A 224,770-nucleotide genomic window follows, 5' to 3' on the forward strand; every position below is an offset into this window, starting at 1 on the left:
CGCATCCTGGTGCCGGGGGCGGGAGTCTGGGCGGTGACCACCCAGACTCCGGGCCAGGTCAGTGCCCCGACCGGTGGGCCGTCCGGATCGGCGGCGGCGAGGGCCACGCCGGCTTCCGACGCGACTGTGCGGGCATCGGTCACGGTCAGCCCGACGGTGTCGGGAACCGTCACCTCGCGAGCGGTGCTCGGTCCCATCCAGCTCATGTCGCCCTCCCTGCGGGCAGCATCGCGCTGATCTGCGGCAGAGGGAAGACCCCGGCCCACCCCGCTGAACCTTCGCGGACACAGCGCCAGGACCCAACAGCCCGGCCTGGGAACGATCCTGACGGACCGTCCGATACTGATCCGCAGTCGGCCGGAGAGCGCGCGGGCGGTGAGGGGCCGGCCGCCCCGGCCCCTCACCGGCGTCAGCGCGCCGTTCGGGCGGCCGCCACCACGGCCGCGGCCAGCTGGTCGTTCTCCGGTGCGCCGCCGGAGGGCGGGAAGGTGAACCGCCGCCGGGTGTAGCCGTACGCCACGCCGCTCGCCGGGTCGGCGAAGCCCTGTGCGCCGGCCACCCCGGGGTGGCCGAAGGCGTTCGCGCCGAGGAACGGGTAGCGCAGGCCCGAAGTCTCGAAGCCCAGCGCGAAGTTGTCCACCGAGCCGGTCACCAGGTCGGTGCCCGGGTAGTGCAGGGTGGTGAACTCGGTGACGGTCTCCGGCTTCAGCAGCGGGCCCAGGCCGCCGAGGCCGCTGATCGCCGCCGCGTACATCCCGGCGACACCGCGGGCGCTGCCCACGCCGCCGGCCGAGGCCGGGCCCTTGGCCCGGGTCTCCCGCCGGTTGACGAAGTCCACCAGGTCGGTGCGCAGGTTGAAGGAGGTCGCGAACAGGCCGTCCTTGCCGGGCAGCGGCTGCGCCGCGAAGGCGGCCAGCTGATCCGGTGTCGGCTCGGCCCGCTGCAGGCTGACGAAGCGCGGCTCCAACTCCTCGGGCAGCCCGAGGAACAGGTCCAGGCCGTACGGCGCGCGGATCCGCTCCTCGTACAGCTCCTGCAGGGTGCGCCCGGTGGCCCGCAGCACCACCTCGCCGGTCAGCGCGCCGATCACGGTGGCGTGGTAGCCGTGCGCGGTGCCGGGCTCCCAGTAGGGCTTGTGCGCGGCCAGCCGCCCGGCGACCAGCCGGTCGTCCGCCAGTTCCTGCGCCGTGAACCCGCCCTCCACCGAGATCGCCCCGGCCCGGTGCGCCAGCAGCTCGCGCAGGGTCAGCCGGCCCTTGCCCTCGGCGGCGAACTCCGGCCAGTACGAGGCCACTTCGCGGTCCAGTTCGAGCACGCCGTCCTGCACCAGCAGGGCGACCAGCAGGTGTGCGGCGCCCTTGGTCACCGAGTAGACGCCGGTCAGGCTCTCCCGTTCGACGCCCTGGGACCACAGGTCGACCACCAGCCGCCCGTCCAGGTACGCGGCGAGCTGCGCGCCCGGCTCGGCCGGCTCCTCGGCGAGGAAGGCCTCGAACTCCTCCCGGACGCCCTCGAACCCCTCGGCGACCGTCCCGTTCACAGACATGGCTGACCCCTCGTCAATCGCTGGTTGCCCGATCAACAACGTGGTTCCGCCGAACTATTCCGGCTCACGGCCCCTGCCGGCGCCCCGGCCGCGGGCTCCCGGCGGCCCGGGTGCCGACGGCATCGTCGGACGAGTCCGTCAGTTCGCCGGGCCCGCCCCGGCAGCGGCCAGGGCCCGGCGGCGACACCGGGACATGCGCAGGACGGAATGAGCAGTTCTACTCAGGCCCGGCCACCCCGTCCTCTTCCTCACCGCCACCGTGTCGGCCGCCCTCGTCAACGCCGCCTTCCTCGGACGGCTCGTCAGCAGGTACCGTCTGGGCGCGCGCGACCCCCGGGCCACCAGGTAGTCAAGGCCCCCGGCCGGCCCGGGTGTTCTCCGGTCAGGGCCGGGGCGGGACAAGCAGGCGGCGGCCGGCGCTGGCGCCGCCGTCGACGAAGACGCCGGCTCCGGTCATGTAGGCGAAGTCGTCCGCCGCCAGGCCCAGGACCGCCTGGGCGATGTCCTCGGGTGAGGCGATGCGGTGCAGCCCGTCGACGTTCTGCTCGCCCAGCCACGCCCTCGCGGCGGTCCAGGTCGCGTCGTCCATCCCCGGCGGCCGTACCAGCGCGGTGTCCGTGGTGCCCGGCATGATCGCGTTGACCCGGATGCCGTCGCGGCCGTAGTCGAGCGCGGCGGCCTGCACCAGGCCCTGGACCGCGCGCTTGCCCGCCGAGTACGCCGCGCCCTGCGGCCGGGCCACCTCGACGGCGGAGGACGAGGTCACGATCACCACCCCGCCACCGCGCGCCAGCAGGTGGGGGATCTGGTACTTCATCGACAGGAACACGCCCCGCGCGTTGGTCGCCATCACGTCGTCGAAGGTGTCGGTGCCCAGTTCGTGCAGCCGGGCGGTGCGGCTGATGCCCGCGTTGTTGAAGGCGATGTCCAGGCCGCCGAACGAGTCGACGGTCTGCCGGACGAAGTTCTCCACGTCCTTCTCGACCCGGACGTCCGCCCGGACGTAGCGGGCGGTGCCGCCCGCCCGGCGGATCTCGCGCTCCACCTGGGCCCCGAGCTCGGCCCGCCGCCCGCAGAAGCCGACCGCGGCGCCCTGGGCGGCGAAGGCCAGCGCGGTGGCGCGGCCGATCCCCGAGGTGGCCCCGGTGATGGCCACCACCTTCCCCGCGAAACGTCCTCGCGGCACGGTACGTGCCCCGGACGCGGCGGCGGTGGGTGCGGCGGCCAGTCCTGCCGCGCCGAGCAGGCCGGCCGCGCCGGCGAGTACGGCGCGGCGTCCGGCCGGGGCCCGGGGAATGTGCCGACGGAGCGTCAGAATGCCGGTGGGGGCTGGAGTTTGACTGGGTGCGGTGGTGGTCTGTCATGTCTCGAAGCCTGGCGGACGGCCGCCGGCCGCCGGATCGGCCTTCCGGTCCGGGGTTTCGGCCGATCGGTCGCCGCGCTCTCCTCCTCGGGGAGGAGGCCGCAGCCTTGGTCCCGGCCGCGGTCGGAACCGCTCTGCCCGAGCCCCGCCGCACGCTGCCCGGCCGGAGCGCTCCGGTGGGCCGGTCGTCGCGCTCCGGCCTCGCCGACCTGGTGGATGCGCGAACTCAGTTGCTCCTCAGCCCAGTTGGCGTCCACGCGCAGGTCGAACCAGAGCCGGTCGCGCCGGCCCTCGGGCCGGTCCGGCCCGACCGCGGCCCAGCTGAGTGCGCTGACCGGCAGTACGAACGGCACCGCGACGCCCGCCCAGGTGACGGCAATGCGCTGTTCGTCCTCAAGTCTCGCTCAACACAGGCTCCTTGAAGCCCGGCTGGGCCTAGCCTGCGGGGAGGGCTGTGCCATCGGGCGGCACCGTACGGGGAGGACAGCGGTATGAGGAGTCCGGTTGGACGACTGGGGGCGAAGCTGGTCGCTTTCGCCCGGCTGTTCCGCAAGCCGAAGGGCGGGCCGTACTCCCCGGACGCCGACAACTACCGGCAGTCCAGCCGGCTGCCATGGCCCTGACCCCCGCGCAGTACGCCAGGAGGGCCGGGGCAGCCCGGGCGAGCCCGGGCACCGCGTGCCGGACGGCCGGGCAGGACAGCCGGGTGGCAGAGCCGGACCGGAGCAGCGGAACGGTGGGCGGCACCGGCCCGTGACGGGCATCGGACCGGTCCGGGGCCGGCTCAGCGGGGCCGTTCGACGGCGCAGGTGGCCCTCCGGTTTCCCCCTGTCGAGGCGTGGTCGCGGCTCGGCTGTCCCGACGCGCTGCAGTCGATCGTCAGCGACGGCGCCGAGTACGGGAACTGGAGCCCCGCCTTCGCCGACCCGGAGGAGGTCATCGCCACGAGGATCGTCGCCGAGGCCGCCCGTCTGCTCGCCGGGCCCTGGCCGCCGCTCTCCTGATCCGGCGCACCGCCGGGGCATCTCCGTCGGAGCCGGTCGGGCCTGTCCCGCAGACGGAAAACCCGACGCTGCCCGTCAGGCCTCGGCGCGGGGCCCGGAGGCCGCGGTCGGCGTCAGCGGTGCCGTCCGGCGAGGAGTTCGTCCAGCGGGACCAGGGTGCCGTCGCCGTCGGTGCGCCGCCACAGCTGGACGCCGTCGCCGGGGCGCAGCTGGTGGCTGTTCTCCCAGCCGGTGATGGTCAGTTCGGCCAGGCGTTGGGCGTTGACGCGGTTGCGGCCGAGTGAGGCGCTGGCGAGGTCGGGGTGGGGTTGGCCGTGGCCGTCGTCGGCGTGGAGGTACCAGCGTTCGTAGGGGCTGTAGCGGCCCTGGGCGTCCGGGGGGCTGAGGTGCTTGGACAGGTGCCAGGTGCGGCCCTGGTGGACGGTGGTGGCGTTGCCGGCGGTGTGGCCGGTCCAGGTGAGGTGGGACTTCCAGGGCACTGCGGGGTCTCCTTCGGTGCGGTACGGGCGGTGGGACGCCGGCCGGTACCGCCGTGCGTCGGCGGGCGCGCGGGCCCGCGTCGGCGTTGCGGCCTGATCGGCACCGCACTCCCCGCAGTGTCTCCTTTCACCGCCGCTGACACGAAATCCGTGCCCGGGGAACGGCGGTCGCCGCCCGGGCCGGGGGCCGGGTGTGAAGCTGAGCCGGCCGTCATCTTCCCTTGGGTTCCTTGGCCTGCGCGCTGTCGGGAGCTGTTGACACGTGTGCTGGACGGGCACTAAAACTCACACTGTACAGATTGAGCTGGTGCCGCCCCTCCCGCGCTTCGCCTCGCCCCGAAAGAGGGCCCCTTCGCCATGTCCGCACCCGTAGTGACCTCCCGCCCGCCCACGGCCACCGGCCGGCCCCGGCGCGGCTCCCGTTCCGGCTGGACCGTGATGCTGCTGCTGTCGGTGGCGATCACCGGCTACTCCGTCGGCCAGTACGCGGCCGGCAAGCCTGCAGGACCTCGCCGCCGGCCGGGTCGGCCTCGCGCCGACTACGCGCAGCGGCCCCTCGCGGTCCAGGTGGCCTTCTACGTCCACATCGTCACCGCCGGGGCGGGCCCTGGCCGTGGGCCCGTTCCAGTTCGTCCGCGCGATCCGGCGCCGCCTGCCCCGCGTGCACCGCTGGATCGGGCGCGCCTACGTGGCCGCCGTCGGGCTGGGCTCGGTGGCGGCGCTGGTGATGTCGTTCTTCAACTCCGTGGCGTTCGCCGGGTTCTTCGGCTTCGGCAGCCTCGCCGTGCTCTGGGGGTGGACCACCTACCGCGGCTACCGGGCCGCCCGCCAGGGCGACCTTCGCCGCGCACCAAGCCTGGATGATCCGCAGCTTCGCCCTGACCTTCGCGGCGCCGACCCTGCGGCTCTGGTTCGGCGTGCTGATCCTGCTCCAGGTGCTGGCGGGGCGGGCCGCCGGGGGCGACGTGGACCACATGGTCGCCCAGGCCTACGCCGCGGTCCCGTTCCTGTGCTGGCTGCCCAACATCGTCGTCGCCGAACTGATGATCCGCCGCCGCGGCCTCCCGGGCCTGCGCTTCGTCACGCCGTAGCCCGTGGCCGCCCACCGCAAGGGCCGCGGGAGCGGGTGGCCGCCCCGGATCCGTCCGTGCCAGGATCCGTACATGACCCAGCCCACCCGCCGCACCCGCACCACCTACCACCACGGCGACCTGCGGGCGGCACTGATCACAGCGGGCATCGAACTGGCCCGCACCGGCGGGCCGGAGGCGGTGGTCCTGCGCGAGGTCACCCGCCTCGTCGGGGTCGCCCCCAACTCCGCGTACGGCCACTTCAAGACCCTGGCCGCACTGAAGGCGGCGGTGGCCAAACAGGCCCTGTGCGAGCTGGGAGCGGCCATGGCGGCCCATGTCGCGGCCGTCCCCGAGCCCCCTGGGCCGCGCGCGGCGGCCGTGTTCCACCTGGGCGAAGTCGGCCGCGCGTACGTGCGGTTCGCGCTCGAGGAGCCGGGACTGTTCCGGACCGCCATGGACGGCAACCCCTCGGGGGTCGGCACCCCGGGATCGGCCGGCCACCAGCCGGCCCCCGACGCCCAGGGGCAGCCGCAGCCCGACGCGATCCTCCTGGCGGCGCTCGAGCGGCTGACCGGGGCGGGAATCCTGCCGCCGCAGGAGACCGGCGCGGCGGTGACGGCCAGCTGGGCCACCGTGCACGGGCTGGCCACCATCCTCGTCAACCTCCAGCCCGGCCTCTCGGCCGCCGAACGGGACGCGGCGATCGACAACGGCCTGCGCGTCCTGCTGCTGGGGGTCACGGCACTCGGCTAGGAACTTCCGCAACCGTTGTTCCCGGGTGCGGTTGCCGTTCGGCTCTCGTGCGGGCGTACGACGCCGGCCGGGCGGGCATGTGCCGGAAGTGTGTGCCTGCGGCCATGGTGCTGACGCAGTGCGGTCGTTCCGCTACGGTGACGGCACATGTGAATCGCGGGAAGGGCGGAGTCCATGAGCGGACAGGACGCGGGACCGGGCGGCGCGCCACAGCCGCGGCTCTGCCCGGCGTGCGGCGGCCGCCGGGTGACGGACAAGACCCGGCACACCCACGACATCGACCCCGGCACCGGCACCCTGACCCAGCGGGTCGAACACCACACCTCGGCGTGCGAACGGTGCGGCGGATCAGGGACGTGGGCCTGATGCGCCTGCTCTTCGAATGCCTCGAGTGCGGCACCCACTACCTGCCGCCGGAGGACCTGCGCTACGGCGACGGCTCGCCGGCCAGCCCCGTGTGGTGCAGCCCCTGCCAGGAACTGATGGCCCGCCACAAGATCGCCGAGCCGCAGCCGGCCGCGGCGATCGCACTGGCGGCCGCCCGGCAGGCACTGCAGGCCGCCCTCGCGGCGCAGGCCGCCCGCGCCGAAACCCCCGCCGCAAACCCGCGGCCGACCCGGCCCGCCAGGACCCGCCGCTCCACGGCCGGCCCCTCCCGGACCCGGGAAACGCTCCCGCCTCCACTGAACGGACCGCGCCGTGCCGTCCCGTACGGCGCAGCGGGGCGGTCGTTCGGCGGCAGTGGTGTCAACGTCCGTGCGGTGAGGCCGAGTTGCCCGGTTCACCCTGGGGGCACGCTTCGGCACCCGGGCCTTGGCCTGCTTCGCTAGGCCGTTGCCCGGCGGACCCGGTAGTTCCAGCGCGTCAGTGCCTGGACGACGGTTGCCGCGCCGGTGGGGTTGGCGCTGTGGACGAAGACCGTTCCGATGTCGAAGGGCTGTCCGTGGAAGGCGGCTTCCTCCAGGAGGGTCACCACGGGCAGGATGTTGTCGTCGCCGCCGAGATCGTGGTCGAGCCAGAGTTCGTCGAGTGTAGCCGTCGCGGTGCTCCCGGAGGAGCTGGATGCCGTCGCGGCTCGTGCGGGCGATCCGGGTGGCTCTGGGGAGCGGCCGGAGGTCGTCGATGCCGAGGATGACGGGCATCGGCGCGGCTGGGTCCTCGTTCATCCGGTCATCATCGCAGCGGGCCGGGCCGCGAAATGCCCGGGGGCGGCCGGTACTTGGCGGGCAGCCCGGGGTGGGGGGTCGCGGGCCGAGAGCGGTGAGGGCGTCGGCGAGGCGGGCGACGTGCCGAGAGACCCTTCGCATGGTCTCGGCCGCGACGGCGGCACAGTCCTCCGCCAGGGCATCGGGCCCAGGCGCCCGCAGGTCGGCCCAGGCGCCCTCGTGATCACCGTGCAGGTATCGCTGCAGGTGGGAAGTCACCGGCGGCAGCCTGCCCGAGGCCGGTGTTCCGGGGCGAGGGAGCAGCGGCACGGTTTCCCCTTGGACTCGCTGTCTTCCAAACGGTTGACTGGGGGCGGCACCCGCATCGACCGGTCCGGAGGAGAGCTGTGGAGGACCCTCAGTTCGCTGTCCTGCTGACCGACGCCTCGGCCGGCGGGCCAGCGGCCCTGCGAGCGGTCGTCGCGGTCACCAACCTGAGCCTGTGGCACAGCCGACAACTGCTGGACCGTGCGCCCGTCACCGCACGCGAGGACATCCCCTTCGCCGACGCCGAGGCAGCCGCCCGGCGGCTGCGCCAGGCCGGCGTGCCCGCCGCCGTCCGGTGCGACTGGTGCCGGCGTACCCTGCCCGACGACGAAACCCCCGTCGGCCCCGGCCCGTGCGCCTCCCGGTACTGGCCCACCGCCCACTGCCAGGCCAACTCCCTCACCAGCTGCGGCTGCGAGTTCTGCACCGCCTACGGGCCCCTGCCCGGCCACACCACCCACTCGGGAACCTGAACACCCACAGGCCGCGGACGGCGCAGGGCCGGCGGCCGCGCCGTGGAACCGCGCTCCCCGGGGCGGCGTCTGTCCGCCGGGGGCGCGGTCAACGGAGGGGCACCGAATGCTTGTGGCCATGGTGACGCTCGTTGTGCTGTGCCCGTTGGCGGCTTGGTGGCCCTCGGTCCGGCGGCGGGGCCTACGAGAGACGGTTGCCGCCCTGCTGCTCGTGTGCGCGGTCACGGCCGGGTGCCTGGCGAGCCGCGTCCTGCAGCTCCGGCAAGGGCAGCACGACGTCCCTTTTGGCAGCAATCCTGCTGCCGGTCCCGCTGGTGCTGACCGGCTTGGTGATGGATGCACGGCACGCGAAGGCCGGGCACCGTGAACCGCCGGTGATCGGGACGGCGAGCGTCGTCGTGTTCACCCTCTACCCGATGATCGCGTGCCTGTGGGCGGGTGCCTTGTACTGGACCGGAAGCCGGGCCGAGCAGATCCCTGGCATCGAGCAGCTGTCCCTCCCCGCCGGGCTCTCCACCGAAGACGGATCCCAGAGCTGCGCAACGGGACTCTGCAGAGCCACCTACTACGTCTCCAGCCCGGCCGAACCGGATCTCAGCGCGGTCTACGCGCAGTTGCGCTCACACCTCGACCACGGCTGGGACCTCGACTCACACGGGCGGGACTGCCACCCCACCGAGTGGATCACGGACCGCACCCTGCTCTGTGTGCAACTGCAGCCATGGTCCAACCCCCGCCGGTGTCTCCCTGAAAAATGGAATACGTCCAACCCGGGCAGAACCCCTGGCCCGGAAGCGCCGACTGACCGCTCCTCAGCCGGCCTTCCGGAGATGATTTCCGGGCAGGCGCGGAGCGGCCTGGACGGTGGGCAGCGGTCGAGCTGCTGCTGTCGGGGCCCCCGGGGCGGGTCAGCCCGGCAGGAGGCGGGCCGCGGTGTCGCGGAGCCAGGTGCGTTCGGTGGAGACGATTGCGGTGCAGGGTGCGGGAGGCGAGGGCGGTGCGCTGGGCGGTGCGGCGGCGTTCGCGGTCGTAGGCGCGCAGGGCGGCCGGGAGGGCCAAGCGGCCGTGGTGGGTGACGGCGCGGGTGAGGGCTTCGGCGTCGAGGAGGGCGGTGCAGGCGCCCTGGCCGAGGTTGGGGGTCATGGCGTGGGCCGCATCGCCGACCAGGGCGACCTTGCCGGCCTGGCCGGCGTGGGACGAAGGTGGGCAGGGCGGGGAAGAGGTGGCGCATCTCGTAACGCAGCCACGTCGCGGGGTCGCCGCGCTCCAGGATGCGGGGGATGGGTCGTGCCAGCCCTCGAAGAGGGCGCGCAGGCCGGCCGCGTCGGTGCCCTCGGGGACGGCGGCGTACCAGTTGGTGCGGCCCGCCTCGATGGGGGTCAGGCCGAAGAAGCGGCCCCGGCCCCAGGTCTCGCCGTGCACGGCGCTGTCGAGGTCGGCGATGCCGATCCAGGCGACCGAGCCCACCTTCCGCGGGCCGCTTCCGCTGCCGAACCACGCCTCCCGCACCGCGCTGTTGATGCCGTCGGCGCCGACGACCAGGTCGTACCCGTCCGCCAGCGCGGCCGGGTCGGTGACGTTCTCGCCGAGGCGGACGGTGACCTCGCCCAGGGCGTCCAGCCGGGCCAGCAGCGCGTCGATCAGGTAGGGCCGGGAGATCAGCAGTTCGGGGCGGCCCGCCTTGCGTTCGAGGCGCTCCAGCGGGAGCTGGGCCAGCACCCGCCCGCCTGGGGTGCGGACCTGCGCGGATCGGTAGGGCACCGCGCGGGCGCGCACCGCCTCGCCCACGCCGAGCCGCTCCAGGGCGTCCTGCGCACCGGGGTGGAGAGCGAACGCGGTGCCGTAGCACTCCACTTCGGTGCGGCGCTCGCGCACCGTCACCCGCCAGCCCGCCCGGCGCAGCCCGATCGCCGTCGCCAGCCCGCCCACTCCCGCGCCCACCACAACGGCCGTACCCGTCATCACACGCCCCCGGTCGCCGGGTCCGCCCAGCAGCGGACCACCACAGATGTGGTACCACGGCTGGGGTATCGTGGTCAACGAACCGACGAAAGAAGGAAGTTGACGGTGACTGGGAACCGCCGGGATCTGCTGCGCGACGCCGCGATCGAGGTCCTGGCCGCCGCGGGCGGACGAGGACTGACGCACCGGGCCGTGGACGCGGCCGCCGCCGTGCCGCCGGGCACCGCGAAGAACTACTTCCCCACCCGGGACGCCCTGCTGCGCGCCGCGGCCGAGCGCTGCGTCGAGCAGTACCGCCGGGTGACCGCGGAACTGACGGCCGGCCGGGCCGGACCCACGGATCGTGAGGGCCTGGCGGCCCTGCTCGGCGCACTGCTGCGCGACGTCGCGGGCCCCGGCCGCCCCCGCATGCTCGCCTACCTGGAACTGCAGAACGAGGCGGCCCGCCGCAGCGAACTCGCCGCCGTCCTCGACCCGATCGCGGCCGCGGACTTCACGGGCTTCGAACACGCCCAGCGCCTGGCGGGGCTGCCCGTCACCGTGCAGCGGGCCGCCGCCGTCACCCTCGCCCTGCACGCCGCCATCCCCCACCTGCTCACCGGCGGCCCCGCCACCCTGGCCCACGCCGGCCTCGATGACCCCGACCGGTTCGTCCGCGGCCTCCTGGACGCCGTGTACCCGCCACCGTGACGGCCCGTCAGTACGGGGTGTCGAAGCAGTAGGTCTCCGTCCACGCGGACGCCCCGTACTGGTTGGCCGCCCGCAGCGCGATGCAGACGTGGTCGCCGGAGTACGGGCCGGTGAGGTGGTAGCTGGTGCCCGAGGTCGAGTAGACGGTGTTCACCTTCCTGGTCTGGTTGTCGTACCGGACGTCGTAGCGGGTCGCGTCCGGCTGCGCGGACCACGTCATGGTGAGCGGCATGTCGCAGGCCCCGACGCAGCCGTGGTCGAAGGTCGCGTTGTAGCCCGGCATCGCCGCAGGCGGCGAACCCTGGGGCGGGGGCGGAGGTGTGGGGGTCGGCGTGGGGGCCGGCGTGGTCCTGGGCGCGGGCGCCGGCGCCGCGGTGTTCCCGCCCGGCGTACCGCCACCGCCGCCCGCGGCGTTTCGGTGCCCCCGGCGCTTCCTGACGTGCTGCCGGTGCTCTTGCCGCCGCCGGTTGTGCCGCCGGCCGCGCCGCCCGACGACCCGTCGGTGCCGCCCGTCGGCGGCGGCTCGGTGACGGGCGCGCTGCCCGACGCCTGGGGCGCCGGCGACGGGGGCGGCGGCGTGGTGGCCGTGGGGCTGCCCGGGTCGGCGGACGCCGTCGGTGCGGTGGGCGTCACCGACACCGCCGAGCCGGTGGGGCTTGTGCCCGTCGGGCCCAGGCCCTGCGGGGTGCCGCCGCCCGGGGCCAGCGCGACGGTGACGGCCGTGCCGACGGCAACGGCGACGACGGCTGCCAGCGCGATCGGCGCCCGGCGCCGCCGGGGCGGGCGTTCGACGTGGTTGCGCTCCGTCGGGGTACGCGGCGGGGACGGAATCTCGGTGTCGCCCGCGTGCCGGATCAGCACCGCCAGGCCGCTGCGGTCCAGGGTCTCCTCCCCCAGGCCCAGCATCGCGCCCAGCTGCCCGGGGGTCGGCCGCTCACCCGGGTCCTTGGCCAGACAGCGGCGGACCGCACCGGCCAGGTCCGCCGGGACCTGCTCGAGGTCCGGCTCCTCGTGCACGATCCGGAACCCGAACGCGAAGGAGTCCGTCTGCCCGAACGGATGCTCCCCCGTCGCCGCGAAGGCCAGCACCAGCCCCAGCGCGAACACGTCGGCCGCCGCCGTGACCCGCCCCCGCACCTGCAGCTGCTCCGGCGCCATGAACTGGGGCGTGCCCAGCACCACCCCCGTCTGCGTCAGAGTGGTCACCGCCGCACCCCGCGCGATCCCGAAGTCGATCAGCCTCGGCCCGTCCGCCCCCAGCAGGATGTTGCCGGGCTTGACGTCCCGGTGCACCAGCCCCGCCGCGTGGATCGCACCCAGCGCCTGGGCCAGGCGCACCCCCAGCGCCCGCACCGACACGACGTCCAGAGGCCCGTGCTCGGCGATGACCGCGTTCAGCGTCGGACCCGGCACGTACTCGGTCGCCAGCCACGGCTGCTCGGCGTCCACGTCATGGTCCACGATCGCCGCGAAGTACGGCCCCGACATCGCCCGCGTCGCGGTCACCTCCCGCCGGAACCGGGCGATGAAGTCACCGTTCTGCGTCAACTCCTCATTGATCACCTTCACCGCGACCAGAACCTCACCCAGCCGCCCGAGGTAGACCCGCCCCATACCGCCCGCCCCGAGCACACCGAGCAGCTCGTACGGGCCCACCCGCCGCGGATCACCGTCCTGGAGCGCCTTCACCACGCCACCCCCGGCACGGTCGCCGCAGGCACGAGCAGCCCGCCGGGCAGCACAGTCAGCATGTCTGTCTCACGTTCGGCAGAAGGGGAAGGGTTTCGCGGACACGGCCCCGGACGCCTCGCCGGCGCGGGCTCCGACGGGCCGCCGCCGCGATGATGGCCACCCCACCACCCACAGCACCAGGCCACGGGCACCGGCCATTGATGGCCGGTCCCACCCAAGAGCCCGGCCGCCGGCCACACCGGGCAGGACCGACACAGGACCAGACGACGCGGCATCAGATGACACAGCGGTCCGCCGGCGCAGCGGTCCGCCGGCGCAGCGGTCCGGCGGAGCGGCGGTCCGGCGGCGCGCGGCCGCGGCGGTCCACCGGCGCCGGGCGGGCGGGAATCCCGGTGACGCGGCATCAGGTGACGCAGCGCTCCGGCGGAGCGGCGGTCCGGCGGAGCGGCGGTCCGGCGGAGCGGCGGAGCGGCGGTCCACCGGCGCGGGGCGGGCGGGAATCCCGGTGACGCGGCGGCGGTGCGTCTGGGATAAAGGCCCCACACACCCGCCCGATCCCGTGAGGCCTCCCGTGACGATCACCTGGCGCAGAGTCGGCGAACCGGACTTCCCGCAACTGAGGCAGTGGCTCCTGCAGCCCCATGTCGCCCGCTGGTGGAACCACGACACCTCACCCGAGGCGATCGCCCGCCACTTCGCACCGGCCGTCCGGGGCGAGGAGCCCTCGGAGGACTTCCTCGTCGCCCTCGACGGAGCCCCGGTCGCCCTGGTCCAGCGGTGCCGGCTCGCCGACTACCCCCAGTACCTCGGCGAACTCGCCTCCCAGACCGAGATCCCCGACCAGGCGATCACCCTCGACTACCTCATCGGCGACCCCCGGCTGACCGGCCAAGGACTCGGCACCCGCATCATCGAGGCGATCATCACGGCCACCTGGACCGACCACCCCGACGCGCAGAGCATCGTCATCCCCGTCCACCGCGCCAACCGGGCCTCCTGGCGGATGCTGGAGAAAGCCGGACTCCACCGCTGCGCCGAGGCATCCCTGGAGCCCGACAACCCCGCCGACGACCGCCTGCACTTCATCTACCGGACCGACCGCCCCACCCACTGACCACTCCCCCGGCCCGCCACGACCGGCTCCCGGTGGCACCCAACACACGGGCGGCCGCTCCAGGCCGGCTGCGCGCGGGGAGATCCGCCGCTCCGGACCCACACCGCGACGCGGGCGCGCAGACTCCCGGCACGGGCAGCGAAGCCGGACCCCGGCGCATGGCCGAGACCACGAAACCCCTCACCCTCACCGACCCGGATCCGCTGTGGGAGACGGCAGGGACGGGCCTCTGCGAGCAACTGCGAGCCGCGCTCGAACCCTCCGCGGTGCACGTCGAGCACATCGGCAGCACCGCCGTCCCGGGAACGGCCGCCACGGCGGTCCTCGACACATCCAGGTGAGCGTGGCAGACCTGACCGAAGCCGACCGGATCTTCGAACTCCCGCTCCCAGAGCGGGGATTCACTCCCCTGCCCCACCACCAGGACCACGTGCCCGCCGGACAGGACGACGACCTTGCCCGCCGGCCGAAGCGGTTCCGGCAACGCAGCAGCCGGCCGGCCCCGGACGTCAACCCGCACGCCCGGCTCCCCGGTTCACCGAACGAACGTCTCGCGCCGCTGTTCCGGAACCGGTTCCACGCCCACCCCCAGACGATCCCCGCCCACGCCCACTCCAAGCGGCTCCTCCCACCGGCCGTCACCAGCCCCGGCACCTCCGCCGAGATCAACGACCCGGTGGCCGACCCGACCGTGGCAGCGGCCGAACCCCGGGCGGCCGCCACGGGCCGGACCCCGCACGGCCACACCGCGACAGCACCCCGAGAAAAAGCAGGAAGGCGGCACTGCCACGGCAGCGCCGCCCTGCTGCCGTCCCGGCCGGCGGCGGTGCGATTCGGCGGCACCCCCGAGACTGCCGGACGCGGTGCCACCGACCGGGACGGTGCTGCGCGGGACACATCCCCCGGCAGGGCCGGCGCCCCGCCCCTCGCCATGTCCGGCAGCAGCATCTCCATGCTCGGCCATCCGCCGCCGGCCACCCGCCCAACCGACGAGGCGCCCGTGGTCGAAGCTTGACCCCCTCGCAACACTGACACCCCATCAGAACCACATATGTCGCAAATTGACCGCTTACATCCCCGCCCAGCGGCGGGGGCGGCACACCCCCCGAACGTCCGACCGCACCACACAGCCCCTGCACCGACGGAGACGCAAACGTAATGAGCGAGAGCACCGACGACCACGCCCCGAACGAGCCCCCACCAAACCAGCCTGAGCGGCGCCCTCGGGCCTGCCACGGTGCCGGCGTACGGATCGTCGATCCGCACAGCCGGGTCCGCGCGAACGCGCACCACCGCGGGTGGCCGCCCCCGGGCGCAGCGCACCGGGCAAGTTGATCATCCGTGCCGTCCGGGCGGCCCCGCCCCCGCCCACCACGGCTCGCAGGAAAAGCCGAAGGAATCCCTTTCGCGCCCGATGTCGAGAACCCGCGCCCGGCTCCGACCAAAGGGTGCGAGCGCGCCGAACGGGCGCGCGGGACACAAAAAATGCGGACACCTGATGAAGTACGTCGCGATGATCCACGGCAACCAGGCCAAGCGGGACCCCTTCCCCGCCGACGCCTGGCCCGAGGCGATCGCCCGGCAGGACGCGTTCAACAAGAAGTACCGCGACAGCGGTGAACTGCTGGACGCCTACGGCCTGGCGGACGCGGCCAACGCGCAGCTGGTGCGCCGCAAGGACGACGCCCCGGCGGTCACCGACGGGCCGCACCTGGAGACCAAGGAGTACATCGCCAGCTTCCACCTGCTGGACTGCCACTGCCCGGAGCCCGCACAGGAGACCGCCGCCGACATGCCCTTCGCCGACACCGACCCGGTCGACCTGCGGCCCGTGCCGCACGACACCGCGACGGACCTGCGACCGGACCCCCCGGCGCCGAGGACCCGCTGCGCGAACTGGCGCCACAGGTCCTCGGCGCCCTCATCCGCCGCTACGGCGTCTTCGACACCTGCCAGGACGCCATCCAGGAAGCACTGCCGGCCACCGCCCTCCAGCGGCCCACCCAAGGGACGCCGGACAACCCCCGCGGATGGCTGGTCACCATCGCCTCCCACCGGCTGGTGGACCAGGTCCGCAGCGAGCAGGCACGCCGCCGACGCGAGGAGAGGACCGCCCTGGCCACCCCGCAGGCCGAACAGCTGAGCCACGCCGCCGACGCCGACCCGCACCAGGACCGCGACGACTCCCTGGCGCTGCTGTTCCCGTGCCGCCACCCGGCACTGTCCGAACCCAGCCGCACCGCCCTGACCCTGCGCGCAGTCGGCGGCCTGAGCACCTCCCAAATCGCCGCCGCCTTCCTCGCCCCCAAGGCAACCACGCCCCAGCGCATCAGCCACGCCAAACAGAGCCTCAAGACCTCCGCCACACCCCTGCGCATGCCGCAGCCAGCCGAGCAGGCCAAGCAGCTGGCAGCGGTGCTCCACGTGCTGTACCTGATCTTCAACGAGGGCTACACCGCCACCGACAGCACCGACCTGACCCCACCCGCCCTGTCCACCGAAGCGATCCGGCTCACCCGCCTGCTGCACCACCTGCTGCCCGACCACACCGAAACGGCCGGGCTGCTGGCCCTGATGCTGCTCACCGACGCGCGCCGCCCCGCCCGCACCGGAGCCGACGGCGACCTGATGCCGCTCGCCGAGCAGGACCGCACCCGGTGGGACCGCCCTCTCATCGCGCAGGGCCTCGCCCTGATCGGCGACACCTTGCCCCGCGGACAGGTCGGCCCCTACCAGCTGCAGGCGGCCATCGCCGCCGTCCACGACGAGGCCGAGCACGTCGACGCCACCGACTGGCCGCAGATCCTCGCCCTCTACGACCTGCTGGAACTCCTCGCGCCGAACCCGATGGTCACCCTCAACCGCGCGGTGGCCGTCGCCATGGTGCACGGACCCGCCGCCGGGCTCGACCTGCTGGCCGCACTGGAATCCGACCGCCGCACGGCCCGCCACCACCGCCTGCTCGCCAGCCGCGCCCACTTCCTGGAACAGCTCGGCGACCACCACGCAGCCGCCCACGCCTACCGCGAGGCAGCCCGCCGCACCACCAGCGCACCGGAACGACGCCACCTCACCACCCGCGCGGCCCGTCTGACTCCCGGACAGGACTGACCCGCCAAGCCGGACCGCCGACGGAGCCCGGGGCACGACCGCTCACGCGGTCTTCAGCTTGTCCTGGAAGGCCGAGTAGTCGATGACGGTGTCGGCCGGGGGCGCCTGGACGGTGACGGGCTTGTCGAAGTCGCTCAGGTTCATGTGGTTGCTCCCGGGGCTGTCGGTGCGCTCGACCTTGACCAGGTAGGGCTTGCCCTCGGTGGCGATGTACATCGTGCTCTTCACACCCTCGGCGTCGGTGGCGACGAGGGTGAAGGTCTTGATCCCGTTGGTGATGCCCATGGCGCCCTTGGTGTAGGTGTTCGGGCTGTCGTCGTCCTTGGCGATGGCGTCGACCAGGTCGCACATCGAGGCCGTCTGCTTCACCGTCGCGTCGTCCTGGCCGCCGGTGAGGTAACGCCCCTTGAACAGCTCCGCGGCCATCGCGCCGGCCTTCGCCCCGCCCGTCTGGGTGGCGATGCTCTTCCAGAAGGCGGCGTCCGGCTTGAGCCAGACCTGGGTGCTGGTGCGCAGGAGGTCGACCTGCCCCGTGGCGGGGACCCTGACGCTGCCCGCGCAGTTGCCCTTCTTGTCCGCGGCCAGCTGCAGCGTGGTCATGCCGCCGCCGCTGCTGACGCTTCCCTCGATCTTGACGGACGCCAGCTGGGCCATGGCGGCCTGCGCCTGCTTGGCGATGTCGGCGCCGCTGAGGGTGTCGACCGCGAGGCCCTGCGCCGCCGGGCCGCCGGCCGACTCCGAGGGGGTGACGGTCGCCGCGGCGGCCGGCTTGCGGTCTTCGCTGCACGCGGTGGCCGTCGCCGCCAGGGACAGGCACAGGACGGCGATGGAGGCAAGGCGCTTGGACGGCATGGACTCAAATCCTGATCTCTGAATGCGGGACGGACCCGTGGTGAGGTCACGGCCCGCGAAGGCGGGCCACGTGAAGAGTGAGGGTGGGGCTGGTGCGCGGGTCAGCCGAGCAGCGGGTCGAGGACCTCGGCGCGAGCGGGATCGGGCGCGACGGTAGGACAGCGCCCCGACCATCCTCACCCACGAGTTCGCATACGACCCTCCGGGGAGGGTGCATCGTGACGAACACCGCACGCCCGCAGGCTCCGTACGGGGACGGCCCGTTCGGTCCGGCGCGAGTACCCGGTGGTGATCCCCCGTCAGCGGCGGCCGGTGGACAGGACGAGGAGGAACTGGCCACCGCCCGCCTCGATGTCGGCGGTCACCGGCAGGCCGGGCACCAGCCGGGAGAAGCGGTCCACCAGCCAGTCCGCCGCCTCCTGGGCGTCCTTCCTGGTCGGGCAGCGGCCCACCATCTCGCGGCCGCCCTTGCGCTCCAGCCGGCCCGCGACCGTGATCAGCGGCGCGGGCTCCACCACGTACAGACGCTCCGGCCAGGCGATGACCACCTTGACCGCGCCCTTGCGGGTGTTGCAGCCGCGGTGCGCGAGCCGCTCGGCGATCTTGGCCTTCCGGTCGGCGGTCCGGCTGTCGACGCTCGGGCCCCGCGGGTCGTTCACCGACTCGTCCGGGTCGACCGGCTCGTCGCACACCCAGCACCGCCAGCCGTCACGCTCGGCCACATCATCAAGGAGACTCATCCGGGCAAACTAGCCTGCCCGGCCGCCACCGCGCACACCAGGGCCTCGGCACCCGCCCCGGAAGGTACTCGCCGAGGCAGCGGCCGCAGCCGCCCGTACGGCCCGCAGGCGGCCGGGCGTCGCGCCGCGCACGTCACCGGGCGCGACGGCAGTGGGCCCCACCCGTCCGGGGACGGGTGGGGCCCGGTGTCGGGTTGTTGACGGTGGGTCAGTTGAAGATCCACCGCTGGTTGTCCCAGCCGTTGCGGTCCCAGAGCTGGACCCTGGTGCCGTCGCGGGGGATGGTGTTGGCGTCCGCGTCCAGGACCCGGTTGTTCTTCAGGGTCTGCAGGGTGGTGCCGTTCCAGATCCAGATCTGGTTGTCCCAGCCGTTGCAGTCCCAGAGCTGGACCTTGGTGCCGTTGCCGTTGATGGTGCCCAGGTCCGCGTCCAGGCAGCGGTAGTTCTTCTCCGTCTGGATCTTGTAGTAGCCGACCGGCTGCCCCGGCGCCGGCGTCCAGATCCAGGTCTGGTTGCTCCAACCGTTGCAGCCCCAGAGCTGCACCCTGGTGCCGTTGCCGCCGATGGTGCCCAGGTCCGCGTCCAGACACTGGCCGCCATTGCCGTTGGTGAGACGGGTGGTGCGGTAGCTGGCGGCCAGCGACGGCGCCGCCGTGCTGCCCACGCCCGGCGGGGCGGCGGCGCTGACCGCCTCGGCCTGCAGGCTGCCGTCGGCGGCTGCCGGGGCAGCAGCCCCGGCGGTGGTGCCGGCCGCGAGGGCCAGGGAGAGGGTGCTGATACCGGTCGCGATGCCGAGGCCGATCCGGAGTCTGGTCATCTGTGCCTCACTTCGTCTGTCGTGCCCTTGTGTTCGCCTGCAGCCCGGGGCAGGCGCATCCACCCGTGAAGAGCGGGTTGACGTCGGCGGTGCCTGCGGCTGCCCCCTTGGGCTGCTCCTCCACGGTAGGAGCGGGCGGGGCGGGCCCACATGAGCCCGTGGTCCCGTCCTGGTCCCGGGACCTGCGGGCCCGGTCCCAGACCGACGACAGCGCCGCGGTCCCCGGCGCCCGCGCGGGTTTGACGGGCCGTCAGTGAGGCGCGCGGCCCGCAGACCGGGGCGGGGCCCTGACGCGGGATCAGGCACGGCCGGAGGCGGAGCGCCGCCGCGGGCATACCGACGGCGGGGGTGTGTGGTGCAGGCCTGTCTCCCGCACGGACACCGGGCCGCGGTTCCGGCAGGACCCAGTACGCGGGCGGTGCCTACGATGGATGGGCGTGGCCGCGAGCGATCTTCTCTGCCCGGAGGGAGAGTCCGCTCATGCCCGCACACCGAGTCCACCCCGATGTCGGCGTCCTCAGTGACTGCCTCGAAGTGCCGGGGATCGGCTACATCCCCGTCAACGCGTTCGTGCTCCACGCCGCCCAGCCCGTCGTCGTCGACACCGGCCTGGGACTCCCGGACCGCGATTTCCTGACCGCGCTCAGCGCCGAACTCGACCCCGCCGACGTACGGTGGATCTGGCTTACCCACCCCGACCGCGACCACACCGGCGGGATCTTCGCCCTGCTGGAGGCCGCACCACGAGCGCGCGTGGTGACCACGTTCATCGGCGCCGGGATCATGTCCTCGGAGCGCCCGCTGCCGATGGAGCGCCTCTACCTCCTCAACCCCGGACAGTCCCTGGACGTCGGCGACCGCACCCTCACCGCGTTCCGGCCCCCGCTGTTCGACAACCCGGCCACCGTCGGCTTCTTCGACGACCGCACCGGGGCCTGCTTCAGCTCCGACTGCTTCGGCGGACCCATGCCCAGCGCCGAACTGGCCCAGGGCCCGGACGCCCGCCACCTCGCCGCGGACGGCCTGCGCGAAGCACAGGTGCTGTGGGCGAGCGTGGACAGCCCCTGGGTGGAGACCGCCGACCCGAACAAATTCCGGCACAGCTGGCAGCTGCTGCGCGAGCGGGCACCCGAACTGGTGCTCTCGACGCACCTTCCGGCAGCTCCCGGCATCACCGGACCGATGATCGACACGCTCAGCGCCGTCGCCGGCCTCGCCCCGTTCGTCGGGCCCGACCAGGCCGCGCTGGAACAGATGCTCGCCAGGTTCGAACCCTCGAGCCTGCCCTGAGGCGTGCGGGCACACCGTGAACCGTTCCTGGCCACCGACTCCCGGCTGGCCCGGAAGGTCCACGGCCCGGTGAAGGCCCGTTTCGCCTGAGCACACCCCGGCACCCTGTTGACGCCGCGTCGGCCCCGGTCGCGGCCGGGGAGACACTGCATCGCCGCGTCGGCGCCGTACGGTGACCCCCGGGAGACCGGGGCGGGACGGTCAGGGACGGCCCCGCGCCGAGGACTGTGCCGCGGGTTCGTGGCCGTCGGTGAGGACCACGGTGGTGCCCGTGCGGTGGGCGCGCCACAGGGAGGCGAACCAGGCGAGCTGCTGCGGCTGAAGGAAGGGCAGCCACTGGTCATGGGTGCGCCAGGCGAAAGCGTCGTGCTCGGAGCTGAGCCGCACCTCATGGCCCACGGGCAACGCCGGGGCGTCGAACGCGAAGTCGATGACGGGCGGCCAGCCGCCCGCGGCGGCACGGTAGTCGACCGCCAGCGGCCGCAGCAGTCGCCCGGACAGGTGGATACCGGTCTCCTCCGCCGTCTCACGCCGCGCGGCGGCCAGCGGGTTCTCACCAAGGTCGCCGAGCCCGCCAGGCAGCTGCCACCACGCCGGATGGCCGGGGTAGGCCCGGGCCTGATGCAGCATCAGGACGCGGCCGGCCTCGTCGGTGAGCAGCACGGTGGCGGACAGCGCGTGGGGTGGCAGGGTCGCGGCAAAGTCGGCCGGAGCGAGAGCGGGGCTGGTCATCGCGGGGCCTGGCGCGGGCGGCGGGGGTGGGGGCTCGGGAAGGTCGTCACCCCCGCTCCCTGCCCACCGGCCCGGCGCGGCCAACCCGCCATCACCCGAACGGCCCACCCGCCCGCACCCGGCCCTCTCCTGACTCCTCGTCAGCGGCCGGGAGCCGGGCGGGGCGCTGGCGAGGCGGGGTGGTGTTCTACTGCGGGGGTTTCGCGCCGGTCAGGGCCCAGCGGACGTCGACGAAGCCGCTCTGCTGCTCGGTGAGGCGGCCGTCCCGGACCTGCTGGAAGGTCACCCAGGTGTTGGTGAGGCGCGGCGACTCGGCGGTGGGCAGCATGTCGTTCTGCCCCCAGCTCAGCGGCGGGGTGACGCCGCCGGTGTCGATCGAGTCGCCGCTGTCCAGCTGCGCGCGCAGGCCCTTGGCGGTGAGCTGCCCACCGGCGGAGGAGATCCGCTCCACCGCCTGCAGAAAGGCCTGGTAGGCGACCCAGGTGGTCTGGACGGCGAGGTCGGTGGTGTCGATCGGCCCCGCGCCCGAGGCGGGCGCGCTGCGGGCGGTGGCGCGCAGGTCGTCCCAGGCCTTCGAACTCTCGGGCGGGAACCAGCCGGTGGCCAGCGAACCGTTCAGCGGGCTGCCGGCGCCGCCGGTGGAATCGATGACCCCCTGGTGGACACTGCCCACCACCGAGGCCAGCTGGGTACGCCGGGGACCGGCGGCGCGGTAGGCGTCCAGCAGGAGCAAGGTCTGCTCCGGGCCCAGCGCCGCCGTCACGCAGCCGCCCGTCCGGTCCTCACCGATCGCCTTGCGCACCGGGGCGGCCATCTGGGCGGCGTCGGCGCGCTCTGGCACGGTGACGTCGGTGAGTCTGATGCCGGCCGGGGCCAGGGCGGCGGCGAGGTAGCGGGTGAGGGTGTCACCGTTACCGGTGTCGGGACGGACCAGGGTAACCGTCCTGCAGCCGAACGCCGCCAGCTGACGGCCACTGCCGGCGATCAGGGCCGGAGTGCCGCCGGCCACCGGATAGGACAGCGGACTGCTGAACTCCGCCCCGGAGACACCGTACCCGCCGAGGTAGGGGATGCCGGCCGCGCCCAGGACCGGCATGAACGTGTCACCGAACTGGCTGTACGAGCCGATCACCGCGATCGCGTGAGCGTCCACCGCCTGATGGGCACAGGCGGCCGCGCCGGCGGCGGTGTTGTGCTCGTTGCAGGTGAGGACCTTCAGCTGCCGGCCGGCCCGGCCGCCCTTGGCGTTGACGTCGCGGCCGATCTGCTCGGCCAGGGCCGTTACGCCGGGGCGGTCGGTGGAACCGGTACCCGCGGGAGCCCACGTCATCACCGTCAACGCACCCGCACTCTCGTCACCCGCCGCACCGGCCGCACCACCGCAGCCCGCTGCGGCCAGCAGCACCACCGGCAGCAAGGCGGCCGCCGCGGCCCCGGCCCGGCGGCGGGCCGGGGCTCCCCCGCCCGTACGGCGCCCTCCGGCACACTCCCCCGGATACGCCGCGGTCCCCCTGCTCATACTTCCTGCCCTCGCTGCACATGACCTCACGGCGCGGGCCCGCGCCCGCCTCGGCTGCCAGCCAAACGCCACCGCCGCACGGCCAGGCGGACGGCGCGCGAACACCGGGCGCACGCCCCTGTAACAACAGGGTCGAACACCCTGGTGAGCCGTCAGAACGACCGTCCGCCCGGACCGTTGCACCCCGCACGCCACGCCCGCCGTCCGGGCGGGCCGGGGCTTACCGGCGGAAGTGGTCGCGGTGCTCGTACAGGAAGGCGTCGAGGGTGCGGGGCGGGCGGCCCAGGACGCGCTCCACCGTGCCGGTGGGGCTCTCGGGGCGGGCGACGGCGAGCTGCTGGATCTCCGTGACGTGCTCGGCGAGCCAGAGCGGCATGCCGGCGCGGTGGACGAGGGTGTCGCGCAGCTCGCCGGGGGCGAGGTCGGTGTACCGGATTTGGCGGCCGGTCAGGGTGGAGAGGCGAGCGGCGAGTTCGGCATGGGAGAGCGCCTCGGGGCCGGTGAGGGTGTACGTACCGCCGACGAGGTCGGGCCGGGTGAGGGCGGCCGCGGCGACGTCGCCGATGTCACGGCAGTCCACGTACGTGCACCGGGCCTCGCCCATCGCGCCGAGGATGACGCCCTGGGCGGCGGCGGGGGCCAGGCGCAGCAGGTTCTGCATGAACGCGTAGGGCCGCAGGACGGTGTGGGCCAGGCCGCTGGCGCGCAGGTGCTCCTCGATCGCGTGGTGTCCGCGGGAGACAGCCACCGGGGAGTCGGGTTCGGCGGCCGGGGCGGAGATCTTGACGATGTGTCCGATGCCGGCGCGGGCGGCGGTGTCGATGACGCGGGTCTCGAGTTCGGTCTGGTCGGGGCCGTTGGCCATGGCGAGGAACAGCTGACCGGCGCCCTCGAAGGCGGCAGCCAGGGACCGGGCGTCGGCGGCATCCGCGTAGCGGACCTCCGGCGGCGCGGTGTGCGGGTCGGTGGTGCCGGGGATCGGCCGCTCGGGGTTGCGGGTCAGAGCGCGGACGGGTGCGCCGAGTGCGAGGAGGCTGCGGAGCACGGCGTTGCCGGTGGCTCCGGTCGCTCCCATGACAACGATCATCGGGGTGTCCTCGTTTCCTGGGTTCTCTGATGACTTCGTGGTGGTTTCGCGGCGACGGGTCACGGCCGGGCGGTGATGGTGGAGCGCCAGCGCAGGGTGACGACGGTGGTGGCCAGCGCCGCGGAGAGCGGCAGGTCGATGCGCAGGCGCTCCAGCCAGGCGGCGGCGGGCAGCGGCGTGTGGGCGGGCAGCCACTGGGCGGCGAACCATCCCAGCAGGGCCGCCGCACCGGTGGCGGCGACGGCGAGTACGGCGGTCAGGACGGCGCGCGGCACCGCGACGGTCCAGCGCCGCGGCACCGCGCCGCGCCGCAGCCAGGCCCCGACCAGGAACGCCACCACCGCGGAGGCACCGGCGATGGAGGTGCAGGCCGCCACCGTCAGGTCCCGCTGCCCGGTGACCACACCGGCGGCGCCGGCCGTCAGCGCCGGCGCCGCGTAGGCGGTCAGCACCTCACGCCACAGGACGAACCGCCGCACCGCCGGGCGGCTCCTGCTCTCCTTGTCCTTCGTCGTGGGCATACCGGCCTCTTCTCTCTCGTGGGGCGGGTCTCCCTGCCCCACATAATTAGGTGGCTAACTATTGGTGCGTAAAAAAGGGCCCCACCCGGACGGCGGGGCCGGACGCGGGCCGAGAACGGAGTCAGTCGGCGACCAGGGCCGCACTGCCGCGCACCACCCGGGCGAGCAGATCCAGAAACACCGCGCGCTCCTCCACCGACAGTCCGCCCACCATCGCCTCCAGCCGCCCGAAATGCTCGGGCGCCAGATCCCGCAGGCGCTGCGCGCCGCGCGCGGTCAAGATCGCCACCGTGCCGCGCCCGTCCTCCGCGGACGGGCGCCGCGCGATCAGACCCTCACGCTCGAGGCCGTCCAGCAGGCCGGTGACCGTGGCCCTGGAGACGTCGAGATCAGCCGCCAGTCGCGAAGGGGACTTCTCCCCGCCGTGGGCCTCGAGGTCGGCGAGCAGCCGGTAGCGGCCCGTCGAGAGACCGAACCTGGCAAAGTGCGCCTCCGCCGCCCGGCCCACCCTGGCACCCGCGGAGATCAGCCGCACCGCGACCAGCACCGCCTGCGGATCGGCCGTCAGGCCGTAGTGCTCCACCTGCCGCCTGGCCTGCTCCAGCGTGGGCGTCTCACCGTCGACCTCGTCCCTCGTCATACAAGTAATATGGCGCCTAACGACTTGAGCTGTCAAGGCCACCCAGGGAACCGCTCCGCACCACGGACGGGTGACGTTCACCGGTTCGGCCACCACCGGGGCACCCGCCGGGCCAGCATCGGGAACGTTCCGGGACGCGCCACGCAACCAGCCGCGCACCACCAGCCGGCGGGGTGCCGGTGCCGCCACACACGTACCACGACACGAACACGCCCCACACGACGGAGTTTCCATGCGTTTGATCTCGAGTGGCCGCCACCACGCCACGTTCGAATTCGGTGACCTGCAGGTGGTCTCGCTGCGAGACGGGTACATCGACATGCCGCCCACCCGGCTCCGCGACGAGGACGGCTGCGCATTCGACGCACTGCCGGCCGCCGTCCCACTGGCCGGCGACAACCTGCGGCTGTCGGTCAACGCCTTCTACGTCACTGACGGCACCTGGTCGGTCCTCATCGACACCGGCGCCTCAAACGCCTGGCACGACCCCACCATGGGACTGATCTACGACGCGCTCGACGAAGCCGGAATCAACCCCGCACACATCACCGACGTCGCCATCACCCACAAACACGAAGACCACGTCAGCGGCCTGATCGCACCGGACGGCTCCGAGGCGTTCACCAAACTCGAGCGCGTCTGGATCGGCGCGGGCGACACCTCCGTGTTCACCGGACGTCTGGAGCCGATGCGCGAACGGGTCGTCCCCGTGACGGAGAAGACCCCGATCAACGAATGGCTCACCGCGATCCCCACCCCGGGCCACACACCCGGCCACACCGTCTACGACGTCAGCAGCGGCCCCGCCCACCTCCTTGTCTGGGGCGACACCGTCCACGTCCCCACCCTCCAATTCGACCGGCCGAACGTGACCTGGGAGTTCGACGGCAACCAGCCCCAGGCCCGCGCCGCACGAGCAACCCTCCTCGAACAACTCACCCAACCCCACCACTACGTCGCCGGCGCCCACCTCGACTCACCCGGCATCGCCCGCGTCACCCCCGCCGGCGACGGCTACGCACTTGAATACCTCGCACCACCGATCGGCTGACCCAACACCCCCTCGGCCGGTGACCGCAGATCTCCCGCGGTCACCGGCCGGACCGCCTCGGAGCGCTCTTCGCCACCCCGAGCGGCACCGCAGCGCGGCTAGTGATGGTGCGAACCGGACCCGTTCGAGGGCGCGGGGCTCAAAGCGGCCACCGGCCCGCCCGGCTCGGCCACCACGAACTGCCCCATCATGCCCCGGTCCTCGTGATACAGCAGATGGCAGTGGTACATGTACGGCGTCCCCGGATCCGCCGGCCCCTCGAAACGCAGCGCGATGCGCACCGTGGAGCCCGGCGGCACGAAGACGGTGTCCTTCGGCCCGCGCAGCGACGGCGGCGGCGCCGCGCTGTCGATGTCCAGGACACGGAACTGCACGTCGTGGACATGGAAGTTGTGCGGCATCCCGTCCTCGTTGCGCAGCGTCCACGTCTCCGTGGTGCCCCGCGTGACCGTCTCGTCCACGCGGGACATGTCCATCTTGCGGCCGTTGATACCGGACATCCGGAGGTCGAAGGAGCGCTCGCGGACCGAGTCCTCACCGGTGGGCAGCCGCGACGCCGCCAGCGCTGGCGGCAGCGGCGCCGACGGCCGCAGCGTGGGCTGGGCGCGCAGCTGCAGGACGTCGAAGGAGTCGTCGCCGCCCCCGAAGCGCTGGTTCCAGAAGTCCAGGCCGGCGTCCAGGGGGTAGGAGCGCAGCACCCTGCGCTCGCCCGGCTGCATCCGCACCACCACCTCCGCGCGCTCGCCCGGCGACAGGCGCAGACGCCCCGTGGCGTACGGGGCCTCCAGCAGCCCGCCGTCCGAGGCGATCTGCTGAAGCGGGCGGCCGTCGTCGAGGCCGAAGGTGTAGACGCGGGCGGTGGAGGCGTTCAGCAGCCGCAGCCGGACCAGTTCGTCACCGACGCTGACGTACGGGTCCAGGGTGCCGTTGACCATCGTCCGCTCACCGAGGAAGCCGACGTTGCGCATCAGTTGGTGGCCGTGGTCGAACTCCGCGCCGTCCAGCCTCACGTCCTGGACGATCGCCGGGATGTCGTCGACCCCGTAGCTCCTGGGCAGCGGCAGCGCCGCCGACCGCGCGTCGTCCAGCAGGAACAGACCCGCCAGGCCGCGCTGCACGTGCGCCTCGGTCGCACCGTGCGGATGCGGGTGGTACCAGAGCGTCGCAGCCGGCTGCGCGACCGTCCACTCCGGGGCCCAACTGCCGCCCGCCGGGACCACCTGGTGCGGGCCGCCGTCCATCGCGGCGGGCAGATGCATGCCGTGCCAGTGGACACTCGACTCCTCCGGCAGGGTATTGGCCACCCGCACCCGCACCTTCTCCCCCTCGGTCGCGCGCAGCGTGGGACCGAGGTAGCTCCGGTTGAAACCCCAGGTCGCGGTTCTGGTCCCGGGCGTGAACTCGCTCTGCCCTGCCTGCATCCGCAGATCGAAAACCCGGGTGCCGTCCGCGTCCACCGTGGACGCCGCCAGCGGCGGCACCACCAGGGCGTTGCGGAAATCCACCGCACCGACCGTGGAGATCCTCGCCCCCGTGTACAGCCAGGCGAACAACCCGCCCACCACCAGCGCGAAAAGCGTCCCCAGCGAACCGGCGACCAGCAACGCCCGCTTCCACCAAGGCATCCGGCGCCTGCCGCCCACCGCGTCGTACCCGTTTCTCGACATGCCCGCGACGCTACGACCGGCCCCTCGCACCCCACATCGGGGACCAGCCCCACCCCAACCCCAACCCAACCCCCACACCACCCCCAGGACCACACCCCAGCCCGAACACCGGACGCCGGACCACGTGACCAGCGAACCGACGCCGCGGCAGAAGACAGCCCGACGCCCACCACGAACGAGGTCGTCAGGAGGGGCCGGGCATGTTCGTCCTACGGGCAGCCTCGTCGAAGGCGGCAGCGACGCTCTTGTTGATGGCGTTCGTCATCTGGCCGCCGATGTTCTTCGTGACGGCCTGGAAGGCCGCGTCGGCGCGGGTCCGGCTCAGCTTCCACGCGGGCGAGGCGGAGCACGTGAGGGGCAGCGGCGACAGCCGAAGAGCGGCCGTCCCCGGGGCGTTGGTCTGTGTGCCGGTGGCCTCCACCAGGGTGGCCGGCTCGCGTGCGGGCCGGCAGATCACCGAGGTCTTCCTGGTCCTGCCCGCGATCGTGTCGCCCGCGACCTCCCCGTCGCAGGACACCCGCGTCCCCGCGAAGCCGACGTAGAAGCCCACCTTGAGATACCCGCCGACGAAACCCGGCTGGGAGGCGTCGCCGACCCGCTGTACGTCGAAGCGCGCGCTGCAGCGCAGGGTGCCCTTGAAGTCCCTGTTCGTGATCCTGTCGCTCTTGACGACGAAGCTGAACTCCCGCAGCCCGACCGGCGCGGCCATCTGCTGGTTGACCTGCATGATGAGAGTGTCGGCGTAGAGGTTGGCGTCGGCGACAGCCGAACGCCCCGCCGTCGACCCGGCAACTGCGACAACGACGGCGGCGACGGTGATCAGTGTGCGAACGCGCATGGCACGGCCTTCCCGGACAGCACCTGCCCTACCGGGCCGTGTCACGACACATGATCCCGGACCGGAACACCCCGGCGCAGCCGTTCCACCGCACCGCCGCACCACCCGGCCGTCGCCGTCCCGCGTGTTGCGTGGACCGCTCAGTGCTCGAGGTCGGCGCGCATGGCGGCGAAGAGGCGAGCGGCGTCGGCGGGGGTGGTCCGGGGGAAGAGCGCGACGGCGGCGGTGGACGTGTCGACCCAGCCGCACAGGACATCGGTCGGGTTGGCGGACTCCGGCAGGCCGAGGCATTCGAGGCTGCCGCCGAGCGGGCCGGCCGGGTACGGCTTGGCGGCTGCGGGACTGCCGACGGAGCCGTTGCCCAGGGCGTAGTCGATCAGGCCGCGCCACAGGTGCTCGCGCCGCTTGCTCGGCTCCTCGGGGACGTTGTCGACGCCGACGAAGAGGATCCGGCGCCCTGAAGTCTGCCCGGCTCGGTCGTAGTTGGAGATCACCAGGTGCATGCCCTCGCGCATCTCGCCCGGGTCCACCGGAACGTCGGTGAGCGCGCCGTCGCCGGTGGCCGCGGCCAGTCCGCCGGCGACGGCGGCCTCGGCGAGGGTCCGCCGCCCGGGGCGGGCGCTGCTTGCGGCGGCGGACGGGGTGCTGGGGTCGGCGGGTCTGGCCGCCGTGGGCGAGGCGGGGGCGGTGCTGGGCGCGGCGTCCGCCTCGGCACCGACCACGTTCGGTTCGCAGGCGGTGAGGGTGAGGACGGTGGCCAGTACGGCGGTGGCCAGGGTGAGACGGGCGCTGCCCGGACGGTAGCTGGTCATGGTGGGGTGAACTCCCGGTGTGGTGGGCTCATCCAGGCTGCTGGTCGCTGAACCCGGTGGGAGGTGACGCTACTGAAAGGCGGGTGCCAGGTGGACCAGACGGCCGGATTCCGGACAGCACGGGGACATGACGGTGACACAGCCGACAGGCGGCGAACTGCCTACTCCCCCGAGGTCCCTCAACAGCGCGCGGCAGATACCTACGGTGGTTTTAGCACGACGGCGATCGGCAACCGTCCCAGTCCTCTGCGCATCGGTCATCTCCGCTGCTCCTTCCCGGTCAGGGCAACAGCGGATCGTCGGTCTCACGTAGAGTGCGGGCCGAGGGTGTCCAACTCTGTTTTCACATACCGACGTTGGACGCCACCCTCGCCCTGAGCGCGCAGCCGATCCCCTGGAAGATCATGATCCTCCCCAAAGTGCGCGACCCCCGCTTCATCACCATCCGCCGCGGGGGGACGCTTACGGACTCCGACCATCGGCTCCTGGCTCTGTGGGCCGCCGCGTGTGCGGAGCACGTTCTGCACCACTTCGAGTCGGTGCAGCCCTCGGACCCGCGGCCTCGCGAGGCGATCGAGCAGATTCGGGCATGGGCGTGCGGCGAGATCAGGATGTCCGATTCCCGAGCCGCGGGTGGCCACGCCATGGCTGCGGCAAGAGAGTTGAGCGGAGCCGCTCGGCACGCCGCATACGCTGCCGGCCAGGCGGCAGTAGTGGCGCACGTCGCCGCACACGAGCTCGGCGCCGCGGCCTACGCGATCAAGGCCGCCCGTGCGGCGGCCCCCGGACCGGAGGGCGAGAGCGCAGGCAGGCTCGAGTGCCGTTGGCAGCGCGAACAGCTCCCGGATGCGATCCGCGAACTCGTCCTGGACGACCAACAGTTGCGGAACGAGATCTGCTGGTCCGTGTTCGACTGCTGATCGCGTCCGGCTCGGTCACTTCACGTTCCATCGCTGGCGGCCGCCCTTGCCACCGACCTGGGTGACCGGCGCCCCTCGACCGGCCCGGACGGCCACTTGGTGCCCATGCCGAAGACGACCTTGGGTGGTGGGCACGGGAGGAGTAGTGGGGGGTGGGGTGGTGGTGCGAGGGTTTTGGCGGACCCGATTCGTATATTCGGAGGGGAGTGGTGTGCCGTGAGTGACGTGCAGGTGGTGCCGGGCGGTGGTGTGGTGGGCGGGGTTGGTCACCGGTTTGTGGAGGCCAATGGGGTCCGGTTGCATATTGCGGAGCAGGGTGAGGGGCCGTTGGTGGTGTTGCTGCACGGTTTCCCGGAGACGTGGTATTCGTGGCGGCATCAGTTCGGGGTTTTGGCGGCGGCGGGGTATCGGGTGGTGGCTCCTGATCTGCGGGGTTTCGGGCGCAGTGACCGGCCGGCGGCGGTGGAGCGGTATTCGCAGTTGCATCTGGTGGGTGATGTGACGGGGTTGCTGGATGCGCTCGGTGAGGAGCGGGCGGTTTTGGTGGGTCATGACTGGGGGTCGCCGTTGGCGTGGAATACGGCGTTGTTGCGGCCTGAGCGGGTGCGGGGTGTGGTGGCGTTGGGTCTGCCGTATCTGCCGCGTGGTGGGGTGAGTGCGCTGGCGGGGATGACGCAGGCGTTGGGTGAGGGTTTCTACATGAATTATCTGCAGCGGCCGGGTGTGGCGGATGCGGAGTTGGCGGGGGATGTGCGGGGGTCTTTGTCGCGTATTTTCCGGTGGGGGTTCGGGGATTCGCCGCAGGCGTCGGCGGCGGTTTTGCCGGTGGTGCCGGAGGGTGGCACGTTTTTGGATCTGCTGCCGGAGGCGGGGGCGTTGCCGGGGTGGCTGACGGAGGCGGATCTGGATGTGTACGCGGAGGATTTCGCGCGGACGGGTTTCTCGGGTGGTCTGAACTGGTGGCGGACGATGGAGCTGAGCTGGGAGCTGACGGCGCCGTGGCAGGGTGCGCCGATGTCGGCTCCGGCGTTGTACATGTACGGGGAGCGGGATGGCAGTGTGCAGCTTCCGGGTCTGGACCAGTTGATCGCGAATCTGGGTCATCTGGTGCCGAATCTGACGCGTACGGTGGCGTTGCCGGGGGTGGGGCACTGGACGCAGCAGGAGCGTCCGGAGGAGGTCAACGCGGAGCTGCTGAAGTTCCTGGCCGGCCTGTAGAACTCGCCGGGCTGGGGTGATTTCGTCGATCGCCGCGCCGTGGCATCGTGCGTATCGATGATTTCCATAATGCACTGAAAGCGCCGCCGGGAAGTCTCCGGCGGCGTTTTTGGTGCATTTGTGGTGTCCGGTTTCGGATTTCCCGTGGAAAAGGGGGTTGTGGGGTGGTTTTGCGGGAGGTCGGCAACTTGGGAGAAGTGGGGGTGTGTGGGGTGCTGGGAGAGTTGCTGGCGGCCGACGGTGGGTCGCTGCCCGGTCGGGCGGTGCGGGATCCCGTGCGGAGTCCGCCGAGTGCGGCGGAGGTTTGATCCCACTTCTCTGTCCCTGTCATCGTATTGAGGAGCACAGATGACGATCAATGAGGCGAAATCACAGGCTGAGCTTGTCGGCCGGGCGACGGATCTGGTGGAGGTGATCCGCAAGCATGTTCCGTGGCAGGAGGAGAACCGGGTTCTCCATGAGGAGGTGCTGCGGGCGGTCACCGATGCCGGGATCATGAAGATGCGGGTGCCGGTGCGTTACGGCGGCGCGGAGTCGGATGTGCGGACGGTGTCGGCGGTGATCGCGGAGCTGGCGCGCGGGGACGGCGCGGTCGGGTGGACGATCAGCACGTACACGATGGGGTCGTGGCTGGCGGGGCTGTTTCCCGATGAGGTGCAGGACGAGATCTTCGCGGATCCGAGTGTGCGGATCTGCGGCGGGGTGAACCCGTCGGGGGTGGCCACGCCGGTGGACGGCGGGGTGGTCCTGAACGGGCGGTGGCATTTCGTCTCGGGTGCGCCGCACAGTCAGTGGGACATGCATTCGGTGCTGCTGGCCGATGGTGCGGGCGGGTTCGAGCCGGCGACGATCGCGGTGCCGATGTCGGATCTGACGATCGTGGACGACTGGCACACCGCGGGTCTGCGGGCGACGGGGAGTGTGACGACGATCGCGCAGGATCTGTTCGTGCCGCGGGCGCGGGTGCTGCCGATGATCCCGGTGATGATGCACGGGCAGCACGCCTCGAAGCTGAACGCGGATTCCCTGACGTGGAAGCTCCCGTTCGTGCCGCACGCCACCGCGGTGACGAGTTCGTCGGCGGTGGGGATGGCGAAGGCGGCGCGGGAGGCGTTCTTCGAGAAGCTGCCGAGCCGGAAGATCGCCTACACGCACTACGAGCGGCAGGCGGAGGCGCCGCTGACGCACCTTCAGGTCGCGCAGGCGGCGATGAAGATCGACGAGGCGGAGTTCCACGTGCGCCGCGCGGCGGAGCGCCTGGACGCCAAGGTGCGTGCCGGTGAGCTGTGGTCGCTGGAGGAGCGGGCGCTGTCGAAGATGGACGCGGCCACGGCCTGCCTGCGGGCCAAGGAGGCGGTGGATGTCCTGAACACCGCCAGCGGCGGCTCCTCCATCTACTCCGACCAGCCGATGCAGCGCATCGAACGCGACATCCAGGCCCTCAACCTCAACGGCGTCCTGCACCCCAACACCGTCGCCGAGACCTACGGCCGCATCCTGTGCGGCCTGGAACCCAACACCGACCTCCTGTAGAGCCCGGCACGGGCGGCCGTGCGGCAGGGACCCGAAAACCCGACCGCACGACCGCCCACGTCCACATCCACGTCCATCAGCCCTCACGCCGAGGCCCGCCGCCGTTGACAGTGCCCCGACGGGCTCCTAGCGTGGCCCACTCGATTACCCGCGAGTAGGGACTGTCAATGACCGCGCCGCGCCCGTACGACCTCGTCCTGTTCGGCGCCACCGGGTTCACCGGCGGGCTCACCGCCGAGTACCTGGCCCGGACCGTGCCCGAGGGCTGCCGCTGGGCGCTCGCCGGGCGGGACGAGCGCAGGCTGGCCGCCGTCCGGGCGAAGCTCGCGGGGATCGACCCGCGCTGCGCCGACCTCCCGCTGCTGGTCGCGGACGCCGCGGACCGTGAGGCGCTGCGCGAGGTGGCCGCCTCGGCCCGGGTGGTGGTGTCCACGGTCGGCCCGTACCTGCGGCACGGCGAACCACTGGTGGCGGCCTGCGCGGAGAGTGGCACCGACTACGTCGACCTCACCGGCGAGCCGGAGTTCGTCGACCGGATGTACCTGCGGCACCACGAGCGGGCCTTGGCGACCGGCGCGCGGCTGGTGCACGCCTGCGGCTTCGACTCGGTGCCGCACGACCTCGGCGTCCTGTTCACCGTCGAGGAACTGTTGCGCCATGGCGGCCCGGCGGGCCGGCTCTCGGTGGCGGGCTTCGTCCGCGCCGGCGGCACCGTCTCGGGCGGCACCTTCGCCTCGGCGATGACGGCCTTCTCCCGGCTGCGGGCGATGGCACAGGCCGCCCGGGCGCGCCGCGCGGTCGAGCCCCGGCCGAAGGGCCGGCTGGTGCGAACTCCGATCGGCCGACCGCACCGGTCACGGCCGGTACGGGCCTGGGCGGTGCCGATGCCCACGATCGACCCGCAGGTGGTGTCCCGCTCGGCCGCCGCACTGGACGGGTACGGCCCGGACTTCGGCTACACGCACTACGCGGCGGTTCGGCGGCTGCCGATCGCCCTGGCCGGCGGCGCCGCGGTGGCGCTGCTCGTCCTCGCCGCCCAACTGCCGCCACTGCGCCGGGCACTGGGGCGGTTGCGCAAGCCCGGCGACGGGCCGAGCGCGGAGCAGCGGGCGCGGTCCTGGTTCAGCGTCCGGTTCGTGGCGCGGGCGGAGGACGGGCGGACGGTCTTCACCGAGGTGTCCGGAGGCGATCCGGGCTACCAGGAGACCGCGAAGATGCTGGCCGAGTCGGCGCTCTGCCTGGCGTACGACGACCTGCCGCCCGTGGCGGGACAGTCGACCACGGCGGTGGCGATGGGCCGGCCCCTGATCGATCGGCTGGTCGCGGCGGGCATCTCCTTCCGGGTGCTGGACACCCCGCCAGGGCTCGGGTGAGCACTGCGACAGCTCAGCGTCGGTGTCGACACGTCGATGACCGATCCCACCGGGCAGGGGCAGGCTGAGGCGGCGTCAGACCTTGAGGTGCTTCCGCAGGGTGACGAAGGCCGCCACACTCGCCATGCCGATGCCGACCGCGATCAGCAGCGGGATCACCGACAGCACCGAGGACAGCCCGATCAACCGGAGGAACCCGAGCTGATCGGCCAGCGTGCGCCGGAGGAAGTAGTGCCCGCCGATCAGCATGCCGCAGGCCAGCGCAGCGCCGAGAAGCGCGGCGAAAGCCGCCTCGGCGATGAACGGCAGCTGGATGTACAGGTTGGAGGCGCCGACCAGACGCATGATGCCGGTCTCCCGCCGTCGGCTGAACGCGGACACCCGTACGGTGTTGACGATCAGCAGCAGTGCGACGAACAGCATCAGCACCATCATCGCGAAGGCAGCCTTCTGCAGGGCGCCGAGCAGTCCGAACAGCTTCTCCAGGACCTTCTTCTGGTCCTCCACCGACTTGACGCCCGGGCGGCCGGCGAAGGCGCTCCGGATCACCTCGTACTGGGTGGGGTCGGTCAGCTTGACCCGCCAGGAGCGCGGCAGCGCCTCCGCGCCCACCGCCTGCATCAGCGGGCTCGCGGGGAAGCGTTCCGTCCAGTTCCGGTACGCCTGCTGCGAGCTCTCGAAGGTGGCGCTCTGCACCAGCGGGAGCTTCGCCAGCTTCTCCTGCACCTCGGCGATCTGCTGGTCGGTGGCGGCACCGGCCGCACACTCGGCGATCCTGGCATCGGACTTGGTGCAGAAGTAGATGCTCACCTCGACCTTGTCGTACCAGAAGTCCTTCATCGCGTTGACCTGGTCACGCACCAGCAGGCTGGCGCCGGCCAGGGCGAGCGACATCGCCACGCTGATCACCACCGCGACGGTCATGGTCAGGTTCCGGCGCAGGCCGGTGCCTATCTCCGACAGGACGAACTGGGCGCGCATGCCTCGCCTCGCTCCGGGGGGGACGGAAGTTCCTCACCTTAGACCTGTCCGACCCGGCCCCGGCGTCGCAGTGACCGTCGTCACACGACCGCCCGACTACCGCCCCGATCCCGGGAGATGATGACCGGTCAGCCCGCCGCAACGACCGGCAGGAGCGCCGGACGGCGGGCGGAGCGCCCGTCACCGGAGGAACGGCCGCGGATACGGCGCGCCAGCCAGGGGCCCAGGAACGCGCCCGCCCAACGGAGTTCGGCGGCAGCGGCCCGCAGGGCACCGGGCACCGGCTGCGCGGGCAACCCCCGGGTCCAGCTGTCGTCACTGCCGGGAAGGCCGAGGGCCTCCGCCACGGCCTCGGCGATCCGCTGATGGCCGAGCGGGGAAGCGTGCAGACGGTCGGTACTCCACATCCGGGGATCGGTGGTGGCCTCCGGAAGCGCGGTCTCCGCCACCGCCACACCGTGCCGCGCCGCGGCGGCCCGGATGTGATCGTTCAGCTCCAGGACCCGGGGGCGCAGCGGCTTGGCCAAGCTGACGATCCGTCCGATGTCGGGGAAGGTCACCGTGGCGACCTGCGCCCCCGCCCCCGTGAGGGCGGCGAACATCTCCTCCAGCTCACCCGCCACCCGCGCCGCGTCGAAGCCCGGCCGCAGCAGGTCGTTGACCCCGGCCACCACGGTGGCCAGGTCCGGGCGCAGCGCGAGCGCGGGCCCGAGCTGTTCGGCCCGGACCTGCCCGGCCAGCCGGCCCCGGACGGCCAGGTTGGCATACTGCACGGCGGGGTCGGCGGCCGCCAGCTGCTCGGCCAGCCGGTCCGCCCAGCCGCGCAGACCGATCACATCGTCCCCGTCGCCGACGCCCTCGGTCTGGCTGTCGCCGAGGGCGACGTAGCGGAGGTAGGTACGGGTCTGGGGGTCAGGCGTGTTCGGCACGGTTCTCCTGTCGCGCTCTCAGGACGGCCGCGATGCGCAGGCACCAGTCCCGGGTCTCCTGTTCGAACGCCACGCCGCGCAGGCAGGTCAGGTACGGCCCGATCCGCTCGCCGTGACGCAGGTACTCGTCCTCCGGTGCGTCGCCGCGCAGCGTCCGGAGCAGCTCGGTCAGGAACTCGACCTTGCCCCTGGACACCTCCGCCCGCTCGTCCAGCTGCGCGATCACCGCTGCGGTGCCGATCCGGTCGGCGGCCTGCACCTTCACCATCAGGTCGTCCCGGATGAACGAGGGCTTCGCCACCGTCTCCGCGAACGCCTCCAGTTCGGCCCGGCCGGCCTCGGTGACCGTGAAGAGGCGCTTGTTCGGCCGCCCCTCCTGGAGCACCTGACGGCCCGACAGCAGGCCCTCCTTCTCCAGCTTGGCCAACTCGGCGTAGAGCTGCTGGGGCAGCGCGTGCCAGAAGTTGGCCACGCCGATGTCGAACGCCTTCGCCAGCTGGTAGCCGCTGTACTCGCCGTCCAGCAGCGCGGCCAGTACGGCGTGCCGCAGTGCCATCTCCGTCGCCCCTTCCCTTCCGAGGTCCGCGGCTGCATCATACTCAAGAAACTGACTACTCAGATCGATGACTATCGAGGAGGACCCGTGGGGTCGACCGCCGACCGCTTCCGCACCGCCGTCGAGAAGGGCGAACACGCCGCCCTGGAGGACCTGTTCAGCGAGGACATCCGTTTCTACAGCCCGGTGAAGTTCGCCCCGTTCGAGAGCCGCCCGCTGGTGCTCGGGCTCTTCGGCGTCCTGCTGCGCACCTTCGAGGACTTCCGCTACCTGGGCGAGCTCGAGGGCACCGCCGAGACCACCGGTGGCGGGCCCGCCGCCCCCTGCGTGATCCTGCCGTTCCGCACCACTGTCGACGGCCGGCAGATCCACGGCATCGACCAGCTCCAGTTCGACGCGGACGGCCGGATCAACGAGTTCACCGTCATGGTCCGGCCGCTGACGGCCGTTCAGACCCTCTCCGAGGCCGTCCTGCGCGGCCTGGTCGCCGACGGCCTGGTCCCCGCCCCGGCCCCCGAGCGGTAGCCGCCGGCGAAGGGGTCTCAGCGCCGGCCCAGCACCTCGGCGAGGCGGCTCACCCCGTCCTCGCCGTGGCCGAGGGCGATGGTCCGGCGGGCCAGGCCCTCGGCGGCGCGCATCACCCCGGACTCGATGCCGTGCGACTCGGCGGCGTGCACGACGTGGGCCATGCTGGAGACGCTCGAGGTGAGCGGGTTGATCGCGCCCGAGTAGCTGCCGCTGTCGAAGTCCTCGGCGAACTCCGCGAACAGCGGGGGCAGGATCGCCCCGATCCCCTGCGCGAACGGCGCCAGCTCCCGCCCGCTGATCCCCTCCGCCTTGGCCAGCGCCAGCGCGTGCACGTACCCGGCCATCGCCGTCCAGAAGATGTCCAGCAGCGCGATGTCGAAGCCGGCCGCCCGGCCGATCTCCTCGCCGAGGTGGGTGTGGGTACCGCCGAGCGCCGCCAGCACCGGCGCGAACCGCTCGTAGAGGTCGGCCGGCCCGCTGTGGATGAAGACCGCCTCCGGCGTGCCGATGCTCGGGGCCGGCGTCATGATCGCGCCGTCCAGGTACTCGACGCCGTGCTCCGCCGCCCAGGCGGCCGTGGACCGGGACCGGTCCGGCGCGTCGGCGGTCAGGTTGACCACCGCCCGGCCCTTGAGCGCGGCCTCGACCTCCGCCCGGCGCAGCACCGCGTCCGAGGCGTCGTAGTTCACCACGCAGACGACGGTCAGCTCGCTCGCCGCCACGGCCTCCTCCGCCGTCGCCGCGCTCACCGCGCCCCGGGCGACCAGTTCGGCGTCCCGGCCCGGGGTGCGGTTCCAGACCGTGGTGCGGACGCCGGCGGCCACGAAGGCACCGGCCAGAGCACGTCCCATCGGCCCGAGGCCGAGCACGGTGACGGTGGGCTGGGTGTGGTTGGTGGACATACTTCATCTCCTGTAGACATGGTGGTGGACAACGAGGAACCCGGGGAGAAGAGATGACGCGCAGTCAGGCCGTGAACCCGAACGTGTGCGGGGTGACCGCCGCGATCGCCGTGATCGACGGCAAGTGGAAGACGTCCCTGCTCTGGCTGCTGGAGGCCGGCCCGCACCGCCCCGCCGAACTCCGCCGACGGCTGCCCGGCCTCAGTGAGAAGGTCCTCACCCAGGCCCTGCGCGAGATGGAGTCCGACGGCCTGGTGCACCGCGAGGTGCACGACGTCCTTCCGCTGAAGACGGTCTACTCCCTCAGCGATTTCGGCCGCCGCCTCTCCGACGCCCTCGGCCCGGTCTCCGACCTGGGCTACGAACGCCTCGGCCGGATGGCGGCCGAGCAGGCCGGACAGGTCGCACAGGTCGAACTGTCGGCCTCCTGACCTGCTGTCATCTCCCTTCGCCCTTCTGGGCACCAGTCTTGTCGCACCGCACGTCCCTGCCCAGTACGCACAAAAAGGTGGCCACTGGGGCAGGGACGGGCAGGGCCGATGCTCACGCCGGGCGGATCAGTGCCGGACGAACGCCAGGTCCCCCGGCAGCAGCCGCTCGCGCGGCCCCGCCGCCCGCAGCACCACGTCCAGCACCCGCGCCGGATCGGCGGCGTACGCGTGCGAGAACCACGCCATGTTGGCCTCCACCACGGCCCAGCGGTGGCCCGGACGGTACGGGTCGAGCAGCTGTCCGACGTCCACCACGACGGCGCTCGGCAGGGTGTGACCGGCCACGGCGACCAGCCGGTCGGCGAACTCCGTGATCTCTGCGGCGACGGCCCGGTCCGTACCGAGCGGGCGCGGGTCGAGTCGCCCGAACACCGCGTACCGGCTCGCCGCGGCGATCCGGCCGTCCAGCAGGAACAGCCGGTACTCGGCCGCGAAGGTCACCACCTCCGACAGCAGCACCGGTGTCACCGGGTCCAGGTCGGAGGGCAGTCGGGAGCCGTCGGCGTAGACGTCCGCCGGGAAGGACTTGTCCCGGGGCGGCTTGACGAACGTCGGCCGGTCGAGCGCCCACGCCTCCGCGACGGTCGCCGCCCGGACCTGACGGCCGGTGAACTCCTCCGGCAGCTCGGCCAACCAGCCGTCCACCGGTTCGAGCAGCGCGAACCCGAGCCGGTCCGCCAGGCCCGCACCCGCGACCGGACCGCCGTACCAGTGCGCAGGGCCCACCAGACCGGACTCCTCCGCCCTGCGCACCGCCATCCCCCGGCCCGCCGCCTCGACGGCGAGCAGCTCCATCGTCGACGTCCACCGCCCGGGCATGACCAGCACCGCAGTCCCCTCCTCGATCCGCAAAACCGCCACGCTAACCCCGCCCGGTACAAAGCCGCACCCACATATCCGGCGCCTGGCGACGAGTGCACGCCGAGGCGGACTGCCCCGGGGAGGAGCTGACGGCGGGTGAAAATCCGCTGGCAGTACGGTAGTTCGCGCCATTACCCTCCCGGCGATGACCAACCCTTCAGGCTTCGGCGCTGCCCGCCGCCTCACCTTCCACGTTCCCCTGTCCACCACGCGTGCCGACCGACTCGTCGCCGAACTCGCCTCCAGGAAGCCGGCGTCGGTGACCGACTTCGGCTGCGGCTGGGGCGAGCTCCTGCTCCGCGTGCTGGATGCCGCGCCTCAGGCGCACGGGATCGGCGTCGAACTGCACGGCCCCGACGTCGAACGCGCACGCGGCAACGCGGCGGGACGCGGACTGGCCCACCGGGCGACCTTCGTCGAAGGTGACGCCAGGGAGCACCTCTCGCCCGCCGACCTCGTCATCAGCTCAGGGGCGTATCAGGCGTTCGGCAGCATTCCGGACGCACTTCAGGCCCTCCGGCCGTTGGTGAACCCGGGCGGTCGGCTGCTGTTCTCCTGCGAGATCTGGGAACGCACCCCGACCGCCGAGGAACTGACGAACCTGTGGCCCGGCAGCACGGTCGACACCTGCCTCCACCTGCCGGACCTCGTCGATCAGGCCGTAGCAGCAGGCTTCCGGCCGCTGGGCATCGAGACGTCCACCCGCGGCGAGTGGGACAGCTTCGAGTCCGGGTTCGCCGCAGACGCGGAGGAGTGGCTGCTGGCCAACAGCAACCACCCGGAGGCCGACGCCGAGCGTGCCAGGCTCGACGCGCACCGCACCACCTGGCTGCGAGGATCTCGCGAGGTCGTGGGATTCGCGTTCCTGACGCTCGGAGTCCCGACGGACACGCCCCGAACCGCGGAACGGCCGTAGGTGGCGGTGGTACTGCGACGGGAGCCGGACTGCCCTCGTCGACGTGGATGCCGGCAGCCATGACGAGACGGCGCTGACGTGGCATCGGCCCGGCTTCTGGGAGGGAGCCGGGCCGATGCCTTGGGATAGGGGCCGGTTACCGCAGGGACCAGCCGGAGGTCAGAAGACGAGCTTGATGACCGCCTCGGCCGCGGCCTTCCCCGCCGCGGATACGATCGCGTTCACCAGGTCGCCGAGGGCTCCCGTGACGCCGGCCGCGAGCGTGTCCGTCCCCTCCAGGCTGGCCTTGAACGTGCCGTTGAGGATGCCGTCCCACTTCTCGGTGATCTGCGGGTTGTTGCCGACGAACGTGAAGTCGTCGTTGCGGTCGGGAGTACCGAAGGGCAGGCCGGCGACGGTTCCTTCGGTGTGGCCGGAGTGTTGGAAGGTGAACACGGTTCCGTCCGGCGTCATCACGGCGGCGGAGATCGTGTAGTCGATGTTGTCGAAACCGCTGTCGTGCGCGTGCGTGCTGAACGAGAAGAAGCCGTCCTGCCTCATCACGACGTGCGCCGAGCCTCCGATGGCGATGTCGGTGGTGACGTCCTGGTCGAAGTTCTTGCTCGACGTGTCGTACCAGAAGTGGTCCTGGAGGGACGCGTCGCCGCCGACGAACCAGAGTTCCATGCTGCCCGGGATCCGCGAGACGGCCGCGACGCCACTGGTGATGGAGGCGCTGCCGGCAGGCGCGAGCTCGAACCCCTGCCAGTTGCTGCCCTCGTACCAGAACCGGTCCTGCACCGAACCGTTCGCCCCCACGAACCAGACCTCCATGCTGCCCGGGATCCGCGAGACGGCGCCGATGCCGGTGTGGGTGGAGGCGCTGCCGGGGGGTGCGAGCTCGAAGGACTGCCAGTTGTTGCCCTCATACCAGAACCGGTCCTGCACCGAACCGTTCAGGCCGACGTACCAGACCTCCATGCTGGTGGGGATGCGGGAGACGGCGGCGACGCCACTGGTGATGGCGGCGCTGCCGGCGGGCGCGAGCTCGAACCCCTGCCAGTTGCTGCCCTCGTACCAGAACCTGTCCTGCACCGACCCTGGTCCGAGCTTCCGGTCGAGGAGAGCGTGAATTGGTTCCAACTCATCTGGGATTCTCCAGTACTTCGCTGTCGGAACACACGGGCCGGGAGGGTCCCGGCTCATGGACGGGGCCGCCGACGACGGCCCGGCTTGCGTGAGCTGCCGACCGGTGTCCCGGGCCGAGTGCTCAACGCGTGCTCCCAAGTTAGGAATTCGACCTGCCCAGCGGCATGAGGCCGTGGTCCCGGATGCGTCCCGGGACCTGTGGACCAGTTCGGAGCCCCCAGCCCGGGACAGGCGGGCCGTTCTGCCCGTTCGGACAGGCCACCGCCGCCCGAACGTGCACGTATCTCCCGGATTCTCTGCATTCACCGGCAAACGCCTGGATTTTTCGAACGTCTGCGATCAAGTATCGAACTGACGAACCGTCACCGATCCCGGCTTCCGTGGAGGACCTCTCAGTGCCGCACCCGTCCCGCACCCCCAAAGCGCTCGGCCTCGCCGTCACCGCCGCGCTGAGCCTGACCCTGGCCGCACCCGCCGCACCCGCCGCCGCGGCACCCGACCCCGACCCGGTGCCCGCGCTGGTGGCCGGCCGGGAGACCGCCGCCCCGCAGCTGGTCACCGGTCTGGCCGAACGGGCCGAGGGCACCCCGGCGGCAGCCGCGCTGGCGCAGCTCGCCGCCCACCCGGAGCGGTACCGGATCGACCCCGGGCAGCTCACCGAGGTCGGCACCGAGCGCACGGCCGACGGGCGACACACCGTCAGGTTCCAGCAGTACCACGGCGGTGTGCCCGTGCTCGGCGCGCAGTACCTGGTCCGCCTCACCGGTGCGGGCGCCGACCAGCGGGTCGAGTCGGCCGGCGGCAAGTACTTCACCGGGCTCACCGCGCCGACCACCGCCGCCGTCCCGGACGCGATGCTGCGCGGCCTCGCGCTCGGCTCGCTCGCCGACCCGCGGGCCCGGTCCGGCGCCACCGCGGAGGACCACGGCCTGGTGGTGCTGCCCGGCGGCACCGGACGGCTGGCCCGGCACTTCACCGTACGCAGCAGCACCCGCCGGCCCGACGGCCGGCCGACCACCCGCGAGGTGTACGTGGACGCCACCGTCGGCGGCATCGCCCTCGCCCACGACGCCCGCGCCCCGTACCCCGCCGGCACCCGGGCGGCAACGGTCGGAGTGCCCGCCACCGGCACCGCCACCGACGCCTACGGCCGCCGCGTGCAGGTGAACACCACCCGCCTGCCGGACGGCAGCCACCAACTCGTCGACCGGACCCGGCCCGCCACCATCACCACCTACGACGCGGCCGGCCGCGACCTGGTGGACTTCGTCGGCGGCCTGCCCGCCGACCTCCGCCCGGCCGCCTCCCCCACCGCCGACTTCCCCGCCGCCACCGGCACCGGCGGCGCCACCGACGCCCACCTCAACGCGGGCCTGGTGTACGACTTCTACCGCGACCGGCTGGGCCGGGAGGGGCTGGACGGCAAGGGCGCCCCGATCGTCTCGCTGGTCAACATGACCAACGACGGCGAGCCCATCATCAACGCCTCCTGGGACGGGAGCATGATGACCTACGGCGGCGGCGGGCCGAAGTACCACTCGTTCGCGGTCGCTCTCGACATCGCCGGGCACGAGATGACCCACGGCGTCATCGACCACACCGCCGCCCTGGTCAACGCCGGGCAGAGCGGCGCGATGAACGAGGCGCTGGCCGACTACTTCGGCAACGCCGTCGAGGTGACCGCCCGCGGGATGGCGATGACCGACCCGAAGGCCGCGCTGCTCGGCGAGGCGGTGTGCCGCACCGGCACCCCGGAGAGCTGCGCGGGCCGTCGGCTCGACGACCGCCGTACCACCGTGGACGACTACCTCGGCACCGACTCGAGCCTCGACCAGGGCGGGGTGCACCTCAACTCCACCATCTTCTCCGGGGCACTCTGGGACCTGCGCCGCACCCTCGACCCGCTCACCGCCGACCGGCTGGTCTACCGCGCGCTCGCCGAGTACCTCACCCCGCTGGACGACTTCGTCGACGGCCGCGACGCCGTGCTCGCCGCCGGGCGCTCGATGAACCTCAGCCGGGCCCAACTCCGTACGGTGGCAGCCGCGTTCGACGCCCACGGCATCCGCGCGGGCTGGGAGTCCCGGCTCGGGACGGACAGCCGCGCGCTGGTCCGTGCCATCCCCACCTCGATGGCCGCCCCCGCTGTCGCGGGCGGGCGCTGGGTGATGGGCAACGCCACCGGCACCGGTGACCCCGCCCTGTACACCGGCTCCACCGCCGGCCCCGGCACGCCCACCCGGCTCAGCCCGCAGGACGGCCGCCGGCACAGCTGGGCCGCCACCGACGGCAGGTCCGCCGCCTGGCTGGCCGTCGGCCCCGACGCCGAGGGCAAGTTCGGCATGGAGGTGCTGACCCGCCCACTGGCCGGCGGACCGGTCCGCAGCCTGCTCGCCTCCCGGACCGAGCAGCTCGGCGAGGTCCGGATCTCCGGCGGTGACATCGCCTTCCTGGCGGAGGACTTCGCCACCGGACGCACCGTCATCCGCCTGTCCCGCGACGGTGCCGCGCCGGTGGAACTGCCGCTGCCCGACGGCCACCGCCCCTCCGGTCTCACCCTCAAGGACGGCCTGCTCGGCTGGACCGAGCGGTGGACCACCGGGCAGCAGGAGCGGTCCGCGGCCACCGTCCGGTCACTCGCCACCGGCCGGGTGACCGCGCGGTACGAATCGGCCGGCAGCATCAGCTCCACCCTCCTCGCGGGCGGACGGCTGCTCTGGACCGAGACCCCCGCCGGGCCGACCGCGCGCAGCGCGATCCGTTCCGGCGCCCTGGACGGCTCGGGCGTCACCGACCTGCTCCCCGCCGACTCCCCGTACGCCGCGGCGACCCCCACCCTCACCGCCTCCGACCAGGCCGTCACCTTCCGGACCACGGGTAGCCGGCCCGCCGACGGCTGGACCAACGCGGCGCTGCCCAAACTCTGGCAGCTGCCGATCACGGGAGGCACGCCCGTCCGGGTCTCCTGCAACCGCGGCGGCCAGTACGAGGCGGCCGCCGACCGGGGCACCCGGGTGCTCTGGCTGGACGCCACCCCCGGCCGCACCGACCTGGTCGTCCGCGAACACCCGGCCGGCCACTGCTGACCCCAACCCCCTGACTACTGCCCGGATCGCCGACGCGCGAGATGCACGGTGATGTCGGCGGCGATCTCGACCGTCCCGGGCAGCACCCGCGCGATCGCCTCGTACGCCTCCAGCTGCCTCGGGCGCGGCAGCTGGAGGTACGCCGAGACGGTCGACAGGTGACCGACGTAGTCGGCGGCGCCCAGGGTCATCCGCCGCTTGATGACGTGCTGCCGGACGTCGGAGAACAACGGGGACAGCAGCAGCTCCGTACCCGGCCACTGCATCTCCTCCTCCGGAGCCGTCCCGTCGGGAGATGACACCTCGTCACTCTCCAGGAACGGCGCCCGCGCCACCCGCACCGACTCCTCGACAGCCGGGTCGGCCAGCTGGACCGGTCCCCCGAACGAGGCGAACACACCGTCAGGTTCCAGCAGCGCGGCCACCCGCGACCACCGGCCCTCCGGGCGCGTCCAGTGCAGGGCCGCCGCCGCATAGACCAGCCCGTACGTCTCACCCGCCCGCAGGTCCTCGAACGCGGCCCGGACGGTCCGCACGTTCGCGGGCACCGCCTTGCGCAGCTCGGCGAGCATCGCGGCGTCGGGCTCGGTCGCCGTGACCGCGACCCCCTGCCCGGCGAACAGACGGGTTGCCTTGCCCGTCCCCGCACCGATCTCCAGGGCGGTCCGCACCGGTCGGCCCGCGTACGTCGTCACCTGGTCGAAGAGCTCCCGGGGATACCCGGGCCGGAACCGTTCGTAGGCTTCCGCGACAGCGCCGAAGCTCAGTGCACGAGCAGACATGCCCGGCATCCTGGCACATGGCGCTACCGACCGAGCCTCGCCCGCCACCATTCGACGGTGGCCCCCAGTGCCTCGTCGATCGGGGTCGGCGCCTCGCCGAAGGTCGCGGTGTAGGCCTGGGAGTCGAGCACGAACGGCCGGTCGAACTGGTACTGCACCTCCCGCAGTTCCCCGAGCATGGGGTTGACCAGGCCGGCCAGGTGGAGTGGCCACCAAGGGATCCGGCCGACCTTGGCCGGTGGCAGACCCGCCAGCCGGCAGAGCTGCCGGACCGCCTCCCGGGTCGACAGCGGCGGGGCGGTGGGTACGTGCCAGGCGCGCCCCCAGGCCCGCTCGTCGGCACCGAGCCGTACGAGCGCGCGGGCGATGTCAGGAACGTACGTGAAGCTGTGCGGTGCGTCCGGGTTGCCGATCATCCGGACTGCCCGGCCGGCCAGCAGCGCCGGCATCAGCCGCTGGGCAAGGTGGCCGGTCCCGGTGACGCCGGGCCCGAAGAAGTCCGAGGCCCGCGCCTCCGTCATGCGGATCCGGCCGGCCTCGTGCCGGGCCGACGCGTCGCGCCACATGCCGATGCGGACCCGGGCCTTGGTGCCGGTGCCCGCGAGCGGCAGGTCCTCGGTGAGGGGGCCGTCGACGGGGCCGTAGCCGTACAGGTTGCCCGTCGTCACCAGCACCGCGCCGGAGGACTCCGCCGCGTCCAGCAGGGCGTTCGCGATCGGCGGCCAGTCCGTGGGCCAGCGGTGGTAGGCCGGGCCCGCGCAGTTGTAGATCACCTCGGCGCCCTTGGTGGCCTGCCGGAGTGACGCCGTGTCAGTGACGTCGAGCGCCACACTCCCGTCGCCGCCGGAGCGGCTCAGGACGACGACCTCGTGCCCCTGTTCGTCGAGCAGTCGCGCCGTGGCGGCGCCGACCGGGCCCTTGCCGATGACGATGTGCCGTGCCATCCGAGTCCTCCTGGAGAACATTGAGAGCAGCGCTCTCTTCGTGGACAAGTGTTCTCGTAGCGGTGGGAGTAAGTCAAGAGCACCGCTCTCCCTTGTGTGCACTGCTCTTGAATGACAGGATGGACGGCATGACGGCATCGCAGACCGCACGGCAGCTGGCCCGCGCCGAGCTCACTCGCGCGATCAAGGAAGCCGCCACCCGGCAGCTCGCCGAGACCGGGGCCGCCGCGTTGTCGCTCCGCGCGGTGGCGCGTGACCTGGGTCTGGCCTCCTCGGCGCTGTACCGCTACTTCCCCAGCCGGGACGCACTGCTCACCGCGCTGATCATCGACGCGTTCAACGCGATCGGAGCGGCGGCCGAGACGGCAGCGGCCGTTTCCGGCGACCCGGGGACGCGCTGGCTTGCCGCGTGCCGGGCGGTCCGCCAGTGGGCACTGGCCCATCCGCACGAGTTCGCCCTGGTCTACGGCTCCCCCGTCCCCGGCTACCAGGCCCCCACCGACACGGTCGACCCCGCCACCCGGGTCACCCGCCTGATGGCCGGCCTCGTCGTCGAGGCCCACGCCTCCGGCCTCCTGCCACCCCCCACCCAGCCGCTCCCCGGGCCGAGACTCGTTGCCCAACAGGTGCTCGACAGCGCGGGCGGGGCGCCGGCCGAGCCGTACGCGGACCTGGTGGAACGGTCGCTCACCCTGTGGATCGCCCTGATCGGCACGATCAGCTTCGAGCTGTTCGGTCACCTGAACAGGGTGATCACGGACCACCCCGCGTACTTCGACGCCGCCATGACCATTGCGGCCGAGGCGATCGGGCTCCAGCTCCCGCCGTCTCCTCCTGCGTGAAACTCGGATGCGGACGGGCGGGCTCGCCGTCTATCGTCACTCTCGTCCAGGTGCGCAGGCCGAGGTTACTTCCACTGTAAATGGGCAGGTCACGGGTTCGAGTCCCGTCATCGACCTCGGGTCGGTGTAGCTCAGTTCGGTAGAGCAGCTTTGTACCTCAGCCGCTTCTGATCTCTGGACACCACATCTGAACAAGTACGTCCGCACCTCCCGGTGCGTCGGCAGTGGTTACTTCTGGTAGTGCGCCCCTCGGGGCGCTGCGGTTCGAGCCCGCGACACCACCGCCACCTTGATCTCGGGAGGCACAGCGCCGGGGTGCCCGGTGCGCGGGCAACGGTTACTTCGTGGAGTGCCCTCGGCACCTTGAAGCGGACGTCTCACCTACCGTCGCCCATCCGATCTCGGGCACCCCCGCTCTGCCGTGCCTCCTGCTTCTTCTCCGTCAGTCCGTCGCAGGGGGCTTCACCATGTCGCGATTCAACGTCCGCAAGGCCCGGCCGGCCGCCGCCTCGCCCGTGTCCACCACCGGGCAGCGCACCGTCAACCACCAGGGCGGCACCGGGTTCCTCCGCGACGAGAAGTCCGAACTCTTCCTGCTCGCGGTCGCCAACACTGTCGGCCAGGACACCTTCTACGAGAACGGCGGCGACCGCGACGACCGCTACACCGCGCTGGTCCGCCAACTCGCCGTCCAGGACCCGGAGTGGACCCTCGGCCTGCTCCGCTGGCTGCGGTACGGTGCGCAGCTGCGCACCGCCGCGCTGGTCGGCGCCGCCGAGTTCACCCGGGCCCGGCTCGACGCCCAACTGCCCGGCCTCTCCCGCCAGGTGGTCGACGCCGTCCTGCAACGCCCGGACGAGCCAGGCGAGTTGCTCGCATACTGGACCTCCAAGTACGGCCGGGCCCTGCCCAAGCCGGTGAAGCGCGGCGTCGCGGACGCCGTCCGGCGGCTCTACAACGGCCGGGCACTGCTCAAGTACGACACCGCCTCCAAGGGCTACCGCTTCGGCGACGTCCTGGAGTTGACCCACCCCTCGCCCGACCCGGCCAAGCCGTGGCAGGGCGAGCTGTTCGCGTACGCGCTGGACCGGCGGCACCACCCGGAAGCCGCCGTCCCGCCCGCCTCCGACCGGCTGCTCACCGCTCACCACGCGCTGCTGGCCACTCCGGTGGCCGAGCGGCGGGCCCTGGTGACCGGCCCAGGTGGCGCGGAGCGGCTGGCGGCGGCCGGAATGACCTGGGAGGCGCTGGCGGGCTGGCTGCAAGGGCCGTTGGACGCGGCCGTCTGGGAGGCCGTCATCCCGTCGATGGGCCCAATGGCGCTGGTGCGCAACCTGCGCAACTTCGACCAGGCGGGCGTCAGCGACGAGGTCGCCGCCGAGGTGGCACGACGGATCAGCGACCGGGGCGAGGTGGCGCGCTCGCGCCAGTTCCCGTTCCGCTACTGGGCGGCGTACAAGCACGTACCGTCGCTGCGCTGGGGCCAGGCCCTGGAGCGGGCGCTCGCGCTGTCGCTCGGCAACGTGCCCGCGCTGCCCGGCCGGACGCTGATCCTGGTCGACCGCTCACCGTCGATGTTCCCCGGCTACGGCTACTCCACCCGCAACAGCTCGGACATCCCGCTCGCCGAGCAGGCCGCCGTCTTCGGCGCCGCGCTCGCGCAGCGGGCCGAGTCGCCGACGCTGGTCCAGTTCGGCATGCGCAGCGAGGTCGTCGCCGTACCCCGGGGCGGCAGCGTGCTGCGCCTGATCGAGGCGTTCGGCCAGATCGACGGCACCGACATCCCGTCAGCCGTGAAGCAGCACTACGCCGGACACCACCGGGTGGTCATCGTGACGGACGAACAGACCCGAGCGGGCTGGCTCCCCTCCAACTGCCACGGCCACTGGGGCGGCATGCCCGAAACCCTCATCGACGACCTGATCCCGGCCACCGTCCCCGTCTACATGTGGAACATGGCCGGCTACCGAGCAGGCGCCACCACCACCGGCAGCGCCAACCGCCACGCCTTCGGCGGCCTCACCGACGCCGCCTTCCGACTGATCCCCCTCCTGGAAGCGGGCATCGAAACCGGCTGGCCCTGGGAGCACGACCGGCCCCTGGCCGGGTCGGTCAGGAGCCCATGGTGAGCCCGGCGGCGGCACCGGAGCGGCTGAGCACGACGGCGCGGATGTGCTCCAGGGCCTTGGCCCAGGCGGCGTTGCCGGGGTTGCGGCGGAGTGCTTCGTTCAGGTTGAGCACCCGGTAGGGGGTGCCCAGGTCCATCAGTTGGGGGATGAACTCCGCCTTGCTGACGGTCCAGGGCTGGTTCGGTCCGCTCGGCGGGGTGAAGGCGAAGCGGGCGATCGAGCTCTGGTTGCCGCGGGGGTCGAGGGCGCCGGAGTGGTTGTACATGTCGCCGGCGATCTGGTCGCCCATGCCGTAGACCACCCAGGTGCCGTTCACCTGTTCGTAGGCCTGCGGGATGTGAGCGTGGGTGCCGAGGATCAGGTCGATGTCGCGGCGGCCGCCGGTCTGTGCCGCGGTCAACTCCTTGGCCAGGGTGAGCTGCTGCTCGTTCGGCTCGTCCTGCCATTCGGTGCCCCAGTGCACGCTGACCACCACGATGTCGGCGCCGGCCCGGCGGGCGGCGCGGGCGTCGGCCAGGATCCGGTCGCGGTCGATCAGGTTGACCGCCCAGGGCTGGCCCGCGGGCAGCGGGATGCCGTTGGTGTCGTAGCTGTACGCGAGCTGGGCGACCGCCGCGCCGCCGGCCGTCAGCAGGGCGGGGCGGGCGGCCTCGGCCTCGGTGCGGGCCGAACCGGTGTGCTGGAGGCCGACCGCGTCCATCGCAGCGAGGGTGCGGCCGATGCCGGCGGAGCCCGCGTCGAGGGTGTGGTTGGAGGCGGTCGAGCAGGAGTCGTAGCCGGTGTCCCGGAGGGCCCGGGCCACCTCGGGCGGTGACTTGAAGGTGGGGTAGCCGGTGAACGGGCCGCCTTCGGCGCCGTAGACGGTCTCCATGTGACAGATCGCCAGATCGGCATCGGCGACCACCGGCTTGATCCCGGCCAGCATCTTCCCGAAGTCGTACCCGGTGCCGCCGGCGTCCGCCTGGGCCTGCCGGATGATCTCGGTGTGCGGCAGGACGTCCCCGGAGGCGACCAGCGTGAACGGCCGCGGTCCGGTGGGGCTCGGGCTGGGGACCGGGCTCGGCTGCAGGCTCGCTGCGGCCACCGGCGCGGCGGACGGCTGCGGGACGGGCGCGGAGCAGGCCGCCGCGGCGACCAGCAGGGCGGCGGTCGGCAGCACGGCCGTTCGGCGGGGAAGGCGCATCGTCAGCTCGTCTCGTGGTCGGTACATCCGACTATGAGACGGCAACCGGCGCGAGACACGGAGCCGCGCCCCAGCACCACCCGAAGGGCCGAATGCCCGGCACAGCCGCAGTCAGACGGTCACCCCGACCGCGTACCCCACCACCGCCACCAGCCCGGCGCAGATCACCGCGCACAGGACCCACCCCAGCGGACGCCGACCCGGCTGCCCGTAGATCCAGAACTGCCGTTCCGCCACCGTCCGTTGAGGCGGAGCAGCCGGCTCCTCCTCGGCCACCGGCGCCCCCGCCAGCCGACGCAGCCGAGCAGCCACCGCCTCGGTCCGCTCCACGCTCAGCCCGGGCGGCTCGTCCAGCAACTCCAGCACCAGTTCACCGAGTTCCCCCAGCGAACCGGGCAGCGGCGGGGAGCCGAGCAGCTCGTGCAGGGTGCTCCCCAGCGCCCGCAGATCCGACACCGGTGCCGGATGGACCGTCCCGAAGCCGAGGATCTTCACCGTGCCGTCCCCGGTGAGCAGCAGCCGGTCCGGCTCGATCCCGCCGTGCGCCGTCCCCGCCCGGTGCGCGAACGCCAGCGCCTCCGCCAGCTGCGCACCGAAGTCGGCCACCGTGGCCGCCGGGTACCAGCCGTCCAGCAGGTGGTCGCCCAGGGTGTATCCGTCCAGGAACTCCATGACCAGGAACGGCGTCCCGTCGTGCTCCCCCACCTCGTGCACCTCGACGATCCCCGGATGCCGCAACCGAGCGGCCGGCCCCGGGACACCGGTCGGCGTCTTCACCGCCACCGGCCGCCCCGACACGGTGTCCTCCGCGATCCAGATCCCCGGCACCCGCTCGGCATCGATCCGATACCGGCCACCGATCACACTGCCGATCTCCACGCCGCCCCCAGCCCCTTCGGCCCCGTCACTTCGAACGTCCACTCGCGCTGCGGTCAGACGGGCTGCCACAGCTCGACCCGGTTGCCCTCGGGATCGGTGACCCAGCCGAATCGGCCGACGCCCTCCATGTCCTGGGTCTCCTCGGCCACGTCCGCGCCCTTGGCGCGCAGTTGCGCGAGCATCGCCGCCAGGTCGCGGACCCGGAAGTTGAGCATGGTCTGCTGGGCGCGGGACCCGAAGTAGTCGGTCTCGGACTCGAAGGTCGCGAACACCGTCCGCCCGGCTTCCTGGCGCCAGAGGCCGTACTCGTCGGCGTCCAGACCCAGGCAGTCGCGGTACCACGCGCTCAGGGCCGCCGGGTCTGCGGCCCGCAGGAAATATCCACCGATGCCAAGCACACGTTCCATGCCGCCATCCTGCCAGGGCCGGGATCGGGCGGCCGGGCACCACACCATCACCCCTCAGCCGCAGGGTCCGGTCCCCCATCTGGACGGCGCCGACGGCGGTGCGGTGGCGCCGGTACCATCGGCGCTTCTGAACGATCTACGGAGGTCAGCCCATGATCCAGCGGTTCGGCGCGGGCAAGCGCATGAGCGAAGCCGTGGTGCACAACGGCACGGTGTACCTGGCCGGCCAGGTGGCCGACGACATCGCCCTGAACGTCGAGGGGCAGACGAAGGCGGTGCTGGCCGGCATCGACCGGCTGCTGGCCGAGGCCGGCAGCGACAAGAGCAAGGTGCTCCGCGCGGAGATCTTCCTCGCGGACATCAAGGACTTCGACGCCATGAACCTGGCATGGGACGCCTGGGTGCCCGCCGACGCCGCTCCCGCGCGGGCGACCGTGCAGGCTCCGCTGTACCGCCCCGAGGTGCTGGTCGAGATCCTCGTGACGGCCGCGCTCTGAGCCCGTTAGGGGTCGCCTTCGACGCCAGGGCCGACCGCGGACGGTCGGCCCTGGTACCCGCTCGCCTCAGCTGCCCAACGGCCGGAACGCGGACCTGACGTCGTCGATCGCCCAACCATGCCCTGGCATGCACTTCAGCGCACGGTCGGCGGAATTCCCCGCGTTCGTACCGGTGTTGAAGTTGAGGTTCGGGGTGTTCGGCAGCACGCCCATGTAGTACTGGCCCTGCGTCGTCCACACGCACTGGTGCAGGTTGAGGAACCGGCTGCCCGCCAGGTCGAAGGACTTCACCCCCGAGTTGGCCAGGTTCAGCCGCCAACTGACGTCGCCCGGAGAACATTTCAGTACCGTGTCCGCCGTGTTCGAGACGTTGCTGCCGGTGTTGAAGTTGAGGTTCGGGGTGTTCGGCAGCACTGCGGTGTAGTGCTGACCACCTGCAACGTAGACGCACTGGTGCAGATTCAGGTACCGACCCGCCGTCAGGTCGAAGGGCTTCACCGCCGAGTTCGCCGGAGCCAACGACCACCCTCCGCCGCCCGGCCCGCACGAGAGCACGGTGTCCGCCGAATCGGCCACCCTGGTACCGGTGTTGGTGCTGCTGTCGGCCGTGTTCGGCAGCACGTTCGTGTAGTGCTGGCCACCGCCGACGTACACACACTGATGCAGATTCAGGTAGCGCTGAGCGATTCGCGGCACCGCGGCCGTGGCTGTGGATCCCGCCACGGTGAGCACGAAGGCCGACACAACAGCTGCTGCGACAACGGGAATTCTGCGCATGGCACTCCTCCTGAGCCGAGGCCGACCACTCGGCCTGACTGGAAGTCAAGCTAGTGGTTCGCATACGTCAGCAGTCGACCCGCACGGCCGGACCACCCGTACGGCCCAACTCCCCAGCCAATACGACGAGATGTCTCATCGCTCGCCTACGGCTGGGGTGCGTAGCCGATCACGAACGTCGCCGTGCGCAGCACCTCCGCCGTGAGCCGGACGCCCGTCAGCCGCTCGCCGAGGGCGAACGCCGCAGGGATGTGCAGGCGGTAGTCCCGGTCGTCGCTCTCCCGCAGGTCGAACCCGCAGGCCGCCAGCAACGTCGCGACCTCGGGGTCGGCGGCATCCGGACCGTCCCGGTGAGCGGCGAACAGCGGCTCGAAGTGCAGTCGGGTGCGGCCGCCCTCCTGCCAGTAGAAGTGGTCCACCGCGTTGATGTTGCGGTAGTGCGCGACCAGCCGGGTGCCCTCGCTCAGCGCGGCCATCACCTCCCGGGTGATGCCGAGGTTGCCGTACTGCTCGACGACGACGGCCCAGCCGTCCAGCTCGGTGACGCCGACGGCCACCAGGTCCTCGTCGAGCTCAGCGAGCGCCGGGTCGGCGCCGTCCGCACGGTCGTCGAACTCGTCGAAGGCCAGCAGCGCGTCGTCGACTCCGGTGACCGGCCGGCCCTGCACCGCACCCAGGCGACGCAGCAGCCCCTCAGCGGAGACTCCCTCGACCAAGGTCAGGCAGTAGGACTCGACCAGGCCGGGAAACTCCTCGCGGAACCAGATGTAGTCGGAGGCGTGCACGTCAGTCATGCTGGCGATGATCACACACACCTGTGACAGCGTCAGATCCGGGCCTGCGAGGCCCTGACGGTCGGTACCCTGCAGGACATGATCGAGTCATACACAGGTCTTGACGACGCCGGAGTCGCGATAGCCGCCGCACAGGCCGGCGCGGACGTGGTGCGCGGCATGTACGGCCAACGCCTCCGCCGCTTCGACAAGGGTGCCGGGGACTTCGCCACCGCCGCCGACGTCGAGGCCGAGCGGACGATCCTCGGCGTCATCCGCGCCGCACGTCCCGAGGACGCGGTGCTCGGCGAGGAGGGCGGGCAGCAGGGTGTCACCGGGGCGGTGCGCCAGTGGCTGGTGGATCCCCTGTGCGGCACGCTGAACTACGCCGTCGGCAACATGCTGGTGGCCGTCAACGTGTCGCTGTGCGACGGCGCGGCAGCGGTGGCCGACCCGTTCAGCGGCGAGGTCTTCTTCACGGACGGCGTGACCGCCTGGGTGCGGCAGGACGGTACCGACACGCCGCTGGCGCCGACCTCCGCCACCCGGCTGGTGGACGTCAACCTCGATCCCCCGTTCCCGAGTGCACCCGGCTTCCGGGCCGTGGAACTGATGGGGCACCCCGGGTTCGTCGAACACTTCCGGCCGCGGGTCGTGTCCACCACGCTGGCCCTGGCCTGGGTCGCGGCCGGCAAGCGCGCCGCGTACGTCACCGACGGCGGCGACCTCTCCTCGAGCGTCCACTTCGCCGCCGGGATCGCACTCTGCCGGGCCGCCGGCTGCGTGGTAACCGGCATCGACAGCGCCCCGGTCGGACCGGCCGGCCGCGGACTCGTGGTGGCCGCCGACGCCGAGACCCACGGGCTGCTCATGTCGATGATCCACGGTCACTCGACCGTCGCCTGATCGGACGTCAGCTCACCCGCTCCGGATCATCGGCAGCGGCACACAGCGCTCCGAGGACGGTACCGAGTACCACCGCAGCGCCGAAGCACCAGCCTGCCCACCAGCAGCCCGAGCGCCAGCACGAGTATCACCAACAGCTCCCGGACGGGTTCGGGCCGCTGCGCTGAAAATGACGGCGGTGCACAGGGCCCGTGCCGTGAAGGCCACCTGACAGCCGGTAGGGCTCACAACGGCACGGGGCCCGAAAACCTGTGGCCCTTGCGCAGGCCGTGCCACAGAATCAGGACCAACGACCACCCGTAGCTCAGACCAGCAGAGCACCGGCAGATGACGGATGTCGCCGGTTCAAGTCCGGCCGGGTGGCTCGTGCGGGTATAGCTCAGTCCGGTAGAGAGCAGCCGCCTCCAAAGCGGTGAGCCGGGGGTTCGATTCCCTCTACCCGTGCAGATTTTCCGGCCGTCAGGCTGATACCAGGCCCGTCCCGTTCCGGGGCGGGCCGTTTGGTGTCCGCCTAACGCCGTCGGCCTTGAGCCGGCCAGAGCGCAGCGTCCACTCCCTCCCCGTCCGCGACGATCCGCCAAGCCGGTGCGGCTCTTCTCGACAGCAACCCGCCGCAGGCCTTGACGGACGAGATCTGACGTCGTGCCATGAGAGGACGCACCGCGACGGGGGGATGACACGATGGCGGCAGAGGGACACGACGGACCCAGTGGCGAGCCCGAGAGCCACAAGGAGGTCCCGCAGAGCAGCGGTCGGAAAATCCCATCTGGCAATGACTTCGCCCATGTAGCTTGGATCGTCCTGGCTCTCATCGTCTTCGGGCTGATCTTGACCGCGGCATCCGGCGATTGCTCTGGTGCTAACTGCGGCAACACCGGGCCCTTGTGGCACTGATCACCGACCTGCCCGCGAACCTGGCCGCCGCCGCGCTGGTCGCCACCACCGGTTCGCTGCTGCGGCGCCATCGCCGGGGCCTTGCGGTCGACGATGCGCCCGGCAGCCGACTTCGACACTCCGGACAGCGGCGCCGCATGTGGCAGGAGCTGGGCGTCGGGACCGCAGAGGGCCGGGAGCACCTGGACACCCACTCCAACGACCCACCCGGGCACGGCCGGTGGACCGCCTCCCTGGCGAGCTGGCCTGACCCGCGACCGCCGTCGCATACCCATGCTCGTTCAGCTGCATGGTCATGCTCGCTGCGTTGCTGAACAGCCGCCCAGGGGTAGGGAGGGACCCCTCAAGCCCTTCCCCGTCCCCTCTCCCCCGCAGGCGTACGGCACCTCGCCATCTGTGCGGGTTCCAGAGCGGTGAAGCCGAGCTATGACCTGTCCGCCGGGCGGCTGGTCACGCCTTACGGCGGACAGGTACGAGCGTGCGACCTCGGGTGCCGGTCTACCACCCGGGGCAGTGAGCGGCCCAGACCAGTCGTCCAAGAGACCGATGAACTCCGCGAACTCCAGGAACTCCCTGACTACTTGTCAGTCCCGAAGTGGGTGGCCTTCCCTCCGAACGCGAGGATCCAGGACTCGTCGACCACGCCGGGGAGGAAGCTGACTACGTCGATGTTGTGGAACTTGACCCCGTCCTGTTCGGCAGCGGGGACGAGCTTGCTGCTCTTGGGCGGTTGGTTGCCGAGGAGCTTCCCGGGCGATGCGATGATGCCCTCCTTTCCGTTGATGTTGAGGATGCCTGAGGCGATCGCCAGGATCCCTGCGTCGAGGTCCATGATGTCCGCGAACGACTTCTTGCCGAGCCCCGGACCGACGGGGCCCCCGTTTGCGATCGCGAGGTCTTCGTCGGCGCCAGGCTTCAGGAGGCCGCCGATCCTTTGCGAGGGTTGGGCCTCGGCGGCCTGAGCAGGGGCCGCCAGGAACAGGGGGACGGCGGTCGCCAGGGCGATGGCCCCGAATACGGTCCGTGATTTCATGTCGTGATCATGGATCGCGAGACACACACCCGCCATCCCGTTGGGCCAGATGCCGCCCATCCAACCAGCCGGCTCACCCGCCCGGCCCGAGGAGGTGCCGCCCCCACTTCCCTCACGCCACCGCCGGCTGCCGCACCCAGCGCAGCAGCAGAACACTCACCAGGGCCGCGAGCGCGCACCAGGTGGAGGCGAAGGCGGTCCGCCAGAGGACGGCGCAGATCAGCGCGGCGACGGCCATCACCCACCCGAGCCGCCGCAGGGCGGGGTCGGGGTTGAGGACCAGCGGGCCGAGCGTGGCCAGCAGGTACGCGATCAGCAGCAGCGGCGCGAACGGGAGGCCGACCGCGTAGCTGAGGGTGTGCCCGTGGGCCTCGGCGGTCACGGGGCCGGCCAGCACCGCCGCGGCCAGCGGCACCGCGGTGGCGAGTCCGAGCAAAAGGAACGGGAGCAGGCGCCGGGGCCGCCCCGAGGCGTACCAGGCGCCGAACGGGACCAGCGTCACCAGGACCGGCATCGCGATCAACGCCCAGATCACCCGGGCGACTTGGGCCACCTCGGGGTCGATCCGGCCTTCACCGCCGAGCCAGACCGCGGCTTCCACCAGCTGGTGCACACCGAGCAGCAGGGGCAGCGCCGCCAGCGGTACCTGCCGTCGATGGCGTACTCCGCTGAGGCAGGCCACCCCGAGACCGGCCACCACCGCACCGGTGACCAGATCAGCCTCCGCGCTCCAGCACATCGGCTCCTCCCAGCGGCCAAGATCGCTGCTCCACCATAGGGCGCCGCCTCAAGAGAGCGGCCGCGACCCGCCGCACCCGACGTAGCACCCTCACGATGCGACGTCCACCTAAGAGGTTCGAGGTAGGCAGGTCCACCGCCCTTGCCTACGCTGTCCCCCGCCTCGTCGCCGGAGGGCGACCTGACACCTCGTCACTCTTCGCCCCACGGGGGACATCATCAAGACTCGAACAGCCGCGCTCAGCGCCGCCGTGCTGCTGAGCGCACTCGCCCTGCCCGCCGTCGGAGCGGCGAGCGCGTCCGGTACTCCGGCCGATCTCTTCGTCGACAACCGCCCCGGCATGTACTGCTCGGACACTGGCACCGGCGAGCAGTCCAAGCCCTACTGCACGATCACCAAAGCGGCCGCGGCCGTTCAGCCCGGCCAGCGGGTGATCATCGGGCCGGGGCGCTACCCCGAGGCCGTGAACATCACCCGGTCCGGCCGGGCCGACGCCCCGATCAGCTTTCTCGGCCAGGGCGTGTCGGTCACGGACAACGACAAGACCGTCATCGGCGGCACCGGCACCAAGACCACGGAGCGGGCGCTCTCGGTCACCGGCGCGCAGCACGTCCTGATCAAGGGCATCGACTTCTTCGCGAGCCAGGAGGGCGTGCACGTCGAGAACTCCTCCGACATCACCGTCCTGCGGGGCACGGTCACCGGCGCGCAGAGCGCGGCGGTCCGGGTCACCGGCAGCTCGGCGCGGGTCACCCTCGGGAAGCTCGACCTCACCTCCACCATCGGCTCCGGCATCGCGGTCGACGGCGGGGCCTCGGCCACCGTGGTGTCCACGAACCGGATCAAGGCCGGTACGGGGGCGGCCGTCTCGGTCACCGACGCACCCGGCACGGTCGTGGTGGCCAACTCGGTCCAGGCGCTCTGCACGGCCGGCATCGAACTGGCCGGGGCCTCTCCCGGCGCGGTGGTCGAGAACAACGTGATCTCACCGGTCGAGGCGTACGGGACGCTGCCCGGCAGCTGCGCCGAGGAGCGGCCCGCCGCCGTCCGGGTGTCGGCCCCTTCCGTCACCGGCAGCAAGGTCGACTACAACGTCCTCGACACCGCCAACGGCCTTGCGGCGTACGCCTGGTCGGGCACCAAGTACAGCGACCGGGCCGCCTTCACCGCCGCCACCGGCCAGGGCGTGCACGACGCTTTCGCCAACCCGCACATCCCGCAGCGGGGCGACCGGCACGCCGCCGCGCTGCCGACGGTCGACTCGGCCGACGAGAACGCCCCGGGCCTGCTCGCCCCGGAGCCGTACGAGCCGGGCTTCGAGGACGATCCGCTGACGCCCAACTCCGGTACCGGGACCGGGATTCGCGACCGGGGTGCGCAGGAGTACCGCAACGTCGGCACCGCCTTCACCCCGCTCGGGCCGACCCGGGTGCTGGACACTCGCCTGGGCATCGGCGCACCCGCGAACGAACAGGTCAACAGCTACCTGGAGTTGCAGGTGACCGGACGGGCCGGCGTGCCGGCCACCGGGGTGACCGCGGTGGTCCTGAACGTCACGGTCCCGCAGACCTGGGACTCGGGCTACCTGTCGGTGTATCCGCTCTACGGCTGGTCCGGCACCTCGAACCTCAACTGGCTGGCAGGTGAGACCGTCTCGAACCAGGTCACCGTACCGGTCGCCGCCAACGGCACGGTCGGCTTCGTGCCGCACACCCCCTACGGCGTCCACCTGATCGCCGACCTGGCGGGCTACTACGGCGTCTCGGGCAGCGGGTTCACCCCGACCGCTCCGGCCAGGGCGCTCGACACCCGGACCGGTACGGGCGCGACCCAGGCGCCGGTCGGCCCCGGCGGCACCGTCGACCTCCAGGTGGCGGGCGTCAACGGCCTCCCGGCCGCCGGCATCACGGCGGTGACCATGAACGTCACGGTGACCGACGGCACCGGCACCGGCTTCCTGACGGTCTATCCGCACGGCCGGCCGCGGCCCGGGACCTCGGTCCTCAACTGGACCGCGGGCCGGACCCTCGCCACCCTGGTGACCGTCCCGGTGGTGGACGGCAAGGTGTCGTTCTACGCCGGGAGCAGCGGTACGGTCCAGTTCGTCGCGGACGTGGCCGGCTACCACAGCGACCAGGGCCATCAGGTCTACCACTCGATGACGCCGGTGCGACTGCTGGACACCCGCGCGGACACCCCCACCCTCTGCCAGGCCCCGCCCCGGCCCGCCGCCGCCGTACCGGCCGCCGGCACCCTGGACCTCCCGGTCTGCGCGGCGGCCGAAGCCACCTCGGTGACCCTCAACACCACCGTGACCGAGACCGGCGCCGCGGGCTACCTGACCGTCCACCCGCACGGCGCGGCCCGCCCGTTGGCCTCCAACCTGAACTGGACGGCGGGCCAGACCGTCCCGAACCAGATGGTGGTCCAGGTCCTCGACGGGAAGCTCTCCTTCTACAACGGCAGCGCGCAGAGCACCCAGCTCATCGTCGACCTGGTCGGCTACCACTCGTTCTGACCGCGACGCCGACGGCCCGCCCCTCACCGAGGGGCGGGCCGTCGGCGTCCCCGGACACACAACTCGTCACCAACAAGCTCGACCTGACGCACCATCACCCTGCACAACACGCCCTGCCGACGGCACCCTTTCCCCTAGCCTGGTGCCCGGACCATCCCCTTCCCTTCGGGGTCGCACTCCCCCAACAGCAGAGCCCGGGTTCCCATCCCTCACACGGGAGGCTTCACCATGAGTCGAACAGGCATGTGCCCAAGGGTGCTCATCGTCGGGGCGGGCCTGGCCGGCACCGCCACGGCGATCCGGCTGCTCCGCTTCGCCCGCAGGCCGCTCGAAGTGGTCCTGCTGGAGCGGCGTTCCGACTACCGGTCTGCCGGTGTCGCCTATCACCGGGACGGCAATCCCTGGGATCACGTGTTCAACATCCAGGCGGGTCGGATGTCGGCGTTCCGGGAGGACGTCCACGACTTCGTCCGCTGGGCCAACCACGAGGCCGACCGGCGGGACTGGCCGGCGCCCTGGGCCGAGCTGGAGTTCGTCGAGCAGGGGCCCGCGCCCCGGCGGATCTTCCAGGACTACCTGGTCGACCGGCTGGCCGAGGCCAGGCGGGAGGCCTTACCCGGCGTCGTGCTGATCGAGGCGGACGGCGAGGCGGTCGACCTGGAAGTACGCAACACCGGGGTCGAGGTGACGGTGCGCCAGCTCGCCGCGAGCGGCCTCTCCGCCGGGGAGGGACCGGAGCCGACGGTGCTGTTCGCCGACCACGTCGTGCTCGCGACCGGCCTGGAGCAGCGGGATCCGCCCTTCGCCGCCGGGGTGCGCGCCCACGCCTCCTTCGTCCGGAACCCGTACTCCGCGGCGGGTGTCCGCAAGCTGGTGGCGCTGCCGCCCGAGGCGACGGTCGCCATCGTCGGGTCCGTCCTGAGCGCGTACGACTCCGCGGGCCTGCTGCTCCGACGCGGCCACACCGGGCGGATCCACCTGATCTCCAAAACCGGGACGATGTTCCGGACGTACCCGGGCGGCCATGAGCACGGAGTGTTCCAACTGCCCTGCCCGAGCTCGCTGCTGGAGCCGTACCGTGATCGCGAGGAGTTCCTCGGCCGGGTCAGGGCCGAGTGGGAGTCCGCGTGCTCGGCGGTCCTCCGGGACCATCCCGACGTCGACCCGGTGGTGGTGGCGGAGCGGGTGGCCAAGGCCTGGGAGCCGCATCTCCCAGAGGCCCTCGACCGCATTCCCTCGGCGGAACTGCGGTGCCTGCTGGACGAGTTCGGTACCGCGATCGCCGCGTTCCGGGTCGGCGCGGTGGAGTACACGATGTCGGTCATCGAGCGTGCGATGGACCAGGCGGACGGGCCGGTGCAGCTGGTCGTCGGCAAGGTGGAGGGGATCGCGCCGGCGGAGTCGGGTCGGCTGGTGGTCTCGGTCACAGCCCCGGAGGAGAAGCACTCCATCGAGGCCGACCTGGTGGTCTCCAACTTCGGCCGGGAGTCGGATTACAGCCGGGTCGGCCAGTCGCTCTGGCGGAACCTCCTCCGGAAGGGGATCGCGGTCCCCCATGCGCGCACCGGGCGCGGCCTGGAGGTCGACGGCCAGGGCGCGTTGTTGACCTCCGAAGGGGAGCCGGCCGGTCCGATCTCCGCGGTCGGGGTGCTGCGGGAGGGCGACGAGATCGTCCGGAACGGCCGGACCGGCGCTTTCACCTTCAATCTCGCCGCCATCAAGAACCACTCGATCGCGGTAGCCGCCCGCGCGATCGAGCAGCTGGAACTCCGGGAAGACGATTTGGCCCGAAACATGGCTCAATTCCATGGCCATGTCAGCAAGTTCGAGGAAGCGACCCCGGACGGCTTCGAGGAGGCTGTTCTCCTGGAGGCGAAGAGGCTGGCCACCCGGTCTCGAAGTGAGCGGGAACTGATCGATGCTCAATTGGACACCCGACTCCGATCCGTGGGCGAACTTCTGACCCTCCAACCGGATGATTCCCAGTACGACCGTCTGATCAGGGCGGTCGTCAACCGCGCCGCTGTCGAACGGCTCACCGACATCTCCGTGACGCCACGTCAGCTGCGCCGACAACTGGGGCTGGCGAACGCCGAGGAGCTGGAGGACTAGGTGAGCGGGCGACGGATTCAGGGATTCCTGTTGAGCGGTGGCACGCAGAGCGTTCTGCGCGGCACCTGCAATCGCACGAGAACTCCACGCGAGGGATCCATCCTCGTCGCCCCTTCCCTGGAAGCCGCTCTGTACGAGGCGATCGTGGCGGCGAGCGCGGTCGTCTGCGGCTCCGGCGGGCTGACCGGCCACATGCAGTCGCTCTGCCGGGGCAGAGGAATCCCCGTGCTCCGGGTCGACCAGGCCGATCTCGCCGACCTGGTCGGCGAGGTGACGCTGCATCTGGAGAGCCAGTCGATCGTCATCGGGTCCGAGCCGGACGCCGGGGCCTCGGGACGGTCGGCCGGGAGCCCCACGGTGGAGGATCTCGGCTCGGCCTGCGCGGTGATCGCCGATCTGCAGGACATCCAGACCGTCAACTCCTGCGGGCCGAACGCGAAGCGGGTCGAGTCCTTCTTCATCCGGGAGGAGTTCCTCTGCCTCGCGGCCGGCCTGCGCCCGCTGGACGCGCTGGACGGCGGCCCGGCCGCCATCGCCGCCTACGGACGGGCCGTCGCGGACCGGCTGTGCACCTTCGCCGAGGCGCTGCTGCCCGACCAACGACTGGTGCTGCGGCTGCTCGACCTCCGCTCCGACCACGCCGCCGGCGTCACCCGACTGGCCCCGGTCGCGGTCGAACCCAACCCCGAGCTCGGCCTGCACGGCGCCCGCTGGCTGCTGGGTTCGGCCGAGTACCGGGACGCGCTGCACCTGATGCTCGCCTCACTGCGCGAGCGGCTCGGCGACGACGCGAGCCGCGTCCACCTCTCGGTGCCGTTCCTCAACGACGCCGAGGAGTTCGCCCAGCTCAGGGCCCACCTGGAACTGCCGCCCGAGGTGGCGCTCTCCGCGTTCATCGAGACCCCGGCCGCGGTGCACGCCACCCCGGCGATCTGCGCCGCGGGCGCCGGTGAGCTGTTCGTCGGTGTGAAGGACCTGGTGCAGTTCTACCTCGCCGCCGACCGCAGCAACCACCTGGTGGCCGAGTCCTACCAGACCCGCCACCCGGCCGTCCTGGACGGCGTACGCCAGGTCGTCGAATCCGCCCGCGCCGCCGGCACCCCCGTACGGGTCTTCGCGCTGGGCTCCGACCTCGCCCACTACCTGGAACACCTGCCGACCCCGGACGGCTTCATGATGTGCACCGCCGAACTCCGACAGGTGCTCCTCCAGTCCGCCCCCGACCACTCCGACCGGACGGACCGCGCCGCCTGACCGAGCGTCAGCCGGGCCCCTGCGCTGGAGGGGCCCGGAGCGGCTCAGCCCCCGGCCGGAAGCGAGGCCGACGAGGCGGTCGCCGACCGCGGCCCGGCTCCGGCCGGGCGGCCCCGCAGGACCTTGGCCAGCACCTTCGGCGCGAACAGCTGCTGCGGCGGCGACTTGAGGTTGGCCACCGCCAGGAACGCCCGGGCCACCTCCGCGTCCCCCGCCGACGCCCGGTGCAGGCGGGCCACGTACCGGTTGAGCAGCTTGACCCGCAGCGTCCGTTGGCCTTCGACGAACGGGAACCGCAGGTCACCGCCGACGGACATGTCCCACGGCACGCCGACCGCCCGCGCCGCCCGGCGGAAGTACTCCCGGACCTCCGCCGCCCCGCTCCCCCGGGCCAGGCACTCCCGCAGCGCGACCGCCTGCAGCGCGGCGGCCGTCATCCCCTGGCCGTACGAGGGGTTGAACTGGCAGAACGCGTCGCCGAAGACGAGGTAGCCCGCCGGCATCCGGTCGATCCGCTCGTAGTGCCGGCGGACCGACACCGGGATCCGCATCGCCCGAGGCTCCGTCAGCGGCTCCAGCCGCTCCAGCAGGCGGTGCAGGTCGGGCACCGGCAGCCGCTCGGCGAACCGGTGGAAGCCCTCCGGATCCACCGCCGGGTCGTCACCGTTCATCCCGAACAGCGTCACCAGCCAGCGGTCGCCCTCCGCGCTCAGCGCGACCCCACCGCGCGGCGCCGACGCCGAGGCGCCCACCACGTACGCGTCGGCCGACGCCTCCCCCGGTCGCCGCCGGTACTCGCGCGTCACGTACACCACCTTGGAGTCGACCCGCTCCTCCTCCGGCGGCTCGTAGCCAAGACCGCGCAGCCAGGCCACACCCCGGTTGCTGCGCCCGGTGGAGTCCACGAACAGATCGGCGGGCACCGTCTGCGGCTCGGCGTTGACCCGCAGCAGCCGGACGCCGGTGATCCGGGTACCGGCCGCGTCCGCCACCGGCTCCAGCACCTCGCACCGGTCCTGGATCTCCACCCCGGGCAGCGCGGCCACCCGGGACCGTACGTAGGTCTCCAGCGCGGGCCGACTGACCATCAGACAGGGCAGCGCCGAATCCCCCACGCTCAGCTCGTGCCCGTCGTTGAACCACCGCACGTCCGCCTGCGCGTCCCGCACCAGCGCGCCCTGCGCGACCAGGTCCGCCCCCAGCCCCGGGAACAGTTCCTCCATCACCTCGAACCCGCGCGACAGCACCCCGTGCGCGTGGTGGCTCTGCGGCACCCCCCGCCGCGGCACACCCGCCTGCGGCAGCGTGTCCCGGTCCACCAGGGTGACCAGCTCGTACGTCTCCGACAGCACCCGGGCCGCCAGCAACCCCCCGATACCCGCCCCGGCCACGACCGCGTGGCTGCCTGGTCCGCTGCTCTCCGGCATGCTGTCCTCCTCGTCCCCGGTGTTACGGGGACCAGCATGGCCGTCGCGGGTTGTCGGACGATTGCCATCCGATTGTCGCGCCCTGATGGCGCAGCAGTCGGCCCCCGGTCGCGGGCACTACCCGCGGCGGGGGCCGACTGCTACTCAGCACTTACTCAGCACTGGGGACGACGACCGTGGTTCGCCCCGCGCTTGGCACGAGCCTTCTTCTTCCGACGCCGCTTCGACGACATGACCACTCCTCTCGGGACAGCTGACCCCACGTTCGCACACGCCGCTTCCCCCTGCCTCCCGGCCACGCGGACGTCGGGCCACCGTGACGTACCGTCACCCGGCCGGGTGCACCGGACGCCGGGCCACCCAGACGCTCCGTTCGGCCCGGACGACGAGGTCGGTGCGGCGCAGCAGGCCCTCGGGTCCGTCGCTGTCGATCAGGACGTCGAGCGCGGCCCGGTCGTCCGCACCCAGCCGGTCGCCGACCGCGCCCCGCATCCGGTCCAGGACGGCCTGGGCGTAGCGTCCGGTGGGCTCGGGCAGCGGGTGACGCAGCTCGATGCCGAACACCCGCTCGGCCTCGATGGTGAACCCGGCTCCCGTCAGGCGAGGTCCCCAGTCGGAGCCCAGGTGCGGGACCTGCTCCGCGTGGCGCTGCGACAGCTCGGCCCGGAGGCGTTCCTCCAGGCCAGGTACTGGATCATCGGGTAGGAACCGCGGGAAGCCGTCGAGCTCGACCACGGCCAGCAGACCGCCGGGCCGCAGCGCGGCGTACGCCTCCCGCAGCGCCCGGCCGGGGTCGGCCAGGTGGTGCAGCGACGCCGCCGCCCACACCAGATCCGCCGGGTCGAGGTCGGGCCAGCCGGCGTCCAGGTCCGCCTCGGCGGTACGGACCCGCTGGGCGAGGCCGCGCTCGTGCGCCTGGCCGAGCAGGCGGCGCAGCAGGTACGGGGACTGGTCGACGGCGACCACCTCGGCGTCCGCGAACCGGGACAGCAGGGCGAAGGTGCCGGTCCCCGTCCCGCTGCCGAGGTCGAGGATCCGCCGGACGGGTGCGTCGCCGGTGAGGTCCTTCAGCCAAGCGGTCAGCTCCGCGAGGTGGGCGTGCAGGACTTCGGCGTCGAGGTCGAGTACGGCGGCCAGGCCGGCCTCGTCGGGCTCGGGCGGACCGGCATGGTGCTGGTGGGAGTGGTGGTGGGCCATGTCGCCGACCCTACGAGAGCTTGCCCGGATCGCATAGCATCTTGCGTATGACGCAAGAAGACGGTGCTCTCGACGCCTTGGTACGCAAACGGATCAGGGGACTGCGGGTCGCGATGGGCCTGTCACTGGACCAGCTGGCCGAGCGCTGCTTCCTCAGCCCCTCCACGCTCAGCCGCATCGAGACCGGCCACCGCCGGATCAGCCTGGACCAACTGGCCTCGATCGCCCGGGCGTTGGGCACCACCCTCGACCAGCTGGTGGAGGCCCCGGACGACCGCGACGTGGTGATCCAACCGCACCACGACGCGACCCGGGGGCTCACCCAGTGGCGGTTCAGCCGCGATCCCGGTGTCACCGTGGCCAGGATGCGGATCACCCGCCCCGCGCCGACCACGGCCGGCGCGCTGAAGGCCCACCCGGGCCAGGAGTGGTTCACCGTGCTGTCCGGCACCGTCGTACTGCTGCTCGGCGACCGGCGGATCGTGGTCGAGGCCGGACAGGCGGCCGAGTTCTCCACCATGGTTCCCCATGCCATCGGCGCCGAGGGCGGCCCGGCCGACATCCTCGGCATCTTCGACCACGACGGACAGCGCACCCACCTCCGGTCGGCCGACTGAACCTCGGCCCCGGCTCACCGGTCAGGGCAGCGGCTTCGCCATCACCGGGGTGCGCGGCACCTGTTGGCCGCCGCTGGCGATCATCCGTACCTCGCCACGATCGCTGATCTCGGCACGGACGATCCCCGACGCGTCCGCGTACACCGGGTGCCCGCCGGGCCCCGTCTGGCCGGTGGGCTCGACGACCACGACGTCCTGGTCACCGGGCGATCCCGGATCGCCGGGGAAGACCAGGGCGAATCTCTCGGTGGCCATGGCACTCTCCTCTGCTCCTCGGCCGCTCGTTCACTCCGGGTCGCGCCCCGGCTCCCTGGGGGCCAGGGTGTCGTCGACCGACGGTGGGGCCGGGGCCGGGGCGGCCGCGCTCTTCCGCGCCACTCGCCGCAACTGCAGGATCCGGGCGGTGCCGGGGATCGCCACCAGCAGGATCCCGCAGACGGCGGCCAGCAGCAGGGCGACCCCGAGCGGCAGGTGGCTGTGCACACCGAAGAACGCCACGTCCACCTGCTGGGTGTTCTCCAGAATGAAGATCAGCAGCACCAGCAGAACCAACGCGAACAGCGCCACCCCGACCCAGGTCGCGCTCGTTCGGGTGCGCTTCGGCGTAGAGCGTTCCGAACCCGCAGACCGGAAACCCATCAGCAGACCTCTCTTCTCCCACACGGCGACCGGCAAGATCCCTTCCAGCATGCGTCCGCCCCGAACCCCCCGCCCGACGACCGCCGAGGACACCGACGAAGTCCACCGGTCGGCCCGGCGAACTCGACTGTGGGCCTGCACCCTCGCTGCCCGTGGCACCGGAGTCGCTCGCAGCTCTTGTCGCGCCCCTCGGCTAGCCTCTCGGTGATCGGCGACCCGATGCGTCTCGGCGGGGCCCTGCTCTGGGGGAACACGATCGAAGGCGACCAGCTCTTCCTCGTCCCGCACGAGAACGGATCCTGGACCGTCTCCGCATTCCGCCGGGGTTGGGCGGACTGGTACGACTCCGACCTCTGCTTCAGTGACTGGTTCCACCTCGCGCTGACCGGCGGGACAGCCACCGACTGGCTGGCTGAATGGGAGCCGCTTCCGCACCCGATCGAGGTCGCGGACTAGGGCGCGTATCGAGTCCTGATCAATCCTTGGGGTTTGCCCTCGCTCCGAGGCCTGATCCGGTAGACCATGTCGCGTGACGCGCGTGTAACTGACTGATGCGGAGTGGGAGGCAGTTCCAGCAGCCCGGTGTCGTTGTTCGGCACCCGGCGGACAGCAGCACCGTACCGTCGGTGTCGATCGCCGTGCAGTGGTGCTCGACCTTGCCCGCATCCGTCCTCGCCCACAGCTTGGGCGCCGAACCCTCCTCGTCGTGCTTCTGTGCAGTCCCAGCAGACGGCCTCGCTGTCACGTCCGTACGAGCGATTCGGTTCGCGCATCCCAATCAGCAGCGAGTCGTCGCGGGGCCCCGACGGCCAATCCTTGTGAGCCACATCAGCGGCAACGGAACACAAGCCACACCGGGACCCCTGGGCGTCCCGTGGTGCGGCTCTGCCGCTCCGTCGACGGCGTCGTGTCGGTGACCGACCGCACGGAGGCCGCCGTACCCGCGTCCTGAACGACCCGCGCACCGCCCCCGTGCCACCCGGTGCCGTGGCCGGGAGTCTCATCCGGCGAGCACCGACACCAGTGCCGTCGCGAACACCGCCGTGACCCACGTCCACAGCACCGACAGCCCGATGTGCGCGGCGGTGCGCAGCCGGTCGCCCCGCCACAGCTTCGGCGAGAACACCGCGAACTCGAACAGCCACCGGATACCCCAGAACAGCGTCTGCCCGGCGAGCAGCGCCGTGCCGAGCCGCCCGCCGGCCAGCAGCTCGGGCGCAAGGAACAGCGGCAACAGGCCGAGCAGTACGCAGGTCAGCCCTATGAAGAACAGGTGCGCACCGGCGACCTGGCGGGTCAGCAGGCTGGTGCCGGCCAGGTCCGTCGGCCAGCCGATCAGCCGCGGCAGCACCAGGTGCCCCGCACCCATGGCGACCAGGGCGAGACCGGCCAGCCGCAACTGGCCTTCCAAGCCGAGAAGTTCACCCACCGTCCGCCACCTCCCCGCGGGCGAGGGCGAACGCCGTCACCAGGCCGCCGATCCGCAACTCGCCGACGGTCCGCAGACCGGCACCGGCCGCCAGCCGCAGCCACTCCCGCCGCGGGAGGAAGTGCCAGGCACCGGGGCCGTACACCGCCGTGTTTGCCACGTCCCGCAGGTGCTCCACCAGGACCAGCCGGCCACCCGGCCGCAGCACCCGGACGCACTCCGCGAAGAGCGCCTCCCGGTCGGCGGCCCGCCGCAGCTCGTGCGCGGCGAACACCGCGAAGACCGTGTCCGCGGACCCGGACGCCACCGGCAGCCGGTCCGGCAGCCCCGCCACCGTGCCCGCGACCGGCGGCACCCGCCGCCGCGCCCGCCGGATCGAACCCTCGGTCATCAGCACCGGGTCGTACAGGTCCACCACGCGCTGGGCCGCGTCCAGCCGGCGGGCCGCCAGCGGACGGCTCGCCTCGTCCAGCCCGGCGGAGACCACGACGTGGGCGCCGGGGCCGCCGGGCAGCAGGTCGTCCAGCCAGTCGAAGGAGTGCAGGCCGGAGCGGTCGTAGACCCACCAGCTCGCGGCGGTGCTGCTCACCAGCAGGGCTACGGCGGCCGAAGCACCCGCCCGTGCCGCGACCGCGGCCGGGCCCGGAAGGCACCGGGCGACCACCCACCCCGTCCCGGCGGCCAGGCAACCCGCCGCGTACAGCGGCCAGTTGTAGCGGAAGACATCCCGCACACCCGAAGGCCGCGGCGGACGCTGCACCGTGCCCGGCGCTTCGGCCCGCCTCACAGCTGCGCCCCGTTCGCTCCGCGCCGCTGCCCGGACTCCCAGCCGTACTCGAGGCCGGAGACGTGGAAGGCGTTGGCGAGCACCGGCTCGGCGCCGGCGAACGGGCCGTGCTCGAAGAAGGTCGGCCGCTGCACCAGCTCCACCGCGACGGGGGTGGGCTCCCACCGGGTCCGGACGGCCTTGACGACGATCATCGACCGGGTCTGCGGCTCGTACTCGAAGGTGTAGGGCAGCGGGCCGGCGAACCTCCGGGCGTCCCGCGCCGTGGCGAACGGGCTGCCCGCGGGGAGCGCGGCCGGCGTCCCGGCCAGGTCCGCGCGGACGTGCAGGTCGGCGCGGCCGTCCCGGCTGACGACCTTGAACTCGAGGGTGTCACCGACCACCCGGCTGCCGATCCGGGCGAGCCGGTAGTGGTAGCGGGAGAACACATTACCGCCGAGCGCCATCACCCGGCTGTCGGTGTCGCTGCGCAGGATCTTCAGCCCGCGCATGGTCCGCCCGCCCGGGGTGGGGAAGCTGGTGAAGATCCGGTACCCGGTGAGCATGCGGTCGATGCCGCGCCCGGCCGGCAGGAGGGCCGGCCGCAGGTCCCGGGTGTCCACCAGGGCGGCCGCCACGAAGGCGTGCTCGGTGCCCGCCGGGTCGGTGTACGTGTCGAGGGCCAGTCCCGGCGGCAGCAGCGGCCGGAGCAGGTCCGGCGGCAGCGCGTAGGTCAGCACCAGGGAGTGGGCGAAGCGGGTCCGCATGGGGAAGGGGTGGCGCTGCAGCAGGTGCCTCATCGGGTGCTCCCGCCGGCCGTCCCGATGCGGACCACCCGCACGCTGCCCCAGATCATCGAGCGGTCTTCGGCGGCCTGCCCCGGCCCGGCCGGACCGGGCTCGCGGAGGCTGCGCAGCACCGCGGTGCCGCCGGGCCGCACCGCATGCTCCACCGCGGCGCGCAGCCGGCGGGCGAAGGCCGGCCCGGGCCCGTCCAGGACGTTGGAGAGCGTCACCGCGTCGTACGAGTCCGCCGCGGAGCGCTCCAGATGTTCCACGACCTCACCGAACACCAGCCGGACGGCGTTGCCGCCGGTGTCCAGCACCGTGGCGGCGCCGGGGCGCTCGCGGCCGAGCAGCAGCCGCCAGGCCCAATCGTTCGCGGCGTTGGGGTGGCGGGACACCGTCCGCGCGATCCGGTGCAGCAGCACGGTGTCGAAGCTGCGCGGGACGACGCAGCGGAAGCCCGGGCGCAGCGCGGCGGCGAGGGCCCCGGCGGGGCGCAGCCCGGCGCCGGCGAGCAGACGCAGCCCGGGCCCGTTGAGCACGGAGTCCCAGTGGCGGCGCTGCTCGGCGGGGTCGTCCAGGCGCAGGAAGCGTTCCAGAGCGTCCGGCCGCCAGGCGGGCAGCAGAGTGCCCGCGGTGCGGCGGCCTGCCGCCGTGAGGCGCTCGGCCGTCCCGGTCAGGGCGGGTGCGCCGCCCTCCAGCCGGGCACGGGCGTAGGCGAGCTGGGCGGGGTTGAGGTCGAGTGCGGTGACCTCGTGGCCGGCTGCGGCGAGGGCGGCGGCGGTGTCGCCGGCGGAGGCGATGCACAGCACCCGGGCCCCGGACGGGAAGGCGGCGAGCTCCACGGCCGGGTCCTCGTACATCCGCCCGAACAGGAGGCGGGGCTGCCCGGTCGGCCCGGCGAGCAGGCTGCCTGCGCTCCAGGGGGTGCCGGTACGGGGGGTGCCGGTGCGGATCGCGGCGTCCCCTGGGTTGGTGGCGCGCGTGTCGACGGTGCGCAGGAGCCTCATGCGGTCGCCACCGCCTCGCGGGCAGCGGCCGGCGCCGGGCGGGCTTCGGCGCTCCGGCCGGCGAACAGCCAGATCAGGGCAAGGAAGGCGACGTCCTGCACGACCAGTCGCCCGGGCTCGGGGATGTGCTCGGCACCGAACAGCAGCCCGCCCGTGTTGAAGCCCGCGACCAGGGCGGTCTGCACCGCGGCCGCAGCGTACGGGCGGCGCCGGGTGAGCACCCAGACGCCGAGCGCGACCTCGGCGAGGCCGATGGCGACCAGCAGCGGGGTGACCGCGCCGGCGGGCAGCAGCGGAACGCCCTCGACGATGGCGCGCTGATCCGCCCTGCCCGGGAAGACCTTGCACCAGAAGCCCTCGTACCACCACATCAGCGCGACCGCGGCGGCCGCGAGACGCCTGTTCCACGTGTCGGACACGTGTCCCCCTCTCGTCCGGCGCCGGGCGTGCGGGAGCACGGCGGCGCCCGGCCCGGAGTGCTCCTGGGCCTTGTGGCAGCATCATGACGGATAATTTGAACGCGTTCAACCGAGCTTGTGGGGCCTGTGGCGGTCGGGTGCGGGGCAGCCCAAGAGCGCCCCGCACCCGAGGTGTGCCATCCGCCCGGCCAGAGCCCTTCCGTGCGATTCCTGACTGACCTCAAGCCCCGTTCGAATCGGACCCGCACTGGGAGGAGGCGCGCACCGGGCGGACCTGCGGGGAGTTGTGGGAGAAGCTCGGCGACGAGCAGCGCGGTGTATGGCTGATGCCCATGGAGCAGCGTGTATGGGTCGACCCCGCGCTGAAGCGGACGACACCGATCGGCGAGGGCAGAGTTCCCGGCCTTCGGCGGCCGCGGACTGGCGGCCAAGGCCGTTGGTGAAGTCCTCCGCTGGGCCCGCTCAGTGGCCCCGGCGCAACCGTTGCTCGCGGTGACGCACTCGGCCAACGTCCGTTTCCCGGCGCCTCCTGGATCGGCTGGGTCTGGTCACCGACCGCCCCGCGTTGGGATGGAAGACCGCCGGCCAAGCCGCTGGGGCATTCATAGGCTCCTGTGATGATCGACAACAGTTCATCAGGTGGGCGATTCCGTGCTCGACGGGCATGCGACGCGAGGACTGCTCGAAGCGGGCCTGCTCGTGATGAGCCATCAGCCACCGGACCTGCTCGATGTACTTGCCACGGCGTTTACGGGGCGGGGTGACGACCTGGCCGCAGGTCTGAGCTCCCAGGCCCTGACAGCCGGCGTCCGCGAGGATCTCCAGGTGAATCGTGTCGGCGAGCAGGTCGACCAGGCCGGCGTCGCGCGCCTGCGTGATGTCCGCGACGGACCCGGCCCGCACTTCAGCACCCGGCCGCGTTCATCGGTGACGACCAGGGCCTTCATGGCGTTCAGCCAGCTCTTGCCGGAGACGAACCGGCTGCGGCCGCCGCAGTGGGCGGCCAGGCGGCGCACGCGGATCTCGGTCGCGTCGATGATGCCGGTCTGCCCCGTGGTCCCCAGGTGGGCGATCACATCGGCGAGAGTGCGAAGACGCAGGCCCGGCGCGATACGGCAACCCCGATCGGCGAGCAGAGGCCGGATCTCCCCGACCGCGCGAGTACTGGTGGAGCGGTTCACGCCGAACCAGCAGGCCGGCACATCGTGCGTGACACCGTGCCGCAGTTGGACCAGGGTAGCCAGCAGCCTGCCGACGAACACCAGCCTGTACTTCGCACCCGCCCCCACCGCGCGCCGACGCGGACGGTCAAGCAGCTCGGCGTCCCGCCGTGCCTGCCACACCGGCCCCAACTCGGCCACCAGCTCAGCGATCACCACCGGCGACAAGCCCGTGATCCGACGCTCCGAAACGATCATCTGCCGCGCTGCAGTCCCCACCACGACAAGCCCAACGAGCCAACCGCCCACGAGCCACCGCTAACCATGCGCGAGGTCGCAAGCTAAGAGGCCCCGCCAGTACGCGACCGGGCAACCCTCCAGCAGGCGCCCCGGCCTGCCCCTGCGGTCGTTACTCCGTCGCGAAGAGCGACCGCTCGACGTACTGCGTGTCGGTGTACTCGCGAACCGAGATGATCAGGCCGTCCCGCACTGTGAAGATGCCCAGGCAGACGTTGTCGTACGTGCGGCCGTTGGCCCCCGTGCCCTTGGCCGTCCACTCGGCGACCACCTGATCTCCTTCCGCGATCACGCTGGTCAGGGCGACCACCGGGGCGCCGTCCGGAGCGAAGAGGCTGCCCACCCCGCCGAGGAAGTCGTCGACGATGGCGTCCCGGCCCTGCCAGGTGCGGCTGATCGGGAGGTCGCCCGGGTACTCCCAGGTGGCGTCGGGGGCGAAGGCGGCCACCACGGCGTCCAGGTCACCCTCGGCGACGGCGGTGACGTAGCGGACCACGGCGGTACGGGAGTCGGTCATCTGATGCTCCTTCGGATCGGAATTCGGTGTGGGTTCAGGAGAGGGTCAGAACGGCGTTGCCGCGGACCTTGCGGTCGCGCAGATCGGCCAGGATGTCGGCGGTACGGCTCCAGTCCTCGACCACGCCGATCTCGGGGTGCAGCCGCTGCTCGGTCACCAGCCGGACCAGGGTCTCCAGGTCGGCCGCGTCCGGGGCGTCGTGGTCGGCGTAGCTGAAGTGCCGGACGGTCGCCGAGACCGGGCCCGCGAAGAAGTCGAAGAAGTTCAGCAGCGCGGGCTCGCGGCTGGCCTGGCCGAACCAGATCAGTTCGCCACGCGGCGCGAGCCGGGAGAGGGCTGCGGGCAGGCCCGCCCCACCGGTCGACTCCAGCACCAGGTCGAAGGGGCCCTCCGCCGCGGCGACCTCCCGGATCACGGCAGCCGCACCGAGCTGGGCCAGCCGGGCACCGCGCTCCGCCGAGCCACTGACGGCCGTCACCGACGCGCCCGCCGCGGCGGCGAGTTCGACGAAGTAGTGCCCGACACCGCCGGAAGCCCCCGTGAGCAGCACGCGCCGGCCGGCGACACAGCCTGCGGCCCGGAGCAGCCGGAGCGCCGTCAACCCGGCCAGCGGCAGCGCCGCCGCCCGGACGGCGGAGACCTCGCCCGGCAGCCGCGCCAGCGAACCGCTCGACACCGCCACATACTCCGCCCAGCCGGCCGACGCCGGGTGTGCCACCACCCGCTCGCCGACAGCAGGACCGGAGCCGTTCGCCGCGGCCTGGACCACCAGCCCCGCCACATCCTTCCCGGGCCGCCAACCAGCCTCCGGCTGCTCCAGCTGGAAGGTCTCGCCCCGGTTCACCGAGTACGCGTCCACCTTCACCAGCACCTCACCGGGCCCCGGTTGCGGCTCCGGCACCTCGGTCCGGAGTACCGGCTCGTCGGGCTGGCCGGTGGCCACGAATGCCTTCATCGTTCCTCGTCTCACGCTGTGCTTCGGCCGGTGCCGCCCGGCTGGTGTTCAGCTAACCGGGCAGGCCGGAGGCCGGTCCAACAACCGGACGAGGGCTTTGACAACCGATGGTTGTCGGCCAGGATGACTGTCGTGACTGCCGATCTGGATCTCGATCTCGCCCAGGTGCGCGCCTTCGTGGCGACCGCCGGGACGCTGCACTTCCGGAGGGCGGCCGAGCAGCTGACGCTCACTCAGCAAGCACTCTCCAAACGGATCTCCCGGCTGGAGGAGGCACTCGGCACCCGGCTGTTCGAGCGCGGCGGCAGAACCGTAGAACTCACCGAGGCCGGCGCCCGGTTCCTGGCTCCGGCCCGCGCGCTGCTGACCGCCGGGGACGCCGCAGTGGCGGCCCTGCGGGAGTCTCCACGGCCCGTACGACTCGACGTCTGGGGGCACCTGTTCGCCCCGCTGCGCACCGTCCGGGAGGTCCTCGACCTGCCGCCGCCGCTGCACGTGGAGGTCGGCCCGGGCCGGGATCTGCCCGGGGTGGCCGGCGCGCTGCTTCGTGGGGAGAGCGACGCTGGGTTCGGGCGTTTCCACCGCTCCCCGGACGCTCTCTCCTCGCACGGTCAGGACGAGCCGCTCGCCCACCGGCTGGTCCGCCTGGAGCCGGTGGACGCGGTACTCGCCGCCGACCACCCGCTCGCCCGGGCCGACGCTCTGCGACCGGCCGAACTGGCGGGCCTGCGGCTGCTCCTCCCCGCCACGGCCGAACGGCTCGACTTCCTCCAGCGGTTCGCCGAGCACTTCGGCGTCCCGATGCTGCCCGGCGAGGCCAACTTGGGCCCCGAGCACTTCCTGGGGCGGGTCCGGACCACGCCGAACGCCTTCACCCTGCTGCCCGCCGAACTGCCGCTCCCTGCAGGCTCCCGCCTGGCTGCCGTGCCCCTGGTCGAGCCCACCCCGCTCTACGCCTGGTCACTGGTGTGGTGCCGGAACCGGCAGGAACCGGGGGTCACCGAACTCCTGCGCCGCTTCGCCGAGGTGGGCGGCCGCCGCCGCTGGCTGGAGTACCGCCCGGAACGTGACTGGCTCCCCGCAGCGGACCAGGTCGCCAGTAGGTGGGCAGCGGGGTAACCACAGAGGCGCGGGGAACTGCACGAAACCGGAAGTGACGGCGCCGCACCTTCCGCCTCGCGCAGTTCCTCGCGCCCCCGATGCGGCTGATGCCCCGGCAGTCCAGGGCCTGCGATGCGGTGTCGGCGGGCGTCGACGGGGCCTACCCGGTCGGCCGGCAACGGGTGGCACGCCGTCGACCAGGGCAAGGGTCTGGGTGATGTCGTTGACGTTGGCGGCGGTGGTGATCACCTTGAGCGGGTTGCCATTGCCATCGCAGATCAAGTGGTGCTTGCTGCCCGACTTGCGGCGGTCGACCGGGGACGGGCCGACCCCAGCGCCCCCCGTTACCTTTTTCGCGGCTCCGCAATGGAGCTCCCGGCCTCCGGACCCGGCATGGCTTGCGCCCCCGGTCGATCATGATCGAAAAGGTGGTGTCACCGGGCACCGGAGGCATTGGCAGACCGCTGACTAGGGGCACGAGCGCCGATCCCGTCCCGGGTGACGCAGGCTCTTCGTAACGTGGATACCGGCACGCTGATGCCGCAGGTGAGGCCGGGAGGGCACGACATGGAGAGTGCGCGTGATCGACACGGATGACGTCGACGTCTACCTGGGCCTGGACGTCGGCAAGGGCGAGCACCACGCCACCGCCCTGACCCCGGCGGGCAAGCGTGTCTTCGACAAGCGGCTGCCCAACACCGAACCGAAGCTGCGCGAGGTGTTCACCAAGCTCCGGGCCAGGTATGGCACCGTGCTGGTGGTGGTCGACCAGCCCGCCTCGATCGGAGCCCTGCCGCTGGCGGTGGCCCGCGACACCGGCTGCCGCGTCGCCTACCTGCCCGGCCTGACGATGCGACCGATCGCCGACCTCCACCCCGGCGAGGCCAAGACCGACGCCCGAGACGCGGCGATCATTGCAGACGCCGCCCGCACGATGCCACACACCCTGCGAGACCTGGCTCCGTCCGACGAGACCGTGCCGAGCTGGAGATGATCGTCGGGTTCGATGACGACCTGGCCTCCGAGTCCACCAGGATCAAGAACCGCCTTCGTGGCCTGCTCACCCAGATTCACCCCTCGCTGGAGCGGGTCCTGAGCCCCAGACTCGACCATCTCGCCGTCCTGACACTGCTCGAACGGCACGGCTCGCCAGCCCAGTTGAGGAAGGCAGGCCGTCGGCGACTTGTGACCCTGGTGCGACCCAAGGCCCCTCGACTGGCCGAGCGCCTGGTCGAGGAGATCTTCGACGCTCTCGACGAGCAGAACGTCGTCGTGCCCGGCACCGACGCCGCCGCGCTAATCGTTCCCAGCCTCGCCGGCTCGCTCGCCTCCGTGCTCGACCAGCGCAAGCTCCTCGCTTCCCGCATCGAGGAACTGCTGGAGGACCACCCTCTTTCCCAGGTCCTGACCTCCATGCCCGGCATCGGGGTCAGGACCGGAGCCCGCATCCTCATTGACGTCGGCGACGCCAGCAGCTTGAACATCCAGCCCGCCGGGGCAACAAACAGCTCAACCGGGCCTTCTACCTGGCCGCGTTCGCGTCACTGTCCCAGCCCGAGTCACGCGCCTACTACGACAAGAAGCGACGGCAGGGCAAGCACCACGTCGCCGCCCTCGTCTGCCTGGCCAGACGCCGCATCAACGTGCTCTTCGCCACGCTCAGAGACGGCACCTTCTACGAACCTCCGGCCGCCACCGCAGCTTGACGAAAACCATAGGGGCACCTTTTCGCGCGAATGTGGGAGCCATCCACGCAGGCCCGTGTCCAGTCGATCCGCCCAGCAGCGTTCAGCTCCGCGAGGAGTATCCGGCGCACCCGGTCGAACACGCCGGCCTCGGTCCACCGCTTCAGCCGCCGCCAGCAGGTCTGCCCGGAGCCGAACCCGAGCCTCAACGGCAGTTGCTGCCAAGGGATTCCGGTGTACAGCACGAACAGGATTCCCTGCAGAGCGGCCCGGTCACCCACCGGACGCGGGTCCGGCGACCGCTCCGGCCACGCGGGCAGCAGCGGCTCGATCACCGCCCACAAGTCATCGTCTACGAGCCACGGTTCAACAGCCACACCATCACGAACGGCCGAATCATCACACCGGTCACGGCTGACCAGCCATCACATACAAGATCGCGTTACGAGCTCTGGGGCGCGTATCGAGTCCTGAGCAATCTTTGGGATTTGCCCTCGCTTCGAGGCCTGATCCGGTAGATCGCCTTGCGTGACGCGAGTGCAACTGACGGACGTGGAGTGGGAGTTCATCGGGCCCTACCTGCCGATCGGCGAGTACGGCCCGTACCCCGAGCGGCTGCGGCAGCAGTTCGAGGGCGTGATCTGGCGGTTCAAGACGGGTGGGCAGTGGCGGGAGATGCCGCGGGAGTTCGGCGCCTGGTCGACCGTCTCCAACCGCTTCCGGCAGTGGCGGGACGCCGGCGTCTTCGAGGCCCTGCTGGAGGGACTGATCGCGGAAGCCGCGAGGCGGGGCGAGGTGGACCTGTCGTTGGTGAGCATCGATTCCACCACGGCGCGCGCTCACCACGACGCTGCCGGGATGCACCTGGGCGAGGACGTGCTCACCGCCCTGGAGAAGGCCGCTGCTGAGGAGGGGAAGGCCAGGTCAAAGGGGGCGGCCTCGAGGAACAAAACGGACGGGACGCCGAAGCGGATCCCGACCGGGAAGCGCGACGACGCGTCCGGCGCCGCCGAAAGCTCCGACTGAAGGCCGCCCTACTTGGACGCTCCAGGGGCGGGCAGACCAGCGAGGTCCACCTCGCCGCCGACCGCAAGTGCCGGCCGCTGGCCTCTATCCTGACCGTCGGACAGGCCGCGGATAGCCCGGAGTTCATCCCCGTGCTGAGGAAGATCCGGGTCCGTGGTCCGGTCGGCCGCCCCCGCACCCGGCCCGGCGCCGTTACCGGAGACAGGGCCTACTCGTCTCGCGGCAACCGCGCTCACCTGCGGAAACGTGGTATCAAGGCGGTCATTCCAGAGAAAGCGGACCAGGCCGCCAACCGGAATAAGAAGGGCTCTGGCGGCGGCCGGCCCGTCAGCCATGACGCCGACCTGTACAAGGAGCGCAACACCGTCGAGCGGCTGATCAACAAGCTGAAGGCCTGGCGGAGCATCGCCACCCGGTATGACAAGACCCCGGAGAGCTACCTCGCCGGCCTCCACTTGCGGGCCTCGATGATCTGGATCAAGGACCTCACCCGAAGCGCTCATTGATCAGGACTCGATACGCGCCCTAGGGGCCGTCCCGTAAGTGATCTTGCCGTGGGATGATCACGGCCGTGGCTGGTGTGATCACGGCGTCTGAGCCGTCCTTGATAGCCCCGTTCGCCGGTCTGGGCCCGCGCGCCTTCGGCAAGTCGATGAGGCAGTTGCGCCGCGAGGGCGGAGACGCGCCGGGCCGTGGCCGACCGTGGAAGCTGTCCCTGGAAGACCGGGTGCTACTGGTGGCCGCTTACTGGCACACCAACTTGACTCTGCGCCAACTCGCGCCGCTCTTCGGAGTGAGAGGCGACGGTGTACGCCACGCGATGCACGGCGTCGCCCGCCTACACAACCTCGCTCTCACGGGATGACTCCCGCCGCATGCGGGACCTGAAAGGTTCCCGGGAGAGGGCTCCCCACCTCGCAGTCTCGGAGGAGAAATCAGGCGAGGCAGAACTCGTTGCCCTCGATGTCCTGCATCGTGATGCACGACTCGTTGACGCCATCGGCGCGCTGCGTCAGCACGTGCTTCGCGCCGAGCACCATCAGCCGCGCGCATTCGGCCTCGAGTGTGGCCAGGCGCTCGTCACCCACGAGCCCGACGCCGGCCCGCACATCGAGATGCACCCGGTTCTTGACGACCTTGCCTTCGGGAACTCGCTGGAAGAGCAGGCGCGGAGCCACACCTGCGGGATCAGTGCACGCGAAGTAGATCGCATCCTCGGGTGGCAGCGAGCGGTAGCACTCCTCCCACGTGGCGAAGCCCTCCGGGACCGCCGGCATGACGTACCCCAGCACCTCGCACCAGAAGGCGGCGAGGCGCACAGGCTCCGCGCAGTCGAAGGCCACCTGGAACTGCTTGATCGTTGACATTGGCGCACAATAGCAGGGGCTCTGCTCATCTCCGCAGGTCAGGGGGTCCGCAGGTGGTCAGGAGGAGGGCGGCTACCCGCTGTCGTGTCGTGCGGTCGCAGGGGTGAACCGAGGTCACCGTCTCCCCAAAGGGAACCCGGCCAGCCACTCCCGTGCTGTCGAAGACCAGTTACGGGACAACCTTTAAGTACTCCGGCAGGAGTTCGACGCTTTGCCAGTTCAGAGGTGCGCGCGGTGAATTTGGAGGTTGTCTCACGTGGCAAGTTTCGCGAGCTTCTTGTAACAGGTCAGGGCGGCGCCCATGGCCAGGCCTTGGCTCTGCCGGTCGTTGCGGACCACGTACGGGATCTTGAGACCACGAGCAGCCTATGGCAGGCTCATGCCGCATGATCGATGAATTCGCGAAAGACAACCTGCACGGGAGACTGCGGCGGGACCGCAAGGCACTGCTCTGGAAACTCGACGGCTTGTCCGAATACGACGCCCGCCGACCTTTGACGGCGACCGGTACCAACCTCCTCGGCCTGGTCAAACACGTGGCCAGCGTCGAGGCCAGGTACTTCGGCGAGGTCTTCGGCCGCCCTTCCCCGGAACCACTGCCCCGGTGGCAGGACTCCGACGGCAGCGATCTGTGGGCGACCGAGGACGAGACCCGCGATCAGATCATCGGGTTCTACCGGCGCACATGGGAACACGATGGCGTCCCGTGGAGTGGTGTAGCAGGGATCTTGGAGTGACCCCTGGTCATGGGGCAGCCATCGCGCAACTCTCTGTGTAGAACGGCGAGTTCACCCAGGGAGGTACGCGATGGCCTTATCCCAGTCTGACCTACTCCGCCTCATGGAGTCACTGCGTTCGGCCGACGGAATCGAGTTGATCAGGACCCTCGCCCAGCGGATCCTGCAGGAGCTGATCGAGGCCGAGGCCACCGCCCGGATCGGCGCCGAGCCCGGCGAGCGAACCGAGGCCCGTACGACCTGGCGCAACGGCCACCGGGACAAGACCCTGACCACGCAGGCCGGCGATCTGGAGCTGGCCATCCCCAAGGTCCGCACGGGCAGTTTCTTCCCCAGCCTGCTGGAGCGCCGGCGCCGCATCGACCAGGCCCTTTACGCGGTCATCATGGAGGCCTACGTCCTGGGCGTGTCCACCCGCTCGGTCGACGACCTGGTCAAAGCCCTCGGAGCGGACACCGGCATCTCCAAGAGCGAGGTCTCCCGGATCTGCGCTGACCTGGACGAACAGCTCACCGCCTTCCGCACCCGGCCGCTCGGCCACACCCGTTTCCCCTACATCTACCTGGACGCGACCTACTGCAAGGCGCGGGTGAACCACCAGATCGTCTCCCGGGCCGTGGTCGTCGCCACCGGCATCACCGAGGACGGCGGCCGCGAGGTGCTCGGGGTGATGGTCGGCGACAGCGAGACCGAGGTGTTCTGGGCCGAGTTCCTGCGTCACTTGCGCGAACGCGGCCTGACCGGGGTCCGCCTCGTCATCGGCGACCACCACAGCGGCCTGGTCAAGGCGATCCGCAAGGTCATGCTCGGAGCCGCCTACCAGAGATGTCGCGTCCACTTCCTGCGCAACACCTTCGCGATCATCCCCAAGGACGCGGCCGAGATGGTCGCCGCGACCATCCGCACGATCTTCGCCCAACCCACCCAAGCCGCGGTCCGAGCTCAGCTGGACACCGTCGCCGACATGCTCGGCAAGCAGTTCCCCAAGGTCAAAGCGATGCTGCTGGAGGCCAAGGACGACCTCACCGCCTTCGCCGGCTTCCCGGAGCGACATTGGAAGAAGATCCAGTCCACCAACCCGCTGGAGCGGATCAACCGCGAAATCAAACGCCGCACCGACGTCGTCCAGGTCTTCCCGAACGACGACGCGCTCCTGCGGCTGGTCACCGCCGTGCTGTTCGAGATGCACGACGAATGGATCGCCTTCCCCCGCCGCTACCTACCCGAGGGCAGCATGGACCAGATCTACCCCGCCGAACACGCCCGCGACGAACTACCGCCCACCGCATGACCGTTGGCGCACGACCACTACACCACTCCACGGGACACGACCGGGAACACTCGGACGCGACGATCAACGAGCTTCCCCTCGACGCCCCCGGCCACGTGCCGTGGTGGCCGGAGCCCTGTCCCAACACGAATCTGTTCGCCGTCATGGTCCATGTCCTCGGCGAGTCCAACCGGCACGCCGGGCACGCCGATATCCTGCGCGAGAGCCTCGACGGCCGGACCGGGTTGCGCCCCGAACACGAGAAGCAGATCGACGAGGAAGCCCGTGCAGCCTACTGCGCGAGGATCGAGCAGGCCGCCAGGTCGGCGGCACCAATCAAGGCTTAAAAGGCCCTCTGGCGTCGGCCTCAGCTACCCAGGGGCGAGGAGCGTGCGCAAGCCGGTCCGCACCGCGTCCCAGTCAGTACCTGGTTCGTGATTCCGTGCGCGCTGCAGCCAGGTCGCCCGGTCCCGGTGCTCGCGGCGCAGCTCAGCTACGTCCAGCTGGACACCAGGCACCGGAGCGAACCTCTCCAACTCGTTGATGCGTTCGTCCATCGCTGCCAGCAGCGCCCGGTCGAATTCGGTCACGGCCGCGAGGAACTCACTCGTCGGCATGGTCACCCGCCCCGCCTGCGGCCCGGCGAACTCGATCACGCCCTCCGGGTCTGCCTGGTGCTCCCACGTCAGAGTCACGGTGTCGTCCTCACCGATGACGGTGCGCCAGCAGCGGACGCGCGGGGCGATCCGCAGATAGCTGGTGTTGAGGAAGCCCGCGCTGTGCCAGGCCAGGCCAGTGCGGCGTCGGCTTCGTCCGGTACGTCCTGCCACGCCCAGTCCGGCGAACTGTCGGCCGCGATGTCCACCAGGTCCGGTGGCACCGGTTCCATCACCTCCGACACGAGCTCGATCACGTCTTCCCACAGGCGGACCACGTAGTAGTCCACATACGGGCACCGCTGTCCGCCGTCAGTGCCACTCCGGAGTTCCCGGACCGTGCTCTCGGAGTAACGCAACACCTCGTGGCCGTCGAGATCGATGCAGTACCAGCCGTCGGTCAAGCCGAACCAGTGCAGCACCGGATTCCCGGCACCCGACGGCCGCATCTCGTCCAGCGGGGTCAGCCCGAAGCGGAAGCGAATCGCGGGTTCAGTGTGGATCACCGCTCCAGTGTCCCGGTGGGAACCGCACGCCACACACACGCGGCCCGCATTGCGGCCATCTTCCCAGCGCGTCAGGCGTGGTGGTGTTCCTCCACGCCTGGTCTGCAGGACCGCGTGTGCGACAGCGAGATCCGGCGCCGTGTGGGATCCACCTCGGTGATCATCACCGTGAGCCTGTCCCCTACCCGAACGGTGCCCTCGGGCCGGCCTGCGGGTGGCTGCGCGAGTTCGGAGTTGTGCAGCAGCCCCTCGAAGCCGTCCGCCCGGTCCTCGATGCGGACGAAAACGCCGAACGGCACGATCTTGGTGACCTCTCCGGTGACGGTCCGGCCCACCTGCTGCACGATCTGCAGCATCGGGTCCTCCTGCAGTCCTTTCACGGACAGCGATACCCGTTCCCGCACCAGGTCGACGTCGAGGATCTCCGTCGTGATCTGCTGGCCGACCGCGACGACATCGCGGGGGTGACCGATCGGGCGCCAGGACAGTTCGGGAATGTTGATCATCGCGGTGAAGCCGCCGATGTCGACGAACGTGACGCCGAAGCTCGCAATCTCGGTGACGGCACCGTTCACGGCCTGACCGCGGCGCAGGGTCTTCAGGAAGGCCCAGTCCCGGTCACTCGGGGTCGGCTCCGTGCGCCACCGGGCGCGCAGGACGCCGTCAGCATCGGGCAGCACAGCCGTGAACAGGGGACTACGCCCATCGACGTCCGTCGGCAGGACGGCAGCGGCACGTGCGCCGGAGACCTTGGCGGCCAGTGCCGTGAACTCGGTCTCGTCGGCGACCGTGCTGGTGATCAGGCCGGCCTGGTCCTCCCACACGAATTCGACCAGACCCTCGTCCGGGAGGCCGGCCAGGACCGCGGCGACATCGGTGGACAGGTCCGGCCAGAGCGCCAACCGGGCCCGCGGGGCCAGCCGGGCGCGCACCGCGTCTAGCGTGCCGTCTCCGAGCCGGTGCCAGCGGGAGGCGTTGTCGACATGCATCTCCTCCAGGAGCGCCGCCTCGCGCGTCGCCACGCACCAGCGCACACGCGCCCAGAAGACATCGTCGGCCGGGCGCTGCTCACCCGGCTCGTCGAATACCGCCTCGTACGGGGAAGCATCCAGCGGTTCGGGGAAGAGGCCCAGCTCGCGGGTGCGCGCCAGCGCCGCCTCGCAGGGCACGTTGCTGCCCACGTACACGTACTGGTCCCAGCCGACGTGCACAGCGAAGGTGTCCTCGACCTCCAGCCGGCACCAGGCGCCGCTGTCGCGCAGCATCGCCCGCACCAGCTCCAGACCAACCGGGACCGGCACCTGCGCCCCGTCGTGGAAACCGGTCAGGTCGGACGGGAAAAGCCCTGCGAGACCACCGCCCTCGAGCGCCGGCTCCAAGCCGAAGTGCACGAAGCCGAGCGCGGCCTGAGGCTCGCGGACGGCCAGGTGCCGCACACCGGTGTCCTCGGCGAAGGCCGCAACCGCCTCGAGATAGGCGGCCTCCACGGGCCCGTGGTCGCTGACCGCCTCCACCACCCCCGTGTAGTAACCCCGCTCGTCGCGGTCCGCAGGGTCGTACTTGGTGATCCGGTACACGTACGGCAGCACGTCACTGCCCCACAACAGCCGAGCACGACACTGCAGCCCAGCCACACTCCAAGGCGCCCACCCCCACGGCGGGGTGCGACAGGAACTGCTGACGTCGACGGAAGAAGCTCATCGGGCCATCCTGCCGGAGCCGACAGGTCAGACGCTCTCCCATATCCAACGCCCCGGGGGAACCACCCCGTCCATCGACCCCGACCGTCCCTGCAGACGCCGGCGAACAACAACGCCGAACCAAGTGGATCAGGCGAGCCCGGTCGGCGAACGGGCCGGGCCCGAAGCCACCGTCCGCTCCGGGCCGTTGTCCGCAGCCACGGCCAGGCACCAGTCGTCCACGGCGCCGAGCACACCGGTTGCGGCCGGCGCGCCAGCGGTCGGACGAGGCGTCAGCGCAGGACGGCGGCGAGGAGGTCCGTGCCGAGGGTCGTCGTGGTGGTGAGGTCGAGGGTGTAGAGGACGTAGCGGCCACGACGGCGGGAGGTGAGCAGGCCGGCGCGGCGCAGGACGGCGAGGTGACGGGAGACCTCGGGGTCGGTGAGTTCCCAGGCCCGGGCGAGTTCGCCGGTGGTGTGAGGACCGCGGGCGAGGGTGCGGACCAGGCGGAGGCGGACGGGGTGGGCGAGGGCTTCCAGGCGCAGGCGGACGGCCTCCAGGGAGACGGGTTCGGGGTGGTCGGCCTGGCTGACGGGGTACTGGACGACCGGCTGCCAGCCGGGGGCGTTGACGGCGACCAGGTGGGGGTGGCCGAAGACGGTGGGCAGGAAGGTGACGCCGGCCGGGCCGGCCTCGGTGGCGTTGTCCTGGAGCTTGTCGAGGACGAGCGAGCGGCCGTCCTCGCTGACGGTGATCGCGCCGGAGACGGCGGCCATCGCGGCGCCGAGCCCGTGACGGCGGATCAGCTCGGTCTTGGTGCGCAGGTCCTGGGCCAGTTGGGCCGCGATGCCGGGCCAGGCCGCCTCGAAGAAGGCCTCGGCGCACTGCTCCAGAGTCTCCCGGACACGGGCGCGGACCACTGCCGGGTCGGCCAACAGCCGTTCCGCGAAAGCCTCTTGGAGGGCGCCCCGGGCCTGCGCGCGGTCCAGTGCGTCGGCCCGGGCGGCCGGGTCGCGCAGCGGCGAGCGGCCGGCGAAGTGCAGGCGGTTGCTGCCGCAGGTGGTGACCAGGGCGGAGTGCGCGTAGCGGTCGTCGTCGATCAGGTCCACCTCGTCGAGTTCCTCGGCGAGGGTGGCGCGCGGCCGGGCCGGGACCAGGAAGTCGGCCCGCGAGGAGCGCCAGAGGAACTCGGCCTCGTGCAGCCGCTCGGCGAGCTCGGGGCGTAGCACGGCGTGCACTCCGGCCGCCCAGCCGGCCAGTTGCGGGTGGTGATCGGGGGCGGCCAGCACGTGCAGCATCGCGCTGAGTTCGGCGAGCGGTGAAACGGCGAAGCGGATCCGCTCGGGCGGTGTGCCGGTGAGGTCGATGCGCAGGGTCACCCGGACATTCTCCCTGTTCAGAGGCCGGGCCGGAGCACCGGTTGACGGGAATCGTCAACCGACGTGACCCCGATGGTGGCCGGGGCGCACCGTGTCCTCCATGACCACCGCGCCGCCGGATGCGACCCGGCCCACCCCTGACCACCGGCCCGCTCCCGAGCGGCGGGCCGCTCCCGAACCGCGGCCGACGCTCCGTCAACTGGTCGGCGCCTGCGGCGGACCGCGCTACGCCCTCGCCCTGGCCGTGGACGCGCTGGGCACCGGACTGCTGCGGCCGTTCCTGCTGCTGTACGGGATCACCGTGCTGGAGCTGTCCGCGGCGGCGACCGGCCTGGCGATGACGGTCGGCATCGTGGCGGGTCTGGTCTGCCTGCCGCCGCTGGGCCGCTGGCTGGACCGGGGCGCGCGCAGCAGCGCGGTGGCCGCCTCGATGCTGGTCCGGGTGGTGGGCGTGGTGGTGCTGGTGGCCGCGTCGGCCGGTGACGTGCCGCTGTTCACGGTGGCCGCGCTGCTGCTCGGCATCGGCAACCAGTCCTGGCCGGCCGCGCACGCCGCGCTGGTGGCCACCGTCAGCACCGGCCGGCTGCGCGACGCCGCGCTCGCGGCGGGACGCTCGGTGCGCAACGCGGGCTTGGGGGTGGGCGCGCTGCTGGCCGCCACCGCGGTCGCCGGGGGACCGTCGGCGCTGAGGGTGCTGGCGGTGGCGTCCGGTGCCGGCTACCTGGCGGCGGGCGCGCTGGCCTGGTCGGTACGGGTGGCCGCCGATCCGACGCGGCGTCAGAGCGCGGACGACGGGCCGACACCCGGGATGGGTGTGCTGCTGCTGGCCAACGTGCTGTACGTCTTCTGCCTGAACGTGCCCGAGATCGCGGTACCGCTGGTGCTGGTCACCCAGCTGCACGCTTCCCCGGTATGGGCGGCGGCGGTATTCGTCGCCAACACCGTGCTGGTGGTGGCCCTTCAGGTGCCGCTGACCACCTGGACCGCCCGCTGGTCGCGCGGCACCGTGCTGGCCGCCTCGGGTGTGGTGCTGGCCGTGAGCTACCTCGGCTTCCTGTTCGCCACCGGCCTCGGCCCGGCGGCGGTCGCCCTGGTCTCGGTGGCCTGCACCCTCGGCGAGATCCTCTACGCGGGCAGCTCCACCGCCCTGGTCACCGCCCTCGCCCCGCCCGCTCTGCTGGGCCGCGCCCTGGCCCGCTTCCAGCTCTCCACCGGCTTCGGCCTGGCCGTCTCCCCCGCCGCCATCACCGCCCTCGCCGCCCACGGCCCCGCCGCCCTCTGGGGTACCCTCGCCGCCGGCACCGCGGGCGCCTCCGCGGCCGTCTGGCGTGAGCGCGACCGGGCGTAGGTCGGACGGCCGCAGAGGCGCTCCGCCGGGCGGTCAGGGGAGGAACGTCACCGCCGGGAAGGCCGGGGACGGGCCGTCGAGCAGGGGCCGGCGGCGGTGGCGCAGGTGCTCGTCGAAGAAGGCGAGCGGGTATGCCTGCTGAATCCTCATCGCCTGGTCGGGGTCGAGGGTACCGATCACGTCCTGGAGCTGCTCCCCGCTCCACCCGAACAGCTTCGCCACCTGGGCGAACAGTGCCTCGTTGTCGCCGTACGAGATGTGGACGGCGCCCTGGGCCTGGATGTCCAGTCGCCAACCTCGCAGGTGCGACCAGAACGCGGCGGCGGCGGGGTCCGTGGCGCGGGTGAAGTGGGCGGACATCATCATGAACGGCCGGTGCAGGTCGCCGGCCAGCGGCGGGTTCATCTGCATCGGGGCGTCGAGGCTCAGGCCGGCCCGGATGCGCTCGTCCGCGAGCGCGGCGCAGGCGGTGGCCGTCCCGCCCTTCGACCAGCCGAACGCGCCGATGCGGTCAGGGTCGAGCGAGCCGAGCAGTCCGGCCGGGAGCCTGCGCCGGTCGACGTCCGGGTTGCACCCGGCGGCGAGCTGCTCGACGCAGTCCAGGACGAAGCGCAGGTCCGCCGCGAAGTCGCCCGGCAGGGTCGGCGCCTGGCGGTCGTCGGACGGGACGGCGACCCTGCCGTCGGGGAACTCGGTATAGGTGTCGTACTGGTGAGCGATCGTCACGACCGCGTACCCGTGACTCGCGAGCTCCTGGACCATGACGGTGTGGTCGCCCTGGTGGCTGCGCGCACCGTGCGAGTACACCAGGACGGGCAGCCGTCGGCCCGAACGCAGCACCGGCGCGCCCACGTGCGCGGAGGTGAACGGCGCCTGGTCGGCCAAGGTGGCGAACCCCACGTCCGCCAGGAACGCCTTCAACGCGCCGGCCGGCATCCACGGCGCCACCGGGTGGCGCCCGACGTCCCGGGCCGGGTACCAGACCGTGGCCATCAGCTCGCGGAAGTGCCCGCCGCCCGCGATGGCGTCAGGGCGTGAGCGGTCGACGAGGTGCAACTCGGCGGTGCCCACCGGGTACGGCCCGGTGGGGCCGGGCAGGGTGAGCCGCGTCGGGGTGGGAGCGGGTGCGGCCGGGACCGCCCAGGCGGGGCCGGCGACGGTGGCGAGCGGCACGGCCGCCGCCCCGACGGCCAGCGCGCCTCCCAGCATGCGGCGGCGCGTCATGCCCTTCCGGTCGGTGGACTGCGTGGTGGTCATGGTTCCCCCGTGGTGACGGATCGTCAGTCGTGCTGCCACGGCCGGTCCGTGGGCACAGGGGAACACTGTCACTTCCCTTCCCGCGTGACGTCAGCCCACGGGATTACATCCCGGAGCTGACCCGGCCCGCACTGTCCGGCAAACCGCCACCAGATGTCCTCACCGCGACACACCCGGACCGGGAAGGAGGCGATGCCGGTGGGTTGGCTCGCAGCGGCCGAAGACCTTCGCGTGGTGGACGTCGTAGGCGGCGTGACAGGCCAGGGCCCCGCCGCGGCCGTGGTTCACCCGCATCGCCCTGGCCTGCCTGGGGCCGACCAGCGTGCGAGCGGCGTGCCACTCACGGCGGGCAACTGGCAGGCGAGGGCCTTGACCTGAGCAGCCTGCAGAGCCCCGCCGTGGATGACGGTAGGTCGACGACACGCGCCCTTCCTGCGAGGTACCGCCCTGGACCGCGTCGCTGGTCAGCTGGTGGCCGTCAGTGCCTCGCGTGCAGTGGTGAGGATCTTCTCGGAGAGCGGGGAGCCCGTGGTGGCGCGGGACAGGACGAGTGCGCCGAGCATGGTGCACAGCCGGGTGATGCCGTCCTGGTCCTCGGTGGCGAGCCAGTCGGCGAAGTCGCCGACTCCCTGGGTGTAGACGCGGCGGGCCTCGCCGTCTGCGCCGTCGCGGGCCATGTCGCCGGCGAGTGCGGCGGCGGGGCACCCGTCCGCGGCGCTATCGCGGTGCTCGATGGAAAGGTAGGCGTCGATCAGCGCCCGCTGGGCGTCGTCGCGCTGGCCGGCGTACTGGTCGAGCCCGTCCTTGTGGTGGCGGGCGAGTTCGGCGAAGGCGTGGGCGGTGGCTTCGTCGACGAGTGCCTCCTTGGAGGCGAACTGCTTGTAGAAGCCGCCGTGGGTCAGACCGGAGGCCTTCATGAGGTCGGCGACGCTGACGTGGGTGCCCTGTTCCCGGAAGATCCGGGAGGCGGTCTCCACGACCCGTCGGCGGTTGTCCCGTGCCTGTGCCTGCGATACGCGGCCCATCGGTCACCCTCCCAGTTGGATGTCGAGTCGAATCTATTCTAGACTCCAGTTTAGATGTTGGATGAAATCTATTGGGGCGGTCAGCTGCCGCCCACTACCTCGGGAGTGCTCATGGAACTGAAGGACGCGGTCGTGGTGGTCACTGGCGCCAACCGGGGGCTCGGGCGGCATCTTGCCGCCCAGCTCGTGGAGCGCGGGGCCAAGGTCTACGCGGCGGCCCGCCGCCCCGAGACGGTGGACCTGCCGGGCGTCGTCCCGCTGCGGCTGGATGTGACCGACGCGGAGTCGATCCGGGCGGCGGCCCGCATCGCCGCCGACGCGACGCTGCTGGTCAACAACGCGGGCATCTCCACCGGGACGCCGCTGATCGCGGGCAGCCCGGACGCGGTGCGCTTGGAAATGGAGGTGAACTTCTTCGGCCCTCTCGCCGTGACGCGGGCTTTCGCCCCGGTCATCGAGTCCAACGGCGGCGGCGGCATGCTCAACGTGCTGTCGGTCCTGTCCTGGCTGCACCCGGCCGACCTCGGCGCATACGCCGCGGCGAAGGCGGCGGCATGGGCGCTGACCGGCGCGGTCCGAGAGGAACTGGCGCCCCACAACATCACGGTGACGGCGCTGCACGTCGGGTACATGGACACCGACATGGCCGCCGGCGTTCCCGCCGACCAGAAGGCAGACCCCGCCGAGGTCGCCGCCCAGGCCCTGTCCGCCGTGGAGGCGGGCCTGCCCGAGGTCCTCGCCGACGAGACCACCCGGTACGTCAAGCAGAGCCTGGCCACGTCGCCGAACGCGGCGTGAGAAGCACTCCCCCGTATCGGCGCGGGGCGCCGTGAACCAGCAGTGGCCGGCAGAGAGTGGCTCGTACCGGGGCAGGCCCGGAAACGAGCGAAGATCGCGTCCAGGTGCGGACGGGACACGGAGACGGAGAGATGAAGACCTACCTGATCGAGAAGTACGGCGACCAGTCGGCGGTGCACGCCGCCGAGCTGCCCGATCCGCAGCCCGGTCCCGAGGATGTCCTGGTCGAGATCCACGCGGCGAGCGTCAACCCGCTGGACTTCAAGATCCGCGACGGTGCCTTCAAGAGGATCCTGCCCTACCGCCTCCCCCTCGTCCTGGGCAACGACCTCGCCGGAGTGGTGGTCCGGGTCGGCTCCGCCGTCACCCGGTTCGCGGTGGGCGACGAGGTCTACGCCCGGCCCGACAAGGACCGCATCGGCACCTTCGCCGAACTCATCGCCGTCCACCAGGACGACCTGGCTCCCAAACCCGCCGCCCTCACCATGGCGCAGGCCGCCTCCCTCCCGCTGGTCGCCCTCACCTCCTGGCAGGCGCTGGTCGACAGGGCGCAGGTCCGGCCGGGCCAGAAGGTCCTGATCCACGCGGGCTCCGGCGGAGTGGGCACCATCGCCCTCCAGCTGGCCAGACACCTGGGCGCACACGTGGCCACCACCGCGAGCGCGGCCAACGCCGCCCTGGTCAAGGAACTCGGCGCGGACGTGGTCATCGACTACCGCACCCAGGACTTCGAGCAGCTCCTGGAGGGCTACGACGTCGTCCTGGACACCCTCGGCGGCGAGACCCTGGAGAAGTCGCTGCGGGTCCTCAAGCCGGGCGGGAAGGTCATCAGCATCGCCGGGCCGCCCGACGCGGACTTCGCCCGCGAGCTCGGCGCGAACCCGGTCCTGCGGCAGGCGATGAACGCACTGAGCTTCAGGACCCGGCGCCGTGCCAAGCGCCACGGCGTGACCTACTCGTTCCTGTTCATGAAGGCCGACGGCGGCCGGCTGCGCGAACTCACCCGGCTCGTCGACGCTGGCCACATCCACCCCGTTGTCGACCGGGTCTTCCCCTTCGACCGGACCCGCGACGCCATGGAGTACGCCGAGAAGGGCCGCGCAAAGGCCGGCAAAGTCGTCATCGCGATGAAGTGAGGTCTGCCGGCCGGTCCCCGCCTCCACCTGACCGGCCGGCATCGGCAGACAAGTGGATCCCCCCTCCCCGCCACCACAGGAATCGACCACAGGCGCCCCGCGCGCCCCTCCCCCTCATCCGGCCGCCGGCCCCGCGCCCACAGTCGGAAGGCCGGGAAACCGTCCTGCGCGCACCCGCGAGGACGAAGCGGCCGGCGCGAGGCCGCGGTAGATCCGAGACCGAAGGGCACACCCATGAACGACACACACGAAGGCAGCAGCGGCACAGCGATGTCCTACCAGGACGCACCGACCCGCACCGTCACCGCCGACCAAGTGACCTTCGCCTACCGCGAACTCGGCCCCCGGTCCGGCATCCCGGTGATCTTCCTCACCCATCTTGCCGCGGTACTCGACAACTGGGACCCCCGTGTCGTCGACGGCATCGCCGCCAAGCACCGGGTGATCACGTTCGACAACAGGGGCGTCGGCGCGTCCACCGGCTCGACACCCAAGACCATCGAGAAAATGGCCGACGACGCCGTCACCTTCATCCGGGCACTCGGGCTCGACCAGGTGGACATCCTCGGCTTCTCGATGGGCGGGATGATCGCTCAGGTGATCGCACAGAACGAACCACAGCTCGTTCGCAGGCTGATCCTCGCGGGCACAGGACCCGCCGGTGGCAAGGGCATCAAGAACGTGACCCGGATCTCCCACCTCGACACCCTCCGAGCACTGCTCACCCTCCAAGATCCGAAGCAGTACCTCTTCTTCACGCGTACCGCGAACGGACGCCGGGCCGGCAAGGAGTTCCTGGCCCGACTGAAGGAGCGAACGCAACACCGGGACAAGGCGATCTCCCCCAGCTCCTACCTCTCCCAGCTCAAGGCCATCCACCGATGGGGCCTGCAGGCGCCGGCCGACATGTCCCGCATCCACCAGCCGGTCCTGGTGGCCAACGGCGAGAGCGACCGGATGGTGCCGAGCGAGAACACCCTCGACCTCGCCGCACGACTGCCCCGGGGCGAACTCGTCCCCCTCTACCCGGACGCCGGACACGGCGGGATCTTCCAGTTCCACGACGCGTTCGTGGCGAGCGCCCTCACATTCCTCAAGGCACACCCCGACGCCTGACCGCCGCGTAGCTCAGGAAAAACGTCGAAGTCAGACGTCTGGAGACTCTGCTGAACGCGATCACGCCAGACTGCATGGCAGCGATTCCGGGCCTGTCAGCTGCGCCGGGCAGGATGCGGCCCCGTGAGCCTCCACTTCAACAGTGCTCAACCCGGATCCGGACGGCCGCCTACCGGGAGGAGACTTCGCGTCCCTGCGACGCCAGTCCCACGGCTTCGCGGCCGGCCGCGAGCTCTACGCGTGGGGCCTGTTCAGCCACAACTGCTGGTTCGACGACGATCTGACCAGGTCAAGCCGCTGAGCGCCGAAAACGTCAAAGAGCAGACTCAGCTCTGGTCCTCGGCGCAATCGGTCGGGCAGAGCACAGCGCCGGGCGCTATCGCCGCCTCGGCCGTCCCCAGCAGTCGGAGGAAGGCCTCATCATCCTCATCGGCACGGTCGTACTCCGTCTCGACAGCAGGGACCGTGACGATGGTGAGCGCGCTGTGCAGCTCTGCCTCGAACGGCCCGTCGGGCAACTGCCCTTTCAGGGTGCCGAGCACCAGGACTCCACCACGGTCGGCCGCGACCACCTCCTGTATCGCGAACCTCCAATGCCTGGCGGCGGCCGTCAGCACCCTCTGACCTGGGCGGCCGTGCAGCTTGAGCATGCCCCGCCGGTCGCGGACGTGATCAGCGATGGCGCAGCACAGGCGCAGGCCCGGGACCTGCGCCGTGTCGACCCGCTCGAACTCGGACGACGGTCGCAGGTCGAGCATCTCCCAGAGCAGGTCCAGCGCGCCGAAACGGGCCCGTGGGTGCGCGTGCTCGATGATGTCGAGGAGGATCGGCGCGGCCACGACCGCCGCAGGAAACACCTCCCGCTCCAGGTCGTAGATGAGAGCGCTGTCGAGCAGGCTGGTCACCGCGCCAGCGGCCTGGTTCAAGGTGGTCGCACTGGCCAGCGCATGCAGCTGCACTGCAATCTCACGCGGGCAAGTGCGCCACGGACTTGGGAACGAACTCCAGTCGACCGCGGCTATCGATTCGCTTCCCACACCTGACATCATCTCAGATGATCATCGACACTTCAGCGGTTGAACGGCGCCGTCGATCTCGTCCGCTGGTCCCCAGTCAGGCGGTCTGCCGACTCTGGCACGGTGAACCGCACCGTGGAACAATCGCGATTCTTGATCATCTGATCCGGCGGAGGGCGCGGTGCGGAAGTTCAGAGGCGACGCTCCGTCAGCACACTCATCACAGGACTTGATGCTCGGTTTCCTCGACGATCTCGACGCGGCCGACGCTGCGATGCGGGACGCCTTCCCGGCGCTGGAGCAGCTGGCTGACGTTCTGGCGCTCGCACGCTCGGGCCGGATCAGCCGCAGCGGCGAGGCCGGCAGGTACAACTACCTGGTGCACGGTGCGGGTTGTCGAATGACAGGCCCGGACGGCATCGACATCGACGTGGACTTCATCGGCGGGGCGGCGGCCTTCGACTTCTGGCGTCTGCGTTGCTACGGACAGAGCCTCCCGACACCTGTCGACCCCACGGCGGAGGAGCTGCGGGCGGCTGTCGAGAGCCTGAAGGACCTGCTGGCCGAGGTGAGGCCCGGGTGGTTCACGGTGTCCAAATCATGACGAGCTTACCGGGGCTGACCTTTCTGGCACCTGACTGAGCTCGCTCTTCCGGCCGTTCACCCGGGCAAGCAGCGAGACATTCTCCCCGGCCGTCCGGAATGCCGAAATCCGCCCTTACCCCCACCGTGTTTCTCCCAGCAATTCCCCATCCCCGCAAGGGACTTGAACTAAGCTTCCCCCCGGCCCGCCGAATCGGGCCGTCAACGGGGAGGAATCATCGTGATCAAATCCATGGGCACCCGCGTGCGCGCCACGCTGGCCTCGGCCGGGGCGCTCGCCCTGGCCCTGCTCGCCGCGCCACCCTCCGGTGCTGCCACCGGCGCTCCGGCCACGCCCACCGACCTCTTCAACGGGCTCACCTTCTGCTCCACGCGGGCGGGCGCCCCCACCTACCTCTGGGCCGGCGGCGGCGTGGAGATCATGGGCGTGCCACACCACACCGACCCCACCGGGCACCCCTACCTCGCCGCCGAGTACCAGGTCTGGCCGGTCACCGACCCGGGCCGGGTCAGCACGCTCACCAGCACCGAGGTCAGCACGCGCTTCGAGGCGCCGGTCACCGTACCGGCCGACGCCCTGTCCGAGGGGCAGACCTACGCCTGGAAGGTGCGCACGGTCGCCGGGGCACAGGCTTCGGACTGGTCCGCGCCCTGCTTCTTCGCCGTCGACAACACCGCCCCGTCGGCGCCGCCCCTCGTCACGTCCCCGAACTACCCCGAGAACGGCCGGGCCGACGGCGGCGAGCCGATCCGCCTCATCTTCGACGCCCACGGGGACACCGACGTCACCGGGTTCGTCTTCTCCTGGGGCGAACTGCCGGTCCTCGGCACCAGCATCGGCGAGTACGGCATCCCGAAGCCCACCGACCCGTACACCAAGGGCGACTACTTCGTACGAGCCGACCGGCCCGGCGGGACGGCCACCGTCAGCCTGCTGCCGCAACCCGACCGCTTCCGCCTGCGGCTCACGGTGGCAAGCCTGGACCGCTCCTTCAACCAGTCGTCGCGGTCGACCTTCACGTTCCTCCTGAAGTCCACCGCCCCGACCGTGGCCATGATCCCCCCGGCAGCCGACCTCGGGCAGACCGTACCGGTGCGGCTCACTCCCGACGCGCACACCCGGTCCCTCAGCCGGATCCTCTCCTACTCGGTGAAGATCACCACTGACGAAGGCACCCGGCAGGTGGAGGTACCGGCCGGGGGCAACGGAACCGCCGTCCTCCCCGTGAAGCTGACCGCCGACACGTCCCTGCTGGTGTCCAGCCACAGCGCCAACGGCTGGGTCAGCGACGAACGCCGGTGGACGGGCTACCAAGCTCTCGCCACCGAGGTGAGTTCGGCCGTCTACCCGGAGAACGAGTGCGGCGGCGGGGCGGGCGTCCCCGGCCGCTTCACCTTCCGGCCGCACGTCCGCGGCGTGGTGAGCTACCTCTACTCCATCGACGGAAGCCAGGAGCGCACTCTCCCCGCCGACCCCACCGGCCAGGCCACCCTCGTCTGGACCCCCGACCAGAGCGGCGACCACTACCTCGAGGTCCGCGCGAAGACCAGGGACGGACGCGAGCTGGGCGGCAACGACTACGCGTTCTGCGCCAACTGAGCAACACGGCCTGAGCGGGGCTGGGACCGACGCACCGTCAGTCCCGGCCCCGCTCAGGCCGGCCCGGCGGGACAGCCGACCGGACGCGCCGCAGCCGCTCCTGGCTGCGCGGAGCCGTGTCGATACCGAGCCGGGCCCGCCGCTCCAGCCGGTACGCGACCACCTCGGCGAGAGGTGCGTCCGCAGACTTCCGCCACTGACCGGTGCTCCGGCGCGCAAAGCGCACCTCGGAGTCGTCCACCGCCCCACCGAACGCCCTGAGCCGCCCCAGCGCCAACTGCTCGCCGCGGCGCAGCGCATGGTGGTTGGCCCGCCGCGAGCGCGGGATGTTCCGCCGGGAGCTCTTCTGGTTCTCACCGTAGAAGTTCCGACGGTCCTTCAGATAACTCAGGCGCTTCTTCTCCTGGGGTGACCTCCGCTGCATGCCCGCCATGCTGGCCGACCGGAAACTGCCCCCGCACCCCGTTTTCACTCGCCTATGCTCTCCCGGTGCCGTCTCGACCTGCGACGGGCAGGCGGAACGCCGAGCGAGGACGGGAACTTGGACGCGGAGCCACTCATGGCGGCAATACGGAACGGCGACGCGCGAGCGGTCGAGCAGCTGCTGGACGCGGGGGTCGACCCCGACGCCACCGACGAGCACGGCACCCCCGCACTGTGCCTGGCCGTGGACACCTTCGACCTGTCGGTCGTCGACACCTTGCTGAGATCGGCCCGACTGGACCGCGCCGGCGCCGACGGGCGCACCCCGCTGCTGCGTGCGATCGACAACGGCGCCTACGACATCACCAACGCCCTCATTGGGCACGGAGCCCGCCTGTGGGCCAAGGACGCCGAAGGGCGTGACGCCCTTGCGCTGGCCCGGTACTGGCACGAGACCGGCACCGTGACGGAGCTGCGCCGCAGGACCGGGCGGCCGGACCCGGTCGGCAGACGAACCGTCCGGTCCGTCGAGTTCGGGGCCTGCGAGGAACTGTCCCTGGGGAACCTGACGGTCAGGACCGGGCACGCCGCGATCCTCACCTCGCTGGAGCCGCGGTACGGCGTCACCACACCCTTCGACGAGTTGCTGGCCCGTGCACTGGCCGAACCGGACGTCACCCATGACGTGTGGTTCACCACGACCGACGTGCTCCGGCAGCGGCACGACGACCCCGCCGTCTGGGCCGCGGCCGCCGCCCTGCGCGACCGGCCGGACCCGTTGGAGCGGTACTTCGGCGCGGAAGTGCTGTGCACGACCAACCTCTTCGACGAGAGCGACGAGGCGCCGTTCGACGGACCGCTCGTCGACCTGTTCCTGCCCTGGGTGGCACGCGAGCCGGACCCTCGCGTGGCCTGGTCGCTCACCGCCGGCCTGACCGATGCCCTCGATCCGCGTGCCGGCGAATCGTTGCCCGCTCTCACCCGCCACCTCGACGCCGAGGTTCGGCAACGGGCGGTCAGCGGGCTTGGGCGTGCCTTGGAAATGGGGAACCCCGAGGCGCTGGCCGCTGCCCTGGAACGCACCGGAGACGAGGACGCGGCGGTCCGCCGAGCAGCCTGTGGAGCGCTTGCCTTCGCCCCACCCGGCACAGCGGGTGCCTCCGACGCACTCGCGGCCTGTCTCGGCGACGCCGACGAGAGCGTCCGGGTGGAGGCCGCGGCCCGACTCGCCCTGCGGGACGATCCGCGCGGCGACGACGTACTGAACACCCTGCGGTCCACCACCGAGGAGTCCCCGTATCACTGGCTGCTCGACGACGTGTACCGCCACCGCAGCCCGGGCCACTGACGCCCGATCGGATCAGCGGTACGGGTCGAAGTCGTCCCGGTGCGCCACCGCCCCGTCGGCCGCGAGGCGCCAGTGGCGGTAGTGCGTGGCCTCCCGCCAGGTCTCGGGGGGCGGCCACCGCGCGGTCGGCCCAGGCGGTGACCTCCGGCAGGCCGGACCGCAGCAGGACCTGCCGGGCGGCGGCCCGTTCGGCGGCCGGGACCGGGAAGACGGTGAGGGACAGCTTGGACCGCAGCGTGGGGTGCACGGTGACGCCGTACCACTGGATGCTCAGCACGGTGCCGTCCCCGTGCGGGCGGTCGGCGAAGTACAGGCGCTCGACCCGGGGCATCCGCTCGCCGAGTGCGGCGTCGAGGTCCGACGAGGTGAGCGGCCACGACAGGTGGCGCGGCAGGCGACGGTTTCGGGCTGGCATGACCCGAGCGTCGCAGACCGGGCGGCCGACCGGCGACTCAGCGGCCGGTCCGTGGGCCCGGGTCCGGCCGCAAGTTGAGTAGCCGTACTCATGTCGCCCCGTCGGCGTGGCCGCCACAATCAGCAGCATGACCACCGGTTCACCCGCCTGCCCGGGCTGTTCTTCGTCCCTGGGGCCCGCTCCCGTCGCCCGCTGCCCGCAGTGCGGGCTGCCGTTGCTCGGCCAGGACGCGGCCGCCCTCTGGCAGGTGACCCTCGCCCTCGCCGGGCTCGACGCCCAGCGGCGGTCGCTGCTGCTGCACCGCGACCACCTGCTGGCGGGGCTGCGCGCCCGGCAGGACCAGCCCGACCCGCCGCCGTACGCCCCGTACGCCCCGTACGCCCCACAGACCCTGTACGCCCAGGAGGTCTCGGGCCCGTCCGCGCAGACCGTCCTGCTGGCTCTGGGCGGGCTGCTGGTCGCCATCGCGGCGCTGGTCTTCACCGTGGTCAGCTGGGGTCAACTCGGGCTCGGGGCAAAGGCGTTGATCCTCACTGCCGTCACGGCCTGCGCGCTCCTCGCACCCGTGCCGCTCCGCCGCCGCGGGCTGACCGCCACCGCCGAGACCTCGGCGGCGCTCGGGCTGTCGTTGGTCCTGCTCGACTGGTACGCGGCCCGCGCCGTCGGCCTGGGCGGGCTCGACCGGATCGACGGCGCCGCGTACTGGGCGGGCGCCACCGCGCTGACCGCCGTCGGAGCGGCGGCGTACGGCGCGGCGGTACGGCTGCGCGGGCCACTGCCGGTGGCCCTGCTGCTTCTCCAACTCCCGTGCCTGCTGGTCGCGGTGGCCATCGACGGCGGCCCGGTCGCGATCGCCACCGCCGGCCTGGTCACCGCACTGCTGGACCTCGTCCTCGCCACCCGCACCACCGCCCTGCTGCTCACCGCCACCGGCGCGACCTGGGCGCTGCTCGGCGGCCTGCTGGCCGGCGGCTGGCTGCTCGACGCCACCACGTTCGCCGCCGCCTGGCCCACCTGGCTCCCGCTCGCCCTACTGGCGGCGCTCGGATTCGGTGCCGCCCTGCTGCCGGCAGCCACCCTGCCCGTACCCCTGCGCGCCGCCGAACCGCGCGGCGTCGCCGCCGCGCTCGCCGGGGCCGCGCTGCTGACCGGGCTCGGCGGCAGCCTGCGCTTCGCGCTCCCGGCCGACTGGGTCCCGGCGGGCTACGCCGTCCCCGGGGCACTGCTCGCCCTGGCGGGTGTGGTCGCCCTGACCGCTGCCGAGCCCCGGCGTCGGTCCGCCTGGCTGGGCCTACTCGGCGTAGCGGGCGCCGTCCTGGCCTTGGCCCAACTGTCGTTCCTGCCCGCCCTGTTGTCCGCGTACTTCGGCCCGGCCGCGCAGTGGGGCAGCACCTGGTTCGGCCTCGACGACGCCCACCGTGACTGGCAGCTCACCCCGGCCCCGTTCGCGCTGCCGTGGCTGCTCGTCGCGGTGCTCGGTGCGGCCGCCGCCCGCTGCGCCAGGACCGGACACCGGGCGCGGGCCCGGCAGTTGCTCGGCGCGGCGCTCGCCGTCGGGGGTCCACTCGCCGTACTGCTGCCCGCGCTGCTGCACCTGCCGTTGCGGACCGGCGCCGTCTGGGCCGTCCTGCTCGTGGTCGGCGCCACGGCCGCGCTGGTCCGCCGTCCGGCCGAACCGGCCGCCGCGCTGGCGCTGCTCGCCCCGACCACCGTGGCGGCGGTGCTCTGGTCCGGCGCCGACCGGCCGACCACCATCGCCGTCTGGTCCGTACTCGCCGTGCTGGCCGCCCTGTTGGCGGCCAGCCTGCCGGCCCCGTGGGCCCCGGTGCCCGCCGTCGTCGGCGTGCTCTCGCTCGCGGTGGTCGCCGTCACCGCCGGGGCAGCGGCCGGGCTCGCCCCGTACCAGTACGCCTTCGCCGTCCTCGCGGTCGCCGCGCTGTCCGTCCCGGTCGCCGCCCGGCGGGGCGGTCCGGTCGGTCTCGCGGTCGAGCTCACGGGGTACGCGCTCGCACCGGTCGCGCTGCTGCTGACGGCCGGTCACCCGACCGCGCTGAGCCTGCTGCTCGCGGTGGCCGGTGTGCTGGCCCTCGGCGTTGCCGCCCTGCGCCCGGACCGCCGCCGCCCGGCCGGACTGGCCGCGACGGCGCTGCTGATCCTCTCGTCCTGGGTCCGCCTGCTGCTCGCCGACGTGGCCGCGCCCGAGCCGTACACGGCGAGCGTCGCGGTGGCCGCCCTGACGATCGGTCACCTGCACCGCCGCCGCCTGCCGTCGACCCCGTCCTGGACCACGTACGGACCGGGCCTCGGCACGGCCCTGCTGCCCAGCCTGCTCGCCACCTGGACCGACCCGCAGTGGCTGCGCCCGCTGCTGCTCGGCGCCTTCGCGCTGGCCCTGACCGTGTTCGGGGCCCGGCGACTGCTCCAGGCCCCGCTGGTCCTCGGGGCCGGCACACTGCTGCTGGTGGCCTGCCACGAACTGGCCCCACTGCTGGTGCAGGTCCTGGACGTGCTCCCGCGCTGGCTTCCGCTGGCCGCCGCCGGACTGCTCCTGCTGGTCCTCGGCGCCACCTACGAGCAGCGGCTGCGGGACGCCCGCCGGGCGCGCGACGGGCTGCGCCGGATGGCCTGACCCGGTCGGCCGCCAGGGGTCAGACGTTGACGCCGAAGTCCTGGGCGATGCCGCGCAGGCCGGACGCGTACCCCTGGCCGATCGCCCGGAACTTCCACTCGGCGCCGTTGCGGTAAAGCTCGCCGAAGATCATGGCGGTCTCGGTGGAGGCGTCCTCGGTGAGGTCGTAGCGGGCGATCTCCGTACCGTCGGCCTGGTTGACCACGCGGATGAAGGCGTTCCGGACCTGGCCGAAGCTCTGCTGCCGGTTCTCGGCGTCGTAGATCGACACCGGGAAGGCGACCTTGGCCACGTCGGCCGGGACGGCCGCGAGGTTCACCTTGATCTGCTCGTCGTCGCCGTCACCGCCGCCGGTGAGGTTGTCGCCGCTGTGCTCGACCGAACCGTCCGGGCTCTTCAGGTTGTTGAAGAAGACGAAGTGCTGGTCGGTCAGCACCCGGCCGCTCGCGTTGCACAGCAGGGCGCTGGCGTCGAGGTCGTGGGACGCGCCGGTCGTCGTGCGGACGTCCCAGCCGAGACCCACGATGACCGCGGTCAGGCCGGGCGCCTCCTTGGTCAGCGAAACGTTGCCACCCTTGGCGAGCGAGACTCCCACGATGCCCCTCCTGAAGTTCCCGGCCGGGAGCCGATGCCCCGGCGGCTGAGCTGTGAATCTACAGCACTGTAGAGAACGAACCGAAGTCGAGCCCCTCGCCCGGGCACTGACACCCGCTCAGCCCAGCGGGTTCATCGGCACCACGTGCAGCACCAGCAGCAGCGCCAGGCACGCGTTCAGCGAGGACACCGCCGACACCGTGGTCCCCACCGCCGCGACCAGCGCGGCCAGGCCGGTACGGCTGTGCGCCGGCGGCCAGCCGCGCAGGCCGGGCCCGGGGGCCAGCAGGGCGGCGATCCGGCGCGGGACCGGCCCGGGCGCGGCGAATCCGGCCAGCCCGACGGGGACGGCGGCCGGCCCGGCGAGCGCTGCCCGGCCCACCGCACGGGCCGTCAGACGGCGGTCGCCCACCGCTTGGGCGGCCTCCTCGTCGGCCCAGCGCTCCGTACCGAACGAGACCGCCTCGCGCAGCGGGCGCAGGAACGGGTTCACGGCGGCGGCCAGCCGGACCAGCAGCAGGTAGCGGTGGTGACGGCCCCTCAGGTGGGCCCGCTCGTGCGCGATCAGCGCGTCCCGCTCATCGACGTCCAGGCAGGCCAGCATGCCGGTGGAGACCGCGATCCGGCCGGGACGGCCCGGGACGGCGTACGCGTAGGGCGTGTCGTCGGGCAGTACGACCACCTCGTCGCCGGGCAGCCCGGCCAGGGCGCGTCTGGCAGCGGACTCGACCCGCAGGTGCCGCCACCCGGCGACCGCCGCCGAGACGGTCACCGCGAGCAGCGCGGCTATCGACACCGCACCGACCGCCTCGTCGAAGGGCACCACCTCCCGGACCTCCGGGTCGGCCCACGCGTCGGGCAGCGGGTTGCCGGGGATCTGCGCGGTGCCCACCACGCCGAGCAACACCAGGCAGAGCGTGCTGCAGAGCCCGAGGACGGCCGCCAGGCCGGTGAGCAGGCGGGCCCCGGTGCGCGGATGCAGGTGCTGCTCGGCCAGCCGGGCGATCGGCAGCGCGGTCAGCGGCAGGACCAGCGGGAGGAACACGAAGACCCCCACCGCTCAGCCCTCCCGCCCGCTCGCCGAAGCGCCCGGCTGCGGGTCGGTCCCGGGCTGCGGCTCGGTCCCGGCCAGCAGCGAGCGGATCAGCTGCTCGTCGTGCGGCGACAGGGCGGTGACGAAGCTGGCCAGCACCGCGTCCCGGTCCGCCTCCCGGTCGAGCACCCGGCGCATCCGCAGCGCGGCCAGCCCGGCGCCGTCGGCGGCTGGTGTCCACAGGTAGGAGCGGCCGTCCCGGACCCGGGTCACGGCGCCCTTCTCGTGCAGGCGGGACAGGATGGTGATCACCGTGGAGTACGCCAGCTCGCCGTCGAAGTTCTCCTGCACCCAGGCCGCCGTGACCGGCCCACCGGCGCGGCCGAGCACCCGGAACAGCGCGGCCTCGAGCTCCCCCTGCCCGCGCCTGCGGCCCTGGTCGGCTCCGTCCACGCCCTGCGTCACGACGTCTCCCTCAAATTCGGTACCGCGCGGCACGGCGGCCGTTCATCCTAACGGCCCGGCGTGATCCGAAAGAGAGGCCCTAAACTGCTGGGGATTTCGACGTGCCGTCAGCGAGCGGAGCCCGGGTGCAACGGATCGCGCCCGCCGGGAGTTGACCGGGTGGAGTACTCGGCGGGGCCCTGCCCCGGACGTTTCCGCGAAGGAGAGTGTCACCGTGAGTGTGAACCTGGCCAAGGGTCAAGGAATCAGCCTGCGCAAGCCCGACGGCGGTGCGCTCAGCGTGGTGCGCATGGGTCTCGGCTGGCAGGCGGCGCCCCGCAAGGGCTTCCTCGCCAAGCTGACGGCCCGTGACATCGACCTGGACGCCTCGGCGGTGCTGTTCGCCGCCGGCCACGAGCTGGTGGAGGTGGTCTATTTCAACCGGCTGACCAGCACCGACGGTTCGATCCGGCACACCGGCGACAACCTGGTCGGCGGCACGGTCAGCGGTGGCGACGACGAGTCGATCCTGGTGGACCTGCAGCGCGTCCCGGCCCGGGTCGAACAGATCGTCTTCACCGTGAACTCCTTCACCGGCCAGACCTTCCAGGCCGTCCAGGACGCCTTCTGCCGCCTGGTGGACGAGAGCAACGGCCAGGAGCTCGCCCGCTACACCCTCACCGGCGGCGGCCCGTACACCGCCCAGATCATGGCCAAGGTCCAGCGCACCGCCACCGGCTGGGAGATGACCGCCATCGGCGCCCCCGCCACCGGCCGCACCTTCAAGGACCTGCTGCCCGCCATCACCCCGCACCTCTGAGCGAAGGCCGGGCCCCGCCGATACGGGGCCCGGCCGCTAACGATCGGCGGTCAGGAACGCCGTCACCGCCGCGACGAACCGCTCCGGCTCCTCCACCCACGGCCGGTGGCCCGACTCCGTCAGGACCTCCAGCCGGCCGTCGGTGTGACACTCCGCCACCCGCCGCGCCGGTACCGTCCCGATCAGGCCGTCGGCCGCACCGGCCAGCACCAGTACAGGAGTTGTGCCGGCCGACAGGCGGGCCAGTCGGTCCGTCAGCTCCCCGGGCCCGGGGGCTCCCGCGTAGTACGCGTCCCGCAGCCACGGCAGCGAGGTGGCGTGCCCGTGGCGGTACTCGGCCAGCCGGTCCCGGCTCCACCGGTACCAGGAGAACGGCAGGGTCCAGGCCTGCAGTACGGCGAGTTCGGGCCCGGTCACCGTGCCCTCGGCCAGCCGACGGTCGGCCTCCACCGCCTTCTCGTACCAGGGCTCAGCGGAGCGCGCCGCCCGCAGCGCCGCCAGTTCGGCCGGGTCGGGTTCGCGGTCGACCCGGCCCACCGGGGTGACCAGCACCGCGCGCCGTACCCGCCCCGGGTGAGCCGCCAGGTACTCCTGCGCGGTCAGGCAGCCCGCCGAGTGGGCCAGCAGGTCGAACCGCTCCAGCCCCAGGTGGAGCCGGAGCTCCTCGACGTCCCGCGCCTGCGCGACGAACGACACCGTGCTCCGGTCCGCGGGCACCTCGGAGCGTCCGGTGGCCCGGCCGTCCATGAAGATCAACCGATGGTGCTTGTCCAGCCCGCCGAGATCGCCCAGGTAGCGCGAGTCCGTCCCCGGGCCGCCGCCGAGGACCACCAACGGGTCGCCCGCGCCCGCTGATTCGTACCAGATGTCGACATGGTCATACGAAGAGAAGATCGGCATGCGGGCAACGATCACACACTAGGCCCGCCCGACGGGTCCGTTTTCCGCAGCCGAGGAGCCCGGCGTGCCGGGAGTGACCAGGCCGGATTCGTAGGCGAACACCACGGCCTGCGCCCGGTCGCGCAGACCGAGCTTGGCCAGGATGCGGCTGACGTGGGTCTTGACGGTCTGTTCGACCACCACCAGGGCCTGCGCGATCTCGGCGTTGGCCAGCCCCTGGGCGATCAGCTCCAGCACCTCGGTCTCCCGTGGCGTCAGACCGGCCAGCCGCCGGGAGGACTCACCGGGGCGGGCCGCCGGGCGCCCGGCGGCGAAGTCCGCGATCAGACGACGCGTCACCGACGGAGCGAGCAGCGCGTCCCCGGCGGCCACCACCCGGACGGCGTGCACCAGTTCCTCGCCCGGGGCGTCCTTGAGCAGGAAGCCGCTGGCGCCCGCCCGCAGCGCCTCGTAGACGTACTCGTCCAGGTCGAAGGTGGTCAGCATCAGTACCTTCGGACGGTCGCCGGGCCCCTGGAGCAGCCGGCGGGTGGCTTCGAGACCGTCCATCACCGGCATCCGGACGTCCATCACCACCACGTCCGGGTCCAGCCGGGCGACCGCCTCCAGCGCGGCGGCACCGTCGGCGGCGTCGCCCACCACGTGCAGGCCCTCGTGCGCGTCGAGCAGGGCCCCGAAGCCCTGGCGGACCATGGCCTGGTCGTCGACGATCAGGATGCTGGTGCTCATCGTTCCACTCCCCCTACTACGCTCACTTCACCGGCAGCGGCAGATCGGCCGTCACGGTGAACCCGCCGTCGGGTCCGGCCCCGGCCGAGAACTCACCGTCGAGCACCGCGACCCGCTCCCGCATGCCCATCAGACCATGACCGTCCCCGCCGACCGCCGACGACGGCGCGGCACCCGGTCCGTTCCGGACGGTGATCCGCAGCGAGGCCGCGGTCCGGTGCAGCCGGACGTCCACCGCGGCGCCGAGGGCGTGGCGCCGGGCGTTGGACAGGGACTCCTGGACGATCCGGTAGGCGCAGACGCCGATCGTGGCGGGGACGGTGTCGAGTTCGCCCACCACCTCCAAAGTGGCTCCGTCCCCGGATTCCCGTACCAGCGCCGCGAGTTGGCTCAGCTCGGGCTGCGGCACCCGGGCCGCCACCTCCTCGCCGCGCAGCAGGCCGAGCAGGCGGCGCATGTCGGTCAGGGCGTCCCGGGCGGCGCCGCTGACGGCCCGGAACTCTTCCCGGACCTCGGGCGCGCAGTCCGGCAGCCGGTAGGGGGCGGTCTCGGCCCGGACGGCGATCAGCGACATGTGATGGGCCACCACGTCGTGCAGTTCGCGGCCGATCCTGGCGCGCTCCTCCAGCAGGGCGCGCTTGGTCCGCTCCAGCTCGCTGATCTGTTCCTGCTCCACGAGCCTGGCCCGGGTCAGCGCGCGGTCGCGCAGCACCTCGGCCGCGATCAGCGCCAGGCCCGTCGCGATCACCACCGGCACCAGGCCGGACCAGCTGCCGCGGCCGGGCAGCACCGCGATCAGGACCGCGGTGCCGGCCGGTACGGCCAGCCCCATCGCGCTGCAGGCCCGGCGGGTGACCCGGCTGCCGGCCAACACCAGCAGGGCGACCAGCGCGGCCAGGCTGGTCACCGCCATCGGCCAGGGTTCGGCCGCCGAGACCGGGCGGGTGAGGACGGCGGTGAGCAGGACCGCCGCCGCCGACACCCCGAAGGCGAGCAGCGGGCGGGTCCGGCTCCACAGCAGCGGCAGCGCCCGCGCGACGCTGAGCGCCAGCGCCGCTCCGGCGTCGAGGGCGTAGTGCTGGTCCAGGTCGGCCCAGCCCACGCCGGTCAGGGTGAGGGCGGCGGCGGGCAGGGCGGCGGCCCGCAGCCACCGCCGGGTGGGTGCGGTGTTCATCGTCCGCCAGGCTATGACAGCCATGCCTCACGCCTCCGGACCGGTGCCCAGCAGGCGGACGGCGAGGCGGCTCTGACCGGTGGTCAGCAGCCGGACCACCGGCAGCAGGATCGCCAGCGTGAGCATCCCGACCGCGAAGTGCGCGGCCCAGGCACCGCCCATGGTCGGCCCGCCCCAGGCGTGCGACACGTCGTTGCCCCACTCCGCCAGCGGGTAGCAGACCCCACGGACCAGGACGTCCGCCCAGAGCACCCCGGTGAGCCCGGCGGCGAGCAGCTGCAACGGCAGCGCGAGCACGCTGTGCGCCAGCGTCCGCACCAGCCGCCCCCGGCCGGGCTCGCCGATCGGGGCGCCCAACAGCCGTACCGCCAGGCCGCGTTGCAGCCGATGGGCAGTACCGGCGGCGCCGACCAGGGTCAGCGGTACCGATACCAGGCCCACCGGCAGCGCGGCCAGCGCGTACGCCGACCGGCGCCAGGTGTAGCTGCCGAGCAGCCAGCCGAGCTTGGCGGAACGGGGCGCGGTGCTGAGCGAGGGTGCGAGAGTCATCGGAACTGCTCCTCCTGAAGGCTCGGCCGGGTGCCCGGCCTGTCGAGGAAGACGCTAGTTTTCGGACCGCTCGCGAACGTCACGCCAGGGAGCGAACTCCCGCCCCCTACCCGGGTAGGGGGTGTGCCCACAGCCGCCGACGGCACGGCCGGGCGCGGCCTGAACCGCTGTGGTCCAGGCCGGGCGCGGCCGACCTACTGGTCGGTGTAGCTGAGGTCGCCGACCGTCCAGCTGCTGATGTCGGCGATCGCGATCCGGTACATGCCGCCGGTGTGCGGCAGGCCGTAGCTGCCCTGCAGGATCCGGGCCAGGTGCAGGTGCAGGTGGGTCGGCCGGTCGGTGGCGGGGTCGTGGTCCGGGCCGTCGGGCTCGGGGGTCGTGAAGAGGGTGGCGAAGGGTTTGAGGTGGTCCGAGGCCGCGAGGACCTCGGCGATCCGTTCCCGCCAGAGGCTCTGCGGGGCGAGCCGTCCGGTGATGACGGCGCCGGGGACGACCACGGTCAGGGGCATCTGATTGCTGTGCTCGGACTCCACCATCGCGGCGATGTCGACGAGCAGCCCATCGGGGTTCGACATGCACAAATCCTAGTACCTCCCGGGACGGGCGGAGCCCCCGCACGCCGTGCCCCCGGCAGCGGGGGCACGGCGTGACCGTACGTCAGACGGTGCCCAGCACCTCGCCCACCAGCGCCCGGGCCTCCTCCTGCACCCGGGCCAGGTGGTCCGCGCCGTGGAAGCTCTCGGCGTAGATCTTGTAGACGTCCTCGGTGCCCGACGGCCGGGCCGCGAACCAGGCGTTCTCGGTGCAGACCTTGAGCCCGCCGATCGCGGCGCCGTTGCCGGGCGCCTCGGTGAGCACGGCGGTGATCGGCTCACCGGCCAGCTCGGCGGCCTTCACCTGCTCGGCCGACAGCTTGGCCAGCGCCGCCTTCTGCGCCCGGTCGGCCGGGGCGTCCACCCGGGCGTAGGCGGGGGCGCCGAAACGGTCCGTCAGTTCGCCGTAGTGCTGGGACGGCGTCCGGCCGGTCACGGCGGTGATCTCGGCGGCCAGCAGTGCGAGCAGGATGCCGTCCTTGTCGGTGGTCCACACCCCGCCGTCCCGGCGCAGGAACGAGGCCCCGGCCGACTCCTCGCCGCCGAACCCGACCGATCCGTTCAGCAGCCCGTCGACGAACCACTTGAACCCGACCGGCACCTCGACCAGTTGGCGCTTCAGGTCGGCCGCCACCCGGTCGATCATCGACGAGGACACCAGGGTCTTGCCGATCGCGGCCCCGGCCGGCCAGTCCTGGCGGTGCCGGTAGAGGTAGTCGATCGCCACGGCCAGGTAGTGGTTGGGGTTCATCAGGCCGCCGTCGGGCGTGACGATGCCGTGCCGGTCGGCGTCCGCGTCGTTGCCGGTGGCGATCGTGTACTCGTCCCGACGGCCGATCAGCGAGGCCATCGCGTGCGGGGAGGAGCAGTCCATCCGGATCTTGCCGTCCCAGTCCAGCGACATGAAGCGCCAGGCCGGGTCGGTCAGCGGGTTGACCACCGTCAGGTCGAGCCGGTGCGTCTCGGCGATCCGGCCCCAGTACGCCACCGAGGCCCCGCCCAGCGGGTCCGCCCCGATCCGGACCCCGGCGGACCGGATCGCGTCCAGGTCCAGGACGGAGGGCAGGTCCTCGGTGTACGTGCCGAGGAAGTCGTACCGCCCGGTGGTGTCCGCGGCCAACGCCCGGGTGTACGGCATCCGCCGGACGTCCGCGAGCCCGCCCCGGATCAGCTCGTTGGCGCGGTCCTGGATCCACCCGGTGGCGTCCGAGCCGGCCGGGCCGCCGTGCGGCGGGTTGTACTTGAAGCCGCCGTCGGCGGGCGGGTTGTGCGAGGGCGTCACCACGATGCCGTCGGCCCGGCCGGCCGGGTTGCTCCGGTTGTGGGTGAGGATCGCGTGCGACACGGCGGGGGTCGGCGTGTAGCCGTCGGCGCTGTCCAGCAGCACGGTCACGCCGTTGGCGGCCAGCACCTCGATGGTGGTGACCCGGGCAGGCTCGGACAGCGCGTGGGTGTCGATGCCGAGGAAGAGCGGCCCGGTGATGCCCTGGGCGGCCCGGTACTCGCAGATCGCCTGGGTGGTCGCGGCGATGTGGTCCTCGTTGAAGGCGGTGTCCAGCGAGGACCCGCGGTGCCCGGAGGTACCGAAGGCGACCTGCTGCCCGACCTCCGACGGGTCCGGGCGCAGCGCGTAATAGGCCGTCACCAGCCGGGCCACGTCGACCAGATCCTGCGGCTCGGCCTGCCGGCCGGCCCGTGCGTGCACCATGGTGTCCTCTTTCGTCCGTCGGCACTGCCCTCTGGCAGACGACGCCTCCGGGCGAGCCTGCCAGAGGGCAGCCTAACCGTGCTTCGCCCACCCGCTGTTCGGCATCGAAGCAGCTCCGGTTGGCGTGCCGCCGAGCAGCCGGACAACGTCCGGCCAAGCCTCGGCGGCGCCGCCGGTCCGAGCGGCTACCACTGGCTCCAGGCGATGTTCCAGCCGCTCATGCCGTTGCCCGGGTCCACCGGCTTCCCGACCGAGTTCTTGACCGTCACCACGTCGCCCACCATGGCCGCGTCGTAGAACTTGCCGGCCGGCCGGTCCGAGCTGCCGTCACCGGGGCCGTCGTAGAGGCCGATGCAGCCGTGGCTGATGTTCTGGCTGCCGAAGACGTCCGGGTCGACGTTCTTGCCGTGCACATAGGTGCCGGTCGGGGTGAGCCGCAGGGCGTGCGGCATCTCCACCCGGTAGGGCGCGCCCTCGTGGTTGGGCACCGTGCTGGAGTCCATCACGGTGGTCCCTTCCTTGGCCATCACCACCATGGTGCCGTTGAAGGTGTTCTGCGAGGCCGGGGAGCTGGCGCCCGCGCTGATCGGCACGGTCTCGTCCGGCTTGCCGTCCTCCTGCACCAGCATCTGCTTGCTGCTCGCGTCGGCGGTGCTGATCCGGGAGCGGCCGACCGTGAAGGTCTGGTCCTTGTCCACCTCGCCGTAGACGCCCGGTGCGGTCTCCACGCTCTTCAGCCGGTACTTGACGGTCACTCGGCTCTGCGGCTTCCAGTACTTCTCCGGGCGGAAGTCGACCCGCTGGGAGGTGAACCAGTGCGGCTTGACCACGGTGCCGTCGCCGGTGTCGATGGCGACCGCCCGCTCCACCGCCGCCCGGTCCTTGACCGGCACCTTGAACTCCAGCGAGACGATCATGCCGACCCCGTAGGTCCCGCCGTCGTCGATGTTGTCGACCGGACCCGCGCCCTTGCCGGGCGTCAGCGTGCTGAACCCGCCCTGCAGGCCGGCCGCCACCCCGTTCGCGTCCACGGCGTGCGCGTCGACCTGGTACTCCGTCGACACCGCGAGGATGCCGGTGGGCGTCCAGCCGGCACCGTCGACCGTGAAGGTCCCCGGCACCGCGCCACCGCCCTTCGCGGTGACCTGGACCTCCGTCAGTTTCCCGCCCTGCACCGAGACCTTGAGCGCGCCGGCCGGTTTGACGCCGGTGCTCCCGTTGCCCGGTTCGATGCTGATCACCGCCGAGGAGGTCTTCGACACCGACGGGCTCGCCGACACCCGCTGCTCCGCCTTCGGCGCCGCACCCCCCGAGCACGCCGCCGTCAGCGCCAGTACGCCGCCGAGCGCGCCGGTGGTCAGTGCCCTGCCAAATCGATTCATCCGTCCCTCTCCCAAGGTGTCGTTCCCTCAACACCACGCGGGAAGCATACGGAGAGGTTCTACCGGTTTCCCAACGGTCCGGCCACGAAGCCGCCGGTCACCCCGGGTGCGGCGGCATGATGGCCGGATGCACGATCTTGAGGCTCCGTCACCGACCACCGCCGCCCGCGTCCGGTCCGCCCGTCCCGCCGACCTCCCGCTGCTCGTCGAGCTGGCCGCCGAGCACGCCGCGTACGAGCGGGCCGCCCCGCCCGCCCCCGACCTGGCGGAGCGGCTGGACGCCCTGCTGTTCGGCGCCCCGGTACCCCGGCTGCACTGCCTGCTGGCCGAGCTGCCGGACGGCGAGCTGGTCGGCTACGCCGCGGCCGCGCCCGAGCTGTCCACCTGGCAGGGCCGCGAGTACCTGCACCTGGACTGCCTGTTCCTCCGCCCGGCCGCCCGCGGTGCGGGCCTCGGCGTGCTGCTGATGGACGCGGTGGCCGGCCTGGCCGGGCAGCTCGGCTTGGCCGAGGTCCAGTGGCAGACCCCCGACTGGAACGAGGGCGCCGCCCGCTTCTACGACCGGATCGGCGCTCGCGCCCGTCCCAAACTGCGCTACAGCCTGGCCGTCGGCCCCTGACCCGACCGCCCCACGACACGCCGAGGTCTGCGGCCCCGCCGCCTGGGCGGCCCGGCCCTGGAAAACTCGGGGGATGATCGCCAAGGCCCGCAGTCAAGCCCTGCAGTGGACCACCCTCGCCCCCGCGCTCGCCTTCGTGCTGCTCGCCGCGACCTGGGGGAGATCGCTGCCCACCGCGCTGGTGGTGCTGGTCGCGCTGTTCCTGGCGGCGGCCGTGCTGGCGGCGGTGCACCACGCGGAGGTGATCGCGCACCGGGTCGGCGAACCGTTCGGCTCGCTGGTGCTGGCGGTCGCGGTGACCATCATCGAGGTCGCGCTGATCGTGACGCTGATGGCCGACGGCAGTGAGAAGAACGCCACCCTGGCGCGGGACACCGTGTTCGCGGCGGTGATGATCACCTGCAACGGCATCGTCGGGCTGTGCATCCTGGTCGGCGCGCTCCGGCACCGGGTGGCGGTCTTCAACGCGGAGGGCACCGGCGCCGCCTTCAGCGCGATCGCCACCCTGGCGACGCTCAGCATGGTGCTGCCGACCTTCACCACCAGCAAGCCGGGCCCGCAGTTCTCCACCACCCAGCTGGTCTTCGCGGCGACCGCCTCACTGATCGTCTACGGACTCTTCGTCGGCACCCTGACGGTCCGCCACCGGGACTACTTCCTCCCGCTCACCGCCGAGGGCAAGGTGCTGGACGCCGACGACCACGCCGAGCCCCCCACGGCCAAGGCCGCCTGGATGAGCCTCGCCCTGCTGGGCCTGGCGCTGGTCGCGGTGGTCGGGCTGGCCAAGGGCGTCTCGCCGACCATCGAGAGGGTGGTCGCGGACGCGGGCCTGCCCGCCTCGGTGGTGGGCGTGGTGATCGCCATGATGGTGCTGCTCCCCGAGACCATCGCGGCGGTCCGCTCGGCCGCCCGGGACCGGATGCAGACCAGCCTCAACCTCGCCCACGGCTCGGCCCTCGCCAGCATCGGCCTGACCATCCCGGCCGTCGCGGTGGCCTCCGTCTGGCTGAGCGGCCCCCTGGTCCTCGGCCTCGACGCCACCCACATGATCCTGCTCGCCCTGAGCATCGCCGTCGGCACCCTCACCGTCATGCCCGGCCGGGCCACCCCCCTCCAGGGCGGCGTCCACCTAGCCATCATGGCCGCCTTCCTGGTCCTCGCCGTCAGCCCCTGACGCCCCGGCGCGGCGCGGCCGTGACTGCGGCCGCTCGGGTACACCTGGATTGTTAGCGCTAACAATTGTTCTGGTCAAGCCTGCGGCACGAGACGAAACGGTGACCCGCAGAGCCCTTGACGGGCTTTCTGTGAGCGTTAACACTCAGGTACCGCCGCCCCACCCCAGCGGCGCGGCCACCCATGGAGGAACAGTGCGCAAGCTCTCGATCGGACTCGCTGCGGCGGGCCTCTCGCTCACCCTGGCGGCCTGTGGCCAGAGTGCCAACGGCGTCGGCGACGACGCGGCCAAGAGCGCCGGGAGCGCCAAGGGCGGGCTGGTCGGCATCGCGATGCCGACCAAGTCGTCGGAGCGCTGGATCAACGACGGCAACAACATCGCCAAGGAGTTCCAGGCGAAGGGCTACAAGACCGACCTCCAGTACGGCGACAACGTCGTGGAGAACCAGGTCTCGCAGCTCGAGAACATGATCACCAAGGGCGCCAAGCTGCTGGTGATCGGCGCCATCGACGGCTCCTCGCTCACCAACGTGCTGCAGAAGGCCGCCGACGCCAAGATCCCGGTGATCTCCTACGACCGCCTGATCCGCGGCACCAAGAACGTCGACTACTACGCCACCTTCGACAACTTCAAGGTCGGCGTCCTGCAGGGCAGTTACATCGTCGACAAGCTCGGCCTCAAGGACGGCAAGGGCCCGTTCAACCTCGAGCTGTTCGCCGGTTCCCCGGACGACAACAACGCCAACTTCTTCTTCAACGGCGCGATGAGCGTGCTCAAGCCGTACATCGACGACAAGAAGCTGGTCGTGCAGAGCGGCCAGACCGCCTTCAACCAGGTCGCCACGCTCCGCTGGGACGGCGGGCTCGCGCAGTCGCGGATGGACAACCTGCTCAGCAAGTCCTACACCTCGGCCTCGGTGGACGCGGTCCTCTCCCCGTACGACGGCATCTCGATCGGCATCATCTCCTCGCTCAAGGGCGTCGGTTACGGCTCGGGCAAGAAGCTGCCGATCGTCACCGGGCAGGACGGCGAGCTGGCTTCGGTGAAGTCCATCATCGCGGGCGAGCAGACCCAGACCGTCTACAAGGACACCCGCGAACTCGCCAAGGTGGCCGTCCAGATGGGCGACGCGCTGCTGACCGGCGGCAAGCCCGAGGTCAACGACACCACCCAGTACGAGAACGGCGCCAAGACGGTTCCCGCCTACCTGCTGCAGCCGGTCAGCGTGGACAAGGAGAACTACCAGAAGGTCCTGATCGACGGCGGCCAGTACACCGCCGACCAGGTCAAGTAGCCTTCCCCACCACCCCCGTGGGCCCGCTCCGACCGGAGCGGGCCCCCCGGCGAACGGATGCACCATCATGGCCGGACCCATCCTGGAGATGCGTTCGATCACCAAGACCTTCCCCGGCGTCAAGGCGCTCTCGGACGTCAACCTGAGCGTGGCGCCGGCCGAGGTGCACGCGATCTGCGGCGAGAACGGCGCGGGCAAGTCCACCCTGATGAAGGTGCTCAGCGGGGTCTACCCGCACGGCTCCTACCAGGGTGAGATCCAGTTCCAGGGCGAGCCCTGCGAGTTCAAGGACATCCGGGCCAGCGAGCGGCGCGGCATCGTGATCATCCATCAGGAACTCGCCCTGGTGCCGTACCTCTCCATCGCGGAGAACATCTTCCTCGGCAACGAGCACGCGGGCCGCGGCTTCATCAACTGGAACCGCACCCTGACCCACGCTCAGCAGCTGCTCAAGCGGGTCGGCCTGGACGAGAGCCCGCACACCCGGGTCGCCGACATCGGCGTCGGCAAGCAGCAACTGGTCGAGATCGCCAAGGCTTTGGCGAAGGAGGTGAAGCTGCTGATCCTGGACGAGCCGACCGCCGCGCTGAACGACGAGGACAGCCGCAAGCTGCTCGACCTGATCCTGGAGCTCAAGGCCCAGGGCATCGCCTGCATCATGATCTCGCACAAGCTCAACGAGATCGCCCGGGTCGCCGACTCGGTCACCGTCATCCGGGACGGGCAGACCATCGAGACCATCCCGGTCGAGGGCATCACCGAGGACCGGATCATCCGTGGCATGGTCGGCCGCGACCTGGAGCACCGCTACCCCGAGCGCACCCCCGAGATCGGCGAGGTCGCCCTGGCCATCGAGGACTGGACGGTGCGCCATCCGCTCGACCACCAGCGCAAGGTGGTCGACGGCGCCTCGGTCAACGTCCGGCACGGCGAGATCGTCGGCATCGCCGGCCTGATGGGCGCCGGGCGCACCGAGCTGGCGATGAGTGTCTTCGGCCGCTCCTACGGCCGGTACGCCGGCGGCCGGGTGCTGATGGACGGCAAGGAGATCCGCACCCGCACGGTGCCGGAGGCGATCGCCCACGGCCTCGCGTACGTGACCGAGGACCGCAAGCAGCTCGGGCTCAACCTGATGGACGACATCAGCCGGAACATCTCGCTGAGCGCGCTCGGCAAGGTGGCGAAGCGCGGCTGGGTCAACCGGCACGAGGAGACCAAGGTCGCCGAGTCGTTCCGGAAGACCATGAACATCAAGGCTCCCTCGGTGTTCGCGGAGACCGGCAAGCTCAGCGGCGGCAACCAGCAGAAGGTCGTCCTCAGCAAGTGGATCTTCACCGAACCCGAGGTGCTGATCCTGGACGAGCCGACCCGGGGCATCGACATCGGCGCCAAGGCGGAGATCTACACGGTGATCGCCGAACTCGCCGCCCAGGGCAGGGCGGTGCTGGTGATCTCCTCGGAACTTCCCGAGCTGCTCGGCCTCTGCGACCGGATCTACACCATGGCCGAGGGCCGGATCACCGGTGAGGTGGACCGCTCCGAAGCGACCCAGGAATCCCTGATGCGGCTGATGACCCAGACCGCGGACCAACGACACGAGCAGGTGTAAGGCAATGGCCCAGACGACCGAGTCCCCCGAGACGCCGGTACTGCCGCAGACCGAACGCGCCTCCACCGGAGCGCTGTTGACCCGCGCCCTGCGGGGCAACGTCCGGCAGTACGGCATGCTGGTGGCGCTGGCCCTGATCGTGCTGCTGTTCCAGTTCTGGACCGACGGCATCCTGCTCCAGCCGCTCAACATCACCAACCTGATCCAGCAGAACGGCTACATCCTGATCCTGGCGATCGGGATGATGATCGTCATCATCGCCGGGCACATCGACCTCTCGGTCGGATCGCTCGCCGCCTTCGTCGGCGCCGCCTCGGCCGTGATGATGGTCAAGCACCAAGTGCCGTGGCCCGTAGCGCTGGTGGCGGCCCTGCTGATCGGCGCCCTGGCCGGCGCCTGGCAGGGCTTCTGGATCGCCTACATCGGCATCCCGTCCTTCATCGTCACCCTGGCCGGCATGCTGCTGTTCCGCGGCGGCACCCAGATCCTGCTGCAGGGCCAGTCGATAGCCCCGTTCCCGACCGGCTTCCAGAAGATCGGCAGCGGCTTCCTCCCCCAGGTCGGCCCGGCCACCAACTACCACAACCTGACCCTGCTGATCGGCGCGGCCGTGCTCGCGGTCGCCGTGCTCCAGGAGGTCCGGGGGCGCCGCCAGGCCGCCTCGTACGGGCTGGAGTTGCTGCCGATCGGGCTGTTCGCGGCCAAGCTCGCGGCGATCACCGCGGCGGTCGCCGTCTTCACCATGCTGCTGGCCAGCTACCACGGCGTGCCGATCGTGCTGCTGATCCTGGGCGGCCTGCTGGTCGGCTTCGGCTACCTGATGCGCAACTCGATCCTCGGTCGGCACACCTACGCGATCGGCGGCAACGAGGCAGCGGCCAAGCTGTCCGGCGTCAAGAGCAAGCGCGTGGTCTTCCTCGCCTTCGTCAACATGGGCGTGCTCGCCGCGCTGGCCGGTCTGGTCTTCGCCGCCCGGCTCAACGCCGGCACCCCGCAGGCCGGCATCAACTTCGAACTCGAGGCGATCGCCGCCGCGTTCATCGGTGGCGCCTCCGCCACCGGCGGTGTCGGCACCGTGCTCGGCGCCATCATCGGCGGCCTGGTGCTCGGTGTCCTCAACAACGGCATGTCGCTGGTCGGCATCGGCACCGACTACCAGCAGGTCATCAAGGGCCTGGTGCTGCTCGCCGCCGTCGGCTTCGACGTCTACAACAAGCGCAAGGTCGGTTCCTGACGGCCTGCCACTTGCCAGGTAATTCCGCCCGCAGCGACCCCCGTCGCTGCGGGCGGCTTCGTCTACTGCCAGCCCGCCCTGAGCAGGGTGAGGATCTCAGCCGTGATCGCCACCTCGTTCTGCTCGAACACCGGCCCGCTCAACTGGCCCCGGTCGGACGGCAGACCGGTCAGGACCGGGGTGTGCAGATGCCCGCCGGGCAGTTCCGGGCGCAGCTCCAGCCGCAGCCGATTGCTCCGGTACGCCACCTCGTTGGACAGGTAGCCCCCTCCCCCGCCGGCCACCGCCCGGGAGCCCGGGGTCGGACCGTCGGCCCGGTCGACCGGGGCGCTCTCACCCGCCGGGATCTCGGTCACCTCGGTGTTCACCAGCACCGGGTACGGACTCTGCGCCGCCGCCTCCCAGGCCGCCCCGGGCAGGGTGGTCGGGATGAACTCCGCTCCCGGGCCCATCCCCGGTGCCACCACCGGGTGTTGGTACGTTCCGCCGGACAGCGCCCCCGTGTTGTCCGGGTACGGATCGGCGGACCTGGCCCGCCCGGCCCAGGCCTCCACCGTGAACAGGCCCGGGTAGCCCTGGCTGATGGTGGTGATCCGGTCGGCCGCCCGCGGGCCAGCCGTCAGCCTCGGGGCGAACGCCCGCTCCACGATGCCGTGGTCGAAGTCGGCGTAGCGGACCGGCAGGACCACCGCGCGGATCTCGGCGGCGCTGCCGTCGTCCAGCACCACCCGACGCCCGTTCAGGCTGAGCGCCGCCGAGCCGGACGGGTTGGCGGTCCGCAGGTCGCCGTCCAGGCCGAACGGGTCGAACCCGCTGACGAAGATCCGCTTCACTCCCGGGGCGGCCCCGAAGTCGTTCCCCTTCAGCCCGCGCGAGGCATCCTCGAACCGGGCCCGCAGGGCGTCCCGGTCGACCGGGAACTGCGGTTGCCAGCCCGCTAGTTGGTCGACCACTGCGAGCCGGGTCCAGTACAGCGGTCGGTCGTCGGCCGGTGCCAGGTCGCCACCGGGGCGCCGGCCCTGGGTCCGGTTCACCGCCGCCTGCCAGAGCGCCGTCCCCCAGGCGTCCGTCAACTCCTCGGCCTCCAGCACCGATCGGGTGCTGCACAGCGCCGCCGGGAACCGTGCGGTGAAGCTGCCGAGCCCGCCCCGGGTCACCAGTTCAGCGCTGCGCGGATCGGCCAACCGCCGCTCCTCCACGCCTCGTTCGGCCGCCCCGACCACGCAGGACGTCTCGACGGCCTGGGCGGGGGTGACGGAGACGGCGGGGAGCAGCGCGCTCGCCGCGAGCACGACGGCAGCAAGGGAGGGTTTCATGGCATGTGACATTACACAGCGCCGCCCCGTCGCAGGGCCGGAACCCGAAGACTGCCCGCTTACAGCCGGGTCACCGGGGCCAGTGGACCGGCGAGGCTTCCTGGTCGTTGCCCCGGACCCACACCGTGGACATCCCGAGGACGGTCCGGATCACCGCGAACCCGCCCTCCCAGCCACCCGGCAGCCGGATCCTGCCGGTGCGGACGGCCCCGCTCGTGAGACCCGCGTCCAGCGTGTGGACCACCCCGGTCCAGCCCGGCAGACCGATCGCGGGGACATCGCCGAGCAGCTCGGCCTCCACTTCGATCTCCCTGCCGTCGACCAGCAGCGCCGCGGCCCCTCGGTACGCAGGTGAGCTCATGCCTCGACTCTGCGCCGCCCCGGCAGCCCGGGCAACCGGTGATCGGCCGACCGGTCGGTTGCCCCGCGAGAGCCGCCTGAGCAGCCGTCAGCGGGCCCGCCCGTTCAGGCTGACGGCCCAGCCCGCTGTGCGGTGCCGCCGACACCCTGGTGGGGTGGGGGCGAGACCAACGCAGCGGAGGGCCCCGGTGCCCGTCGGCCTGCCGTGCCCGAGGGAGACCCGCCGATGTCGGAACCTGCCACGTCCTACCGCGACCTGCGCGCCCTGGTGATCAACTGCACGCTCAAGCGCTCCCCCGAGCGGAGCCACACCCAGGGGCTGATCGACGTCAGCACCGGCATCCTGGAGCGCCAGGGCGTCCAGGTCGACGTGATCAGAGCGGTGGACATCGACATCGCGACCGGCATCTGGCCCGACATGACCGAGCACGGCTGGGAGACCGACCAGTGGCCGGTCCTCTACTCCCAGGTGATGGCCGCCGACATCCTCACCCTGGCCGGTCCGGTGTGGCTGGGCGACAACTCCTCCGTCATGAAGCAGGTCATCGAGCGGCTGTACTCCTGCTCGTCGATCCTCAACTCCCAGGGCCAGTACGCCTACTACGGCCGGGTCGGCGGCTGCCTGATCACCGGTAACGAGGACGGCGCCAAGCACTGCGCGATGAACGTCCTGTACAGCCTCCAGCACCTCGGGTACACCGTCCCGCCGCAGGCCGACGCGGGCTGGGTCGGCCCGGCCGGCCCCGGCCCGTCCTACCTCGATCCCGGCTCGGGCGGCCCCGAGAACGACTTCACCAACCGCAACACCACCTTCATGACGTGGAATCAGCTCCACCTGGCCCGCCTGCTCAAGGACGCCGGCGGCATCCCGGCCCACGGCAACCAGCGCTCCGGCTGGGACGCCGGCTGCCGCTTCGACTTCGAGAACCCCGAGCACCGTTAGGGCCGGCCCAGTTCGCCGAACTCCGCCACCGCCGCCGCCACGATCGCGTCCAGCTGGGAGTGGTGCGCGCCGCGCCAGTACACCCGCTCGCAGTCGGTGCACTGGGCGAACACGTCGTACGAACGCTCGGTCCCGTCCCTGAGCTGCTCCCTGACCTCCGCCTTGGCGGCGTCACGGAGCGTGCCGTTGCAGGCCGTGCACCTGGTCCACGGCGCCAGCGGCGGGGCGAACCGGGAGAGCACGTCCCGCAGTTGGTCGGCCGGGCGGTGGCTGTACACGTAGGCGCCCGCCCAGAGCTCCCGGCGGTGCAGCAGCCCCCGGTCGCGGGAGAGCAGCACCCGCTGCTCGGCGGCCGAGCGCGCCGCCAGGGCCGGGTCGCCGATGTCCACGCTCTCGTAGGCGGCGTCGATGCCGAGCAGCCGGAGGCGGCGCGCGAGCGTCCCGAGGTGCACGTCGAGCAGGAAGCGGGCCGGTCCGGCGAGCTGCTGCGGCCTGGGCATACCCAGTACCGAGATCCGTTCCCCGGGCACCGGCACGTGGGCGGCGGACACCGGCCCGTCGGCCGTCCGCAGGGCGCCGACCTCGGTGAGCGGCACGCCGAGCGACTCCACCAGGTGGCCGAGCGTCGACGTGCCGTCGGTCCGCACCGCCGACCAGCCCGCCCGTCGGCTCGTACCGACGAAGACGTGCAGCTCGGCGGCGAATTCGATCCAGATCTCCGGCTTCTCCACACCAGCAGCATGCCAGCCACCGCCGCGCCGTCTGCCGTCAGGGGCCCGCCGCCGCGGCGAACGCGGCCACGATGAGCCGGGCGTCCGCTTCGAGTTGGGCCCGGGTGACGAAGGCGCCGAGCGGGTTGTGGCGCGGGCCGTGCGGGCCGGGGATCACGGTCAGGACGGGGTGCGGGTGGTCGGGCTCGGCCAGGTCCCAGCGGGTGACGGCGTGTACGGCCTCCCGGGCGAAGCCGGCCGCCGCCAGGGCCGCGACGCAGCGCGGCAGCAGCCGGGTGGCCTCGGCGAGGGAGTCGGGGGACGGGCCGGGGATCACCACCAACTGCCCGGGCGCGGACGGCGCCACGTCCATCACCACGACCGCCTCGGGCGCGGACCACACCACCGTCGCGGAGCTCGGATCCCGGCGGATGGCGCAGAAGACGCAGCTGTCAGCCGGTGACGTCATCACCGCTCCGGGCGAGCGCGGAGAGCGGCCGGGACCGGGCGGTCAGCAGGGCCAGCGCGGTGCACAGCAGACCGGCGAAGATGGTGCCGCAGGCGATCCGGTAGTCGGAGACCGAGACCAGCCAGGCGCCGAGCGCGATGCCGATGCCCTGCGGGACCCCGATCACGAACTGCATCGCCCCGTGCACCCGGCCCAACTGCTCCCGGGGCGCCCGGGTCTGAACGGTGGTCACCATCGCGACGATGCACATCGGCAGCCCGGCGCCCGCCGTCAGCATGGCCAGCACCACGAGCGCCGGCACGCCGGTGGCCTGGAGCAGCGCGGACGCGGCGAAGCACAGGATGCCGCCGAACATCAGCCGCCCGAGTCCGGCCCGCTTTCCGTACCGGGCCAGCAGCACCCCGGCGACGATGGTCGCCACGCCCTGCAGGGTGATGAATAGCGCCAGGTCGGTGGCCGGGCGGCCGAGCCCCTGGGTCACCATCTGCAGGCCCACCGACTCGAAGAAGTTGAGGAAGAACAGCGAGCCTGCTGCGGCGTACACGATGGTGCGCAGCAGGGCGTCGGAGCGGATCGCCGAGTGGCCGAGCCGGACGTCCTCGGCCAGTCCGCGCACCGAGAAGGTCTCGGGCTCGGCGGCGGTGCGGGCCAGTGGGAGGAGGGTCACCAGCGCGGCGGCCGCCAGGTACAGCAGGGAGACCGTACCGACGGTGAGCCCGATCCCGGCGGTGGCGTACATCCCGACCCCGGCCAGCGGCATCACCACCCGCAGGCCCCGGTTGAGCGTCTGGTGCACGGAGTTGGCCTGGACGAGCCGTTCCTCGTCGAAGAGCTGGGTGATGCCGACCGACTGCGCGGAGTCGGCCATCGACCCGGCCGCGCCGTAGAGGAAGCCGACCACGTACAGCACCGGCAGCACCGGGCGGCCGTCGCCGATGAACAGGGTGCTGAGCACGGCGGCCGTCCCGAGCAGCGGCAGGATCAGCGCCCGCCGGGGCGGGAGCCGGTCGACCAGTGCGCCGGTGAGCGGGGAGGTCAGGGTACCGAGCGTGACGAACAGCATGGTCAGCCCGGCCAGGCCGGCCGACCCGGTGTCCTGCTGGACCCAGACCGCCAGGGCCAGCATGAGCAGGTAGCGGGCGGCGGCGGAGAGCAGGTCGGCGCCGAAGAAGCACAGGGCGGCCCGGCTCCGGAACAGCGGCTTCCGGAGCACCGGCGGGGACGTCGTCACGAGCCCGCCCGGTCGAGGATCCGCAGGCTGTCCGCGCGCAGCCAGGGCAGGTCGAGGCGCTGGGTCCGGCCGCCCTGGTGGGCGGCGAGGTCGATCCGGGCGAACACCGGGATGGCGAGCACCTTGTGGTCGCTCTCGAACAGCAGACTCCGCTCGCCCAACGCGTCGGCGGCGTAGCGCAGTTGCTCCGGGCTGAAGGCGCCCTCGGCGTCCTGGGCCAGCCGCCGCAGGCTCTTCGCCTCGACCGCCACCGCGTTCAGCAGGTACACCTCGGCCGGGTCGGACACCTCGACGTGCCGGTTGGACTTGCCGACGACGTACTCGACGTCGATGAAGCCCCTCCCCCGGTACGCGGTCGTCCGGAAGCCGGCGTCACGCAGCTTCCACCACTCGTCCACCGTGGCGACCACCGCGGAGTGGTCCAACTTGGGCCGGTCGCCCTTGACTTCGAAGGCGTACCCGGCGTGGAAGGAGAGCAGCGGGCCGACCGCCTGTCGGACCTCCTCGGGGTAGCAGGAGGTCTCCGGCAGCGGGGAGAGCGACTCGATGCCGTACGCCGCCAGGTCGTTGAAGATCGGGCTGCCGAGGCTCACCACGAACTCGCTGATCACCGGCGGCGCCAGCGAGAACAGGCGGCGCATGTTCCGGACGGCCAGGTCGATGTTCTCCTGGGTGTCGAACGGGGCGCCGACGATGATGTTGTAGACCAGCGAGAGGTCGAGCTGCGCGCACCAGCGCATCAACTCGACGTAGTGGATGAGCTGCACGCCCTTGAGGAACCGCTTGAGGTTCTCGGGGGTGAAGGACTCGATGCCGATCTGCAGGGTGGACAGCCCGGCCCGCTTCATCGCGATCAGCGTGGGCAGGTCGACCATCCCGGAGACCTCGGCGTCGATCCGCAGGTCGAGGCCACGGGCGGTCAGCTCCTCGAACACGTCCCGCCGGGAGGACATGTCCGGGTCGGTGAAGGCGATGTCGACGCTGCGGGCGTCGGCCACCAGGCGCTCGACCTGGTCGACCACGGTGGCGGCGGAGCGGGTCCGGTACGGGCCCCGGCTGGAGATGCTCTCGATGCAGAAGGTGCACTTGCCCCAGCTGCAGGCCCGGGCGGACTCGACGCAGACCTTCGGCTGCGGGATCTGGGACCTCTCGGCGGCGAGATGGATGTTCAGGTAGTCGTCGAGGTCGGGCCCCGGCGAGGCGTCCATCGCCACCAGCTCGGCGGGCTTCGGGCTGCTGTGCACGACCCCGGCCGCGTCCCGCCAGGACAGGCCGCCGATCTGCTCGAAGTCGGTGTCGGCGGTCCCCCGGACCGCTTCGGCCAGCCGGTACAGGGCCTTCTCGCCCTCACCGTTCACGATGAAGTCGATCTCGGGGTAGAGCTCCAGCAGGCTCTCGGAGAACTGCTCGAACAGCGAGAGTCCGCCGAGCACCACCTTGATCCCGGGCCGCTCCTCCGTGAGCCGGCGCGCGATGTAGATGCTCGACATCACCTGGACGTGCGTGGTGGTGAACCCGACCAGACCCGCGCCGGTGGCAAGCAGGTCCCGCACCACGTCCTCGCAGTAGGTGTGGAGTCGGTCGAGCAGCGGCTCCAGCGGGGGTGTGTCGAAGCGCCGCTTGATGGCCTCGACGAAGTCGCTCCGCCGGTCCGGGTAGTAGAGCGCGCCGAACAGGTGCTCGCCGTAGCCGTACTCGTGGACGTGGTGGCGTTCCTCGCCGCCCACGTAGTCGAGCAGGTCCTTGTGGTAGTGCCGGCTGGTGGCGCTGACGCCCTGCTTCACCAGGTAGGACTTGAGGGTGGCGATCTGCAGTGAGGTGAACTGCTCGATGTTCCACGGCATCGAGACCAGGGCCACGTCGAACTGTTGCGGGGCTGCGGGCTGGTTCACGACGCCGCCGCCGACAGCGTCTGACGGTGGAACTCGGCGTTCAACTCTCTGCTCTCCCATTTGCGGTCGACGTACTGCTGGCAGCCGTCACAGTGGCGGGCGCGGAACCCGGGGTCCTCCAGTACGGACAGCTGGATCTCCCGCTGCAGGCCGGTGGCGGCCTGCGGGTCGCGCAGGTCGGCCCGGAACGGCAGGTAGAAGCACGGCAGGTAGTGCCCCTGCGGGTCGATCACCATGCTGGTGAACGGGACGTCGCAGGTCAGCCCGACCGCGGGCTGTTCGCCCCGGAGGTTGCGGACGAAGCGGCCGTAGTCGAGGACGTTCGGGATCTGCTCCCTGGTGTACTTGCCCGCGATCGCCGCCAACTGGCGGGTGACCACGGCGATCTGACCATCCGTCAGCACTCCGGCCCGTTCGGTCCGGAGCGGGACGACACCGTCCCGGCCGAACCCGTCGTCGGTCAGCGAGGGCACCCGCAGGAACACGCAGTGCGCCCCCTCGGCGAAACTCCGCTCGGCCACCGCTTCGAGCTGGTCGAAGTTCTCCTGCTGGATGACGAAGCTGACCGCGATGGTCGCCGCTGTCTCCGCCCGGAGCCTGCGCACCCAGCCGAAGGCCCCGTCGAACAGGTCGACGCCCCTGGTCCTGCGGTAGGTGGCGCGGTCCGCGCCGTCCATCGAGACCATGTAGGTGGAGATCAGCGGGCGGATCCCCTCGTACACCGCGTCGAGCCCGCTGGTGCTGGTGATCAGCGTCAGGGTCCGCGACACCTCGGCGAGGGCGGTGAGCATGGCCGGCAGGTCCGGGTGCAAGGTGGGCTCCCCGCCCGTGACGCAGATGTTCTCGAGCGGGGAGAGCCCGCGGAGAGTCGGTAACACCAGCGCCTGGAACACCTCGGCCGACATCGACTTCGGATTCTCCAACCGCCAGTAGTCACACAGGCGGCAGCGCGAATCGCAGACCTCGTTGACCTGCAACGAGATCCGGTTCACCCGTCTGAGCTCCGGAAGCTTGCTCACCCCTGACTCCCCCCTTGTCCTGCGAACCCGAATCCGATCCCGGTTTACGGCCAGCCGGCCGGCCCCGATCCCCCTGCCGTCACGACCCGGGCCTTGTGGCCCTCGAGGATGCTGTCCAACAGCGCCTCGTCGGCCGCCGACACGTCGGCGCCCGCACTGACGCTCTTGACCAGCTCCGACTCCTCCACCGCGACCGCCAGATCCTCTCCGGCGACACGCGCTGCGCGTCCTCTGCTCAAGTGCTTACCTCCCTCCTGAACTCGCCTGACACACCCCCTCGATGGAATGTGTCATGTGAAATTACACTAATCACAGGGCTCGGCCATGGTCAACGGGTGACGGTGGATCAGTTCTCGCTGAAACCACGGGCGATCAGCCGGACGGCGAGCGTCACCTCCCAGGCGAACACCGGCACCGCCGCGAGCGACCCCACCGGGGAGACCTGCTCGTACACCCCGAACAGCACCGCGACGGCCGAGGCGCAGATCAGCGGACCACCCACCAGTCCCAACACCGCGATGAACCGGGGCACCAGCCGCGAGCGGTACATCAGGGCCGCCAGCACCAAAGTGTTCGCCCCCAGCACGAAGTTCGGCCCGAGCAGGAACGTCCAGTCGTGGACGGCCACCAGCGCGCGGGCCACCGTGGCCACGTCGCCACCCGGCGCCTCCCGCCGCAGCGTCACCACCGACAGGACCGCGACGATGCCGACCGCGATCACGGCGGCCTCCAGCAGCCGGCCGCAGACGTAGCCGAGCGCGGCACCCTCGTTCTGCCGCTTGACGACCGGGTACAGCACCACCCCGGTCCCGATCACCGCCAGCACCAGCACGATCTCGCACAGCGCCCCCGCGAACACCCGGGTATCCGCCCCGGCGCCGGCCACGTAGCCGGCTTTCAGCGCCGGACCGTACAGCAGCAGGCCCGCGATCGCGGCGACCTCGGTGATCAGGAACAGCACACCCGCGACCGACGCGGTCCTTCTGGTTGAGCTCATCAGTACTCTCCCCACAGACAGGTGTACGGCGTACACCTGCCGCCGAGATTAGGCGTACGCCGTACACTCGTCAACACGAGTTACCGACCGCCGGCCGACCACGAGGGAACTGACCATGACTCAGCCGCCACCGCCGGCCCGCCGGACGCCGCTGAGCCGCGACCGGGTGCTGCGCGCCGCCGTCGCGCTCGCGGACCGGACCGGGATCGACGCCCTCAGCATGCGCAAGCTCGCGCAGGAGCTGGGCGTGGTGCCGATGGCGCTCTACAAGCACGTCGCCAACAAGGACCAACTCCTGGACGGCATGGTCGACTTCGTCCTCGGAGAGATCGGCCCGCCCGCCCCCGGCCCCGACTGGCAGAGCGCCGTCCGGGCCCGCATCCTCGCCGCCCGCAGCGCCCTGCTCGGCCACACCTGGGCCGCCACGGTGGTCCGGTCCCGCACCGCCCCGACCCCGGCGCTGCTCGCGTACACCGACTCGCTGATCGGCCTGTTCCGCACCGGCGGCTTCTCCGTCGACCTCACCCACCACGCGATGCACGCCCTCGGCAGCCGCCTGCTCGGCTTCACCCAGGAACTCTTCGACGACTCCCCCGGCCCCGCCCCGGCCGACCCCGCCGTCCTGCGGGCGATGGCGGCGAACTACCCGCACATCGCCGAGCTGGCAATGGCCGCGGCCCACGACGAGAAATCCGTCGTGGGCCCCGGTTGTGACGACCAATTCGAGTTCGAGTTCGCCCTGGACCTGCTCCTCGACGGCCTCGAACGCCTCCGCCGCCGCGGCTGGTCCTCCGTCGGCTAGGCCCTCTCTTTCGGGTCACGTCGGATCAGCGGGCGGCGTTGGGGTGCGTGCCTCGGCGGTGCCGAGGAGGGAGCCTGATGCAGCGCATCGGCGACCGACGAGAAGCCGGCGAAGGGCCCCTCCTGCCCGATGCCGGGCAAGGAGGGCGCGTGCCCCGGCGTCGGCCGCCCGGCGTGACCCGAAAGAGAGGGCCTAGCTCATCAGGCCCAGGGGCTGACCACCTGGAACGAGCTGTCGGCGCGGAAGGTGTCGCTGTCCTGGTAGAGGTCGGCCCGCAGCTCGTAGGCGTAGTGGCGCAGGTAGCGCCCGGGGTAGTTGTAGGACTCCAGCGAGACCGAGCCGGCCGCCGAGCCGGGGCGGGCGCAGTAGGTGGCGTCGCCCCGGAACGCGGCGGAGCCGTCGTTGCTGTCGAGCCGGAGCTTGAAGTCCCAGTGCCGCAGGTAGCGGCCGTCGGCGGCGCGCAGCGAGTAGCAGTTGGCATCCGCCAGTCCGGGCACCACCGTGACGGTGGCGTCCTGCTTGACGGTGGCACTGCTGGCGGTGGTCACCGGGTCGAGGTAGCCGAGCCCGCCGCGCGAACTGACGTACCGTCCGGGGTAGTTCACCGACTGAAGCGAGCGGGTGGTGTTGACCGGCAGGGTGGCGCCCCCGGCGACGGTCTCCTTGAGCACGGTGAAGTGCCTGGCGAAGCCGGTGAGTCCCGGCAGTTCGGTCGGCGTGGTCCAGGTGGCCAGGCCGTCGTAGCTGTCGCTGTAGTAGTACTTGTGCGCGCTGTAGCCGTCGTAGTAGATCCGCCAGCCGCCGTTGTCGAGCTGGACCAGCGCCGGGCCCTCGACCCAGTTGCCCCAGCCGGACCAGTTGCCGGTGCCGGTGATCGTGTACGGGCCGCCCAGGCTGCTCGCGGTCGCGTGCTCCAGGTACTTGGTGGTCTCGTTCTTGGTGATCGCGTGGTAGGTCGAGCCGATCTTCACCACGAAGGTGTCGATGTGGTTGCCCGTGATCCCGGCCAGCGCGGTCGGCGAACTCCAGGCGGTCAGCGCCGAGTTGGTCGCGGTCATCCGGTACGGCTGGAAGTCCGCCCCGCTCGCCGAGGTGGACAGCGAGACGATCACGTTGACGCTGCCGTCGGTGTCCACGTGCCACTCGGGCGCCCAGGTGCGCTGGAGGCCGGCCAGCGGGATGGTGTGGTTGCCGAGGAAGGTCCAGTTCACCCGGTCGGTGCTGGAGGCGAAGCCGATGGTGTCGCCGGTCCAGTTGGTGGTGTACGTGATGTAGTACTTGCCGTCGGTGTGCCGGATGATGCTCGGGTCGCGGATCAGGCCCGAAGGCGGCGTGTACGCCGAGGACTTGACCAGCCGGTAGCCGGTCGCGTCCGGGGAGTCGTAGACGTACATGTTCGACTCGCTGGTGTTGGTGAACGCGGTCATGGTGTACCGCGTCGCCGAGCCGGCCGGGGGCGCCGCGGCCGACGCACCGGTGACCGGTACGGCGGCGAAGGCGAGAGCGGCCGCGAGCGCGGCCGCCAGGCGGCGGAGAGTTCCTGACAAGGCGTCTGCTCCTCTGAGGGTAGGGGGTTACTGCTGGTAGAAGGTCGCGTCGGCCTTGGCGACCGTGGTGCTCACGGCCTGCACCTGGAGCAGGTAGTTGTAGTGCCGCAGGTACTGTCCGGGCAGGCTGTACGCCTCGTAGGAGACGGCGGCCGAGTCGGCCAGCCCGGCCCGCTGGTAGAAGCTGGCGCTGTCCTTGAACGCGGTCGAGCCGTCGTTCTTCTCCACCCAGACGTCGCCGTTGCGCGAACGCAGGTAGTAGCCGGGGAAGTTGGCCGACTCCAGCGAGACCGTGCCTGAGCCGGAGAGACCCGGCACCGTGCGGAACTGCGAGTCGGCCAGGTTGGTGACGTCCGCGTCCAGCCGGGCCCGGTACTCCCAGTGGCGGATGAAGCGGTCGGGGTAGTTGTAGGAGGACAGCCGGACCGGCGTCGCCCCGTCCGCCACCGGGATGCCGAAGTTGGGCGTCCCGTCGGCGTTCCAGTACAGCTTCTGCACCCGGGTCCGGCGGTTGGGGTCGTTCAGCGGGTCGCCGGTGATGTCCTTGTAGCCCCGGTCGTGGTAGACCAGGATGTCGCTCTTGCCGTCCTCGGACGTGGTGAACTGGTTGTGCCCGGGGCCGTACTGGGAGGTCGCCGCGTTGCTGGTGAAGACCGGGGTGGCGGTCTTGGTCCAGGAGGCCGGGTTGGTCAGGTCGCTGCTCGCCGAGGCGGTCAGCAGGCCGAGGCAGTAGTTGCTGTCGGTGGCGGCGGCGGAGAAGGTCATGAAGACCTTGCCGCCGTGCTGGATCACCGCGGGGCCTTCGTTGACCTTGTAGCCGACCGTCTCCCAGGCGTACGTCGGCACGGTCAGCCGGGCCGGAGTCCCGCTGATGGTCCAGGGGTTGGCCAGCTTGGCGATGTAGACGTTGGAGTTGGTCGCGATCGCCGGGTCTTTCTGCGCCCAGCTCAGATAGCGGGTGCCGTTCACCACGAAGGTGGTGGCGTCGAGGGCGAAGCTGTCCATCGGGGTGGCGATCTGGCCCTTCTCGGTCCAGCTCCCGGTGACCGGGTTGGCGGCCGAGCTCTCCAGCACGTACATCCGGATCTTCCAGATGTCGGTGGTGCTGCCCGCGGCGAAGTAGACGTACCACTTGCCGTCGATGAAGTGGATTTCCGGCGCCCAGATGTGCGCGCCCATCGCCCCGGTGGCGTGCTTGGTCCAGATCACCGTCTCCGGCGCACTGGCCAGCCCCTGGATGGTGGTGGCCCGGCGCAGGATGATCCGGTCGTACTCCGGGGCGGTGGCAGTGAAGTAGTAGAAGCCGTCGGTGTGCTTGTAGATCTGCCCGTCGGCACGCTGGCTGATCAGGGTGTTGTTGTACGACACGGCGGGCGAGGCCGGAGCGGCCGCCTGCGCGGGGGCCACCGGCAGCATCAGGGCGGCCAGTACGGCAGCGCCGAGCGCCAGCGAGCGGGTCTTCGTCATGGCTGTTCTCCTCAGTTCGCGGTGAGCTGCCACTGCTGGCAGGCGTTGTTCAGCCAGGTCCACTGCCGGACGTCGGCACCGTCGGCGGTACCGCAGTTGGCGACGTCGGCGACCTTCCCGCTGCTCGCGTTCACCAGGCGGACCCAGCCGCCGGAGTCGCTGAGCACCAGCCGGAAGCGCTGGCAGGTGTTGTTCAGCCACGACCACTGCCGCAGATCCGCACCATCGGCGCCGGAACAGTCCGCCAGGTCCAGCACCTTGCCGCTCGCGACGTTCACCAGCCGGCTGGTGTCGTCCGCCTGGTCCTCCACCCGCCACTTCTGAGCGGCCGCGCCATTGCAGGTGAACTGCCGCACGTTCGCCCCGTCAGCTGACGAACCATCCACCAGATCAAGGCACTTGCCGCTGTTCCGGTTCACGAACGAGTAGCTCGTCGGCGTCGCCGCCGTCTCCCCGGACGGACCGGCCAGCGTCACACCCGCACCGACCGGCGCACCGAAGTTCGGCGTCCCGTCCGCGTTCCAGGCGAACTTCTGCGCCCGCGTGGTGCGGTTGTTGTCGCAGCCGCCGGCCGCCGAGGTGTTGGCGTGGTAGACGATCCAGTCCTCCGTCCCGTCGGGCGACTTGAAGAACCCGTTGTGCCCCGGCCCGTACACCCCCGCCGCGTCGTTGCGCTCGAACACCGGCGTCGACTTCTTCGTCCAGGAGGACGCCAACAGCGGGTTGCTGCCGGTCAGTTCGAGCTGGCCGAGCTTGTAGTCGGGCGTGGTGCAGTAGCTCCCGGAGTACACGATGAACGTCTTGCCGTTGTGGTACAGCGGCTCCGGCCCCTCGTTGACGGCCGCGCCGGACTTCTCCCAGGCGTACGTCGGCGTCGAGATGACGCTCAGCGCACCGCTCACCGTGTACGGGTTGCTCATCGGCGCGATCACCAGGTTCTGGGTGCCACCGCTGAACGCGCTGCCGAGCAGGTAGATCGCACTGCCGACCTTGAGCACGCTCGCGTCGATCAGCCAGGTGTCACTGCCGGGCGCGGCCAGGTCGTTCTTGAAGCTGTACGGGCCCATCGGGTCGGCGCCGGCGCTCTCGGCCACGTGCAGGCGCTGCGTCGAGTTGTAGTCGGCGATGCCCTGACCGGCGACGTAGTAGAGGTACCACCTGCCGTTGAAGAAGTGGATCTCGGGAGCCCAGATGTTGCAGCACCGGTTGGGGTTGGTGTCCTTGAAGATCTGCACGCTCGGCGCGGTCGCCAGCCCGGCCAGGGTCGGCGACTTGCGCATGGTGATCTCGGACGACCAGGAGGTGGTCACCAGGTAGTAGTTGCCGTTGTAGTACTCCAGCCAGGGGTCGGCGCCCTTCTGACTCTTCAACGGGTTGGTGTAGGCGCGCCCGGCGGCGGCCGTGGCGGGCTGGGTGGTGACCAGTCCGCCGAGCAGCGCGAGCAGGGTCACCACGAGGGCGACGATGCGGCTCTTGGCTCTCAAGGAGCTCTCCTAGTGGGGGAGTTCAGCTGGGGGTGAGCTGCCACTGCTGGCAGGAGTTGTTCAGCCAGGTCCACTGCCGGACGTCGGCACCGTCGGCGGTACCGCAGTTGGCGACGTCGGCGACCTTGCCGGTCGCGGCGTTCGCCAGCCGCACCCAGCCGCCGGAGTCACTGAGCACCAGGCGGAAGCGCTGGCAGGTGTTGTTCAGCCACGACCACTGCCGCAGATCCGCACCATCGGCGCCGGAACAGTCCGCCAGGTCCAGCACCTTGCCGCTGGCCACGTTCACCAGTCGGCTGGTGTCGTCCGCCTGGTCCTCCACCCGCCACTTCTGAGCAGCCGCACCGTTACAGGTCCACAACCGCACGTTCGCCCCGTCAGCCGACGAACCATCAGCCAGGTCAAGGCACTTACCGCTGCTGCGGTTCACGAAGGTGTAGCTGCCCGGCGTCGCCGAGGTCTCCCCGGACGGGCCGGCCAAGGTCACCCCCGCACCGACCGGCGCGCCGAGGTTCGGCGTGCCGTCCGCGTTCCAGGTGAACTTCTGCGCCCTGGTGGTGCGGGCGTTGCCGCAGCCCGCCGTGGCGGAGCTGTTGGCGTGGTAGACGATCCAGCTCTCGGTGCCGTCCGGCGAGGTGAAGAAGCCGTTGTGCCCCGGCCCGTACACCCCCGCCGCGTCGTTGCGCTCGAACACCGGCGTCGACTTCTTGGTCCAGGACGACGCCAACAGCGGGTCACTGCCCGTCAGTTCGAGCTGGCCGAGCTTGTAGTCCGGGGTCTGGCAGTCGGCGGCGGAGAAGACGAGGAAGGTCCGCCCGTTCCGGTAGAGCGGCTCGGGCCCTTCGTTCACCTTGTTCTTGACGGTCTCCCAGCTCAGGCTCGGGGTGGAGAACACCCGGAACGCGCCGCTCACCGTGTACGGGTTGCTCATCGGCGCGATCACCAGACTCTGCGGGCTGCCGCCGACGAAGCCGCTGCCGACCACGTACAGCGCGCCGCCGACCTTGAGCACGCTCGCGTCGATCAGCCAGCCGCCGGGGGTCAGTTCGGGCCCGGTGAGCATGCCCTTGTAGCTGTACGGGCCCGTCGGGTCGGTGCCCGCGCTCTCCAGCACATGGGTGCGCTGCGAGTCGCAGCAGGCCGCGCCGATCTGGCCGGCCGAGTAGTAGAGGTACCAGCGGCCGTTCAGGAAGTGGATCTCGGGGGCCCAGATGTTGGTGCCCCGACTCGGCGTGGAGTCCCGCCAGACCTCGACGCTCGGGGCGGTCGCCAGCCCGGCCAGCGTCGGCGACTTACGCATCGTCAGGGTGTCGGTGAACGAGGTGGTGATCAGGTGGTAGTTGCCGTTGTAGTACTCCAGCCAAGGGTCCGCCCCCTTCTGGGACTTGACCGGGTTGGTGTACGTCTGCCCGGCGGCGGCGGTGGCCGGGCGCTCGGCGAGGGTGGAGCCCAGCAGGGCGAGCAGCGCGACCAGCAGGGCGAGCCAGGGGTGCGAGCGGGTGCGGATCACGGACGGGTCCCTTCGAGGGTGACGTCACCCCGCAGGCACCAGAGCGGAGCGGCCGGTGAACGGCACGGCGGGGTGCGGCGGTTCGGCACTGGGGCTCGTGGATACCGCCGACACCCCGCCGTTCATTTCGACCGCGTGTCTAGATTGTTAACGCTAACAGAACAGGGGTCAAGATCCCCGACCGACTCGGTTGGGTCACTCCGCCGACAGCCGGTAGACCGTGGTCGACCGGTACCGCTCCCCCGGGCGCAGGACGGTGGAGGGGTAGTCGGGGAAGTGCGGCGAGTCCGGGAAGTGCTGGGTCTCCAGCGCGATGCCCGCGTACCGGCGGTACGGGCTGCCGCCCGGACCGGTGAGCCCGCCGTCGAAGTGGTTGCCGGTGTAGACCTGCAGGCCGGGCTCGGTGGTCAGGCAGTCCAGCCGCCGGCCGCTGCCCGGGTGGCGCAGGGTGGCCGCCTGCCGCAGCCCCTCCCCCGGCCGGAGCACCCAGGTGTGGTCGTACCCGTCCCCCGCCAGCCAGATCTGCGGGTGTGCGGCCGAGACCCGCCCGCCCAGACCGGTCGGCGCGAGCAGGTCGAACGGCGTGCCCGCGACCGGCTCGGGCGGGCCGAACGGGATCAACTCCCGGTCCACCGGCAGGTACTGGTCCGCGGTCACCTGGAGCAGATGGTCCAGCACCATCCCGCTGCCCTCGCCGCCGAGGTTGAAGTAGGCGTGGTTGGTCAGGTTCACCACCGTCGGGGCGTCGGTGTCCGCCTCGTACGAGATCGTCAACTCGCCCGCACTGTCCATCAGGTACGTCACCGTCAGGTCCAGCGCGCCGGGGAAGCCCTGGTCACCGTCCGGGCTGTGCAGCGCCAGCCGGACGCCGACCCGGTCACCGTCCCGCACCTCCGTGCCGCTCCACAGCCGGGTGGCGTAGCCGTCCGGGCCGCCGTGCAGGGTGTGGCCGTTCTTCTGGGTGGCGAGCCGGTGGATCTTTCCGTCGAGCGGCAGTTCGCCGCCCGCGATCCGGTTGCCGTAGCGGCCCACGGTGGCACCGAAGTACGCGGCCTCGCCGAGCAGGTCCTCGGCCGAGGTGCCGCCGAGCACCACGTTGGCCCGCCGCCCGTCCCGGTCCGGGACGTACAGCGACTGGAGGCGGGCACCGAGGCTCAGCACCTCGGCCGTGACACCGCCCGCCGTGCCGAAGACCCAGCGGTCGACGGCTCGGCCGTCCGGCAGCTCGCCTGCCGGGTGGTGCTGGATGGTCAGGTCACCGGTCATCGCGCAGTACTCCGTTCGCTCAAGACGTGTGGGGCGACGCCCGGTTCGGACGCCGCCCCAGGGGGGTATGCGGGGACTCAGAAGCCCTGGGCCAGGCGGTGGTACGCCTGGTTCCAGCGCAGCTCCTTGGTGAGCTGACGGATCGTCGTGTCGGCGTCGATCAGCACCAGCTCGGTCGAGAGCATCTCGGCCAGGTCGTCCAGCTCCTCCGCGCCGAGGGCGCTGCTGAGCACGGTGTGGTGCGGGGCGCCGGCCGCCAGCCAGGCCTCGGCCGAGGTCCGGAAGTCCGGCCGGGGCTGCCAGACCGCGCGGGCCACCGGGAGGCTGGGCAGCGGGGCGGCGGGCTCGACCACGTCGATCTCGTTCGCGACCAGGCGGAACCGGTCACCCATGTCGGCCAGGCCGACCACTACGGCCGGGCCCGGCTCGGCGTCGAAGACCAGTCGGACCGGGTCCTCCCGGCCGCCGATGCCGAGCGGGTGGATCTCGCAGGACGGGGTGGCCGCGGCGATGCTCGGGCAGACCTCCAGCATGTGCGCACCGAGGATCAACTCCCGGCCCGGCTCCAGGTGGTAGGTGTAGTCCTCCATGAAGGAGGTGCCGCCGGGCAGGCCCTGCGCCATCACCTTGAGAGTGCGCAGCAGCACCGAGGTCTTCCAGTCCCCCTCGCCGCCGAAGCCGTACCCGTCGGCCATCAGCCGCTGGACCGCGAGGCCGGGCAGCTGGCGCAGCCCGCCCAGGTCCTCGAAGTTGGTGGTGAAGGCGCGGAAGCCGCCCTCCACCAGGAAGCCGCGCAGGCCGAGTTCGATCCGGGCGGCGTACCGCAGCGAGTCGTGCCGCTCGCCGCCCAGGCGCAGTTCGGGAGCCAGCCGGTAGAGCTCCTCGTACTCCTTGACCAGTTCGGTGATCTCGGCGTCGCCGGTCGAATCGACCGCCTCCACCAGGTCGTTGACGCCGTAGGTGTTGACCGAGACGCCGAACCGGAGCTGCGCCTCGACCTTGTCGCCCTCGGTCACCGCGACGTCGCGCATGTTGTCGCCGAAGCGGGCGAGCTTGAGCGAGGAGAGCTCGGCGCGGCCGGCCGCGGCGCGGGCCCAGGAGGCGATCCGGACGGCCACCGTGGGGTCGCTGACGTGGCCGGCGACGGTCTTGCGGGTGACGCCGATCCGGGACTGGATGTAGCCGAACTCGCGGTCGCCGTGGGCGGCCTGGTTCAGGTTCATGAAGTCCATGTCGATGGTGCCCCAGGGCAGTTCGACGTTGGCCTGGGTGTGCAGGTGCAGCAACGGCTTGCGCAGCGCGTCCAGACCGGCGATCCACATCTTGGCCGGGGAGAAGGTGTGCATCCAGGCGATCAGGCCGATGCAGTCGTCCGCCGCGTTGGCCTCCAGGCAGACCCGGCGGATCGCGCTCGCGTCGGTCAGGACGGGCTTCCAGACCACCTTGACGGGCAGCGAGTCGCCCAGCGTCTCGGCGATCTGCTGGGACTGAGCCGCCACCTGACGGAGCGTCTCCTCGCCGTAGAGGCCCTGGCTGCCGGTGAGGAACCAGACCTCGCGGCCTTCGGTCGACGTCATGAGTTGGTCTCCTTCACGGGCTGCTGGCCGTACACGTTCTGGTAACGGAAGTTGAGGCTGTCGATGTCGCTCTGCGCGATCGGCAGCGGTTCGCCGAGCTGGCGGGAGATGTGCACCGTGCGGGCGACGTCCTCGCACATCACGGCGGCCTTGACGGCGGCCTTGGCGTCCTTGCCGATGGTGAAGACGCCGTGGCTCTTCATCAGCACGGCGGGCGAACGGTGCCCGCGCAGGGTGTCCACGATGCCGCGCCCGATCGAGTCGTCCCCGATCAGCGCGAACGGGCCGATCGGGATCTCGGCGCCGAACTCGTCGGCCATCGCGGTGAGCACGCACGGTACGGCCTCGCCCCGGGCGGCCCAGGCACAGGCGTAGGTGGAGTGGGTGTGCACCACTCCCCCGACCTCGGGCATGTTGCGGTAGACGTAGGCGTGCGCGGCGGTGTCGGAGGACGGGCTGTGCTCGCCCTCGATCACCTTGCCGTCGAGGTCGCACAGGATCATGTTCTCGGGCGTCAGTTCGTCGTACGAGACGCCGCTCGGCTTGATCACCATCAGGTCCTCGCCCGGGACCCGGGCGGAGACGTTGCCGGCCGTCCAGACCACCAGCTGGTAGCGGACCAGCTCCTGGTGCAGGTCGCTGACCTGACGCCGGAGCAGCTCGATCGGGTCGGTCATGATGCCTCGTTCTTCCGGGTCAGGGCGGTGTTGCGGATCCGGCGCAGCCGGTGCAGCTGCTTGTCGGCGCCGGTGCCGAAGTGCCGGTGCAGTTCGGCGTATTCGGCGTACAGCGCGTCGTAGTCGTCGGCCCGCTCGGGGTCCGGCTGGTACGCGCCGCGCTCGACCCGGCCCATCGCGGCGGCGGCGGTCCGGACGTCGGGGTACGCCCCGGCGGCGACGGCCGCGTGGATCGCGGAACCGAGCGCCGGACCCTGCGCGGAGGCGGCCAGCGAGACCGGGCGGCGCAGCACGTCCGCGTAGATCTGCATCAGCAGGGCGTTCTTCTTCAGCCCGCCGGTGACGATGAACTCGGTGACGGGGACGCCGCCCTGTTCCAGTGCCTCGACGATGGTGCGGGTGCCGTAGGCGGTGGATTCCAGCAGGGCGCGGTAGACGTCCTCGGGCCGGGTGGCCAGGGTGAGGCCGACGATCACACCGGAGAGGTGGTGGTCGACCAGGGTGGAGCGGTTGCCGTTCAGCCAGTCCAGCGCGACCAGGCCGTGCCCGCCGACCGGCTGGCCGGCCGCCTTGCGGGTGAGCAGCTGGTGGGCGTCCTCGCCGGTGACGTCGGCCTCGGCCAGGTAGTCGGCGGGCAGGCCCTGGCGCAGCCACCAGGCGAAGATGTCGCCGACCGCGCTCTGCCCGGCCTCGTAGCCGTACGCGCCCTCGACGATGCCGCCCTCGACCACGCCGCAGATGCCGGGGACGTCGGCCAGCGCGGCGCCGTTCACCACGTGGCAGGTGGAGGTGCCCATGATGGCGAGCAGCTGACCGTTCTCGACGGCCTGCGCGGCGGGGGCGGCGACGTGGGCGTCCACGTTGCCCGCGGCCACCGCGATGCCCTCGGGGAGGCCGGTCCAGCCGGCCGCCTCGGCGGTCAGCGAGCCGACCCGGGAGCCGAGCTGGGCGAGCGGGTGCTCCAGGCGGGTGCGGGCGAAGTCGGCGAAGTCGGGGTGCAGGGCGGCGAGGTACTCCTCGGAGGGGTAACTGCCGTCCTGCAGGATGCCCTTGTAGCCGGCCGTGCAGGTGTTGCGGCTCTCGGTGCCGGTGAGTTGCCAGATGATCCAGTCCGCGGCCTCGATCCAGCGCTCGGTGGCGGCGTAGACCGCCGGGTCCTCCTCCAGCAGCTGCAGGGCCTTGGCGAACTGCCACTCGGCGGAGATCTTGCCGCCGTACCGGCCGATCCACTTCTCACCGCGCTGGTGGGCCAGCTCGTTGATCCGGTCGGCCTGCCCCTGGGCCGCGTGGTGCTTCCACAACTTCGGCCAGGCGTGCGGGCGTTCGGCGAGCTCGGTCTCGGCCAGCGGGGTGCCGTCGGCCCGGACGGGGAGCACGGTGCAGGCGGTGAAGTCGGTCGCGATGCCGATCACGGCGGCCGGGTCGACGCCACTCGCGGCCAGCGCGGCGGGGACGGCGGTGCGCAGCACCTCGCGCCAGTCCTCGGGGTGCTGGAGCGCCCAGTCGGGCGGCAACAGCTCATCGGTGACGGGCAGTTGGGTCTCGATCACACCGTGCGGGTACTCGTGGACGCCGGTGCCGAGCTCCTCGCCGTCACTGACCCGGACCACCACGGCACGGCCGGAGAGGGTTCCGAAGTCGACTCCGACGACGTATCGCTCCGAAGTCTCGGGGGTTGGTGGCACGTTCACGTCCTTCTTGAGAGATGACCTGATGCCGGCCGCCGGGCGGGTCCGCGACGGTGCGGGCCCGGCGGCCGGTTCTGCCGTTCCGGGGAACGGGCCGCGCAGCTGGGCGACCGAAGCGGGTGGGCCGGTCCAGCGAGCGGAGATTATGTGTGCGTTAACACGTCAGCTGCGCCGACGGGACGTCAGCAGCCGCTGCAGCAGGATGAAGACGAACAGCAGGGCGCCGATCACGATCCTGGTCCACCACGAGCTGAGCGTGCCCTGGAAGCTGATCACGGTCTGGATCAGGCCGAGCACCAGCACCCCCAGCACGGTGCCCAGCAGGTAGCCGGAGCCGCCGGTGAGCAGCGTGCCGCCGATCACCACGGCGGCGATCGCGTCCAACTCCAGGCCCACCGCGTGCAGTCCGTAGCCGGAGAGCATGTAGAAGGTCATCAGCACGCCGCCGAGTGCCGAGCAGAAGCCGCTCACGCCGTAGACGCCGATCTTCGTCCGGGCCACCGGCAGCCCCATCAGCACCGAGGACTGCTCGCTGCCGCCGAGCGCGTACACGTTCCGGCCGAACCGGGTGTAGTGCAGCGCCACGAACGCCACCACGACCGCGAGCACGGCGATCAGCACGCTCGGCGAGATGAACAACTCGCCCAGCGGGATGCGGGTCTGGGCCATCGAGGTGTACGTCGGGTCGGTGATCGAGATCGAGTCGATGCTGATGGTGTAGCAGAGACCCCGGGCCAGGAACATGCCGGCCAGCGTCACGATGAAGGGCTGGATCTCGAAGGTGTGGATCACCCAGCCCATCGCCAGGCCCGCGCCGGTGCCGATCGCCAGCACCAGCGGGATCACCAACAGCGGGGGCCAGCCGTGCAGTTGGACCAGCCAGGCGGAGATCATGGTGGACAGCGCGACCATCGCTCCGACCGAGAGGTCGATGCCGCCGGTCAGGATCACGAAGGTCATGCCGACCGCGACCACCAGCAGGAAGGCGTTGTCGATCAGCAGGTTCAGCAGGACCTGGCCGGACAGGAAGCCGTCGTAACTCACCGACCCCGCCGCGAACATCACCACCAGCAGGACCGAGGTGACCAGCATCGGGATCTGGCCCCGGCCGCGCCGGGTCAGACCGGACAGGAAGGTGTCGGTGCTCATGCGCCGACCTCCAGCTTCTTGGACGCCACCGGCCGGTTGCCGTGCCGCGCGCCGGACCTGCGGCGGGCGGCCTTGGCCCGGAACACCGGCGACTGGACCAGACAGACGGTGATCACCACGACGGCCTTGAAGACCAGCGTGGTCTCCGGCGGGATGCCGATGGTGTAGACGGTGGTGGACAGGGTCTGGATCACCAGCGCGCCGAGCACCGTGCCGCCGAGCGAGAACCGCCCGCCGTTCAGCGAGGTGCCGCCGACCACCACCGCGAGGATGGCGTCCAGTTCGATCCAGAGTCCGGCGTTGTTGCCGTCCGCCGCCGAGACGTTGGAGCTGATCATCAGTCCGGCCAGCGCCGCGCAGAGCGCGCTCACCACGTAGACCAGGCCGATCAGCCCGGCCGCCCGGATGCCGACCAGCCGGCTGGCCACCGGGTTGCCGCCGACCGACTCGAGCAGCAGCCCGAGCGCGGTGCGCCGGGTGAGCATCGAGGCGAGCAGGACGACGGCGGCCGCCAGCAGGATCGAGAACGGCACCGTGAGCCAGTACCCGCCGCCGATCAGCTTGAAGGGTTCGCTGGTGACGGTGATGATCTGACCGTCCGTGATCAGCTGGGCCACACCGCGCCCGGCGACCATCAGGATCAGGGTGGCGATGATCGGCTGTACCCCGATCCGGGCCACCAGCACGCCGTTGGCCGCGCCGAGCAGCAGCGCCACGCCGAGCGCGATCGCCACCGCCGTCAGCACCGTGCCGAGGCTGCCGGGATCGTCGGACTCGCTGATGTGCAGACAGGCCAGCGCCGCGGCGATGGCCACGGTGGAGCCGACCGAGAGGTCGATCCCGCCGGTGGCGATCACCAGCGTCATGCCCAGCGCGACCAGGATCAGCGGCGAGCCGAAGTGCAGGATGTCGATCAGGCTCCCGTACAGGTGCCCGTCCCTGACCCGGATCGCGAAGAAGTCGGGGGTGAACGCCAGGTTGGCGAGCAGCAGCGCGATCAGCACCACGGCGGGCCAGAACAGGCGGTGTCCGGTCATACGCTTCACGACGTGGCTCCGCTCGCGATGGTCGACATGATCCGCTCGGGGGTGAGCGTGCCGTCGTTGCGCAGCTCGGCCACCAGCCGGTGGTCGCGCAGCACCCCGACCCGGTGGCTGAGGCGCAGCACCTCCTCCAGCTCGGCGGAGATGAACAGCACCGACATACCGTCACCGGCCAGCTTGGCGACCAGCTTCTGGATCTCGGTCTTGGCACCGATGTCGATGCCCCGGGTCGGCTCGTCCAGGATCAGCAGCTTGGGGTCGGTGATCAGCCAGCGGGCCAGAAGCACCTTCTGCTGGTTGCCGCCGCTGAGGTTGCGGATCAGCGCCTCGGGGTTGTTCGGACGGATGTCCAGCGCCCGGATCCAGCGGATCGCCAGCTCGTCCTGGGCGGCGCGGGAGAGCGGACGGGTCCAGCCCCGCGCGGCCTGCAGGGCCAGCACGATGTTCTCCCGGACCGTCAGTTCGCCGACCAGGCCCTCGGCCTTGCGGTTCTCCGAGCAGAACGCGATGCCGTGCCCGATCGCGGTCCGCGGGCTGCGCATCGCGGTGACCGCGCCGTCGATCTTCACGGTGCCCTGGTCACTCTGGTCCGCGCCGAACAGCAGCCGGGCCGCCTCGGTCCGCCCCGAGCCCAACAGGCCGGCCAGACCGACCACTTCACCGGGCCGGATGGCCAGGTCGTACGGTTCCACCGCGCCCCGGCGGCCCAGGCCCTCGGCACGCAGGAAGGACTTGCCGGTGGGCTCGGTGCGGGCGGCGTCGGCGAGTTCGGCCAGTCCGGTCAGCTCGCCGCCGATCATCCGGGCGACCAGCTCGCCCTGGTGCAGCTCGCTGGTCAGGTACTCACCCTCCTGGCGGCCGCCGCGCAGGATGGTCAACCGGTCGCAGATCTCGTAGATCTGGTCCAGGAAGTGCGAGACGAACAGGATCGCCACGCCTTGGTCGCGCAGTCGGCGCAGCACGGTGAAGAGCTGGCGGACCTCGTCGCGGTCCAGGCTGGAGGTCGGCTCGTCCAGGATCAGGACCTTGGCCTTGACGTCCACCGCACGGACGATCGCGACCAGTTGCTGGACGGCGATCGAGTAGCTGTTCAGGGGGGCGGTGACGTCGATGTCCAGGTCGAGCGCGGCCACCGACTCGGCGGCCCGGCGCCGGAGTTCGGACCAGTGGATCATGCCGAAGCGGCGCGGCTCACGGCCGATGAAGATGTTCTCCGCGACCGAGAGGTTCGGGCAGAGGTTGACCTCCTGGTAGACGGTGCTGATGCCGGCCTCTTGGGCCTCCAGCGGGCCGCCGATCCGTACCGTCTGCCCGGCGAGGACGACCTCGCCGCCGTTCGACTCGTACACGCCGGTGAGCACCTTGATCAAGGTGGACTTACCCGCGCCGTTCTCGCCCATCAGCGCGTGCACCTCACCGGGGAAGAGCCGGAAGTCGACCCCGTCCAGTGCCACCACGCCGGGGAACTCCTTGCGGATCCCCCGTACTTCCAGGACCGGTTGCGCTCGCATCCGCTCCTCCTCTCGTGGTCGGTGGGCGGGCGGCCGTCCGCCGACGGCCGCCCACTCACCGGGCTGGGTCAGTACTGACGGTTCGGCAGCGCGGCGGCCGCCTGGTCCATGGTGAAGACGCCCTCGACGGTCTTGATCCGGCGCTCGACGGTCTCGCCCTTCTTGACCTTCTTGATCAGCTCCATCAGCTGGTCACCGAGCAGCGGGTTGCACTCGACCACGACGTTGATCTTGCTGGCGGCCATCGCGGTGAAAGCGTCCTTGACACCGTCCACCGAGATGATCTTGATGTCCTTGCCGGGCGTCTTGCCGGCCTCCTCGATCGCCTGGATCGCGCCGAGCGCCATGTCGTCGTTGTGCGCGTAGAGCACGTCGATCTTCGGCTGGGACTTCAGGAAGGCCTGCATGACCTCCTTGCCCTTGGCCCGGGTGAAGTCACCGGTCTGCGAGGCGACCACCTTGAACTTCGCGTCGCCCTTGATCACGTCGCCGAAGCCGGACTTGCGGTCGTTCGCCGGGGCGGAGCCGGTGGTGCCCTGGAGCTCGACGATGTTCACCGGCTCGGTCTTGCCCTGGTACTCCTTCACCAGCCAGTCGCCGGCCTTCTTGCCCTCCTCGACGAAGTCGGAGCCGAGGAAGGTGGCGTACAGCGACTCGTCCTTGGAGTCCACCGCACGGTCCGTCAGGACAACCGGGATCTTGGCGTCCTTGGCCTCCTTGAGCACCGTGTCCCAGCCGGACTCGACCACCGGCGAGAAGGCGATGACGTCCACCTTCTGCTGGATGAACGAGCGGATCGCCTTGATCTGGTTCTCCTGCTTCTGCTGAGCATCGGAGAACTTGAGGTTGATCCCGGCCTTCTTGGCCGCGTCCTGGACCGACTTGGTGTTGGCGGTGCGCCAGCCGCTCTCCGCACCGACCTGGGAGAAGCCGACGGTGAGCTGCTTGTCGCCGCCACCGCTCGCCTTGTCTCCCGAACCGCCGCCGGAACCACAGGCGGTGAGGGCGACGGCCATCGCAGTGGCGACCAGGGCCACCGCAGCTCTCTTGGACATTTGGGGTTCCTCTCGGGTGGGGGCAATGCAGAGTTGCGACCGGGGGCGATGCGCGACCCGACCACGAAAGGGGGTCCGTCGGATGTGTCCGCTGTGAACGGGCGATGCCGACGGTGTTTCGTCTGAGTGAGATTGTTAACGCTAACAATTGGCCGAGGCAAGGGCCCGGCGGCCAGTTACCCAATCTTGACCGGGCCCGCCGCACCGGGGCGGGCCGGGGCGGCGCGGCTTCCGGGCAGGCGTCAGCGCACCGCGGCGCAGCGGCGGGCTTGACCAGGGGTCAGGGGTCAGCGGCTGGAGTCGGCGGTGAGCGGCGGCCGAGGTCAGCGGTGGGCGGCGGCCGGGCCGCTGCTGCGGCGCAGCACCAGCTCCGCCGAGATCATCACGTGCTCGTGACCCTGCCCGACTCCGGCGACCGCGTCCACCAGCAGCTCCAGCGCCCGGCGGCCCAGCTCCCCGAAGTCCTGCCGGACGGTGGTCAGCGGCGGGGTGAAGTACGCCGCCTCGTGGATGTCGTCGAAACCCACCACCGAGATGTCCCGGGGGATCGACCGGCCCGCCTCGTGCATCGCCCGCAGCAGCCCGAGCGCCATGTGGTCGTTCGCGCAGAACACCGCGCCGACCTCCGGGTCCTCGGCCAGCCGCAGCCCGGCCTGGTAGCCCGAACGGGCACTCCAGTCCCCGCTGTGCACCTGCGGCACCCGGGCACCGGCCGCCTCCAGCGTCTGCCGCCAGCCGGCCTGCCGGTCCTGGCTCTCCAACCAGCCGCTCGGCCCGCCCAGGTGATGAACCGTCCGGTGGCCGAGGTCCAGCAGGTGCCGGGTCGCCGCCGCGGCGCCCGCCTGGTTGTCCACCGAGACCATCGGCACCCGGGTCTGGTTCCCCGAACCGACCGCGACCACCGGCACCGAACTGGACAGCTTGGCCACCGCGCTGACCGCCGAGATCTGCGGCGCGATCACCACCACGCCCTCGACCCCCTGGTCACGCAGCCGGTCCACCGCCTCCTGCACCGAGCGGCTGTCCAGCGAACGCAGGCTCGCCACGCTCACGAAGTACCCGGCGCTGCGCGCGGCCTGCTCGATCCCGTCCAGCATCGAGGCCGGACCGTACAGGGTGCTGTCGAAGCTGACCACGCCGAGCGTCTGGGACCGCTTGGTCACCAGCGCCCGGGCCGCCGAGTTGGGCCGGTAGTCCAGCTCCCGGATCGCCGCCAGCACCCGGTCCCGGGTGTCGGGGCGGACGTGCGGCGCGCCGTTGAGCACCCGCGAGACGGTCTGGTGCGACACCCCGGCGAGCTTTGCCACGTCCGCCATCACCGGCTGCCGGAGCTCGGCACTGTCGGTCCCCACGAACGGCCCCCTCGGTTTCCTGATGGCGTTCAGCAGAGCGTACTTGTTGTTCACGTTCACACACTGCACGGGAGCACGTCGGACGTCCAGCAGGTGGCCCTGAATCCCCTGTCACGGGCCGTCATTCCCGGAGGTCGCGCCCCGTTCGGCCACCCGGCTCGGCCGCGATCACGCGTGCGCACCACCCGTGCAGCAATATTGAACACGTTCAGAACATCTGCCAGGATGGCACCACACGATGTCGGACGGCGGCACCGCGGCGGTCCCTGGGCTGTCACGCGCCCAGGCCGTCCCATGGACCGGGGGTGTGCGACGTGATCTTCGCTCTGATCTTCTTCCTGGCGCTCGGCGTGCTCGCCACGGTGGGGCCGGCCAGTGTGCTCGGGCTGGTCACCGGTCTGCTGGCGGCCCGGCTGACCGTGCCCGTGCGGACCGGGCTGCTCCTGGTGGTGGCTGCGGCGCAGTCGACGGTGTGGGGGCTGCTGCTCCCCTCCGGCTATCTGGTGCCCGCCGTCGTCTTCCTGGTCTGCCTGGCCACCCTCGCCTCGGGGGCCGGCGGCGTGGCCTGGGCGGCCCACCGGAGTCGGGCGGTCCGCTACCCCGGCGGTCAGCCGGTCTGGCACCCCGGCACGGCCGGGTGGTGAGGGCCGCCGACCGTCAGAACCGCTGCGCGACCAGCAGCACCAGCCAGACCAGCGCGGGCAGCCCGGCGGCGACGCCGACGACACCGGCCAGCATGAACGTGCCCGCCGCGATGGCCAGTCGGGTCGCCCGGGGCACCGCGTCGACCTGGGAGGGGTCCTGCGGGTCGTAGCGGATCTCGTCGCGGGAGCTGCGGATCTGCCCGTAGGCGGAGACCTCGCGGCCTTCCAGGGTGCGGAAGTGCGCGACGTACGCGGTGGCGCTCTCGCTCTGGTGGTCGCTCTCGAAACGCGCCCGCACGGTGACGCCCCGACGCCGCATCACCCACCAGGTGTCGAGCTCGGCCATCACCACCCAGGCCCTCAGCAGGGCCGGGCAGAGCGGTAGCACCAGCCAGGCCACCACCCCCAGGAACCGGGGCTCCACCGGCAGCCAGATCGCGGCCGGCAGCCCGACGCACAGATGGACGGTCGCCGCCCGCCACCACCGACTGCCGTGGCGCACCCGGCGGACCAGCCCGGCCACGGCCCGCACCGGCCACACACGCCTGACCTGCCGCCGGACGGCTTCCGCGCTCCCGCCGGGTGCCGCGTCGCCGACGATGGCCCGGATCTCGGCGCCGAGCGCGGCCGTCACCGCCGGGTTGCGATGACGGGTCGTCAGCGTCGCGGCGGTCCCCGACTCGTCGAGGAAGTCCACCTGCAGCGAGGACTCCGCGCACTCCACCCGTCGGATCCGTGCGCCTGGCACCGTCAGGCTGCTGCGACCCCGCTGCCAGTGCAGCACGCCGTCCCGCACCCACACCCGGGTACGGCCGTTGACCAGCACGACTCCGGCGGCCGACCCGCTGTTCGATTCCCCCATGGCGGTGATCCTAGTAGTGCCTTGGCGGGTGGTGTCGTAGGGCTGCCAGGGGATGGGTTGTCGGCAGATGGGGAAGGAACGCCCGAGCGGTTGTCATTCTCACAGCGCGAACGGTCGCTGGGCGAGGGCCAGTTCGACCACCTCGGCTGCTGTCGGCTCCGGCACGCCGGGCGAGCGGATCGCGTAGATCAAGTCGCTGACATAGCCACTCGGACAGCCAAGGCCCCTGTCCAGCGCCTCCAACGTGCGGTCGATCTCGGCGTCGTTGTAGCAGTCCCCATCCATGATCTTCTGCACCATCGCAACGGCCGACTCACGAGTCATCACCGCTTCAGCCACCCCCTCCAGGACGAGGAGAGCGTAGCGAGTTACGCGATCGACCGGACGGGCCCTCAGTACTCCAGTATGACTTCGTCTGAGCCGCTGGTGAGCCGTCGTCGGCAGTGGCACCGTCTGACCTGTGCTTGGTGGAGTCTGCGATGGCCGGCTTCCTCGGCCAGCTGCCAGCAGCTCTGGCGTTCGACGCCGGACAGCAGTCCGAGGACGAACGCCCGTGCCGTCGCTCTTGGTTCGACCCGTCGGAAGCGGCCCGCGATGCGGGCCATGGCCTGGTCGAACATCGCCCGCCAACGGGCAGGGTCCACGCTATGACCGGCGGCCATCGCACCATCTTCAGCAGTCCACACAACCTCTGATGATCACGCGGTGGCCGCTTCCGTAGCAGCCCCCGGCACCAATTGGTGCCAGGCATGGGTGCATCCGTCTGCGCAGTACCGCTCCCGACGGCGCTTGTCAGCCACCCCGAGCAGCGCGACCAGCAGCCGAAACGCCTTCACGCGCTCGTCCTGCGGCAAATTGATGATCTTTGTCAGCTGCCCGGCCAACTGCCCACGCACGATGAGCACTGCCGGGGTGTGCGACGGCCGGATACCGGCGAGCCGCACGCTCTCGGGCCCGTCCTCCACCGTCGCGCGCGCCTGGATGCAGTGCCCGCCCAGATCCCGAAGGACCTCCAACTGGCCTTCGGTGGGCAAGGCTTCGAACCACTCGACGCCCTGCCCGATCGGACGCAGGCCCTGCGCCAGTTCGTTCAACATGACCGTGCGCTCGTCCATCTGCCCGCCTCCGCAACTCAGCTGAGGCCAGCAGACCCCGAGGGCCATCGAACCAGATTGCGAAGTATGACTGGAGTACTAGGCAGCCAGGAGGTCGTGGCCGAGGCGGGTGAGGCTGTGTCGGACGCGGCGGCCCTCGCGTTCGGTGGTGATGATGCCAGCCTCCCGGAGGGCGGTGGCGTGAGTCGAGGCGGACGGTGCGGAGACGCCGAGGCGGGTGGTCAACTGGCCGGTGGTGCAAGGGCCCTGGCCGATGGCACGGAGGGCGCGGGCCCGGGCGGGCCCGAGGAGGCGGGTGAGTCCGTCGGTGGGCCGGGTCGGTGCGGCGCCGATCGGGTACAGCAGGACCGGCGCCCGGTGGGCGTTGAGCAGCGCGGTGGGCCGGGCCAGGAAGTGGTTCGGCCGGAGTACCAGGCCGCGGCCGTCAAGGCCGAACGAGAGGTCCCAGGCCGGGTCGGCGTACCGCAGGACGCCCCGGGCGTCCCAGGCGAGGTCCGGGTGGAGCCGACCGAGCGCGCTGCCGATCCCCGCGTCGGCGCTGGTGCGGGAGTGCCCGGCGATGTCGGCCTGGAGGGCCCGTTGGAGCCCGGGCCAGTCCGGAGCGAGACAGGCCTGGTGGAACGCCCGGGCGGCGTGAGCGATCCGCCGTAGGTGGCGGCTGCCGCCGTCCCGGAGTTCGTCGACGATCCGGGGAGTCCGGGGACCGGTTCCGTAGAACTCGAGGTCCCGGCGCAGTTCGTCGTCGGAGAGACTCAGCATGGCGTCGAGTTCGTCGTCGAGGGTGGCCGGTGTGCTCGCGGTGTCGGGGGCGAGGAAATCCGGCAACCCGGCGGCGCTGGCGTTGACCAGGTTGAGCAGTGGGGCGGCATCGCGCGGGACGCGGTTCCTGACCCGGCGCCACCACCGGTCGCGGTGGACCGAGGCGCCGACGCAGAAGTGCAGTGCCTGCGCCGCGCCGCTCAGGACGTGGTCCATGGGCGAGATGGCGAACCGTAGGTCTGCCAGGTCCGCGATCTCGAAGATGATTTCGAGCACGTCTGATCATTCCGCGCGAACGGGCCGTTCCGGGTGGGTTCTCAACTATTAGCTGCAGAGCCGAATAGTTGGCGTGGCGGTGGGGGCGACCGCCAACATGACTGCGCTCAGTCAACCTCGGAAGTGGAGTTCACCCCATGCGCAAGCTCAAGTCCCTGGCCACCGTGGTGGCCACCCTCGGCCTCCTGCTCGGCACCACCGTGCTCGGCGCGGGCTCCGCCCAGGCCTACCCGGGCGACAACATTTGCCGGTACCAGTGGGTGAACCTTGGCTCGAACGCCGGCAACTACAACGTCCTGCCGTGCGTTTACCAGGACAGCGGCGGCAAGCTGCACGCGAAGGCTCAGGCAGCGAACGGCACGACCGACGTCTGGCTGTACGTGGAGCTCGGGGTCAGCCATGGCGGGCCGGTCGAGTGGATGTCGTCGACCATCAACCGCGCGCTGGTCAACGGCAGCGGGTACGTCTACACGCTCCCGAGCGACGGCGTGCCTGCCTGTTGGGGGTGCACCTACTACGCCATGACCTGGGTCACCAACAAGAGCGTCCGCTACGGCGACGTGGAGGCGGGCCCGATCCACGTCTGACGGCGATTGCTTGACTTCGACGGGACGCTGGACGCGGTGGTCGCCGTCGTCCGAGTACGGCAGCGGGCCCGTACCGTCGCGGGACGGTGCGGGCCTTTCCCCGCTTGAGTGGGTGTCAATGGCCTTGTGTCATGCGGCAATTCGCTTGGAGGGCGACGCCGCCGTGGTGATACTGGCGCGATGTTCTCCGATGCCGACGCGGCCGCGCTCTACGACCGGCTGAACCCCTGGGACCCGGACCTCTGGCCGGGCGACGCCTTCTACGACGGCCTGGTGGCGGCCGCCGATTCGGTGCTGGACGTCGGCTGCGGGACCGGCCAGATGCTCCACCGGGCCCGCGAGCGCGGCCATACCGGACGGCTGGCCGGAATCGACCCGGACCGCGCCGCGCTGGACCGGGCCCGGCGCCGCGCGGACGTCGAGTGGGTCGAGGGGACGGCGGCGCAGGCGGCCTGGCACGGCGAGTTCGAGCTCGCCACCATGACCGGGCATGCCTTCCAATGCCTGGTCACCGACCAGGAGTTGACCGCCTCGCTGGCCGCCGTCCGGGCCGCGCTGCGCCCGGGCGGCCGCTTCGTCTTCGAGACCCGCCACCCCCAGGCCCGCGCCTGGGAGAGCTGGACCCCGGCGAACGGCTCCGAGGTCACTGACCCCACCGGCCGTACCCTCTGGGTGGAGCACCGGATCGAGTCCGTCACCGGCGACGTGGTCACCTTCACCGAGACCACGGCGGAGGCGGGCACGGTCCTGCGGACGGACCGGAGCAGCTTGCGCTTCCTCGCCGCCGCGACCCTGGACACCTTCCTCGCCGCCGCGGGTCTCGTCGTCGAGGACCGCTACGGCGACTGGCACCGGGGGCCGCTCACCGCCGACAGTCGGGAGATCGTGACGATCGCCCGCCGCCCGTAGCCGGTACGAGGCCGGGCCGGGCCGGGCCGCCAGGTGTTCAGGCGGCTAGTACTCCAGCCGTAGATCGTGATCATGGATGCGGAGGCCGCCGCTCGTCGATAGCCTGCCCGCGTGGCTGAGATCTGGAACGAAGAGCAGTTGGTCGCGGACGGCTTCGAGCGTGTGTATACGGAGTTGGAGTGGTACGACGGACCGCGCGTCGGCCTTGCTGACATCAACGGGAAGCCTCACTACTTCCAGAACCACGACTACGACCACGCCGATGAAGCCGATGAGTACCAGGTCTGGCCCGCGAGCGAGGCCGCGGTGGAGCTGGAACGCGAGCAGTGGGCGATCTTCGCCAGGGGGAACGAGCGTCGCGAGGCCGGCGAGGTCGGACCGGAGAGCCATCCGGGCCACGGCGGGATCGACGCCCGTTATGACGAGCTGGAGCTGCTGCTGGCGCCGCACCGCCAGGCACCGGACGACGCGCGGCGGCTTGTGGGAGAGCTGCGGTTCGTTGCCGGCGCTCGCTACCGGGTCGAGGGGCTCGACTACTGGTTTCGGTGGCGTCCGAGCAGGTGAGGTCGCCGTTGATCATTGGGTGTTGTGCGGACAACCAATGATCACGCGGCGGCCTCGGACGTCGGCGTCGTTCCTGGCCACTGGCAGGAGGCATTCGAAGGTCTGATGAGCCGGATAGCCAGCCGGTTCCCCCGAGTTGAACCCCGTCGCCGGGTACGGCAGTTGATCTCCGGGCTGCTGTCGGACCTGCCGCGGAAGAACTGCTGGACCCTTGCCGAGCATGCGGGCGACGCCACCCCGGACGGCATGCAGCACCTGCTGCACCGCGCGAAGTGGGAGGCCGATGCGATCCGTGACGACATACGCGCCTACGTGGTCGAGCACCTGCACGACACCGAAGCTGTGCTCGTGGTCGACGAGACGGGCGATCTGAAGAAGGGCACCGCGACCGTCGGCGTTCAGCGCCAGTACACCGGAACGGCCGGGCGCATCGAGAATGCCCAGGTCGCCGTCTACCTCGTGTACTCCGCCGCACGCGGACACGCAGCCATCGACCGGGCCCTGTACGTCCCGCGCTCATGGACCGAGGATCCGGCACGCTGCCGGGGTGCCGGCATCCCCGACGGTCTGGCTTTCGCCACCAAACCCCAGCTCGCCGCCCGGATGGTCGCCCGGGCCCTGGACGCGGGAACACCCGCCCGCTGGGTCGCGGGGGACGAGGTCTACGGCGACAACCCGCACCTTCGGGCGGCCCTGGAAGACCGCCGGACCGGCTATGTCCTGGCCGTGTCCAGTACACACCCCCTCGTCACCCACGCCGGGAAGTTCCAGGCGAAGACCCTCGCCGCGCGGATCCCCGAGCGTGCCTGGCAGCGGCTCTCGGCTGGTGCGGGCGCGAAGGGCGAGCGGTACTACGACTGGGCCGAGGTCGACATCCACGGCCCAACAGGGAGCCTCGGCCACTGGCGCCTGATGGTCCGCCGCAACCGCCGAACCGGCGAGCTCGCCTTCTACCGTTGCTTCTCGCCGCGTCCGGTCCCACTGTCCGCCCTGGTGCGGGTGGCTGGACGGCGCTGGACGGCGGAGGAGACATTCCAGGCGAGCAAGGGCCCGACCGGCCTCGACGAGCACCAGGTCCGCCGCTGGACCTCATGGCACCGGTGGGTCACCCTCGCAATGCTCGCCCACGCTTTCCTCGCCGTCACAGCAGCCGCCGAACGCCGTGACCGCCCAGCCCCTGATGGCCTGATTGCCTTGACCGGCAACGAGATCCAGCACTTGTTCGCGGCGCTGATCAGCCCGGTTCACGACCTCGCGCACCGACTGCGCTGGTCACGGTGGCGACGCCAGCACCAAGCTCGCTCCCGCGACTGCCACTACCGGAGGCAAGCGGCCTCTCAGCCATGAAAGATCACGATCTACGGCTGGAGTACTAGACGAGTAGATCCGAAGTTCGGTCCCGCCAAAGGGTCGAGGGCGTCCAAGATCAGTTTGTGACGACCGACCTGAACACCCTCTTGACCGCACTTTACGTGAAGATCGACGACGAGATCGGAGGAACGCGATGGCTGGGCCGCCCGCCCCTGCTCAGCGACTCTGAACTCGTCTGCCTCGCGGTGGCCCAGGCCCTGCTCGGGTACCACTCCGAGGCCCGCTGGCTGCGCTACGCGCACAAGCGCCTGTCCGGCATGTTCCCGTACCTTCCCCAGCGCGCGGGCTACAACAAGCGACTCCGTTCGGCACTGCCGCTGGTAAAGCGCGTGATCCGGGAACTGGCCCGGGATAGCGACTTCTGGACGGACACGGTGTGGATCACCGACTCCACGCCGGTGCCGTGCGGCATGTCGCGCCCGACCGTCCAGCGTTCGAACATGGCGGGCTGGGCCGGCTACGGCTACTGCGCCTCTCACTCCCGCTTTTTCTGGGGCCTTCGTCTGTATCTCGTGTGCACGCCGGCCGGCATGCCAATCCTGTGGGCGCTGGCGAACCCGAAGCTGGATGAGCGGGAGGTGCTGGCCGCGATGCTCGAAGTCGATGCGGAGCTGGTCGCCCGCCGCGAGGGCATGGTGCTCATCTCGGACAAGGGCTTCGCCTCGAAGACATTCGAGCGTGAACTCGCCGAGCTCGGCGTCGAGTTGCTGCGGCCCTCGTTCAAACGCGAGAAGAAGCGGTTCGGCGAGCCGATGCTCAAGAAGGTCCGCCAGCTGATCGAGTCGGTCAACGACACCCTCAAAGGGCAGCTCGACCTGGAACAACACGGCGGGCGGACCTTCGAGGGCGTCGCGATCCGGGTGGCCCAGCGAGTCCTGGCGATGGCCACCGCCATCTGGCACAACAACCGGACCGGCGCACCCGTCACGCGCTCGCTGATCGCGTTCGACCACTGACGGCATCCGGCAGTGACCGCAGGCAGGCTCTCGCCGAGTCAGAGGACCTCGGCCTGCTCTGGGGTCACGCAGTATTCGTGGTCGCCAACCTGCACGATGTAGCCCTTCGGTGGCTCCAAGGACGTCGTCCACCAGACCCCGGCGACCTCCCCGACAGCTTCCGTCGTCTCGCTCGGTGAGTCCGACTCAGTGCGGATTCGGACGCGGGTTCCGTCGGGCAGGTCGCTGCGATAGCGGGGCGGCATGTCGGGATGGAGTCGTCCCCTGGGGATCAGGAACTCCGGCCGTAGCCCCCAGGGACTGCCGTCCTCGGTCTCCACCGAGTAGATCGGCCCGACGTGGCCGTCGCGCTCGTCCTGCTTGATGACACACCCAACGACCACACCACGGCTGCCCACGATCTCCGGCCCGAGCCAACCCAGACTCGGAACTGGCGGATGCGGCGTCGTCAGTTCCACCAACTCGCCGTAAGCCAGGGTGGCCTGCTCTGGCCAGGGAGTCTCGTCCAGCAGCCACTGTTGCTCGACCGTCATGAGCCCCTCCATTTCATGACCTCGGTGGACCCACCAAACCATAACCGCGAGGTGATTGGCCTGATCGGTCTGGCCGGCCCTTCAACCGCGCGATCATGAGACTTCGGCCACCGTCACATCGGATCTACTCGTCTAGAGCACCGGCGGTGCGTCCACCAGGTTCTCGCCGAGGACGGTCGAGGTGCTCTTGCTGTCCCAGGTCGTGCTGCCGAAGCCGCGCAGGTCGTTGCCGGTGACCCAGGTGCCCGCCGCCGTGGCGCGGATGGCGACGGCGGTCGCGGCCGGGTTGGGCGAGGTGTCGGCGGGCGCCCGGCGGACCGTGTTGCCCTGCACCGACACGTTGGTGGCCGTGCCGTAGACGCGGATGCCGTAGCGGCCGTACAGGCCACCGGCGACCGGCTGGACGCCGGTGACCGAGTTCTGCCGGATCGTCAGGTTGTTGGAGCCCGCCGCGATCCCGTCGTGCGTGCAGTCGGCGATCCGGTTGCCGGTGATCATCGCGCCGTCGGAACCGTCGATGCCGATGCCGTCCCCGTCGATGCCGCCGAGCGAGTTCTCGGAGACGACCGCGCCCGGCGAGTTGAGCAGGTGGATGCCCTGGCAGTTGGTGGCGGTGCCGGCCTGCTTGGTGCCCTGGATCGAGTTGTTCCCGACCACGGCGCCCGGGTACTGGGAGAGTTGGACGGCCGCCTCACCGCTGGTGTTCCGGATCGTGTTGCCGGTGATCACCAGGCCGGTGCGCTGCCGGTCGGCGAAGGAAAGCGCCCGGATGCCGTAGTTGCCCGCGCCCACGATCGTGTTCCCGCTGATCACGGAGTCCTCCCAGTCGGCGGCGCGGATGCCGTCGCTCAGGACGCCCTCGATGTGGTTGCCGATCACCCGGATGCCCCGGTGTGCGACCGCGCCGGCCCCGTGGTCCCCGCACAGCGCGGCGAACGGACCGACCGGGTCGGCCCCGTTCGCGCCGGCCTCCGGGACCCGTACGGTGCAGCCGCTGACCAGGATGTCGACGCAGCCGGTGACCACCTCGGGCGTGTCCAGCGGGAGATTGGGCTCGCCGGTGGCGGAGGTGATCTGCACAGCCTCCTTCATCCACCGGTAGGCGGAGGTGGAGTACATGCCCTCGAAGACGCAGTTCACGATCCGGCCGCGGCGCACCGAGTACAGCTCCACCGCGTGGGCGTCCGGCACCTCCTTGATCACGCAGTCCTGCACCAGGATGCCGTCGGCGTGCGCGAAGCCGATCGCGTCGCTCTGGGTCTGGTAGGTCCGGCCCGCCATGTCCCAGGTGCCGCCGAGCACCGCGATGTCGCCGTCGCCCGTGTACCCGCTGAGCTTCCGGTAGGGCTCCTCGCCCTCCTTCGGCGTCGACCCCTCCGCCGGCTTGGAGACGAAGTTCTTCAGCAGGGCACCGCAGTTGGCGGTCCGTCGGATGTACGCGCCGTACGCGGAGACGGTCATGCCCTGGGTCAGGCGCTGACCCGCCGCCACCAGGTAGGTGCCCGGCGGGATCAGTACGGTGGCGGGCCGCTTGGTCGCGGCGGCCGCCGTGAACGCCGCCTTGAACGCCGCCGTGTCGTTCGCCACCCCGTCGCCGACGGCGCCGTAGGCCCGGACGTCGAAGACCGGCCCGCCCGGCCCGGCCGCCGCGGCGGTCCCGCCCGAGCCCACCGCTCCGACCACTCCCAGTGCCGCCCCTGCCGCGATGAGCATGCTGCGTCGATCCATGAACGTCCCCCGTGACCATCGGCCCGTTCCGCACCGGCCCGAAAAACATGATCATCGCATGCTGGCGATCTGCCCAGGCCCGGCCGCTATCGGACCTCGATCACGAGCTTGCCGCGCACCTGACCCGCCATCAGCCGGTTGATGGCGTCCGGGACTTCGGTCAGCGGGTACGTCCGCTCGACGGCCGGGGTCACCGATCCCGCCTCGATCAGGCCGGTGAGGACGTCGAGGTAGGCATGGTGCTCCTTGGCCATCAGGCCGCGCAGGCGCTGCCGGAGGAACGGGGAGAGCAGCAGGGCCCGCAGCTGCCGGTCGTTGCCGCCGATCCAGTTGCCACCGTTCTCGCCGCCGATGATGACCAGGGTGCCGCCGGGGGTGAGGGTGCGGCGCAGCAGGGACAGCGGGCGGTTGCCGGCGATGTCGAGGACCAGGTCGTGGCGGTGGGTGCCGTCGGTGAAGTCGGTGCGGGTGTAGTCGATCACCTCGTCGGCGCCCAGCGCGCGGACCAGGTCCGCCTTGCCGGTGCTGCAGACGGCGGTGACGTGCGCGCCGAGGGCCTTGGCGATCTGGACGGCGAAGCTGCCGACGCCGCCTGCCGCGCCGATCACCAGGACGGTCTGGCCCGGCTTCAGGCCGCCCGCGTCGCGCAGGGCCTGGAGGGCGGTGGCGCCGGAGATCGGGACGGCGGCGGACTGGGCGTGGGTGAGGTTCGCCGGGCGGTGGGCGAGCTTGTCCGCCTTGGCGCAGGCGTACTCGGCGAACGAGCCGGCGGCTATGCCGTACACCTCGTCGCCGGGCTGGAACCGGGTGACGCCGGGGCCGACCGTCTCCACCCGCCCGGAGACGTCCAGGCCCCGGATCCGGTGTTTGGGGGCGCGCAGGCCGAAGCCTGCCGCGCGGATCAGGTACGGCAGGCCCGCCGTGAGGTGCCAGACGCCCGGGTCGACGCCCGCCGCGTGCACCTGGACCAGCACCTCGCCCTCGCCGGGGACCGGCCGGTCGGTCTCCTCGACCCGCAGTACCTCGGGCGGGCCGTAGACATCGTGCACGACAGCCTTCATGAGCGGGTGTCTCCCTCAACAGCGGTGGGATACTGGAACACGTCGTCGAGCGGGACGTGGAAGACCTGGGCGATCTGGAACGCCACCTCCAACGAGGGCGAGTAGCGGCCCTGTTCGATGGCGATGACGGTCTGTCGGGTGACCCCGATCCGGCGGGCGAGTTCGGCCTGGGTCATCTCGCCGTGGGTGAACCGCAGGGTGCGGATCACGTTGGTGACCCGGGTCGGCTTCACCACGGCTGGAACCCGACCCGGTACGCCGCGATCTTCGCGGCCGACCCCAGGATCGCCGACAGCACGAAGGCCAGGTAGATCGCGTTGGCGATCCAGAACCGGTCCTGCTCCGTCATCGCCAGGATCAGCCCGACGATGCTCCCGATCACCACGAAGGACTGGCCGACGTGCTCGGCGAACCGGTGGATCTCCCGGTCCCGCTGGTCCCGGACGTTCTCCTCCTCGGGGGAGAACGTGCTCACCACGATGTGCAGCAGGATCGAGGCCACGATCGCGCCGCCGACCGACCACAGCAGCGCCGACACATAGGGCGCCTGAGTGAGACTCAGACCCTCGGGCCGGTCCAGCACCGCAGCCAGGTACGCCGCGTAGGCCGCGACGGTGACCAGCAGCATCGTCCAGGCGCGTTTCTCTTCGACGGCCATCCCACTCCTCCATGTCAAGAAAACCCGACATCCGGAGTGTCAAGCAGGGCCGACACGATGTCAAGGATTCTTGACATACGAGCGGTGCACGAACCGACAGCGCCGCCCCGGTCCCGTACGGCGGGGACCGGGGCGGCGCTGGGGTGACGAGGTGTCAGGCCGAGGCCGGACGGATGTCCGGGGCACTGGTCGGGAGCTTGAGGGCGGCGCGGAGCTTGCTGTCCGCCGGGCCGCGGGCCAGGTCCTCCAGCTCCAGGACCTCGTCCTCCAGCACGGCGAGGTCCGTGGTCTTCCGAACCTTCTCCGCGTGCGCGATGACCTGGTCGAGTTCGGCCTGCAGCGGGCCCACCTGGGCGCGCGGCCCGTCGGTCCACAGGACCGCGTTCAGCTTGGTCTTCTCCGTCTGGGCGGCGTTGACCAGCTTGCGGGCCCAGTCCTGGTAGACGCCCGGGGTGGCGTCGGTGGGCTCGTCCAGCGGCCACTGGTCGACCACCTGGTTCAGCTCGCTGGTGGCGGCCAGGTAGTCGCGCTGCTCGCCCGTGGCGGCAGCGGCGTCCTGACGGAGCGTCCGGGTCAGCGGCTCGCGCGACTCGAAGAGGCACAGGCCGAATTGCCTGCTGTTCAACTTCCAGGAGGCGCGGTCCGGGTAGAGATTGGTGACCTCCACCCCCCTGGGGATGGCGAGGTAGTCCGCCACGTACTCGTACTGCCGGCCGACGCAGGCCTTCGCGGCGGCGTCCTGCAGCACCAGCTCGCCGGGGTAGCCGGTGTCCTTCTCGTGGCCGCCCGGCAGCGGGACCGAGCCGAACACCTCGCCGTAGTGTGACTCCGTGCACGGCACCACGGTGAACCGGCGGGACACCTCGCCGGGACCACCGGTCTTCTCCTTCACACAGTCACCGGTCTTCAGGCTGAAGACGTTGGTCCGGTCCCCGAAGGCGTCGAAGTCGCCCTTCGCCGCGAGCAGCCCCACCGCCCCGATCGTCAGCACCGCCCAGAGGCAGGAGATCACGATGCCCGCGACCGCCAGCCCCTTGCCCTGCTGCGGGCGGCGCCCGATCTGGCGGAGCGCGGCGATGCCGAAGCCGAGCCCGAGCACCCACAGGCAGCAGCCGAAGCCGAGGATGCCGGTCACCAGCGAGGTGATGGCCAGTCCGTTGGTCCCCTGCGGCGCCGGCTGCGGCCCGGCCCAGTACGGCTGCCCGTACGGGGCCGGGGCGCCCGGGGCGCCTGCCCACTGACCGGGGGGCGCGTACGGCGGCGCTCCGGGCGGCCCGGCGGGCGGCGCGTACGGTCCGGCGGGCGGTGCGTACGGATCGCCGGGCGGCGCGTACGCGGCTGCGGCCGCAGCCGTCACGTACGGGTCCGCGTACGGACCGGTGGGCGGCACGTACGGATCCGTGGGCGGCGCGTACGGGTTGGCGTCCGCCGGGGGCGGCTCGTACGGCGTGCTCGCGGGCGGCTCCGGGGTGCTGTCGTTGCCGGAGGACGGCGAGGACCAGTCCGCCGAGCCGCCGCCGCTGTCACTGCCGCCGCTGCCGCCGCTGTCACTGCTGCTGCTCGAACTGCTGGACTGGTCGGACTCGGACGACACCGTGGGACTCCCCCGAAGCTGCGATGCCGTCGGGTCCGACGGCTGCGCGAATATAGCCGATCATCGGACCGCACTCCCAATGGGAATCGGCCCTGCAGGACGGCTCTGTCAGTGCCGGGCCGTACGCTCACGTCCCATGACGAGCAACCCGGCGGCCACCGCTTGGACGGCCACCGGCCTGCGCTGGCGGGACGGTGTGCCCAAGCTCACCGCCGCGAGCGGGGCCCGGGTGCTGGAGCGCGAGGTCGCCGCCGGCACCCGGGTCGGCTGGACGGTGGTCGGCCCGCGCCGCTGCGTCGGGGTGCGGACGGCGCGGCGGCACCACCCCTGCCCGGTCGCGGCCGAGCTGGAGCCCGGCGGGAAGGCCGGTCAGTGCGGCTCCTGCCAGGACGCCGACCAGGGGCTGGCCCTCGCCAGGGACCAGATCCTCGACGACGGGCGGACGTACCGCCTCTATCTCGCCTGGTTCGGGCCCGGCCTGGCCAAGGTCGGCCTGACCGCCGAGCAGCGCGGCACCACCCGGCTGGTCGAGCAGGCCGCCCTGACCTGGACGTTCGTCGCCCGGGGCTCACTGCCGGGCATCCGCCGGGCCGAGCTGACGGTGGCCCAGTCCGGTCTGGCCAGGGAGCGGTTCACCTCGAAGGCGAAGGTCGGCGGCTGGTGGCGGGTGCCCCCGCCGGAGCAGCGGGCGGCGGCCGTCCGGGCTCTGCGGGCCCAGGTGCTCGAGGTGCTGGCGGGCCACGGCATCGAGCTCTTCCCGGACCGTCCGGTCACCGACCAGGTGGAGCTGTTCGGCCTCACCGACGGGCCGCCGCCCGCCTACCGGGAGATCACCGCGCTCGGTCCCGGCGCCACGCTCGGCGGCACCCTGCACCCGCCGATCGGGCGTCACCTCTTCCTGACGCCCGATCAGAGCGACGCTCCGCCACTGCTGCTGGACACCCGGCTGCTGGTCGGCTGGGCCCTGCGGCCCACCCCACCGACACCGTGCACGGGGCTCACCGAGCAGCTCAGGTCCCGGCCGGCCGAGCAGGCCGCGCTGTTCTGAGCGACGGCGTCAGGGGGTGGGCAGCGTCAGGGGGTGGGCAGCGTCCGGAGGTACGCGGCGAGCCGGGTGATCGCCGACGGGTTGCGCGGGCTCTCCACCAGGTCGACGTAGTCAAGCACGAAGATCCGGTCGTTCCGGACGGCCGAGACATTGGCCAACGCCGGGTAGGACTTCAGGAACTGACGCTTGGCCTCCGCGCCGGTCTCCCCGTAGTTGTTGATCACGATCACCTCGGGGTCCCTGGCCACCACGCTCTCCCACCCCACCGTGGTCCAGGAGTCGTCGAGGTCGCCCATCACGTTGCGGCCGCCCGCCTTGCTGATGATCTGTTCGGGGGCCGCGAACCGCCCGGAGGTGAACGGCTTGTCCTGGCCGCTGTCGTAGAGGAAGACGCTCGGCCGCCGGGCGGGTGCACCGGCCTCCGCCTTCGCCACCTCCGCCTTGAACTCCCCGATCAACTGCTGCGCCTTCGGCTCGACGTCGAAGATCTTCCCCAGATTGGCCAGGTCCGCGTAGAGCGCGTCCAGCGGCGGCATCACACCGCGCGCCTTCTCCTTGCCGTTCCGGCAGGACTCGGTGAGGGTGTAGGCGCCGACGCCGAGCTTGCCGAGCCCGGCGGGGGTCAGTCCGGTGGTGTCGTTCCAGCCGTAGTTCCAGCCCGCGAAGACCAGGTCGGCCTTGGCGTCCAGCACCAGTTCCTTGGTGATCTCCTTCTTGGACAGCCACTTGGTGCCGTCGTACCCGGCCGCCCACGGCACCTTCGCCAGGTCGCCCTTCTCGTCCGGCATCACATAGCCCGCCATCCGGTCGGCCAGGCCGAGCGAGAGCATCAGCTCGGTGATGCCGATGTCGTTGGTGACCACCCGGGCGGGCTTGTGGTGATACGTCACCGGGCTGCCGCAGTTGTCGACGGTGACGGGGTAGTGCGCCGAACTCGCGCTCTCCGCCGAGGGGGTGACCTCGGCACCGCAGGCGGTCAGGGCGAGCAGAGTGGTGACGGCCAGGGTACGGCGGGGGCTGATGAACACGACAGGAATCCCTTTCAGGGGTGCAGACGGTCGAAGAGCAACTGAACGGCGCCGGTCACCGGATGGCGGACCGGGTGGGCCCGGACCCCGAACACCTCGGCGAACAGTTCGGGCGACAGCACCTCCCCCGGCGGCCCGGAGGCCACGATCCGGCCACCGGCGATCACGTACAGCAGGTCGCAGTGGGCGGCGGCCAGGTTGAGGTCGTGCAGCGCCGTGAGCACGGTCAGGCCGCTGCTCCGGACCAGCGACAGCACCTCCAACTGGTGTGCGATGTCCAGGTGGTTGGTGGGTTCGTCCAGGACCAGCACCTTCGGCTGCTGGACCAGCGCCCGGGCGATCAGCACCCGTTGCTTCTCGCCGCCCGAGAGCTGGAGGAACCCCCGGTCCGCCAGGTGCCCGGCGCCGACCCGGGCCAGCGCCGCCGCGCAGTCCGCCGCGTCCTCCGGGCCCGGCGCACCGAAGCCGCGCCGGTGCGGCAGCCTGCCCATGCCGACCACCTCGGCGACGGTGAAGTCGAACTCGGCCACCGTCTCCTGCGGCAACGCGCCGACCCGGCGGGCGCCCTCACGGGGCGTCAGGCCGTGCAGGTCGTCGCCGTCCAGCCGGACCGCGCCGGCCGCCGGGCGCAGCGCCCGGTACACGCAGCGCAGCAGGGTGGACTTCCCGCTGCCGTTCGGCCCGACCAGGCCGAGCACCTGGCCGCTCGCGGCCCGTACGGTGACCTCGTGCACCAGTCTGGTCCCGGCGATCTCGACCGAGACGTCCTCGATGTCGACGCGCATCAGCGCCCCCTCCCCTGAGCGGCCATCAGCGGCCGCCGAAGCTGTAGCTGCGGCGGCGCATCAGCAGCAGGAAACACGGCACCCCGAGCACGGCGGTGATCACGCCGACCGGCAGTTCGGCGGGGGCGAGCAGCAGCCGGGAGACGATGTCCACCCAGACCAGCAGCACCGCGCCGAGCAGCGGGGCGATCGTCAGCACCCGCCGGTGGTCGGCGCCGACCAGCATCCGGGCCAGGTGCGGGACCATCAGGCCGACGAAGCCGATCGCGCCGCTGACCGCGACCACCGTGCCGGTGACGGCGGCGGTGACCACGAACAGCGCCCGGCGCAGCCGGGAGGCGTCCACGCCCAGCGCGGCGGCGGTCTCGTCACCCATCGCCAGCACGTCCAACTGCCCGGCGCGGCACAGCAGATAGGCGGTGCCGGCCAGCACGGTGCCGGCGGCGATCGGGACCGACGCCCAGGTGGCGCCGCCGAGGCTGCCGAGCAGCCACATCATCGCGGTCCGGGCGGCCTCGCCGCGTTCGGCGGAGAAGACCATCAGCGAGGTGACGGCGGAGAAGCCGTACGCCAGCGCGGTGCCGGTGAGCACCAGGCGGAGCGGGGTGAGCCCCTGGGCGGTCCTGGCGACCGCGTAGACCAGCACCATGGCGGCCAGCGCCGAGGCGAACGCGGAGGCGGACAGCGCCCAGACGCCGAGCGAGGCGAACGCGCCCAGCAGCAGGACGGCGTTGGCGCCGACGGCCGCGCCGGAGGAGATGCCGAGCACGAACGGGTCGGCGAGCGCGTTGCGCACCATCGCCTGGACGGCGACGCCGGTCGCGGACAGTCCGGCGCCGACCACGGCGGCCAGCACGGTCCTGGGCAGCCGGATCTCCCAGACGATGGTGTAGCCGGCCAGCTGCTCGGCGCTGATCCGACCACCCGTCAGACCGGCCCGCAGGTACTCCAGCACCGTCCCCCAGCCGATCCCGGAGGAGCCCAGCGCGACGCCGCAGACCAGCGAGACCAGCAGGGCGAGGGTCAGTCCGGCGGCCAGCGCCGGGGTCCGGGCGGGCGGATGGGCGGTTTTGGGTATCGGCGGCGCGGCTACGGCGGTGCTCACGGCTGGCGGCCTTCGCGTCGAGCCGTGGCGTACGGGCGACGCGCCTGGGCCCGCCCACCCTGAGGTCCGCGCAGGTGGGCGCGCCGTGCCGCATCCCCTCGCAGTCCGCGGCGAGTTGTCGGGAGGTCAGCGCCGCCGAGGGCGATCGGGCTCACGGACCGTCAGAGGTCCGTCCACCGTTGCGGGTCAGCGCCGGACTCTCACCGGACTTTCCCCTCGGGACGCTCCCGCAGCATAACAACACCGGTGGAGCCGCCCGCCGCGCGACGGCTCCACCCGGTCCGACGCGGCGTCAGGCGCCCGTGGCGATCCGGCCCCGGACGGTCCAGCCGCCGCCGGCGTCCCCGCCGTTCCACAGGTACGCGTCGGCGGCGCCGTCGGTCCCGGTCACCAGGTAGTCGGCGTGGCCGTCGCCGTCGAAGTCCGCGAAGTGCACCTGGGTCTGATCGCTCGTCACCCCGGTCGCGATCCGGGCGCCGGTGCTCCAGCCGCCGTGGTTGTCGCCGCCCCGGTTCAGGAACGCCTGCACCGCGCCGTCGGTCCCGATCAGCTCGTAGTCGGCCCGGCCGTCCCCGTCGAAGTCGGCAAACCGCACCCGGGCCCGGTCCGCCGTCACACCGGTCGCCACCTGGCCCTGCGCGTACCAGCCGCCGTGGTTGTCGCCGCCCCGGTTCAGGTAGAGCTGGACCGCGCCGCTGTCGGTGAAGTGCAGGTAGTCGGTCTGGCCGTCGCCGTCCCAGTCCACGAACCGGACCTTGGACTGATCGGTGGTCAGGCCGCCCGCCACCTGGCCGCGCACCTCCCAGCCGCCGTGCCCGTCCCCGCCCCGGTTCAGGTACGCCTGGACCGAGCCATTCGGGTTGATCATCAGGTAGTCGGCCCGGCCGTCCCCGTCGAAGTCCGCGAACCTGACCCGGCTGCGGTCGGTGGTCAGGCCGGTCGCCACCTGACCCTGCGGCTCCCAGCCGCCCTGACCGTCCCCGCCCCGGTTCAGGAACGCCTGCACCGTGCCGTCGTCGTTGACGACGACGTAGTCGGTGCGGCCGTCACCGTCCCAGTCCGCCCACCGCACCCGGCCGTTCGCACCGGACTCGGTCCCCGCCCGGGGGGCCGCCGGGCGGGCGGTCCAGCCGTCGGTGAACGCCTGGTCCAGCCGGTCGTAGAAGTTCCGGGCCAGCTTCGCGTAGCCGGCGTCGTTCGGGTGCAGGCCGTCGGGCAGTTCGGCCATCGGGAGCTCGGGTGCGGCGACGTAGCCGAGCTTCTTGCCCTCGGCCCTGCGGTCCCTGGCCAGCTGCTCGGCCGCCTCGTTGTACAGCGGGATCAGGCCGGTGTCGTTCACCGTCGTGGGTATCAGGCCCTGCAGGACGACCGTGACGCCGGGCCGGTCCGCGAAGATCCGGTCCACCAGGGCGGCCAGCCGGTCCTTGGCGTGCTCCCGGTCCACGCCCCGGTTCAGGTCGTTGATCCCGATGTGCAGCAGGACGACGTCGGGCCGGGCCGTCGCGAGCCAGCCGTCCACCCCGCTCCGGATGTCGTCGATCATGTACCCGCTGTGACCCTCGGTGTCGGGGTCGGCCATCGCCCCGATCTGCCGGGACCCGACGAAGTCCACGCCGTACCGGGCCTGACCCGCCGCCAGCTGGGCCAACGGCAGCCGGTAGCCGACGCCGGTCCGGCTGCCGGCGCCTTCGGTGATCGAGTCACCGAGCGTCAGCACCCGCAGGGTCTGCGGGGGTGCGGGCACGGCCGCCGAGGCGCCGGTGGCTCCGGTCAGGGCGGCGCTCACGCCGACGAGTGCGGTCAGGGAGGCTGCCAGCAAACGCTTCATCAGGACGTTCCAGGTGGGTCGGTGGTGCAGGGTCCGGGACACGGCGGGCTGCCGACCTGGTGGTCCCTCAGCCGTCGCCGGGTCACCACCGTTCCACAGGCCGGTCGCCCGGGCACCGGCGGGGGTGGGTCGTGTGCGGCCCGCTTCGCGCGTTTCCCCGCCGCCCCTCAGGTAGCGTGGTCGCACCAAAAGCGGAGGGCAGCCATGGCAGGAGCACTCGACGGGAAGGTCGCCCTGGTCGCGGGCGCGACCAGGGGCGCGGGACGGGGCATCGCCGTCCAGCTGGGCGCCGCCGGGGCGACGGTGTACGTGACCGGGCGCAGCACCCGGGGACGGCGCTCGGAGTACGACCGTCCGGAGACGATCGAGGAGACCGCCGACCTGGTCACTGCGGCCGGCGGACACGGCATCGCGGTGGTGACGGACCATCTGGTCCCCGAGCAGGTCGCCGCGCTGGTCCGCCGAATCGACACCGAGCAGGGTCGGCTGGACCTGCTGGTGAACGACATCTGGGGCGGCGAACAACTCTTCGAGTGGAACAGCACCGTCTGGGAGCACGACCTCGACCACGGCCTGCGCCTGCTGCGCCTCGCGGTGGAGACCCACGCCATCACCAGTCACCACGCGCTGCCGCTGCTGCTGCGCACGCCGGGCGGCCTGGTGGTCGAGATGACCGACGGCACCGAGGAGTACAACCGCACCCGCTACCGGGTCTCGTTCTTCTACGACCTGGCCAAGTCCGCCGTCCTGCGGATGGCCTTCTCGCTCGGCCACGAACTCGGCCCGCGCGGCGCCACCGCCGTGGCCCTGACGCCTGGTTGGCTGCGCTCGGAGCTGATGCTCGACACCTTCGGCGTCACCGAGGCGAACTGGCGGGACGCGATCGCCAAGGTGCCGCACTTCGGCATCTCCGAGACCCCCTCGTACGTCGGCCGCGCGGTCGCGGCCCTCGCCGCCGACCCGGACGTCGCCCGCTGGAACGGGCAGTCCCTCTCCAGCGGCCAACTCGCCCGGGTCTACGGCTTCACCGACCTCGACGGCAGCCGGCCGGACGCCTGGCGCTACATGGTCGAGGTCCAGGACCCCGACCTGCCCGCCGACCCGACCGGCTACCGCTGAGCGGCCCGTTACGGAAGGGCCGTGGCGAAGACGCCGCGTACGGCGGTGCCGTCCGGCCGGACCCAGCCCGCGACGACCTGGCCCGGGGCGCCCTCGCCCTCCAGGGGGTGCAGGACGCGGATGACCTCGTAGTCGAAGGAGTCTCCGGTGGCCGGGTGCACCGTGACGGTCGGGTCCGCGGCATCGCTCCCGTTCTGCTGCTGCGGCACCGCCCGGCCGGCCAGCAGGGCGGCCAGCTCCATCATGAGAACGGGGTCGGCGGTCCCGTCGTAGATCCACCTGGTGCCCAGCACCCCGTGCTCGGAGGTGCCGATCAGCCCCGCCTCCGGCCCCGTCCCGTTCGGCGCGCCCCGGTAGCTCATCGGCACCAGGTACGCCACCGGATCGGGCCCGGCCGTGTCCACCACCACCATGAACTCGATCCCCACCTCGCCCTCGGGATCGTCCAGCCGGAACCCGCCGCCCTTGACCAGCACCGGCGCCCGGTCCGCGCCGAGGTACCAGTGCTGGCGCGGCAGCCACTCGGTGAGCAGGTCGAGTTTGCCGGGGTTCATGGTGGTCTGGTGGACGACGGCCATCGTGACTCCTTCGCGGTGGGTGGCCTGCGAGGCTACCAAGCGGCCGAAGCCGGTGGCAGAGAGATCGGATTGGTACAGACCAAAGTGTGGCCGCTGTGATAGAACGTCAGATCTGTGCCGCCGGTGATCAGGTGGCACGCGGCCCTCCGGCGTGGCGGGCGCCGAGGGGAGCAGTGAATGGCACTGGCGGGGGTCGGGCGCCGATTCGGGCGGCACGGGCTGGTGCTCGCGTCCGTGGCCGTGAGCATCCTGGTGGCGACGGCGGTGCTGGCCGCGGTGGCCGGCCTGGCCCGGGCGGCAGCCACCGCGGGGGTGCGCGAGCGGCTCGCGGTCGACGCCGCCCGCTCGGTCGAGGTGAACGCGCGCTGGACGGCGCAGGGCCTGCCCGCGGCCGACCGGGCGGTGCACACCGCGCTGGTCCGGGTGATGGGCGGTACCCCGTTCCGTACCGAGACCGCGCTGCGCGCCGTCGGCGCGGTGGACCTGGCACTGCCGCCCGCCGGACGACGGCAGCTCACCGACACCACGCTCCCGGGACTCCCGGTCGCCCTGCCGGACCCCGGCCGGTACGCCCGGCTCCGCAGCGGCAGTTGGCCCGCCGCGAGCACCGCCGGCGGCGGGCTGCGGGTCGCCCTCCCCGAGGCCGTCGCCGACCGGCTCGGCCTGGACAGCGGCGGCAGCACGGTCATCCACGACCCGGTCACCGGCGGCCCGCTCGAGCTCACCGTGACCGGCGTCTACCGGCCCGATCCGGCGGCCGCCGCGATCTGGTCCGGGCTCGGCGGCGCCGACCGCGAGGCCCCGGACCTGCTGGTGGCCGACGGCGCCCAACTGACCGCGCTGCCCGGCTTCCGTGACCGGATGGTGGCCGTCTGGCTGGCCCTGCCCGACACCGGCCGGCTCAGCCTGTCCGAACTGGTCCAGCTACGCGACCGGTCGGCCGCCTTCGCCGGTTCGGACACCACCCGCTCGGTCTACCGCGGCGGCGCCGTGGCGCTGACCGACACCAGCGTGCGCAGCGCCCTGCCCGCGGCGGTCGACCGCCAGGTGCTCCCGTCCCTGACGGCCCGGGCCGAGGTCGCCGTGCCGCTCGCCCTGCTCGCCGTGCTCGCCGCGGTGGTCCTGATCCTGACGGCCCGTCGGCTGGCCGACTCGCTCGCCGGCGAGCGGGCGCTCCAGCGCTCCCGGGGAGCCGGTGCGGTCCGGCTGCTCGCGGTGACGGCCGGTGAGTGGGCACTGGCCGCCGTCCCGGCGGCGGCCGCCGGGCTGCTGCTGGCCGAGCCGTTGCTCCGCGCCGTCCTGCGGGGCGCCGGGGTGCACGGCCTGGCGGCGGACGGTGCCCGGAGCGCCTGGTGGACCGCCGCCTTCGCGCTCGCGGTCCACGGCGCGGCCCTGCTGCTGCCGCTGGCCCTGCAGGCGCTGGACCCGGGCGTCCAGCGGGCGCTGCGCGGGCGCCGGGCACCCGGGCTGGGCCTGCAGAAGGCCGGTGCGGACCTGGCGCTGCTCACCGTCGCGGTCCTCGGCTTCCTCCAACTGCGCCACTACCGGAGCCTGTTGACGCAGCGTCCGGGCTACGGCTTCGACTCCGGGGTCGACCTGGTGCTGGTGCTCGCCCCGATGGCGATGGCGGTGGCCGGCGCGGTGCTGCTGCTGCGGCTGTTGCCACTGGCCGGGCGGCTGATGGAGCGGGCGGCCGGCCGGGCCCGAGGGCTGGTACTGCCGCTCGGCGGCTGGCAGTTGAGCCGCGACGCCGGCCGCCAGGCCGTTCCGGTCCTGGTGACGCTGCTGGCCGTGGCCTGCGGCAGTCTGGCCGCGGGGGTGCTGGCCGCGCTGCCCACCAGCGACCGCGACCGGGCCGTCTTCCAGGTCGGCGCCGACCTGCGGCTCTCCGGGGTGTCCGGCCCGCCCGCGCAACGGCATGCCGCGCTGGCCGCGCTGCCGGGCGTCACGGGACTCACCCCCGTGGCCGAGCAGCCGGCCTTCGTGGGCGGCACGGTCGTCCGGACGGTCGCCGTCGACACCGCCGCTTCGGCCCTCGCTGGGCTGCCCGCGCTCCGCCCCGACCAGGCCGACCGTCCGGCCCCGGCCCTGCTGGCCCCGCTCACCGGAGCGCCCGCCCAGGGGCTCGCGGTACCGGGCCGGCCCACCGCGCTGGAGGCATCCGTCCGGGCCACCACCGACCTGCCGGTCCCCGGCTCCGGCCTGTTGCTGCAGCTCTGGGTCCAGGACGCCCACGGGCTGACCGACGTCCTGTCGGTGCCGTTGCCCGCCGACGGCCGCCCGCACACCCTGACCCTGCCGCTGGCCGACAGTGAGCGGCGCGCCCACCCGCTGACGGTCAGTCGGTTCGGTGTCCACTTCCCCGCCGAGCTGTCCGAGCGGACCACCCTGGACCTGCGGCTGACGGGAATCGGCGCCGTCGGCGCCGGTGGGCGCACCGAGTTGGCGCTCCCGCCGGGGCAGAGCTGGTTCCGCGCCGGTACGGCCTTCGGCCGCCCGGACGCTCTCGGCTGTCCCGTGGGCGGCGCCCCTGGCTCCGACTCCCCGGACGACGGCGGCGTGGTGGCCAGGCGGGCCACCGCCTGCAGCTGGCAGAGCGGCGGTCCGGACCTGTTGCACACGGTGCTGCGCTCCCAGCAGCCGTCGAGGATCTCGGACCTGGCCGGCCTGGACGCGGTCTTCGCGGTGCTCCCCGGCACCGGCACCACTAGGCCCTCGCCCGCTGCCCTGCCCGCCGTCGCCGATCGCGCCCTGCTCGACGAGCTGAACACCGAGGTCGGCGCGATCGTCCAGCTCAGCTGGGAACAGAAGGGGCTGGTCCAGCCGATCCGGATCACCGGGGAGGTCGACGCGCTGCCCGGCTACGAGCGGGGCCGGGGCCACCTGCTGCTGGACCTGCGCGCGGTCGCCGCCGCTCGCGCGCCCACCGCGGAACCGCCGCCCGCCGACGCTCGCTGGTGGCTGAGCAGCGCCGACCCGGCCGCCACCCGGGCCGCCGTCGACGGCCACGGCGAACTCGGCCGGGCGCAGAGCGCCCGGCAGGTCGCCGCCGAGCTGAGCGCCGACCCGTTCCGGGCCGGACTGCGCTGTGCCTGGCTGCTGGTCCTGGTCACCGCGCCGCTGTTCGCGGTGACCGCGCTGACCCTGCACACGGTGGGCGCGGTCCGGGCCCGCCGACGGGAGTTCGCGGTGCTCCGCGCGCTGGGCGTACGGCGCGGCGAACTCACCGCGCTGCTCCGCGCCGAGCAGGTGGCGGTGACCGCGCTGCCGGTCCTGCTCGGTGGCCTGCTGGGGCTGCTGCTGACGGCCCTGCTGCTGCCGCTCGTCGTCCTGGAGGACAGCGCGGGCCCGCTCTTCCCGGCCCTGGCCGTCGCACCGGGCCGGCCCGCCGCCGCGCTCACGGTGCTGGCCAGCGGCCTGCTGCTGACCCTCGCGGTGCTGGTCCTCACCCGGCTGCTGGCCCGGGTCGACCTGGTCCGGGCCCTGCGTGCGGGGGACAGCGGATGAGCCGCCAGGCGTACGGGTGGCAGGGCTGCGGACGGTTCGACGGGGGGAGCTCCACATGCTGACACTGCGTCTGCTCCGACGCGAGGCACGGATCGGCCGGCCGGTCGCGGCCCTGCTCGCGCTGCTCGCCGTCCTGCTCACGGCCGTTCCGCTGAGCTGGCCGCCACGGTTCGACGAGCTGGCGGCCGCGACCCTCGCGGACCGGCTGGACCGCGCCCAGCTGTCCGGCCCACTGGTCTCCGCCCGCTCCACCACCGACCCGCGCTCGAAGAGCGAAAGCCGGTTCCCGGTGGTCCGCGGCACCCTGGACCGGGATCTGAACGCGATCGGTACGGGGCTGCGCACCACCGCCGTCCAGCCCTTGGCCGCCGCGCTCGGATCGGCGCCGGGCCGCGCGACCACCCCCACCGCGACGGCGAACGGCCCCGGGGTGCCCACCTTCCACGGCCTGCCACCCCTGGTCAGCCTGGCGTACGCCCAGCCGGGACCCGACGGGCCGGTCGAGTACGTCCAGGGCCGAGCGCCGCAGCAGCCGGCTCCCGACCCGATGATCCCGGACGCGGAGCAGGCCCCGATCGAGGTCGCGGTCTCCGAAGCCGCCCGGGTGCGCCTCGGTCTGACGATCGGTCAGCGGTTCGACCTGGACGGTGAGGACTGGCGCACCCCGGTGACCCTGGTGGGTGCCTTCCGCACCGACCACGGCGCGGCCCGGCTCTGGCAGCAGTTCCCGCTGCTGGTCACCCCGGCGACCGTGACCTCGCGGATCGGTCAGCAGGTGAACGCCCAGTTGCTGACCAGCTCCGGCGGGATCGAGCAGGCCGAGAGCCGGGGCACCGTGGCGCTCGAGCTGGCCTGGGACCTGCCGGTGGCCGTCGACCGCTCCGGCCGGGCCGCCACCCGGACCGCGATCGCCGACCAGCGGGCGGCCCTCGCCGACCTGCGCACCGTCGACTCGGGCCGGCTGTGCCGGGAGGAGTACGCCGGGAGTTGCGTGCTGGCGGGCCACCGGGTGACCGAGCCCGCCGTCACGGACCGGCTCACCCGGGAGCTGGACGCCTTCGCCGCCCAACGCGGGCGAACCGAGCAGCTTCAGGGCTTCGCGCTCGTCGGGTTGCTCACCGTGGTGGTGGCCACCGCCGTGGCGGCCGCGCGGCTCGGCGTGCGCCGCCGGGCCGGGGCCTTCTCGCTCCAACTCTCGCGCGGCGCACGGCTGACCGGTATCGCCGGGCGCCTGCTGGCGGAAGCCGCCGGACCGGTCGGCCTCGGCGTCGCGGTGGGCTGGGCGCTCGGCCGGGCGCTCGCGCCGACGGGTGCCGCCCTGGGGTCCGCGGTACCGGTCCTGGTCGCCGCCGTGCTGGTCTGGTGCGCGCCCGCCGCGGTCCTGCTCGGCTCCGGCGGGCGGACCCGACTCGTGCCGCGCTCGCGCCGGCTGGTCCTGGAGGCCCTGGTGCTGCTGCTGGCCGCCGGCGGGCTGGCCGCGCTGCGCGCCCGCGGTGCCCTGGCCGGCTCCGGCATCGACCTCCAACTCGCCCTGGTGCCGGTGCTGTTGGCATTCACGATGGTGCTGACCCTGCTCCGTCTGCTGCCTCCGCTGCTGCTCCGGGCCACCCGGTGGGCGGGCCGCTCGTCCGGCCTGGTCCCGCTGGTGGCGCTGGCCCGGGCCGGTGCGCAGAGCGGCGCGGCCGCGCTCGCCCTGCTGGTACTCGTGCTGGCGATGGGCAGCGGGGTGTTCGGCAGCATGGTCGCGCGGACCCTGGCGGACAGCCGCGCGCAGAACGCCGACTGGCGTACCGGCGGAGCACCGACCGCCCTGGTCGGCTCGCGTGACCGGCTGCCCGCCGACCTGTCGAAGGTGCGCACCGTCGGCCACCAGGTGACCGTCACCGGTGCGACCGGCGAGCTCACCTCGCCGGAGGACGGCAGCACCGTCCCGAACGTCACCCTGCTCGGACTGGACGCCGCCGCTCTGCGCGCCGCCGACCCGTCCTCTCCGCTGGCCGCCGCGCTGTCGGCCGCCGACGGGACGGACGCACCGGTCGGCAAGTCCGGTGCGAGCGGCACGGAGCCGGTGCTCACCGCACTGGCCGATCCCGCGCTCGCCCGGGCGTTCCCCGACGGCACCTTCGAGGTGGCCGCGATGGGGACGACCGGCTTCGTGGTCCAGGTGGTCGGGGCCCTGCCCGCCGAAGCGCTCCGCGACCCGGCGCTCGGGCCGGTGCTCGGGCCGGAGTCCGAAAGTGCGTTGCTGGTGTTCACCGGACCGTCCGCGCAGCAACTGCCCGTGCAGCAGAGCCACCCGTCCGCGCTGCTGCTCTACCCCACCGCCGGTGGGCCGCCGCTCGACCCCGACGCCGTGCGGACGGCCGTCGCCGAACAGCTCGCCCCCACCGGCGTGACCGGAGCGCCGCTGGAGTTCCGCGACCGCGCCGGGGAGCTCGCTGTGCTCCGCGCCGACGGGCTGGTCCGGTCGGTCGAACTCGCCTTCCGGCTGGCCACCGGGATCGGCCTGCTGCTCGCGCTCGGCGCGGTGGCCCTGGAGCTGGTCCTGAGCGCGACCGAACGGGCCCGCACCACGTCCTACCTGCGCACCCTGGGGCTCGGCGGCCGCGCGCTGCTGGGGCTCCAACTGCTGCAGACGCTGCCGCTGTTGCTGACGGCAGCGGTCGGTGGCACCGCGCTCGGGCTGCTGCTGCCCGGCGCGCTCGGCCCCGGCCTGCAACTGCGGGCCCTGACCGGCGGGCCGTTCGAGCCCGCCGTACACGTCGACTGGACCGCGACCTCGGCGCTCGGCCTCGCGGTGGCGGCGCTGGTGCTGGGGGCGGCCGCGTTGGAAGCGGTGATCAGCCGGCGTCGCGGACTGGGCGCCGTCCTACGACTGGGGGAGGCACTGTGACTGTCCGTCCGACCGAACGGCCCATGGTGATGTGCGAGAGCCTGGTGCGGATCTACCGCACCGACGCGAACGCCCGCCGCGGCAGCGGCGAGGTGCAGGCCCTGCAGGGGCTCGACCTCGCCGTCCAGGAGGGCGAACTGCTCGCCCTGGTCGGCGCCTCCGGCTCCGGCAAGTCCACCCTGCTCGGCATCCTGGCCGGTCAGGACTCCCCCAGCGCCGGCACCGTCGAGGTGGCCGGCACCGACCTCGGCAGGCTCGGGCAGCGCGAGCGGACCGCCTACCGGCGCCGGACCGTCGGGGTGATCCGGCAGCAGACCGCGAGCAACCTGCTGCCCTACCTGACGGCCCGTGAGAACGTGCAGCTGCCGATGGGTTACGCCGGTCTGCCGCGCCGTCAGCGCGCCGCCCGGGCACTGGAACTGCTCGACCTGATGGGCATCGCCCACGCCGCCGACCGCACGCCCGCCGCGCTCTCCGGCGGCGAGCAGCAGCGGGTGGCGATCGCCGTCGCGCTGGCCAACCGCCCGCGCCTGCTGCTCGCCGACGAGCCGACCGGCGAGCTGGACACCACCACCTCGGAGGAGATCTTCGCCGCCCTGCGCGCCGCCAACAGCGAGCTGGGCACCACCGTACTGATCGTCACTCACGACCCGCTGGTGGCCGACCAGGTCCGCCGCACGGTACGGATCCGCGACGGACGCACCTCCACCGAGGTGCTGCGCCACTCGGCCGAGGCCGGTACGGACGGCGCGCTCACCGCCCAGGAGTACACCGTGCTGGACCGGGTCGGCCGGCTCCAGCTGCCGCGCGAGTTCACCCGGTCGCTGGGCCTGGCGGACCGGGTTCGGCTGGTCCTGGAACACGACCACATCACCGTGTGGCCCGACCACGACCGCCCGCCGCCGTCCGCCGGGGCGGAGTGAGCCTCAGCCGGAGCTGCGCCCCCGGCGCCAGAAGAACAGGGCGGCGACGGCGGCGACCACCAGGAGCAGGGCGCCCGCGTGGTTCGGTTCGCTCTTGGGTTCGGGCGCGGCGCCCGGCGCCGTGGGCGCGGACGGGGTGGGCGAGGGGCTGGGCGCGGCGGGGGTCGGGTCGCCGAGCGGGACGCGCCACACCTCGCTCTGCTTGCCCTCGCTGCCGAACAGCAGCGAGCGGCCGTCCGCCGAGAAGGTGACCGACTCGCCCTGGCGCTGGAACGGGACGCCGACCGACCGGGGGGCGGTGATGGTGCCGTCCTTCCAGTCGTAGAGCTTGGCCCAGAAGTAGCCGCGCAGCACCACCTCGGTGCCGTCCGGCGAGAAGCCGCCGTCGGTGACCCAGGGGACGTCGGCGATGCTCTTGAAGGTGTTCACGGCGGTGGCGGAGAGGGTCTCGGGGCCCTGGTAGAGGTGGCCCTGGTCCTTGTCGCTCTTGCTGGCGATGTACACCCGGCCGGTCACCGGGTGGACCAGCAGCGCCTCCGCGTCGCGCGGACCGTCCGCGTACCGGACCCGGTAGCGGGTGGCCTGCACGATCTGGTCGCCCAGCTGGGCGGGCTCGGCGAAGCGGTAGAGCCAGACCTCGGGCCACTTGCCGTTGAAGTTGTCGCCGATGTCGGCCAGGTAGAGCTGGTTGTCCGGGCCGAGCGCGATCGCCTCGGCGTCCCGCAGGGTGACCCCGCGCAGGGTGACGGTGGCCAGCGTGCGGCCCTGGGAGTCGACGGCGAAGACGTACGGGCCGTCGTCGCTGTCGTTGTGGGTCCAGTAGACGCCGGGGTGCCGGTGGCTGGCGGCCAGGCCGCTGGACTCGGTGATCCGCGCGTCCTGGACGGTGAACTCGCGCCGTGGGCTGCCGTCGGCGGCCGCCGGGGCGGCGGCGGGGCCGAGCACCAGCAGCAGGGCAGCCGCCAGCGCCGAGGCTGGTCCGGCCGACCGGCCCCGCCGAAGGACCGACCGTCCGGGCACTCTGAGCACACCGCGATCATCGCACGCGGCCGGGTCGCCGTCCCAGCCCGCCGACCGTCTGCTGACGCCCCGTCACGGGCGGCGAGCCCAGCCGGTCACGGCCAGAGCAGCCCCCGCTCCCACCCGCCGCTGGACCGCTCGTACGCCAGCCTGATGTGCCGCCGCCCGGGGTCGCCCTGCCAGAACTCCACCGTCTCGGCGCGCAGCACGTACCGGGTCAGGCCCGGCACCGGTGCGGTCGGGTCGGCGGCCACCTCGGCGGCGGCCAGCAGCCAGGCGGACTCCAACTCCCCCGCGCTGCCCAGCCGCTGGCTCTGCCGGCCGACCACGGCGGCGGTGTGCCCGGCCGGGCCGACCCCCCGCTCGGCGGGCGGCGCGTCCTGCTGGTCGACCGCCTCGACGGGGCCGCGCACCCTGACCTGGCGGCCGAAGTCGGGCCAGTACGAGGTGAGGGCGGCCCAGGGGGTGACGGCGAGCTGTTCGCCCATCGGGCTGCGCAGGTCGGCGAAGACGCTCCAGCGGCCGGTGGCCGGGTCGATGTCGCGCAGGACCAGCACCCGGGCGTCGGGGTGACCGTCGCCGTCCGAGGTGGCGAAGGTGACCACCTGGGCGTCCGGCAGCTCGGCCGTCATCGCCTCCAGCAGCCAGCTCACGTGCAGGGTGGCCGGGTCCGCCGGAGCGTCGAGCGGGTCGAAGACCGGCAGCTTCCGGTCCATCGGCGGGCGGGTGCGCAGCAGTTGACGGAGCGTCGCCAACTCCTCGCTCTGCTGGGCCGGTCGCGTCACGGTACTGCCTCCCGAGCTCGGTGTCCGGGTCCCCATTCTGCCCCGGCTCCGAGCCGGAACCGACTTAGGCCCTCTCTTTCGGATCACGTCGGATAGTGGGCGGCGTTGGGGTGCGTGCATCGGCGGTGCCGAGGAGGGAGCCTGATGCAGCGCATCGGCGACCGACGAGAAGCCGTCGAGGTGCGTGCCCCGGCGTCGACCGCCCGGCGTGATCCGAAAGAGAGGGCCCAAGCCACTCGACTACGCTGACTCGACATGAGACGCCGATCCGCCGTACCGCCCGCCCCGCTCCCGCAGCGGCGCGGCGTCGACCCGGTGAGGCGGCGGCTGCCCTTCGAGGGCGAGTGGGCGACGGCCCGGGACTACCTGGTCGACCGCCTGCCGGTGCCGCCCGAGCTGGTGGACGCGATGTTCGCCGAGGGCGCGGTGCACGGGTCGGCCGGGCCGCTGCCTCCTGACGCGCCGTTCGAGCCGGATGCCTACCTCTGGTACCACCGGGAGCTGGAGCCCGAGGTCCCGGTGCCGTTCCCGGTGACGGTGCTGTACCGGGACGAGCGGATCGTGGTGGCCGACAAGCCGCACTTCCTGGCCGTCACCCCGCGCGGCCGGCACGTGGTGGAGACGGCGCTGTCCCGGCTGCGGGACGAGCTGGCACTGCCCGAGCTGAGCCCGGCCCACCGGCTGGACCGGCTGACCGCCGGGCTGACGCTGTTCGTGGCCCGGCCGGAGTACCGGGGCGCCTACCAGTCGCTGTTCGCCGAGCGCCGGGTCCGCAAGGAGTACCGCGCGGTCGCGGCCTTCGACCCGGAGCTGACGCTGCCCCGGACGGTGACCAGCCACCTGGTGAAGGAGCGCGGTGAACTGACGGCCCGGGAGGTACCCGGCGAGCCGAACAGCCGCAGCGTGGTGGAGCTGCTGACCCACCGGGACGGCCTGGCCGGCTACCGCCTGCTGCCGGAGACCGGGAAGACCCATCAGCTCCGGGTGCACCTCAGCGCGCTCGGCATCCCGATCCTGCACGACCCGCTCTACCCCGAGGTGCTGCCCGAGGCCGCCCCGGACGACTTCCGCCACCCGCTCCAACTCCTGGCCCACACCCTGGAGTTCACCGACCCGGTGACCGGCGCCCCGCTGCGCTTCGAGAGCGCCCGCCGCCTGTCGGCCTGGCCCGCCGGGGACTGAGGGTGGCGAAGATCACGCCCCGTACGGTGCCACCTACGTTCGCGTAAGGAACTTCACAAGGTGAACTATCGTCTCCATGGCTGACTACCAGGAGACCACCGACTTCAACTCGTACGTCGCCCTCGGCGACAGCTTCACCGAGGGTCTGAACGACCCCGGACCCGACGGCAGGTACGCGGGCTGGGCCGACCGGCTCGCCCAACTGCTCGCCGCACAGCGCCCGGCGGCCGACTTCCGGTACGCCAACCTGGCGGTGCGCGGGCGCCTGCTCGACCAGGTGGTGGCCGAACAGGTGCCCCGGGTCGCCGAGATCCGGCCCGACCTGGTGAGCTTCTGCGCGGGCGGCAACGACATCCTCCGCCCGGGCAGCGACCCGGACGAGGCGGCCGAGCGCTTCGAGGCCGCCGTACTGGAGCTGCGCCGCCACGCGGGCCGGGTGCTGATCTGCACCGGCTTCGACACCCGGGGCATCCCGCTGCTCGGGCTGCTGCGCGGGAAGATCGCCACCTACAACGGCCACCTGCGGGCGATCGCCGACCGCAACGACTGCGCGGTCGCCGACCTGTGGTCACTGCGCGCCGTGCACGACCGGCGGGCCTGGAGCGAGGACCGGCTGCACCTCTCCCCCGAGGGCCACCAGCGGGTCGCCCTGCTGGCCGCCCGCTCGCTCGGCCTGCCGCTCACCTCCGCGCAGGACCCGGACGCCCCGTGGCCGGCCGCCCCGGAGCTCTCGGTCGCCGAGCAGCGCCGGGAGAACCTGCACTGGGCCCGGGAGTTCCTGGTCCCGTGGGTCGGCCGACGGCTGCGCGGCGAGTCCTCGGGCGACCACGTCGAGGCCAAGCGCCCGGAGCTGTCCCCGCTCTGACGGACGGTCAGATCACCCCGGCCGACCGGAGCAGCCAGCGGTTGGTCCGGCCGACCAGGCCGGCCCGGTCCAGCACGTCGATCGCCTTGGCGGCCATCTGCTTCTTGGTGGCGCGCCAGTGCGGGTTGTTCCGGGCGGCCCGGCGGCCGACCTTCGGGTCGATGCCGACCGCCGCGTACAGCTTCGGGTTGATCAGGCCGAGCGTGGAGCGGTGCACCACCAGGCCGAGCAGCAGCTGCTCGTACCGGCGGCGCACCGGGCCGACCTTGGCGCGGACCAGTTCCTCGCGGGCGTAGGTGATGTGCCGGGACTCCTCGATCACGTGGATCCGGGAGACCTGCCGGGTGAGCGGCTGCATCGACTCGTCGTTCATCAGCTCGCGCTGGAAGGCGTCCAGGATCTCCTCGACGTACATGGTGCCGCCGAAGGTCTGACTGTGCGTCGAGATCGCCTTGAACAACCGGCCGAGCTCGTGCGAGAGCCGCCCGGGCCCGTACGCGGGCACGCCCAGCCAGGAGATCATCTTCGCGAACATCACCGAGTGCCGGCACTCGTCGGCGATCTCGGTCAGCGCGTACTGCACGTGCGCGCTGGTCGGGTCGCGGTCGAAGGCGTGCCGCAGCAGCATCTGCATCAGGATCTCCTCGAACCAGATGCCGACGCTCGCGATGCTGGCGACCTCGTGCTTGCTGAGCTCGATCCGCTGGTCCTCGGTCAGCGTGTCCCAGAGCGGCGTGCCGTAGAGCGAGAGGTTGTGCGCCGGGCTGTAGTAGCGGCCGGGCACCGGCGGGAAGGCCCAGTCCACCTCGGTGAGCGGATCGAAGGAGACCTTGGCGGAGGAGGCGAGCAGCCGCTCGGCGGTCCGGCGGCGCTCCTCCGGCCACTCCTCGGGGGCGGTCCTGACGGTCGGCCTGCGGCCGGCTGCGGTGGTCATCGGCTCTCTCCTCCTCGGGCTCGCCGAAGGGCACGGCGCACCCCTCTGCCCGAGAAGCTAGAGACTATTAGACTGACCGTCAACAGTTCTGACCGTCAGGACTCCACCGCCTGCCCGCCGCTGGGCGCGGCGGCCGCCCAGTACCCGGGGTCGAGCGCCTTGCGCCCGGCCAGGTCGGCCCGGACCTGGTCGGCCAGCCTGCGGGTGTCCCGGCGGTTCATGGTGGCGCCGATCCCCGCGCCGATCAGCAGCGGCGTCAGCGAGGGCAGCTTGCGCAGGGTGCTCCTGGTCAGCCGCTTGCGCAGCTTCTGCCGCACCTCCGACCCGACCGCCATCGCGGCAAGACCGGCCGGCCGGATCAGCGCCGCCCGGTCGATCCCCCGCCCGTCGGCCCACGCGGTCAGGTAGGCACCGGCCCGCTGCGCGACGGTGCCGACCGCGGGCATCCCGTAGATCTCGTGCAGCTCGGCGATCAGCTTGATCTCCACCGCCGCGACCGACAGCGTCTCGGCCGCGATCTCCACCGGCATCGCGGGCGGCACCGGCAGCATCGCCGCCGCACCCGCCCCCGCCCCGAGCGCGGCCGAGGACCGGCAGGCCCCGAGCGTGATCAGCTCGGCCAGCTCCTCCGGCGTCGCCGCCGTCGGGTGCTGCGCGCGCAGCGTGGCCAGACTGCGGATCGGGATCCGCGGCGCGGCCAGCACCAGCCGGTCGGCCAGCGCCTTCCCCCCGTATCCCGCCCCCTTCGCCGCCGCCAGCCCGCTCCGACCCAGCACCCGGGTCAGCGAACCGACCAGCGCCCTGGCCTGCTGCCCGCCCTTCCGCCGGTACCACGCCTCCTGCAGCACCGGGCTCGTCTCCGGCGGCGTCCGCTCCATCTCGGCGGAGAGCGCGGCGAGCTCACCCGCCACGTCCTCCCCGCCCGGCTCGGGTACGGAGTCCTTCTGGCGGCGCCTGCGCATCAGTCCCATGAGCTGCGGGTACCCGAGCCGAGCCGGCGCCACGCCCGCGGCCCCGGCTTGGTTCACCCTGGTGGCGGCCCTGTGACAGTCCTGTCACCCGTGCGCCCTCTTCCGGCGAACGCGGGCGGTAGCGTGGCCGGATGACGATGCGGGTGGTGTCGCTGGTGCCCTCGCTCACCGAGGCGATCGCGGTGGGCGGCGGACGGGAGCTGCTGGTCGGGGTGACCGACTGGTGCAGCGAGCCCGGGGATCTGACGGCGGTTCGGGTCGGCGGGACGAAGAATCCGGATCTGCCGCGGATCCTGGCGCTGCGGCCGGACCTGGTGGTGGCCAACGAGGAGGAGAACCGGGCGGTGGACCTGGCGGCCCTGCGCGCGGCCGGGGTGCCCGTCCGGGTCACCGAGGTACGGACCCTGCCGCAGGCGTTCGCCGAGCTGTCGGAGCTGCTGACGGCCGATCTGGGCCTGGCCCGGCCGGGCTGGCTGGACGCCGCCGAACTGGCCTGGCAGGGGCTGCCCGAGCGGACGCCGGTCCGGGCCGTGGTGCCGATCTGGCGGCGGCCGTGGATGGTGCTCGGCCGGGACACCTTCGCCGGGGACGTCCTGCGGCGGCTCGGGGTCCGGGTGATCCACGCCGAGCACCCGGAGCGGTACCCGGCGATCCCGATCGGTGAGCTGCTGGCCGCCCGCCCGGACCTGGTGGTGCTGCCGGACGAGCCGTACCGCTTCACCGCCGAGGACGGCCCCGAAGCCTTCCCCGGCATCCCGGCGGCCCTGCTGAGCGGCCGTCACCTCACCTGGTACGGGCCCTCGCTGGCCGAGGCGCCGCAGGTGCTGACGGCGGCCCTCGACCGGGCCCTGCGCTAGGCCCTCTCTTTCGGATCACGTCGGATAGTGGGCGGCGTTGGGGTGCGTGCATCGGCGGTGCCGAGGAGGGAGCCTGATGCGGAGCATCGGCGACCGACGAGAAGCCGTCGAGGTGCGTGCCCCGGCGTCGGCCGCCCGGCGTGATCCGAAAGAGAGGGCCTAGCCCCGGCTACTCCGCTGCCCAGGCGCCTGGTTCCGGTACGGGCTGACGGTCCGTCCGGGTCAGCACCCAGCCGATCCCCGCCGCCGCGAGCAGGCCCGCGGCCCCGCAGGCGGTGGTCGCGACCACCGGCGGAACCGTCCGCCCGGCCGTGCCGACCACCGGGCCGAGCAGACCGGCCACCGCCCAGGACAGCCCCAGCACGCCGCCGTAGCGGCCGCGCAGATGAGCCGGGGCCAGCTTGGCGACCAGGGCCTGCCCCGAGCCGGCCGTGATCATCTCCCCGACCGTCCAGACGCAGACACTCAGCGCGAACTCCCACGGAGATCGGCACAGCGCGGAGGCGGCCACCCCGAGACCGGTGAGCGCCATGCCCGGCAGCATGGTGTGGCGCAACGGCACGCGCGAGATCCAACCGAGCGTCAGGGGCTGACCCACGATCAGCACGAAACCGCTGAGCGCCAGCAGGTACCCGTAGAAGGAGGCGTCCAGCCCCGCCCCGGTGACGGCGAGCGGCAGGTAGATGCCGACCTGGAGATAGATCAGGGCGTAGACCAGGATGGCCAGCGCCGTGACGGCCAGCCTCCGGTCCCCGGTCAGCAACCGCACCGGGTCGCCGATCCGGGCGGGCGCGTGCTCGGTGGCCGGCCTGGTCTCGGGCAGGAACCGGACCATCAGGACACCGAAGACGAACGTGCTGAGGGAGTCGATCACGAAGAGCGTCGTATAACCGAGCGACAGCAGCAGTCCCGCCGAGGCGGCGGCGACGGTGAAACCCAGGTTCACCGCCCAGAACTGGATCGCGTAGGCCCGGACCTGGTCGCGCTCCGGCACCAGGTCGGCGATCGCCGCGGTGACGGCCGGCCGGTGGACGTCCGCCACCAGGCCGAGCACGAAGATCAGGCCCACCAGCAGCGGCAGCTCCCGCACGAACGCCAGCGACATCACCACGCCGGCCGAGGCCAGCAGCCCGGCGGCCAGCGTCGGGCGCCGTCCGAACCGGTCGGCGCACACCCCGGCGATCGGCTGGGACAGCACCGCACCGACGTTCCACACCACCATCACCGTGCCCGCCGTCGCGAGCGACAGGTGGCGCGGGCCGGTGAGGTACAGCAGGAAGAACGGCTGCACATAGGTGCCGGCCCGGGTCACCAGCGTCCCGAGGCAGATCCACCAGAACGAGGCGGGCAGCCCGGCCGTCGCGGCCCGCAGCTTCCCGGTCGAAACCACTGCCTCACTCATGACCGGCGCCCCCACCGAACATCCCCTCACCTCGACCGGACCGTACGTCCGCGGGCTGGAGCGTACCCGCCTCGAACGGCCCCCTGGTGCGGCGTACCGTGAGAGGAAGGGCCGTCCCTCCGACGGCGGAGTACGTCCGGGCGGCCGCCGAAGGAGATGGCGTGATGTCGGGTCTGCTGCGGAAGAGTCTTGAGACACCCGAGGAGGTCCGCCCCTTCGAGGCGGGCATGGGGCACCTGGCGCTGGTCGACATGGACGGCGCCTCGGTGGGCCGGGCCACCTTCGAGCCCGGCTGGCGCTGGTCCGAGCACGTGAAGCCGATCGCGGGCACCGACAGCTGTCAGTCCGCGCACTTCGGGTACTGCCTGTCGGGGCGGATCACGGTGCGGATGGACGACGGCGACGAGCAGGAGTTCGGCCCCGGCGACGCGATGACCATCGCCCCCGGGCACGACGCCTGGGTGGTCGGTGACGAGCCCTGCGTGGTGCTCGACTGGCAGGGCTACACGGACTACGCCAAGCGCTCCGGCTGACCGGACCGCACCAGGGAGCCGGTTCGGGGGTCCGGCGTCCTGACCTCTCCTGACGGGCCGATAAAGTACCTGCACCACGACCCATCAGGAGGGGTACCACCATGGCTGACATCGAGACCGCCAAGCAGACCTTCGCGCGCTACGACGCCGACAACGACGGCTTCATCACCGCCGCCGAGTACAGCAAGGCGATGGCGGAGCTCGGTGACCCCTACGTCACCGAGACCGTCGCCCAGGCCCTCATCAACAAGGCCGACACCAGCAAGGACGGCGTGCTGAGCTTCGACGAGTTCTGGGCCGCCCAGAACGTCTGACCCACAGCTCAGGCCAGTCGGGCCTGCCAGTCGGTCACCCCACCGTCCCGGCCGCTGCCTTCGGCCGGGACGGCCCCGTCGATCACGTAGTACTGCGGGGCCATCGCGGTCTGCCGCTCGGACAGCGCGGCCAGCACCGCGAGGTGCGCCCCCGCCGGGGTGAGCGCGCGTTCGCCGGAGTCCAGCCGGGCGGTCAGCCGTCCCTGCTCCACGGTCACCGTCGGGCGGGTGTCGGCGCCCAGCGCGTGGGTCAGCAGCTCCCGGACGGCCGCCAGGTCGATCCACGAACCGTCGACCGACGCCCACTCGCCGTCCCGCACGCCGGGCGCGAGGCCGGTCAGGTCGGTCAGTCCGTCGAGCGGCACCGGGCCGTCCGCCGCCGCCTCGACCAGGGTCAGCAGGCCGCGGGCCAGTCGCTCGCTGTCGGCCCGGTCGAACACCTGCGGGCAGGTGTGCAGCGAGAGTTCGACGCAGTCCCGGACCCGCCAGATGTTCAGCATCACCCGGACCGGCACCTCCTCGTCCGGGTACCAGCTGAGCTCCGGATCGGTGTACGGCATCGGGCGCGCCTGCGCGGCGGCGTCCGGGATCGTCATGCTGAGGTCGTTCACCACCACCTGGCGGGCCCAGCGCGAGCCGCGCAGATGGGCGACGTCCTCGATCAGCTGCCAGATCAGGGTGGCGTCGAAGGTACTGTGCCAGTAGCCCGCCAGCGCGGCCGCCTTGGTCCGGCCGATCACCTCGTCCAGGTCCGCCGCCCCGGTGTCCACGGCGAGCAGCGCGTCCTGGGCCAACGTCCCTACGTGGTTCGCCAGTTGGGAGCGGTGGCGGTTCGCCGAGAGCGCGGCGATCACCAGCCTGGGCTGGGCCGCCCGGTGCCCGACCAGGGCGGCGAAGATGCCGAGCAGCACGCTGGACGGGCTGGCGCCGGTCCGCTGCGCGGCGGCCGCGAGTGCGGCGGCGGCCGAGGGCGAGCGGATCGCCAGGGTGGCCAGCCTGCCGGGCGGCCCCGTGATGCCCGAGTCGGCGAACACCGCCTGCGGGCTGGTGCGCAGGATCTTCTCCCAGTGCCGCAGCGAGGCGGTGGCCCGGCGCCGGCCGACCGGGGTGCGCTCGGACTGCGCCACCTCGAGCGGGGTGGGCGCGCCGATCGGCCCGAGCTCGCCACCGCTGAGCAGGGTGTACCACTCCTCGAACAGCCGGGAGGTGGCGGCACCGTCCGCACCGGAGTGACAGACCACCACCGCCAGCCGGACCGGCCGGCCGTCCCGGGTCAGCAGGGTGTACCGGATCGGGAAGTCCGCCGCCAGGTCGAACCCGACCGGCCGGTCCTTCCGGGCCAACTCATCAGCCAGCGCGTCGAGTTCGCTGTCCGGCCCGGCCTCCACCAGGGTCACCCGGAACGATCCGGCGGCGTGCACCTCCTGCCGGGTCGGGCCGCCCGGGCCGTCGGACGGGAACCGGGTGCGCAGCGACTCGTGCCGCTCGGCCAGCTGCCGCAGCACGGCAAGCACCTCAGGCAGCCCGGTGCCGAGCGGGATCGGCCAGACCGCGTGCTTGTTGATCTGGTCGGGGTCGTCCCGGCGGATGCACAGGATCATGTTGTCCTGACCGAAGGTCAGCGGTCCCGAACCGGAGCTGCCGCCGTCGTACTGGACCGTGATCACGGTCATCGGCCCCGGCCCCCGGTCAGCGCGAGCCGGACGGACTCCGGCCACCGGGCCGGGTACGGGCCGTGAGCGTGGATCAGCGCCAGCGCGATCCGCTCCAGGCCGAACGCGGCACAGGCGGTGTGGCCCGGCTCGCCGTCGGCGGTGAAGCCGAAGACGGTGCCGAAGGTGTCCTTGTGGCAGTTGGCCGAGGCGATCGCCTGGACCAGTCCGTCGGCCAGCTCGACCCGCAGCTCGTACTTCAACTCCTGGGCGCGCTGGGCAGCTTGGAAGATCCTGCGGGCCCGGCCGAAGAACGGGTCGTCCGCCACCTCGACCGCGGCCTTGAGGTCCAGTGCGCTCAGCCAGTCGGCCACCCGGTCCAGCCAGCGGGTCCGCCAGTCCTCGCAGTGCTGCTGGCTCCCGGCGGTGACGTACTCGGCCATCCGGAAGCTGCGCAGCCGGCCCGGCTCGTGGCTGCCCTCCTGCCGGAAGCAGTGCGCGGAGGTGGCGAACCTGACCGGCTCGGTGAGCTCCCGGCCCTCCAGCGTGGCGTACAGCGGGTAGCAGGCGGCGGGCAGCAGGACCAGGTCACCGATCTGCTGGGTGGCGTGCCAGTCCGGACGGCCGGAGAGCTCGCCCCACTCGGCGGCGGTGCCGGTGAAGCTGTGCACGGTGCCGAGCAGGTGCGGGAACGCCTTGACGTAACCGGCCCGTTCGACCAGCGCGCGGGAGATCACCGGCGGTACGGCGATCCGCTCGAAGGGTTCGTCGGCGCCGAGCGCCTCGATGCCCAGCCGGAGGTCGGCGATCAGGGTCTCGAAGGCGCCGGAGTAGAGGACCACGCCGGGGACGTCGGTGGGCAGCAGGGTGGCCGCGCCCGACGGGTGGGGATCAGTCATCGGCTGCTCCTGGGTCGAGTGGTGGGCGATACGGGGTCCAGGTCCGTCGGCGGACCTGGAAGGGCGCCGGTCCGTCCAGTGCGACGGCGGCCCGGAACGGCCCCGGCATCCGGATGTCCCGGACCCAACAGGGGCCTGCTGAAAGACCGTTGAGCATGTCCAGCCGGAACGGGCTGCGGCCGACCAGCCGGAGCGGCAGGCCCTGGGCGAGCCGTCCGCCGTAGACCTTCACGCCCGCCTCCCGGCGGCACCAGAGCTGGGTGAACCGGGCCGAGCGGTGCCGCGCGGACGGTCCGTCGGCGACGAACCTGGCCTCCTCGGGCGGGAAGTACCGGCCGGCCACCCGGACCGCGACGCGTTCGGCGGGGAGCTCCTCGACGTCGGCGCCGACCGGCCGTCCGGGCGCGACGGCGAGCACCGCGAGCGACCCGGAACCGGACCAACTGAACTGCGCGCCGGTCGGGTTGTGCACCGGCTCGGGTTTCCCGTGCGGGCCCCGGCGCCAGGCCAGTTCGGCCGGTGGCAGCCCGAGCGGCCGGGCGGCCAGCAGCCGGACCGCGCCCCGGCCGACCACGAACCTGGCCCGGCGGACCGGATCCGGCATGGCCCGGGCCCGTTCGCGTTCACCGTGGTCGAGCAGCCGGTGCAGGCGGTCCACCACCGGCGGTGGCTGGTCGGTCGGGATCACCCAGAGGGTGACCGTGTCGGTGCTCACCCGGCGGCCGGTTGGTCCAGCGCCGACCAGCGGCCGAACTGTTCGTCGAGATCGGTGACCCGCACCGGGCCTGCGCCGCCCGCGAGTCCAGCCCAGCACCCGGTCAACGGCTGGTCAGGGTGGCTCGGCGGCCGGTCACCCTCGGGCGGTTCGGAGAACTGACGGATCGCCATCTCCCCTCCCTCCACGGCTGGTTCGAGTAGCAGCAGGACTCCCTGGTGGCGCTTCGGCAGCGTCACGGGCCCGGCGGGCCGATAGTGCAGCGTGCTCTGCTCCAGGATCAGCACCAGGGCCCGGCGGCAGGCACCGGTCCGCGCGTACTGGTCGGCGATCCGCAGGGCCGTGAACGGCGCGGCCGAACCCTGGTCGCCGATCGCGAAGGCGAGCGGCCGCCCGGGGCAGCGGCGGGCGAGATGGAGCGTGACGGCCCGGCCGGGCTGGACGTCCGGCACCGCGAAGGCCAGGATCAGCAGGTCGACCGACTGATCCTCGGTCAGCGCGAGCCGGTCGATCAGCACCTCGCCCATCTCGCCGTAGGCGTGGCCGACGCCCTGGTCGAGCAGGTCCTCGCGCAGCGGCAGCCCGTACGGCCGGGCCAGGTCGCCCGCGAAGACCCGCAGGTCCGGGTCGAGCGAGGTCTCCGAGCGGCCGTCGAACTCCTGGGCCAGCACCCGGCTGATCCGCAGTCCGCCGGGCGCGGCCGAGCGCGGGTGCGGGTGCGGGGCCATGTCGGTCAGTCCTCGGCGATCGTGTGTCCGGCGACGAAGTCCGCCAGGCTGGCGACCGAGCGCAGGTCGTCCTCGCCGATCTGCTCGACGTCGACCTGGATGTCCAGCGCCTCCTCCAGCTCCAGGATCAGTTCCAGCGTGCCGGCCGAGGTGAGCCCGAGGTCGTCGAAGAGGCAGGCGTTCTCCGGGACTTCGGCGAGCTCCTTCTTGAGCACCCGCGGCAGCAGGGTGCCGATGCTGGTCAGCACCCGGCCGCGGAGGGCGGGGTCGGTCTCGAGGGTGGTGTCGTCCATCGGTGGTACGTCCCATCGGGCATGGCACGGCTCGACAGCGGAGCCGGAACCGGCTTGGCGGAGAGAAGAACTGATGATCCGTCAGCTACGGGACCCGTCAGTGGCGGACGGTCATCGCCGAGAAGGTGGCGCCGAGACCGGAGGCCGCGATCAGGTAGCGGTCACCGGGTCGGAGCAGGCCCCGCGCGGTGGCGGTGTGAAGATTGATGAAAGCATCTGCGGCGAAACTGTGCCCGACCGAGGCCACGTTGTCCAGCACCACCCGTTCCACCGGGTAGCCCAGACGACGGCACAGGCCGCGCCAGGACACGCTGTTGACGTTGTGCGGCAGCACCAGCGCAAGTTCGTCCAGTGCGATCCCGGCCTGTTCGAGCGCCTGCAGGATCACCTCGGCCATCGCCTCGGGATAGACCCGCTGGTACTCGGCCAGCAGCTCCGGATCCTCGGCCAGCCGGCCGTCGAACTCGCCGAGCTGCCGGACGGCGTACGAGAGCACCTCGTCCCGGCCGCCACCGGCCCGGATCAGGCAGGCGGCCGCACCCTCGGCGAAGATGGCCGTCTCCGGGACGAGTTGGGCGTCCCTGGTGAAGGTCTTCTCCCCCGTCAGCACCAGCGCCAGCGCACCCGGGTCGGGTTCGGCGGCGAGCAGCCGCCCGGCCAGGTCGATGGCCAGCAGGCTTGCCGCACAGGCGTGGTGGGTGACCGCGAAGGCGTTGGCGTGGCCGAGGCCGAAGCGGTCGAGCAGCTCGTGCAGCGGGTTGGCCGGGTAGGGCGTCGAGACCGGCATGCTGCGGGCGTGCAGCACGTACCGGACCTGGTGTTCCCGTCCCCGGAGTTCGGTCAGGGCGCCGAGGGCGCCGGTGAGCAGGTCGAGCAGCGTCCCGTCCGGGTCCAGGCGCACCTGGTCCAGTCCGTGGAAGCGGCGGAAGAGTTTGAGTTGGCGCGGGGTCAGACCGATCCGTTCCCCGACCGCCTCGATGGGCACGGCACGGTCGGGCAGATGGACGGCCACTGCCTCCAGTGCGGTCACCCGGGCTAGTATTCCCACGCCCCGCGAGCCGCACAAGATGCGTTCCGCTTCCGGCGCGGGTGACCCCGAGCAGGTGGAGACCTCCCTGATGGCTCGTCATACCCCTTTGACCAGCAGGTTCATGCTCGTCGTGCCACCGCTGACCGGTCACGTATTTCCCACAATTGGTCTAGGCCGCGAGCTGTTGGCCCGTGGTCATCAAGTGGTCTGGACCGGTTCGGAGCCCGTGCTGCGCCAACTGCTGGACCCGGGCAGCGAGATCATCGGCACCGGATCCCGGCTGTTCCGCCCGCAGGGCGGCTCGGGCCCGGCGGCGGTGCACTCGCTCTGGGACGGCTTCGTGGTGCCGTACGCGCGCTTCACCGCCAAGGCCCTGGACGCCGCCGTCCGCAGCCGGCGGCCCGACGTACTGCTGGTCGACCAGCACACCCCGGCGGGCGCCCTGACGGCGCATCGGCACGGGCTGCCCTGGGCCTCGCTGGCGCCGGGCCTGATGGAGCTGGGGCGACCGTTCCCCGAGCTGGAGCCGTGGATCGAGGAGCGGCTGCGCGGCCTGTGGCAGCGGGCCGGGCTCCCGGCCGGGGAGTACCTGGACCCGCGCATCTCCCCCGATCTGGTCCTGGCGCTGACCGGCTCGACCTTGGCCGGCGGCCCGCTCCCGGCGGAGTACGCGCTGGTCGGCCCGGTGCTGACGGACCGTCCGGCCCAGCCGGACTTCCCGTGGGAGCGGCTCGACCCGACCCGGCGTCAGGTGCTGGTCTCGATGGGCACCCTGGCCGAGGAGCTGACGGCGGACTTCCTGCGCCGGACGGCCGCCGCACTGCGCCTGCTCGGCCCGGGGGTACAGGCGGTGGTGGTGGCGCCGCGCGAGCTCTGGCCGGAGTTCCCGGACGGGACGGTGACCGTGGAGCGGGCGCCGGTCCTGGAACTGCTGGCGGGCGGCACGGTGGCGGCGCTGCTCGGCCACGGCGGGCTCAACACCACCGGCGAGGCGCTCGTCCACGGCGTACCGCCGGTGCTGGCGCCGATCCGGCACGACCAGCCGCTGGTCGCGGAGCGGGTGGCCGCGGCCGGGGCCGGGCTGCGGATCTCCTTCGAGCAGGCCGGACCCGGCGAGATCGCCGGGGCGCTGCGCCGGGCGCTGGACGAACCGGCCCTGCGCGCCGGGGCCGAGCGGCTCGGCGCCGAACTTCGGGCGAAGGGTGGCGCACGCACGGCAGTTGACCGGCTTGAGCTGCTGGCCCTGACGGCGGCTCAGCGCGGAAACCAGTTGGTCCAGACCATTGTTGCGGAGCCCGCCGAGCCCCTAGGGTGACCGGACAGGCCCTGGCCGCCGTTGTGCGCCGGGCCTTCCCCTGACAGCCCACCCCAGTACGGGAGTTCCGGCTTGATCGAGACCACGGGGCTGCGCAAGTCCTACCAGTCCCGCAAGGGCCGCCAGGCCACCACGGTCGACGCCGTCACCGGCCTCGACCTGAGCGTCGCCGCCGGCCAGATCTACGGCTTCCTCGGCCCCAACGGCGCCGGGAAGACCACCACCCTGCGGATGCTCGCCACCCTGATCCGCCCGGACGGCGGCGAGGCCACCGTCGCGGGCGCGGACCTGCGACGCGACCCTGCCGGGGTTCGCCGCCGGATCGGCTACGTCGCCCAGGGCGGCGGCACCACCGACACCGTCAGCGGCCGGGAGGAGCTCGTCCACCAGGCCAGACTGCACGGCATCGGCAAGGCCGAGGCCCGGCAGCGCGCCGAGCGGGCGATCGCCGCCTTCGAGCTCGGCGAGTTCGCCGACCGGCCCTGCCAGACCTACTCCGGCGGCCAGCGCCGCCGGGTGGACATCGCGCTCGGCGTGATCCACTCGCCCGGCGTGCTGTTCCTGGACGAGCCGACCGTCGGCCTCGACCCGGCCAGCCGGGCGCACGTCTGGGAGGAGATCCGGCGGCTGCGCGGCGAGGGCATGACGGTCTTCGTGACCACCCACTACCTGGACGAAGCCGACGCGCTCTGCGACCGGATCGGCATCATCGACCACGGCGGCATCGTCGCCGAGGGCACCCCGGAGGAGCTCAAGCAGGAGATCTCCGGCGACGTCGTCCTGGTCGGCCTCACCGGCGGCGACAGCGTGGAGAAGGCCGCCGGCGCGCTGCGCGGCGAGCTCGACCTGCGCCAGGTGGAGACGCCCGAGGACGGCGGCCTGCGGCTCTACGTCCGCGACGGCGCCGCCGCCATCCCGCAGCTGCTCCGCACCCTGGACGGCGCGGGCGTGGTGCCCACGACCATCCAGCTCCAGCGCCCCAGCCTGGACGACGTCTTCCTGGCCCGTACCGGCCGCTCGCTCGCCTGACGCTCGCCTGACGCCTCCCCGAAGCCGGAGAACCCGCCCATGAAACTCGCCCGCGACACCTGGCTGGTGTTCCAGCGTCAGGTGCTGCTGATGGTCCGCACCCCGATCTGGCTGGTGGTCGGCGTCATCCAACCGCTGTTCTACCTGCTGCTCTTCGCCCCGCTGCTCAAGCAGGTGCTGGGCGCCGGGAGTTACCAGGAGGCGTACCGCATCTACGTCCCCGGCCTGCTCGCCGTGCTGGTCATCTTCGGTGGCCTGTTCACCGGCTTCAGCCTGCTCGGCGAGCTACGGGCCGGCATCATCGAACGCTCCCGGGTCACCCCGGTCAGCCGGCTGGCCCTGCTGCTCGGGCGAGCGCTGCGCGAGGTGCTGGCCCTGATGGTCCAGGCCGTCATCATCACCCTGCTGGCGCTGCCGTTCGGCCTCACCGTCGCCCCACTCGACCTACTGCTGGCCTACCTCCTGATGGCCCTGCTGGCCCTGATGACCTCGGCGATCTCCTACGGCATCGCCCTGCTGGTGCGCAGCGACGCCGCGCTGGCCCCGGTGGTGAACACGGTGGCCCAGCCGATCGCGCTGCTCTCCGGCGTGCTGCTGCCGCTGGCGCTGGCGCCGCAGTGGCTGCGGTCGATCGCCGAGTGGAACCCCTTCTACTGGGCCGTGGAGGGCATGCGCGCCCTGTTCGCGGGCCAGGTCGGGGACAGCTCGGTCTGGCAGAGCCTGCTGATCGTCTCGGTGCTCACCGTGGTGGCGGTCTGGTGGTCGGCCCGGCTGTTCGCGGAGCGGGTGCGCTGAATCGGCACGACTTCGGCATGCTGAAGCGGGGCGAGGCCGGTGGCCTCGCCCCGCTTCGGCATGCCGCTATCCGGCCTCGGACCGGATGAACGCCGCCAACCGCTTGATGCCGACCGTGATCTGACCGACCGTCAGACTGCTGGAGGAGAGCCGCAGCCGGTGCTCCCCGCCGCCGGCCGGGTAGAAGTCGGCCATCGGCGTCCAGAGCACGCCGTACTCCTCCGCGCACCGCCGCATCGCCGCCGCGTCGGCCCGGAACGGCACCGTCAGGACGGTGAAGTAGCCGCCCTCCGGCTGGTTCCAGCTCACCCCGAGCCCGGCCCGTTCGGCGGGTGGGAAGTGCTGCTCCAACTCGGCCAGCAGGGTGGTCAGTCCGGCCGCGTAGTGGGCCACCGCGGTGGCGTTCGCCGCCCGCAGCCGGAAGTCGTGGCGGATCAGCAGGCCGCCGATCACGGCCTGGCTGAGCGCCGGGGTGTTGACCGTCGTCATGCTCTTCAGCTTGGCCAACTGGTCGGCCAGCAGCGTCACTCCGCCGTCCGGCGCCACCACCTCCTGGTCGGCCAGCACATAGCCGAGCCGGGCACCGGGGAAGCAGGTCTTGGCGAACGAGCCCAGGTGGACCACCACTTGGTGCCGGTCCAGCGCCTTCAGGGTCGGCCGGGTGCGCCCGGTGCGGGTGAAGAAGCCGTACGGGTTGTCCTCGATCACCAGCAGGCCCTCGGCCTTGGCGGTGGCCAGCAGCTCCCGGCGCACCGCCGTGGGCAGGCTGACCCCGGACGGGTTGGCGAAGTCCGGCACCACGTACAGCGCCCGGGGGCGGCGCCCCTCGGCCCGCAGGGCCCGGGCGGTGGCCGCGACCGCCGCCGGGTCGCCCTCGGGGACGGGCACGGTGCTGATGTCCAGCAGCCGGGCGGCGCCCGTGACGCCGACGTAGCAGGGCGAGCTGACCAGCAGGACGTCGTCCCGGTCGGCGCACAGGGCGCGCAGCACCAGCAGCATGCCCTCCTGCGCGCCGACCGTGACCACCAGCGCCGGGGGCGCCACCGTCAGGCCCTCGTCGTTGGCCAGGGTGCGGGCGATCAGCTCGGCCACGATGCCCTTGGTGGGGCCGTACTGGAACAGCGTGCTGCGGACCTGGTCCTCCGTCAGACCCCGCTCGCGCAGGTGCGCCAGGAAGGCGTCCAGGTACTCGGTCACCCGGTCGGTCTCGAAGAAGCCCTCGTAGGGGCGCCCCGGGGCGAACGAGATCGCTTCCGGGTGGCGGCCGGTGATCTCGTTCAGGAAGGTCATCGAGTCCAGCAGCGGGTCGGCCAGCGAACCGTGCAGCTGGTCCAGGCGCAGCGTCATGACGCCCCGTCCGGCCCGAAGGCCGTCCGCAGCCGCTGCGCCGCCCACTCCTGGGCCCGGCGGCCGGCGTCCAGGGTGCCCGCCATGGCGAAGAAGCCGTGCACCATGCCGTCGTAGCGCCGGGCCAGCACCGGTACCCCGGCGGCGGCCAGCGCGGCGGCGTACGCCTCGCCCTCGTCCCGGAGCGGGTCGTACTCGGCGGTGATCACGGTGGCGGGCGGCAGTCCTGACAGGTCGTCGGCGCGCAGCGGCGAGGCCAGCGGGTCGTCGCCGTCCGCCTCGGCCTTGAGGTAGTGGCCCCAGTACCAGTCCACCGAGTGCCGGTTGAACAGCAGCGGGTCCTCGCTCTCGCGGACCGAGGCGGTGTCCGCCCGGTACGCGGTGTTGGGGTAGACCAGCAGCTGGTGGCGGAGGGCGGGGCCGCCCTCGCGGCGGGCCAGCAGGGTGACGGCGGCGGCCAGGTTGCCGCCCGCGCTGTCGCCGCCGATCGCGATCCGGTCCGGGTCCAGGCCCAGGTCGGCGGCGTGCTCGGCCAGCCAGACGGTGCCGGCGTGGCAGTCCTGGACGGCGGCCGGGAAGGGGTGTTCGGGGGCCCGCCGGTAGCCGATCGAGACGGTGACGCAGTCGGCGGCGTTGGCCAGCCGACGGCAGATCGCGTCACAGGTGTCCAGCGAGCCGAGCGTCCAGCCGCCGCCGAACAGGTAGACCAGCGCCGGGAGTCGGGCACCGTCGCGCGGGCGGTGCAGCCGCAGGGTAAGCGGGCCGCCGGGGCCGGGGATCTCCAGCTCGGTGACCGAGTGGACCGGCTCGGGCGCACCGCCCGCCGCCTGCACGGCGGCCAGATCGGCGGCTCTCGCCTGATCCAGGGTCAGGGTGTAGAGGGGGGGTGTACCGGCTTCGGCGCGCCGGGCCCGGAGCGCCCGGACTTGCGGGTCGAGTGGCATGGCTTCGCTCAACCTCCGTTCGGGTAAAGGGAGCTGATGGGGTGCTTCACGGTGACCATTCGTCAGGTCCGCCGGTACGCCTCGACATAGATCGTCTCGTCACTGCGGAACGCGGTGTCGAGATCTGCGATCTCGGTGTGCAGACCTTCACGGTAGGCGCACAATTGCACCTCCTCGGCCGCGAAACCGGCCGCACCCAACACGTACTCCAACTCCTCCTGGTCGTAGATCCATTGGTGGCCGTAGTACTGGAAGATCTGGTTGATCAGGAACGCCTTGCGCTCGGGCATCGGCGGGCCGAAGCCGAGCATGCTCAGCCGCCGCCGGTGCTTGCCCAGGAAGCCGTCGCCGTTCACGTAACTGGCCAGGTAACGCCGGAGGTCCGGGGTGGTGATCCGGAGTACGCCACCGGGGCGCAGCACCCGGTGGCACTCGCGCAGCCAGCCCAGGGCGACCGGCAGCGGCACGTGCTCGATCAGGTGCTCGGCGTAGACCCAGCTCACGCTGGCGTCGGCGAACGGCAGCGGCCGGGAGATGTCGAGCTGGGTGAAACAGCGTTCGCCGTCCACCCGGTAGAGGGTGCCCGGCTCGGTCGCGGCCTCGGGGCTGGTGAGTGCGGTGATATCGGTGCCGAGACCGTTCGGGTGGGCCGTCTTGAATGCGGCGAACTCGATTCCGGTCAGACCCAGGTCGAGGAAATCCTGGTGACTGTGCGGAAGGGTGGCGGATATCGCCTCGAGTTTCTCGCAGCCCGCCACTCCGGCGCTGAATTCGTCCATCCGGACGGCCAGCGTCTCCGGATTCTCCCAGTCCCAGTCGGAGAACTTGTCCACTGCGCTGCTGCCTTTCACTGGAATTGCACGAAATCTGAGAACTGACCCGACAACCGGTCAGGCGCCGAGATCGGCGAGGGCGCTGCGGTCGAGGTCGCCGGGGCGGGGGCGGCCGAGCAGCGCCAGGGTGTGTTCGAGCTCGTCCTGGAGCAGTCCGAGCACCCGCGCCGCACCGGCTTCGCCGCCGACCGCCAGGCCCCACAGCACCGGGCGGCCGACCAGCACCGTCCGCGCTCCGAGCGCCAGCGCGGTGGCGGCGTCGGTGCCGGAGCGGATGCCGCCGTCCAACAGCACCGGGAAGTCGGCGGGCACGGCGGCGACCACCTCGGGGAGGGCGGTCAGGGTGGGCACCGCGCCGTCGAGTTGGCGGCCGCCATGGTTGGAGACCACCACCGCGGCCGCGCCGTGCTCGACCGCGAGCCGGGCGTCCTCGGCGGTCAGGATGCCCTTGAGCACCAGCGGCAGGCTGGTGCGCTCGCGCAGCCAGGCCACGTCGGTCCAGGTCAGGGTGGTGTCGAACTGCTGCCTGGCGTGCTCGGCGATCGCCGAACTCCCGGCCGCCGAGCGGCCGGTGGCGACCATCAGCTCCGGGTCCAGGTTCACCGCCCTGACCTGCGGCGGAAGGGCGAACCCGTTCCGCAGGTCACGCAGCCGGCGGCCGATCCTCGGGGCGTCCACGGTCAGCACCAGGGCCTGGTAGCCGGCCCGTTCGGCCCGCTCCACCAGCCCCGTCAGCACCTCCCGGCCGCGCAGCCAGTACAGCTGGAGCCAGAGCGGGCCGGTGGCCTCGACGGCGATCTCCTCGATGGTCCGGCCGGCGAACATCGCGGCCACCGTGAGCAGCCCGTGCTGCCCGGCCGCCCGCACGGTGGCGGTCTCGCCCGCCGGGTCGACCAGCTGGTGGTAGGCCATCGGCGCCACCCCGATCGGCGCGGCCAGCCTGCTGCCGAGCAGATCCACCGTCAGATCCGGGGCCGAGACGTCGACCAGCACCCGGGGGCGGAAGCCCCACCTGCCGTACTGGCTCAGGTTGCCGGCCAGCGTGCGTTCCCGGTCGCTGCCCCCGTCGATGAACTCCCGGACCGCGACCGGGAGCCGGCTCCGGGCGGCCTCCTCGATCTCCCGCAGCGTCAGCTGATCCACCGGCTGCCCCACCCTCCCGGGCGGCCGCGTGCGGGCCGCTCCCGGCTCGGCAGCGTAGGGGCCCGATCCCTCATTGGTATAGACCTTGACCCGATCCAATCGTCTGTGCCAGGGTCGGGGAACGCGGAATTCCAAGCCGCCGAAAGTGAACCGACTGCCATCTTTGTCTCCCCCATTCGTGGAGTGGCGTTGACCGGTTTCCCCAGCTCTCCGCCCCCGCATTCCGAAGCACCGGAAGGCTGGGTCGAGCACTTCCTATTGGCCGGTCCCGGTCAAGAAGTGTGTCTCCGGTTCGAAAAGCCGGTGACGCGCACCACCCTGCGTTCCCTGGTCGCCGACCAGGTGACGCGACTGACCGCCGCCGGGCTCGCACCCGGCGGTACGGTGGCCCTTCGGCTGCCGCCCTCGCTCGGCTACGTCAGCACCCTGCTCGCCGCCTGGCAGCTGGGCGGCCAGGTCTGCCTGCTGGACCACCGGCTGACGGAGCACGAGGTGGCGGCGGCGCTGGACCGGCTCACCCCGCAGGTACTGGTCGAGGCGGACCGGCACCCGGCTTCGGGGCTGCGCGGGTTCAGCGAGATCGAACCGGTCGCCGTCCCGCTGCCCGGCGGGCAGCCGGCCCGATCGCCGCACGTGCTGGTCCAGTTGAGCTCCGGCTCGACCGGACCGTCCAAGGTGATCGCCCGGACGGCCGCCGACCTGCTCCGCGAACTCGCCTGCTACCGGGCCCTGTCCGGCTTCCCGCAGGCGGGCGAGCGCACCGTGCTGCTCTCCTCCGTGGTCCATGTCCTGGGCCTGGTCGGCGGGTTGCTGCACGGCCTGCACAGCGGGGTCCGGCTCACCGTGCCGGAACGGATGACGGCGGCCGGCCTACTGGCCGCCATCGCCGAGGACGACCTGCCGACCACCGTGATCGGTGTACCGTTCCACGCCGAACTGCTCGCCGGGGTCCGTGCCCCGCGCCCGCTGCCCCAGCTCACCCGCATCATCGTCGCGGGCGAACTGACCAGGCCGGGCGTGGCCGCGGCGATCGGCGAACGGTACGGGGTGCCGCTCGGGACCATGTACGGGATGACCGAACTCGGTGTGATCGCCACCGATCTGACGGGCACCCTGTACCCCGGCACCCGCCCCGTACCCGGTCTCGAACTGCGCACCGAGGGCGGCGAACTGCACATCCGGCGGGCCGACTCGCCGTACCTGGGGCTCACCGATCCGAGCCGCTGGTCCGACGGTTGGCTGCACACCCGGGACGCCGCCGAGCTGGACCGGGCGACCGGCCTGCTCACGGTGCTCGGCCGACGGGACTCACAGGTCTCGATCGGCGGCCTCAAGGTCGACCTGACCGAGGTCGAGCACACCCTGACCGCGCTGCCCGAAGTCCGCGAAGCGGTGGTGGTGTTCGACTCCGGCGCGGTCGCGGCCTACCTGGTCCCGGCCGACGGCGCCGAGGTCGAGCAGATCCGGGCCGGACTGGAACACCGCCTGGCGGGCTACAAACGGCCCCGTCGGCTCTCCCTGCTGCCAGCCCTCCCCCGGACCGCCACCGGCAAGCTGCTGCGCGACCCGGCCGGGCTGCGCGCGGCGGCACTGGCCGAGCGCTGAGCTCGGCTCCGTCCCACTGACCGATTCTGGGCAGTACCTGGGCAATTCCTGGGCGCTGTCCGGGAGTTTCACCCACCCCTCGACCCCTTGAACGGAGCCCCCGATGCAGGACGCCATCCGCGAGTTCGTGCTCGCCGCCCTGACCGAGATGAACTACGACGTCTCCGAGGTCACCGGTGACACCGATCTCGGCCCCGCCGGTCTCGACCTGGAGTCGCTTGCCCTGGCCGACCTGGCCGTCCAGGTGGAGGAGGAGTACGGCGTGAAGTTCGACCTGGACGACATGGAGGGCACCGCGCTGATGACCCTGGACCAGTTCACCGCGGACGTCGCCAACCGGCTCGCCGCCGCCGGTACCCCGGCGTGACCGGGGCGCCGCTGCCCGACCGGGCCGACGTGCTGCCCGACCGGGCGGAGGTGCTGACCGTACTGGCGCAGTTCCACGACCGCTCGGCCGAGGCGGTGGACGAGGAGCTCGGCTCGCTCGAACTCACCTGGCTGATCGCCGAGTTCGAGCAGCGCTACGGCGACCTGGAGCTGCCGGACGAGGCGGTGGACGCGGTCCGTACGGTGACCGACGCGGTCGAGCTGCTGCGGACCTCGGTCGAGCTGTTGCGAAGTGCGGTTGGGCCGGTCGGCCCGGCTGGTCCGGCCGGGCGCGGGCAGCCGTGACCGGCATCCGGGTGGCCGTCACCGGGCTCGGGGTGCGCTCCGCGTTCGGCGCCGGGACCGGCCCACTGCTGGCCGCCGCCGTGCACGGCAGACCCGGCTTCGGGCCGGTCGACCGCTTCGACGTGACACACCGCCAGGCCCGCCGGGCCGCGCTGGCGCCGGGCTCCCCTGTCCTCGGCGAAGCGCTCACGGCGGTACTGGCGGAGGCGACCGCCCAGGCGGGCGTGCCCGGCGGACCGCTCCTGCTGGCCCGTCACGGCGACCCGGTCACGGCCGCCGACTGCGCACCCGTGCACGAACGTTGGGGTTCGGGCCGGGTCTACATCGGGGCCTGCGTGGCAGCCGGTACGGCGGTGGCCGACGCCGCCGCGCTGATCGCCGCCGGACGGCAGGACCGGGTACTGGTCGCGGCCGGTTACCTGGTCGAACCGGACACCTTCGCGGTCTTCGACGCCGGCCGGGCGCTGGCCCGGGACGGCGAGGCCCGGCCGTTCAGCGCCGGCCGCAGCGGGCTGCTGCTCGGCGACGGCGTGGTGGCGGTGGTGCTGGAATCCGAGGCGGTGGCGCTGCGGCGCGGCGCCGAGGTGCTGGCCGTGGTGGCGGGCTGGGGCCGGGCGGGCGACGGGTACCACGTCTGCCGTCCGGCACCGGACGGCTCCGGACTGGCCCGGGCGATCCGGGCGGCGCTCGGACGGGCCGCCCTGACGCCCGATCAGATCGGCTACGTGAACGCCAACGCGACCGGCTCGCCGCTCGCCGACCAGGCGGAGGTGCGGGCGCTGCACACGGTCTTCGGGCCGACCCCGCCACCGGTCAGCTCCAGCAAGTCCGTGCACGGGCACGCCCTGGAGGCATCCGCCCTGCTCGAGCTCGCGGTCACCGTCGAGTCGCTGCGCAGCGGCCTGCTGCCGGTCAACGCGGGGTGGCTCGGGCCGGATCCGGACTGCGCGCTGGACCTGGTGCTGGCCGGGCCGCGGCGGGCCGGGCCCCGGTACGCGCTGAGCCTCAACTCGGCGTTCGGCGGCGCCAACACCGCGCTGCTGGTGGCTGCCGCGTGAAAGGTTCCGGGCGGGGGAACGGTCTCGGCGAGGTGAACGCTCACGATGGCGTGAATGGTCTCGGCCTCGTGAACGGCCTTGCCTCCGAGAACGCTCGCAGCAGCATGAACGCTCACCACAGCGTGAACCGTCTCCGCCTACTCGCGCACGGCCGCTGGCCGGAGCCCGGCGACACCGAGCTCCCCCGCCTGCCCGGCTTCACCGACTCCCCGTTCAACCCCCTCGTGGTAGCCGCCGCCGAACGCTGCCTGCACGCCTGGGGGCGCGAACTTCCCGGCCGGACCGGGCTGTTGCTCACCAGCGCAAGCGGTGACCTCGGCACCGCCCGGGCCATCAACGAGGCGGCCGGCAGCGGCCGTCGGGTACCACCGCTGCTGTTCTTCCAGTCCAACCCGAACGCCGTACTCGGCCACCTGGCCGCCCGCTGGAGCCTGACCGGACCGGTGGTGGCCACCAGCCCGCCGGCCGCCGTGCCGGGTGAAGTACCGACGGACGCCCTCGAGTTGGCGTCCCTGCTGCTGGCCGACGACGAAGCCGACCAGCTGCTGGTGATCGCCGCCGAACAGGCCGACCCCGCCGACCCCGGCCGGGCCGTGGCCGTGCTGCTCACCGCCTGACACCTGACATTCCCCCGTCATCCCCCGCCGCTGCCCGCCAGCGGCTCATCTCACCGGCATGGCCACCGGCCATCGGGAGGGACCTTTCACCGTGAGCATCCGCAGCATCCGGGCCCGACTGGCGGACGACCCCGCCGTGGGCGCAGGCAACGTCCTGACCACCCGGATCGCCCTCGGCGAGGGCCTCGACGAACCACTGCTGACCTTCGACACCCCCGTCGACGACCACGCCGCCTGGGAGCCGTTCACCCTGCGCGAGCTGGACCGCGCCGTCCGGGCCCGGGCCGCCGCCCTGCACGGGCTCGGCATCGGCCGCCGCGACCCGGTGGTGATCTACGCGAGCGCCGCCGCCGACCATGTGCTCGGCTTCCTCGCGCTGGCCCGGCTCGGCGCGATCCCGGCGCTGCTGAACCCCAACCTGGACGGCGAGAAGGCCGCCCGCTACATCCACCGGCTGCGCGCCGCCGGGGTGTTGACCGATCCCGCGCACCGCGAGCTGCTGGCCGGGCACGACCCGGGTGCGCCGCTGCTGCCCGAGATCGCCACCCTCGCGCAAGGCGACCCGGCCGACGCTCCGGAGCCGTACCGGCACTGGGGCGGCGACCCGGTCGCGATCACCCACTCCTCCGGCACCACCGGGCTGCCCAAGGCCGTCGTTCACTCGCACGACAGCCTGTACGCGGCGATCCGGCACCGCCTCGCGCTCCCCCGCCCGCAGGGCTCGGAGCGGATGCTCTCCGCGCTGCCCTCCCCGCACGCCGCCACCCTGATCATCACCAACCTGGCGCTCAGCTCGCAGGCCCAGCTCGCACTGCTCTCCGCGCAGGGCGGCGAGGGCGTGCTGCAGGCGGTGGAGAGCTGGCGGCCGCACGGCGTGATCGGTTTCGCCGCCACCTGGGCCGACCTGGCCAGGCACGACCTGAGCACCCGTCAGCTGGACAGCGTGGCGCTCTGGTGGAACACCGGCGACTGCGCGCACGAGGCGCACATCCGCCGCCTGATCGCCACCGGCTCCCGCGAGGGCGTCAGCCGCGCGGGCCGGGTCCGTACGCCTGGTTCGGTCTTCGTGGACGGCCTCGGCTCCACCGAGATGGGCCACTCGCACTTCTTCATCACCCACAGCCAGGACACCGACCGCTACGGCCGCTGCGTCGGCCGCCCGCACGCCTTCGTGGACTGCGCCGTCCTCGGCCCGGACGGCAGCGAGCTCGGGCCGAACGAGATCGGCGAGCTGGGCACCAACTCCCCGACCCTGGCACTCGGTTACTGGAACGACTCGGTCACCACCTACCGCACCCGGGTCCGCGGCTACTTCCTCACCGGTGACCTGATGTACCGGGACGAGGAGGGCTACTACTACCACGTGGACCGCGCAGTGGACTCGGTCGAGCTCGGCGACGGGCACCGGCTGTACACCGCGATGTCCGAGGAGCGGGTGCTCGCCGCCTGCCCCGAGGTGCTCGACTGCACGGTGGTCGCGGTCCGTGAGGGCGACCGGGTGGTCACCGACGTGCTGCTCCAGCTCGACCCGAAGGCGGATCAACTCACCGACCGCACCAAGGAGGTGACGGCGGCGCTGGAGGACCGGGTGGCCGCCACCGTCCGCCGGGTGCTGGTGGTCTCGGACGACCGCATCCCGCTCGGGCCCACCGGCAAGGTGCGCAAGGTCCTGCTCCGCGAGTGGCACCTGGCCGGCAGCACCACCCGGACCACCCGATGACCGCCGCCGTGGCGAACGCCGCCGTGGTGACCGGGATCGGCCTGGTCACCCCGGTCGGCCGGAAGGCGGCCGAGGTCTTCGAGGCGCTGACCGCCGGACGCTCGGGCATCACCGCGGTACCCGAGGGCCACCCGGCGTTCGGCTGGCTGCCCGCCGCCGGGATCGCCCCGGCGATCGACGGCCGCGAGGTGCTGCCACCGACCGAGACCCGCTGCGTGGACCGGTTCGTACTGCTCGCACTGGCCGCCGCCGACGACGCGCTGGCGGACGCCGGGATCGTGGTCGGCCGGGACGTCGCCCCGGACCGGATCGCCGTGGTGCTGGGCACCGGCGGGGCCGGCCTGGAGACCTTCGAGCAGCAGTCGCACCGCCGCCTGGAACGCGGCCGACCCGCCGTCAGCCCGTACCTGCTGCCGGGCATGCTGGCCAACATGGCGGCCGCCCGGATCGCCATCAAGCACGGTGTCCGGGGCTACAGTTCGGCACCCGTCACCGCCTGCGCGGCCGGGGCCCAGGCGGTCGCCGAGGCACTCCGGCTGATCCGGGCGGGCGAGGCGGACGTGGTGGTGTGCGGCGGCAGCGAGTCCTCGCTGCACCCGACCATCGCCGCCGCCTTCACTAACGCCCGCGCACTGGCCCAGGGTTGGGACGATCCCGGGCAGGCCAGCCGTCCGTTCGACGCCCGCAGGAACGGCTTCGTGCTCGGCGAGGGCAGCGCCGTCCTGGTGGTCGAGCGGGCCGAGCACGCCGACGCCCGGGGTGCGGCGGGCTACGCCGACCTGGCCGGCTGGGGCGGCAGCACCGACGCGCACCACCCGACCATGCCCCGCCCGGACGGTGCCGGCGCCGCCGACGCGATGCGTCTGGCGCTGCGCAGCGCCGGTCTGGCCCCCGGCGACATCGACTACGTCAACGCGCACGGCACCGGTACCAAGCTCGGCGACCTGGCCGAAGTCGCCGCGCTGCGCGAGGTGTTCGGCACCGGCCGGCCGGCCGTCAGCTCCACCAAGGGCTCCACCGGCCATCTGCTGGGGGCGGCCGGTGCGGTCGAGGCGGTGGTCTCGGTGCTGGCCGTGGCCCGGGGCGAACTACCGCCCACCGTCAACCTGGACGATCCCGACCCGGCCTGCGACCTCGACCACGTCCGGGGTGCCGCGCGCACCGGACCGGTCCGGGCCGCGCTCTCCAACTCCTTCGCCTTCGGCGGTCACAACCTGAGCCTGATCTTCGGCCCGCCATCCACCCGCGCCACCAGATACCAGCCGGGAGAGATCCGTTGACCATCCAGAGCATCGCCCACGTCGAGTTCCACTGCGCCGACGCGGACCTGTTCGCCGCCTACCTGGTCGAGGCGTACGCCTTCACCCGGGAGCCGCCGGTCGCCGCCGAACCGGGGGTCCGGCGGGTCTGGGTGCGCCAGGGCACGATCCGCCTCCTGCTCAGCTCGGCCGGGCAACCCGACCACCCGGTGGCCGAGTTCGTGGCCCGGCACGGTGACGGGGTGGCGGTCTTCGCGCTCGGCTGCGCCGATCCGGCCGCCGCGCTGGACCGGGCGCTGCGCAACGGCGCCCGTCCGCTGGCGCCCGGACTGGTGGCGGGCTTCGGGGACGTCGCGCTGCGGTTCGTCCCCGAGCCGGAGCAATCAGCCCCCACCGCCGACCTGTTGCAGTTCCTGGACCACGCCGCGCTCTGCGTGCCGGCCGGGGAGCTGGCCGGGGCGGTGAAGTTCTGCGAGCAGGCGCTCGGCTTCCGCCGGATCTTCGACGAGTACATCGAGGTCGGCGCCCAGGCGATGGACTCCAGCGTGGTGCAGAGCCCGTCCGGGCTGGTCACCTTCACTCTGATCGAGCCGGACACCGCCCGCTCGCCGGGCCAGATCGACACCTTCCTGGACCGGCACGAGGGCTCGGGCGTCCAGCACCTGGCCTTCCACACCGGCGACATCACCACCGCGGTGCGCGAACTCGCCGGGCGCGGAGTCGAGTTCCTCTCCACCCCGCAGACCTACTACGACGCGCTGCCGGAGCGGATCGGGGCCACCAGCGTCCCGGTCACGACCCTGCGCGAGCTGAACGTACTGGTCGACCAGGACCACGGCGGCCAGCTGTACCAGATCTTCACCCGCTCGGCGCACGACCGGCGGACCTTCTTCCTGGAGCTGATCGAGCGTCAGGGCGCCGGCACCTTCGGCTCCGCCAACATCCGGGCCCTCTACGAGGCCGTCGAACGCCAGCAGACCGCGACCACCACCGCCCCGGCCAACTGAGGAGCACCGATGACCGAGTTCGAACTGACCGAGGCCGAGCGGGCCCTGCTCCCGACGCCGGAAGAGGCGGCCGAGTACGCCGAGCGCGGCTGGTACCTGTCCCGGAAGCTGTTCACCGACGAGGAGCTCGATCTCCTCCAGGACGCCACCGAGAAGTACTACGAGGGCCACCGCGACCGCACGCTGGCCGTCCGTCCGCCGAACCTGGCCGCCTGGGAGCCCTCGCACGGACCGGTCCAGCGGCACAACGACTACGTGCACTACGAGAGCGAGGCGATCGGGCGGATCCTGCGCAAGCCGCTGCTCGGGGCCGTCGCCGCGCTGCTGGCGGAGGCCGAGGAGATCCGGGTCTTCCAGGCCACCCTGATCCTCAAGCCGCCGATCCCGGGCGAGCCGAGCAACCAGGTGCCCTGGCACTTCGACCGGCACTACTGGGCCACCAGCACCTCCGAGCGGATGCTCACCGCGTTCATCCCGTTCCACGACTGCGGGGAGGAGATGGGCACCATCACCATGGTGGACGGCAGCCACCGCTGGCGGGAGCGGCCCGCGGGCGAGGACTCCAGCCGGCACTTCGCCCAGCGCGACCGCAGCGAACTGGAGCAACTGCTGGTCGAGAACGCCGAGTACAACGGCGCCGAGGTCCGCAAGATCCCGATGGTGATCCCGCGCGGTCACGTCAGCTTCCACCACTGCCGCACCTACCACGGCAGCGGCCCGAACCTGGCCGAGGTCCCGCGCCGGGCGGTCTCGCTGCACCTGCAGGACGGCGCCAACGAGTACCGCGCCCACACCCGGCCCGACGGCGCCCCCGTGGTCTACAACCACGACCTGCTGGTCCGCCGGACCGCCGACGGGCGCCCCGACTACGCCGACCCGGAGTTCTGCCCGCCGATCTGGCAAGGTGCGGTGTGAGGCTGCGAACGCCGGCCGACGGCGTGTGCCTGGAGTCCCCGGCCGACCGGTACCGGATGGTCCGGCTGATCCGGGGCTTCGAGGAACTGGCCCTGGAGCTGGTCCGCTCCGGCGACATCGTCGGCGGTACGCACCCGTACATCGGGCAGGAGGCCGTCGCGGTCGGGGTCTGCTCGGCACTGCGGCCGGAGGACCAGCTGACCAGCACGCACCGGGGCCACGGGCACGTGCTCGCCAAGGGTGCCGACCCGGCCCGGCTGCTGGCCGAACTCCTCGGCCGCACCACCGGGTTGAACAAGGGCCGGGGCGGTTCGATGCACGCCGCCGACCTCTCGCTCGGCATCCTGGGTGCCAACGGCATCGTCGGCGCGGGTGCGCCGATCGCGGTCGGCGCCGCCTGGGCGGCCCAACTGGCCGGTGAGCAGCGGGTGGTGGTGAGCTTCTTCGGGGACGGCGCGCTCAACCAGGGCGTGCTGCTGGAGTCCTTCAACCTGGCCGCGATGTGGCAGCTGCCGGTGGTCTTCGTCTGCGAGAACAACGGGTACGCCACCACGCTGCCCGCCGCCGTCGCGGTGGCGGGCACCGCGCTCGGCCGGGCCGAGGCCTTCGGCATCCCGGCGGTGGCGGTGGACGGCATGGACACCGAGGCCGTCCGGGAGGCGGCGCTCCAAGCGGCGGCCCGGGCCCGCTCGGGGGGCGGGCCGGTCTTCCTGGAGTGCCGGACGTACCGGTTCGAGGGGCACCACACCATGGAACGGCGGCTCAAGGTGGACTACCGCCCGGCCGAGGAGATCGCCGCCTGGCGCGAGCGCGACCCGCTCCTCCGGGCCGCCGCGCTGATCGGGGACCCCACCGCGCTGGATCAGGAGGTGTCCGAACAGCTGGCCCAGGCCCGGGAGTTCGCGCTCAACTCACCCGCCCCGGACCCGGCCGGCGCCTGCGACCACCTGTACGCGAGCGGGCTGCGGCCCCGGGCGGGGGCGGTGGCATGAGCTGGCTGTCGTACACCAAGGCGCTGAACCGGGCGCTGGCCGACGCACTGGCCGATGACCCCTCGGTCTGTCTGCTCGGCGAGGACATCGGGGCCGGTCTGGCCGGGCCGACCCTCGGGCTGCAGAAACGGTTCGGGGCGAGCCGGGTGGTGGACACCCCGCTCTCCGAGCAGGGCTTCACCGGGGTGGCGGTCGGCGCGGCACTGGCCGGGCTGCGGCCGGTGATCGAGTTCCAGATCCCGGCACTGCTCTTCCTGGTCTTCGAGCAACTCGTCAACCAGGCCCACAAGTTCTCGCTGATGACGGGTGGTCAGGCCAGTGTGCCGTTGACCTGCCTGGTGCCGGGCTCGGGCTCCCGGGACGGCTGGGCCGGGCAGCACTCGGACCACCCGTACGGGCTGTTCGCCCACATGGGCGTGAAGACCGTGGTGCCCGCCACGCCCACCGACGCCTACGGGCTGCTCCGGTCGGCGATCGCCGATCCGGACCCGGTGGTGGTCTTCGCCCCGGCGGCCGCACTCGGCGTCCGGGACGACGTCACCGGGCCGCTGCCGGTGATCCCGCTCGGCCGGGCCCGGGTGCACCGTCCAGGCACCGACGTCACGGTGGTCGCCGTCGGCCATCTGGTGCACGAAGCCCTGGCGCTGGCAACGGAGTTGGCCGAAGATGGAGTCTCGGTCGAGGTATTTGACCCGCGCACCCTGTACCCCTTCGATTGGGAGGCGCTCGGCGCCTCGCTGGAGAAGACCGGGCGGCTGGTGGTGATCGACGACTCCAACCGCAGCTGCGGGATCGGGGCGGAGATCCTGGCCACCGCCGCCGAGCAGTACCGCCTGACCGCACCGCCCCGCCGGATCACCCGCCCGGACGGCGCCGTACTGCCGTTCGCCCGCGAGCTCGACCGGGCCCTGCAGCCCGGTCGGGACCAGCTCCGGCACGCCGTCCACGCCGTCCTCAAGCACTGACCCACGCACTGACCTCCCGGGAGCAGAGATGTCCAACAACCGTTACAGCTGGGACCGTACGCACCCGGGCCTGTCCGGCCTGCAGGCCGCGATCGAGCCGCTCCGCCGCCAGGTGGTGGACCACGCGATCTACGCCGAGCTGAACAGCCAGGCCCGGGTCCGCACCTTCCTGGCGCGGCACGTCTTCGCGGTCTGGGACTTCATGTCGCTGCTGAAGAGCCTGCAGCGCGAGCTGACCAGCGTGGACGTGCCGTGGCTGCCGACCGGCCCGACCGCGAGCCGCAGACTGATCAACGAGATCGTGCTGGTGGAGGAGAGCGACGAGCTCGGCGAGGGCTTCATCAGCCACTTCGAGCTGTACCTGGACGGCATGCGCCAGGCGGGCGCCGACACCGCTCCGATGGCGGCGTTCCTGGAGCTGCTGGGCCGGGGCACGGCGGTGCCGGAGGCACTGAAGCTGGCTCAGGTGCCCTCGGCGGCGGCCGACTTCACCTCCGTCACCTGGGACATCATCGAGAGCGCGCCGGTGCACTGCCGGGCGGCGGCCTTCGCCTTCGGGCGTGAGGACCTGATCCCGGAGATGTTCGAGCAGGTGATCCGGATCGAGGACCCGGACGGCGTGCTCACCGTCTTCAAGGACTACCTGGCCCGGCACATCGAGGTGGACGGCGAGCTGCACACGCCGATGGCGATGCAGATGCTGATCGACCTGTGCGGCGACGACCAGCGGAAGTGGGACGAGTGCGCGGAGACCGTGCGCACCGCGCTGGCCGGCCGGGTCCGGCTCTGGACGAGCATTCAGGAGGCGTTCGAGGACGCCTCCCCGACGGCCTGACGGTCGCTGAAGGGGCGGGCGGGGCGGGCGGTAGGAGTCCGCACTCTGGACACGGGATGACCGGTACATGTAGAACTGGCGTCCCGGCAGCGTCCGCCCCTTCCAGTCCTCACACGTACAGCGCCTCCCCCTCACGCGTGCGCTCGACGGTTCGCTGCCGGTTCGCAGTCTGTCTCATCGCATCCCGCCCGGGGACCGAGCCGACCCATGGCTCCGTCCGTCCGGCGCCCCCGAGATCCGAGGAGCACGATGCACATCCGCATGCGAACCGCCGCAGTCGCCACCGTGGTCGCCCTGGCCGCCGGCGCGTTGACCACCGCCGCCGCCCCCGCCGTCACCCCGGACGGCGCCGCCTCGGCCTCCCGTTCGGAGGCCCGGACCGTCCGGGACGTGGTGACCGACCAGGACGGCAGCCGGCACGTCCGGTACGACCGCACCTACGCGGGACTGCCCGTACTGGGCGGCGACCTGATCGAACATCTGGCGCCCGGTGGCGCGGCCAAGTCCACCGACCGCGCCGTGGCGGGCTCGATAACCGTCGCCTCCACCACGCCCGCGGTCTCCGCCGACAGCGCCGGCCGGCTGGCCGTCGGCGAGCTGAACCGCTCGGCCAAGGCGGAGGGCAAGGCCGTCCAGAAGGCCGAAGCCGCACCGCAGTTGGTAATCGACGCGCTGCACGGCGCACCCCGGCTGGCCTGGCAGACCACCGCGAGCGGGCAGGACTCGCTGGGCAACCCGGTCGCCCGCACCGTGCTGGTGGACGCCCGGACCGGGGCGCAGATCGACGCCTGGGACGCGATCGAGACCGCGACCGGCGACGGGCAGTCGCTCTACGGCGGCACCGTGCCACTGGAGTCGACGCTCTCCGGCTCCACCTACCAGCTGAAGGACCCGACCCGGGGCAACACCTACACCGGTGACGCGGCCAACAAGACCGACCTGTGCTTCGGCACCATCTGCTTCAGCCGGGCGCCCGCGACCCTGTTCACCGACGCCGACAACCACTGGGGCACCGGCACCAACGCCGACCGCGCCACCGCGGCGGTCGACGCCCAGTACGGCACCAACGTCACCTGGGACTACTACAAGAACGTGCACGGCCGCAACGGCATCGCCGGCGACGGCAAGGGCGCGTACAACCGGGTGCACTACGGCAGCAACTACAACAACGCCTTCTGGCAGGACAGTTGCTTCTGCATGACCTACGGCGACGGGGACGGCAACGTCTTCGGCCCGCTGGTCTCGCTGGACGTGGCCGGGCACGAGATGTCGCACGGCGTCACCTCGCGCACCGCCAAGCTCACCTACTCCGGCGAGTCCGGCGGCTTGAACGAGGCCACCTCGGACATCTTCGGCACCCTGGTCGAGTGGTACGCGGCCAACGGCGGCGACCCCGGTGACTACCTGATCGGCGAGGAGATCGTGAAGCCCGGCTTCGGCAAGGAGGCGCTGCGCTTCATGGACAAGCCGTCCAAGGACACCAAGTCCGCGGACTGCTGGAGCTCCAGCGTCGGCGGCCTGGACGTGCACTACTCCTCCGGCGTGGCCAACCACTTCGCCTTCCTGCTCGCCGAGGGCAGCGGCGCCCGGGTGGTCAACGGCGTCCCGTACGACAGCCCGACCTGCGATGGCTCGGCGGTCACCGGCATCGGCCGGGACAAGCTGGGCAAGATCTGGTACCGCGCGCTGACGGTCTACATGACCTCGAGCACCAACTACGCGGGTGCCCGCACCGCCACCCTCAAGGCCGCCACCGACCTCTACGGGGCCGGCAGCGCCGAGTACGCCGCGGTCGCCGCGGCCTGGTCCGCCGTCGCGGTCAACTGACGCTCCGGCAACGCCTGTTCGGTCCGGAGCGGGTCACCGCTCCGGACCGTCGCGTGGTCCGCCTCGAAGTAGCCGGCCAGCCGGTCCAGCAGCCGTTGGAAGTTGGCGGTGTCCTGCTCGTTCACGGTGAGGGCTTCGCAATCTGACGGTCCGTGTCTTCGACTCCGCCGATGCTGCCCCGCCCGGCTCAACAGCCGATAAACGTCCCGCTGTTCACTCTGGCCGGGAATCGCTCAGAACCGGCCGAGCACCCGGTCCACGGTGATCTCGATCGCCACCCGGGCCGGGTTCACCCGCGGCGTCTGGTACCGCTCGGTGTACCGGCGCTCGGCCTCGGCGACCGCTTCGGGCTCGGACCGCACCACCGCGGTGCCCTCCAGCGTGCACCAGCGGGCCCGGTCCACCTGACAGACCGCCACCCGCAGCCCGGCCTCGCCTGCGGCCAGCACGTTGAGCGCCTTGCGGCTGCTGCCGCTGCTGATCACCCGGGCGATCCGGGTCTCCGGGTCGTAGCTCACCCCGACCGGGGCGACGTGCGGGGTGCCGTCCGGGCGCAGCGTGGTGAAGGTGGCCAGGTGCCGCTCCCGCCAGAAGTCGTGGAAGGAGTCACCGAGGGCGTCGAGATCATGGGCCATACCGGAATGCTACGTGCCTGCTCACCGGGCCCCGCGCGCGGTACCGTACCTCCCGTCAATCAGGTACGGGAGGGGTCGCAGTGCGGGAGTTCGAGGTCGACGGGTTCGCGGCATGGCCGCCGCAGGGTGGGGCGAGACGGCGTGGCAAGCGGCTGCGGGAGAAGACGCCGCGCGAGTCGCACAACAGGCTGGAGCTGCCCGCCGACCGGCCGGACGTGGTCGGTTCGGTGGAGTCCGCCAACGTCGGACGGCTGGCGCACCTGGCGCCGATCCGCACCGGCCGGATGGCCGCCTCGCCGTTCGCCTTCCTGCGCGGCTCGGCCGGGCTGATGGCCCACGACCTGGGCACCGGGCCGACCAGTGGCCTGACCGCCCAGCTCTGCGGGGACGCGCACGCCGCCAACTTCGGTCTCTACGGCGACGCCAGGGGCCGGCTGGTGATGGACATCAACGACTTCGACGAGACCGTGCCGGGCCCCTGGGAGTGGGACCTCAAGCGGCTGGCCGCCAGCCTGGTGCTGGCGGGCCGTCAGTCCGGCGCGAGCGAGGACGAGTGCCGCAGCGCCGCGTACGACACGGTCGGCTCCTACCGCCGGACCATGCGGGTGCTGTCCGCGCTGCCCGCGATAGAGGCCTGGAACGCGATCGCCGACGAGCAGCTGGTCACCGTCACCGACGCGCACGAACTCCGGGACGTGATCGGCGGGGTGGCCGCCAAGGCACTCAAGAACACCAGCGCCCGGTTCGCCGCCAAGGCCACCGTCGAGGACCCGGAGGGCCGGCACCGCTTCGTCCCGGCCCCGCCGGTGCTCAGCGAGGTCGACGACCGCACCGCCTCCTCGGTGGCCGCCGCGCTGACCGGCTACCTGGCCACCGTCCCGGTCGAGCTGCACCCGCTGCTGTCCCGGTACAGCGTCCAGGACGTGGCCTTCCGGGTGGTCGGCACCGGCAGCGTCGGCACCCGCTCGTACGTGGTGCTGCTGCTCGACCAGCGCGGCGAGGCGCTGGTGCTCCAGGTCAAGGAGGCCCGGCCCTCGGTGCTGCTGCCGCATCTGGCCAGGGCGGGGTACGGGGTGACCGAGGTGGTCGCGCACGAGGGCCAGCGGGTGGTGCTCGGGCAGAAGCGCATGCAGGTGGTCAGCGACACCTTGATGGGCTGGACCACGGTGGACGGACTCCCGTACCAGGTACGGCAGTTCCGTAACCGCAAGGGCAGCGTCGACCCGGCCGCGCTGCAGTCGGGACAGCTCGACGACTACGGCCGGCTGACCGGCGCGCTGCTGGCCAGGGCGCACGCGCACACCGTGGACGCGGCCGTGGTCTCCGGCTACTGCGGCAAGAACGAGGCGCTGGACGAGGCGATCGCCGCCTTCGCGGTGGCGTACGCGGACCGGACCGAGGCCGACCACGCCGAACTGGTCGCGGCCGTCAAGGCGGGCCGGCTTCCGGCGGAGGACGGGGTCTGACACACCGTCGGTGGTGACGGCGGGGGCGCCCGGTGACCGAATGGCGCGCCCGCTTGGCCGGTTCGCGCCCTGTCGGGCGCGACACCGGGGGCTTACGGTCGGTGGTGGCCCGGACTCGCTCCGTCGAGTTCCGCCCCGTCCCCCGGCCCCGTATCCCTCGGCACCACCAGCAGAGGAAGAAGCCGTCATGACCACCGCTCCCCTCGTCCCCCTGCACTGCCTGCGCCAGGCCGAACCGGGTCCGCCTCGGCTCACCGAACTCCCCACCGGCACCCCGGCCTGGCTGCTCACCCGGCACGCCGACGTCCGGCAGGCGCTCACCGACCCGCGCCTGGACCGGGCCTCGCTCTACGCGCCGGACGCGCCCGCTCTCTCGGTCGTCCCCAACCTGCTGGACGACCCGGACGGCCTGCTCAACATCGACGGCGTGGAGCACCAGAAGCTCCGCCGCACCGTCCAACGCGCCTTCACCCCACGGGCGATCGAGCGCTGGCGCCCGTGGGTCTCCACGGTCGTCGACGAGCTGATCGACGAGCTGGTGGCCCAGCCGGCCCCGGCCGACGTGGTGGCCGGCTACACCCGGCGGCTGCCGGTCGCCGTGATCAGCCGGCTGATGGGGCTGGACGGGCTCGACCTGCACAAGCTCGGCGACTGGAGCGACCACGCGCTCTCCACCACGGCGTACACCGCCGAGGAGATCCAGCAGGCGATGGCCGAGTTCGGCGCGTTCTCCTTCGACCTGGTGCTGGAGCGGCGCAAGAACCCCGGCGACGACCTGGTCAGCAGCCTGGTCCAGGCCGCCGCCGAGACCGACGGCGTGACCGAGATGCAGCTCACCAAGCTGGTGCTCGGCCTGGTGGTCGCCGGGCACGAGACCACCATGACCACGCTCGGCAACGCGCTGGTCTTCCTGCTCACCGAGGACCGGGCGGCCTGGGCCCGGATCGGCGCCTCCCTGGACGAGGCCGGCACCGCCACCGAACAGCTGCTGCGCACCATCCCGTTGGGCGACCGGGTGGCGCTGCCCGGGATGCTCCGGCGCGCCACCGAGGAGCTGGAGATCGGCGGGGTCACCATCCCGGCCGGTGCGGTGGTCGCCGCCGACACCTTCGCGGCCAACCACGACCCGGCGGTCCACCCGGTGCCGGCCGAGGGCGAGTGGGCCGACCTGTTCGCCCCGGTCGGGGCGGCCACCCTGACCTTCGGCGCCGGGCCGCACCACTGCCTCGGCGCCTGGCTGGCCCGGATGGAGCTGGAGTCCGGCCTGCACAGCCTGGCCGCGCGGCTGCCGGACCTCCGGATCGCCCACCCCGTCGAGCAGATCGAGTGGCGCGAGGGCCTGCTCACCCGCAGCCCGCTCACCCTGCCGGTCACCTGGTGAGCGCCCCGCTGGAGAGCCGGGTCGACCGCACCCGCTGCGTCGGCACGGGCGCCTGCGCCGCCACCGCCCCCGCCGACCTGACCCTCGGCCCGGACGGCCGCGCCGAACTGCTGGCCCCGACCCCGGTGCACCTCGGCCAGCTCACCGACGCGGCCGAGCTCTGCCCGGTCGAGGCCATCACCATCCACCGCACCGACACCGGCGAACAGGTCGTCCCGGCCTGGTGACCCGCCCCCAACGCCCGTCCGGTCCGCCCCCATGGGCATGGACCGGGCGGGCTTTTTTTTCATATTTAACGATACAGCTCCAGCACTTGACCATGGCGTCCCGCTCCTCTTAAATCCACGTTTAACAAGCGGCCAACCCCCGAGGAGCGCGCCATGACGACGAACCCCACCGACGTCGAGGGCAGAACGAGCCCACCGCCCGCCCGCACCACCGACAAGGGCCTGCGCGGCGGCTCGGTGGGACTGGCGGCCGCGGTCGCCCTCGGCCTGTCCTCGGTCGCCCCCGCGTACAGCATCGCCGTGACCCTGGGCCTGGTGACCCTGACGGTCGGTCAGCTGGCCCCGGCCGCGCTGCTGCTCGGCTTCGTCCCGATCCTGCTCACCGCCTTCGCCTTCCGCGAGCTCAACCGGGAGCTGCCGGACTGCGGCACCACCTTCGTCTGGACCACCCGCGCCTTCGGCCCCTCGACCGGCTGGCTCGCGGGCGGCTGGGTGCCGCAGACCGCCACCCTGATCGCGATGACCGCGCTCGCCCAGGTCGGCGCCACGTACCTGCTGAACCTGCTCGGCCTGACCGGCCTGGCCGACTCGGAGGCGGCGGTCGCGGCCACCGCCGTCCTGCTGCTGGCCGGCGCCACCGCGATAGCCCACCGGGGCCTCCAGCTCGCCGCCTCGGTCCAGTACGTCCTGCTCGGCCTCCAGCTGTTCGCGCTGCTCGGCTTCGGCGTGGCCGCCTTCGCCCGGCCCGGCGCCGAGGCGCCGTCGCTGGCCTGGCTCGATCCGCTGGGCTTCGCCGACTTCGGCTCCTTCGCCGAGGCGGTCCTGCTCTGCCTGTTCATCTACTGGGGCTGGGACGCGCTGATCACCGCCAACGAGGAGACCAGGGACGGCAGCCGGGTCTCCGGCAAGGCCGCCGTGCTCTCCACCCTGATCCTGCTCGGCACCTACCTGTTCACCGCCTTCGCCGCGATCGGCTACGCCGGGACGGGCGACACCGGCACCGGCCTCGGCAACCCGGACAGCGCGGGCGACGTGCTGGCGACCCTCGCCCCGCCGGTACTCGGCACCGCGCTCGCCAAGGTGATGCAGCTCGCGGTCTGCGTCTCGGCCGTCTCCGCCCTGCTCACCAGCCTGGTGGGCAGCTCCCGGGGCGCGCTGTCGATGAGTGCGCACGGCGCGCTGCCGGCGGCGTTCGCCCGGATCCACCCGCGCCGACGCACCCCCGGCTTCGGGACGGTCTTCTTCGGCGCCGCCACCGCCGTCCTGCTGGTGCTGCTCACCCTGCTGCCGGGCGCTTTCCTCGGCGAGGCGATCCTCTGCATCGGCCTGCTGATCGCCTGTTACTACGGCGTCACCGCGCTCGCCTGCGTCTGGTACTTCCGCGGTCGGCTCCGCGGCTCCGCGCGCGACCTGCTGCTGCGCGGCCTACTCCCGCTGCTGGGCGGGCTGTTGATGCTGGCCGCGTTCGTCCGCAGCGCCGTCGACATGTACGACCCCGGGTACGGCAGCACCTCCTTCCACGGCGTCGGCGGGGTCTTCCTGCTCGGCGTCGGCTCGATCGCCACCGGCGCGCTGGCCATGCTGGCCGCCCGCGCCCGGTTCGGCCGCTTCTTCCGCGACGGCCGCACCGCCGTCACCCGACTCACCGTCACCGAGGACCCGGCCCGGCCCGACCGGTCAGCTCCCCCAGCCGCCGGTCCCGCGTAGCCATCGGGCCCCCTCCCGGGCGGGGCTCGGCAGTTGACGCTGCACCAGCCGGACCACCGCCTCGGGGGCGCCCTGCTGGCCGCGGATGCCCGGGAAGGCGTTCACGTCCACCACCAGCGGGGTGCCGTCGGTCTCCAGGACGTCCACCCCGTAGACGTCCAGGGCGAACACCTCGCCCACCCAGAGCGCCAGTTCGGCCAGCTCCAGCGGCACGGTCCAGCTCTCGCTGCCGGAGCCGGCCGCCAGTTCGGAGCGGCGGAGTTCGCCGAAGACCTGGCGGCCGACCACCCAGAGCTTGCGGTCCCAGCCGTCGCCCGGGGCGAACTCCTGGTGCACCAGCGGCTCGTCCGGCCACCGCCGGCGCAACTCGGCCAGCCCGGCCGGGTCCAGCACCTTGGCGACCAGGTCGTCCTTGCGGCTGTGCCGGCTCTTCACCACCAGCGGGTAGCGCAGCGCGTTGGGCGACAGCGACGGGGCGAACGGCAGTCCGGCCGCCAGGGCCAGCTCGGCCATCAGCGCCCGGTCCTGGCAACGCTCGGTGGCGGCCGCCGAGTTGAGCACCACCGCGCCCGCCGCCTCCAGCCGCCTGGCCAGCGCCAGCGCGGTCGGCGTGCGGGCCTTGAGCAGGTAGACGTCGGCCGGGTCGGCCGGGTCCGGGGCGGCGAACTCCACCCAGTGCCCGGCCGCCGTGAGCAGCGCCGCCGTCGCGGTCAGCAGCGGGTGCCGGGGGTCGCGGGCGATCACCCCGACCCTCACCGCACGCCCCCGCCGACCGGGTCAAGCTCCACCCGGGGCACCGGCAGGACCGGCGCCGGGGTCGTCGCGCCCCTTCTGGCCAGGTTGATGATCGCCCGGGCCACCCGGGGGACGGCGTCCGGCACCTGACGGAAGCTCGGGAAGTCGTTCACGTCCACCACGATCGGCCCGTCCGGACCGAGCACGACGTCCACGCCGTACAGGTCGAGCCCGTAGACCGCGCCGACCTCGGCGGCGATCGCGGCCACCTCGGCGCTGAGCGGCACCGCCCGCTCCTTCCGCTTGCCCGGCACCAGCGGTGAGGTCCGCTCGGTGCCGAACAGCTCGCCGTCCACGCAGTAGACCTTGAGGTCGATGCCGGAGTTCTGCACCCAGGGCTGCGCGATCAGCATTCCTTCGCCGGCGAACTCACCGGCGGCCAGCACCAGTTGCCCGGGATCGTCGACCCGGTGCACGGACCGCCCCTGACTGCCCTCGGCCGGCTTCACCACCAGCGGGTACCGGTCGGCGGGTATCTGGGCCAGGTCGGCCAGCCGGGCCGCCGCCCAGGTCTCGGGGACCGGCAGGCCCAGACCGGCCGCCCGGACCGCCGCGCTCGCTTTGTCCCGTACGCACCGGATCGACCGGGCGTCGTTCACCGTGGTCAGCCCGGCCGCCGCGGCGGCCTCCAGCAGGCCGAGCCCCGGTCCGCCGGAGACCGTCTTCAGCACCCACGCGTCGTGGCTGCCCGCCCGCACCAGCCGGCCGAGATCGAGCAGCGAACCGCCCGGGCGCAGCACGTCCACCCGGTGGCCCCAGTCCGCCAGCTGCCGGACCACGTCCACCGGTATGCCGTCGTTCCGGTACTGCTCCTCCACCAGAAAGCAGAACCTCATCCGCACCGCCCCCTACCCCGCCCACTGTCTGCCCGTCAGAGACCGACCAGAATGCCACGAACCGGCCAGCCAAGATCATTCGCACCGTAAGGAAACGGCAACAGTGCGGCTACGGTCTCACCCGCAACGTCACAGCCGGGTCCCGATGCCGCTGCGGACGGGCGCCAGTCGTCCGCCGACCGGTCCGCCGTCGGCCCCGCCCATTACTCTTTCTTGGTGAAGGCTTGCCCGATCAGGGCAGGTCTTCGGGATCGTGAAGGAGGGGCAGTGCACGAGACCGTCAGTCCGGGCCCCGTCCGGACGGCTCCGGCCGGACCTCGGGTGCCGGGCCAACCCCGGGGGTCACGCACACCGAGGGGGCTCGAACCACTGCGGCCGCACGGGCTGCACGACCTCCGCCCCGGGCCCACCCCCGCCGCGCTCCAGTATCCGGCCGACGACCTGGTGGTGGTCTCCGGGCTGCCCGGCAGCGGCAAGAGCACCCTGATGCGGCGCTGTGCCAAGGCGCCGGTGATCGACTCCCAGCAGAGCCGCGAGCACTGGGCCGCCCGGCTGCCGGGCTGGCTGCCGTACGCGCTGTACCGGCCGCTGGTGCGCCTGCGGCACTACCGGCGGCTGCGCCGGGCGCTGCTGACGGGCGGTCCGCTGGTGGTGCACGACTGCGGCACACTGCCCTGGGTGCGCGACTGGCTGTCCAGGACCGCCGCCCGGCAGGGCCGGCGGCTGCACCTGATCGTGCTGGACAGCAGCCCGCTGCAGGCCAAGCAGGGCCAGCGGGCCCGGGGCCGCCGGGTCTCCGCGTACGCCTTCGCCAGACACCGGTGGGCCACCGCCCGGCTGCACGCCGGCCTGGCGGCCTCGGCGGGCCCGGTGGACGGCTGCGCGAGCACCGTGGTGCTCTCCCGGCCGGGCGCCCTGGAGCTCCAGCGGATCAACTTCGGGGAGCGGCGCTGCGCCTGACGGGCGTGCGCCTGACCGACGTGCGGCAGGACGGGTGAGCCGCCGGGCGTGCCGGGGCAGACCTTGCCGGACGCCGCACTAGGGTGCGGTCATGCCCCCTACCTCACGTGAGGCGCGTCTGCGCCGGCTCGCCGAGCGGCTCGGCACCCAGCACCGCGTCAGCGTCGAGCCGTTGTTCGACCCGGCCCGGCAGAGCTGGACGCTCCGCTGGTACGACGGGCCCGCGGTGGCCGACGTGCGGTCCGCGCTGACCCAGGACGGGCCGGAGAACGCGGCCGTGCTGGCCCGGCGCGACCTGACCACCAGGGCGCTGGCGCTGGCGGCGATCCGGGAGACCAGGGCAGGCGCGCTGCACCGCTGGGTGGGCAACTGGGGCCAGCGGTACCACCTGGAGCAGATGATCGGCGACCGGCCGTACCCGGAACGCACCGCCGACCACCGGGAGGAGCGGATGCTCACCCGGCTGCTGGCGGCCGCCACCCTCGGCAGCTCGGCGGCCCCGGACGAGAACCGGGCCTTCGAGCTGATCGCCCGGGACGGGATCGCCTGGCTGCTGCCGTCGCACCGGCTGGCCGAGCCGAACCGGGCGGACGAGCCGTCGGACGGCCCGGCGGACGGTCCGGCGGAGGGTCTGGCGCTCACCCCGATCGAGTTCCTGACCTCCCGTTACGCCACCGCCGAGCACCGGTCCGCCTGGGAGACCGCGCTCACCCCGATGCCGACGGCGGCGGCGGTCGCCGCCGTCCGGGCCGACCCGGACGCCCCGCCGGAGGCGGCCAGGGCCGCGCTGGCCCTGCTGCCGACCCTGCGGGCCGCGTTGACCGACGAGCTCGACCGGGCCGAGTCGGCGCTCGCCCGGGTGGCCGCCGAGCGCTGAACGTTCGTACCAGAGCGGATACTTGACTGTTCGTTGACCACCCGGCTGAGATGGGCGGGTGAGCGAGAAGAGAGCATCCCGGCTGGTCGGGATATCCGGCTGCGTGCTGATGGTGCTGCTGGTCGCGGGGCTGATCCTGCTGCTGGTCTGGGCCCTCGGCGGCAGCGGCACGTCCTCCCAGTGGCACTGATTCCGGCGACGCCCGACCCCGGAACAGGCCCGGAATCAGGGCCGCCCGAGCACTGGTAGGAAACTTTCCTAACCGCTAGCATTCACGGCGGCGGCTCGGCGCGGTGCCCTGACCTCGGGGCGTGACGCGCTCAGCGAGAGCTCTGACCCGGCCGCTGGAACACCGCCCTCACCGGGGGCGGGTCCGCTTTGGTGCCCAGCTCTCGCCCCTTCCCAGGCCAGGGAGTTCAGACATGCGCCTGCACCCTCAACCGTCCCATCGACTGACCGGAGCAACCCGCCCCGGCACCGTCGGCATCGTCCTCGCCGCCGTACTCCTGCTGGTCGGCGGCCTGTTGCTGGTCGCCCCCGACCGGGCCGGAGCCGCCGTCGACACCGTCATATCCACCGGCAAGCCCGCCACCGCCTCCTCCGTCGAGGGTTCCTCGTACGGGGCCCAGAACGCCTTCGACGGCAACCCGGCCACCCGCTGGGCCAGCGTCGAGGGCAAGGACCCGCAGTGGATCCGGGTCGACCTCGGCGCCTCCGCCAACGTCACCCGGGTCAGCCTCAACTGGGAGGCCGCGTACGCCAAGACGTACCGCGTCGAGGTCTCCGACGACGGCACGACCTGGACCAGACTCGCCAACGAGACCGCCGGCAACGGCGGCACCGACGACTGGACCGGCCTCAGCGGCAAGGGCCGCTACCTGCGCGTCTACGGCACCGCCCGGGGCACCTCGTACGGCTACTCGCTGTACGGCGTCGAGGTGTACGGCAACTTCGGCGGCACCACCACCCCGACGCCCACGCCGACCCCGACCACCACCCCGACCACGCCGACCGGTGCCTTCACGGTCGTCGCGGCCGGCGACATCGCCGCCCAGTGCACCGCCTCGGACAGCGCCTGCGCCCACCCGAAGACGGCCGCGCTCGCCCAGCAGCTCAACCCGAAGTTCTATCTGACGATGGGTGACAACCAGTACGACGACGCCCGGATCTCGGACTACCGGGCCTACTACGACAAGAGCTGGGGCGCCTTCAAGGCCAAGACCCACCCGGTCCCCGGCAACCACGAGACCTACGACCCGGCGGGCTCGCTGGCGGGGTACAAGGAGTACTTCGGCGCGATCGCCTACCCGCAGGGCAAGAGCTACTACAGCTTCGACGAGGGCAACTGGCACTTCATCGCCCTCGACTCCAACTCCTTCGACCAGACCGCCCAGATCGACTGGCTCAAGGCCGACCTCGCGAAGAACGCCAAGTCCTGCATCGCGGCCTACTGGCACCACCCGCTGTACTCCTCCGGCGGGCACGGCAACGACCCGGTCTCCAAGCCGGTCTGGAAGATCCTGTACGCCGCCAAGGCCGACCTGATCCTGAACGGGCACGACCACCACTACGAGCGGTTCGCCCCGCAGGACCCGGACGGCAAGGCCACCTCGTCCGGCATCGTCGAGATCGTCGGCGGGATGGGCGGCGCCGAGCCGTACGCGATCGAGACTGTCCAGCCGAACAGCCAGAAGCGGATCAGCGGCCAGTACGGCGTGCTGAAGCTGGACTTCACCGACTCCGGCTACGGCTGGACCTACGTCGGCACCGACGGCCAGGTCAAGGACACCAGCCCGAAGTACAGCTGCCACTGATGACGTACCTGGCGACCACCGGCCGCCGGGACGACGCCCCCGCCCCGCCGCCCACCGGCGGCGGGGCGGGGCGCCGGATCCCCGCGACCGTCCTCGCGCTCGGCACGGTCAGCCTGGTCACCGACGTCTCCTCCGAGATGGTGACCGCCGTCCTGCCGCTCTACCTGGTGCTCGGCCTGGGGCTCTCGCCGCTCCAGTTCGGCTTCCTGGACGGCCTGTTCAACGCCGCCTCGGCCGTCGTCCGGCTGATCGGCGGCCACGCCGCCGACCGGGGCGGCCGGCACAAGCGGATCGCCGGGATCGGCTACCTGCTCTCCGCCTGCTCCCGGCTCGGCCTGCTGCTCGCGGGCGGCGCGACGGCCGGCCTGGCCACCGCACTCGCCGCCGACCGGGTCGGCAAGGGCATCAGGACCGCCCCGCGCGACGCGCTGATCTCGCTCAGCGGCCCACCGGAGACCCTCGGCCGCTCGTTCGGGGTGCACCGCGCCATGGACACCACCGGTGCCCTGCTCGGCCCACTCGTCGCGTTCACCGTGCTCTGGGCCACCGCAGACGCGTACGACGCGGTCTTCGTGGTCAGCTTCTGCATCGGGCTGCTGGGCGTGCTGGTCCTGCTGCTGTACGTCCCCGGCGGACCGGCCCTGCCGACGGTCTCCCTGTCGGCGGTCTCCCGGCCGACTCCCGTACGCACCAAGGCACTTGCCCCGCTCCGTGACCCCGCCTTCCGCCGCATCCTGGCCGTCGCCGCCCTGCTCGGCGCCGCCACCATCGGCGACTCCTTCGTCTTCCTGCTCCTGCAACGCGGGCTCGACCTGGCACCCGGCTGGTTCCCGCTGCTGCCGCTCGGGGTGGCCGCGAGCTACCTGCTGCTGGCCATCCCGGCGGGCCGGATCGCCGACCGCTTCGGACGCCGACTGCCGTTCCTGTGCGGGCACTTGGCCCTGCTCGGCGGGTACGTGGTGCTGCTCACCCCGCTGACCCCGGCGGCGGTCGTCCTGGTCCTGGTCCTGCTCGGCGTCTTCTACGCGGCCACCGACGGCGTGCTGATGGCCCTGGCCGGGCCGGTGCTGCCCGCGGTCGGCCGGGCCGGCGGGCTGGCACTGCTGCAGACCGGCCAGGCCCTGACCCGGCTGCTCGGCACCGCCGGGTTCGGCGCCGCCTGGACGCTGTGGGGCCAACGCCCCGCCCTGTACGCGGCGTTGACCCTGCTCGCGGTGGCCCTGACCTGTGGCTGGGCGCTGCTCAGGAATCCCTCGCACCCGGAAAGGCCCACCCCGTGAACGCCCTCTCCCCGCGTGCCCGCCTGGCCGTCGTCCTGCTGGCCGTGCTGCTGCTCGGCGGCGGCTCGCTCGGCTACGTACTCCGGGCCCGGCAGCAGGCCGCACCCCAACAGACCACCGCCGACGCTTCGTTCACCCTGGCCGGACCCCGGCTCTACTACCGGGACGGCGACACCGGCCGGGTCGCGTACCAGGCTGACCCGACGACCGCACCCGTCATCGGCGGCCCGTCCTGCGAGCGCTTCCACGCCGCCGGGGACACCGCGCTCTGCCTCCAGCGGCGTCCCGGCCTGCCCGCCACCGCCGACGCCGTCGTGCTCGACCGGCAACTCCGGGAGACCCAGCGGATCGCCCTCCCCGGCATCCCCAACCGGGCCCGGGTGTCGGCCTCCGGCCGCATCCTCGCCTGGACCATGTTCGCCACCGGTGACTCGTACGCCACCTCGGCGTTCTCCACCCGCACCTCGATCCTCAACCTGAACACCGGCTACCTGATCAAGTCGATGGAACAGATCCCGCTCACCATCGACGGCACCCGCTACCACGCCCCCGACGTCAACTACTGGGGCGTCACCTTCGCCGCGGACGACAACCGCTTCTACGCGACCGTCGCCACCAAGGGCCGCACCTACCTGGTCCAGGGCGACCTGGCGGCCTGGACCGCCACCGCCCTGCGGGAGAACGTCGAGTGTCCGTCCCTCTCACCCGACAACACCCGGATCGCCTTCAAGAAGCGCGTCACCGACGGCCCTGACTCCCCCTGGCGCCTGTACCTCCTCGACCTGCGCACCATGACCGAACGCCCACTCGCCGAACCACACAGCGTCGACGACCAGGCCGCCTGGCTCGACGACAACACGATCGGCTACGCCCTGCCCACCCCGGACGGCCACGGCACCGACCTCTGGTCCGTCCCCGCCGACGGCACCGGCACACCCCGGCTGACCGTCCCCGGCGCCTCCTCCCCCGTGGCGGTCCTCTGAACCGACGACACCAGCACCCCGACGACCCTCTCACCGGCCGTCTGGCGCCCAGGAACTGACGCCCAGTGACTTCCCCGTACGGGTGATCATCCGCCGCTTCGGCTCTCCCGAACCTGGCGCTGTGAGTAGCTCGACTCCGAGCAGCACCGAGCGAGGAGGAGACCCATGACCACGGACATCCGTCCCCGGTACGGCGAGGGCGGCAATGCCCCCTTCGGCTGGCGGCCCGTCGGCCCGACCGGGCTCGGCACTTCGGCCGCCCGGCTGGCCCGCACCCGGTACGGCTGGCTCGCGGCCCGCTGCTACCCGCAGGCCGACCGGGAGTTCCTACAGACCGCGGCCGACTACTTCACCTGGTTCTTCATCGTCGACGACCTGTTCGTCGACCGGGTGCAGACCGTCACCGAGCGCACCCTGCCCAACCTGACCGCCATGATCGACGTCCTGGACCACCATCGGGCAGGCCCCGACCCCGTCTTCGGCGAGGACGCCTGGCTCGACCTCTGCACTCGCCTGCGCCGACACCTCTCGCACGAGCACTTCCAACGCTTCGCGCACGGCATGCGGATGTGGGCCTCGACCGCCGGACTGCAGATCCTCAACCACCTCCAGGCCGCACCGGTCGGCATGCCGCAGTACGAGACGATCCGCCGCCACACCAGCGGCACCTATCCCTGTCTCGCCCTACTGGACGCCGCCAACACCGGCCCCCTCACCGCCGCCGAGTACAACGACCCGCTCACCCAACGGCTCTGCCTGCACACCAACAACGTCATCTGCTGGTCGAACGACATCCAGAGCGTCCGGATCGAGATGAACCAACCGGGCCAGTACCTCAACATGGTGATCCTCTACACCCGTCAGGGCCTCACCCTCCAACAGAGCGTCGACCTCGTCGCCGACCGCGTCCGAGCCGAGATCGCCGCCTTCCACACGCTCGCCCGCGCCATCGAACCGCATGCCACCGACCAGATGCGCGGCTTCATCACCGGCCTCCAGAACTGGATGCGTGGCTACCAGGACTGGGTCGACCACGACACCCAGCGCTACGCCGACGCCTACATCTCCCAGGACGCCGACGACACCCGCGTCCTGGCCTGACCCCTGGCAGGAGCTAGGAGAGCGCGTCCCGGGCCAACAGCGCGGCCTGCACCCGGTTCTCGCACTGCAGCTTGGCCAGGATCCGGCTGACGTACGTCTTCACCGTGGCCTCGCTCATGTGCAGCCTGCTGCCCGCGTCGGCGTTGGAGAGCCCCTCGCCGAGCAGGTCGAGCACCTCGCGCTCGCGCGGGGAGAGGGCGGCCAGCCTGCGCCGGGCGGCCTCGGCCCGGGCGCCGGCCGCCGGGGTGGCGGCCAGGCTGTCCACGATGTGCCGGGTGGCCGCCGGGGAGAGGAAGGCGTGTCCTCCGGCGGCGGCCCGGACGGCCAGGATCAGTTCGGCCGGGGCGGTGTCCTTGAGCAGGAAGCCCGCGCCGCCGGAGGTGACGGCCCGTAGGACGTTCTCCCGCTCGCCGAAGGTGGTCAGCACCAGGGCCTTGGCACCCGGTGCGTAGCGCGGCAGTTCGGCCAGCGCGCTCAGGCCGTCCAGCACCGGCATCTGGATGTCCAGCAGCACCACGTCGACCGCGTGCTCCCTGGCCAGCTCGAGGGCCTGCCGCCCGTCGGCCGCCTCGGCGACCACGTCGATGTCCTCGGCGCTGGTCAGGATCATCCTGATGCCCGCCCTGATCAGCGGCTCGTCGTCGGCGACGAGGACTCGGATCACGTGCACCTGCCTCCGTCCGGTTCGGTGCTGCCACCGCAGCTGTCAGTCGTCCGCACGGTAGTGCACCTTCTCCACCAGCACCCCGTCGCGGAAGCACAGCCGGGACACCTTGGTGCTGGCGAGCTGGTCCGGCTGGTGGTCGGACATGAACCAGGCGCAGGCCGTCCCGGCCGGGGCCGCCGGGCCCGCGTCGCGGTAACTGCTCGTCATGAGGTTGCTCCCGGGCGGCAGCTGGTCGCGGATCTCGGTCTCGGCCTGACCGATCCGGAAGGACTCGAACCGGGTGTCCGGCAGGGTCGCCCGGTCCAGCGACTCGAAGAACTTGACGCCGCCCCAGAGCAGCAGGCCGAGCACGCTGAGCAGCACGCCCGCCACCACCACCGCGCAGCCGAGCGCCGGCCGCCGCTTGGGCAGCCGCTCGGCGGGGGCGGCGGGCAGGTCGGGGTCGTCGTCGGTGACCGGGCTGCCCGAACCGTCGTACGGGAGGACGCCGGCCAGCCGGTAGCCGCCGTCGGGGGCCGGACCGGCGTGCAGCATCCCGCCGAGCAGCCGGGTGCGCTCGCGCAGGCCGGTCAGGCCCTGGCCGCCGCTGACGGCAGCGGCGGTCGTCGGGGTGCCCGCGCCGTTGACCACCTCGACCAGCAGGGCGTCGGGTTCGTACCGCAGCGCGACGCCGATCGGCGCGCCCGGGGCGTGCTTGTGCGCGTTGGTCAGCGCCTCCTGGACGATCCGGTACGCGGCGTGGCCGGTGGCCGGGGTGAGCTCCCTGACCTCGCCGGTCCGGGTCAGGGTGACCTCGGTGCCCGCCGCCCGGGAGGCGCCGGTCAGCCGTTCGATCTCGCCGACGCCGCCCGCCTCCTGGGGGTCGCCGGTGGACTCGTCGCGGAGCAGGCCGACCACGCCGCGCAGTTCGCGCATCGCGCCGACGGCCGCCTGGCGGAGCACCGTGACGGCCTCCCGCTGACCCTCCGTCAGGGTGCGGTCCACCTCCAGCGCGCCGGTGTGCACGGAGATCAGCGCCAGCTGGTGGCCCAGGCTGTCGTGCATGTCCTGGGCGATCCGGTGGCGTTCGCGCAGCCGGGCCTGCCGGGCGATCATGGCGCGCTCGCGCAGCAGCTGGTCGTTGCGCTCCTGCAGGGCGATCAGCAGGGTCCGGCGCTGGGCCCGGTAGCGGCCGAACACGGCGGGCAGCACGGCCAGCAGCAGGAAGCCGCCGACCCCGACCCCGAGCAGGGCGGGCAGCGGCATCTCGTCCAGGTCGGTGAGCAGCGAGACGGCCGTCATCAGGACGAAGGAGCCCAGGAAGACCGCCACCGCGTCGCGGGCCCGGGTGATCCGTCGGCCGGCCGACCAGCTGGTGATCATCAGGAGCGGCAGCCAGCTGCCCAGCGTGCCGCCGCCGATCGCCGCGCCGACCAGGGCCAGGCCGGGCAGTCCGCGCCGGAGCAGGAAGAGCACCGCCGCCCCGAGCCCGATCACCGCGAACGGCACCGGACCTGCCGGGCCGACCGCGCCCAGTCCGCCGCTCACCAGGCCGACCAGCAGCGCCGCCAGGCCCTCCCGGAGCACGACGGCCCGCCCCCACGGTCCGGGCAGCGCTCTGGCCACCACCGTTCTCGCCCCGCTCATGATCCGCTCGCTCACCACTCGTGCGAGGGTAGGCGACGCCCGGCCCGACCGGCAGTCACCGTTCGTCGCGATCACCCCGCGACCAAAGTCGCGACCTGCCGAAAGCGACCTGCCGCGCTGCCTCTCCCGTACGGCATCCGGTGGACGGTCCGGCGCGCCTGCCCGCCCCTCGCACTCCCGTCCGGATGATCTGCAGGTATGCAATTCGGATCACCTGCGTCCTGGGCCCGGCTGGCCACCGGCCTCTGCCTGGCGCTCACCGCGGCCGGCTGCGGCGGCGCGGCGGAGAGCGAGGAGACCACGGTCTCCCGGGCCCTACAGCCACCGGTCGCGCTGCAGCCCGCCGTCCTGCCCGGCCGGGCCGCCGAGCAGGAGGACAGCGCGCTGCGGGCCGGCGCCCGCCGGGTGCTGACCGAGCGTCAGCAGGCCGAGCTGGCCGGGGCCTGGGGCCTGGAGTCCGCACCGCTCACCGCGCCCCCTGCCCCGGCGCGCAAGCCCGCCCTGAGCCCGGGGGCGCACATCACCCGGGTCGCGGACGACCTGCCCGCGCTGGTACGGCGGGTGCCGACCGAGGACCGGGTGGTGTTCCTGACCGTGGACGACGGAAAGGAGAAGGACCCCAGGTTCAACCGGATGATGCGCGAACTGGACCTGCCATTCAGCGCCTTCGTCTCCGGCTACCTGGCCCGCAGCAATTACGGGTACTTCCGCGACCTGAACGAGCAGGGCGTGCGGGTGAACAACCACACCGTCAACCACAAGGACCTGCGGAAGCTGAACTACGCGCAGCAGCGGGCCGAGATCTGCGGCCAGCAGGACGAGCTCGAACGCGAGATCGGGATCCGCCCGGTGCTGTTCCGGCCGCCGTACGGCGAGTACACCACCGACACCCTGCGCGCCGCCCGCTCCTGCGGCATCACGGCGGTGCCGATGTGGAACGAGGAAGCCTTCCCGGACCGGATGGAGTACCGCCACGCCGACCAGCGGCTGCACCCGGGCGACATCATCCTGACCCACTTCCGGGGCACCGACGACTGGTCGGGGTCGATGACCGACCTGGCCCGTCAGGTCCTGCGCACCGTCACCGCGCAGGGCTTCGCGCTGGCCCGGCTCGACGACTACCTCGGTTGACGCCGGATCAGCGAGTCTTCAGTGCAGCCGGCTCCGGGTGCCGGGGCCGGACCGGGCCGTCCGGACCGCCCTGGCCGGGCGCACCTGCCGGGGCGCGGCCAGCTCGACCGCCGCGGCCGCGGCGCGCGCCACCAGCAGGGCGACCGC

General features: G+C 72.2%; 218 protein-coding genes, 2 tRNA genes and 10 pseudogenes (1 of these 230 cut by a window edge). 101 read left to right on the plus strand and 129 right to left on the minus strand.

Translation table 11 applies throughout. The features are described 5' to 3' along the window. From F4556_RS00005 to F4556_RS00015, 3 genes are all read right to left on the minus strand, one after another. Positions 1-206 (minus strand): PASTA domain-containing protein (locus tag F4556_RS00005; protein ID WP_184910449.1); only part of this gene is annotated, 206 nt, incomplete at its 3' end. 203 nt (positions 207-409) lie between these two features. Next, positions 410-1,546: a serine hydrolase domain-containing protein gene (locus tag F4556_RS00010; RefSeq protein WP_184910451.1), complete on the minus strand. Its 1,137-nt coding sequence runs from the start codon at positions 1,544-1,546 to the stop codon at positions 410-412. 382 nt (positions 1,547-1,928) lie between these two features. After that, positions 1,929-2,732: an SDR family NAD(P)-dependent oxidoreductase gene (locus F4556_RS00015; protein WP_313068080.1), complete on the minus strand. Its 804-nt coding sequence runs from the start codon at positions 2,730-2,732 to the stop codon at positions 1,929-1,931. A 668-nt stretch (positions 2,733-3,400) separates the two neighbouring features. On the opposite strand from F4556_RS00015, the gene F4556_RS38900 reads away from it, so the two are divergent. Both F4556_RS38900 and F4556_RS00020 read left to right on the plus strand, forming a co-directional pair. Then, on the plus strand, positions 3,401-3,532 hold the full coding sequence (locus F4556_RS38900) for a hypothetical protein (protein ID WP_281403623.1): 132 nt from the start codon (positions 3,401-3,403) through the stop codon (positions 3,530-3,532). 186 nt (positions 3,533-3,718) lie between these two features. After that, positions 3,719-3,913 (plus strand): hypothetical protein, encoded by a 195-nt coding sequence (locus F4556_RS00020; protein WP_184910453.1) that lies wholly within the window; start codon positions 3,719-3,721, stop codon positions 3,911-3,913. Between the two features lie 113 nt (positions 3,914-4,026). Here F4556_RS00020 and F4556_RS00025 read toward each other — a convergent pair whose 3' ends face one another. Next, positions 4,027-4,392: a hypothetical protein gene (locus tag F4556_RS00025; RefSeq protein WP_184910455.1), complete on the minus strand. Its 366-nt coding sequence runs from the start codon at positions 4,390-4,392 to the stop codon at positions 4,027-4,029. A 661-nt stretch (positions 4,393-5,053) separates the two neighbouring features. Here F4556_RS00025 and F4556_RS39665 point away from each other — a divergent pair. The 4 genes and pseudogenes from F4556_RS39665 to F4556_RS00040 all read left to right on the plus strand — a co-directional run. Continuing rightward, positions 5,054-5,164: pseudogene (locus F4556_RS39665) on the plus strand (hypothetical protein); the annotation flags it as partial. Between the two features lie 73 nt (positions 5,165-5,237). After that, positions 5,238-5,483 (plus strand): annotated as a pseudogene (locus F4556_RS38905) (DUF2306 domain-containing protein); the annotation flags it as partial. A gap of 72 nt (positions 5,484-5,555) precedes the next feature. Beyond that, complete coding sequence (locus F4556_RS00035; RefSeq protein WP_184910457.1) at positions 5,556-6,218, plus strand: TetR/AcrR family transcriptional regulator; 663 nt, start codon at positions 5,556-5,558, stop codon at positions 6,216-6,218. A 174-nt stretch (positions 6,219-6,392) separates the two neighbouring features. Next, positions 6,393-6,584: a hypothetical protein gene (locus F4556_RS00040; protein WP_184910459.1), complete on the plus strand. Its 192-nt coding sequence runs from the start codon at positions 6,393-6,395 to the stop codon at positions 6,582-6,584. Between the two features lie 460 nt (positions 6,585-7,044). Here F4556_RS00040 and F4556_RS37725 read toward each other — a convergent pair whose 3' ends face one another. After that, on the minus strand, positions 7,045-7,203 hold the full coding sequence (locus F4556_RS37725) for a hypothetical protein (RefSeq protein ID WP_313069147.1): 159 nt from the start codon (positions 7,201-7,203) through the stop codon (positions 7,045-7,047). Between the two features lie 567 nt (positions 7,204-7,770). Between F4556_RS37725 and F4556_RS00050 the strand changes: the two genes are divergently transcribed. Then, positions 7,771-8,163 carry a ribosomal protein L7/L12 gene (locus tag F4556_RS00050; RefSeq protein WP_184910461.1) on the plus strand — a complete coding sequence of 131 codons (393 nt, stop codon included), beginning with the start codon at positions 7,771-7,773 and terminating at the stop codon, positions 8,161-8,163. Positions 8,164-8,344: 181 nt separating this feature from the next. On the opposite strand, the gene F4556_RS00055 is transcribed toward F4556_RS00050, so the two are convergent. Continuing rightward, positions 8,345-8,569 (minus strand): hypothetical protein, encoded by a 225-nt coding sequence (locus F4556_RS00055; protein WP_184910463.1) that lies wholly within the window; start codon positions 8,567-8,569, stop codon positions 8,345-8,347. A gap of 502 nt (positions 8,570-9,071) precedes the next feature. Continuing rightward, positions 9,072-10,125, minus strand: a pseudogene (locus tag F4556_RS00060) (FAD-dependent oxidoreductase). 105 nt (positions 10,126-10,230) lie between these two features. On the opposite strand from F4556_RS00060, the gene F4556_RS00065 reads away from it, so the two are divergent. Beyond that, on the plus strand, positions 10,231-10,815 hold the full coding sequence (locus tag F4556_RS00065) for a TetR/AcrR family transcriptional regulator (RefSeq protein WP_184910467.1): 585 nt from the start codon (positions 10,231-10,233) through the stop codon (positions 10,813-10,815). 7 nt (positions 10,816-10,822) lie between these two features. Here the strand turns inward: F4556_RS00065 and F4556_RS00070 are convergent, their stop codons facing one another. Both F4556_RS00070 and F4556_RS00075 read right to left on the minus strand, forming a co-directional pair. Continuing rightward, complete coding sequence (locus tag F4556_RS00070) at positions 10,823-11,035, minus strand: hypothetical protein (protein ID WP_184910469.1); 213 nt, start codon at positions 11,033-11,035, stop codon at positions 10,823-10,825. Further along, positions 11,032-12,504: a serine/threonine-protein kinase gene (locus F4556_RS00075; protein ID WP_184910471.1), complete on the minus strand. Its 1,473-nt coding sequence runs from the start codon at positions 12,502-12,504 to the stop codon at positions 11,032-11,034. Before F4556_RS00075 ends, F4556_RS00070 begins: the two co-directional genes overlap by 4 nt. Before the next feature lie 574 nt (positions 12,505-13,078). Between F4556_RS00075 and F4556_RS37730 the strand changes: the two genes are divergently transcribed. From F4556_RS37730 to F4556_RS00100, 5 genes are all read left to right on the plus strand, one after another. Beyond that, positions 13,079-13,621 carry a GNAT family N-acetyltransferase gene (locus tag F4556_RS37730; protein ID WP_184910473.1) on the plus strand — a complete coding sequence of 181 codons (543 nt, stop codon included), beginning with the start codon at positions 13,079-13,081 and terminating at the stop codon, positions 13,619-13,621. Between the two features lie 158 nt (positions 13,622-13,779). Continuing rightward, a complete protein-coding gene (locus tag F4556_RS00085) occupies positions 13,780-13,962 on the plus strand; it encodes a GrpB family protein (protein ID WP_184910475.1) in 183 nt (60 codons plus the stop codon). 2 nt (positions 13,963-13,964) lie between these two features. Then, the gene (locus tag F4556_RS00090) at positions 13,965-14,636 is read left to right on the plus strand and encodes a dephospho-CoA kinase (protein ID WP_184910477.1); all 672 of its coding nucleotides are present in this window, start codon (positions 13,965-13,967) and stop codon (positions 14,634-14,636) included. A 483-nt stretch (positions 14,637-15,119) separates the two neighbouring features. Continuing rightward, positions 15,120-15,764 (plus strand): YciI family protein, encoded by a 645-nt coding sequence (locus F4556_RS39300; protein ID WP_313068081.1) that lies wholly within the window; start codon positions 15,120-15,122, stop codon positions 15,762-15,764. Beyond that, a complete protein-coding gene (locus tag F4556_RS00100; RefSeq protein WP_313068082.1) occupies positions 15,683-16,732 on the plus strand; it encodes an RNA polymerase sigma factor in 1,050 nt (349 codons plus the stop codon). The genes F4556_RS39300 and F4556_RS00100 overlap by 82 nt, the downstream gene beginning before the upstream one ends. A gap of 42 nt (positions 16,733-16,774) precedes the next feature. Here F4556_RS00100 and F4556_RS00105 read toward each other — a convergent pair whose 3' ends face one another. The 3 genes from F4556_RS00105 to F4556_RS00115 form a co-directional block, all read right to left on the minus strand. Beyond that, on the minus strand, positions 16,775-17,584 hold the full coding sequence (locus F4556_RS00105; protein WP_184910479.1) for a hypothetical protein: 810 nt from the start codon (positions 17,582-17,584) through the stop codon (positions 16,775-16,777). A gap of 299 nt (positions 17,585-17,883) precedes the next feature. Then, positions 17,884-18,324, minus strand: a complete 441-nt coding sequence (locus tag F4556_RS00110; RefSeq protein WP_184910481.1) for a hypothetical protein — start codon at positions 18,322-18,324, stop codon at positions 17,884-17,886. A gap of 208 nt (positions 18,325-18,532) precedes the next feature. Continuing rightward, positions 18,533-19,141: an RICIN domain-containing protein gene (locus F4556_RS00115; protein WP_184910483.1), complete on the minus strand. Its 609-nt coding sequence runs from the start codon at positions 19,139-19,141 to the stop codon at positions 18,533-18,535. 480 nt (positions 19,142-19,621) lie between these two features. Between F4556_RS00115 and F4556_RS00120 the strand changes: the two genes are divergently transcribed. Continuing rightward, positions 19,622-20,431, plus strand: coding sequence for an MBL fold metallo-hydrolase (locus tag F4556_RS00120; RefSeq protein WP_184910485.1), 810 nt, complete (start codon positions 19,622-19,624; stop codon positions 20,429-20,431). 201 nt (positions 20,432-20,632) lie between these two features. On the opposite strand, the gene F4556_RS00125 is transcribed toward F4556_RS00120, so the two are convergent. The 5 genes from F4556_RS00125 to F4556_RS00145 all read right to left on the minus strand — a co-directional run bounded on the left by F4556_RS00125 (position 20,633) and on the right by F4556_RS00145 (position 24,930). After that, the gene (locus F4556_RS00125; RefSeq protein ID WP_184910487.1) at positions 20,633-21,163 is read right to left on the minus strand and encodes an NUDIX hydrolase; all 531 of its coding nucleotides are present in this window, start codon (positions 21,161-21,163) and stop codon (positions 20,633-20,635) included. A 187-nt stretch (positions 21,164-21,350) separates the two neighbouring features. Continuing rightward, positions 21,351-22,682 carry an ABC transporter substrate-binding protein gene (locus tag F4556_RS00130; RefSeq protein WP_184910489.1) on the minus strand — a complete coding sequence of 444 codons (1,332 nt, stop codon included), beginning with the start codon at positions 22,680-22,682 and terminating at the stop codon, positions 21,351-21,353. A 220-nt stretch (positions 22,683-22,902) separates the two neighbouring features. Next, positions 22,903-23,757, minus strand: a complete 855-nt coding sequence (locus F4556_RS00135) for an NmrA family NAD(P)-binding protein (RefSeq protein WP_313068083.1) — start codon at positions 23,755-23,757, stop codon at positions 22,903-22,905. Positions 23,758-23,828: 71 nt separating this feature from the next. Beyond that, positions 23,829-24,290: a hypothetical protein gene (locus F4556_RS00140; RefSeq protein WP_184910493.1), complete on the minus strand. Its 462-nt coding sequence runs from the start codon at positions 24,288-24,290 to the stop codon at positions 23,829-23,831. A gap of 121 nt (positions 24,291-24,411) precedes the next feature. Next, positions 24,412-24,930 carry a MarR family winged helix-turn-helix transcriptional regulator gene (locus F4556_RS00145; protein ID WP_184910494.1) on the minus strand — a complete coding sequence of 173 codons (519 nt, stop codon included), beginning with the start codon at positions 24,928-24,930 and terminating at the stop codon, positions 24,412-24,414. Positions 24,931-25,162: 232 nt separating this feature from the next. On the opposite strand from F4556_RS00145, the gene F4556_RS00150 reads away from it, so the two are divergent. Then, complete coding sequence (locus tag F4556_RS00150; protein ID WP_184910496.1) at positions 25,163-25,981, plus strand: MBL fold metallo-hydrolase; 819 nt, start codon at positions 25,163-25,165, stop codon at positions 25,979-25,981. Between the two features lie 98 nt (positions 25,982-26,079). On the opposite strand, the gene F4556_RS00155 is transcribed toward F4556_RS00150, so the two are convergent. The 3 genes from F4556_RS00155 to F4556_RS00165 all read right to left on the minus strand — a co-directional run bounded on the left by F4556_RS00155 (position 26,080) and on the right by F4556_RS00165 (position 29,298). Then, positions 26,080-27,648 (minus strand): multicopper oxidase family protein, encoded by a 1,569-nt coding sequence (locus tag F4556_RS00155; RefSeq protein ID WP_246510931.1) that lies wholly within the window; start codon positions 27,646-27,648, stop codon positions 26,080-26,082. 184 nt (positions 27,649-27,832) lie between these two features. Next, positions 27,833-28,486, minus strand: coding sequence for a hypothetical protein (locus F4556_RS00160; protein ID WP_184910498.1), 654 nt, complete (start codon positions 28,484-28,486; stop codon positions 27,833-27,835). 140 nt (positions 28,487-28,626) lie between these two features. Then, the gene (locus F4556_RS00165; protein ID WP_184910500.1) at positions 28,627-29,298 is read right to left on the minus strand and encodes a hypothetical protein; all 672 of its coding nucleotides are present in this window, start codon (positions 29,296-29,298) and stop codon (positions 28,627-28,629) included. A gap of 404 nt (positions 29,299-29,702) precedes the next feature. Between F4556_RS00165 and F4556_RS00170 the strand changes: the two genes are divergently transcribed. From F4556_RS00170 to F4556_RS00185, 4 genes are all read left to right on the plus strand, one after another. Next, positions 29,703-30,218, plus strand: a complete 516-nt coding sequence (locus tag F4556_RS00170; protein ID WP_184924106.1) for a putative immunity protein — start codon at positions 29,703-29,705, stop codon at positions 30,216-30,218. A 216-nt stretch (positions 30,219-30,434) separates the two neighbouring features. After that, positions 30,435-31,436, plus strand: coding sequence for an alpha/beta fold hydrolase (locus F4556_RS00175; protein ID WP_376775633.1), 1,002 nt, complete (start codon positions 30,435-30,437; stop codon positions 31,434-31,436). Positions 31,437-31,784: 348 nt separating this feature from the next. Next, positions 31,785-32,969 (plus strand): acyl-CoA dehydrogenase family protein, encoded by a 1,185-nt coding sequence (locus tag F4556_RS00180; protein ID WP_184910504.1) that lies wholly within the window; start codon positions 31,785-31,787, stop codon positions 32,967-32,969. 167 nt (positions 32,970-33,136) lie between these two features. After that, on the plus strand, positions 33,137-34,342 hold the full coding sequence (locus F4556_RS00185) for a saccharopine dehydrogenase family protein (protein WP_184910506.1): 1,206 nt from the start codon (positions 33,137-33,139) through the stop codon (positions 34,340-34,342). Positions 34,343-34,417: 75 nt separating this feature from the next. On the opposite strand, the gene ftsX is transcribed toward F4556_RS00185, so the two are convergent. From ftsX to F4556_RS00200, 3 genes are all read right to left on the minus strand, one after another. Then, a complete protein-coding gene (gene ftsX / locus F4556_RS00190; protein WP_184910508.1) occupies positions 34,418-35,323 on the minus strand; it encodes a permease-like cell division protein FtsX in 906 nt (301 codons plus the stop codon). Between the two features lie 128 nt (positions 35,324-35,451). Beyond that, a complete protein-coding gene (locus F4556_RS00195; RefSeq protein WP_184910510.1) occupies positions 35,452-36,252 on the minus strand; it encodes an SGNH/GDSL hydrolase family protein in 801 nt (266 codons plus the stop codon). Continuing rightward, positions 36,236-36,808 carry a PadR family transcriptional regulator gene (locus F4556_RS00200; RefSeq protein ID WP_184910512.1) on the minus strand — a complete coding sequence of 191 codons (573 nt, stop codon included), beginning with the start codon at positions 36,806-36,808 and terminating at the stop codon, positions 36,236-36,238. Before F4556_RS00200 ends, F4556_RS00195 begins: the two co-directional genes overlap by 17 nt. 87 nt (positions 36,809-36,895) lie before the next feature. On the opposite strand from F4556_RS00200, the gene F4556_RS00205 reads away from it, so the two are divergent. Beyond that, entirely contained in the window at positions 36,896-37,333 is a 438-nt protein-coding gene (locus tag F4556_RS00205; protein WP_184910514.1) for a nuclear transport factor 2-like protein, read from the plus strand. A 17-nt stretch (positions 37,334-37,350) separates the two neighbouring features. Here F4556_RS00205 and F4556_RS00210 read toward each other — a convergent pair whose 3' ends face one another. Continuing rightward, the gene (locus F4556_RS00210) at positions 37,351-38,238 is read right to left on the minus strand and encodes an NAD(P)-dependent oxidoreductase (RefSeq protein WP_184910516.1); all 888 of its coding nucleotides are present in this window, start codon (positions 38,236-38,238) and stop codon (positions 37,351-37,353) included. A 53-nt stretch (positions 38,239-38,291) separates the two neighbouring features. Here F4556_RS00210 and F4556_RS00215 point away from each other — a divergent pair, with 53 nt between their 5' ends. Continuing rightward, positions 38,292-38,669: a winged helix-turn-helix transcriptional regulator gene (locus tag F4556_RS00215; protein WP_184910518.1), complete on the plus strand. Its 378-nt coding sequence runs from the start codon at positions 38,292-38,294 to the stop codon at positions 38,667-38,669. A 126-nt stretch (positions 38,670-38,795) separates the two neighbouring features. Here F4556_RS00215 and F4556_RS00220 read toward each other — a convergent pair whose 3' ends face one another. After that, a complete protein-coding gene (locus tag F4556_RS00220) occupies positions 38,796-39,524 on the minus strand; it encodes an ATP-grasp domain-containing protein (RefSeq protein WP_184924108.1) in 729 nt (242 codons plus the stop codon). A gap of 211 nt (positions 39,525-39,735) precedes the next feature. On the opposite strand from F4556_RS00220, the gene F4556_RS00225 reads away from it, so the two are divergent. Continuing rightward, entirely contained in the window at positions 39,736-40,506 is a 771-nt protein-coding gene (locus F4556_RS00225; RefSeq protein ID WP_184910520.1) for an SAM-dependent methyltransferase, read from the plus strand. A gap of 159 nt (positions 40,507-40,665) precedes the next feature. On the opposite strand, the gene F4556_RS00230 is transcribed toward F4556_RS00225, so the two are convergent. Beyond that, the gene (locus F4556_RS00230; RefSeq protein ID WP_184925796.1) at positions 40,666-41,580 is read right to left on the minus strand and encodes a PLL family lectin; all 915 of its coding nucleotides are present in this window, start codon (positions 41,578-41,580) and stop codon (positions 40,666-40,668) included. 434 nt (positions 41,581-42,014) lie between these two features. On the opposite strand from F4556_RS00230, the gene F4556_RS00235 reads away from it, so the two are divergent. Then, the gene (locus tag F4556_RS00235; RefSeq protein ID WP_184910522.1) at positions 42,015-44,720 is read left to right on the plus strand and encodes a M4 family metallopeptidase; all 2,706 of its coding nucleotides are present in this window, start codon (positions 42,015-42,017) and stop codon (positions 44,718-44,720) included. A gap of 14 nt (positions 44,721-44,734) precedes the next feature. Here F4556_RS00235 and F4556_RS00240 read toward each other — a convergent pair whose 3' ends face one another. Both F4556_RS00240 and F4556_RS00245 read right to left on the minus strand, forming a co-directional pair. Next, positions 44,735-45,502 carry a class I SAM-dependent methyltransferase gene (locus tag F4556_RS00240; protein ID WP_184910524.1) on the minus strand — a complete coding sequence of 256 codons (768 nt, stop codon included), beginning with the start codon at positions 45,500-45,502 and terminating at the stop codon, positions 44,735-44,737. A gap of 23 nt (positions 45,503-45,525) precedes the next feature. Next, the gene (locus F4556_RS00245; RefSeq protein ID WP_184910526.1) at positions 45,526-46,446 is read right to left on the minus strand and encodes an NAD-dependent epimerase/dehydratase family protein; all 921 of its coding nucleotides are present in this window, start codon (positions 46,444-46,446) and stop codon (positions 45,526-45,528) included. A 128-nt stretch (positions 46,447-46,574) separates the two neighbouring features. On the opposite strand from F4556_RS00245, the gene F4556_RS00250 reads away from it, so the two are divergent. Continuing rightward, entirely contained in the window at positions 46,575-47,288 is a 714-nt protein-coding gene (locus F4556_RS00250) for a TetR/AcrR family transcriptional regulator (RefSeq protein ID WP_184910528.1), read from the plus strand. A 467-nt stretch (positions 47,289-47,755) separates the two neighbouring features. Further along, on the plus strand, positions 47,756-49,417 hold the full coding sequence (locus tag F4556_RS00255) for a TROVE domain-containing protein (protein ID WP_184910530.1): 1,662 nt from the start codon (positions 47,756-47,758) through the stop codon (positions 49,415-49,417). On the opposite strand, the gene F4556_RS00260 is transcribed toward F4556_RS00255, so the two are convergent. The 3 genes from F4556_RS00260 to F4556_RS00270 all read right to left on the minus strand — a co-directional run bounded on the left by F4556_RS00260 (position 49,401) and on the right by F4556_RS00270 (position 51,886). Beyond that, on the minus strand, positions 49,401-50,627 hold the full coding sequence (locus F4556_RS00260; RefSeq protein WP_246510935.1) for a CapA family protein: 1,227 nt from the start codon (positions 50,625-50,627) through the stop codon (positions 49,401-49,403). The two genes, F4556_RS00255 and F4556_RS00260, sit on opposite strands and share 17 nt — an antisense overlap. 84 nt (positions 50,628-50,711) lie before the next feature. Next, entirely contained in the window at positions 50,712-51,479 is a 768-nt protein-coding gene (locus F4556_RS00265; RefSeq protein WP_184910532.1) for a protein kinase domain-containing protein, read from the minus strand. Between the two features lie 53 nt (positions 51,480-51,532). Continuing rightward, positions 51,533-51,886 carry a VOC family protein gene (locus F4556_RS00270; protein WP_184910534.1) on the minus strand — a complete coding sequence of 118 codons (354 nt, stop codon included), beginning with the start codon at positions 51,884-51,886 and terminating at the stop codon, positions 51,533-51,535. A 152-nt stretch (positions 51,887-52,038) separates the two neighbouring features. Between F4556_RS00270 and F4556_RS00275 the strand changes: the two genes are divergently transcribed. Further along, positions 52,039-52,383: a RidA family protein gene (locus F4556_RS00275; protein ID WP_184910537.1), complete on the plus strand. Its 345-nt coding sequence runs from the start codon at positions 52,039-52,041 to the stop codon at positions 52,381-52,383. Between the two features lie 66 nt (positions 52,384-52,449). Here F4556_RS00275 and F4556_RS00280 read toward each other — a convergent pair whose 3' ends face one another. Continuing rightward, positions 52,450-53,160, minus strand: coding sequence for a hypothetical protein (locus F4556_RS00280; RefSeq protein ID WP_184910539.1), 711 nt, complete (start codon positions 53,158-53,160; stop codon positions 52,450-52,452). Between the two features lie 146 nt (positions 53,161-53,306). Beyond that, the gene (locus F4556_RS00285) at positions 53,307-53,954 is read right to left on the minus strand and encodes a DUF6461 domain-containing protein (RefSeq protein ID WP_184910541.1); all 648 of its coding nucleotides are present in this window, start codon (positions 53,952-53,954) and stop codon (positions 53,307-53,309) included. Between the two features lie 78 nt (positions 53,955-54,032). Between F4556_RS00285 and F4556_RS00290 the strand changes: the two genes are divergently transcribed. The 3 genes from F4556_RS00290 (at position 54,033) to F4556_RS00300 (ending at position 55,283) form a co-directional block, all read left to right on the plus strand. Next, positions 54,033-54,839: an inositol monophosphatase family protein gene (locus tag F4556_RS00290; protein WP_184910543.1), complete on the plus strand. Its 807-nt coding sequence runs from the start codon at positions 54,033-54,035 to the stop codon at positions 54,837-54,839. A gap of 293 nt (positions 54,840-55,132) precedes the next feature. Further along, positions 55,133-55,203 (plus strand) — tRNA-Ser (locus F4556_RS00295). A gap of 4 nt (positions 55,204-55,207) precedes the next feature. Then, positions 55,208-55,283, plus strand: a tRNA-Trp gene (locus tag F4556_RS00300). Positions 55,284-56,310: 1,027 nt separating this feature from the next. On the opposite strand, the gene F4556_RS00305 is transcribed toward F4556_RS00300, so the two are convergent. Next, the gene (locus F4556_RS00305) at positions 56,311-56,766 is read right to left on the minus strand and encodes a hypothetical protein (protein ID WP_184910545.1); all 456 of its coding nucleotides are present in this window, start codon (positions 56,764-56,766) and stop codon (positions 56,311-56,313) included. Between the two features lie 112 nt (positions 56,767-56,878). Further along, a complete protein-coding gene (locus F4556_RS00310; RefSeq protein ID WP_184910547.1) occupies positions 56,879-57,505 on the minus strand; it encodes a DUF6629 family protein in 627 nt (208 codons plus the stop codon). A gap of 250 nt (positions 57,506-57,755) precedes the next feature. Between F4556_RS00310 and F4556_RS00315 the strand changes: the two genes are divergently transcribed. The 3 genes from F4556_RS00315 (at position 57,756) to F4556_RS00325 (ending at position 63,389) form a co-directional block, all read left to right on the plus strand. Then, complete coding sequence (locus tag F4556_RS00315; RefSeq protein ID WP_184910549.1) at positions 57,756-60,023, plus strand: right-handed parallel beta-helix repeat-containing protein; 2,268 nt, start codon at positions 57,756-57,758, stop codon at positions 60,021-60,023. A 228-nt stretch (positions 60,024-60,251) separates the two neighbouring features. Then, entirely contained in the window at positions 60,252-62,135 is a 1,884-nt protein-coding gene (locus tag F4556_RS00320; RefSeq protein WP_184910551.1) for an FAD/NAD(P)-binding protein, read from the plus strand. Further along, positions 62,136-63,389, plus strand: coding sequence for a putative PEP-binding protein (locus F4556_RS00325; protein ID WP_184910553.1), 1,254 nt, complete (start codon positions 62,136-62,138; stop codon positions 63,387-63,389). 44 nt (positions 63,390-63,433) lie between these two features. On the opposite strand, the gene F4556_RS00330 is transcribed toward F4556_RS00325, so the two are convergent. The 3 genes from F4556_RS00330 to F4556_RS00335 form a co-directional block, all read right to left on the minus strand. Then, positions 63,434-64,816 (minus strand): FAD-dependent oxidoreductase, encoded by a 1,383-nt coding sequence (locus tag F4556_RS00330; protein ID WP_184910555.1) that lies wholly within the window; start codon positions 64,814-64,816, stop codon positions 63,434-63,436. A 155-nt stretch (positions 64,817-64,971) separates the two neighbouring features. Next, entirely contained in the window at positions 64,972-65,049 is a 78-nt protein-coding gene (locus tag F4556_RS39885) for a 50S ribosomal protein bL37 (protein WP_465606175.1), read from the minus strand. A 94-nt stretch (positions 65,050-65,143) separates the two neighbouring features. Continuing rightward, positions 65,144-66,013, minus strand: coding sequence for a class I SAM-dependent methyltransferase (locus tag F4556_RS00335; RefSeq protein ID WP_184910557.1), 870 nt, complete (start codon positions 66,011-66,013; stop codon positions 65,144-65,146). A gap of 47 nt (positions 66,014-66,060) precedes the next feature. Between F4556_RS00335 and F4556_RS00340 the strand changes: the two genes are divergently transcribed. Continuing rightward, complete coding sequence (locus F4556_RS00340; RefSeq protein WP_184910559.1) at positions 66,061-66,630, plus strand: helix-turn-helix domain-containing protein; 570 nt, start codon at positions 66,061-66,063, stop codon at positions 66,628-66,630. 21 nt (positions 66,631-66,651) lie between these two features. Here F4556_RS00340 and F4556_RS00345 read toward each other — a convergent pair whose 3' ends face one another. Then, the gene (locus F4556_RS00345) at positions 66,652-66,885 is read right to left on the minus strand and encodes a DUF6296 family protein (protein WP_184910561.1); all 234 of its coding nucleotides are present in this window, start codon (positions 66,883-66,885) and stop codon (positions 66,652-66,654) included. A gap of 30 nt (positions 66,886-66,915) precedes the next feature. After that, positions 66,916-67,269: a LapA family protein gene (locus tag F4556_RS00350; RefSeq protein ID WP_184910563.1), complete on the minus strand. Its 354-nt coding sequence runs from the start codon at positions 67,267-67,269 to the stop codon at positions 66,916-66,918. Between the two features lie 204 nt (positions 67,270-67,473). On the opposite strand from F4556_RS00350, the gene F4556_RS00355 reads away from it, so the two are divergent. Further along, complete coding sequence (locus F4556_RS00355) at positions 67,474-67,725, plus strand: hypothetical protein (RefSeq protein ID WP_184910565.1); 252 nt, start codon at positions 67,474-67,476, stop codon at positions 67,723-67,725. Between the two features lie 544 nt (positions 67,726-68,269). Here the strand turns inward: F4556_RS00355 and F4556_RS00360 are convergent. The 8 genes from F4556_RS00360 to F4556_RS00395 form a co-directional block, all read right to left on the minus strand. Further along, entirely contained in the window at positions 68,270-68,698 is a 429-nt protein-coding gene (locus F4556_RS00360) for a hypothetical protein (RefSeq protein WP_184910567.1), read from the minus strand. Further along, on the minus strand, positions 68,691-69,431 hold the full coding sequence (locus F4556_RS39305) for a class I SAM-dependent methyltransferase (RefSeq protein ID WP_221503494.1): 741 nt from the start codon (positions 69,429-69,431) through the stop codon (positions 68,691-68,693). Before F4556_RS39305 ends, F4556_RS00360 begins: the two co-directional genes overlap by 8 nt. Before the next feature lie 50 nt (positions 69,432-69,481). Further along, a complete protein-coding gene (locus F4556_RS00370) occupies positions 69,482-70,264 on the minus strand; it encodes a DUF2071 domain-containing protein (RefSeq protein ID WP_221503495.1) in 783 nt (260 codons plus the stop codon). Then, positions 70,261-71,259: a DUF3419 family protein gene (locus F4556_RS00375; protein ID WP_184910569.1), complete on the minus strand. Its 999-nt coding sequence runs from the start codon at positions 71,257-71,259 to the stop codon at positions 70,261-70,263. Before F4556_RS00375 ends, F4556_RS00370 begins: the two co-directional genes overlap by 4 nt. Then, positions 71,256-71,678: a DoxX-like family protein gene (locus F4556_RS00380; protein ID WP_221503496.1), complete on the minus strand. Its 423-nt coding sequence runs from the start codon at positions 71,676-71,678 to the stop codon at positions 71,256-71,258. The genes F4556_RS00375 and F4556_RS00380 overlap by 4 nt, the downstream gene beginning before the upstream one ends. 710 nt (positions 71,679-72,388) lie before the next feature. After that, entirely contained in the window at positions 72,389-73,096 is a 708-nt protein-coding gene (locus F4556_RS00385) for a helix-turn-helix domain-containing protein (RefSeq protein ID WP_184910571.1), read from the minus strand. A gap of 151 nt (positions 73,097-73,247) precedes the next feature. Beyond that, entirely contained in the window at positions 73,248-73,652 is a 405-nt protein-coding gene (locus F4556_RS00390) for a nuclear transport factor 2 family protein (protein WP_184910573.1), read from the minus strand. A 34-nt stretch (positions 73,653-73,686) separates the two neighbouring features. Further along, entirely contained in the window at positions 73,687-74,607 is a 921-nt protein-coding gene (locus tag F4556_RS00395; protein ID WP_184910575.1) for a zinc-binding dehydrogenase, read from the minus strand. Positions 74,608-74,730: 123 nt separating this feature from the next. Between F4556_RS00395 and F4556_RS00400 the strand changes: the two genes are divergently transcribed. Then, positions 74,731-75,726 (plus strand): LysR family transcriptional regulator, encoded by a 996-nt coding sequence (locus F4556_RS00400; protein ID WP_184910577.1) that lies wholly within the window; start codon positions 74,731-74,733, stop codon positions 75,724-75,726. A gap of 171 nt (positions 75,727-75,897) precedes the next feature. Here F4556_RS00400 and F4556_RS39670 read toward each other — a convergent pair. Then, a pseudogene (locus tag F4556_RS39670) lies at positions 75,898-76,008 on the minus strand (transposase); the annotation flags it as partial. Between the two features lie 280 nt (positions 76,009-76,288). On the opposite strand from F4556_RS39670, the pseudogene F4556_RS00405 reads away from it, so the two are divergent. Further along, positions 76,289-77,414: pseudogene (locus F4556_RS00405) on the plus strand (IS110 family RNA-guided transposase). A gap of 23 nt (positions 77,415-77,437) precedes the next feature. Here F4556_RS00405 and F4556_RS00410 read toward each other — a convergent pair. Continuing rightward, positions 77,438-77,770 (minus strand): annotated as a pseudogene (locus tag F4556_RS00410) (transposase); the annotation flags it as partial. A 151-nt stretch (positions 77,771-77,921) separates the two neighbouring features. Between F4556_RS00410 and F4556_RS00415 the strand changes: the two are divergent. Further along, positions 77,922-78,925, plus strand: a pseudogene (locus F4556_RS00415) (IS5 family transposase). 65 nt (positions 78,926-78,990) lie between these two features. Further along, positions 78,991-79,215: pseudogene (locus F4556_RS00420) on the plus strand (helix-turn-helix domain-containing protein); the annotation flags it as partial. A 139-nt stretch (positions 79,216-79,354) separates the two neighbouring features. Here the strand turns inward: F4556_RS00420 and F4556_RS00425 are convergent. After that, positions 79,355-79,786, minus strand: a complete 432-nt coding sequence (locus F4556_RS00425; RefSeq protein ID WP_184910581.1) for a VOC family protein — start codon at positions 79,784-79,786, stop codon at positions 79,355-79,357. A 386-nt stretch (positions 79,787-80,172) separates the two neighbouring features. Between F4556_RS00425 and F4556_RS00430 the strand changes: the two are divergent. From F4556_RS00430 to F4556_RS00440, 3 genes and pseudogenes are all read left to right on the plus strand, one after another. After that, a pseudogene (locus F4556_RS00430) lies at positions 80,173-80,481 on the plus strand (mycothiol transferase); the annotation flags it as partial. A gap of 112 nt (positions 80,482-80,593) precedes the next feature. Next, positions 80,594-81,814, plus strand: coding sequence for an IS256 family transposase (locus F4556_RS00435; RefSeq protein WP_184910583.1), 1,221 nt, complete (start codon positions 80,594-80,596; stop codon positions 81,812-81,814). Continuing rightward, positions 81,718-82,140 carry a mycothiol transferase gene (locus tag F4556_RS00440; RefSeq protein ID WP_376775635.1) on the plus strand — a complete coding sequence of 141 codons (423 nt, stop codon included), beginning with the start codon at positions 81,718-81,720 and terminating at the stop codon, positions 82,138-82,140. The genes F4556_RS00435 and F4556_RS00440 overlap by 97 nt, the downstream gene beginning before the upstream one ends. Positions 82,141-82,164: 24 nt before the next feature. Here F4556_RS00440 and F4556_RS37745 read toward each other — a convergent pair whose 3' ends face one another. The 4 genes from F4556_RS37745 to F4556_RS00460 form a co-directional block, all read right to left on the minus strand. Next, the gene (locus F4556_RS37745; protein WP_313069150.1) at positions 82,165-82,584 is read right to left on the minus strand and encodes a DUF5984 family protein; all 420 of its coding nucleotides are present in this window, start codon (positions 82,582-82,584) and stop codon (positions 82,165-82,167) included. After that, entirely contained in the window at positions 82,485-82,955 is a 471-nt protein-coding gene (locus tag F4556_RS37750) for a DUF5984 family protein (protein WP_184910587.1), read from the minus strand. The genes F4556_RS37745 and F4556_RS37750 overlap by 100 nt, the downstream gene beginning before the upstream one ends. Before the next feature lie 71 nt (positions 82,956-83,026). After that, positions 83,027-84,544 carry a S1 RNA-binding domain-containing protein gene (locus F4556_RS00455; RefSeq protein ID WP_184910589.1) on the minus strand — a complete coding sequence of 506 codons (1,518 nt, stop codon included), beginning with the start codon at positions 84,542-84,544 and terminating at the stop codon, positions 83,027-83,029. A 383-nt stretch (positions 84,545-84,927) separates the two neighbouring features. Then, positions 84,928-86,013: a DUF5937 family protein gene (locus F4556_RS00460; protein WP_184910591.1), complete on the minus strand. Its 1,086-nt coding sequence runs from the start codon at positions 86,011-86,013 to the stop codon at positions 84,928-84,930. A 100-nt stretch (positions 86,014-86,113) separates the two neighbouring features. Between F4556_RS00460 and F4556_RS00465 the strand changes: the two genes are divergently transcribed. Further along, a complete protein-coding gene (locus tag F4556_RS00465) occupies positions 86,114-87,361 on the plus strand; it encodes an MFS transporter (protein ID WP_184910593.1) in 1,248 nt (415 codons plus the stop codon). Between the two features lie 33 nt (positions 87,362-87,394). On the opposite strand, the gene F4556_RS00470 is transcribed toward F4556_RS00465, so the two are convergent. Both F4556_RS00470 and F4556_RS00475 read right to left on the minus strand, forming a co-directional pair. Next, a complete protein-coding gene (locus F4556_RS00470) occupies positions 87,395-88,618 on the minus strand; it encodes an alpha/beta hydrolase family protein (protein ID WP_184910595.1) in 1,224 nt (407 codons plus the stop codon). A 464-nt stretch (positions 88,619-89,082) separates the two neighbouring features. Further along, on the minus strand, positions 89,083-89,643 hold the full coding sequence (locus tag F4556_RS00475) for a TetR/AcrR family transcriptional regulator (protein ID WP_184910597.1): 561 nt from the start codon (positions 89,641-89,643) through the stop codon (positions 89,083-89,085). 111 nt (positions 89,644-89,754) lie between these two features. On the opposite strand from F4556_RS00475, the gene F4556_RS00480 reads away from it, so the two are divergent. The 3 genes from F4556_RS00480 to F4556_RS00490 all read left to right on the plus strand — a co-directional run bounded on the left by F4556_RS00480 (position 89,755) and on the right by F4556_RS00490 (position 92,693). Beyond that, a complete protein-coding gene (locus F4556_RS00480; RefSeq protein WP_184910599.1) occupies positions 89,755-90,441 on the plus strand; it encodes an SDR family oxidoreductase in 687 nt (228 codons plus the stop codon). Between the two features lie 131 nt (positions 90,442-90,572). Next, positions 90,573-91,577, plus strand: coding sequence for an NADP-dependent oxidoreductase (locus tag F4556_RS00485; protein WP_184910601.1), 1,005 nt, complete (start codon positions 90,573-90,575; stop codon positions 91,575-91,577). 234 nt (positions 91,578-91,811) lie between these two features. Next, the gene (locus F4556_RS00490; protein ID WP_184910603.1) at positions 91,812-92,693 is read left to right on the plus strand and encodes an alpha/beta fold hydrolase; all 882 of its coding nucleotides are present in this window, start codon (positions 91,812-91,814) and stop codon (positions 92,691-92,693) included. A gap of 326 nt (positions 92,694-93,019) precedes the next feature. Here F4556_RS00490 and F4556_RS00495 read toward each other — a convergent pair whose 3' ends face one another. Next, positions 93,020-93,652, minus strand: coding sequence for a hypothetical protein (locus F4556_RS00495; RefSeq protein ID WP_184910604.1), 633 nt, complete (start codon positions 93,650-93,652; stop codon positions 93,020-93,022). Between the two features lie 289 nt (positions 93,653-93,941). Here F4556_RS00495 and F4556_RS00500 point away from each other — a divergent pair, with 289 nt between their 5' ends. Together F4556_RS00500 and F4556_RS00505 are read left to right on the plus strand one after the other, a co-directional pair. Further along, complete coding sequence (locus F4556_RS00500; protein WP_184910606.1) at positions 93,942-94,313, plus strand: DUF6896 domain-containing protein; 372 nt, start codon at positions 93,942-93,944, stop codon at positions 94,311-94,313. 219 nt (positions 94,314-94,532) lie between these two features. Further along, positions 94,533-95,912: a hypothetical protein gene (locus F4556_RS00505; RefSeq protein ID WP_184910607.1), complete on the plus strand. Its 1,380-nt coding sequence runs from the start codon at positions 94,533-94,535 to the stop codon at positions 95,910-95,912. A gap of 37 nt (positions 95,913-95,949) precedes the next feature. Here F4556_RS00505 and F4556_RS00510 read toward each other — a convergent pair whose 3' ends face one another. Beyond that, entirely contained in the window at positions 95,950-96,336 is a 387-nt protein-coding gene (locus F4556_RS00510; RefSeq protein ID WP_184910608.1) for a hypothetical protein, read from the minus strand. Positions 96,337-96,471: 135 nt separating this feature from the next. Here F4556_RS00510 and F4556_RS00515 point away from each other — a divergent pair, with 135 nt between their 5' ends. Next, positions 96,472-97,683, plus strand: coding sequence for an ankyrin and HEAT repeat domain-containing protein (locus F4556_RS00515; protein WP_184910609.1), 1,212 nt, complete (start codon positions 96,472-96,474; stop codon positions 97,681-97,683). Between the two features lie 542 nt (positions 97,684-98,225). Continuing rightward, on the plus strand, positions 98,226-100,727 hold the full coding sequence (locus tag F4556_RS00520; protein WP_184910610.1) for an SCO7613 C-terminal domain-containing membrane protein: 2,502 nt from the start codon (positions 98,226-98,228) through the stop codon (positions 100,725-100,727). Between the two features lie 19 nt (positions 100,728-100,746). On the opposite strand, the gene F4556_RS00525 is transcribed toward F4556_RS00520, so the two are convergent. The 3 genes from F4556_RS00525 to F4556_RS00535 form a co-directional block, all read right to left on the minus strand. Beyond that, entirely contained in the window at positions 100,747-101,322 is a 576-nt protein-coding gene (locus F4556_RS00525; RefSeq protein WP_184910611.1) for a TerD family protein, read from the minus strand. A gap of 117 nt (positions 101,323-101,439) precedes the next feature. Next, a complete protein-coding gene (locus tag F4556_RS00530) occupies positions 101,440-102,378 on the minus strand; it encodes a M56 family metallopeptidase (RefSeq protein WP_184910612.1) in 939 nt (312 codons plus the stop codon). A 3-nt stretch (positions 102,379-102,381) separates the two neighbouring features. Next, complete coding sequence (locus F4556_RS00535) at positions 102,382-102,819, minus strand: BlaI/MecI/CopY family transcriptional regulator (RefSeq protein WP_184910614.1); 438 nt, start codon at positions 102,817-102,819, stop codon at positions 102,382-102,384. A 214-nt stretch (positions 102,820-103,033) separates the two neighbouring features. On the opposite strand from F4556_RS00535, the gene F4556_RS00540 reads away from it, so the two are divergent. After that, complete coding sequence (locus tag F4556_RS00540) at positions 103,034-103,618, plus strand: TerD family protein (RefSeq protein ID WP_184910616.1); 585 nt, start codon at positions 103,034-103,036, stop codon at positions 103,616-103,618. Between the two features lie 36 nt (positions 103,619-103,654). On the opposite strand, the gene F4556_RS00545 is transcribed toward F4556_RS00540, so the two are convergent. The 7 genes from F4556_RS00545 to F4556_RS00575 form a co-directional block, all read right to left on the minus strand. Next, on the minus strand, positions 103,655-104,518 hold the full coding sequence (locus F4556_RS00545) for an alpha/beta fold hydrolase (protein ID WP_184910618.1): 864 nt from the start codon (positions 104,516-104,518) through the stop codon (positions 103,655-103,657). Positions 104,519-104,536: 18 nt separating this feature from the next. Continuing rightward, on the minus strand, positions 104,537-105,247 hold the full coding sequence (locus tag F4556_RS00550; RefSeq protein WP_184910620.1) for a response regulator: 711 nt from the start codon (positions 105,245-105,247) through the stop codon (positions 104,537-104,539). A 22-nt stretch (positions 105,248-105,269) separates the two neighbouring features. Then, on the minus strand, positions 105,270-106,445 hold the full coding sequence (locus F4556_RS00555; RefSeq protein WP_184910622.1) for a sensor histidine kinase: 1,176 nt from the start codon (positions 106,443-106,445) through the stop codon (positions 105,270-105,272). A 3-nt stretch (positions 106,446-106,448) separates the two neighbouring features. After that, entirely contained in the window at positions 106,449-106,970 is a 522-nt protein-coding gene (locus F4556_RS00560; RefSeq protein ID WP_184910624.1) for a hypothetical protein, read from the minus strand. A gap of 194 nt (positions 106,971-107,164) precedes the next feature. Further along, positions 107,165-107,545, minus strand: coding sequence for a GvpU-like protein (locus F4556_RS00565; protein ID WP_184910626.1), 381 nt, complete (start codon positions 107,543-107,545; stop codon positions 107,165-107,167). 82 nt (positions 107,546-107,627) lie between these two features. Further along, positions 107,628-109,271 (minus strand): phosphoglucomutase (alpha-D-glucose-1,6-bisphosphate-dependent), encoded by a 1,644-nt coding sequence (gene pgm, locus F4556_RS00570; RefSeq protein WP_184910628.1) that lies wholly within the window; start codon positions 109,269-109,271, stop codon positions 107,628-107,630. A gap of 185 nt (positions 109,272-109,456) precedes the next feature. Further along, complete coding sequence (locus F4556_RS00575; protein ID WP_184910631.1) at positions 109,457-110,653, minus strand: L,D-transpeptidase; 1,197 nt, start codon at positions 110,651-110,653, stop codon at positions 109,457-109,459. 127 nt (positions 110,654-110,780) lie between these two features. Here F4556_RS00575 and F4556_RS00580 point away from each other — a divergent pair, with 127 nt between their 5' ends. From F4556_RS00580 to mmsB, 5 genes are all read left to right on the plus strand, one after another. Beyond that, a complete protein-coding gene (locus tag F4556_RS00580; RefSeq protein WP_184910633.1) occupies positions 110,781-111,272 on the plus strand; it encodes a GNAT family N-acetyltransferase in 492 nt (163 codons plus the stop codon). Between the two features lie 73 nt (positions 111,273-111,345). Next, positions 111,346-112,446 carry a calcium:cation antiporter gene (locus tag F4556_RS00585; protein ID WP_184910635.1) on the plus strand — a complete coding sequence of 367 codons (1,101 nt, stop codon included), beginning with the start codon at positions 111,346-111,348 and terminating at the stop codon, positions 112,444-112,446. A gap of 193 nt (positions 112,447-112,639) precedes the next feature. Then, on the plus strand, positions 112,640-113,740 hold the full coding sequence (chvE, locus tag F4556_RS00590) for a multiple monosaccharide ABC transporter substrate-binding protein (RefSeq protein WP_184910637.1): 1,101 nt from the start codon (positions 112,640-112,642) through the stop codon (positions 113,738-113,740). A 67-nt stretch (positions 113,741-113,807) separates the two neighbouring features. Then, positions 113,808-115,349: a multiple monosaccharide ABC transporter ATP-binding protein gene (gene mmsA, locus F4556_RS00595; RefSeq protein WP_184910639.1), complete on the plus strand. Its 1,542-nt coding sequence runs from the start codon at positions 113,808-113,810 to the stop codon at positions 115,347-115,349. Positions 115,350-115,353: 4 nt separating this feature from the next. Next, positions 115,354-116,583, plus strand: coding sequence for a multiple monosaccharide ABC transporter permease (mmsB, locus tag F4556_RS00600; RefSeq protein ID WP_184910641.1), 1,230 nt, complete (start codon positions 115,354-115,356; stop codon positions 116,581-116,583). 62 nt (positions 116,584-116,645) lie between these two features. Here the strand turns inward: mmsB and F4556_RS00605 are convergent, their stop codons facing one another. Further along, positions 116,646-117,899, minus strand: coding sequence for a PA0049 C-terminal domain-containing protein (locus tag F4556_RS00605; RefSeq protein WP_184910643.1), 1,254 nt, complete (start codon positions 117,897-117,899; stop codon positions 116,646-116,648). Between the two features lie 70 nt (positions 117,900-117,969). Next, positions 117,970-118,260 (minus strand): hypothetical protein, encoded by a 291-nt coding sequence (locus F4556_RS00610; RefSeq protein WP_184910645.1) that lies wholly within the window; start codon positions 118,258-118,260, stop codon positions 117,970-117,972. Between the two features lie 225 nt (positions 118,261-118,485). On the opposite strand from F4556_RS00610, the gene F4556_RS00615 reads away from it, so the two are divergent. Further along, positions 118,486-119,202, plus strand: coding sequence for a flavodoxin family protein (locus tag F4556_RS00615; protein WP_184910647.1), 717 nt, complete (start codon positions 118,486-118,488; stop codon positions 119,200-119,202). Here the strand turns inward: F4556_RS00615 and F4556_RS00620 are convergent. From F4556_RS00620 to F4556_RS00650, 7 genes are all read right to left on the minus strand, one after another. Then, positions 119,199-119,933, minus strand: coding sequence for a Mut7-C RNAse domain-containing protein (locus tag F4556_RS00620; protein ID WP_184910649.1), 735 nt, complete (start codon positions 119,931-119,933; stop codon positions 119,199-119,201). The genes F4556_RS00615 and F4556_RS00620 overlap by 4 nt on opposite strands. A gap of 37 nt (positions 119,934-119,970) precedes the next feature. Further along, positions 119,971-120,381 (minus strand): HIT family protein, encoded by a 411-nt coding sequence (locus tag F4556_RS00625; protein ID WP_184910651.1) that lies wholly within the window; start codon positions 120,379-120,381, stop codon positions 119,971-119,973. Continuing rightward, positions 120,365-121,612 carry an MFS transporter gene (locus F4556_RS00630; RefSeq protein WP_184910653.1) on the minus strand — a complete coding sequence of 416 codons (1,248 nt, stop codon included), beginning with the start codon at positions 121,610-121,612 and terminating at the stop codon, positions 120,365-120,367. The genes F4556_RS00625 and F4556_RS00630 overlap by 17 nt, the downstream gene beginning before the upstream one ends. Continuing rightward, positions 121,609-123,504: a B12-binding domain-containing radical SAM protein gene (locus F4556_RS00635; protein ID WP_184910655.1), complete on the minus strand. Its 1,896-nt coding sequence runs from the start codon at positions 123,502-123,504 to the stop codon at positions 121,609-121,611. The genes F4556_RS00630 and F4556_RS00635 overlap by 4 nt, the downstream gene beginning before the upstream one ends. Continuing rightward, on the minus strand, positions 123,501-124,523 hold the full coding sequence (locus F4556_RS00640; RefSeq protein WP_184910657.1) for a radical SAM protein: 1,023 nt from the start codon (positions 124,521-124,523) through the stop codon (positions 123,501-123,503). The genes F4556_RS00635 and F4556_RS00640 overlap by 4 nt, the downstream gene beginning before the upstream one ends. 44 nt (positions 124,524-124,567) lie before the next feature. Further along, the gene (locus F4556_RS00645) at positions 124,568-124,762 is read right to left on the minus strand and encodes a hypothetical protein (protein ID WP_184910659.1); all 195 of its coding nucleotides are present in this window, start codon (positions 124,760-124,762) and stop codon (positions 124,568-124,570) included. A gap of 107 nt (positions 124,763-124,869) precedes the next feature. After that, complete coding sequence (locus F4556_RS00650; protein ID WP_184910661.1) at positions 124,870-125,520, minus strand: DUF4386 domain-containing protein; 651 nt, start codon at positions 125,518-125,520, stop codon at positions 124,870-124,872. Between the two features lie 115 nt (positions 125,521-125,635). Here F4556_RS00650 and F4556_RS00655 point away from each other — a divergent pair, with 115 nt between their 5' ends. Next, entirely contained in the window at positions 125,636-126,322 is a 687-nt protein-coding gene (locus F4556_RS00655; RefSeq protein ID WP_184910663.1) for a TetR/AcrR family transcriptional regulator C-terminal domain-containing protein, read from the plus strand. Positions 126,323-126,522: 200 nt separating this feature from the next. On the opposite strand, the gene F4556_RS00660 is transcribed toward F4556_RS00655, so the two are convergent. From F4556_RS00660 to F4556_RS00720, 13 genes are all read right to left on the minus strand, one after another. Continuing rightward, positions 126,523-127,869, minus strand: a complete 1,347-nt coding sequence (locus F4556_RS00660) for a glycoside hydrolase family 43 protein (protein WP_376775637.1) — start codon at positions 127,867-127,869, stop codon at positions 126,523-126,525. 27 nt (positions 127,870-127,896) lie between these two features. Next, positions 127,897-129,336, minus strand: coding sequence for a family 43 glycosylhydrolase (locus F4556_RS00665; protein WP_184910665.1), 1,440 nt, complete (start codon positions 129,334-129,336; stop codon positions 127,897-127,899). An 11-nt stretch (positions 129,337-129,347) separates the two neighbouring features. Continuing rightward, positions 129,348-130,820: a family 43 glycosylhydrolase gene (locus F4556_RS00670; protein WP_221503498.1), complete on the minus strand. Its 1,473-nt coding sequence runs from the start codon at positions 130,818-130,820 to the stop codon at positions 129,348-129,350. A gap of 22 nt (positions 130,821-130,842) precedes the next feature. Beyond that, on the minus strand, positions 130,843-132,330 hold the full coding sequence (locus F4556_RS00675; protein WP_184910667.1) for a family 43 glycosylhydrolase: 1,488 nt from the start codon (positions 132,328-132,330) through the stop codon (positions 130,843-130,845). 195 nt (positions 132,331-132,525) lie between these two features. After that, entirely contained in the window at positions 132,526-133,596 is a 1,071-nt protein-coding gene (locus F4556_RS00680) for an aldose epimerase family protein (RefSeq protein ID WP_184910669.1), read from the minus strand. A gap of 77 nt (positions 133,597-133,673) precedes the next feature. Continuing rightward, entirely contained in the window at positions 133,674-135,173 is a 1,500-nt protein-coding gene (gene araA, locus F4556_RS00685) for an L-arabinose isomerase (RefSeq protein WP_184910671.1), read from the minus strand. Continuing rightward, on the minus strand, positions 135,170-135,850 hold the full coding sequence (locus F4556_RS00690; protein ID WP_184910673.1) for an L-ribulose-5-phosphate 4-epimerase: 681 nt from the start codon (positions 135,848-135,850) through the stop codon (positions 135,170-135,172). The genes araA and F4556_RS00690 overlap by 4 nt, the downstream gene beginning before the upstream one ends. Beyond that, a complete protein-coding gene (locus F4556_RS00695; protein WP_313068087.1) occupies positions 135,847-137,535 on the minus strand; it encodes a ribulokinase in 1,689 nt (562 codons plus the stop codon). The genes F4556_RS00690 and F4556_RS00695 overlap by 4 nt, the downstream gene beginning before the upstream one ends. 165 nt (positions 137,536-137,700) lie before the next feature. Next, complete coding sequence (gene yjfF, locus F4556_RS00700; protein ID WP_184910677.1) at positions 137,701-138,687, minus strand: galactofuranose ABC transporter, permease protein YjfF; 987 nt, start codon at positions 138,685-138,687, stop codon at positions 137,701-137,703. Next, a complete protein-coding gene (locus tag F4556_RS00705) occupies positions 138,684-139,724 on the minus strand; it encodes an ABC transporter permease (protein WP_184924121.1) in 1,041 nt (346 codons plus the stop codon). The genes yjfF and F4556_RS00705 overlap by 4 nt, the downstream gene beginning before the upstream one ends. A gap of 5 nt (positions 139,725-139,729) precedes the next feature. Beyond that, complete coding sequence (locus F4556_RS00710) at positions 139,730-141,241, minus strand: sugar ABC transporter ATP-binding protein (RefSeq protein ID WP_184910679.1); 1,512 nt, start codon at positions 141,239-141,241, stop codon at positions 139,730-139,732. Positions 141,242-141,309: 68 nt separating this feature from the next. Continuing rightward, positions 141,310-142,296, minus strand: a complete 987-nt coding sequence (locus F4556_RS00715) for an ABC transporter substrate-binding protein (RefSeq protein ID WP_184910681.1) — start codon at positions 142,294-142,296, stop codon at positions 141,310-141,312. Between the two features lie 323 nt (positions 142,297-142,619). Next, entirely contained in the window at positions 142,620-143,612 is a 993-nt protein-coding gene (locus F4556_RS00720) for a LacI family DNA-binding transcriptional regulator (RefSeq protein ID WP_184924123.1), read from the minus strand. A gap of 350 nt (positions 143,613-143,962) precedes the next feature. On the opposite strand from F4556_RS00720, the gene F4556_RS00725 reads away from it, so the two are divergent. After that, positions 143,963-144,292, plus strand: coding sequence for a hypothetical protein (locus F4556_RS00725; protein WP_184910683.1), 330 nt, complete (start codon positions 143,963-143,965; stop codon positions 144,290-144,292). Positions 144,293-144,305: 13 nt separating this feature from the next. Here F4556_RS00725 and F4556_RS00730 read toward each other — a convergent pair whose 3' ends face one another. The 5 genes and pseudogenes from F4556_RS00730 to F4556_RS00750 all read right to left on the minus strand — a co-directional run bounded on the left by F4556_RS00730 (position 144,306) and on the right by F4556_RS00750 (position 147,304). Continuing rightward, positions 144,306-145,154, minus strand: a complete 849-nt coding sequence (locus F4556_RS00730; protein ID WP_184910685.1) for a hypothetical protein — start codon at positions 145,152-145,154, stop codon at positions 144,306-144,308. Positions 145,155-145,253: 99 nt separating this feature from the next. Further along, positions 145,254-145,493, minus strand: a complete 240-nt coding sequence (locus tag F4556_RS00735) for an e9imm peptide (protein WP_376775638.1) — start codon at positions 145,491-145,493, stop codon at positions 145,254-145,256. A 134-nt stretch (positions 145,494-145,627) separates the two neighbouring features. Then, a pseudogene (locus F4556_RS39845) lies at positions 145,628-145,759 on the minus strand (IS701 family transposase); the annotation flags it as partial. 93 nt (positions 145,760-145,852) lie between these two features. Next, on the minus strand, positions 145,853-146,269 hold the full coding sequence (locus F4556_RS00745; protein WP_184910689.1) for a DUF5958 family protein: 417 nt from the start codon (positions 146,267-146,269) through the stop codon (positions 145,853-145,855). 78 nt (positions 146,270-146,347) lie between these two features. Then, positions 146,348-147,304 (minus strand): winged helix-turn-helix domain-containing protein, encoded by a 957-nt coding sequence (locus F4556_RS00750; protein WP_184910691.1) that lies wholly within the window; start codon positions 147,302-147,304, stop codon positions 146,348-146,350. 137 nt (positions 147,305-147,441) lie between these two features. Between F4556_RS00750 and F4556_RS00755 the strand changes: the two genes are divergently transcribed. From F4556_RS00755 to F4556_RS00775, 5 genes are all read left to right on the plus strand, one after another. Beyond that, positions 147,442-147,891: a hypothetical protein gene (locus tag F4556_RS00755; RefSeq protein WP_184910693.1), complete on the plus strand. Its 450-nt coding sequence runs from the start codon at positions 147,442-147,444 to the stop codon at positions 147,889-147,891. 180 nt (positions 147,892-148,071) lie between these two features. Continuing rightward, positions 148,072-148,800, plus strand: coding sequence for a class I SAM-dependent methyltransferase (locus F4556_RS00760; protein ID WP_184910695.1), 729 nt, complete (start codon positions 148,072-148,074; stop codon positions 148,798-148,800). Between the two features lie 111 nt (positions 148,801-148,911). Further along, a complete protein-coding gene (locus tag F4556_RS00765; protein ID WP_184910697.1) occupies positions 148,912-149,364 on the plus strand; it encodes a hypothetical protein in 453 nt (150 codons plus the stop codon). Positions 149,365-149,469: 105 nt separating this feature from the next. Further along, positions 149,470-150,711 carry an IS701 family transposase gene (locus F4556_RS00770; protein WP_184924127.1) on the plus strand — a complete coding sequence of 414 codons (1,242 nt, stop codon included), beginning with the start codon at positions 149,470-149,472 and terminating at the stop codon, positions 150,709-150,711. Between the two features lie 86 nt (positions 150,712-150,797). Continuing rightward, the gene (locus F4556_RS00775; protein WP_184910699.1) at positions 150,798-151,691 is read left to right on the plus strand and encodes an IS982 family transposase; all 894 of its coding nucleotides are present in this window, start codon (positions 150,798-150,800) and stop codon (positions 151,689-151,691) included. 38 nt (positions 151,692-151,729) lie between these two features. Here F4556_RS00775 and F4556_RS37760 read toward each other — a convergent pair whose 3' ends face one another. The 6 genes from F4556_RS37760 to F4556_RS00805 form a co-directional block, all read right to left on the minus strand. Next, positions 151,730-152,224, minus strand: a complete 495-nt coding sequence (locus tag F4556_RS37760) for a hypothetical protein (protein WP_184925799.1) — start codon at positions 152,222-152,224, stop codon at positions 151,730-151,732. A gap of 132 nt (positions 152,225-152,356) precedes the next feature. After that, complete coding sequence (locus F4556_RS00785; protein ID WP_184910701.1) at positions 152,357-153,937, minus strand: right-handed parallel beta-helix repeat-containing protein; 1,581 nt, start codon at positions 153,935-153,937, stop codon at positions 152,357-152,359. Between the two features lie 101 nt (positions 153,938-154,038). Continuing rightward, complete coding sequence (locus F4556_RS00790; protein ID WP_184910703.1) at positions 154,039-155,013, minus strand: NAD(P)-dependent alcohol dehydrogenase; 975 nt, start codon at positions 155,011-155,013, stop codon at positions 154,039-154,041. Beyond that, positions 155,010-155,249: a helix-turn-helix transcriptional regulator gene (locus tag F4556_RS00795; RefSeq protein ID WP_184910705.1), complete on the minus strand. Its 240-nt coding sequence runs from the start codon at positions 155,247-155,249 to the stop codon at positions 155,010-155,012. The genes F4556_RS00790 and F4556_RS00795 overlap by 4 nt, the downstream gene beginning before the upstream one ends. Continuing rightward, positions 155,243-155,671, minus strand: coding sequence for a hypothetical protein (locus F4556_RS00800; RefSeq protein ID WP_184910707.1), 429 nt, complete (start codon positions 155,669-155,671; stop codon positions 155,243-155,245). The genes F4556_RS00795 and F4556_RS00800 overlap by 7 nt, the downstream gene beginning before the upstream one ends. Positions 155,672-155,825: 154 nt before the next feature. Then, positions 155,826-157,265, minus strand: coding sequence for a DUF4190 domain-containing protein (locus F4556_RS00805; RefSeq protein WP_184910709.1), 1,440 nt, complete (start codon positions 157,263-157,265; stop codon positions 155,826-155,828). A gap of 136 nt (positions 157,266-157,401) precedes the next feature. Here F4556_RS00805 and F4556_RS00810 point away from each other — a divergent pair, with 136 nt between their 5' ends. Further along, positions 157,402-158,313 (plus strand): DUF2797 domain-containing protein, encoded by a 912-nt coding sequence (locus F4556_RS00810; RefSeq protein ID WP_184910711.1) that lies wholly within the window; start codon positions 157,402-157,404, stop codon positions 158,311-158,313. 26 nt (positions 158,314-158,339) lie between these two features. On the opposite strand, the gene F4556_RS00815 is transcribed toward F4556_RS00810, so the two are convergent. From F4556_RS00815 to F4556_RS00830, 4 genes are all read right to left on the minus strand, one after another. Further along, positions 158,340-159,350 (minus strand): ABC transporter substrate-binding protein, encoded by a 1,011-nt coding sequence (locus F4556_RS00815; RefSeq protein ID WP_376775773.1) that lies wholly within the window; start codon positions 159,348-159,350, stop codon positions 158,340-158,342. Positions 159,351-159,355: 5 nt separating this feature from the next. Beyond that, the gene (locus F4556_RS00820; protein WP_184910716.1) at positions 159,356-160,126 is read right to left on the minus strand and encodes an ABC transporter ATP-binding protein; all 771 of its coding nucleotides are present in this window, start codon (positions 160,124-160,126) and stop codon (positions 159,356-159,358) included. A 25-nt stretch (positions 160,127-160,151) separates the two neighbouring features. After that, a complete protein-coding gene (locus F4556_RS00825; protein ID WP_184910719.1) occupies positions 160,152-161,231 on the minus strand; it encodes a FecCD family ABC transporter permease in 1,080 nt (359 codons plus the stop codon). A gap of 292 nt (positions 161,232-161,523) precedes the next feature. Further along, positions 161,524-163,059 carry an FG-GAP-like repeat-containing protein gene (locus tag F4556_RS00830; protein WP_184910721.1) on the minus strand — a complete coding sequence of 512 codons (1,536 nt, stop codon included), beginning with the start codon at positions 163,057-163,059 and terminating at the stop codon, positions 161,524-161,526. 204 nt (positions 163,060-163,263) lie between these two features. Between F4556_RS00830 and F4556_RS00835 the strand changes: the two genes are divergently transcribed. Further along, positions 163,264-164,178: an SDR family oxidoreductase gene (locus tag F4556_RS00835; protein ID WP_184910723.1), complete on the plus strand. Its 915-nt coding sequence runs from the start codon at positions 163,264-163,266 to the stop codon at positions 164,176-164,178. A gap of 8 nt (positions 164,179-164,186) precedes the next feature. Here the strand turns inward: F4556_RS00835 and F4556_RS00840 are convergent, their stop codons facing one another. After that, on the minus strand, positions 164,187-164,756 hold the full coding sequence (locus F4556_RS00840; protein WP_184910725.1) for a maltokinase N-terminal cap-like domain-containing protein: 570 nt from the start codon (positions 164,754-164,756) through the stop codon (positions 164,187-164,189). Positions 164,757-164,933: 177 nt separating this feature from the next. Here F4556_RS00840 and F4556_RS00845 point away from each other — a divergent pair, with 177 nt between their 5' ends. From F4556_RS00845 to F4556_RS00855, 3 genes are read left to right on the plus strand one after another with little or no spacing between them, the layout of a single operon-like run. Continuing rightward, complete coding sequence (locus tag F4556_RS00845) at positions 164,934-168,263, plus strand: FtsX-like permease family protein (RefSeq protein ID WP_184910727.1); 3,330 nt, start codon at positions 164,934-164,936, stop codon at positions 168,261-168,263. A 55-nt stretch (positions 168,264-168,318) separates the two neighbouring features. Then, complete coding sequence (locus F4556_RS00850) at positions 168,319-171,156, plus strand: hypothetical protein (RefSeq protein ID WP_184910729.1); 2,838 nt, start codon at positions 168,319-168,321, stop codon at positions 171,154-171,156. Between the two features lie 23 nt (positions 171,157-171,179). Next, positions 171,180-172,079 carry an ABC transporter ATP-binding protein gene (locus tag F4556_RS00855; RefSeq protein WP_184924128.1) on the plus strand — a complete coding sequence of 300 codons (900 nt, stop codon included), beginning with the start codon at positions 171,180-171,182 and terminating at the stop codon, positions 172,077-172,079. Between the two features lie 3 nt (positions 172,080-172,082). Here F4556_RS00855 and F4556_RS00860 read toward each other — a convergent pair whose 3' ends face one another. Beyond that, positions 172,083-173,108 (minus strand): YjiK family protein, encoded by a 1,026-nt coding sequence (locus F4556_RS00860; RefSeq protein ID WP_376775640.1) that lies wholly within the window; start codon positions 173,106-173,108, stop codon positions 172,083-172,085. An 86-nt stretch (positions 173,109-173,194) separates the two neighbouring features. Next, the gene (locus F4556_RS00865; protein ID WP_184910732.1) at positions 173,195-173,884 is read right to left on the minus strand and encodes a pyridoxine/pyridoxamine 5'-phosphate oxidase; all 690 of its coding nucleotides are present in this window, start codon (positions 173,882-173,884) and stop codon (positions 173,195-173,197) included. Positions 173,885-174,139: 255 nt separating this feature from the next. Here F4556_RS00865 and F4556_RS00870 point away from each other — a divergent pair, with 255 nt between their 5' ends. Then, complete coding sequence (locus tag F4556_RS00870) at positions 174,140-175,066, plus strand: pseudouridine synthase (RefSeq protein WP_184910734.1); 927 nt, start codon at positions 174,140-174,142, stop codon at positions 175,064-175,066. A 76-nt stretch (positions 175,067-175,142) separates the two neighbouring features. After that, positions 175,143-175,931, plus strand: coding sequence for an SGNH/GDSL hydrolase family protein (locus F4556_RS00875; RefSeq protein WP_184910736.1), 789 nt, complete (start codon positions 175,143-175,145; stop codon positions 175,929-175,931). A 7-nt stretch (positions 175,932-175,938) separates the two neighbouring features. On the opposite strand, the gene F4556_RS00880 is transcribed toward F4556_RS00875, so the two are convergent. Together F4556_RS00880 and F4556_RS00885 are read right to left on the minus strand one after the other, a co-directional pair. After that, entirely contained in the window at positions 175,939-176,865 is a 927-nt protein-coding gene (locus F4556_RS00880) for an AurF N-oxygenase family protein (RefSeq protein WP_184910738.1), read from the minus strand. Positions 176,866-176,960: 95 nt separating this feature from the next. Continuing rightward, positions 176,961-177,827 (minus strand): hypothetical protein, encoded by an 867-nt coding sequence (locus tag F4556_RS00885; RefSeq protein ID WP_184910740.1) that lies wholly within the window; start codon positions 177,825-177,827, stop codon positions 176,961-176,963. Positions 177,828-177,967: 140 nt separating this feature from the next. Between F4556_RS00885 and F4556_RS00890 the strand changes: the two genes are divergently transcribed. Continuing rightward, a complete protein-coding gene (locus F4556_RS00890; protein WP_246510937.1) occupies positions 177,968-178,693 on the plus strand; it encodes a helical backbone metal receptor in 726 nt (241 codons plus the stop codon). A 169-nt stretch (positions 178,694-178,862) separates the two neighbouring features. Here F4556_RS00890 and F4556_RS00895 read toward each other — a convergent pair whose 3' ends face one another. Beyond that, the gene (locus tag F4556_RS00895; RefSeq protein ID WP_184910742.1) at positions 178,863-180,095 is read right to left on the minus strand and encodes an MDR family MFS transporter; all 1,233 of its coding nucleotides are present in this window, start codon (positions 180,093-180,095) and stop codon (positions 178,863-178,865) included. Positions 180,096-180,259: 164 nt separating this feature from the next. On the opposite strand from F4556_RS00895, the gene F4556_RS00900 reads away from it, so the two are divergent. Together F4556_RS00900 and F4556_RS00905 are read left to right on the plus strand one after the other, a co-directional pair. Then, the gene (locus F4556_RS00900) at positions 180,260-180,628 is read left to right on the plus strand and encodes a cupin domain-containing protein (RefSeq protein ID WP_184910745.1); all 369 of its coding nucleotides are present in this window, start codon (positions 180,260-180,262) and stop codon (positions 180,626-180,628) included. Between the two features lie 101 nt (positions 180,629-180,729). Then, complete coding sequence (locus tag F4556_RS00905) at positions 180,730-180,942, plus strand: EF-hand domain-containing protein (protein ID WP_184910747.1); 213 nt, start codon at positions 180,730-180,732, stop codon at positions 180,940-180,942. Positions 180,943-180,950: 8 nt separating this feature from the next. On the opposite strand, the gene F4556_RS00910 is transcribed toward F4556_RS00905, so the two are convergent. The 6 genes from F4556_RS00910 to F4556_RS00935 all read right to left on the minus strand — a co-directional run bounded on the left by F4556_RS00910 (position 180,951) and on the right by F4556_RS00935 (position 186,259). Continuing rightward, the gene (locus F4556_RS00910) at positions 180,951-182,615 is read right to left on the minus strand and encodes a condensation domain-containing protein (RefSeq protein ID WP_184910749.1); all 1,665 of its coding nucleotides are present in this window, start codon (positions 182,613-182,615) and stop codon (positions 180,951-180,953) included. Next, positions 182,612-183,493, minus strand: a complete 882-nt coding sequence (locus F4556_RS00915) for a class-II aminoacyl-tRNA synthetase family protein (RefSeq protein WP_184910751.1) — start codon at positions 183,491-183,493, stop codon at positions 182,612-182,614. The genes F4556_RS00910 and F4556_RS00915 overlap by 4 nt, the downstream gene beginning before the upstream one ends. After that, entirely contained in the window at positions 183,486-184,208 is a 723-nt protein-coding gene (locus F4556_RS00920; protein WP_184910753.1) for a 4'-phosphopantetheinyl transferase family protein, read from the minus strand. The genes F4556_RS00915 and F4556_RS00920 overlap by 8 nt, the downstream gene beginning before the upstream one ends. Continuing rightward, positions 184,205-184,936, minus strand: coding sequence for a hypothetical protein (locus F4556_RS00925; RefSeq protein WP_184910755.1), 732 nt, complete (start codon positions 184,934-184,936; stop codon positions 184,205-184,207). The genes F4556_RS00920 and F4556_RS00925 overlap by 4 nt, the downstream gene beginning before the upstream one ends. Before the next feature lie 5 nt (positions 184,937-184,941). After that, the gene (locus F4556_RS00930) at positions 184,942-185,229 is read right to left on the minus strand and encodes a phosphopantetheine-binding protein (protein ID WP_184910757.1); all 288 of its coding nucleotides are present in this window, start codon (positions 185,227-185,229) and stop codon (positions 184,942-184,944) included. A 97-nt stretch (positions 185,230-185,326) separates the two neighbouring features. After that, positions 185,327-186,259 carry a 3-oxoacyl-[acyl-carrier-protein] synthase III C-terminal domain-containing protein gene (locus tag F4556_RS00935; protein WP_184910758.1) on the minus strand — a complete coding sequence of 311 codons (933 nt, stop codon included), beginning with the start codon at positions 186,257-186,259 and terminating at the stop codon, positions 185,327-185,329. 202 nt (positions 186,260-186,461) lie between these two features. Here F4556_RS00935 and F4556_RS00940 point away from each other — a divergent pair, with 202 nt between their 5' ends. The 3 genes from F4556_RS00940 to F4556_RS00950 all read left to right on the plus strand — a co-directional run bounded on the left by F4556_RS00940 (position 186,462) and on the right by F4556_RS00950 (position 189,398). Further along, positions 186,462-187,574: a glycosyltransferase gene (locus F4556_RS00940; RefSeq protein WP_313068089.1), complete on the plus strand. Its 1,113-nt coding sequence runs from the start codon at positions 186,462-186,464 to the stop codon at positions 187,572-187,574. 72 nt (positions 187,575-187,646) lie between these two features. Beyond that, complete coding sequence (locus F4556_RS00945; protein ID WP_184910760.1) at positions 187,647-188,603, plus strand: ATP-binding cassette domain-containing protein; 957 nt, start codon at positions 187,647-187,649, stop codon at positions 188,601-188,603. Between the two features lie 39 nt (positions 188,604-188,642). Beyond that, positions 188,643-189,398 carry an ABC transporter permease gene (locus tag F4556_RS00950; RefSeq protein WP_184910762.1) on the plus strand — a complete coding sequence of 252 codons (756 nt, stop codon included), beginning with the start codon at positions 188,643-188,645 and terminating at the stop codon, positions 189,396-189,398. A 66-nt stretch (positions 189,399-189,464) separates the two neighbouring features. Here F4556_RS00950 and F4556_RS00955 read toward each other — a convergent pair whose 3' ends face one another. From F4556_RS00955 to F4556_RS00970, 4 genes are all read right to left on the minus strand, one after another. Beyond that, entirely contained in the window at positions 189,465-190,745 is a 1,281-nt protein-coding gene (locus F4556_RS00955; RefSeq protein WP_184910764.1) for an aminotransferase-like domain-containing protein, read from the minus strand. Beyond that, a complete protein-coding gene (lipP1, locus tag F4556_RS00960) occupies positions 190,742-191,689 on the minus strand; it encodes a LipP1 family hormone-sensitive lipase (protein ID WP_184910766.1) in 948 nt (315 codons plus the stop codon). The genes F4556_RS00955 and lipP1 overlap by 4 nt, the downstream gene beginning before the upstream one ends. Positions 191,690-191,751: 62 nt before the next feature. Further along, the gene (locus F4556_RS00965) at positions 191,752-192,522 is read right to left on the minus strand and encodes a methyltransferase domain-containing protein (protein ID WP_221503500.1); all 771 of its coding nucleotides are present in this window, start codon (positions 192,520-192,522) and stop codon (positions 191,752-191,754) included. 57 nt (positions 192,523-192,579) lie between these two features. Beyond that, positions 192,580-193,665 (minus strand): alpha-hydroxy acid oxidase, encoded by a 1,086-nt coding sequence (locus tag F4556_RS00970; protein WP_313068090.1) that lies wholly within the window; start codon positions 193,663-193,665, stop codon positions 192,580-192,582. 303 nt (positions 193,666-193,968) lie between these two features. On the opposite strand from F4556_RS00970, the gene F4556_RS00975 reads away from it, so the two are divergent. The 13 genes from F4556_RS00975 (at position 193,969) to F4556_RS01035 (ending at position 207,137) form a co-directional block, all read left to right on the plus strand. Continuing rightward, entirely contained in the window at positions 193,969-195,270 is a 1,302-nt protein-coding gene (locus F4556_RS00975; protein ID WP_313068091.1) for a class I adenylate-forming enzyme family protein, read from the plus strand. A gap of 103 nt (positions 195,271-195,373) precedes the next feature. Further along, entirely contained in the window at positions 195,374-195,637 is a 264-nt protein-coding gene (locus F4556_RS00980; RefSeq protein ID WP_184910772.1) for an acyl carrier protein, read from the plus strand. Further along, positions 195,634-195,942: an acyl carrier protein gene (locus tag F4556_RS00985; protein WP_184910774.1), complete on the plus strand. Its 309-nt coding sequence runs from the start codon at positions 195,634-195,636 to the stop codon at positions 195,940-195,942. Before F4556_RS00980 ends, F4556_RS00985 begins: the two co-directional genes overlap by 4 nt. After that, positions 195,939-197,000 carry a beta-ketoacyl-[acyl-carrier-protein] synthase family protein gene (locus tag F4556_RS00990; RefSeq protein ID WP_313068092.1) on the plus strand — a complete coding sequence of 354 codons (1,062 nt, stop codon included), beginning with the start codon at positions 195,939-195,941 and terminating at the stop codon, positions 196,998-197,000. The genes F4556_RS00985 and F4556_RS00990 overlap by 4 nt, the downstream gene beginning before the upstream one ends. Before the next feature lie 122 nt (positions 197,001-197,122). After that, positions 197,123-197,617, plus strand: a complete 495-nt coding sequence (locus tag F4556_RS00995; RefSeq protein WP_221503501.1) for a hypothetical protein — start codon at positions 197,123-197,125, stop codon at positions 197,615-197,617. Between the two features lie 91 nt (positions 197,618-197,708). Continuing rightward, complete coding sequence (locus tag F4556_RS01000; RefSeq protein ID WP_184910778.1) at positions 197,709-199,337, plus strand: class I adenylate-forming enzyme family protein; 1,629 nt, start codon at positions 197,709-197,711, stop codon at positions 199,335-199,337. After that, the gene (locus F4556_RS01005; RefSeq protein WP_184910780.1) at positions 199,334-200,617 is read left to right on the plus strand and encodes a beta-ketoacyl-[acyl-carrier-protein] synthase family protein; all 1,284 of its coding nucleotides are present in this window, start codon (positions 199,334-199,336) and stop codon (positions 200,615-200,617) included. The genes F4556_RS01000 and F4556_RS01005 overlap by 4 nt, the downstream gene beginning before the upstream one ends. Then, a complete protein-coding gene (hppD, locus tag F4556_RS01010; RefSeq protein WP_184910782.1) occupies positions 200,614-201,603 on the plus strand; it encodes a 4-hydroxyphenylpyruvate dioxygenase in 990 nt (329 codons plus the stop codon). Before F4556_RS01005 ends, hppD begins: the two co-directional genes overlap by 4 nt. 9 nt (positions 201,604-201,612) lie before the next feature. Beyond that, entirely contained in the window at positions 201,613-202,518 is a 906-nt protein-coding gene (locus tag F4556_RS01015; RefSeq protein WP_184910784.1) for a phytanoyl-CoA dioxygenase family protein, read from the plus strand. Then, entirely contained in the window at positions 202,515-203,510 is a 996-nt protein-coding gene (locus F4556_RS01020; RefSeq protein ID WP_313068093.1) for a thiamine pyrophosphate-dependent dehydrogenase E1 component subunit alpha, read from the plus strand. The genes F4556_RS01015 and F4556_RS01020 overlap by 4 nt, the downstream gene beginning before the upstream one ends. Further along, positions 203,507-204,475, plus strand: coding sequence for an alpha-ketoacid dehydrogenase subunit beta (locus F4556_RS01025; protein WP_184910786.1), 969 nt, complete (start codon positions 203,507-203,509; stop codon positions 204,473-204,475). The genes F4556_RS01020 and F4556_RS01025 overlap by 4 nt, the downstream gene beginning before the upstream one ends. A 28-nt stretch (positions 204,476-204,503) precedes the next feature. Beyond that, positions 204,504-205,310 carry a DUF3050 domain-containing protein gene (locus F4556_RS01030; protein WP_184910788.1) on the plus strand — a complete coding sequence of 269 codons (807 nt, stop codon included), beginning with the start codon at positions 204,504-204,506 and terminating at the stop codon, positions 205,308-205,310. A 261-nt stretch (positions 205,311-205,571) separates the two neighbouring features. Beyond that, positions 205,572-207,137, plus strand: coding sequence for a M4 family metallopeptidase (locus tag F4556_RS01035; RefSeq protein ID WP_246510939.1), 1,566 nt, complete (start codon positions 205,572-205,574; stop codon positions 207,135-207,137). Here F4556_RS01035 and F4556_RS01040 read toward each other — a convergent pair. Next, the gene (locus tag F4556_RS01040) at positions 207,071-207,262 is read right to left on the minus strand and encodes a hypothetical protein (RefSeq protein WP_184910792.1); all 192 of its coding nucleotides are present in this window, start codon (positions 207,260-207,262) and stop codon (positions 207,071-207,073) included. The genes F4556_RS01035 and F4556_RS01040 overlap by 67 nt on opposite strands. A 108-nt stretch (positions 207,263-207,370) precedes the next feature. Next, positions 207,371-207,772 carry a TIGR03618 family F420-dependent PPOX class oxidoreductase gene (locus F4556_RS01045; protein ID WP_184910794.1) on the minus strand — a complete coding sequence of 134 codons (402 nt, stop codon included), beginning with the start codon at positions 207,770-207,772 and terminating at the stop codon, positions 207,371-207,373. Between the two features lie 80 nt (positions 207,773-207,852). Between F4556_RS01045 and F4556_RS01050 the strand changes: the two genes are divergently transcribed. The 4 genes from F4556_RS01050 (at position 207,853) to F4556_RS01065 (ending at position 212,553) form a co-directional block, all read left to right on the plus strand. Then, positions 207,853-209,238 carry a DUF2252 domain-containing protein gene (locus F4556_RS01050; protein ID WP_313068095.1) on the plus strand — a complete coding sequence of 462 codons (1,386 nt, stop codon included), beginning with the start codon at positions 207,853-207,855 and terminating at the stop codon, positions 209,236-209,238. A gap of 187 nt (positions 209,239-209,425) precedes the next feature. Beyond that, positions 209,426-210,619, plus strand: a complete 1,194-nt coding sequence (locus F4556_RS01055; protein ID WP_184910796.1) for a cytochrome P450 — start codon at positions 209,426-209,428, stop codon at positions 210,617-210,619. Further along, positions 210,616-210,846: a ferredoxin gene (locus tag F4556_RS01060; RefSeq protein WP_313068096.1), complete on the plus strand. Its 231-nt coding sequence runs from the start codon at positions 210,616-210,618 to the stop codon at positions 210,844-210,846. The genes F4556_RS01055 and F4556_RS01060 overlap by 4 nt, the downstream gene beginning before the upstream one ends. 153 nt (positions 210,847-210,999) lie before the next feature. Next, positions 211,000-212,553: an APC family permease gene (locus F4556_RS01065; RefSeq protein WP_184910798.1), complete on the plus strand. Its 1,554-nt coding sequence runs from the start codon at positions 211,000-211,002 to the stop codon at positions 212,551-212,553. On the opposite strand, the gene F4556_RS01070 is transcribed toward F4556_RS01065, so the two are convergent. Both F4556_RS01070 and F4556_RS01075 read right to left on the minus strand, forming a co-directional pair. Then, a complete protein-coding gene (locus F4556_RS01070; RefSeq protein WP_184910800.1) occupies positions 212,524-213,309 on the minus strand; it encodes an ATP-grasp domain-containing protein in 786 nt (261 codons plus the stop codon). The genes F4556_RS01065 and F4556_RS01070 overlap by 30 nt on opposite strands. Next, positions 213,306-214,184: an ATP-grasp domain-containing protein gene (locus F4556_RS01075; RefSeq protein ID WP_184910802.1), complete on the minus strand. Its 879-nt coding sequence runs from the start codon at positions 214,182-214,184 to the stop codon at positions 213,306-213,308. Before F4556_RS01075 ends, F4556_RS01070 begins: the two co-directional genes overlap by 4 nt. Before the next feature lie 267 nt (positions 214,185-214,451). Between F4556_RS01075 and F4556_RS01080 the strand changes: the two genes are divergently transcribed. From F4556_RS01080 to F4556_RS01105, 7 genes are all read left to right on the plus strand, one after another. Next, positions 214,452-215,144, plus strand: coding sequence for an AAA family ATPase (locus F4556_RS01080; protein WP_376775641.1), 693 nt, complete (start codon positions 214,452-214,454; stop codon positions 215,142-215,144). A 91-nt stretch (positions 215,145-215,235) separates the two neighbouring features. Beyond that, positions 215,236-216,021, plus strand: a complete 786-nt coding sequence (locus F4556_RS01085; RefSeq protein WP_184910804.1) for a hypothetical protein — start codon at positions 215,236-215,238, stop codon at positions 216,019-216,021. A 58-nt stretch (positions 216,022-216,079) separates the two neighbouring features. Further along, complete coding sequence (locus F4556_RS38910; RefSeq protein ID WP_281403624.1) at positions 216,080-216,211, plus strand: hypothetical protein; 132 nt, start codon at positions 216,080-216,082, stop codon at positions 216,209-216,211. Between the two features lie 232 nt (positions 216,212-216,443). Continuing rightward, positions 216,444-217,835 (plus strand): discoidin domain-containing protein, encoded by a 1,392-nt coding sequence (locus tag F4556_RS01090; protein WP_184910806.1) that lies wholly within the window; start codon positions 216,444-216,446, stop codon positions 217,833-217,835. Then, positions 217,835-219,115, plus strand: a complete 1,281-nt coding sequence (locus F4556_RS01095; RefSeq protein WP_184910808.1) for an MFS transporter — start codon at positions 217,835-217,837, stop codon at positions 219,113-219,115. Before F4556_RS01090 ends, F4556_RS01095 begins: the two co-directional genes overlap by 1 nt. Further along, a complete protein-coding gene (locus F4556_RS01100) occupies positions 219,112-220,098 on the plus strand; it encodes a TolB-like translocation protein (RefSeq protein ID WP_184910810.1) in 987 nt (328 codons plus the stop codon). The genes F4556_RS01095 and F4556_RS01100 overlap by 4 nt, the downstream gene beginning before the upstream one ends. A 165-nt stretch (positions 220,099-220,263) precedes the next feature. Further along, entirely contained in the window at positions 220,264-221,199 is a 936-nt protein-coding gene (locus F4556_RS01105) for a terpene synthase family protein (RefSeq protein WP_184910812.1), read from the plus strand. Positions 221,200-221,212: 13 nt separating this feature from the next. Here the strand turns inward: F4556_RS01105 and F4556_RS01110 are convergent, their stop codons facing one another. Together F4556_RS01110 and F4556_RS01115 are read right to left on the minus strand one after the other, a co-directional pair. Next, on the minus strand, positions 221,213-221,863 hold the full coding sequence (locus F4556_RS01110; protein ID WP_184910814.1) for a response regulator transcription factor: 651 nt from the start codon (positions 221,861-221,863) through the stop codon (positions 221,213-221,215). 42 nt (positions 221,864-221,905) lie between these two features. Beyond that, positions 221,906-223,492, minus strand: a complete 1,587-nt coding sequence (locus tag F4556_RS01115) for a sensor histidine kinase (RefSeq protein ID WP_184910816.1) — start codon at positions 223,490-223,492, stop codon at positions 221,906-221,908. A gap of 198 nt (positions 223,493-223,690) precedes the next feature. Here F4556_RS01115 and F4556_RS01120 point away from each other — a divergent pair, with 198 nt between their 5' ends. Further along, a complete protein-coding gene (locus tag F4556_RS01120; protein ID WP_184910819.1) occupies positions 223,691-224,623 on the plus strand; it encodes a polysaccharide deacetylase family protein in 933 nt (310 codons plus the stop codon). An 18-nt stretch (positions 224,624-224,641) separates the two neighbouring features. Here the strand turns inward: F4556_RS01120 and F4556_RS01125 are convergent, their stop codons facing one another. Next, positions 224,642-224,770, minus strand: the 3' portion of a protein-coding gene (locus tag F4556_RS01125; RefSeq protein WP_184910821.1) for a hypothetical protein. The gene runs 156 nt beyond the window's last position; 129 of the gene's 285 nt are visible here — the last part of the coding sequence; its start codon lies off the right edge, out of view; its stop codon occupies positions 224,642-224,644.

Source organism: Kitasatospora gansuensis, from assembly GCF_014203705.1.
In the GTDB taxonomy this organism is placed as follows: Bacteria; Actinomycetota; Actinomycetes; order Streptomycetales; family Streptomycetaceae; genus Kitasatospora; species Kitasatospora gansuensis.

What these genes read in the sequence shown, in the direction of transcription:
- F4556_RS00010 (WP_184910451.1), bottom strand. Translation starts at nt 1,546, where the DNA reads ATGTCTGTGAACGGGACGGTCGCCGAGGGGTTCGAGGGCGTCCGGGAG.
- F4556_RS38900 (WP_281403623.1), top strand. Translation starts at nt 3,401, where the DNA reads ATGAGGAGTCCGGTTGGACGACTGGGGGCGAAGCTGGTCGCTTTCGCC.
- F4556_RS00035 (WP_184910457.1), top strand. Translation starts at nt 5,556, where the DNA reads ATGACCCAGCCCACCCGCCGCACCCGCACCACCTACCACCACGGCGAC.
- F4556_RS00040 (WP_184910459.1), top strand. Translation starts at nt 6,393, where the DNA reads ATGAGCGGACAGGACGCGGGACCGGGCGGCGCGCCACAGCCGCGGCTC.
- F4556_RS00070 (WP_184910469.1), bottom strand. Translation starts at nt 11,035, where the DNA reads ATGACGTGGTCCGCGCAGCCGGACGCGACCCGCTACGACGTCCGGTAC.
- F4556_RS00085 (WP_184910475.1), top strand. Translation starts at nt 13,780, where the DNA reads ATGGCCGAGACCACGAAACCCCTCACCCTCACCGACCCGGATCCGCTG.
- F4556_RS39300 (WP_313068081.1), top strand. Translation starts at nt 15,120, where the DNA reads ATGAAGTACGTCGCGATGATCCACGGCAACCAGGCCAAGCGGGACCCC.
- F4556_RS00105 (WP_184910479.1), bottom strand. Translation starts at nt 17,584, where the DNA reads ATGCCGTCCAAGCGCCTTGCCTCCATCGCCGTCCTGTGCCTGTCCCTG.
- F4556_RS00110 (WP_184910481.1), bottom strand. Translation starts at nt 18,324, where the DNA reads ATGAGTCTCCTTGATGATGTGGCCGAGCGTGACGGCTGGCGGTGCTGG.
- F4556_RS00115 (WP_184910483.1), bottom strand. Translation starts at nt 19,141, where the DNA reads ATGACCAGACTCCGGATCGGCCTCGGCATCGCGACCGGTATCAGCACC.
- F4556_RS00120 (WP_184910485.1), top strand. Translation starts at nt 19,622, where the DNA reads ATGCCCGCACACCGAGTCCACCCCGATGTCGGCGTCCTCAGTGACTGC.
- F4556_RS00125 (WP_184910487.1), bottom strand. Translation starts at nt 21,163, where the DNA reads ATGACCAGCCCCGCTCTCGCTCCGGCCGACTTTGCCGCGACCCTGCCA.
- F4556_RS00130 (WP_184910489.1), bottom strand. Translation starts at nt 22,682, where the DNA reads ATGAGCAGGGGGACCGCGGCGTATCCGGGGGAGTGTGCCGGAGGGCGC.
- F4556_RS00135 (WP_313068083.1), bottom strand. Translation starts at nt 23,757, where the DNA reads ATGGGAGCGACCGGAGCCACCGGCAACGCCGTGCTCCGCAGCCTCCTC.
- F4556_RS00140 (WP_184910493.1), bottom strand. Translation starts at nt 24,290, where the DNA reads ATGCCCACGACGAAGGACAAGGAGAGCAGGAGCCGCCCGGCGGTGCGG.
- F4556_RS00145 (WP_184910494.1), bottom strand. Translation starts at nt 24,930, where the DNA reads ATGACGAGGGACGAGGTCGACGGTGAGACGCCCACGCTGGAGCAGGCC.
- F4556_RS00150 (WP_184910496.1), top strand. Translation starts at nt 25,163, where the DNA reads ATGCGTTTGATCTCGAGTGGCCGCCACCACGCCACGTTCGAATTCGGT.
- F4556_RS00155 (WP_246510931.1), bottom strand. Translation starts at nt 27,648, where the DNA reads ATGTCGAGAAACGGGTACGACGCGGTGGGCGGCAGGCGCCGGATGCCT.
- F4556_RS00160 (WP_184910498.1), bottom strand. Translation starts at nt 28,486, where the DNA reads ATGCGCGTTCGCACACTGATCACCGTCGCCGCCGTCGTTGTCGCAGTT.
- F4556_RS00165 (WP_184910500.1), bottom strand. Translation starts at nt 29,298, where the DNA reads ATGACCAGCTACCGTCCGGGCAGCGCCCGTCTCACCCTGGCCACCGCC.
- F4556_RS00170 (WP_184924106.1), top strand. Translation starts at nt 29,703, where the DNA reads ATGATCCTCCCCAAAGTGCGCGACCCCCGCTTCATCACCATCCGCCGC.
- F4556_RS00180 (WP_184910504.1), top strand. Translation starts at nt 31,785, where the DNA reads ATGACGATCAATGAGGCGAAATCACAGGCTGAGCTTGTCGGCCGGGCG.
- F4556_RS00185 (WP_184910506.1), top strand. Translation starts at nt 33,137, where the DNA reads ATGACCGCGCCGCGCCCGTACGACCTCGTCCTGTTCGGCGCCACCGGG.
- ftsX (WP_184910508.1), bottom strand. Translation starts at nt 35,323, where the DNA reads ATGCGCGCCCAGTTCGTCCTGTCGGAGATAGGCACCGGCCTGCGCCGG.
- F4556_RS00200 (WP_184910512.1), bottom strand. Translation starts at nt 36,808, where the DNA reads ATGGCACTGCGGCACGCCGTACTGGCCGCGCTGCTGGACGGCGAGTAC.
- F4556_RS00210 (WP_184910516.1), bottom strand. Translation starts at nt 38,238, where the DNA reads ATGTCCACCAACCACACCCAGCCCACCGTCACCGTGCTCGGCCTCGGG.
- F4556_RS00215 (WP_184910518.1), top strand. Translation starts at nt 38,292, where the DNA reads ATGACGCGCAGTCAGGCCGTGAACCCGAACGTGTGCGGGGTGACCGCC.
- F4556_RS00220 (WP_184924108.1), bottom strand. Translation starts at nt 39,524, where the DNA reads ATGGAGCTGCTCGCCGTCGAGGCGGCGGGCCGGGGGATGGCGGTGCGC.
- F4556_RS00225 (WP_184910520.1), top strand. Translation starts at nt 39,736, where the DNA reads ATGACCAACCCTTCAGGCTTCGGCGCTGCCCGCCGCCTCACCTTCCAC.
- F4556_RS00240 (WP_184910524.1), bottom strand. Translation starts at nt 45,502, where the DNA reads ATGTCTGCTCGTGCACTGAGCTTCGGCGCTGTCGCGGAAGCCTACGAA.
- F4556_RS00245 (WP_184910526.1), bottom strand. Translation starts at nt 46,446, where the DNA reads ATGGCACGGCACATCGTCATCGGCAAGGGCCCGGTCGGCGCCGCCACG.
- F4556_RS00250 (WP_184910528.1), top strand. Translation starts at nt 46,575, where the DNA reads ATGACGGCATCGCAGACCGCACGGCAGCTGGCCCGCGCCGAGCTCACT.
- F4556_RS00255 (WP_184910530.1), top strand. Translation starts at nt 47,756, where the DNA reads ATGTCGCGATTCAACGTCCGCAAGGCCCGGCCGGCCGCCGCCTCGCCC.
- F4556_RS00260 (WP_246510935.1), bottom strand. Translation starts at nt 50,627, where the DNA reads ATGTACCGACCACGAGACGAGCTGACGATGCGCCTTCCCCGCCGAACG.
- F4556_RS00270 (WP_184910534.1), bottom strand. Translation starts at nt 51,886, where the DNA reads ATGGAACGTGTGCTTGGCATCGGTGGATATTTCCTGCGGGCCGCAGAC.
- F4556_RS00275 (WP_184910537.1), top strand. Translation starts at nt 52,039, where the DNA reads ATGATCCAGCGGTTCGGCGCGGGCAAGCGCATGAGCGAAGCCGTGGTG.
- F4556_RS00280 (WP_184910539.1), bottom strand. Translation starts at nt 53,160, where the DNA reads ATGCGCAGAATTCCCGTTGTCGCAGCAGCTGTTGTGTCGGCCTTCGTG.
- F4556_RS00285 (WP_184910541.1), bottom strand. Translation starts at nt 53,954, where the DNA reads ATGACTGACGTGCACGCCTCCGACTACATCTGGTTCCGCGAGGAGTTT.
- F4556_RS00290 (WP_184910543.1), top strand. Translation starts at nt 54,033, where the DNA reads ATGATCGAGTCATACACAGGTCTTGACGACGCCGGAGTCGCGATAGCC.
- F4556_RS00305 (WP_184910545.1), bottom strand. Translation starts at nt 56,766, where the DNA reads ATGAAATCACGGACCGTATTCGGGGCCATCGCCCTGGCGACCGCCGTC.
- F4556_RS00310 (WP_184910547.1), bottom strand. Translation starts at nt 57,505, where the DNA reads ATGTGCTGGAGCGCGGAGGCTGATCTGGTCACCGGTGCGGTGGTGGCC.
- F4556_RS00320 (WP_184910551.1), top strand. Translation starts at nt 60,252, where the DNA reads ATGAGTCGAACAGGCATGTGCCCAAGGGTGCTCATCGTCGGGGCGGGC.
- F4556_RS00330 (WP_184910555.1), bottom strand. Translation starts at nt 64,816, where the DNA reads ATGCCGGAGAGCAGCGGACCAGGCAGCCACGCGGTCGTGGCCGGGGCG.
- F4556_RS39885 (WP_465606175.1), bottom strand. Translation starts at nt 65,049, where the DNA reads ATGTCGTCGAAGCGGCGTCGGAAGAAGAAGGCTCGTGCCAAGCGCGGG.
- F4556_RS00335 (WP_184910557.1), bottom strand. Translation starts at nt 66,013, where the DNA reads ATGGCCCACCACCACTCCCACCAGCACCATGCCGGTCCGCCCGAGCCC.
- F4556_RS00340 (WP_184910559.1), top strand. Translation starts at nt 66,061, where the DNA reads ATGACGCAAGAAGACGGTGCTCTCGACGCCTTGGTACGCAAACGGATC.
- F4556_RS00345 (WP_184910561.1), bottom strand. Translation starts at nt 66,885, where the DNA reads ATGGCCACCGAGAGATTCGCCCTGGTCTTCCCCGGCGATCCGGGATCG.
- F4556_RS00350 (WP_184910563.1), bottom strand. Translation starts at nt 67,269, where the DNA reads ATGGGTTTCCGGTCTGCGGGTTCGGAACGCTCTACGCCGAAGCGCACC.
- F4556_RS00370 (WP_221503495.1), bottom strand. Translation starts at nt 70,264, where the DNA reads ATGAGGCACCTGCTGCAGCGCCACCCCTTCCCCATGCGGACCCGCTTC.
- F4556_RS00375 (WP_184910569.1), bottom strand. Translation starts at nt 71,259, where the DNA reads ATGAGGCTCCTGCGCACCGTCGACACGCGCGCCACCAACCCAGGGGAC.
- F4556_RS00385 (WP_184910571.1), bottom strand. Translation starts at nt 73,096, where the DNA reads ATGATCGTTTCGGAGCGTCGGATCACGGGCTTGTCGCCGGTGGTGATC.
- F4556_RS00390 (WP_184910573.1), bottom strand. Translation starts at nt 73,652, where the DNA reads ATGACCGACTCCCGTACCGCCGTGGTCCGCTACGTCACCGCCGTCGCC.
- F4556_RS00395 (WP_184910575.1), bottom strand. Translation starts at nt 74,607, where the DNA reads ATGAAGGCATTCGTGGCCACCGGCCAGCCCGACGAGCCGGTACTCCGG.
- F4556_RS00400 (WP_184910577.1), top strand. Translation starts at nt 74,731, where the DNA reads ATGACTGTCGTGACTGCCGATCTGGATCTCGATCTCGCCCAGGTGCGC.
- F4556_RS00425 (WP_184910581.1), bottom strand. Translation starts at nt 79,786, where the DNA reads ATGTCAACGATCAAGCAGTTCCAGGTGGCCTTCGACTGCGCGGAGCCT.
- F4556_RS00435 (WP_184910583.1), top strand. Translation starts at nt 80,594, where the DNA reads ATGGCCTTATCCCAGTCTGACCTACTCCGCCTCATGGAGTCACTGCGT.
- F4556_RS00440 (WP_376775635.1), top strand. Translation starts at nt 81,718, where the DNA reads ATGGATCGCCTTCCCCCGCCGCTACCTACCCGAGGGCAGCATGGACCA.
- F4556_RS00465 (WP_184910593.1), top strand. Translation starts at nt 86,114, where the DNA reads ATGACCACCGCGCCGCCGGATGCGACCCGGCCCACCCCTGACCACCGG.
- F4556_RS00470 (WP_184910595.1), bottom strand. Translation starts at nt 88,618, where the DNA reads ATGACCACCACGCAGTCCACCGACCGGAAGGGCATGACGCGCCGCCGC.
- F4556_RS00475 (WP_184910597.1), bottom strand. Translation starts at nt 89,643, where the DNA reads ATGGGCCGCGTATCGCAGGCACAGGCACGGGACAACCGCCGACGGGTC.
- F4556_RS00480 (WP_184910599.1), top strand. Translation starts at nt 89,755, where the DNA reads ATGGAACTGAAGGACGCGGTCGTGGTGGTCACTGGCGCCAACCGGGGG.
- F4556_RS00485 (WP_184910601.1), top strand. Translation starts at nt 90,573, where the DNA reads ATGAAGACCTACCTGATCGAGAAGTACGGCGACCAGTCGGCGGTGCAC.
- F4556_RS00490 (WP_184910603.1), top strand. Translation starts at nt 91,812, where the DNA reads ATGAACGACACACACGAAGGCAGCAGCGGCACAGCGATGTCCTACCAG.
- F4556_RS00500 (WP_184910606.1), top strand. Translation starts at nt 93,942, where the DNA reads ATGCTCGGTTTCCTCGACGATCTCGACGCGGCCGACGCTGCGATGCGG.
- F4556_RS00510 (WP_184910608.1), bottom strand. Translation starts at nt 96,336, where the DNA reads ATGCAGCGGAGGTCACCCCAGGAGAAGAAGCGCCTGAGTTATCTGAAG.
- F4556_RS00515 (WP_184910609.1), top strand. Translation starts at nt 96,472, where the DNA reads ATGGCGGCAATACGGAACGGCGACGCGCGAGCGGTCGAGCAGCTGCTG.
- F4556_RS00520 (WP_184910610.1), top strand. Translation starts at nt 98,226, where the DNA reads ATGACCACCGGTTCACCCGCCTGCCCGGGCTGTTCTTCGTCCCTGGGG.
- F4556_RS00545 (WP_184910618.1), bottom strand. Translation starts at nt 104,518, where the DNA reads ATGCCGATCTTCTCTTCGTATGACCATGTCGACATCTGGTACGAATCA.
- F4556_RS00550 (WP_184910620.1), bottom strand. Translation starts at nt 105,247, where the DNA reads ATGAGCACCAGCATCCTGATCGTCGACGACCAGGCCATGGTCCGCCAG.
- F4556_RS00555 (WP_184910622.1), bottom strand. Translation starts at nt 106,445, where the DNA reads ATGGCTGTCATAGCCTGGCGGACGATGAACACCGCACCCACCCGGCGG.
- F4556_RS00560 (WP_184910624.1), bottom strand. Translation starts at nt 106,970, where the DNA reads ATGACTCTCGCACCCTCGCTCAGCACCGCGCCCCGTTCCGCCAAGCTC.
- F4556_RS00565 (WP_184910626.1), bottom strand. Translation starts at nt 107,545, where the DNA reads ATGTCGAACCCCGATGGGCTGCTCGTCGACATCGCCGCGATGGTGGAG.
- pgm (WP_184910628.1), bottom strand. Translation starts at nt 109,271, where the DNA reads ATGGTGCACGCACGGGCCGGCCGGCAGGCCGAGCCGCAGGATCTGGTC.
- F4556_RS00575 (WP_184910631.1), bottom strand. Translation starts at nt 110,653, where the DNA reads ATGAATCGATTTGGCAGGGCACTGACCACCGGCGCGCTCGGCGGCGTA.
- F4556_RS00580 (WP_184910633.1), top strand. Translation starts at nt 110,781, where the DNA reads ATGCACGATCTTGAGGCTCCGTCACCGACCACCGCCGCCCGCGTCCGG.
- F4556_RS00585 (WP_184910635.1), top strand. Translation starts at nt 111,346, where the DNA reads ATGATCGCCAAGGCCCGCAGTCAAGCCCTGCAGTGGACCACCCTCGCC.
- mmsA (WP_184910639.1), top strand. Translation starts at nt 113,808, where the DNA reads ATGGCCGGACCCATCCTGGAGATGCGTTCGATCACCAAGACCTTCCCC.
- mmsB (WP_184910641.1), top strand. Translation starts at nt 115,354, where the DNA reads ATGGCCCAGACGACCGAGTCCCCCGAGACGCCGGTACTGCCGCAGACC.
- F4556_RS00605 (WP_184910643.1), bottom strand. Translation starts at nt 117,899, where the DNA reads ATGAAACCCTCCCTTGCTGCCGTCGTGCTCGCGGCGAGCGCGCTGCTC.
- F4556_RS00610 (WP_184910645.1), bottom strand. Translation starts at nt 118,260, where the DNA reads ATGAGCTCACCTGCGTACCGAGGGGCCGCGGCGCTGCTGGTCGACGGC.
- F4556_RS00615 (WP_184910647.1), top strand. Translation starts at nt 118,486, where the DNA reads ATGTCGGAACCTGCCACGTCCTACCGCGACCTGCGCGCCCTGGTGATC.
- F4556_RS00625 (WP_184910651.1), bottom strand. Translation starts at nt 120,381, where the DNA reads ATGACGTCACCGGCTGACAGCTGCGTCTTCTGCGCCATCCGCCGGGAT.
- F4556_RS00650 (WP_184910661.1), bottom strand. Translation starts at nt 125,520, where the DNA reads ATGAGCTCAACCAGAAGGACCGCGTCGGTCGCGGGTGTGCTGTTCCTG.
- F4556_RS00655 (WP_184910663.1), top strand. Translation starts at nt 125,636, where the DNA reads ATGACTCAGCCGCCACCGCCGGCCCGCCGGACGCCGCTGAGCCGCGAC.
- F4556_RS00665 (WP_184910665.1), bottom strand. Translation starts at nt 129,336, where the DNA reads ATGACGAAGACCCGCTCGCTGGCGCTCGGCGCTGCCGTACTGGCCGCC.
- F4556_RS00680 (WP_184910669.1), bottom strand. Translation starts at nt 133,596, where the DNA reads ATGACCGGTGACCTGACCATCCAGCACCACCCGGCAGGCGAGCTGCCG.
- araA (WP_184910671.1), bottom strand. Translation starts at nt 135,173, where the DNA reads ATGACGTCGACCGAAGGCCGCGAGGTCTGGTTCCTCACCGGCAGCCAG.
- F4556_RS00690 (WP_184910673.1), bottom strand. Translation starts at nt 135,850, where the DNA reads ATGACCGACCCGATCGAGCTGCTCCGGCGTCAGGTCAGCGACCTGCAC.
- yjfF (WP_184910677.1), bottom strand. Translation starts at nt 138,687, where the DNA reads ATGAGCACCGACACCTTCCTGTCCGGTCTGACCCGGCGCGGCCGGGGC.
- F4556_RS00705 (WP_184924121.1), bottom strand. Translation starts at nt 139,724, where the DNA reads ATGACCGGACACCGCCTGTTCTGGCCCGCCGTGGTGCTGATCGCGCTG.
- F4556_RS00710 (WP_184910679.1), bottom strand. Translation starts at nt 141,241, where the DNA reads ATGCGAGCGCAACCGGTCCTGGAAGTACGGGGGATCCGCAAGGAGTTC.
- F4556_RS00715 (WP_184910681.1), bottom strand. Translation starts at nt 142,296, where the DNA reads ATGTCCAAGAGAGCTGCGGTGGCCCTGGTCGCCACTGCGATGGCCGTC.
- F4556_RS00720 (WP_184924123.1), bottom strand. Translation starts at nt 143,612, where the DNA reads ATGGCGGACGTGGCAAAGCTCGCCGGGGTGTCGCACCAGACCGTCTCG.
- F4556_RS00730 (WP_184910685.1), bottom strand. Translation starts at nt 145,154, where the DNA reads ATGGGGGAATCGAACAGCGGGTCGGCCGCCGGAGTCGTGCTGGTCAAC.
- F4556_RS00745 (WP_184910689.1), bottom strand. Translation starts at nt 146,269, where the DNA reads ATGGACGAGCGCACGGTCATGTTGAACGAACTGGCGCAGGGCCTGCGT.
- F4556_RS00755 (WP_184910693.1), top strand. Translation starts at nt 147,442, where the DNA reads ATGCGCAAGCTCAAGTCCCTGGCCACCGTGGTGGCCACCCTCGGCCTC.
- F4556_RS00760 (WP_184910695.1), top strand. Translation starts at nt 148,072, where the DNA reads ATGTTCTCCGATGCCGACGCGGCCGCGCTCTACGACCGGCTGAACCCC.
- F4556_RS00770 (WP_184924127.1), top strand. Translation starts at nt 149,470, where the DNA reads ATGAGCCGGATAGCCAGCCGGTTCCCCCGAGTTGAACCCCGTCGCCGG.
- F4556_RS37760 (WP_184925799.1), bottom strand. Translation starts at nt 152,224, where the DNA reads ATGACGGTCGAGCAACAGTGGCTGCTGGACGAGACTCCCTGGCCAGAG.
- F4556_RS00785 (WP_184910701.1), bottom strand. Translation starts at nt 153,937, where the DNA reads ATGCTCATCGCGGCAGGGGCGGCACTGGGAGTGGTCGGAGCGGTGGGC.
- F4556_RS00790 (WP_184910703.1), bottom strand. Translation starts at nt 155,013, where the DNA reads ATGAAGGCTGTCGTGCACGATGTCTACGGCCCGCCCGAGGTACTGCGG.
- F4556_RS00800 (WP_184910707.1), bottom strand. Translation starts at nt 155,671, where the DNA reads ATGGCCGTCGAAGAGAAACGCGCCTGGACGATGCTGCTGGTCACCGTC.
- F4556_RS00810 (WP_184910711.1), top strand. Translation starts at nt 157,402, where the DNA reads ATGACGAGCAACCCGGCGGCCACCGCTTGGACGGCCACCGGCCTGCGC.
- F4556_RS00820 (WP_184910716.1), bottom strand. Translation starts at nt 160,126, where the DNA reads ATGCGCGTCGACATCGAGGACGTCTCGGTCGAGATCGCCGGGACCAGA.
- F4556_RS00830 (WP_184910721.1), bottom strand. Translation starts at nt 163,059, where the DNA reads ATGAAGCGTTTGCTGGCAGCCTCCCTGACCGCACTCGTCGGCGTGAGC.
- F4556_RS00835 (WP_184910723.1), top strand. Translation starts at nt 163,264, where the DNA reads ATGGCAGGAGCACTCGACGGGAAGGTCGCCCTGGTCGCGGGCGCGACC.
- F4556_RS00840 (WP_184910725.1), bottom strand. Translation starts at nt 164,756, where the DNA reads ATGGCCGTCGTCCACCAGACCACCATGAACCCCGGCAAACTCGACCTG.
- F4556_RS00845 (WP_184910727.1), top strand. Translation starts at nt 164,934, where the DNA reads ATGGCACTGGCGGGGGTCGGGCGCCGATTCGGGCGGCACGGGCTGGTG.
- F4556_RS00850 (WP_184910729.1), top strand. Translation starts at nt 168,319, where the DNA reads ATGCTGACACTGCGTCTGCTCCGACGCGAGGCACGGATCGGCCGGCCG.
- F4556_RS00855 (WP_184924128.1), top strand. Translation starts at nt 171,180, where the DNA reads ATGGTGATGTGCGAGAGCCTGGTGCGGATCTACCGCACCGACGCGAAC.
- F4556_RS00870 (WP_184910734.1), top strand. Translation starts at nt 174,140, where the DNA reads ATGAGACGCCGATCCGCCGTACCGCCCGCCCCGCTCCCGCAGCGGCGC.
- F4556_RS00875 (WP_184910736.1), top strand. Translation starts at nt 175,143, where the DNA reads ATGGCTGACTACCAGGAGACCACCGACTTCAACTCGTACGTCGCCCTC.
- F4556_RS00880 (WP_184910738.1), bottom strand. Translation starts at nt 176,865, where the DNA reads ATGACCACCGCAGCCGGCCGCAGGCCGACCGTCAGGACCGCCCCCGAG.
- F4556_RS00885 (WP_184910740.1), bottom strand. Translation starts at nt 177,827, where the DNA reads ATGCGCAGGCGCCGCCAGAAGGACTCCGTACCCGAGCCGGGCGGGGAG.
- F4556_RS00890 (WP_246510937.1), top strand. Translation starts at nt 177,968, where the DNA reads ATGACGATGCGGGTGGTGTCGCTGGTGCCCTCGCTCACCGAGGCGATC.
- F4556_RS00895 (WP_184910742.1), bottom strand. Translation starts at nt 180,095, where the DNA reads ATGAGTGAGGCAGTGGTTTCGACCGGGAAGCTGCGGGCCGCGACGGCC.
- F4556_RS00900 (WP_184910745.1), top strand. Translation starts at nt 180,260, where the DNA reads ATGTCGGGTCTGCTGCGGAAGAGTCTTGAGACACCCGAGGAGGTCCGC.
- F4556_RS00905 (WP_184910747.1), top strand. Translation starts at nt 180,730, where the DNA reads ATGGCTGACATCGAGACCGCCAAGCAGACCTTCGCGCGCTACGACGCC.
- F4556_RS00910 (WP_184910749.1), bottom strand. Translation starts at nt 182,615, where the DNA reads ATGACCGTGATCACGGTCCAGTACGACGGCGGCAGCTCCGGTTCGGGA.
- F4556_RS00915 (WP_184910751.1), bottom strand. Translation starts at nt 183,493, where the DNA reads ATGACTGATCCCCACCCGTCGGGCGCGGCCACCCTGCTGCCCACCGAC.
- F4556_RS00925 (WP_184910755.1), bottom strand. Translation starts at nt 184,936, where the DNA reads ATGGCCCCGCACCCGCACCCGCGCTCGGCCGCGCCCGGCGGACTGCGG.
- F4556_RS00930 (WP_184910757.1), bottom strand. Translation starts at nt 185,229, where the DNA reads ATGGACGACACCACCCTCGAGACCGACCCCGCCCTCCGCGGCCGGGTG.
- F4556_RS00950 (WP_184910762.1), top strand. Translation starts at nt 188,643, where the DNA reads ATGAAACTCGCCCGCGACACCTGGCTGGTGTTCCAGCGTCAGGTGCTG.
- F4556_RS00955 (WP_184910764.1), bottom strand. Translation starts at nt 190,745, where the DNA reads ATGACGCTGCGCCTGGACCAGCTGCACGGTTCGCTGGCCGACCCGCTG.
- lipP1 (WP_184910766.1), bottom strand. Translation starts at nt 191,689, where the DNA reads ATGCCACTCGACCCGCAAGTCCGGGCGCTCCGGGCCCGGCGCGCCGAA.
- F4556_RS00980 (WP_184910772.1), top strand. Translation starts at nt 195,374, where the DNA reads ATGCAGGACGCCATCCGCGAGTTCGTGCTCGCCGCCCTGACCGAGATG.
- F4556_RS01005 (WP_184910780.1), top strand. Translation starts at nt 199,334, where the DNA reads ATGACCGCCGCCGTGGCGAACGCCGCCGTGGTGACCGGGATCGGCCTG.
- F4556_RS01015 (WP_184910784.1), top strand. Translation starts at nt 201,613, where the DNA reads ATGACCGAGTTCGAACTGACCGAGGCCGAGCGGGCCCTGCTCCCGACG.
- F4556_RS01025 (WP_184910786.1), top strand. Translation starts at nt 203,507, where the DNA reads ATGAGCTGGCTGTCGTACACCAAGGCGCTGAACCGGGCGCTGGCCGAC.
- F4556_RS01030 (WP_184910788.1), top strand. Translation starts at nt 204,504, where the DNA reads ATGTCCAACAACCGTTACAGCTGGGACCGTACGCACCCGGGCCTGTCC.
- F4556_RS01035 (WP_246510939.1), top strand. Translation starts at nt 205,572, where the DNA reads ATGCGAACCGCCGCAGTCGCCACCGTGGTCGCCCTGGCCGCCGGCGCG.
- F4556_RS01045 (WP_184910794.1), bottom strand. Translation starts at nt 207,772, where the DNA reads ATGGCCCATGATCTCGACGCCCTCGGTGACTCCTTCCACGACTTCTGG.
- F4556_RS01055 (WP_184910796.1), top strand. Translation starts at nt 209,426, where the DNA reads ATGACCACCGCTCCCCTCGTCCCCCTGCACTGCCTGCGCCAGGCCGAA.
- F4556_RS01065 (WP_184910798.1), top strand. Translation starts at nt 211,000, where the DNA reads ATGACGACGAACCCCACCGACGTCGAGGGCAGAACGAGCCCACCGCCC.
- F4556_RS01075 (WP_184910802.1), bottom strand. Translation starts at nt 214,184, where the DNA reads ATGAGGTTCTGCTTTCTGGTGGAGGAGCAGTACCGGAACGACGGCATA.
- F4556_RS01085 (WP_184910804.1), top strand. Translation starts at nt 215,236, where the DNA reads ATGCCCCCTACCTCACGTGAGGCGCGTCTGCGCCGGCTCGCCGAGCGG.
- F4556_RS01090 (WP_184910806.1), top strand. Translation starts at nt 216,444, where the DNA reads ATGCGCCTGCACCCTCAACCGTCCCATCGACTGACCGGAGCAACCCGC.
- F4556_RS01095 (WP_184910808.1), top strand. Translation starts at nt 217,835, where the DNA reads ATGACGTACCTGGCGACCACCGGCCGCCGGGACGACGCCCCCGCCCCG.
- F4556_RS01105 (WP_184910812.1), top strand. Translation starts at nt 220,264, where the DNA reads ATGACCACGGACATCCGTCCCCGGTACGGCGAGGGCGGCAATGCCCCC.
- F4556_RS01115 (WP_184910816.1), bottom strand. Translation starts at nt 223,492, where the DNA reads ATGAGCGGGGCGAGAACGGTGGTGGCCAGAGCGCTGCCCGGACCGTGG.
- F4556_RS01120 (WP_184910819.1), top strand. Translation starts at nt 223,691, where the DNA reads ATGCAATTCGGATCACCTGCGTCCTGGGCCCGGCTGGCCACCGGCCTC.